Origin of the sequence: Pseudomonas guariconensis (genome assembly GCF_040822035.1) — a bacterium.
In the GTDB taxonomy this organism is placed as follows: Bacteria; Pseudomonadota; Gammaproteobacteria; order Pseudomonadales; family Pseudomonadaceae; genus Aquipseudomonas; species Aquipseudomonas guariconensis.
Genome location: NZ_CP162012.1, coordinates 2,715,869 through 2,946,554, shown reverse-complemented (window position 1 = coordinate 2,946,554; position 230,686 = coordinate 2,715,869). Strand labels below are relative to the sequence as shown.

Genomic DNA, 230,686 nt, shown 5'->3' with positions numbered 1-230,686 from the left:
TATCACCAGCAGCAAAAGAGCCAGGACGTATTGCAGGCGCAACGGGTCGCCACCGAGCTGCGTCAGGCGCACTACACCAAGCTCTACGAGGATCACATCTCCGACGGGGAATACGCGGCAATGAGCTTGCATGGCATCGGTCGCAGCCTGACGCACGTAGGCACCGGCGTGGTCGGGCTAGCCCACTTGGCGGAACTGGCGCCCAACACGTTCGGGTTGGCAAACGGTGGTATGCGCTACAAGGCCCCGATGACGGCGATAGGGCATGGGATGCAGGCAGCGGGCGGGCAGATGGTCACGGCGGCTGAACTACTGCGTGAAACCGAAGGCTACCGCCGCCGCCGCCAAGAATGGCAGCTGCAAGCCAAACTGGCGGGCAAAGAGCTCCATGTCCTAGACAAGCAGCTGGACGCTCAACAGCATGCCACGTTGGCCGCCGAGCAGGCGCTGGCACATAGCCGCAAGGCGCTGGCCCATACCCAGCAGCTGTATGCCTACTACCAGAACAAGTCCACCAGTGTGTCGCTGTACCGCTGGTTGCGCTCGCAGACCGCGACCCTGCAGGCAACCCTGTTCGACGTGGCGGTCAGCCTGTGCAACAGCGCCGAGGCATGCTGGCAGTTCGAGACCGGCCAGTTCGACAAGCGCATCGTCCGGGCGCCGATCTGGCAGGCGGACCGCTATGGCCTCAATGCCGGCAACGAACTGCGATTGGACCTGCACCGCCTGGAATCCGAAGCGCTGCTGCGCAACGAGCGGCACCTGGAGGTGCACAAGACGGTTTCCTTGCAGGCGCTGCTCGACAAAGGCCTGGTATCCACCAAGGACGGTACCCCCGTCGAGGAGGGAGCCCGGCTTGGCGAGCTGCTCAGTGAGCATGGCGAAGTGGCGTTCTCGCTGTCCGAGACGCTGTTCAACGAGGACTACCCCGGCCATTACCTGCGCCGCCTGCACAGCGTGGCGCTGTCGATGCCTGCCCTGCTTGGGCCGTATCAGAACATCCGCGCGACGCTGACCCAGACGCAGAGCCGCTTGCTGGTCAAGCCCGACATCGAGGGCGTGAAGTTCCTGACGCCCAAGGCGACCCGGGCCGATGACCAGGGCGACGGCAGCAACGTGATGATGAGCCTGCGCGCGCGGCAACAGGTGTGCCTGTCGTCCGCCAACCAGGATATCGGGATGGTCGGCAATCCAGAGGCTGACGACCGCTACCGGCCCTTCGAGGGTACCGGAGCAGTATCGGACTGGCTCCTGCGGTTCCCACGGCATACCCAGCAGGCCGACACCCTGGCGAGCCTGAGCGACGTCATCCTCGAGGTTCGCTACCACGCCCTGCATGGCGGGCCGCTGTTTGAAGAGGCGGTCGAGCAATTGCTGGCAACGGACCCGAAACGCACGCGCTCACTGCCGGCCTGAAACGAAGGCATCTACGCAACTTTTGACATTTTCATCCGCCGCGCCCAGGCAAGGAAGGGCCTTGCCCGGGCATTCGGCAGATCTACAACACCTTGGAGCAACCATGTCCTTTGCAATGAACGGCAATATTGATTCATCGACACGCGGCCACAACTTGGTCCAGGCCGATTCGTTTCCCCTGGGCTCGATCAGCGAGTTCGCTGAGTCGGAAGCGACTGTCTGGAAAGCCCACAACAGCCGATATTCCCACTATGAAGATTCCAGTGGCATGCCTTACGTGGGGCTTACCTATGACCAGCAGCTTTGGCAAATCATCGAGCTTCCTGTCCAAGCCGCCGTCGAGGGACGCCCTGAGTACTGGCTGGGCTGCGAGTACGATGCCACTGCATTCGAAGAGTGCTGGCTTCGGGTCTACGATGCCGACGAGGATGGGAAGGGGCACTTCTATGAAGGCGTCATGCAAGGCAAACCGTTGGAGCTGATTCAGCCGATCGATGAAGCGCCTTCGGTCATTCCGGCCAAACCGGATGCCACCTGGCATGTTTTGTCCGAGCGCCGCATCGCGATACCGGAAGGCGTTCGCCGGCTGCGCGTGCAGTTCGAAACGCCGGAAAATAAGGGTCCCTATCTCTATCTCAGAAAAGTGACCTCTCACTTGCGCCTGCCGATGTTCAACGACGCGAGTGAGCTTCAGCTCTTGGTTGAGCGTCCTGGCGATGACCCGATCGTCCAGGCTGAAAGACCGTTTCTGCTGTGTCACGGCGCCACTCACCGCCTGCAGGTGAAGGTGCCGGCTGGCGACGCCTGGGAAGCACAAAAAACCAGCCTGCTATGGATGGGCACCGATCAACTGCCGATCGAGTACGGCCTGGAAGCTGAGCCTGGGTTCAACCGTGGTGGCGACGAGGAGGACCGCTACCAGCCGCTGTCCAGCACAGACGGTGCCTGCTGGAGGCTGACCGCCGATGCCACGTTGGCCGAAGGGGATCTGCCCCCTGACATCCCTTTGGGGCTGGGCAGCTACTGGCAGGCGGATAAACACCCCATCGCGGCCCAGATAGGGGATTTCCATCACATCATCGAGAACGTCGAGTGGGACGGCGTGGTGCCCGTGGCGTCTGAAAAGAACCCCACCGTTCTGACCGCCACGGTAAAGAACCCCTTCGCTCCGGATCGACCTATGGTGGACAAAGAGGTCATCTGGTCCTACAACGGGAACGATTACCCAAGCAAGACGGATGAAAAAGGCCGCGCCAAGCTGACATATACCCCTGAGCGGGGTGATGCAGGGGAGGCGAATCAGGTGGTTTTCACCGCGTCCTGCCAGGACGCGTTGCAGCATGCCAGCAGCGTTGCATACACCTGCCCGGTTTTCGATGAGTCTCCCTGGCTTGAGCAGATCGAAGCGACCCTGGACGGCAAGCCGATCGTTGATCTGAAGATGGCGCTGCGCCTGACCCGAGGCGTCAGCCACACACTGGTGCTCAAGCCCAAAACTGCCGACAGTTACTTCGTCGGCAAGGACATTGCCCTGAGCTGGCCGGAGGGCAATCCTTTGCTGGGCATTACCGTCGAGCCGAACGTCGGCGTTCCGCAGACGATGGACACGGTCGGGATCAGTTGGACGGTCACAGGTGGGGCTGATACCAGCGGCACGTTCACGTTGCACGCTGAAGAAACCGCCGATGCCGGCTTGAAAGTGCCGCTCTCGCTACCGGGTGTCCAGCTGTCGGCGAACCTTACCGACGAGGCCCGGCTTGAGGTCGCGATGGCGGGAACTGATGGTCCGCACATCTTCCGACGTGGTACCGCCCGTACCCTCAGCCTGGTGCCTCGTGCTGGCAGCCCATTGGCCGATGCCAAGCTGCAGGGTTGGATGACATTCGTCGAACGCGGGCTCACTCAAGACAAGGTCGCGGCCAGTCCAGCCTACGACGCCAAGGTCGATATCGGCGCCAACACCACCTGGACCCTCAAGGGCGCGGCGGTCAGTGGCCTATTCGGGGTGCAGGTCCATGTGGAGGGCTTCAAACCGCTGGCGCTGGACAACGCCATGCTGTTGTCGCTGGATCTGAACGATGAGGCCGAGCTGAAAATAGGCGGTGCGCAAGTACCCAGTCCAACGATTTTCCGACGGGCAACAGCCCAAACCCTCAGTTTCGTGGCCCGCTCAGGCAGCCCGCTGAAGGAGGCAGGGCTCGAGTACTGGCTGGCGTTCGATACCAGCGGTACTTTGGCCGAAACGGATGTGACGGCCGTACCTGGCTACAAAGAGGGCTTCACCAACATGAGCAGCCCTGCCTGGAAGCTCACTGGCCAGGAGGCCAGCGGTACCTTCGGTGTTCAGGTTCATATGGCTGGTTTCACAACGCCGCTGAAACTGAGCAATGCCTTGCTGCTGTCGCTGAACCTGCACGATGAGCTCGACCTGACCGTGGACGGCGTTGTACCGACGGGGTCGATGCTTTTCCGCCGCAAGGTTGAGCGCAAGATCAGTTTCCAGCTCAAGAAAAGCAGCCCGTTGGGTCAATCGAAACTCAAGTACAAGCTCGTGTTTGACGACTCTGGCTCGTTGACTGCCCAGCAGGTGGTCGCCAACCCCGCGTATGGCAAGGAATACAATGGTTACACCGGTCCGCTGTGGACGGTCACCGGGCAAGACGTCAGCGGCACCTTCGGCCTGCAACTACAGATGGAAGGATTCACAACGCCTTACAAGACAGGCCAGGGGTTGCTGCTGTCGGACAAGGTGGAAGATGAATATGACCTGACGGCCAAAGATGCAGTTGCGGACGGGGTGGCGCATTTCTGGCGTGGCAAGGCCCAGGCGGTCTTGCTCAAACCGAAAGACGCCAGCCCCTTGAGCAAAGGGCCGACGTTCAAAGGCCAACTCAAGTTCGTAGTGGGCAAAGGCGTCCCTGAAGATAAGATGCAGGCTCAACCGGGCTATGGCCAACTCGTGGAGATCCCCTTGGCCGGCCATACCTGGACGCTTACCGGCAAGGATGTCAGCGGCACCTTTGACCTGCAGGTGAGTGTCGAAGGGTTCAAGCACCCTGCGCAGCTGGCTACCAATGTGCTGATGTCCACGAAGCTGGCGGACGAAGCGCAAGTGACGCTCGATGGCAGCGACAAGATCTCGCCGGCGATCTTCCGTCGAAACACCGCTGGCAAAGTTTTGCTCAAGCCAAGGTCGGGCAGTCCACTGGGCACGACGGTGACCCCTAAAGCCTGGATGGCCTTCATCACGACTGGCGCCACTCTGACCGCCGCGCAGGTGCCTGCTGCGCCGAAATACACCGAGCAGCGAGCGATGGTGGTGGCTGGCCTGGAGTGGCAACTGACGGGGGCGAACGTCAGCGGACTGTTTGGGGTCGGCCTGCATGTGACAGGCTTCGACCCAATCACGCTTGGCAACTGCGGGTTGTTGTCGTCCTCGATGGCGGACGAAATGGGCCTTCGTGCCAGTTGGCGCAACGATCTGCCCCCAGGGCTGATGTCGCCTGAGCATACGACGGTTGTCTATGCGCCGAGCAGTCCGTTGGTGAAGCTTGGGGCACAACTGCAGTTGGACTTTTTACCTGACGGCGCGAGCTGCATCCTGAAGGAAAGGCCGGCAAGGGGCCAATGGGTGAAGGTGACGGATGCTGGGCGAGTGAAGTGGCTGCTGACCGGCTCGGTCATGGAAACGGGCTGGGTCCAGGGCCGGATCACGAGCACGATGTTCCCGGGGGATGTGTGGAAGTTGCCACCTTTCTACGTGGGTTGGAATCCTGCAGAGGCTGGGCCTCCTCCGGAGGACAAGGCGCTGGTGCAGCAGGGCGTCAACGACGTGTCCGCTGTAAGCGTGCGGTTGCAGAAGTAATCACATTCAGCCTCTGAAACCGCCGTGCAGGTCGAACTGCGCGGCGGTTTTTTTCGTCTTCGGAAACCGCGCGGTGTGCTTCAAGCCACAGGCACGCCGGTAGGTTCGAAAGCCACACAGAACCTGGAGCCGGTTTGTCGAGGCGTCGAACCGCCGTTCCTACAACGCCCGTGTCGAATCGCAAGGTATCGCTGATCTTCCGCAGTGCTGGGGCGTGTTGCTCTCAAGGGCACCGCTGAACGTGCCAGTTCACATGAAAGAGAATCCACCACTTGGTCGTGCAGGATGCAGGTGACTACGCACGACTGGGTTATGTGTCGGGGTGGGGTTAGTTGCCATAGGCTATGCAAACAATCCAGGGCCATTCATGGACCTCAGGAAGGCAAAGCACAGCACCCACCGTCTCGGCGTGCCGGGAGGCAGCTGAGGCGGTGGGTGCTGATTTATTTATGTGGCAATCGGTTTGAAGGCCAATTGCGTTTCAAGTGTCATGCCATGTTTATTTCATGCGGGTCAAGGCATTTCTGGAACTGGGAAGGGCAGAGGGCCGATGAGAACATGCTTGGCGATTCGGTTGGGCGAGCCTTCCATGGTCTTGAGATACACCGTTTCATCAGGTGCAACTGGGCCGTTGCCGTTGTATATCTGTGCGGCGGTGAATGCAGCAGGAACTAGTGCTTCGGGTATTTTGAGAAGTAGGCTGCAGTCATCTATGACCGCACCTACGTACTCACCATCTCCGTAACCTAAGTCGGTAATAATTTTCCCAGTGACTGCTATGTGGGTTTCATCGCTGTTGGGTGCGTATGAGATTGAAATTTCCTTGACGAAAATATCTCCAAAGTCCATGAGTGGGTGATAGGGGATGACTTCTTCTTTCTTTATGTTGCTGGCGTTCAGTGTAGAGTTGTTCACGATAGGTTTCCAAATAGTGATAGGTCCAGTCTGCTGTGTAAGCAATCCGGAGTTGTCATTATTCTAACTATCGATAATTTGGGTAACTAGCAATATGGGCAGGTGTCGTGCGCCCGATAACTGAAAAAGCTATGTGATAAAGATGTGTGGCTGGAGTCAACGCTGAAGCGGAGGGGGCATAGCCTTCAATTCAAGGGCTGCCGGTGCAGCGGTGTAAGGTTCGCGCCATCCTGGTATTAAGCAAAGCACAGCGCCCACAAGTCCGATATGCCGTGATGACCTTCGAATCCGTGGGCGCTGACTTATTTATGTGGTAATAGGCTTGAGTTTAGGGGGCGTAGATGATCATCATTCAGGCGCTATTGCGGTTAAATAGGGCCTATGTAAATGCGCTTGCTGGTATAAGTATTGGCGTTGGAGTCAAATTGGGTGATTATGGTAACTTTATCGCTAGGCGCGATCGGGCCGCCATTCGCTATTTGGGCAGCACTGAATGCTGCCGGCGCGAGAGCTTCGGGTACCTTGATTTCTAGGAGTTGTCCTTCGTTGGTGTTCAGTCGTAGATAAGTGCTGTCGCTATTAGGTGTGTAGGATATGGATAGTTCGGTGGGTGTAAATGTATAATCAATTTTACTAACGTCGTTGCTGTCAACTTTAGGCGGGGTGTTGGTCATCTTCGGTTTCCAGAATGATTTATGGGGAGCCAATCTCGCCAGATAGTGAGGTTGGTGCGGCTATTGTTTTATATTCAAGAGAATGTGGTAACTGGTACATGCAATGGGGTTTCAGGGAAAGTACGAGAAGAGCCCTGGCGTTGCATGTAACGTGCCCGTCGCCTTTATCGCGCCAACGCCTGATTAGGCCTGTAAAACAAGAAATGCGTGGTCTCGGCCGTCTTGCGATAGGCCTTGGCCCACTGCGGCCGCACCGTGCGGTCATGGAAATACAGCGCGCCGCCCGTGGGGTCCTTCAACTGCTGGTTGAGGGCCTTGCGGGCGATTTCTTTGGCCACGGCATAGCGCTGCTCCTCCTCGACCTGATCAGGTCGCCCATCGCACCACCAGGAAAACTGGCAGGCCTTGGTTTCCACCCCTTGCTTGACCACCCCGCAAATCGTATCGGGGAAGCCTTCGTGGCCCAGACGGTTGAGCACCACACTGGCCACGGCGCTCATGTCCTGGGCGTTGGCGCCTTTCGATTCCCAATAGATGGTGCGCGCAAGGCAGGTGATGCTGTCATCCAACGGCGCCTGGCCGGCGGGGTCGACCGCTTTCACTTCGCCGGGCGTGAGGGTTTCTTTCTTCTTGGGCGGTGGCGCGTCATCGACCACTTTCTCTTCCAGCACTTGCGCCTTGTCCTCGGCCACGGCGGCCTTGGGGCTGTCGGCTGCGTGCAGCGGGCCTGCGAGCAGGGCCAGGGTCAGGCCGAACACCAGCGACGAGGTGCGCATGGTCGAGTTTTCCGCGAGGTGAGGTGAATCACAGTCTAGCCAAGCGGATTCAACTCAGCGCCAGGCTCAGCACCAGTGGCAGGGTGACGGCGGCAGCGACGGTCTGCAGGGCGATGATCGTGGCCATCAGCGGTGCGTTGCCGCCCATCTGTCTGGCCATCACATAGGACGACGACGCGGTCGGCAGGGCCTGGAACAGCACGGCCACCACCGCCGCCTGACCGCCCAGGCCCAACAGTCGGCACAGGCCCCAGGTGGTCAGTGGCATCACCAGGAACTTGAACGCCGAGGCCGCCACCAAGGGCCGCACCTGCCGGCCCAGGCGAGCGCCGCCCAGCGCTGCGCCCACGCACAATAACCCCAGGGGCAGGGCGGCCTGGCCCAGGGCCTTGACCGTGGGCTCGAGCCCAGGCGGCAGGCCCAGCCCGGTCACCCGCAACAGCAGGCCGCCGGCGCAGCCGACGATCAACGGGTTGGCGAAGATCGCCCGCAGCACCGTGATTGGCGAGCTGTGCCGGGCGCTGAAACGGGCGAACACCAGCACACACAGCAGGTTCACCAACGGCACGATGGCAGCGTTGGCCACCGCCGCCAGGGCGATGCCGGCACTGCCGTAAAGACCTGCGGCGAGGGTGGCACCGATGTAGTTGTTGAAGCGCACGCCTCCCTGGAACACCGAGGTGAAGTCAGCGCCGTCGTGGTTGACCGCGCCCTGGTAGAGCACCAGCAGCAGCGCGCCGAGCACGGTCGAAAGCATCAGCACGCCGACCATGCCCAACACTGGCACGCCGTCCAGGTTGGCCGTGGCCAGGCCATGCAGAAACAAAGCGGGCAGCAGCACGTAGTAGCTCAGACGCTCGGCACCGGGCCAGAACGTCTCGCCCAGAACCCCCCGCACCCGCAGCACGGTGCCCAAGGCGATCAGCAGGATGATGGGGAGCAGGGTAGTCAGGAGCAGAGGGAGCATGGCGGCAGTCCGTGTCGGGTTCCGGCACAGACTAGCCGCGCCAGTCAGCATAAAAAAACGTTGTTTTCTGCAGTGACCCTTGAGGAAAACTGCACGGTCAGACGGTCACGTCTCGCGCAGTCACAGCCATGGCTAGTCGATGGTCTTTGTCACCTGCTGTCTCTCCAGCCCATCCAGCAGCGCCTCCACCAATGCCTTGCCGGCCTCCAGTGCATGGTCATTGCCCAGCAGCAGGTCATGGCAGGTGCCGTCGGTTATTTGCAAGGCTTTGAGGTTGCTGGCGCAGGCGCCTTTGAGCAGGGAACTGAGATGGACCAGGGCGTCTTCGAGTTCGACGCCAGCGCAGACGCTGAACAGGGGAGGGTGGCTGTGTTCGCAGCTGCCGAATGCGGCGGGAGCCGTGGTGCTGCGGTGGGGTGGGTCCGGGATGGCTTTCGTCATTGTGTCGCTCCTTGATTCAATGGAGCCGCCACAATTCGCTACCAAACGAATGGTGACGGCTGTACGCAGGTTGGTAGACCGGGAATCAAGGAAACCGGCGCGCACGAGTGCGCCCTACGCACAGCCGCCATGACACGAAACAGCCAGGCACTAAAAAAGCGCCAGCTGAAACGCAGAGCGGGCGCTTGTGCGCCTTGATTGATCGCGGGCTACCAAACCCGGCTGCTGGATTGACAGCAGCGCGCACAGGTTACCGGCCCAGGGCAGGCGATTCAAGGCGCGATTCCGGCAGGGGGCCGCTGCGCGGCCCATCGCAGGCCTCCAACGCGGTCTTGAGCACGGCGCTCAGGTGCCGCCGCTGGCTCTTCTCATGCTCGAGCAACACCACCCGGCGGACTAGCTGCGGCTCGCCGAACGGCAGGCGGATGGCCGGGGGCAGGCGTTCGAGGTCGTCGTCGGCCATGGGGATGATCGCGACCCCAAGCCCCATGGCCGCCATGCGCGCGAGCGCCTCCTGGCTGTCCAGCTCCATCTGTTCGTGCACTTGCAAGTGCTGGCGGCGCAGCTCCTGTTCGATCTGCCGCCCGGCCCAGGCGCGCTTGTCAAAACGCAGGAACGGCTGGCTGGCGAGCAGCTCGGGCAGGCTTTGGCCAGCAAGCTCGGGGCTGGCGATGGCCCAGAAGCGGTCTTCGAACAGCGGGGTGTGGTTCAGGCTCTGAGGGTAGGGTGGCACTGGCTCGGTGGTGATCGCCGCATCCAGCTCGCCGTCCTCCACGCGCCGGGCCAGCTCCGCCGACATACCGGAGAACACACTGATGTGCAGCTGCGGATGATGGGCCTTGATCCACACCAGGGCCTTGGGCAAGCGCCGGGCCAGCACTGTGTGGATCGCCCCGAGGCGCAGGCGCCCCCGCAGGCTCGGGCCATTGGCCAGGGCATCGGCCAGCTCGTCATAGGCGGCCAGGATGCTTTCGGCGCGGGCCACTGCCAGTTGCCCGGCCTCGGTCAGTACCACCTGACGCCGGCTGCGGTCGAACAGCGGGACCTGCAGTTCGTCCTCGAGGGTCTTGATGTGCAGGCTCACCGCCGAGGGCGTCAGGCTGAGCAGATCGGCGGCGCGGGCGAAGGTACCGTGGCGGGCGATGGTCACCAGGGTGCGCAGGGCTTTGAGGGACACGCAGGCGGCTCCGGGCTGGAATGAGCGCACGTTACAAGTTCGCAGCCGCGCACGGCAAGGGCCGGCTCAGCCTTGGCGCAACGCGGCCACCACCTGCTCGACGCTGGCCTTGAGGCCACCGACGGTGTCGTCCGGGTCGCTGTCGAGCACCAGCAACCGGGCGCCCGCGGCCTTGATCGCCTCGGCCACCGGAGGGGCGGGCTGGCGGTGGTGCAGCACCAGGGCCACGTCCTGGGCCTTGAGGGTGTCGCCCAAGGCCTTGAGGTCGGCCTCGTGCCAGGTGTCCTGGACGGGCACCGGTTGCTCCACTACATCCAGGTTCAGACCGCTGGCCAGGTAACCCAGGCGGTCGGACAAACTCACCACGCTCAGGTTATCGACCTCGGCCAACTGTGTCTGGGCCTCGGCGGCCAGGCTCAGCAACTGACGCTTGAGGCTGGCGAGGTTGGCCTGGATCTTTGCTTTGTCCGCCGGCGACAGGCGCTCCAGGTCATTGGCCACCACGTCGGCCATGCGCCCGAGGTTGGTCGGGTTGAGCCAAGGGTAGGCGGTGAAGGCGTCTTCACCTGTGACCGCGATGCCCGGCAGCGCACCATCGACCGGCCGCGCCGCATCGATCTCGACGATACGGATGTTGCTGCGCCGGGCCATGGGGTAGAGCGGGTCGTCGCGCCAGATCGAGCGCACGCCGATCACTGCGTCCGCCTGTTGCGCCGCCTTGTGCAGGCTGGCGCCGCCCCGGCCGCTGAAGTACGACGGCTGGCGCGTGGCTGGCAAGTTGGCCGGTGCTGCGCGCTTGAGCTGCACCGAGGTGCCGTCGAGCAGAGCCTGCGCCAGGCTGTGGGTGACCGGTAACGTGGTGAGTACTTCGGTGCTGTAGGAGAGCGTGGGCACGCCGGCCAGGGCGAGGGCCAGCGTCAGGTGCTTGAGGGAGAGGGTCATGCCGGGTTTCCTTGCAGGCGGGGGACGAGGGCGCGGGCCAGGGCAGCGAGGGCGAAGCACGCGCCGGCCACCAGGATGATCGCCGCGCCCGAGGGCACAGGCAGGTCGAAGACGATCGGCAGCAAGATGCCGAGCAGGGTGCTCAGGGTGGCGATGATCACCGACAGGAAGAAAAACCCCTTGAGCGACTGGCTGACCAGCCGGGCCGCCGCCGCTGGAATCACCAGCAGGGCGCCCACCAGGATCGCCCCGATCACCTTCACCGAGGCCACGGTGACCAGCGTCACCAGCACCACGAACAGGTAGTCCAGGGTCTTGACCGCCACCCCGCGTACCGCCGCCAGTTGCGGGTTGAAGCTGGCCAGCATGATGCGGTTGTAGAGCGGCAGGGCCAGGGCCAGGACCAGGAGCGCGACGATGCCCAGCACCACCAGGTCCTGGGCGCTGACGGTGAGCACCGAGCCGAACAACACGTTCTCCAGAATGTGTACGTTGATCTTGCCGGCCAGCATCAGCAGCAAGCTCGCGCCCAGCGCCAGGGACACCGAGAGGAACACGCCGATCAACGTGTCCGGCGAGAGCCCGGTGCGGTTGCGCAAGAAATTGAGCAGCAGGCCAAACAGCAGGCAGTAGCCGAACAGGCTGCCATAGGGCCCGGTGTAGGGCTCGCCCAGCAGGATGCCGATGGCCACGCCGGTGAGCGCCGCATGGCCGACCGCCTCGGAAAAGAAGGCAAAGCGCTTGACCACCACCAGGGTGCCCAGCCCGCCCAGCACCGGGCCGATCATCAGGCCTGCGAGCAGGGCGTTGATCACGAACCCGTAGGCCAGGGCCTCGGGCAGGTAGCCAGCGGTGGCCCAGGCCTGGACCAACTGGCGGAAGGCGTCATAGCTCATCAGGCAAGGCTCCCGCTGCGAGGGTGAACGCTGAACAGGCCAAGCAGGCGCTGCGGTGTGAGGGCCTGGGCGGGTGGGGCGTCGAACAGCACCTGGCGGTTCAGACCGGTGACCCGGTCGGCCAGGCGCAACACGGCTTCAAGGTCGTGCTCGATCCACAGCACCGTGGTACCCGCCTGGCGCCAGGCCGTGAGCAGTTGCTCGAACACCTGGATACCGGCTTCGTCCAGGGCCGACATGGGTTCGTCGAGTACCAGCAGCTGAGGTTCGGGAATCAGCCCTTGGGCCAGCAGCACGCGCTGGCGTTCGCCCCCGGAGAGGGCGCCCATGCGCCGTTTGCGTTTCTCGAGCATGCCGACCCGCGCCAGGGCCGCGTCGATGGCTGGCCGCACGCGACCGGCCAGGCCCAGGAAGGCCGGGCGACGCTGGCACAGGGCGGCCATGAAATCGTCCACGGTCATCGGCAGGCCCCGGTCGAACTCCAGAGCCTGGGGCACGTAGCCGATCACTTCGCGCTCGGTCGGCCAGTGCAGGGTCAACTGGCCCTGGTGCGGCATCTGCCCAAGCAAGGTCTTGATCAACGAACTCTTGCCGCCGCCATTGGGGCCGACGATGGCATGCACGCTGCCGGCGGCGACGCTGAAGGCCACGTTTTCGAGAATGCGCGTACGCCCCAGGGTCAGGTCGATGCCGGCGAACTCGATGCGCGGCCCGCAGGCGGCGCCGAGGTGGGCGGCTGCGGTCATGTGCGGGTCTCCTGGATGGCGCGTACCACGGTGTCCAGGTTGCGCTTCATCTCCACCTCGTACTTGTCCTGGGTGTACTCGCCGTAGGAGATGTGGGTCAGCGGGTAAATGCGCACGCCCGCTTCGCGCTGGATGGTGTCGACATAGGCTGACGGGAAGTCCATCTCCGAGAAGATCACCTGCACATCCAAGGCCTTGAGCTGGTCGATGGTCTTCTTGAGCTGCGCCGGGCTCGGCTCGATGCCATGGGCCGGCTCGACCACGGCGGTGACTTCCAGACCGAAGTCGCGCACCAGGTAGTCGTAGGCGGCGTGGATGGTGGCTACGCGCAAGGTGGCGTCCGGTGCCTGGGTGACCTGGGCCAGGGCCTCGGCGCGCAGCGTGCGCAGGCGCTTGGCGTAGGCGTGGGCGTTCTGGGTGTAGGCCTTGGCGTTGTCCGGGTCGAGCTTGCCCAGCTCGCGGGCGATGTTGTTGACCTGGGCGATGGTCGCGCTGATCGACAGGAAAGTGTGCGGGTTGACCACCTTGCCCGCGCCCCGGGCGGCGATCCCGGTGGCGGCCAGCAGCGGCACGTTGGCGTTGGACTCGATGGTCTTGATGTCGGGTTTTTCGCTGGCGGCGATCATGCGGTCGGCAAAGTCATCGTGGCCCACACCGTTGAGCACGATCACATCCAGGGTGCCGATGCGCTTGATGTCTTCGGCCCGCGGCTCGTAGGCATGGGGATTGAAGCCTGCCGGAATCAGCGGTACCACCTCGGCCTTGTCGCCAACGATATTGGACACATAGCTGTAGTAGGGGTGCAGGGTGATGCCGATGCGCAGGGGCTTGCCGTTGTCGGCCTGGGCCAGGGCCGGCAAGGCGCAGGCCAACAGCAGGGTGAGGACGAAGCGGAGCATGGGGGTATCCTTCGGTTCAGTGGCGGTGTTGGCGGGTGACCCCGGCGTCGTAGTGGCTGACCACCTGCTGCCAGCCGGCGGCGATCAGCGCGGTCTGGCCCAGGTCGTCCGGGGCCAGGGCGCTGCGGTCACGGCGCAGCCAGACATCCGGCTGTTCGCCGTCGCCAGAAGGCAGGATCAGCAGCAGGCTGCCCGCCACCTGGGCGTCCTGGCTGCGGCCCAGGTAGGCGCCGCTGGGCAGTCGCTGCCAGTGGTGACCTCCGCGGCGCTGGCTGCTGGCGTCGGGCACGAAGGGCGGCAGGCCTTCCTCGGCCAAGGCCTCCACGTCCGGGACCTGGCCGCTTTCCTCGCGCAGCAGCGCGATCTCCTCGACCGCTACCCACAGGTCGGTGTACAGGCCTTGCTCGGCGGCGGTGAGGTCGCGGCGGGCATCGATCTGGTGGGCCGCGATGGCCACTTCGTCTTCGCGCTCACCGCGCAGCACCACCACCGTGGTGGCGAGGGTGATGATCAGCAGGGCGGCGAGCAGCACGTACAAGGTCTCGTGCCCGGCACCGGCCGGGCGTACCACCTGGGCCCGGCTCATGGCGCGCCTATGTCGGCATGGTCGACTTCCACCACATGGCCGGGGCCTGCGTCGAACAGCACATAGAACTCACCCTCGGGGCGCTTGAAGGTCAGGGTGGAGTCTTCGCCGAGCTTGCTGGCCAGCAGCACCTGTTCGTCATAGCCGATCACGTCCAGGGTCACTCCCGGTGCGCCGCTGCCGTCGGAGAACCCGCCTTTGCAGGTGACCTGGTCGGCCGATTCGGTGCATTCGCACATGGGGTTATGGGCCTGCGCAGGCAGCGCGACGCCCAGCAGCAGGGGCAGGGCGAGGGCGCCCATCCAGTGTTTCATTGCTTGCCTCCTTGTTTCTGAAGCCACGCCACGGTGGCCGGCGATGCCTTGGCCAGGGGAATCGAGGCCTGGTGCATCTGCCCGTCCCAGCCTTCGAAAGTGAGCCACAGCTCGGCGTCGGGCCGGGTCTTTTGCGGAATGTTGACCTCGCCGGTCATGCGATAAGGCGTGCCGACGAACAGCGCGCCGGCTGCCCGCAGGCTGCGCGGTTTGCCCACGCGCAGGTACACCGCCTTGATGTCGCTGCACTGCTCGCACAGGGCGATCTTGAAGTGCTTGAAGTAGCCCGCCGGGCCGTCGGAGCGCGGCGCCTCGTCGAAGCGCTCGGCCAGGCGCACGCTCCACGGGCCGGCATTCAGTTCGCCCAATTCACGTTCGCCCAGGCCGATTTCGCCACGGTCCATCGAGGCTTCATGCAAGTACTTGGGCATCAGCCCGAGGGGAATCAGCACCAGCAGGATGTTCAGGTGAAATCGCCACTTCAGCCAGAAACGTTTGACTGGCGACTGGGGTGGGGTGTGCTTGCTCATAGGCTGGCCTCCGACGCGGTCGCCGCGCGTGCCCGGGGCTGGCGCTTGAGCGCAGCGGCGGTGGCCTGGGCGGTGCGCTTGGTCCAGATCAACAGGCCGCTGAGCACCATCAAGGTCAGCATCAGGCCAAAGAAGGCCCAGATCAGCTTGACCCAGATACCGCCGAAATCACCGGTGTGAAGCGGGCGCATGGACTCGGTGACGAACTCCAGGGTCGAGCGATCCGAAACCATGAACGAAGCCTCGACCTTGCTGTTGTAGGGGTTGACGTTGACTGTTTCGAACATCAGCGGATACCAGCCGCGCCCGCCCATGTAGTAATGGCTGTAGGCATTGCCCGGCAGGGTGATGAAGGTCACCTCGAAGCCTGGGAAGCGCTCGGTGGCGGCGCGCTCGGCCTCGTCCAGGCTGATCGGCGTGGGCGCCTGGCCGTCGGCGGTGCGCGGCACGTCTTCGCGGGCGATGGCCGGCACGATCGGCTCGCTGGAAATCGTCACGTGGTTATCGGCCAGCGTGGCCTGGATCAGAAACCAGGTGCCGGTGATGGAGATGGTGGCGATGAACCAGATCGACCAGACCCCGCTCAGGCGGTGCAGATCGCCCCAGAAGATCCGCGAACCGTGGCCCAGGCGCGGCAGCTTGAAAAAGCCTTTCCAGAAGCGCTTGTACACCACCAGCCCGGTGACCAGCGAGGCGAGCAGCGGCAGCCCCAGCAAGGACACCAGGTACCAGCCCCAGCTGTAGCCGTTGGTGAACGGCACCAGCCACCAGCCGTGCAGTGCGCGGGTGAAGGCTTCGAAATCGAAGGTCGGGCTCTTGCCCTGGATCGCTCCGGTGTAGGGGTTCACGTACAGGATCGGTGACGTGCCGTCGGGGTAGGTGACGCTGGCGGTGAGGGCGAAGTGCGCCTCGCCCGGCTTGCTGATGTAGTTCACCGCGATGGCCGGGTCGGCGCGGTGGATCGCGTCGAGCACCTGCTGGTAGCTCAGCGGCTGGGCGTCATCGTGGGGCTTGCTGGCGCGCACGTCTGGGTTGGCCAGCCAGACGATTTCTTGGCTGAGCACGGCCAGGGTGCCGGTCACGCAGACGATCAACACGAAGAACCAGATGGGCAACGCCAGCCAGCTGTGCACCAGGAACCAGGTTTTGGAGCGGGACTTTTTCGACATGAGTACCGGTCTTGTTGGGCAAATGAGCCACGACATCGCGCAACGGCCCAGGCGGGCTTTTCGCGACTGAATCGTATTCGTTTCTATATGTGACGAATGAGCGGCAAAAACCTGCGGGGCAAAATGCAAAAAAATATTTCAAAGCCTCTGGGCCGCGGCGTTGCGCCGAGCCTAAATCCGCCGAATTGAGTTTCGTTCCTAACTGCATGCGAGTGCCCCGGCACTACGAATGAACTTTTAGGAAGACGCCCAGCATGAAACCTGAAGACGCCGAGAAGCTTGCCCGTCGCTTTATCGCCCTGCCGTTGGACAAGCGGCGCCTGTTTCTTCAGGCCTTGGCGCGAGAAGGGGTGGAGTTCTCGCTGTTGCCCATTCCTGCGCAGGTCGAGGGCATCGCCTGCGCGCAGCCGTCCTACGCCCAGCAGCGCATGGGGCTGTTGTGGTTGCTCGATCCAGAAGGCGCAGCCTACAACCTACCCGGAGCGGTGCGCCTACAGGGCGTGCTGGACCTGGACGCACTGAGCGCGGCCTTCGAGGCGCTGGTGGCGCGGCATGAGCCGCTGCGCACGCTGTTCCGCCTGGAGGAGGGCATCTGGTATCCCCGCGTGCAGGCGCCTGGGCCACTGGCGCTGGAGCGCCACGATCTTTCAGGTTGCGCCGAGCGCGAGCAGCGCTTGCAAGACATCGCCCAGCAGCAGGCGGGCCTGCCGTTCGACCTGCAGGAAGGGCCGTTGCTACGGGTATGCCTGGTACGCCTGGCCGAGGACGAGCACGTGCTGTTGCTCACCTTGCACCACATCGTCGCCGATGGCTGGTCGATGAACGTGCTGATCGACGAATTCAGCCGCCTGTACGCCCAATGCGTGGCGGGCCAGGTACCCCAGTTGCCGCCGCTGCCGATCCAATACGCCGACTACGCCCTGTGGCAGCGAAGCTGGCTGGAGGCGGGCGAGTTGCAGCGCCAGCTCGACTATTGGACGGCCCAGCTGGGCGATGAACAGCCGGTGTTGGAATTGCCGACCGATTTTCCCCGGCCAGCCGCACCGAGTTATCGCGGCGTGCGCCTGGAGTTCGCCATCGACCCTGCGTTGGCCACGGGCCTGCGCACACTGGCCCAGCAGCAAGGCGTGACCTTGTTCATGGTGCTGCTGGCCTCGTTCCAGGCCCTGTTGCACCGCTACACCGGCCAGCAGGACATCCGTGTCGGCGTGCCGGTCGCTGGGCGCGGCAAGGCCGAGACCGAAGGGTTGATCGGCTTGTTCGTCAACACCCAGGTGCTGCGCGCCCAGCCGCGTGGGGATCAGCCGTTCAACGCGCTGCTGGCTGAAGTCCGTACGGCAGTGTTGGGTGCCCAGGCGCACCAGGAGCTGCCGTTCGAGCGTCTGGTCAATGCCCTTGAGCCTTCGCGCGATGCCGCCCATTCGCCGCTGTTCCAGGTGCTCTACAACCACCAGCCCGTGGTCGCCGACCTCGAGCAGTTGTACATCGCCGACGGGCTCAAGGCCTCGCGCCTTGAGTTGGGTGGGCGCACCACCCAGTTCGACCTGGCCCTGGACACGCTGGAAAAGTCTGGCGCCCTGCACGCAGCCTTGACCTACGCCTGCGACCTGTTCGAGCAGGCCAGCATCGAGCGCTTGCGCGAGCACTGGCTGAACCTGCTGCAGGGCATCGTCCAGGCGCCGGATGCACGCCTGGGCGACCTGCCGCTGCTGGGGCATGCCGAACGCGAGCGTCTGCTACGCGGCTGGAACGCCACCGCCGAGCACTACGAAAACGGCCCCTGCGTGCAGCGCCTGATCGAGGCGCAGGCCCTGCGCACGCCGGATGCCCCGGCCTTGGTGTTCGGCAGTACGCAGTTGAGCTATGCCGAACTGAACGCCCGAGCCAACCGCCTGGCCCATCGCCTGATCGAGGCAGGCGTCGGCCCTGAGGTGCTGGTGGGCATTGCCCTTGAGCGTTCGCTGGAGATGGTGGTCGGCCTGCTGGCAATCCTCAAGGCCGGCGGTGCCTACGTGCCGCTGGACCCGGACTACCCCGCCGAACGCCTGGCCTACATGCTCGAAGACAGCGGTGTGAACCTGCTGTTGACCCAGACCGCGCTGCGGACACGCCTGCCGCTGAACGCCGACCTACGCATCTTGTGCCTGGACAGTGCCGCCGCCGACTGCGCCGGGTATCCGCACAGCGATCCCGCCTGCCAGGTCAGTGGCCACAACCTGGCCTATGTGATCTACACCTCCGGTTCCACCGGCCGCCCCAAAGGTGCTGGCAATAGCCATCAGGCGTTGTTCAACCGCCTGGCCTGGATGCAGCAGGCCTATGGGCTGCAGGCGTGCGACAGCGTGTTGCAGAAAACGCCGTTCAGCTTCGATGTGTCGGTGTGGGAGTTCTTCTGGCCGCTAATGGTCGGTGCGCGCCTGGTGGTGGCCCAGCCCGGTGCCCATCGCGACCCGGCACAACTGATCCAGATCATCACCGAGCAGGGCATCAGCACCTTGCACTTCGTGCCCTCGATGCTCCAGGCCTTCATCCATGAGCCGGGCGTCCAGGCCTGCACCAGCCTGCGACGCATTGTCTGCAGCGGCGAGGCCCTGCCGGCCGAAGCCCAGGCCCAGGTGTTCGCCCGTTTGCCTGGGGCGGGCCTGTACAACCTCTACGGCCCGACCGAAGCCGCCATCGACGTGACCCACTGGGCCTGCATCGAGGATGGCCGCCACAGCGTGCCGATCGGCCGGCCCATCGCCAACCTGCGCACCCACATCCTCGATGCCGAACTCAACCCGGTGCCGGTTGGCGCCGCCGGTGAGCTGTACCTGGGCGGCGTGGGCCTTGCGCGTGGTTACCACCGCCGCCCGGCGCTGACCGCCGAGCGCTTCATGGCCGACCCATTCGGCTCCGGTGAGCGCCTGTACCGCACCGGCGATCTGGCGCGTTACCGCGAAGATGGCGTGATCGACTACTTGGGGCGCCTGGATCATCAGGTGAAGATCCGTGGCCTGCGCATCGAACTGGGCGAGATCGAGGCCGGCCTGATGGCTCACCCGGCGGTCAAGGAAGCGGTGGTGCTGGCCCAGGACAACAAGCTGTTGGTCGCCTACCTGGTGCCGTCGGCGCCGGTGGCCTACAGCGGCGCGCTGCAGGCGCAGCTGCGAGCCCATCTACAACTGAGCCTGCCGGTGTTCATGGTGCCGGAGTGCTTCATGCTCCTGGAGCGTCTGCCGGTCACTGCCAACGGCAAGCTCGACCGCAAGGCCCTGCCACGCGCCGGAGCGGTACGCCAGCAGCACGAGGCGCCGCACAGCGAACGCCAGCGCGCCTTGGCGCAGATCTGGCAGCCGTTGCTGGGCGTCGAGGCGGTCGGGCTGGACGATAACTTCTTCGCCCTGGGCGGCGATTCGATCATCGCCATCCAGGTGGTCAGCCGCGCCCGCCAGGCCGGCCTGCGCCTGAGCCCCGCCGATGTGTTCAAGCACCAGACCCTGCGCGAGCTGGCCGAAGCCGTGGAGCAGGCGCCGCTGGTGCAGGTCGAGCAAGGGCCGCTGCAGGGCGAGGTGGCGTTGACGCCCATCCAGCATTGGTTCTTCGAACAGACGATTCCGACGCGCGAGCATTGGAACCAAGGCCTGCTGCTGACCCCTCGCGAGCCGCTGCAGCCCGAGCGTCTGGAGGCGGCCCTGGAGCGCCTGGTCCAGCAACACGACGCCTTGCGCCTGCGCTATCGCCACACATTGACCGGCTGGCAGCAAACCCACGCCGAGGCGGCGCCTGTGCAGCTGTGGCATCGTCAGGCTGCGTCGGCCCAGGCCTTGCGCGCCCTGTGCGACCAGGCCCAGGCCAGCCTGGACCTCGCCGACGGCCCACTGCTGCGTGCGCTCTTGGTGCAGATGGCCGATGGCAGCCAGCGGCTCTTGCTAGTCGCCCATCACCTGGTGGTGGACGGGGTGTCCTGGCGCGTGCTGCTGGAGGACCTGCAGCAGGCCTACCGTCAGCAGGCCTTGCCGGTCAAGACCAGCGGCTACCAGCACTGGGCTGCACGTTTGGGCGATTACCTGCCACGAGCTCGTCAGCAATTGCCGTTCTGGCTGGCGCAGCGCGCCAGCGCGCCACTGCCGCACGACAACCCGAATGGGCGCAGGGTCAACGCCAGCGCGGCCGTGCTGACCTGGCGCCTGAGCGCCGAACGCACCCGCCAATTGCTGCAGCGCGCAGGCCAGGCCTACCGCACCCAGGTCAACGACCTGCTGTTGACCGCCCTGGCCCAGGCCGTGGCTGACTGGAGCGCTCAGGCGGACTGCCTGGTACTGCTCGAAGGCCACGGTCGCGAGGCGCTGTTCGACGACATCGATCTGAGCCGCACCGTGGGCTGGTTCACCAGCCTGTTCCCCGTGCGCCTGAAGGCTGCGCCGACGCCGGGCGAGGCGATCAAGGCGGTCAAGGAACAGTTGCGCGCGGTGCCGGACAAGGGCGTCGGCTATGGTGTGCTGCGCTACCTGGATGCCGAGGCCGGCGCACAGCTGGCCGCCCAGGCGCAGGCGGGCATCCTGTTCAACTACCTGGGCCAGTTCGACCAGCAATTCGGAGACGACGCCTTGTTCGCCCCGGCCATCGAAGGCAGCGGCCAGGCCCAGGATCCTATGGCGCCGTTGGCCAGCGCTTTGAGCCTGGAAGGGCAGGTGTACCAGGGCCAGCTGGTGCTGGAGTGGCGCTACTGCCGCGAAAGCTTCGACACATCCACACTCGAGCGTCTGGCCGAGGGCTTGGGCCAGGCCCTCGAGGCGTTGCTTGACCATTGCCTGGCCCCCGGCACCCTCGGCGTGACACCTTCGGACTTCCCTTTGGCGCGGCTGAACCAGGCACAACTCGATGGCCTGGCCTTGGACTGGGCTCACGTCGAGGATGTGCTGCCGCTTTCGCCCTTGCAGCAGGGCATGCTGTTCCACAGCCTCTACGCGCCCGAGACCGGCGCCTACATCAACCAGTTGCAGGTGTGCATCGACGGCCTGGACGTGGCGCGCTTCGCCGCCAGCTGGCAGGCCGTGCTCGCACGCCACGACGTGCTGCGCAGCCAGTATCACTGGGAGGCCCTGGCGCAGCCGGTGCAGTCGATCGCCCGCGAGGTAGCACTGCCACTGCAGGTGCTGCCGGGTGAAGGCGCGGATATCCAGCGTATTGCCGATCAGGAGCGCACCCGCGCCTTCGCCCTGGACCGCGCACCCTTGCTGCGCCTGGTGCTGGTGCACCTGGGCGGCGAGCGCTACCAGTTGATCTACACCAGCCACCACATCCTCATGGATGGTTGGAGCAACGCTCAGCTGCTGGGCGAGGTGTTGCAACGCTATGCAGGCGGCCAACCGCCGGTGAGTGCGGGCAAGTACGCCGATTACCTGGCCTGGCTGCAACGGCGCGACCCGGCCTTGGACGAGGTCTTCTGGCGCGGCCAGCTCCAGGGGCTCGAAGCACCGACCCTGCTGGGCGAAGCGCTGCCCCGCGAGGCGGGCGAGGAGGGTTTCGGCGAGTTGGTCCACGGCTTGGACGAAGCCTTCAGCCAACGCCTGGCGGCGTTCGCCCGGGCCCAACAGGTGACCGTCAGCGTGGTGTTCCAGGCGGCCTGGGCGTTGCTGCTGCAGCGCTACTGCAACCAGCCATCGGTGGCCTTCGGCGCCACCGTGGCCGGGCGCCCGGCGCAGTTGCCGGGCATCGAGCAGCAGGTCGGGTTGTTCATCAACACCTTGCCGGTGATCTGCGCGCCGCGTGCGACCCAGCGCGTGGCTGCCTGGCTGGGCGAGGTGCAGGCGCTTAACCTGCAACTGCGCGAGCACGAGCACACTTCGCTGGTGGACATCCAGCGCTGGGCCGGCCAGCAGGGGGCCTTGTTCGACAGCCTGCTGGTGTTCGAGAACTTCCCGGTGGCCGAGGCGCTGCGCCAAGGGGCACCGGGCGGCTTGCGGCTCTCGCAGGTCAGCAACGTCGAGCAGACCAGCTATCCGCTGACCCTGGGCATCGAGCAGCACCAGGGCCTGGTACTGACCTTCAGCCACGACCGCACCCGGATCGGCAGTGCACAGGTGGCGCAGCTGCGCGATGCCCTGGTGCACCTGCTTGCGCAGTTCGTGGCCGCGCCTGAACAGCCGCTGGCGAGCCTGGGCCTGCTCGATGCCGCGCATCACGCCGAGCGCCTGGCTCAGGGCGGGCAGCCGCGGCTGACGCTGGACAGCCCGCTGTTGGCGCACCAGCGCTTCGAATGCCAGGCAGCGCTCACGCCACAGGCGCTGGCCCTGATCGCCGGCGAGCAGCGCTGGACCTACGACAAACTCAATGCCCAGGCCAACCGCCTGGCCCATCGCCTGCGCGCATGCGGCGTAGGCCCTGGCCAGCGCGTGGGGCTGTCGGTGCGACGCGGGCCGATGATGATCGCCAGCCTCTTGGCGGTGCTCAAGGCGGGCGCCGCCTATGTGCCGCTGGACCCCGACTACCCGGCCGAACGCCTGACCTACATGATCGAGGACAGCGCCCTGAGCCTGTTGCTCATGCAGCCTGGTTTGCTCCAGGCGCCGGCCGGGCTGCCTTGCCTGCTGCTGGAGGCGGGCGAGGGCTGGCTGGAGGGCTACAGCCCGGAAAACCCGGTCAACCTGGCCAGTGCCCAGGACCTGGCCTACCTGATCTACACCTCCGGTTCCACCGGCCAGCCCAAGGGGGTGTCGATTGCCCATGCGGCACTGCGCGAATTCTGCGTGATCGCCGCCGACTATTCGCAACTGGTCCCCGAGGATCGAGTGCTGCAGTTCGCCACCTTCAGCTTCGACGGCTTCGTCGAGCAGTGCTACCCGCCGCTGTGCGTGGGCGCCTGCTTGGTGCTGCGCGGCGATGAGCTGTGGGACACCACGACCCTGTACGAGCAGATCATCGCCCAGGGCATCACCCTGGCCGACCTGCCGGCGGCGTACTGGTTCCTGCTGGCCCAGGAGTGGGCCGCCAGCGCACCGCGTGAGGCCGGGCGCCTGCGCCAGGTGCATGTGGGGGGCGAGGCGATGTCCGCCGAGGGGCTCAAGCTGTGGCACGCGGCTGGGCTGGGGCATGTGCGGCTGGTCAACACCTACGGCCCCACCGAGGCCACGGTGGTGTCGAGCACGCACCTTTGCACCTTGGCCGACAGCGCGGGCGCCATTCCGATCGGCCGCGCGTTGCCGGGGCGGGCGCTGCACATCCTGGACGGCCACGGCCACCTGGCCCCGGTGGGCCTGGCCGGCGAGCTGTGCATCGCCGCAGGCGCGGGCCTTGCCCGTGACTACCATGGCCGTGCGGCGCTGACCGCCGAGCGCTTCGTGCCAGACCCGTTCGCCGGCACCCCGGGCCAGCGCTTGTACCGCAGCGGCGACCTGGCGCGGGTGCGCGCCGATGGCGTGGTCGAGTACATCGGCCGGGCCGACCATCAGGTGAAGATCCGTGGTTTCCGGGTCGAACTGGGTGAGCTGGAAGCGCACCTGCAAGCGTTGCCCATGATCCGCGAAGCAGCGGTGCTGGTGCACGAGGGCGCCACCGGCAAGCAATTGATCGGCTACGCCGTGCCCACCGCGCCTGCGCATACCAGCGCCGAACTGACCCGCGCCGTGCGCCAGGCGCTCAAGGCCCGCTTGCCGGACTACCTGTTGCCGGCCCAGGTGGTGGCGCTGGCAGCGCTGCCGCTCAACCGCAACGGCAAACTCGACCGCACGGCCTTGCCCGCGCCCGAGGCCCTGGCGCTTGAGGGTGGCGAGCCGCTGCGCGAAGGCCTGGAGCAGCAGCTCGGGCAGATCTGGCAGCAGGTGCTGGGCCTCGATGGCCTGGGCCGCGAGGACAACTTCTTCGACCTGGGCGGCCACTCCCTGCTGGCCACCCAGATCGTCTCCCAGGTGCGCCGGCAAGTGGGGCGTGCAGTGAGCCTGCGGGCGCTGTTCGAGCATCCGCGGCTGTGCGATTTTGCCGAGCAGGTGAGCGCCAGTGCCGATCAGGCCGTACTCGCCCGCCCGGCCATGGCGCGAGACTCAGGGCCGGGCGAGCAGCCACTGTCGTTCGCCCAGCAGCGCCTGTGGTTCCTCTGGAGCCTGGAGCCGCACAGCTCGATGTACAACATGCCCGGCGCCCTGCGCCTGCGCGGCCCACTGGATCCGGACGCCCTGCGCCGTACCTTCGAAGCCTTGCTGGCGCGTCATGAAGTGCTGCGCAGCACCTACCACGAGGCGCGCGGAAGTACCTGGCAACAGGTGCGTGACGACCTGCCGCTAGCGCTGCGTTACCGCGACTTGCGTGGCCTGGCCGATGCCGAGGCCAGTGCCCAGGCACTGGCCCGCGAGGAAGTCGCGCAGCCGTTCGATCTGGCCAACGGCCCACTGCTGCGTGTGCAGGTGCTGCAACTGGCCGACCAGGACCATGTGCTGCTCATGACCTTGCACCACATCGTCGCCGACGACGGCTCGTTCCGTGTGCTGATCGACGAGTTCGTGAGCCTCTACAGCGCATTCGCGGCAGGCGAGCAGCCGACCCTGCCAGGGCTGAACCTGCAATACGCCGACTTCGCCCGCTGGCAGCGCCAGTGGCTGGAGCAGGGCGGCGAACTGCAACGCCAACTCGCCTGGTGGCAGGCCCATCTGGGCGAGCATCACCCGGTGCTGGAGCTGCCGCCGGACCCGACTGCCGAACCCGGCGAAGCCGGGCAGGGCGCGACCTGCCACTTCACCTTCGACCGCGCCCAGAGCGCGGCCTTGCGCCGGTTCGCACGGCAACGCCAGCAGTCGCTGTTCAGCGTGCTGCTGGCCGCGTTCAACGTGGTGTTGCAACAGCGCACCGGGCAGGCCCGCCTGCGCATCGGCACCGACATCGCCAACCGCAACCATGCCGAGCTCGAGCGCATGGTTGGCTTCTTCGTCAACCAGCTGGTGTTGCAGGTGGAGCTTGTGCCGGCGATGACTGCCGATCAGCTGCTGACCCTGTGCAGCCGAACGTTGATCGAGGCATCCGAGCACCAAGACCTGCCGTTCGAGCGCCTGGTCGAGGCCCTGCGCCTGCCCCGGCGCAACGGCCGCTCGCCGCTGTTCTCGATCAAGCTGATCCACCAGGAAGGCGTGGGGCGCCTGCCGTCGATGGGGGCGCTGCAGGTCAGTGACTTCCCGTCCGGGCGCCAGGCCGCCGAGCTGGACCTGGTGGCGGCGTTCTACAACGACGACGAGCACCTGCACCTGAGCTTCGAGTATCCGGCCGGGCGTTTCGCTCCGGCCACGCTGGAGGCGATGTTCGAGCAGGTCCGGGCGGTGCTCGCGGCGCTGGTCGGGGGCGCAGCCACCCTGGGCGAGCTGTCGGCCCGGGCCGAGCAGGTCTGGCGTGACCACCAGCAGCGCCAGAGCAGCGAACGCGCCGCCCGCCTCAAAGGGCTGCACCCGATCCGCCGGCGTCGCTCCAGCGCCGTCGAATGACCTGATTGTTCAACGACTTTTGCGGCGGCTCGCGACGAGCCGCCATGGTCCAGTTCCAGGAGGCGTCATGTCTGTCACTTCATTGTCCTCTCGCCCCATGCGCGGTGTGCGCAAGCGCATTTCCAGCGACACGTCCAGCCTGGTCAGCTTCCGCCCGTTGTTCGAGGCGGGCTTTCCGCTGCTGTGTACGCCCACCGTGCCAGGGGTCGATCTGGTCGCCTGGGCGGCGCAGAACCGCGCGCTGATCCAGCAGCAGTTGCACCAGGGGGCGGCGATCCTGTTCCGCGGCTTCGATGTGGCAGGTATCGATCAATTCAACCAGTGTATCGACGCGATTTCCGGCGGCGCCCTGCAGTACCTGTTCCGCGCCTCGCCACGCACCCAGATCACGGGCCAGTTCAACATCTACAGCTCCACTGACTACCCGGCCGGTGAGCGGATCTTCCCGCACAACGAGCACTCCTATTCGCCGGTGTTCCCGCTGCATTTGTACTTCTACTGCGACACCCCCTCCCAGACCGGTGGCCAGACGCCGCTGGGCGATACCCGGCTGATCCTCGACCGCGTCGATCCGCAGGTGCGCGAAGCCTTCGCCCGCAAGGGCATTCTCTATGTGCGCAACTATGGCGACGGCATGGGCCTGCCGTGGCAGACCGTGTTCCAGAGCGAGGTGCGCAGCGAAGTGGAAGCCTACTGCGCGCAAATCGGTGTAGAGGCCGAGTGGAAACCAGGCAACCGCCTGCGCACCCGTCAGCGTGGCCCGGCCATCGTCCGCCACCCGCAGACCGGCGAGCGCATCTGGTTCAACCACGGCACCTTCTTCAATGCCCTGACCCTGCCTGACAGCATCCGCGACAACCTGCTGCGCGAGTTCGGCCCGCTGGACTTGCCGCAGAACACGTTCTTTGGCGATGGCACGCCGATCGGCGATGACGTGGTGCGCCACCTGCAACAGATCTACCGCGACGTGATGGTCGAATTCGACTGGCAGAAGGGCGACGTGGTGCTGCTGGACAACATCCTCACCGTGCATGCGCGCAACGCCTTCACGGGCCGTCGAAAAATTCTCACCGCCATGGCGATCGCGCAGAAAAGCGCCGATCTGGCCCACGATTAAGGAGCTCCACACATGACCCTCTCCCTCCAGCCAGGCCATGACGACGTAGGCGGTGAACTGTTCCAGGCCTCTGCCCAGCAGGCGCTGGCTTTGGCCAACCAGGGCGAGCACCCAGGGCACGCCTGGGTGGTGCTCAGCGTCGCACGCCTGCCCGATGCCAGCGCGCTGTCCGCGCACCTGGCGACCCTGGGTGCGCGCCACGAAATACTGCGCACCCTATACCGCCGCCTGCCGGGCATGACCTGGCCGCTGCAGGCCGTGCAGGCGCAAGTGCCTGGCGCCGTACATGCCGAGGCCGACCGCGACCTGGACCAGGCGCTGGCCTGGGCCAGGGCCCAGGTGAGTGCAGCCGGTGCCTGCAGCGTGGCGGTGAGCGCCTTGGCCGGTGCCCAGCCACGCCTGTTGCTGCTGGGCAGCGCGGCCAGCCTCGACCGCGCCAGCCTGCTGATGGTGGCGGGCGAGTTGGCCGCCTTGTGCGAGGGCCGCGTGCTCGCCGACAACGACGAGGCGTTGCAGTACGTCGACTTCGCCGCCTGGCAGCAGGAACTGCGCGAAGATGAGCTGGGCCGCCAGGGCGCGGCGTTCTGGCAGGCGCTGGTGCGCAGCCATCAGGTCAACCACCGCCTGGCCTTCGAAACCCCAGGCCACGCCAACGCTCGCCACCAGGCCAGCCGTGCCGATCGGACGCTCGAGGCGCTGCTGTCGAGCGACGGCGGCGAGGCGCGGGTGCTGGCGCTGTGGGGCGCTTTCCTGGCCCGTATCAGCCAGCAAGAGCGTCTGCTGATCGGCCTGCACGTGGAGGGCCGTAACGAGGATCTGGCCGATGCCTGTGGCGTGTTCGCCCGGGCCCTGCCGGTGGCCTTCGACCAACGCCAGGGCGCCAGCCTCGATGGGTTGACCGACGAGATGACGACCCACCTCGAACAGTCGCGCTCCTGGCTGGACTGCCTGAACGAGTTCGACCTGGGGCTGTGCCGCTACGGCTTCGTCCATCGCCCGAGCGCCGCTGAACAAAGCGTTTTGGCGCTGGACGCCGAAGGGCCGGCCGAGCGCCTGCGCCTGGTGCTAGGCGAAGGCCTGGTGCGCCTGGATGCCGATGCCGCTGCCTTCAGCGTCGAGGCCTTGCAGATGCTGCTGGGGCAGTTCCTGCACTTTGCCGGTCAGGCTCTGGTCGCGCCAGCGCAGGACCTTGCCGAGGCCGGCTTGCTCGATGAGGCTGGGCGCCGGCTGGTGCTGCAGGGCTTCAACCCCCAGGCCGCCTCCCTGCGCCAGGCGCGGCAGTTGCAAGCGTTGTTCGCCGAGCAGGCCGAGCGTCAGCCCCAGGCCATCGCCTTGAGCGTGGGCGGCGAGCGGCTGACCTATGGCGAGCTGGAGCGCCTGTCGAACCAGGTGGCCAACACCTTGCGCGCCCAGGGCACAGGCCCGGACCAGGTGGTGGCGGTGTATGGCCAGCGCAGCCGCGAGCTGGTGGTGGCACTGCTGGGCATCCTCAAGGCCGGAGGCGCCTACCTGCCGCTGGACCCGAACTACCCGGCCGAGCGCCTGGCCTTCATGCTCGCCGATGCCGGTGCCGAGCAGGTGCTGGCCTGCCTGCCACTGCCTGCGGCCTGGCAGCAGGACCCGCGTTTGACGGTCACTTCCCTGGCCGCCGATGCGCCCGTGTGGTCGGCCAGCGAGCAGGCCCCGGCGCCACTGGGCGATGCCGACAATCTGGCCTACGTGATCTACACCTCCGGTTCCACCGGCAAGCCCAAGGGGGTCATGGTCAGCCACGCCAACGCCGTGGCCTCGACCTTGGCCCGTGGGCATTTCTACCGCGAAGCGCTGAGCAATTTCCTGATGCTGTCGTCGTTCTCCTTCGACAGCTCCGTGGCCGGTGTCTTCTGGGCGTTGAGCCAGGGCGCGACACTGACCCTGCCGGACGAGCACAGCTACAAGGATCCGCAACAGCTGGCCGCGCTGATCGCCCGGGAGGGCGTGACCCATTACCTGACGTTGCCCTCGTTCCACGGGCAGATCCTCGAATACCTCGATGCACCGAGCCTGCGCTGCGTGATCGTCGCCGGCGAGGCCTGCACCCAAGAGCTTGCGCGGCGCCACGGCGAGCGTCTGGCAGGGGTTTCGCTGGTCAACGAGTACGGACCGAGCGAAGCCACCGTGTGGTCCACCGCCACCTATTTGGACCCGGCCGACGGCCATGGCATCGCCATCGGCAAGCCGGTCCAAGGCCTGCGGGTGCATGTGCTGGACGCGCAGTTCGAACCGGTCGCGCCGGGTGTCGAGGGCGAGCTGCACGTGGCCGGCGATGGCCTGTGCCGTGGCTACCTGGCGCGGCCGTCCCTGACCGCCGAGCGCTTCTTGCCGGACCCGTTCGCCCAGGAACCGGGGCAGCGCCTGTACCGCACAGGCGATGTAGCGCGCTACCGGGTCGACGGTACCCTGGACTGCCTTGGGCGCCTGGATCATCAGGTCAAGCTGCGCGGTTTTCGCATCGAGCTGGGCGAAATCGAAAACGCCCTGCGCGCCGGGCGCGGCGTGGACGATGCCCTGGTGATCGCCCATGACACCGCGGCGGGTAAACAATTGCTGGCCTTCGTCGTTTCTACTCAGGAAGGTCACGAGCAACTGGGCCTGGACCTGCACAGCCACCTCTCCCAGGTGCTGCCCGAGCACATGCTGCCGGCGCGCATCCGGGTGCTGGAACGCTTCCCGCAGACCCCCAATGGCAAGCTCGACCGCAATGCCTTGCTGGCCCTGGACAGCCGACGCAGCCAGTACATCGCACCGCGCACGGACCTTGAGCGCACCCTGGCCGGTATCTGGGCCGAGGCCCTGCAGGTGGACAAGGTCGGTGTGCAGGACAGCTTCTTCGAGCTCGGCGGCCACTCGCTGCTGGCCACCGCGATCCGTACCCGGATCCAGGAAGCCTTGGGCCTGACGATCCCGCTGCGGGTGTTCTTCGAGGGCGAGACCCTCGAACGCCTGGCGCAGGAGATCGATGCATTGCGCGAGCAAGCCGGTAATCAGCAAAACACAGTGGACTCCCTGGAGGCGCTGTTCGACGAGGTTGAAGCTCTATGAATGCGGTACCGGACAGAATGCTGGCGCTGGCGCAACGGTTTGCAGGGATGTCGGCCGAAGCCCGACAGGCGCTGCAAGGCAAGATGCGCGAGCAGGGCCTGACCCTGGAAGCCCTGCCGATCCCGCCGCGTGCGGCGGGTTTGCAGGTGGTGCCGGCGTCCTACGCCCAGCAGCGGCTGTGGTTCATCTGGCAACTGGAGCCACAGGCCAGCGCCTACAACCTGACCGGTGCCTTCCGCCTGCGCGGCCCGCTGGACCGTGCGGCCCTGGAGCAGACCCTGGCCGCGCTGCTGGCGCGCCATGAAGTACTGCGCACCACCTTCCGCCTGGAGGCGGGGGCAGTGCAGCAAGTGATCCACCCTGCGATGGCCTGCCCGCTGGAGCAGGTCGAGGCGCACGAGGCAGGCCTTCAGGCTGCCATCGCCAGCGCTGCCCGGGCACCGTTCGACCTGGCCCACGGCCCGCTGATGCGCGCCCGGTTGGTCCGGCTCGGCGCCCAGGATCATGTGTTGGTGCTCACGCTGCACCATATCGTCACCGATGGCGCCTCGTTGCCCATCCTGATCGAGGAATTCACCCGCCACTACGCGGCGTTCGCCAGCGGCCAGGCGCCGCAGGTAGAGGCCCTGCCGATCCAGTACGCCGACTTTGCCCTGTGGCAGCGGCTGTGGCTGGAGGCGGGCGAGGGCGAGCGGCAATTGCAGTATTGGCGCGAGCAGTTGGGCGATGAACACCCGCTTTTGAGCCTGCCGCTGGACCGCAAGCGCCCGAGCGTGCCCAGCCAGCAGGGCGATTGCGTCAGCGTCCAGGTGCCCGCCGCAACCTTGGAAGGCCTGCGCCAGTTGGCCCGCGAGCAGGGCTGTACGTTGTTCGTGGTGCTGCTGGCGTCGCTGCATGCGTTGTTGCACCGCTACAGCGGCGAGCACGACATCCGTGTCGGCGTGCCGGTGGCCAACCGCACACGCCAGGACGTGCAGACGCTGCTGGGCTTTTTCATCAACACCCAGGTGCTGCGCAGCCAGCCGCAGCCCGAGCAACCCTTCCTGGACCTGCTGCAGGCCCTCAGGGCTGCGGCCGTGCAAGCTCAGAGCCATCAGGACGTGCCGTTCGAACAACTGGTGGACGCGCTGCAGCCAGAACGCAGCTTGAACCAGAGCCCGCTGTTCCAGGTGATGCTCAATCATCAGCAGGCCGCCGAGGGCAGTGCCCGCTGGTCGTTGCAGGGGCTGGAGGTCGAAGTGCTGGCGGTCGATGAACGCAGCACCAAGTTCGACCTGATGCTCGATACCGTCGAAGGGCCCGAGGGCCTGAGCGCGGCGTTCACCTATGCCACCGACCTGTTCGAGGCCGCCACCCTCGAGCGCATGGCGCGCCACTGGTTGAACTTGCTGCAAGCGATCGTGCGCAATCCGGCCACGGCCCTGGGCGAGTTGCCGATGTTCGATGCCGCTGAGCGCGCTGCCACCCTGGCCGAGTGGAACCCCAGGCCGGCCCGGCATGAGCTGCGCGAGTGCCTGCACCAGCGCATCGAGCGCCAGGCGGCCTTGCGCCCAGCGGCCACCGCGGTGGTCTGCGAGGGCGAGCGCCTGAGCTATGGCGAGCTCAACCGCCGGGCCAACCGCCTGGCCTGGCACCTGCGTGCCCAGGGTGTGGGCCCGGACGTGCGCGTGGGCATCGCCTTGCCACGCTCGCTGGAGATGCTGGTGGGGCTGCTGGCGATCCTCAAGGCCGGTGGCGCCTATGTGCCGCTGGACCCTGAATACCCCGAGGAGCGCCTGGCCTATCTGCTCGAAGACAGCGGCACGCGCCTGCTGATCAGCCAGGCGCCGCTTGCCGTGCGCCTGCCGCAGGTCGAGGGCCTTCAGACGCTGTTGCTCGACCAGGCCGGTGCCTGGCTGAGCGAGGCGCCCGAGCACGACCTGCCCAACCTGACCGACCCCGACAACCTGGCCTACGTCATCTACACCTCAGGCTCGACCGGCAAGCCCAAGGGCACCTTGTTGCCCCATGCCAATGTGTTGCGCCTGTTCCAGGCCACCCAGCAGTGGTTCGGCTTCGACGAGCACGATGTGTGGACGCTGTTCCATTCCTATGCGTTCGATTTTTCGGTGTGGGAGATCTTCGGCGCATTGCTGCATGGCGGCACGTTGGTGGTGGTGCCCTATGCCACCAGCCGTTCGCCCCAGGACTTCCACCGCCTGTTGCGCGAGGAGGGCGTGACGGTGCTCAACCAGACGCCGTCGGCCTTCCGCCCGCTGATCGAGGTGGCGTGCGCGGCCCGCGACCAGGGGCCGCTGGCCCTGCGCACGGTGATCTTCGGCGGCGAGGCCCTGGCGGTGGCCGACCTGCGGCCTTGGTTCGAAGCCTTCGGCGACCGCCAGCCGCAACTGGTGAACATGTACGGCATTACCGAGACCACGGTGCACGTGAGTTACCGGCCACTGGGCTGGGCCGACCTTGAATCGAGCAACAGCAGCCCGCTGGGCGAGCCGATCGGCGATTTGTCGTGGTACGTGCTCGACAGCCGTTTGAACCCGGTGGCCAAAGGCTGCGTGGGCGAGCTGTACGTGGGCGGGGCGGGCCTGGCACGGGGCTACCATCAACGCGCGGATCTGACTGCCACGCGCTTTGTGGCCGACCCCTTCGCCGAGCGCCCTGGGGCGCGCCTGTACCGCACGGGCGATCTGGCCCGCTACAGCGCCGACGGCAGCCTCGAGTACATCGGCCGGATCGACCATCAGGTGAAGATCCGCGGTTTTCGCATCGAGCTGGGCGAGATCCAGCGCTGCCTGCAACAGCATCCGCAGGTCGCCCAGGCCCTGGTGCTGGTGCACGAGGCTGGCGCCAGCAAGCAACTGGTCGGCTACCTGGTGGCCAAGGCTGGCGTCGAGGCCGGCAGCAGCACCTTCGGCCAGGGCCTGCGTGACTACCTGCGCGGCGAGCTGCCTGACTACATGGTGCCCGCACACTTGATGGTGCTCGACGCCTGGCCGCTGACCAGCAACGGCAAGCTCGACCGCAAGGCGCTGCCCGCGCCGGGCCTGGCGCCGTCGCGAGGGGCCTGGCAAGCGCCGCAGGATGCGCTGCAGGCTGACCTGGTCACGCTCTGGGAAGAGGTGCTCAAGCGTGCGCCGGTCAGCATCGATGACAACTTCTTCGAGCTCGGTGGCGACTCGATCATCGCCATCCAGCTGGTCAGCCGTGCCCGTCAGAGCGGCATCCGCTTCAGCCCCAAGGACCTGTTCCAATACCAGACCGTGCAAAGTCTGGCGCGGGTCGCGGTGCGCAGCGAGGCGGCCGTCCACAGCGATGCGCCGGTGGTTGGGGAGGCGCCGCTGACGCCGATCCAGCAGTGGTTCTTCGAGCAGCCCGTGGCCCATCGCGCCCACTGGAACCAGTCGGTGTTGCTGGACCTGCGCCAGCCGGTCGATGCGCAGCAGCTGCGTAGGGCGCTGGCCTGCGTGATGCGCCAGCACGACGCCCTGCGCCTGCGCTTTGCGCAGCAGGCCGGCCAGTGGCGTCAATGGCATGCCCAGGAGGGCGCCGAGCAGTCGGTGCTGCAGCACGCCCACGCCTGTGACGAGCAGGCCTTGCTGGCGCTGTGCAACCAGGCTCAGGCTAGCCTGGATCTGGCCGAGGGACCGCTGCTGCGCGCCCTGCTGGTGGACATGGCAGAGGGCGGGCAGCGCTTGCTGTTGGTGGTCCATCACCTGGTGGTGGACGGGGTGTCCTGGCGGGTGCTGCTGGAGGATCTGCAGCAGGCCCTCCAGCAATTGGCCGCCGGCGAGCAGCCGCGCCTGCCGGGCAAGACCAGCGCCTACCAGCAGTGGGCCCGGCGCCTGGTACAGCATGCGCAGAGCCCGTCATTGCTGGCCGAGGCCGCGTACTGGCACGCCCAGTACCAGGACGTGACGCCAGGCCTGCCGAGCCAGGCTGTGTCCCACCCGGTGGCGCAGGAGATCTGCGCCGTGCAGACCTGCCTGGACCCGAACCTCACCCGCCAATTGCTGCAGCAGGCCCCGGCAGCCTACCGCACCCAGGTCAACGACCTGTTGCTGACCGCCCTGGCCCAGGTGATCTGTGCCTGGACCGGCCAGACCTCGACCCTGGTGCAGCTCGAAGGCCATGGCCGCGAAGACCTGTTCGAGGACATCGACCTGAGCCGCACGGTGGGGTGGTTCACCTCGATCTTCCCGGTCAAGCTGACCCCGGCGCTGGATGCCGGCGCCAGCATCAAGGCCGTCAAGGAGCAACTGCGTGCGGTGCCGAACAAAGGTATCGGTTTCGCCATCCTGCGCTATTTGGCCGACGTGGGGCTGGGGGCGCTGCCGGCACCGGCCATCACCTTCAACTACATGGGCCAGTTCGATGCCAGCTTCGATGCACAGGCGGCTTGGCAACCGGCACGCGAGCGCGGCGGTGACGAGCAGGCGCCGGGCAACACAGTGCTCGAAGGCCTGAGCATCAATGGGCAGGTGTATGGCGGCGAGCTGTGCCTGAGCTGGTCGTTCGACCCGCGCCGCTTCGCCCAGACCCAGATGCAGGCCCTGGCCGACGCCTATGGCCAGGCCTTGCGTGCGCTGGTCGAGCACTGCCTGGCCAGCGATGGCGGGCTGACACCGGCCGATGTACCGCTGGCGCAACTGCACCAGGCGCAGCTCGATGCCCTGAACCTTGTGGCGCGCGACGTCGAAGACCTTTACCCGCTGTCGCCGATGCAGCAGGGCATGCTGTTCCACAGCCTCTACGACGATGAGCCAGGCGCCTACGTTCACCAACTGCGCCTGGACGTCGAAGGACTGGACGTCGAAGCCTTGCGGGCGGCCTGGCAGGGGGCGCTGGACGCCCATGACACCCTGCGTGCGCGCTTTTTGTGGGGCGATGAACTGCGCCAGCCGTTGCAGGCGATCGGGCGCCAGGTGCGTCTGCCGCTGGAACGGCTGGACTATCGCGGCCAGCCGCGCAGTGCCCTGGAGGCATTCGCCGAAGCTGACCGTCAGCGCGGTTTCGATCTGGCCCAGGCACCGCTGCTGCGGGTCAGCGTGCTGGACACCGCCGAAGGCCGGCAGCACCTGATCGTCACGCACCACCACATCCTGCTCGATGGCTGGAGCACCTCGCAGTTGCTCGGCGAAGTGATGCAGCGTTATGCCGGCCAGACCCCGGCCAGCAGTGCCAGCCGCTACCGCGACTACATGGCCTGGCTCGTCGTCCAGGATGCCCAGTCCGCCCAGGACTTCTGGAGCGCCCAGCTGGCGCCGCTCGAAGAGCCGACCTTGCTGGCCAATGGTGCTCAGGCCGAGCCTGGCGCAACGGGCTTCGGAGAATATTTCCAGGTGCTCGACCCGGCGACCAGCGAGCGCCTGGGCGCGTTTGCCCGGCAGCACAAGGTCACCCTCAACAGCTTGGTGCAGGCCGCCTGGCTGCTGCTGTTGCAGCGCTACAGTGGGCAAGCCTGCGTGGCTTTCGGCGCCACCGTGGCTGGCCGTCCGGTAGACCTGCCGGGCATCGAGCAGCAGTTGGGCCTGTTCATCAACACCCTGCCGGTGATCGCCCGCCCTGAACCCGGGCAATCGGTGGCGCAGTGGGTACAGGCGATCCAGGCGCTGAACCTGGACCTGCGTGAGTACGAGCACAGTCCGCTGGCCGAGGTGCAGCGCCTGGCAGGGCTGGGCAATCTGTTCGACACCTTGCTGGTATTCGAGAACTACCCGCTGGCCGAGGCGCTGCAGCAGGGACCGGACACGGGCTTGCGCATCCTGGATGTGCAAGGTCGCGAACAGACCCATTTCCCGCTGACGGTTTCGGCCGACTTCGGCGCGCGCCTGTCGCTGCGCTACAACTATGCCCGCAGCGCCTTTGGCGACACCTTCATCGCCAGCCTGCACGAGCACCTGTGCAACCTGTTGCAGGCCATGGCCGCAGCGCCTGAGCAGGCGCTGGGCCAATTGACGCTGCTGGGGGATTCGGAGCGCGATTTGCAACTGCTGGCCTGGAACGACACCCAGGTGGCCTTCGCGCCAATGCAACCGGTGCATCGGCTGTTCGAGTCGCAGGCCGAGCGTGCGGGGCAGGCGCCGGCACTGGTGTTTGGCGATCAGCAACTGGACTACGCCGAGCTCAACCGCCAGGCCAACCGCCTGGCGCACCGCTTGCGCGCGCACGGGGTGGGCCCGGAGGTGCTGGTCGGCATCGCCGCCGAGCGCTCCCTGGAACTGGTGATTGGCCTGTTGGCTGTCCTCAAGGCCGGTGGCGCCTACGTACCGATGGATCCGGACTACCCGGCCGAGCGCCTGCAGTACATGCTCGAGGACAGCGGCGTGGGCTTGCTGCTCAGCCACAGCACCCTGGTAGCGCGCTTGCCGCTGGTCGATGGCGTCCAGGTGCTGTGCCTGGATCAGCTGGACCTCACCCAAGGCCCGGACCACAACCTGGACCTGGCCCTGGACGGCGCTTCGCTGGCGTACATGATCTACACCTCGGGTTCCACCGGCCGACCCAAGGGCGCGGGCAACCGTCACGACGCTTTGTACAACCGCCTGGCCTGGATGCAGGCGGCCTACCCGCTGGGCGCGGGGGACACGGTGTTGCAGAAGACGCCGTTCAGCTTCGATGTGTCGGTGTGGGAGTTCTTCTGGCCGCTGATGGTCGGCGCCCGCCTGGCCATCGCCGAGCCCGGGGCGCATCGGGACCCGGCGCAACTGGTGGCGCTGATCAACCGTCATCAGGTCGATACGCTGCATTTCGTGCCGTCGATGTTGCAGGCGTTCGTGCGCGACGAGGGCGCGGCCTCCTGTCACAGCCTGCGCCAGGTGATCTGCAGTGGCGAGGCGTTGCCCGCCGAATTGCAACGCCAGGTGCTGCGCGTGCTGCCCAAGGCCGGGCTGTACAACCTGTACGGCCCCACCGAGGCGGCCATCGACGTGACTCACTGGACCTGCCGCGACGACGGTGGGCACAGCGTGCCGATCGGCCGTCCCATCGCCAACCTGCGTACCTATATCCTCGACGACAGCCTGCAGCTCCAGGCCGTAGGCCGGGTCGGTGAGCTGTATTTGGGCGGCGTGGGCCTGGCGCGCAGTTACCACCAGCGCCCTGGGCTGACCGCCGAGCGTTTCGTCGCCTCGCCATTCGACGCCGGCCAGCGGCTGTACCGCACCGGCGACCTGGCCCGCTACCGCGCCGACGGGGTGATCGAATACATCGGCCGGATCGACCATCAGGTGAAGATCCGCGGCCTGCGCATCGAACTGGGCGAAATCGAGGCCGCCCTGGTCGAACAGCCCGGCGTCGCCGAAGCCGTGGTACTGGCGCTGGAGGTGGGCAAGAGCACGCAACTGGTGGCGTATCTGGTACCCAGTGCCGGCGCGCTCGACCCCGCGGTGCTCAAGGCTGCCCTGGCCGAGCGACTGCCCGAGCACATGCAACCGGCTCAATTGATCGAACTCGAACGCATGCCGGTGACGGCCAACGGCAAACTCGACCGGCGCCGTCTGCCGGCACCTGAGGCGCGCACGCGTCAGGGGCGCGCACCGGCCACGCTTGAGGAAGCGAGCTTGCTGGCGGTCTGGCAGGCGCTGTTCGAGCGCGACGACATCAGCGTCGAAGATGACTTCTTCGAACTCGGTGGCGACTCGATCGTGTCGATCCAGGCCGTGGCCCTGGCGCGCAAGGCGGGGCTGTCGATCACGCCCAAGGATGTGTTCAGCCACCCGACCCTGGAGGCTTTGGCCCAGGTCGCCACCGCCCTGGCACCGGCGCTCGAGACGCCGGTGGCGCGGGTGTCGGTGGGGCTTTCGCAGGCCCAACTGGCGCGCCTTGGGCTCACTGCCGCGCAAGTGGAGGACGCCTACCCGCTGTCGCCCATGCAGCAGGGCATGCTGTTCCACGGGCTGCAGGACAGCGACGATGGCCTGTACGTCAACCAGATCGAAGTAGGCGTGGTGGGCGTGGATCCGCAGCGCATGCTTGCGGCGTGGGAGGCGGTAGCCCGCCGCCACGCGATCCTGCGCACCGCGTTCCTCTGGGAGGGCGAGCAGGAGCCGCTGCAGGTGGTGCTGCGCGAAGTGCCGCCGCTGCTGACCGTGCTCGACTGGCGCAACCGCGCCGACGCCCGGCAGACCGTGCGCGTGCTGGCCGATGCCGAGCGCGAGCAGGGCTTTGCCCTGGGGAGCGCGCCGTTGCTGCGGGTGCTGTTGGTGCGCATCGATGAGCAGCGGTACCGGCTGATCTGGACCTACCACCACATCCTCATGGATGGCTGGAGCGTCTCGCGGCTGATCGGTGACGTGCTGCGCCACTACAGTGGCCAGGCGCTGTCTCCGGTGGCCGAGTACCGTCATTACATCGGCTGGCTGCAGCGCCAGGATCCGCTGACCAGCGAAGCGTTCTGGAAGACTGCGCTGGCAGCGCTGGAAGGGCCGACGCACCTTGCCCGTGCCGTACCGGTCAAGCAGCCGCAGGCGGGCTATCACGCGCTCTACACCCAGCTGGATGCAACGCAGACCACGCGCCTGCAGCAGTTCGTCCAAGGGCAAAGGGTGACCCTCAACACCTTGGTCCAGGCGGCCTGGCTGCTGCTGTTGCAGCGTTACAGCGGCCAGCGCACGGTGACCTTCGGCGCCACCGTGTCGGGGCGTCCGGAAACCCTGGAAGGCGCCGAGCAGATGCTTGGGCTGTTCATCAACACCTTGCCGGTGGTCAGCAGCGTACCGACCACCCAGGCCGTGGGCGACTGGCTGCGTGAGCTTCAGGCCTACAACCTGCGCATCCGCGATCACCAGCACACGCCACTGGGCGATATCCAGCGCTGGGCCGGGCAGGGCGGCCAGGCGCTGTTCGACAGCATCATCGTGTTCGAGAACCAGCCGGTCGATCGCACGCTGCGCGAGTGGGACGGCGACTCACTGCGCTTTGAGGAGGTATCGGACTTCGGCCTGACCAGCTTTGCTATGGACCTGATGGTCAGCGTGGAGGAGGGCGGTCTGCGCATCGAGTACATGCACCAGCGTTCGCACTTTGATCTTGCGACGGTCGAGCAGATACGCGCGCACATGGAAAGCCTGCTTTGCAGGCTGTGCGACGATGCCCTCCAGCCGGTCGGCTGTCTGGGCCTGGTCGAGGGCGCGCCACGCCAGTTGCAGGCGGCCGCGCCAACTGTGGTCAACACCCCGGTGCATGAGCTGATTGCCCGTCGCGCCAGGGAGCTGCCACAACACCCAGCGTTGGTGCTGGGCGAGCAAGTGCTCGACTACGCTACCCTCGAGCGCCGCGCCACGGCCTTGGCCGTGCGTCTGCAAGCGCTGGGTGTTGGGCCGGAAACCGTGGTGGGCGTGTTCATGGAGCGCTCGCTGGAGCTGGTGGTGTCGCTGCTGGCGGTGCTCAAGAGCGGCGGTGCCTATGTGCCGCTGGACCCGGAGTACCCAGCCGAGCGCCTGCGCTACATGATGGCCGACGCGGGCATGGCGGTGTTGCTGACCCAGCACCGCCTGCAGGATCGGGTGACCCTGGCGCCATCGGTGACCTGCCTTGCGGTCGATACGCTGGTACTCGATGAAACGGTCGATGCCTCGGGCTTGCCGGCGGTTCAGGACCTGGGCCTGGCCTACCTGATCTACACCTCGGGTTCTACCGGCAAGCCCAAGAGCGTCGCCGTGGCCCATGGGGCGATCAGCATGCATGTGCAGGCTATCGCCCAGCTCTACGAGATGGACCACGACAGCCGCGAGCTGCACTTCATGTCGTTCGCCTTCGATGGTGCCCATGAGCGTTGGATCACCACGTTGATCAGTGGCGGCACCCTGGTGATCCGTGACAACAACCTGTGGACCGCCGAGCAGACCTTGCAGGTGCTCAAGGCGCAACGCATCACCATCGCCTGCTTCCCGCCGGCGTACTTGCTGGAGCTGGCCGAGCAGGCCGAACGCCAAGGCGAGGCGCCGGCCGTGCGCATCTACTGCTTTGGCGGTGATGCAGTACCGGATGCCAGCTTCGAGCGGGTCAAGCGCAGCCTGGCGCCACAGTACCTGGTCAACGGCTATGGCCCGACCGAGACCGTGGTCACGCCGCTGCTGTGGAAGACCCCAGCGAGCGGGCATTGCCAGGCAATGTATGCGCCGATCGGTCTGGCGGTGGGGGCGCGGACCCTGTACGTGCTCGATGGCGACCTCAATCCCTTGCCGCCGGGCCTGGTCGGTGAGCTGTTCATCGGTGGCGAGGGCGTTGCCCGCGGCTACCATCACCACCGCGGCCAGACCGCCGAGCGCTTCATCGCCGACCCGTTCGGCGCGCCGGGAGCGCGGCTGTACCGCACGGGCGATTTGGTGCGCATGCGCGCCGATGGCGTAGTGGATTACGTGGGGCGCGTCGACCATCAGGTCAAGGTTCGGGGCTTCCGGATCGAGCTGGGCGAGATCGAGGCGCGGCTGCGCGAACAGACCGGGGTCAAGGATGCCTTGGTGGTGGTGCGCGACACACCGCAAGGCCGCCAGCTGATCGGTTATGTGGTCGCCGCTGCCGAACAAGGGTTGAGCCAGCGCCTGCTGGCGGCCCTGCGCGAGCGCCTGCCGGACTACATGGTGCCGGCCCAGGTGGTGGTGCTGGCGCAGTTCCCCCTCACGCCCAATGGCAAGCTCGACCGCAAGGCGCTGCCGGACCCTGACTTCGGTGCCCGCGAATTCGTTGCACCGCGCACGCCCCTGCAGGCGGCGCTGGCGCAGGTCTGGCAACAGGTGCTGGGTGTCGATCAGGTGGGCATCACCGACAACTTCTTCGAGCTGGGCGGCGATTCGCTGCGCACCTTGAAGGTGATCTCCCAGGTACGGGCGATGCCGGGGCTGGGCTTCGAACTCAAGCTGCGCGACATGATGGCCAACCCGACCATCGCCGGCCTGACCGCCGCCCAGGGCCAGGCGCCGGAGCCGTTGCTGCTGCTCAACCAACCGGTGACGGATGCAGCGCCGCTGTTCTGCCTGCATGCAGGGTTCGGCACAGTGTTCGACTACGAGCCCCTGGCCCGGCGCCTGGAAGGGCAGCGCACGGTGTACGGCGTGCAGTGCCGGATGCTGCTGGACCGCCAGTGGCAAGACTTGTCGCTGGCGCAGATGGCCAGTGACTACGCCGCTGCCATTCGCGCTCGCCAGCCCCAGGGGCCGTATCACTTGCTGGGCTGGTCGCTCGGCGGCAGCCTGGCACTGCTGGTGGCTCAGGTCCTGGAGGGCCAAGGGCAGAGCGTACGCTGGCTGGGCCTGGTGGACAGCTACGTGCCGCTGGACACCCGTGAGCAGGCCGAAGCGCTGCGCGAAGACCTGCAGGCCTTCCTCTGCGCCACCCTGGGGATGGACCCGGACGCGGTGCAACCAGTGCTCGACGGGCACGGGGCGATCGAGGCCCAGGAGGTGGGTGGGTTGATTGCCGAGGTGATCCAGCGTCAGCCACAACAGGGCGCGGGTTATGCCTTGCTCGGGGCTGATGAGCTGGCGCATACCTTCATGGTCAGCCAGCGGCTCAAGCAAATGTCGCGCGAGCTGCCGATGTTGCCGGTGGTCAAGGCCGAGCTGCGTTGCTGGTGGGCCAGTGCCAACCCGACCGGTGAGCGAGCGGCGCTCGAAGCGCAGCAACCGCGTATTGCCCACACCGAGGTGGTACGCGCCAGCCACTACGACATCCTGCATAGCCCCGGCTGCCTTGATGGGGTGTTGGCGACCCTGGAGCCGGTGCGGCTGCCTCAAGCCTGACCGGCCAGTCTGGCGGTTTGCAGTAAATAGCCACGCCCGGCTTACGTTAGTGAGTCGAGCGTGGTTTTTTTTTGGAGACCGATCGATGCCGCTGCACCCTGATATTGAAGGATTTCTCGAACTGGTGGAGTTCGGTCGCCTGACCGGCAAGAGCCAGCCCATGCATGAACTGTCGCCGCAACAGGCACGCGAGCAGTTCGCCCAAGCTTCACGGCTGCTGGACAGCGCCCCGGCCGGCAACCTGGAAATCACCCAGCTGACGATCCCCAGCCGCGACGGCCAGCCCCTGGCGGCGAGGGCCTATCAGCGTGCCCAGGGTGCGGAGCGACTGCGTCCGGTATTGGTGTATTTCCATGGGGGTGGCTATGTGGTGGGGAGCCTGGACTCCCACGACACCCTATGTCGTCGCCTGGCCTTGGCGGGGGACTTCGTGGTGCTGTCGGCGGACTACCGGCTGGCGCCGGAGTACAAGTTCCCCACCGCATTCAACGATGCCGAGGACGTGGCGCTGTGGCTGCTCAATGAAGGCGCCCGTCATGGCCTGGATGCCGGGCGGGTGGCGTTGGCAGGCGACAGCGTCGGCGGCAGCCTGGTGGCCGCGCTGGCGATCCGCGCCGCTTCGGCCCCGGAGCAACTGGCGTTGCGGCCGAAGGTCCAAGTGCTGCTGTACCCGGTGCTGGACGCGGCGGTGGAGCGACCCTCGCTGGAACGCTTCGCCGAGGGCTACCTGCTGGAGAAGCAGTCGCTGCGCTGGTTCTACCGGCAGTACGAACGTGATACTGCAGACCGGCTGGACTGGCGCTTCTCGCCGATCCATGCCCAGCTGCCAGCGCAACTGGCGCCGACGATCCTGTGGCTGGCCGAGTTCGATCCACTGCTCGATGAAGGCCTGGCTTATGCCGAACGGGTGCGCCGGGCTGGGCTCGAGATCGACTGCGAGGTCAAGGCAGGCATGACACACGACTTTGCACGCATGGGCGAGGTGGTAGGCGAAGTGCCCGAAATGCTGACGACGCTGGCGCAGGAAATCCAGCGGCGGCTCTGAGCGCTTGGGGGCCGCTGCGTGGCCCATTAGGGGCGCAGCGGTTTTGCTTGCTTTTTCCAAGAAAAAAGTAAGCCGCCGTAAGGGCGCAAGGGTGAATCAGCGTCACCCAGCTCAATGGCTAAGCCCACAAACCTCAGAACCGACACAGCCCCAACGAAAAAGCCGGAGCCCACACACGTGGCTCCGGCCTCCTGGTCCTGCCTGGCGCCGATCAGTAGCGGGCGCGCAAGGTCAAGGTCAGATTCCGCGGTTCGCCATAGAAGTTCGACCCCCAGGCACTATCAACCCGGTCGTAGTACTTGCGATCGAACAGGTTGTTGGCGGTCAGGGTCGAGCTCAGGTGCTCGCTGAATTTGTAGCCCACCTGCGCGGTGGTCACCGCGTAGCCACCCTGAACGAAGTCGATATCACCGCGTCTGTAGGAGGTTTCGCTGACCACACGGGTACCCCCGGCCACATGGAAGCCTTTGAGCGCGCCGTCGAGGAACTCGTATTTGGTCCACAGATTGAAGTTGTGCTTGGGCGTGATGGTGCTGAACTGGCTGCCTTTGCTCACGCCGTTGGTGGTGTCGTCCTCCAGCAGCTTGGTCATGGTGAAGGCATAGCCGGTGGCGATGCTCCAGTTGTCGGTCAGGTTGCCGGTCAGCTCGGTTTCCCAGCCTTGGCTGCGCACCTTGCCGCTGGCTTCGTAGCCATTGACGCCGTTCCACTGGGCACGGTTCTCGTCGAAGATCTGGAACATCGCCAGGGATGCGTTCAGGCGACCATCGAGCAGTTCCTGCTTCAGGCCCACTTCATACTGCTTGCCCTTGTGCGGGCCGACCATCTGCTTACCGGTGGCGTCGGTTTCGCTCTGGGGCTTGAACACGCTGGTGTAGCTGGCGTAGGCCGAAAGCTCGGGGGTCAGCTTGTAGACGATGGCGCCATAGGGAATGGCCTTGGCGTTGGTCTCGGTGGACGGGTTGCCGAAGTTGTTGAAGAAGGTGTTGGCGTTCTTCGCGTCAGCTTCGAACCAGGTCACGCGGCTGCCCAGGATCACGTCCAGCTCGTCGGTGACACTGAGCTTGGTGCGGCCATAGATCCCGTACTGCTCACTCTTGGAGTAGTTGAAGTTGGTGTGCGGCACGTCCAGGTGCGGCAGGTCGTTGGCGCCGCCGATGCCGATCGGAAAGCCGTCCGCCCAGCCGTCGCCGTCAAGGTCCGCTGTGCCGTAGGTGAAGGCTTTGTCCAGGTGCTGGTATTCGCCACCGAGGGTGAACTCGTGGGTACGACCGGCGAAGGTGAATGGCGAGGTGACGAAGCTGTCCAGACCCATGGTCTTGATGCGGGTGTAGTAGGAGTACATCGACGCGATGGCGGTATTGGTCGCCGGGTCCACGCCGTCGGTGGTCCAGGTGAACTCGCGGGTGGGGGTGCGGGCATCGCGGTAGGTCAGCGAGGTCTTCCACTGGCCGCCATTGTCCAGGGCGTGGTCGAGTTCGGTGAAGGCTTCCCAGGTCTCTTCCTTGAGCGTGTTCCACTTGGCATCGATGTAGGTGTGACGGCCCACATCCAGCAGCTTGCCGTTGGCATAGGCCGGCAGGCCGAACGCCGGAGTGGAGTCGTTCTTCTGGTAGGCACCACCGAACGACAGGGTGGTGCTCGGGTCCAGGTCCATTTCCAGGCGACCATAGAACATCGGGCGCTCGTTCTCGACATAGTCGACGAACGATTTGTTGTTCTCGTAGGCGGTGACCGCACGGCCGCGGATCGTGCCTTCGGCATTCAGCGGGCCGGTGACGTCGACCATGGTGCGATAGCGGTCCCAGGAACCTGCGGCCACCTCGCCGTTCAGGGCGAAGGTGTCCAGGGCGCGCTTGCGCACCACGTTGATGGTACCGGCCGGCTCGCCGGACCCTGCGTACAGGCCGCTCGGGCCGCGCAGCACTTCGACGCGGTCATACATGGCCAGGTCGAAGCTGGTGGCCATGTCGCCTTGGCCGGTGATCTGCGAGACGCCATCGACCTGCACCTGGTCCACCAAAAAGCCGCGCATGTACACGTCGTTCAGGCTTGAGCCGGTGTTGTAGGTCTTGATGGTGGCGCCGGTGACCTGGCGCATCGCGTCCTGCAGGTTGTTCATGTTCTGGTCATCCATGCGCTGGCGGGTGACCACGGTCACCGACTGCGGGATGTCCTTCAGGCGCTCGGTGCCTTTGCCGATGGTGACCGCCTGGGCCGCGTAGGAGTGCGTGCCTTCGGAGGTGGCGCTCAGGGCCTGGCCGTCGATCTGGATGTTCCCCAACTCCAGAGCGTCGCCCGCCGAGGGCCCCTGCAAGGTGACCTGGGAGCCGTCGATGCTGTAGCGCACGCCGGTGCCTTGCAGCATCTGGCGCAGCGCTTGTTGCGGCTCAAGGCGACCGTTCACCGCGGTGGAGCGCTTGCCGCCGACGGTGTCAGGGCTGAACAGGATCTGCAGGTTGGTCTGCTGGCCGAGGGCTTGCAGTGCCGAGCCCAGCGGTTGCGACGGGATGTTCAACTGAATTTCCTGGGCCTGGACCAGCGCTGCGCAGGGCAGCATGAGGGCCAGGGCCAACGGTGACAGTGCGTGTTTGACAGACATCGTGCTTCCTTTGAAGGAACTTGTAATTTTTTGGGTGAATGAGAGTTGTTCGTATTCAAGGAGAAGACGCATAGCCTTCTGGAAACCGGAAAAAATTCTTGCAGGTAGGGGTAAAAAAGACGCGCCTGGGGTCAGGCGCGCTCGGTCAAGGGATGCAATTGGCCGCCACGTACTTCGATGAGCTGGTCGGCCAGGTCGAAGTAGCGGTCGTCGTGGGAGATCACGATCACGGTCTTGCCCTGGCGTTTGAGGTCCGGCAACAGCTCGGTGTAGAAGACCTTGCGAAACGCCGGATCCTGATCGGCGGCCCACTCGTCGAACACCAGCACCGGACGCTCGTCGAGCCAGGCGTGCAGCAGGGCCAGGCGTTTGCGCTGACCGGTGGAGAGGTCGGTGGTCGAGAACGCGCCGTCGCGGATGGTCACCTTGTGCGCCAGCTCCAGGCGCTCGAGGTAGGCCTGGGTGTGCTCGGGGAGCACGCCCTTGCGTTCGAGCAGTTCCTGGAAGAGGAAGAAGTCGGCGAACACGGTGGTGAACAGCTGGCGATAGTCGTCACGCTGGGCAGGGCCGACGGCCTGGCCGTTGAGCAGTACCTGGCCGCTGTCGGGTTCGTACAGGCCCAGCAACAGCTTGATCAGGGTGGTCTTGCCGCTGCCGTTCTGGCCGACGATGAACAGCAGTTCACCTGGCGTGACCGTCAGATCGAATGGCCCCATGCGAAATGGTGGCAAGCCGTCGACGCTGGGGAAGGCATAGGTCAGTCCACGCAGCTCCAGGCTTTTGAGCACAGGGCGTGCGCCGGTCTCGTTGGCGGGGAGCAGGAACGGCTCGGGCGTGGAGAACGCGGCGTTCATGTCGGCGATGCGCTTGAGGGCGACGGCGTTGCGGCTGATCAGCGGCAGCAGGCTGAGCACCGATTCCATCGGGCCTTTCATGAACAGCAAGGTCATGATGAAGCCGCTGAGCACGCTGTTTTCGACCGGCACCCCCCAGGTCTGCTGGGCCAGGCACAAGCCGATGACCATGAAGAACAGCAGCGAGCCGAAGGTGCTGGCACTCAGGAAGATGTTCACCGAGCGGATTTGCAGTGCGGCGATGCGCTGCACGGTGGGAATCACCTGCTCGCGGTACAGCGTGTGCCGGCGCTGGCGGTGCATGCGCAGTTCCTTGGCGCCCTCGGCCATGCTGCGGTAGTACTTCTGCAACTGGTCTTCTTCTTCGCGGGCGGCTTCGAAGCCGCCCATGCCATGGCTGCGCGCCACGTACTGGGCGATGCAGCCAAGCACCACAGCGCTGGCGGTGATCAGGAAAAGCGTCCCATCGAGCATGGCCAGGTAGCCCAGGCAACCCAAGGTCACGGTCAGCGAGACGATCAGCTGCGGCAGGCCGAAGGTGAAGTCGCTCACGGTGTCGATGTCGTGGGTCAGCACCGGGATCAGGCGATGGCTGCGGTAGCGTTCCAACTGCTCGATTGGGGCGCAGAGTACCTTGCCGCCCAACGAGATGCGCAGGCGCGCGATCACCTGCTGGCCAACGTAATTGGTGCCGATGTTCGCGGCGATGGCGCAGCCCAGGGCCAGCGCGCACAGTCCGGCGAAGCCGAGCATGACCGCGCTGGCGATAGCCTGCTCGCTGTGCATCAGGGCGTTGATCCTCGCCAGCAGTGCGGTCACGCTCAGGCCGCCGACGATCCCCAGCACGATGGAGACGGCCAGGGTGGGCAGCAGCGGGCGCAGGATCGACAGCAGTTCGCGGGATGTAGCCTTTGTCGAGCTCATGAAGCGTCCTCAAAAAACGGCCGCGCGTTACGCGCGGCTCAGGGCGACGGCTTCACGCAGCCCGGCACGCTGGCCGGCCAGGGTCTGGTACAGCGACTGACCGATTTCGCTGGCGCGCATCGGCAGCACCGAGAGCAAGGTGTCGGACAGGCCGTGTGAGCTTTCGCAGAACCCTTGCAGGTACACCGCCGCCTGCAGGTCGTCGCTGGCCAGGGCCCGGTAGTCGCGATCGACCACGAAGTCCTTCAGGTGCTGCTGCAGGGGCGCCAGAAGCTCGCGGTGCGAACGGCGTTCGTAGCCGGTGGCAAGGATCACCGCGTCGTAGCGATGGGTCTGCTGCTGGTGTGTGGCCAGGTCCTGCAGGGTCAGCTCGATGCCCTCGGCAGTGGCGGTGGCCGCTTCGACTTGACGGCGGCAGAGCACGGCGTGACGGAACTGGTGGGCGACTTTCTGGCGATAGAGGATGCCGTAGATGCGCTCGAGCAGGTCGATGTCCACCACCGAGTAGTTGGTGTTGTGGTACTCATCGATCAGTTTCTTGCGCTCGGGCTGGCTCTGGTTGAACACCAGGTCGGTGTACTGCGGCGCGAAGATTTCGTTGACGAAGGGGCTGTCGTCGGCGGGTTTGAGCGCCGAGGCGCGTACGATCATGTCGACCTTCACCGATGGGTAGCTGTCGTTCAGGTCGATGAACGCCTCGGCCGCGCTCTGGCCAGAGCCGATGATGGCGATGCGCATCGGCTTGCCGTCGCTGCAAGGCAGGGCCGCCAGGCTCTTGAGGTAGGTGGAGTGGTGGAAGACCCGTGGATCATGCTTGAACGCGGCGAAGGTCGCCGGCACTTTCGGCGTCCCGCCGGTGCCGACCACCACCGCGCGGGCCAGGCGGCGGCGCTCCTGGCCGCCCGCCTCGCGGGAGATCACTTGCAGGTGCTGGATGCGCCCGGCTTCCAGGACCGGCTCGATGCGCACCACTTCCTCACCATAGGCCGCCTGGGTGGCGAAGTGTTCGGCAGCCCAGCGCAGGTAGTCGTTGTACTCCAGGCGGCAGGGGTAGAAGGTGCCCAGGTTGACGAAGTCCACCAGGCGCTGCTTCTGGTGCAGGTAGTTGACGAAGCTGTAGGGGCTGGTGGGGTTGCGCAGGGACACCAAGTCCTTGAGGAAGGAGATCTGCAGTTCGCTCTGGGTGGCCAAGGTGTCGCCGTGCCAGCGGTAGTTGCGCTGCTTATCGATGAACAAGGCATCGAGGGCGTAGCCGTGGGTGTCGGCGAGTTCTTCCAGGGCGATGGCCAAGGCCAGGTTGGAAGGGCCGAAGCCTACGCCAATCAGGTCGTGAAGGGGCTCGGAGGTTGGGTTCTGGCTCATGGTGACGATTCCTCGGGGTCTGTCGGAGGTGGGTGCCTTGAAGGCACCCGGGTCCTGCGCATGTACACCGATAGAACGAGCCGTCAGCCGTGCAATTTAGAACTCTTCTCGTTCTCCAGTTCCCGGACGACGCGAAAGCCGATCCAGTCGCCGCGATCGCCCGGATAGGTCTGGTTGCGGTTGCCCGAGCGGGAGAAGATCGGTGCTTCGCCCCAGTCGTTGCCGCGCAGTTGCACCAGCTCGCAGTTGGGTTCCTTCCAGGCGCTGCCATCGCTGGGCGCGCCGATGTAGCTGTCGTGATAGCAGTCGGCAGTCCATTCGTAGACGTTGCCGTGCATGTCGTACACGCCGAAGGCGTTAGGGGGGTAGCTGCCCACGGGAGCGGTATAGCTGAAGCCGTCCTTGGGGCCGTAGACGTTGGCGTGGCGGGTGATTTCGTAGTCGGCATCCGGGTCCAGAGGGAAGGGGAATGGCCCAGTGCTGCCAGCACGGGCCGCGTATTCGCGTTCTGCCTCGCTGATCATGCGGTAGGTATGGCCAGTCTTTTTCGACAGCCAGGCGACATAGGCCTCGACGTCCTTGTAGCTCATGCACACGGCAGGGTGGCGGTCGGCGGTTTTGGGGTCGAGCTTGTAGCTGGGGACGCTGTTGGTGCAGCGCCGGCCTGGGCGATCGTCACCGTCGGCGATCACCGTACCGGTCTGTTCGAGGTAGGCCTGCCACTCGCCTGCGGTAACGTGGAAGCGGCTGATGGCGAAGGGTTTGTCGAAGGTCACCAGGTGCAACGGGCCCTCGTCAGGCTGACGGCCGACCTCATCGTCCGGGGTGCCCATCTGGAAGCTACCGGCGGGCAGTACCACCATCTGCGGGCAGTCCTTGCAGTCCTGGAACACTTCGCCGGGCTTGTGGTCGTGCGCGCCTCGGGCCGGGCCTGCGAGCAGGCAGCCGAGCAGGCCGAGTAGGGATAGCGGGCGTAGCAGGTTCGTGGGCATCGTGGGTTCCTTGCTGTGGCGGTCATAGCGTGCGCTTGAGCAGCGCGAGGGTACGGTCGAGTTCCTGTTCGTCGTTGAGCAGGCCCGGCGCGGTGCGGATCACCGGGCCTGCGTCGCGGTACACGGCGTCGACCATCACCCGGTGTTCGATCAGGTAGTTGGCGAACCGGTCCTGGTCTTCCTCGGCCTTGACGCGGAAGAAGGTGAACCCGGCCGAATGGGTGCTGCCTTGGGGGGTGACCAGTTGGAGTTGGTCGATTTCCGCCAGGCGCTGTTTGAAGTAGTCGTTGAGCTGGTGGATACGCGCCTGCACATCGGCCTTGCCCAATTGCAGGTGCAGCTCGAAGGCTTTGCCGACTGACCAGCGGTGCTCGAAGCTGTGATAGCCCCCGGGGGTCATGATGGTGGCGAAGTCCTCGTCCTCGGAGAACGTGGCGAAGGTGGGTACCAGATGGTCTTGCAGTTTTTCGCTGGCGGCGCAGATCAGGCCGGTGCCCCGGGGGCCGAACATCCACTTGTGGGTGCCGGCGATGAAGTAGTCGCAGTTGAAGTCGGAAAACTGCGCATCTTCCACGCCGAACCCATGCACGCCATCGACCACGTAGACGATGCGATCCTGCTCGTCGCGGTCGCGATTGTGCCGACGCACCAGCTCGCCGATCTGGCCAATGGGCAGTTTCACGCCGCTGCCCGAATGCACCCAGGTCATGCCCAGGACGCGGGTATGGGGCCTGATGGCGCGGTCGATGGTCTCCAGGATGCGCTCGGTGCTGACGTTCCAGGCCTCGTCGAACAGGCGAAGCTTTCGCACCTGGGTGCCTTGCCGGCGTTGGCGAAGGTCGAAGCTGGTGTTGGCCGAGTAGTGTTCGTGCTCGGTGGTGAGGATCTCCTGGTGCGGCGCCACCTTCAGGCCCGCGTAGATCATCCCCAGGCCTTCAGTGGTGCTGCCGGTCAGGGCAATCTGGCGGGGTTTGACGCCCAGATAGCGTGCGGCCCACTCGCGGACCTCGGCCTCGCGCTTCCACACTGCCTGGCTGTGCCAGTCCATCCACTGCGCCGGGTTGCGGTCGAGTTCGGCGCGGTAGCGGTCGATGCTCTCCTGCACTGGCCGAGGGTGGGTGGTCACCAGGAAATTGGACAGGTGAATCACCTCCGGCGCCTGGGGAAACAATGTGCGCAGCTGGCGCCATTTGTCCTGGCCGGTCAGCGACGCGGGTGCGGCGACGGCCAGGGCGTGGGGCATCATGGGAAGGCTTGCGGCCAGCAGGCCGGCTTGCTTGAGGAAGGTACGGCGATTGCTCATGAGCGGTCAGGCCTTGATCAGCGGTGGGCGACAGGGTGGGCGGATTTCTGGACCTGCTCCCACACGCGCAGGAAGTTGCCGGCCCACAGCTTGGCGATGTCGGTTTCGCTGTAGCCGCGGGTGAGCAGTTCGGCGGTGACATTGCGGATTTCGCTGACGTCCTTCCAGCCCTCCAGGCCGCCGCCGTCATTGAAGTCCGAGCTGATGCCGACATGGTCGATGCCGACCTTCTTGACCGTGTAGTCGATGGCATCGACGTACTGCTTGAGGGTGGCCTTGGGCTCTTCCTCGAGGATGCCGTAGAGCGAACTTGCGTACTCGCCGAAGCGCGCCTCGGGCCAGATGGCGATCACCGCATCGCCTGGCATCAGGGCGTTGGCCAGGCCCTGCAAGGGCGGCAGGTCGAAACGCGTGCGCAGGGCCTGGAGCTTGTCGAGTACTGGCTTGCCCAGCGGTTTGAGGTACTGGCCGAAGCCGACCACCTGGATCACGCCGCCGCTGTCCTTGATCAGTTGCATCTCCTTGTCGGACAGGTTGCGTGGAATATCCACCAGCGCCCGGGGCGCGGAGTGGGAGGCGACGATCGGCGCGCGGGAAAGACGGGCGACATCTTCCAGGGCCAGCGTGGACATCTGCGACACATCGATGATCACGCCCAGATCGTTCAGGCGCTTGACCGCCTGCTCACCCAGCGGCGACAGCCCGCCAAGGGCATCGGCGGTGTCGTTGAAGAACGGCAGCGGTCGCGAGGAGTCGGCCCAGTCGTTGTTGCCGGTGTAGCTGAAGCCGAACATGCGCATGCCACGCGCCGCCCACAGGTCGAGCTGGGACAGGTCGTGGCCGAGCGGGTAGGCATTGAGCATGCTGATGAAGATGGCGAACTTGCCTTCGCCGTTCAGGCGTCGGAAGTCTTCGGGGGTGTAGGCGATGCCCACTTGGTTGGGGAAATCGCGGACCATGCCGGTGATGATCTTGTAGCGCACTTCCTGCTGGTGGCGGGCCTCGTCGACGAAGCCCGGGGTGGGACGGTGCGGGGCGTTGGGCCCGTTCCAGATCTCCGGCCAGCCGAAAATCGTCAGCGCCGCGCCGGAGAGTCGTCCACGGCCGGCCTTGACCAGGTCGAACTGGCCCGGACCGTCCTTGTCGAGCTCGTTGCCTGCTGTACCCAGGTCCAGTGGCACGGTCACATGGCTGTCGAAAGAGAGCATGTGCTCGTGCAGGGCATTGGCCTGCTCGACGATGGGGCGCGGGTAGCCAGGATCCTGGCCGAACCAGTGGAAGTAACCGGCAGCGCCAAGGGCGGCTACCAAGGCCAGGGGCAGGCCGATGTACAGGGCTTTGCGGGAGCGGGTCGTGGTCATTGCCATCTCGTTGCAGGGCTGATCGGGGCGAGGTGCCGGGCAGGTGTGGGCCAGGGCAGGGCTCGGGTATCAGGTGGACGAATGGCGGGACGGCAAATTTATTGGCGGGCGCTGACGCTCAAGAAGTGCGCCGGGCGGCCGATAGTTACTGCGTCTAAATGGCCCTAATGGGCAGGGAGAAACACATGGTAGGCATCACAGGGATCAACATCGCTAGCCCATCGCTGGCCACGACCACCCAGGCGGGCGAGGCGGACAAGACCGAACAGGGCAAGGCGACGGGCGTGCAGGTCGATCTTTCCGGGCTGCGTGATACCGCGCAGGCCAAACAGGCCAAGCAAGCGGAAAGTGCCGAGGACAGCGGTGAGCCGCCGCACATCAAGCAATTGCGGGAGATGATCAAGAAGCTGCAGAAGCAGCTGGCCGAGGAGCAAAAGCAACTGGCTCAGCTGGCGGCCCAGAACATGGACGAAACCAGCAAGCTGGCAGCGATCACCGCCAAGCAGGCGAGCATCGCCACGATCAGCGGTGAAATCCAGGCGGCCACCGCGCAACTGTTGGAAGCCCTGAGCAAAACCGGCGGCAGCAGCGCCGGTGGCATGGTCAGTACCCAGGCTTGATACCGGGGATGCGCATTCGCGGGTAAATCCGCTCCCACAGGTTTTGCGGTGCTCTCACGAACCCCGCCATACCTGTGGGAGCGGATTTACCCGCGAAGCAGGCGCCGCGCAGCAAGGTCGCGAATCAGTCGTTGGCCAGGCGCGGACGGCTCTGGCGCTCGGCCTTGTACTGCATCGCCACCGCCGGTGCCGGCTTGGCGCTGCCGGTCTCCAACCACTGGCGCATGCGACTGGCATCGGCGAAGTGGGTGTACTTGCCGAAGGCATCGAGGATCACCATGGCCACTGGGCGATTGTCCATCTTGGTCAGCAGCACCAGGCAGTGGCCGGCCTCGTTGGTGAAGCCGGTCTTGGTCAGCTTGATGTCCCAATTGCTCTTGTTCACCAAATGGTCGGTGTTACGGAAGCCCAGTGTGTAGTTGGGCTTGCGGAACGCCACGGTCTTTTCGCGGGTGGTGGAAAGCTCGCTGAGCATCGGGTACTTGCGCGAAGCCATCAGCAGCTTGGCCAGGTCACGGGCGGTGGAGACGTTCTGGGTCGAAAGGCCGGTGGGCTCGACATAGCGCGTGTGCGCCATGCCCAGGCTGCGCGCCTTGGCATTCATTGCCTTGATGAACGCGCTGTAGCCACCCGGATAGGCGTTGGCCAGGCTGTTGGCGGCGCGGTTCTCCGAAGACATCAGGGTGATCAGCAGGGTCTCGCGACGGTTGAGCTGGCTACCGAGCCGCACACGGGAATAGACACCCTTCATCTCCGGGTTGTTGGCAATGGTCATGGTGAGCATCTCATCCATGGGCAGCTTGGCGTCCAGCACCACCATGGCGGTCATCAGCTTGGTGACCGAAGCGATGGGCACTACGCGGTCGGCATGGCTGGAATACAACTCCTGGTTGGTGTTCAGGTCGATCAGCAGGGCGCTGCCGGAGGCCAGGTGCAGCTTGGCGGGGTCGCGTTGTACCTGGGCCGGGGGTTGTGCAGCAGCGGTCGACGGAAGGGTCGCGGTTCCTGTGAGCAACAGCAGCAGGCTGAGGATGGACAGGGAAGTTTTCACGTTGAGGCTCACTAAAAGTTGGTATGTCGTTGGCTGTGCAAGGGTTTCCCCCAAAAAACCGATGCATTCTGGAGTATGGCCGAACGGCTGTCGAATGCCTTATATCCAAAGGGCGCAAGGTGAAGGAAATTTAATCCTGTACCCGTTCAGCGACATAGCCAGTACCGCTGGGCTCAGCGATGCCCAACGTGGTCAATACGAAGTCGGCACGCTCAGTCACGCTGATCTTGGGCAGCAGCGATACCGCATAGCCTAGCGCTGGATAAGTCTTCTGGAGCTGCTCGAACTCACATCGAGCGGCAGCCATGTCATGGCGGCGCTCTGCGTCCTGCACGTAAATCTCTGCCCATGGCGGTGCCAGGAAAACATGAGGGTTATAGGGATGCTGCTGGCTGAGCTTTTCCAGTATGAGATCGCCGGTCAGGGTCTGAAGCGCAGCCGCCGCGTCGATCAGGCCACGGTCGAAGAACACCCATTGCGAACTACCACATGGCGCATTGGCATAGTCCTCCAGCGCTACGTCGATGGCCCGACGCAAGAAGGCTTCCATATCAAGCCAAGGCAATGCCTTCCCGCCTGCGCGTTCCTCTGCCTGCACGACACGCCGCCCGGGCTCTTCTACCACTGCATAGCCGCGCCGCTTAAGCTCGGACAAGAGAGTTGATTTACCTGCGCCTGAGCAGCCGGAAATAACGACGAAGTGATTCATATGTACTCGGTCCGAAAGCCTTCCTTTCAACTGAGCTACGCAGTTTTGCATAAGCGATACTAGATTGCGCTCATCAACAAGCAGGGCACGCCTGAAACGTATGGCCCTGGGGATATTCGGCGAAGTCGTTCCGGGCGGCCGAGGGAAGCGCGACAGCCATCACTGAATCGGCTTGATCAGCTCCGGACCCTGGTTTCTGACGTTGCCCACGGCCGCGCTCACCCGGAACCACTCGAATTCTTCAGCGGGTTCGCCCAGGTTCAACGCCATTTGCTCGGCATGCTCTGGTTGGAATGCAGGGTCTACCCAGGCTCTGGCTGGCCCTGGGGCCAGAACCACCGGTCGCCGATCATGCACATCGACCATGCCGCCTTGGGCGTCGGCGGTGATGATCACGAAGCCGTCGTGCTCACTGCCGGTGAACTGGCCGATGCTGGCACATAGGGCGGGACGCCCGTCCCGACGCCGGATGTAGTAGGGCTGCTTCTTCGGCCCGCCTTCATCGACCCACTCATACCACCCGTCCACCGGCGTGATCGCCCGATGCGGCCAGATTGCCCGGAAGAATGGCCTGTGGGCGACCTTCTCGATTCTGGCGTTGATCGGCGGCGCTCGATCGGTCGCCCAGTGCGGCCGCCATCCCCACCTCACCAGATCCGCCCGCAGGCCTGCGTCATCCATTCGCAGCACGGCTACCTGCGTGGTGGGCGCCACGTTGTAGCACTCCATGGCTTGGTCGCCAATGGTGTCGCGCCAAACCCCAGGCATGCTCAGCGTATCGACGAAGTCGTGTATGCCACGGTACTGGCTGAGCCTTCCGCACATCTGACTTCCCTCCCGGTTAGCCAATAAGCATAGCCTTCTGCTCAACCTGCCCGATCTCTCGCCTCACTGCCTTTGAGGCCCTTTCGCGGGTCAAGGTTTTAGCCGTCCTGGTCAGGCCTATGCTTTACGGGCACCGCAGTGGGTGAATTAGCGTTTCGTCGTCGCAGCTCCTATCATCGCCAACGCTTTACGCAGGGATGATCCTCACTGGCTTGAAGGGATTGCTTAAATGGTAAAGAAGCTATTTTGTCACGATGCTTGCGCTCATCCTTCATCAGATAGATGCCGCGTACTGGCAGGAATGGGAGATGTTTTTCCTGCCTGGCGGGGTGCAGGGCTTTTTGCTGTTCAATAGCTTGGCAATCCCCGTATTGCTGGTTGGCTATCGAAATGTTTTGCTGGGTACGGCCAACGCCATGGTCTTCGCTAAAGTGTGTGCCGGCCTGGGCCTGCTTACGGTCATTATCCATACCGGTTTCGGCTTGGCTGGCTTTCATCAGTTTCACCTGCCTGCTTCGATCTGCATTCTCATTCTGTGTTTGGCCAGCGCTCTATGGCTGATGGCCAGAATACGATCCGCATTGCAATGAAGGCCGGGGCTTGCCTCTCTGACGTTCTCGCGGGAAACCCCACACAGGATGTGGCTCCAACAGGCAAAAAAAGCCCGCCAAGGAGGCGGGCAATAGGGGCTTGGGAGCAACGCACAACAAATTCGGTCAGGCCAGCAGGCTTGCGGCCTGCAAACGCTCGGCAAGGGCCTGGGCGGTGGCTCGGGAGGTCAGTGGACCGCTGACGGTCTCGCCATTGCGGATCAGGTACCAGCAGGCCAGCAATCCTTGTTCACGCAAGGTGGCCGGGACGGCGCTGCCGATGACGGACATGATCTGGATAGTGGCCATTTGAGAACCTCCTGTGTGACATGGGGCTACCTTATCGGGCATCCGGCGCGGCTTGAAATCAACTTCCTCAATAGTGCTAATCAGTTATATCAACGTTAACTCGGGTGCGAAGCAGTCCCTCTGTTACGCTACGTAAACGATTCAGCCTAGGAGAGCGGGGCAATGACGATTCCACCGAGCAGAGACACCGTGTTGTGCATTTCCCTGGCCGGGCGCCCCGGCACGTTCGGGGTACGCTTTCACAACCACCTCTACCGGCAGTTGGGGCTGGACTACTACTACAAGGCCATGACCACCCAGGATCTGCCCGCCGCGGTTGCAGGGATCCGCGCCCTGGGCATTCGTGGTTGCGGTGTGTCGATGCCTTACAAGGAAGCGTGCATGGCCTTGGTCGATGAAATCGATCCTTCGGCGGCGGCCATCGAGTCGGTCAATACCCTGGTCAACGAAGGCGGGTATTTGAAGGCTTACAACACCGATTACCTGGCGGTGCGTCAATTGCTCCAACGCCATCAGATCGACCCCAGCACTGCGTTCGCCCTTCGCGGCAGCGGTGGCATGGCCAAGGCGGTGGCCAGTGCCTTGCGCGATGCCGGATTCGCCGAAGGCATCATCGTGGCGCGCAATGAGCAGGCCGGGCGGCAACTGGCGGATGTGTGCGGTTATCGCTGGCTGCCGCAGCTGGGCGACCTGTGCCCGCCAATGCTGGTGAACGTGACGCCAATCGGCATGGCCGGTGGGCCCGAGGCAGAGGAATTGGCATTTAGCCCGGATGCCATCGCAGCAGCGCAGCAAGTGTTCGATGTGGTCGCGATGCCGGCGCGCACGCCGTTGATCCGCCATGCCGAGGCGCTGGGCAAGCCCGTGATTACTGGGTTGGAGGTGATCGCGTTGCAGGCGCTGGAGCAGTTCGTGCTGTATACCGGCGTACGTCCGACGGACGCGCAGGTGGCGGCGGCGGTGGAGTATGCGCGGCAGGCTTAGGGCCGTGCAGACGTTGTGGGAGCGGATTTTGCCCGCGAAAGCGGTAGTGGATCAGTCGACGTTTGGCGAGTAAACCCGCTCCCATAGGTGCAGCAGTCTTCGAACCGTCAGAACACCTGGCGGTCACCGTCGAGCTGTTGATCGACCAGCCAGCGGCCATGGGCCAGCGCGGCGTGCTGGGCGTTCTCCAGGTCGGACAGGAAGGCCATCTTCATCGGCAGCGACAGGCGGCGGCTGGTGTGTCCTTGGGGATCGGTGATCAGGCAGCCGGCAGCGAACGGCAGCGGCGACCCAGGATGGGTCATGACGCTCGCGGTGATGGTGTGGTCGCGGTATTCACAGTGAAGGGTTTGCATCGTCCTTTACCTCGCTGTGGCTTGGAAACGGTTTATTCCATATACCACAGCGAGGGGCCGGGAGTTCCCGGCCCGACGAGCGTGCCCTGGCGGGCGAGGCTTAGAACGTGGTCGGCTGGATCACTTCGACCCAGTAACCGTCCGGGTCCTTGATGAAGGCCAGGTGCTTCATGCGGCCGTCCGACAGGCGCTTCTGGAAGGGCACTTCCAGGGCTTCGAAACGCTCGCAGGCGGCGCGTACATCCGGCACCGAGATGCAGATGTGGCCAAAACCGCGCGGGTCGGTGTTGCCATCGTGATAGGCGAACTCGGGGTCGTTCTCGGTGCCGTGGTTGTGGGTCAGCTCCAGAATGCCGGGGATCGACTTCATCCACTGGTGACGCTCGGCGTCATCGGCCGGGATCTGTGCCGGATCGACCAGTGCCAGGAAGTACAGGCTGAAGGCCGCTTCAGGGAAGTCGCGCTTGTCCACCAGGCTGAAGCCCAGCACGCGGGTGTAGAAGTCCAGCGACTTTTCGATGTCCTTGACCCGCAGCATGGTGTGGTTGAAGACGAAGTTGGCGGTGGCGGCATCCGGTGTGGCGGTGACGCCTGGCAGGGCGTGCAGATTGTGCAGGCTCATGGGTACTCCAGAAGAGAGGCCGGGACACAAGGCCCCAGCGGGAAAGACAGGTGAGCCATGATACGGCAGTGAGGCGTGAGCGCAAACGAAAGCGCCCTGCACGAGTGCAGGGCGCTGGAATTAGAGGCCCGCATGTGCGGGCGCGTGATGGGGTCGCTAGTCCTTTAGCTGGTTCGATACTGCGCGTGTCGATGTGAAAAAAGTGTGAAGTGGGTGTTGATGTTTCATGGGCGTACCCAACTTTCCACTGTCTTGGCGCCGTACTGTTCTTTCCAGGCCTTCAACCCGCGGTGGTTGCCACCTTTGGTCTCGATCAGCTCGCCGGTGTGCGGGTTCTCGTACACCTTCACCACACGGGGGCGGCGCTGCTGCTTGGGCGCCGTGGTCGGTGCCTTGGTCACTGCCTTCGGGTCGAGGATGGCGACGATGTCGCGCAGGCTCTTGTCATAGCTTTTCATCAGGCCGACTAGTTTCTGCTCGAATTCGATTTCGCGTTTTAGGCCGGCGTCCTTTTTCATCGCCTCCAGTTGCGCCATTTGTTCCTGGAGAGCTTTTTCGGCAGCACGAAACTCTGCAAGTCTGGACACTGTCATCACTCCTGTAAGTGTCGTGGCAGGGCGTGACGAACATACAAGAAGCAATAAACGCCGGCCACGGGGATGGGTACAGCTGTTCGCTGATATCGATTGTAGTCGTCGACCTCTACTGGGTAAACCGCAAACTTTTTATAAGTAATCGCGGAACTTTGTTAGTTTTTCGCGCCTTATTCGCAGCGCGTTGCAAATTGCTCTTCAGCGGTGCTTAGACTATCGTCCAATGGCGCATGCTAGAGGGGTTGCACGATCATTCAAGATGATGGCCGTCGTGTTTGTCGGCTGTTCCGTAGTGCCGGGGGCAATGCTGCCCCGGATCGTTTTTCGCCTTCTTCCTGGATGTTCCTTTCGCATGTTTCCCCCGTTTTCCTCAGCCCCCGGGCGCCGTTTTACCGGCCTGTTGTTCCTGTGTGTCGGTGCCCATGCCCAGGCCGCCGGTTTTCTTGAAGACAGCAGCGCCAAGGTCGAAGCGCGCACTGTCTACTTCAACCGGGATTTCCGTGATGGCCACAGCAGTTCAAGTCAAGGCGCATCCAAACGCGAAGAAACGGCCCAGGGTTTCATTCTGAATGTGCAGTCCGGTTATACCCAGGGGCCGGTGGGGTTTGGTGTGGATGCACTGGGAATGGTCGGCTTCAAGCTCGATTCCAGCCCGGCCGATAGCAACAGTGGCCTGCTGCCCTCGTCGGGCCATGACCCGCGCGGTTCGGCCGATCAGTACGCCAAGCTTGGCCTGGCTGGCAAGGTCAAGGTGTCCGACACCGTGCTGCGCTACGGATCGATGATGCCGGATATGCCGCTGCTCAAGTACAACGATGGCCGTCTGCTGCCAACGATGTTCCATGGCGCGATGCTTACCTCCGAAGAAGTGCGTGACCTGAAGTTCACTTTGGCTCGCCTGAACCAGTACACCGCTCGGGACTCCACCGATCGCCAGGACATCCGCGTTCACTGCAAGAACAAGCGCTATGCCTGCAACATCGAGGCCGACCACTTCGATCTGGCCGGCCTTGACTACCGTTTCAATGACCGCCTCAGTGGCCAGTACCAGGTGTCGCGCCTGGAGAACATCTATCGCCAACAATTCCTGGGCCTGGTGGCCAGCCAGCCTCTGGCGGTGGGCAGCCTGTCGGCCGACCTACGCCTGATCAAGAGCGACGATATCGGCAACGCCCGCGCGGGTGAAATCGACCACCGTGCCTTCAGCGGGATGCTCGGTTACAGCCTGGGTGGGCACAAGATCAGCGCCGGCTGGCAGCGCATGTATGGCCAGAGCGCCATGCCGTATCTGGATGGCAGCAACCCTTACTTGGTCAACTACGCCCAGGTCAATGACTTTGCCGCCGCTCAAGAGCGCTCCTGGCAACTGCGTTATGACTACGACTTCAAGGCCCTTGGCGTACCGGGCCTGACATTCTTCACCCGCTACATCAACGGCGACCATATCAAGGTTCCCGGCAGCAGCGCCGAAGGCAAAGAGTGGGAGCGCGATACCGAGCTCAAGTACCAAGTGCAGAGCGGCACCTTCAAGGACGTGAGCGTGCGCCTGCGTAACTCCACCTACCGCAGCAACTATGAAAAATGGGCGCGGGACATGGACGAGACGCGGGTGATCGTGAGCTACAACTTCTCGATTCTCTAGCGTTTTGCCAAATGCCGCCGGCCGCTCGACAATGGCGGCTGGTTGGCAGGAGGACAGGGCGATGAAACGCGTGCTGCTGATTGGCATCGGTCCGGGCGACCCACGCCAGATCACCTATGAAGCGGTGGATGCGCTGCGGCGCGCCACGGTGTTCTTCGTCCTCGACAAAGGCGACGACAAGGATGAACTGGTGCAGTTGCGCAGAAACATCCTGGCGCGCTACGTGCCACAAGGCGGTTATCGCTTGGTGCAATTGAGCGACCCGCGGCGCGATGGCCAGGCGCAGGATTACCTCGGCGCGGTGCAGGACTGGCATCGCCAGCGCGCGGCCTTGTATGGCCAGTGGCTGCAGGACGAGCTGGGCCCTGACGATGTCGGCGCCTTCCTGCTCTGGGGCGAGCCGGGGTTGTACGACAGCACGTTGCGTGTGCTCGACCTTGTTCGCCAACAGGGCATGGCCTTGATGCTGGAGGTAATCCCCGGCATCAGCAGCGTGCAGGCCCTGGCCGCGCGCCATCAGATTCCCCTCAATCGTATCGGCGAGCCTCTGACTGTGCTGCCTGGGCGGCGCCTGGCCGAGCAGACACGGATCGACAACGTGGTGGTGATGCTCGATGGGCAGTGCGCCTTCGCCGGGTTGGACGATCCGCAATTGACCATCTATTGGGGCGCCTACCTGGGGACCGATGATGAGGTGCTGGTCGCTGGGCCGCTGCAAGAGGTCAAGGCACAGATTCTCGAGTTGAGGGTGCGATTGCGGCGACGCAAGGGATGGATCATGGACACCTACTTGCTGCGGCGCGAATGCTGACGTGGGACAGATCGGCAATCGGGGCCGCTTTGCGTCCCCGGTTTCAACGCCGACGCAACATGGCCCCAGTGAAGTTGTATAGACGCTGTTCATCCAGATGCGCCAGGCTGTGCTCGATCCGCTCGGTCAGGGCCAAGGCGTGGCGGTTGCGGTCGTAGCGGGTCTTGAGCAAGGGGGCGCAGGCCGCCTGGGCTTGTTGCCACGCCGCTTGGTCGCTGTAGAGCCGCACGCAGGCTTTCGCCAGTGCCTCGGCGGCCCCGGCGACGGCGCCGGGCCAGGGCAGGGCGCCGTGCATGGCCTCGGCGCCGATGGGCGTGGTGACGCTGGGGGTACCACAGAGCATGGCGTCGGCAAGCTTGCCCTTGATCCCGGCGCCAAAGCGCAGCGGCGCAAAACACAGGCGCGCGTTGCTCATCACCTGCAAGGCATCCTCGGCCCAGCCGAGCAGGTGGAAACCTTCGTCTGGGTTGTGCAACGCCTGGGCCTTGGGCGAGGCGTAGGCGCCGTAGATGTGCAACTGGGCTCCGGGCAAGTGGCGGCGGATCATCGGCCAGAGGTTGTGCTTCATCCACAGCACCGCGTCCCAGTTGGGTGCATGGCGGAAGTTGCCGATGGTCACGATGTGCTCGCGCTCGGCGAAGGGGCGCAACGTCTGGGCCGCAGGGTCGAGCATCAGCGGACACCAGTGCAACAGGTAGTCCGGCACACCAAAGCCATTGACCAGCAGGTCCGTTTCCACGTCCGAGATGATCAGCGACAGGTCGCAGCGGTAGATCGCGGCCAGCTCACGCTGGGCCAGCGCGCTCGGCGCCATTTGGCGGAACAGCTCGGGGCCGCTGGTGTTGAACAGGCCGCGGAAGTCGTTGGGGTCCAAGCCTTCGATCAGTCGCCGGCGCAGCAATTGGTGGCGGGCCTCGCGCAGGCTTTGCAGGTCTGAGGTTTCCAGCACGCGCAGGGCGTTGGGGCAGTGCCGGGCAACGATGGCGCCGAATTGCTCTTCCATTTCGAATCGGTCGAACAGCACCAGGTCGGGCGCCTGTTCGGTGAGGAGGTGGGCAATGCTTGCGTGGTCGCCGGCGAGGGCCAGCTCGGTGATGCCCAGGGCGCGGAGGTCGGCCTTGTGCTCGGCAGGCTCGGTGGTGCTGGCAAAGGTGATGCGCCAGTTGCGGGCGAGAAAACTCTCGAGGATCTGCATCATGTGACCGCCGACGGCGGAAGAGCGCGGTTCGGGCCAGGCTTGGCCGATGACCAGGACGTGGAGCATGGAGGAGGGCCTTGGGCTGGAAAAGGCGCTATTTAATCATGTCCGGGGGCAGGGGGCCGCAGCGCAGCCCCATGCCAGCCTTCAGAACGTGTAATCCAGCGTCGCAAAATACGAACGCGGTGCCCCCAGCAGCCACTGGTCGCTGGTATAGACGTAGGACGCCGCGTACTCACGGTCGAACAGGTTGTTCACTTGCAAGCCCAGGCGCACATCCGGCAACACCTGCCAGCCCAGATTGGCATCGACCACCGTATAGCCAGGTACGCTGTTCTCATTGGCCGCGCTGTCGTAGCGCTGGTCCACGTAACGCACACCCAGGCCGGCATCGACCTGTTGGCCAAACCCCTTGCTCAGCCACAGGTTGGCCGTGCGACTTGGCACGTTGCCCGGTCTGTTGCCAGCGCGATCCACCACGCCGCTTCCGGTGTTCTCGAGATAGTCATCGAACTTGGCGCGCACCACTGCAGCATTGGCCGAGACCTGCCACTGGTTGGCCAAGGCCAGTTCCACCGTCGCCTCCAGGCCATCGGAGGTCTGTTGGCCCGCTTGCTGTACGCCGTGATTCACGGGGTCGGCAACCAGCAGTTTCTTCTTGACGATGTGGTAGGCCGCCAGCGTCCACTCGCCACGGCCCTCCCAGAACCGTTGCTTGAGGCCCAGCTCGGTCTGCTTGGCTTCGGTCAGGTCGTAGCGTTGCTCCGGGCGCAGGGTCAACAAATCGCCTACGCCATCCTCGCTGGTCGAGTATTGCCCGTACAGCGACAAGTCGTCGTTGACGGCGAACACCAGCCCGGCGCGCCAGTTTCCGCCTGGCAGGCTGCGCTCGCTGCGGGTGTCGTTGACCAGATCGTTACGCTCGATGTGATTCTGGTCGCGGCGGATACCAGTCACCAACGACAGGCGCTCGGTCAGCTCGGTGCGGTTCTCGGCGAACAGGGCAAAGGTGTGAGTGGTGGACAATGTCTGTGGGCGTGTCGGCGACAGGCTATGGAACCTGCCAGAGGCGGGATGCCAAGGGTCGAGCGGGTCTGTGATGCCATCGTCGTAGGGCGCGTTGCTGTCGACGTTGAAGCGGATCTTGTTGTATTCGGCGCCGACCAGCGTCGTGCTGGCCAGGCCAAACAGATCATGGTCAAAGGTCAAGCTCTGGCGGTCGCCGATCTGCTCTTGGTTGTGCTTGATCTCAAGGAAACTGCCGCGCTCCAGCCGGTCTTGATCACCATTCCAGGCGTAGGTTTCGGCATTGCGCCAATGCCGGCGGCTTTTGATGTAGTACAGCTGGTTGCTGGCCGACACGCTGTCGCTGAGGGTCCAGTCGGTGTTCAGCCGGGTCCATTCGTCGTGGTAGCGCTGGACGTCGTTTTGGATGTTGTAGTTCTTCTTGCGCAGACTGCTGCGGTAATGCCCGTCGATCAGCGGCGTGCCGTAGTAGTTGGCAGGTTCTGCATCGCCGCGCTCGTGGGCCAGGGTGAAGCTCAGGTCATCGGTGGCGTCGAAACGCAGCGCGGCGCTCAAGGCCAGGCTGCGCGAGTCGGTACGGTCGACCCAGCCGTTGCCGGCCTGCTGGTTGACCGTCATCCGGTAGCTCAGACGCTCGCTCAGGCTGCCGCCGCTGTCCAGGCCGAACTGTTGACGGTCCCAGGAGCCGTAGCCCAAGCGCAGCCGGTTGTGGACGTCGCCGGCGAAAGGTTTTTTCGGAATCACGTTCACCACCGCCCCGGTGGCGCCTTCGCCATACAGGACCGAGGCTGGCCCGCGGAGGATGTCGATGCGCTCGACCATCCACGGATCGACCGGGAAGGTCAGCGTACCGGCGCCGCTGTACAGGCGCGAGCCGTCGAACAGGGTCATCACCGAGCTATGGCCTTCGAAGCCCCGGGCCGAGAGGCCGGTGCCGCCATCGCCGGGGCTGCCGGTGAAGCTGATGCCTGGCGAGCGGGTCACGGCGTCCTGGACGGTGAGGTTGTTACGCCGCTCGATCTGTTCGGCGCTGAGGGTGCTGGTGCTGGCCGGGGTTTGCAGGGCGCTCAGGTTCAGGCGCGATCCGGCATCGGTCGGGGTGGCCAGATCGATGGCCGGCGTGTCGTGGGTGTCGGTGATGGTCGTCGAAGGCAGGGCCAGCACGGGATTGTGCTGTTCATCGGCCACTGCCGGAAGGGCAACGGCCAGGCAGGCCGCCAAGGTATGAAGCGTGTAGGTACGGGACATGTCGTTCCACTGCTGCAGGAATGAATGGATCCCGGTGGAAACAACGCAAAGACAAGCGAACGCGCACGCAAGGGGCGTGCGCGAAGACCGGCCTGCGCCCGCCCACCGCGGGTTTGCCAATGTGAAGTTCCAGGCCGGTCTCCGGGCTTGCGAGGGTCATGAAGCCTTCACCTTCCCATGCAGGCGCACAGTGGTCTGTCGAAGGATTCGCTCGCTTACCGTTGCGGGGGCAGCGCCGGACTTGTCGTAGGGACGACTCACCGGCTTCCCGTTTCACCCTGCGCGCGGCGGCGCAGGACACCTGAAACTGGCACGCATCTGACCATCGATCGGGTGGGCAGTCAATGCGCGGGGGAAAGGCGAGGGCTCAGCGCCCGCGTCGGCGCGAGACCCGCGCCTCGATATTCTTGCGCCCGATCAGCAGCGCGGGCTTTTCCACCACCGGCTCGTCCGCCAGCCATTTGTACATCACCAGGCAGTCCACCAACCCCAGTTGGGCATGGCGGTACGCCTTGGGCAGCCGGCCGACGGTCTCGAAGCCGAGCTTGTGCCACAGCGCCACCGCCACTTCGTTGGTAGCCACCACCGAATTGAACTGCAGCGCCAGGAAACCTTCCTGGCGGGCCAGCTTCTGTGAGTGTTCGCACATCAATCGGGCCACGCCACGGCCACGAGCGGCCTCGCTGACCATGTAGCCGCAGTTGCCCACATGGCTGCCAGGGCCGGCGGCGTTGGCCTTGAGGTAGTAAGACCCCAGCAACTCGCCGTCCTGCTCGGCCACCAGGGTGCGCAGGGGCAGATCCAGCCACAGCTGGCGGGCCTGCTCGAAGGTCAGTGCGGGGTCGAAGGCGTAGGTCTGGCGGGCCTGGACGATGGCCTGGAAGGTCGGCCAGAAACGGTCGAAGTCTTCCGGGGTCATGGGGCGGATCTGGATCATGGCGGCTCCTGCGGGCTGGACCGCCAAGTCTGGGTGGCTTGGCGCCGCCGCGCAAGGGCGACGACGCCGGTCGGGTTCAACTGCCGGCTTTGCCCACGGCGTCCATGGCGCGGGCCGAATAGACCAGCGCGGCGCCGGCGTTCATCGCCACGGCCACGCCGAGTGCCTCGGCGATCTCTTCACGGGTGGCGCCTTGCTTGACCGCCTGTTGGGAGTGCACGGCGATGCAGCCGTCGCAACGGGTGGTCACGGCGACGGCGAGGGAGATCAGCTCGCGTGTCTTGGCATCGAGGTGGTTGGTCTTGGCACCGGCGCCGCTGGCGGTCATGTAGCCGGCCACGGTGTCCGGAGACAACTGCTTGAGATCGCCGATGCCGGCCATCAACTGCTTACGGTAGGCGTCCCAGTCCATCATGCTCATCGTCTTCACCTTGGGAAGGTTGCGGAGTGGAGCTTTCAGGCTAGTCGAAGTTTTCGGCAAGGGACGGGCTTGTGTCGCGATGGGCCGCGAAGCGGCCCATTGGCATTTCAGATGTAGATGAAGAACAGCACCAAGGCTGCGACCACCGCCCACTTTTCCAGGTAGTAGCGGGTGCGGTTGCGCTTTTTCAGCGCTTTGCCGCGCTCGCGGATCTTGTAGATACGGGTGAACAGGCGGTTGATGCCGCCGGTCTTGTCATTGGCGTCGTTGGGCGCGGCGGCGGCGGCCATGACGTTGCGGCTGAACCAGCGGTTGAAGGCGGTCGCCCAGCGGTACTTGAGCGGGCGCTCGACGTCGCAGAACAGAATGATGCGATTGTGCTCGGTGGTGTTGGCGGCGTAGTGGATGTAAGTCTCGTCGAACACCACCGCTTCGCCGTCGCGCCAAGCGTACTTTTCGCCATCCACATCGATGTAACAGCCGTCGTCGTTCGGCGTGTCCAGGCCCAGGTGGTAGCGATAGGAGCCGGCATACGGATCGCGGTGACGCACGAGCTTGGCGCCTGGCGGCAGGGTGGCGAACATGGCGGCCTTGACCGTGCCGATACCCTGCAGCAGCTCGGTGGTGCGGGGGCACAGCTTCATCGCAGAAGGATGGCTCTCGCCGTACCACTTCAGGTAGAAGCGCTTCCAGCCGGTCTTGAAGAACGAGTTGAAACCGACATCGTCATAGTTGTCGGATTTCTTGATCTCGCCGACGTGCAGTAACTGCTGGGCTTCTTCGCGGATTTCCTGCCAGTGGTCCTTGAGCGGTTGCAGCTCAGGGAAGGCCTCCACCGGCAAGTAGGGCTTGGCCGGGTGTTTGGAGAACAGGTACAGGAAGGCGTTGACCGGCGCCAGGAAACTGGAGTGATCGCCCAGCTGGCGGGTCAACTTGTGGCGAACCCGACCGCGCAGGTGGACATAGGCGATCGAGAGGACGAATAGAAGTACTAATGCAATTTTCATGGACGGCTGCTTGTCAAGATGGCCATGCTTCGTGGCTTGAGCCCGCCAGCATAAACAATCATGCGTCGGCTTTATAGAATTAATCTCACATTGCCAGGCAGACATTCGTACGATAAGCCCCGTTCGTGCCGTGTGCCCCGGCCTAGACCTTTTCCAGGAGGGAATGACCAATGGCATTCGTCGAACGCGACAAGGGCCAGCCCTTCAAGCGCCTGTTCTTCGCTCTGACGGTCAGCGATGCCCAGCGCCGCGCCATTGCCCAATGGCGGCGCGCGCTGGCGCTGCGCAGTGGCAAGCCGGTGCCGGCGCAGAACTTTCACCTGACATTGTTGTTTCTGGGCGATGTGGATGTCGCCCAGGTGCCCGCCCTGTGCGCCGCCGTGGATCAGCTCAAGCGTCCAGAGACGCCGATACGTCTGGTGCTGGATCGTCTACAAGTGTGGCATCGCGCCAGTGTCTTGGCCCTTGAGCCCCAGCAGACGCCTCCGGCCTTGGGTCAGTTGGTCTACGCCCTGCAACAGGCAGCCTTGCCGTTGGGCGTCGCCGAGCAGACCCGCGAGTACCGGCCACACCTGACGCTGTCCCGCGATTTTCGCGCCCAGGTGCCGGAGTCTCCCACGGCGCCGGAGTTTTTCCTTGCCGCGCGCTCGTTCGTGCTCTACGAGTCGCGCAAGGGCGCCTATTGGCCACTGGCCGAGTGGCCTTTGGAAGGCTGAGGCCAGCACAGGCTTCATGGTTGTGAGGCAGGGGCTTGACGCGTACCATGCCGAGCATTCCTTTCAATAACAAACCGCACGGCACTGGCCAGCATCGGCACGTGGCGTGTGGCTTTTCGTCTTGCCTGCGGAGATCAACAACCCATCCATGAACGGACCTACTCCAAGCGTCTTGCCCACCACCGCGCAAAGCGGCAGCTGGCTCAGTGTCATCGCCCTGGCGCTGGCGGCCTTCATCTTCAATACCACCGAGTTCGTACCGGTGGCGCTGCTCAGCGACATTGGCCACAGCTTCGACATGAGCACCGCCCAGGTCGGTCTGATGCTCACCATCTATGCCTGGGTAGTGGCGCTGGCCTCGTTGCCCATGATGCTGATCACCCGCAACATCGAGCGTCGGCGCCTGCTGTTGTTCGTCTTTCTGGTGTTCATCGTCAGCCACCTGTTGTCGTGGCTGTCCCAGAGCTTCGCCATGCTGCTGGTCAGCCGTATCGGCATTGCCCTGTCCCATGCGGTGTTCTGGGCCATCACCGCGTCGCTGGCGGTGCGCGTGGCCCCCCCAGGCCAGCAGGCCAAGGCCCTGGGCCTGTTGGCCACCGGTACCACCTTGGCCATGGTCATGGGCATTCCGCTGGGACGCGTGGTGGGCGAGGCTTTGGGCTGGCGGGTGACCTTCCTCAGCATTGCCGGTGTGGCACTGGCCATCTTGCTGTGCCTGGTGAAGTCGCTGCCGCTGCTGCCGAGCCAGAACTCCGGTTCCCTGCGCAGCCTGCCGATCCTGTTCAAACGCCCGGCACTGGTGATCACCTACCTGCTGGTGACGTTGGTGATCACCGCGCAGTTCACCGCCTACAGCTACATCGAGCCGTTTGCCTTGCACGTGGCGCAGATCGGCGGCGAGCGCACGACGCTGTTGCTGCTGCTGTTCGGCGGGGCCGGGGTATTCGGGTCGCTGTTGTTCAGCCGCTACAGCGACCGCTTCCCCCATGGGTTCCTGGTGGCGGCCATCGCATCCCTGGCCGCGTGCCTGCTGCTGTTGCTGCCTCTGTCGGGCAATTTCTATGTGTTCGCGGCCTTGAGCATGGTCTGGGGCGTTGCGATCCTGAGCTTCAGCCTGTCGTTGCAATCGAAGACTCTGAAGCTGGCGTCGGACGCCACCGATGTGGCCATGGCGCTGTTCTCGGGGATCTACAACATCGGCATCGGCGGTGGTGCCCTGCTGGGGAGTATCGTCAGCAGCCAACTGGATGTGGCGTACATCGGCGTGGTCGGTGGCAGCGTTGCGGTGGTGGGGCTGGTGCTGGCGGCGGCGAGTACGGCGCGGTTTCGCCAGGCGTTAGGCAAGTAGACGCAGGCGCTCTTGAATCCGGCGGCGAAGCAGACGGTGCTGAGCAGGCTGATCGCATCAAGTGTCGTCGGGCTGCAACGCCGCGAAGCGCTCGCGTAGCCACAGATGCAACTGCGAAACCGCAGGCGACAATTGCTTGCGGTGGGGGCACACCAGAGTCACAGGTGTGGGCTCGCCGGGGTGCTCGGGCATCAGGATTTCCAGCTCGCCCGCCGCCACGTTGGCACTCACATCCAGCCATGACTTATAGACGATCCCTTCGCCTTCCAGAGCCCAGCGCCGCACCACGTCGGCATCGTCGCTGAACAGTGGGCCGCGTACCTGTACGGTGCGGCTGCCCAAGCGCCATTTGTCGTAGACCCGCCCCAGTTGCAAGTAGAGCAGGCAGGCATGCTGCTGGAGCTCTTCGGGCGTGCGCGGACGGCCGTGGCGGGCCAGGTAGTCAGGGGAGGCCACCAGGACCCGACGGTTCCAGGGCGCCAGGGGCAGGGCAATGTAGTTGGCCTCGGCGTTCAGGCCGTAGCGAATAGCCACATCCACCGGATCGCGGGAAAAGTCGGCGACCTGGTCGGAAAGAAAGAACCGCAGGCTCAGTTCTGTGTGTTCGCGGCGAAACGCACTGAGCCAGGGCAGCAGGATGTTGCGCCCAAGGTCCGAAGGCGCCGACACCTGCAGCACGCCACGCAGGCTGCTGTGTGCGCCGTGCAGGTTGTCGCGCCCTTGGCGCAGGGTGTCCAGCACGCTCTGGGCGGTGGGCAGGTACAGCTCGCCCTCGGCGGTCAGGCGCAGGCTGCGGGTGGTTCGGGCGAACAGGCGCACATCCAGCTCGCGCTCCAGGCGCTTGATCGCTGCCGCCACTTGTCCCGGCAGCAGACCCGCTTCATGGGCGGCGGCGGTGAAGCTGCCCAAGGCGCTGCTACGCACGAACAGTTCGAGATCGGTAAGACGCAGCATTTTCACTCCAGCGATGAAAGTGTTGCTGCATTGTGCGGGTTTTTCTTTTTAACGGGAAAGATAAGATGCGCGACACATCCGTTCTTTTGAGGAGTTGTCTTGATGGATACCGTTGCCCTGGCCAAGCGCCGCTACACCACCAAAGCCTACGATGCCGCTCGCCGCATCCCCCAGGCCACTGTCGATGCGCTGCTCGAACAATTGCGCCACAGCCCGTCGTCGGTCAACTCGCAGCCCTGGCACTTCGTCGTCGCCGACAGCGCCGAGGGCAAGGCGCGCCTGGCGAAGGCCGCTGATGGGCGTTTTGCCTACAACTCGCCAAAAATCCTCGACGCCTCCCATGTGATCGTGTTCTGCACCCGCACCGACATGACCGAAGCGCACCTGAATGCCTTGCTCGAGCAGGAACAGGCCGATGGACGATTCCGCGACGAGCAGGCCCGTGCCGGGCAGGACGCCAGCCGTCGTGGCTATGTGAATCTGCACCGCTTCGACCAGAAGGATCTGCAGCACTGGATGGAGAAGCAGACCTACCTGGCCTTGGGCACCGCGCTGCTCGGCGCCGCTGCCCATGGCCTGGACGCAACGCCTATCGAAGGGTTCGACAGCAAGGTGCTGGATGCGGAACTGGGCCTGCGCGAGCAGGGTTTCACCAGTGTGGTGGTGCTCGCCCTGGGCTATCGCAGCGAGCAGGACTTCAATGCCGGGCTCAACAAGTCGCGTCTGCCGGCTTCCACGGTGTTCACCTTCCTCTGAGCCGAGGGGCTAGTCGTCAGGCTCCTGTGACAGGGGCCTGGCCACATGCTCCAGCGCGCGGCGTTCGGCGGCGATGCCCCAGCGTGCTTGCACCAGCGCGGCGATGATCATCAGGCTTGCGCCGATCAGGTAGCCGTACAACACGTTGATGCGCTCGCCAGTCTCGATCAATGCACCGAACAACGCGGGTCCGATCAAACCGCCCAGCCCGGTGCCGAAGGCATAGAACACGGCGATGGCCAAGGCACGGATTTCCAGGGGAAAGGTCTCGGACACGGTGAGATAGGCGGAGCTGGCGGCGGCGGAGGCGAAAAAGAAAATCACCATCCAGGCTGCCGTTTGCTCCGTGACATCGAGCAGGCCTTGCTCGAACCCATACCCGCTGATGGCCAGCAGCACACCGGATACCAGGTAAGTGGTGCTGATCATCACCCGCCGGCCCAACACATCGAACAGTCGCCCCAGCAGCAACGGCCCGCAGAAATTGCCCAGGGCGAACGGCAGCACGTACCAGCCGATACGCTCGGACGGCACGCCATAGAAATGGGTGAGCACCAGTGCATAGGTGAAGAAAATCGCGTTGTAGAAAAACGCCTGGGCACTGAGCAACGTCAGGCCGACCAAGGCCCGGCGTCGATGGACGACGAACAGGCTGTGCATGACCTCGCCCAAGGGCGTGTAGTCGCGTGTGCGCAGGCGCAAGGGTGGGGTGTCGAGGGATGGCAGTACGACGCCACATCCGCGCAGCTGGTGTTCGATGTCGCTGACGATGCGTTCGGCGCGCTCGGGTTGCCCGTGGACCATCAACCAGCGCGGGCTCTCCGGGATCCATAGGCGCATCAGCAGAATCACCAGGCCCAGCAGCGCACCGATACCGAAGCACAGTCGCCAGCCCAGATCGCCGCCGATCCAGGCCGGATCGAGCAGAATCAGCGCGCCGATCGCACCCAAGGCAGCCCCCAGCCAGAAGGTGCCGTTGATCACCAGATCCACCCAGCCGCGATAGCGCGCGGGGGTGAACTCCTGGATGGTCGAGTTGATGGCGGTGTACTCGCCACCGATGCCGGCCCCGGTGAGAAACCGGAACAGTAGAAAACTTGCCAGGTTCCACGAAAACGCCGTGGCCGCTGTAGCGCCGATGTACAGCGCCAGGGTGACGAAGAACAGCCTGCGCCGGCCCAGGCGGTCGGTCAGCCAGCCGAAGAGCAGGGCTCCGAGCACGGCGCCGGCGATGTAGGCGGCGCCAGCCAGACCGATATCGGTGTTGCTCATGTGCAGCGCCGGGCTGTCTTTGAGGGCTCCTGACACCGAGCCTGCCAGGGTGACTTCCAGGCCGTCCAGCAACCAGGTGATGCCCAGCGCTATCACCAGCAGTGTATGAAAGCGGGTCCAGGGCAGGCGGTCGAGACGGGCGGGAATGTCAGTATGGTAAAGGCGCCCGGTCGAAGAGCAGGGCGAGCGTTGGGTCACCAGAAGGGGCTCCGAGGCTGGCGGTGTGTGCCTGGCAGTGGAGCTCTTTTCAGGGGGCGGAGTTCATTTCAGTTCGCGGGTAAACCCGCCCCAACCTGGTCCGCTGTGCCTGTGGGAGTGGGTTTACCCGCGAACAGGTCGGGACTGTCACCACAAGGCGACAGATGCAGCGTTCACCACCCGCCCGAACACCTCGATGGCCTTGTCCACCTCGGCCTCGCAGGTGAAGCGCCCAAGGCTGATCCGCACGCTGTTGCGTGCCTGGGCTTCGTCCAGACCCAGGCTCAGCAGGACGTGGGAAGCGGCATCGCTCGCCGAGTTGCACGCCGAAGTCGAGGACAGGGCCAGTTCGCTGGCCAATGCCGCGCTGTTGAACCCCTTGGCGTCGATGCACAGGTTCAAGGTATGGGGAATGCGTTGTTGCGGGCAGCCATTGAGGCGCACCCCGGGCAGTGCGAGCAGGCCACGGCGCAGGCGTTCGCTGAGCTGGACGATGCGTTGGTGCTCGCTGTCGCCGGGCCCGCCGGCAAGGGCGAAGGCGCTGCCCATGCCGACGATCTGGTGGGTCGCCAAGGTCCCGGACCGCAGGCCGCGCTCATGGCCGCCGCCGTGCATCTGGGCGCGCAGCACCGGGCGTGCGCGCGGGCCGACGTACAATGCACCGATACCCTTGGGTCCATAGACCTTATGCGCCGAGAACGACATCAGATCGACCGCCTGACGCGCGAGGTCGAGGGCGACCTTGCCCACTGCCTGGGCGGCATCCACGTGCAACAGGGCCCCATGGGCGCGCACGTGTTCGCCGATGGTGGCGAAATCGGTAAGGGTGCCCAGTTCATTGTTCACCGCCATCAGCGACACCAGGCGGGTGTCGTTGCGAAGCGCCGCCTGTACTGCCTGGGGTTGGATCAGCCCGCGTGCATCCGGTGCCAGGCGCGTGACCGTCCAACCGAGACGTTCGAGCTCGGCCACGGTATCGAGCACCGCTTTGTGCTCCAGTTCGCTGGTGATCAGGTGGCCTGGGTGGCCGACGCCTTGGGCAATGCCCTTGAGCGCTAGGTTGTTGGATTCGGTGGCGCCGGAGGTCCAGACCAGGTCGGTCGGGTCTGCGCCTACGCGCTCGGCTACCTGGCGGCGAGCCTGTTCCACGAGCTCGCGGGCGGCCTGGCCATAGACATGGCCGCTGGATGCTGGGTTGCCGAAATGCGCTTGGTGGCCAAGGCAGGTGATCATGGCCTCGATGACGCGGGCATCGACAGGAGTGGTGGCGGCGTAGTCGAAGTAGAGGGGGGCGCTGGGCATGATGGGCGGGTCCGTGCAAGTTGCCGTGAAGTGGCGATCGATGTCCCATCGTACCCAGCGGGCGGAGATGCTTTTTGCCTTGTTGGCCGATTGTGCTCTGGCTTGAGGATCAATTTTTCTCTGGAGTCGATTCGTGTAGGAAAAATTTCTCCAACTAGGGAGCGGGAGGCCTTCCGAGCAGAGCTTCAGGCCGAGAGGGGCTGCTTTTCTTCTTCCGTCGTCACCCGTTCGCACAGGTCGATGATCTGCTCGCGCATCCAGCGGTTGGCCGGGTCCTGGTCGGTGCTTTCGTGCCAGTACAAGTGGGTTTCCAGCGGCGGCACTTCGACCGGCAGCGGCAAGTGGCGCAATTGATGGCGGCGGGCGAAGCGCTCGGGGACGGTCATCACCATGTCGGTCTGTTGCAATACCTGCGAAGCCATCAAGTAATGCTGTGAGCGCAGGGCGATCTTGCGCTGCAGGCCCATTTTGCCCAGGGCCAGGTCCACATAGCCCAGGCCGTTGCGGCGGCTGGAGATGTGGATGTGGGTCAGGGCAAGGTAGCTGTCGAGCGTGAGCTTGCCTTCGATCAGTGGGTGGCCGGGGCGCATTGCGCAAACGAAGCGATCTTGCATGAGCTTGACGTGGCGCACCTGCGGGTCGATGTTCAGCGGGGCGTCCACGGCGAAATCCAGGTGACCGGCGGCCAGTTCCTTGGTGGTCTCGCGCCGTTTGCACAGGAAACTTTCGATCACCAGCGCCGGGGCCAGGCGCCGCAGGCGCTGGAACAACGGCGGCAGGATCACCGCCTCGGTGAGGTCGGTCATGCTGATGCGGAAGGTCTTGTTGGCCTGCTGCGGGTTGAAGGTACGGCTTTCCTGCACCGAGGTGCGCAGCAAGGCCAGGGCGTTGCGCACCGGGCCGATGATGTTCTGCGCCATTGGTGTGGGCACCATGCCTTGGGCGGTGCGCACGAACAGCGGGTCGTTGAAGGTTTCGCGCAGGCGCGAGAGGGCGTTGGACACGGCAGGCTGGGTAATGCCGACGATCTGCCCGGCACGGGTCAGGTTGGCTTCGGTGTAGATGGCATCGAAGACGATGAACAGGTTGAGGTCGACCTTGCTGAGGTTCATGGCGCTGCTCTTTATAGGAATTATCGGTCGATCATATATTGCTTATGAATGTTAATACACGCGGAAAATAGACTAGGTGGATAGCGCCTCGGTGCTCTAGGCTCTGGCTCATGTTCTCAAGCCTGTGAAGGTAGCCCTGATGGATTTCGCCTATTCGCCCAAGGTCCAGGCATTGCGTGAGCGTGTCACGGCATTCATGGACGCCTATGTCTACCCAGCGGAGCCGGTGTTCGAACGCCAGGTCGCCGAGGGCGATCGCTGGCAGCCCACCGCAATCATGGAAGAACTCAAGGCCAAGGCCCGCGCCGAAGGCCTGTGGAACCTCTTCTTACCCGAGTCGGAGTACGGCGCAGGCCTGTCCAACCTCGAATACGCCCCCCTGGCCGAGATCATGGGGCGCTCGCTGCTGGGGCCGGAACCGTTCAATTGCTCGGCGCCCGATACCGGCAACATGGAGGTGCTGGTGCGCTATGGCAGCGAGGCGCAGAAGCGCCAATGGCTGGAGCCGTTGCTGCGCGGCGAGATCCGTTCGGCGTTCGCCATGACCGAGCCGGACGTTGCGTCCTCCGACGCCACCAACATGGCCGCCACGGCCGTGCGCGAGGGTGACCAGTGGGTGATCAACGGGCGCAAGTGGTGGACCTCCGGTGCCTGCGACCCGCGCTGCAAAGTGATGATCTTCATGGGCTTGTCCGACCCGCAAGGGCCGCGTCATCAGCAGCACTCGATGATCTTGGTGCCTACCGACACGCCGGGTGTGAAGATCGTCCGCCCGTTGCCGGTGTTCGGTTACGACGATGCGCCCCATGGCCATGCCGAGGTGCTGTTCGAGAACGTACGGGTGCCGTATGAGAATGTGATCCTGGGCGAGGGCCGTGGCTTCGAGATCGCCCAGGGTCGCCTGGGCCCTGGGCGCATCCACCACTGCATGCGCTCGATCGGTATGGCCGAGCGTGCCCTGGAGCTGATGTGCAAGCGCGCCGTCGAGCGCACGGCGTTCGGCAGACCGCTGGCTCGGTTGGGGGGCAATGTCGACAAGATCGCCGATTCGCGCATGGAGATCGACATGGCGCGGCTGCTGACCCTCAAGGCCGCCTACATGATGGACACCGTCGGCAACAAGGTCGCGCGCAGCGAGATCGCCCAGATCAAGGTGGTGGCGCCGAACGTGGCGTTGAAGGTGATCGACCGGGCGATCCAGATCCACGGCGGGGCCGGTGTCAGTGGCGACTTCCCGCTGGCCTACATGTACGCCATGCAGCGCACCCTGCGCCTGGCCGACGGGCCGGACGAAGTGCATCGGGCAGCGGTGGGCAAGTACGAGATCGGCAAGCATGTGCCCAAGGAGCTACTGCGTAGCGGTCACTGAACTGGGGCCGCTTATGCGGCCCCGAGGCGGGTTATGGACCAGATGGGGGAGAACCGGCGCGCTCGTTTTTTTCTGCAAGGTCCGGGTGGTCTTGCGCCGTGTCGTCATGCCGGTCGCGGGTCTTGAACAGTGACAACAGCACCCCGCCGAGCAGCAAGCCGAACGTCACGCCCAGCGACAGCAAGGCGGGCACCTTGCCCACCAGGCCGTGGTAGAAGATCTTGCAGCCGATGAACACCAGCACCAGCGCCAGGGCGTACTTGAGGTAGACGAAGCGGTGCATCAGCGCCGCCAGGGCGAAGTACAGCGAGCGCAGACCGAGGATGGCGAAGATGTTCGAGGTGTAGACGATGAACGGGTCTTGGGTGATGGCGAAGATCGCCGGGACGCTGTCGACGGCGAACACCAGGTCGGCCAACTCGATCAGCACCAGTGCCAGGAACAGCGGCGTCGCATGGCGCACGGCGGTGTGCTGCCCGGGCGGGGTGAGGTGCACGAAGAAGTGTGCGCCGTGGACCTGGTCGGTGACCCGCATGTGCCGACGTACGAAGCGTAGCACCGGGTTGTTGGCAAGGTCCGGGTGGCTTTCCTGCCGAGCCAAAGCCATCTTTACACCCGTGAACAGCAGGAAGGCGCCGAACAGGTAGAGCACCCAGGCAAAGTGCTGCACCAGCGCCGCACCTACGCCGATCATGATCGCCCTCAGGACCACCACGCCGAGAATGCCCCAGAACAGTACCCGGTGCTGGTAACGGCGGGGAATGGCGAAGAAACCGAAGATCATGGCCATGACGAACACGTTGTCCATCGATAGCGATTGTTCGACCAGGAACCCCGTGTAGAACTCCAGCGCCGACTGCGCGCCCAGCTCGTACCAGACCCACGCGCCGAACAACACGCCGACACTGAAATAGCCGGCGTACAGCAGCAGGCTCTCGCGCATTTCGATCTCGCGGTTCTTGCGGTGGAGCACGCCAAGGTCCAGGACCAGCAGGCCGATGACGATAGCGATGAAGACCAGCCACAGCCAGGCGCTGGTGCCGAGGAACGGGGTGGTGAGGAATGTGTGCAGAGCCATCATGAGCCCCTCCTTTAATGTCGACGTTGCATGGCAACAGTGATCCGACATGGCGGCTGGGTAGCCGTCAGAGGGGCCCGGTATCACATAGGCTTGAGCGTAGTACCGATCGGTGAGCCTGCCGAATGGCGCGCTGTTACATTTCTTTGCGAGGCTGCCCAGTCCTTCAGTACACCCACACTTCCACCCGTCGATTGCGCAGCCGCCCTTGTTCCTGGTCGTTGTCGGCCACAGGCAATTCGTCGCCCATGCCGGTCACTTCCTTGGTTTCCACGCCATCGCGGGCGAGCTCGCGGCGCACCGCCATGGCCCGCAGGCGCGAGAGCAGGGCGGCGCGGCCCTGGGTTTCCTTGGGGTCGCCAAACCCCACCAGTACCACCTGGTGCTGCAGCTTGCCGGCCTGGCGCAGGTAGTCTGCGACCCGGCGTACGTCGCGCAGCGCCTTGTTGTCCAGGTTGGCGCTGCCGGGCTGGAAGCGAAAGTTCACGGTCAGGCGCCGGGCCTCGGCGGCCAGGGTCCGATAGCGTGGCGGCATGTCGGCCTGGGCGGGTACGGGCAGGGCTTTGACCTGCTGGGCCACGAAGCCTTGGCGGGCGACGATGGCCTGCCCGGCGGGGGTTTGGGTGTACTCGGCCAGGGCGACCGCCAAAGGGGCGGCGCGAGCAGGCAGGTAGAAGAACAAGCGGCGCGACAGCGGATAATCCTCGCTGGCGACCAGCGTTGGGGTAGGCAGCATGGCTGGCGCGTCGCCTTCGGCGATGGCCAGCACCTTGGCGCCATGCACGGCGGCCAGGCTGCTGAAACCGATGGCCTGGCGGTCAGCCTTGACCCGCTCGGCCAGCGCTTCGCTGGATTCGAAACGTTGCGCCTGACCGGCCAGCGTCTGCTGGCGTGGCTCCAGCACCAGAGCCTTGAAGGTTTCGAACGTGCCGGAGCGATCGTCACGGGCATACAGACGGATCTCCCCGCCGGGCACGCCGAGCTGTTCCCAGCGTCGTACCTGGCCGCAGAACACTTGGGCCAATTGCGCGGTGGTCAGTTGGGCCAGCGGATTGTCCGGGTGAACGATTACCGCCACTGCGTCCAGTCCGATGACCTGTTCGGCGCCTTTGCCGCGAAGATCGCCTAGTGCCTGAAGACGCCGGGCTTCGTCGTCGGTGATGGGGCGGGACGCGGCCGCCAGGTCCGCTTGGCCATCGCCCAGGGCTGTGAAGCCGGTGCTCGAGCCGTGGGCGGCGATGGTGATGCGCAAAGGCTGGCCCTGGGCATCGAGTGCGTTGATTTCGGTTTCGTTGGCTTGGCGGCTCGGGGTTTGGGTGACCGCAGTGGCACCTTGGGCCGCCAGCAGGCCTTGGATGAGCGCGGGTGTCAGGGCGGCGCCGATGGTATTGGAGCCCTGGATGCGCAGTTGCGCGGGCCCTGCGAGGGCCCACAAGGGGAACAGACAGCACAGCAAGGCGAACAGGCGAGGCATGCCGGAGACCTGTGGCATAAAGATGCGCTGCAGATTACGACAGTGGCGTGACCGGGAGATGACAGGGCGTGAGGCTGAGAAAAGGGGCCCGATCAGAATGTCGGCGGCGTGATCACCCAGATCACCACGGCATCCACTGCTCCGGGATTGCCATAACGATGGGGCTCTTGGCTCGAGAAACTGAAGCTGTCCCCTTCGTTGAGTTGGAAATACCGCTCGCCGACCCACAGCTCGAAGCTACCGGACAGCAAATAGCCGGCTTCCTCGCCCTCGTGGCTGTAGCTCTGCTGGCTGTAGGTGCCCGGGGGAAAGCGCGAATGGAGGATTTCGAGCTGCCGGTTGGGCTGGGGGGTGAGCAACTGATCGACGATACCGTCCTCGTAATGCACGCTCAGGCGGCTGTTGCGCCGCACCACGTAGCCTTGGTCCTCAGGGGCGGTGCTGGCCTCGCTGGCGAAGAACCACTGGATGGTCACGCCCAGGCTGCGGGCAATGTTGAACAGCGCCGGGATCGAGGGATAGGAGAGATTGCGCTCCAGTTGGCTGATGTAGCCGGCGGTCAGTTCGCTTTGCTTGGCCAGCTCGGCGAGGGTCATGCCGCGGCGCTTGCGCAGGCCGCGGATGCGGGTGCCGAGAAACTGCGGGGCCGCGCCGCCGTCTTCGGCGGCGGGCGGCGGCGTCTGGGGTTGCTGGCTCATGCACGTCGGTCCATCGGGAAAGCCAGAAGTATGACCAGCCTCAGAGCGCCCAGGCAACCGTCAGGCCGTCGTGGATCGCTTCTTCGACGGTGCGCGGTGCCAGGCAGTCGCCGATGCGCCGCACCTGAACCAAACCGGCCAGTTCCTCGGCCAATGTGTCCACCGGTTGATGGCCCAGGCACAGGACCAGGGTGTCGATCTCTTCGAAGATCATCGGTTCGCCACTGGCGGTGTGCAGCAGGTAGACGGTGTTGTCGTCGCAGCCGTACAGCCGGGCATAGGGGGTGATGGGGATGCCCAGGCGGTGCAGCTCGCCGGCCATCTGGTCGCGCACGTACAGCGGCAAGCTCTCGCCACAGTGGGTGCCATTGACTGCCAGCTGCACCTGATGGCCTTCGCGCACCAGGCGCTCGGCGATGCCGGGGCCGATCCAGTCGCTGCGCCAGTCCACCACCAGCACCGAGCGTCCCAGGGTGGCCTGGTTGCGCAGCACCTGCCAGGCATCGACCACCTGCAAGTCGCCACTGCGTTCGAATTCGGGCCAGTACGGGCGGGCGCCGGTGGCGGCGATCACCACATCGGGACGTTCGCGTTCGACCAAGGCCCGGTCGACGCGGGTGTTGCGCACCACGCGCACGCCGGCCAGTTCCATCTCCCGTTGCAGGTTGGTGCTGGCGCCGCCGAACTCGCTGCGACGCGGCAGCAGCTGGGCCAATTGCACCTGGCCACCCAACTGTGGGCCGGCCTCGTACAGGGTCACCTCATGACCGCGCGCCGCTGCGACCGCCGCGGCTTTCATGCCGGCCGGGCCGCCGCCTGCGATCATCACGCGCTTGGGCGCCTGGGTGGGGATGAGCGTGCCGTATTGCAGTTCGCGGCCGGTCTCTGGACGCTGGATGCAAGAGATCGGCAGGCCGCGATGGAAATGGCCGATACAGGCCTGGTTGCAGGCGATGCAGGCGCGCACGTCCTCAACCTGACCACGTTCGGTCTTCGATGGCATCTGCGGGTCGCAGATCAGCGCGCGGGTCATGCCGCAGACGTCGGCCTGACCGCGGGCCAGGATCAACTCGGCCTCCTGGGGCTGGTTGATGCGTCCGGTGACGAACAGCGGGATGTCCAGGCGCGCCTTGAACGTGCCGGCTTCGCGGGCGAGATACGCAGGCTCGATGGCCATGGGCGGAACGATATGCACCGCACCGCCTTGTGAGGCGGAGGTGCCGGCGACGATGTGCAGGTAGTCGATCTCGCCCTGCAGGGCCTGGGCAGCCACCAGGGATTCGTCCTCGGTCAGGCCTTCGGGGTCGCGCTCGTCGGCGCTGATGCGCAGGCCTACGATGAATTGCTCGTCGGTGGCTGCGCGCACGGCGCTCAGCACTTCACGCACAAAGCGCAGGCGTTGCTCGAGGCCGCCGTTGTAGCCGTCGGTGCGGCGATTGACCCGCGGATTGAGGAACTGCGCCGGCAGGTAGCCATGACTGGCTACCACTTCCACGCCGTCGAGCCCGGCCTGATGCAGGCGGCGGGCGGCACTGGCGTAGCCCTGGATGATCTCGTCGATCATCGCCTGGTCCAGCGCCCGAGGCATCACCCGAAAACGCTCGTTGGGCACCGCCGAGGCCGAGTAGGCCACTGCCAGCAGGCCATCGGCGGTTTCCATGATCTCGCGCCCGGGGTGGAACAACTGTGACAGCACGACGGTGCCGTGGGCGTGGCAGTCCTCGGCCAGACGGCGATAGCCGTCGATGCAGGCATCGTCGGTGGCCATCAGCACATGGGAGGTGTAGCGGGCGCTGTCGTGAACCCCCGCCACCTGCAGCACGATCAGGCCGGCGCCGCCTTCGGCGCGGGCGCGCTGGTAGGCAATGAGCTTGTCGTTGACCAAGTTGTCGGTGGGCAGGCAGGTGTCATGTCCGGTGGACATGATGCGGTTCTTTAGGCGTTTGCCACGGATCTGCAGCGGTTCGAACAGGTGGGGGAAGGCGGTCGACATGCGCGCAGCTCCGGTCGGTTGTCGTTCTTGTTTTTTCCATGAAAGTGTAGCGCCAGTAAAAAATCAACTTGTTTTTTTACTGGCTGGCGTCTAGCGTTCCCTCGACCCCTCGCTCAGGGGCATCCCTCACAACAACAAGAAAGCGGAGCCTGCGCTGCACCGGCCAGGCACCGGCAGGAGGAACCACCGATGCAAGCATTTCCCCGCAGGACCGGATTGTGCGCAGTGCTTCTGGCCTTGGGCCTGGGCAGTGCGCAGGCGGCGCCGCAGATGGTCGTGGTCGGCTATGGCGGCGCGGGCCAGAAAGCCCAGGACGTGGCGATCTTCCAGCCTTTCAGCGCCCAGGATGGCAGCAAGCTGATCCAGAGCGAGTACAACGGCGAGATGGCCCGGATCCAGGTGATGGCCGATACCGGGAATGTCGATTGGGACGTGGTGCAGATCGAAGGCCCGGACCTCATGCGCGGCTGTGACGAAGGCATCTACGAGCGCCTGGACTGGCAACAGATGGGCCATGCCGCCGAGCTGATCCCGGACGCGGCCCAGGCGTGCGGTTCGGCGGCGCTGGTGTGGAGCGTGGCGATTGCCTATGACCGCGACAAGCTGGCCAAGGCGCCCACGTCCTGGGCGGATTTCTGGGATGTGAAGACGTTTCCCGGCAAGCGCGGGCTGCGCAAACGTGCGGTGTACAACCTGGAGTTCGCGCTGCTGGCCGACGGCGTGAAGGTCGAGGACGTCTACAAGGTGCTGTCTACCCCGGCAGGTGTCGAGCGCGCCTTCGCCAAGCTCACCGAACTCAAGCCTTACATCCAATGGTGGGATGCCGGCGCCCAGCCCGCGCAGTGGCTGACAGCAGGCGATGTGGTGATGACCTCCACTTACAGCGGCCGCATCGCCGTCGCTGCCCAGCAGGGCAGTCCGCTGGCGGTGGTGTGGCCGGGTAGTCTGTATGGCATGGATTACTGGGCGATCATCAAGGGCTCCCAGCATGTCGATCAGGCACGGCGTCTGATTGCCTATGCCAACCAGCCAGACACCCAAGTGCGGTATGTGCAGCAGATCCCCTATGGCCCGACCAACACTCAGGCCGCAGCCAGGCTCGATCCTGCGTTGGCCAGCTGGGTGCCGACTTCACCGGAAAACCTAAAGGGCGCGCTGGCGATGAATGTCGAGTTCTGGGTTGACCATGGCGAGGAGCTGGAGCAGCGCTTCAACGCATGGGCCAGCAAGTGAGGTAGATTCAATCCCCAAGGCCGCTTCGCGGCCTTCGTGGGTAAATCGGAGCGCCGAACAGACCTCGGCCTCTCACATTCTCGAACCAGGACAACAACAATGACCCCCTCCGAACGGACCCTGCGCCAGGAACTGGCCGCCTGCTACCGGCTGATCGCGCACTTTCGCATGACCGATCTGATCTTCACCCACATCTCCGTGCGCTTGCCGGGGCCTGAGCATCATTTTCTGATCAACCCCTACGGCCTGCTGTTCGATGAGATCACGGCTTCGAAACTGGTGAAGATCGATTTGCAGGGCAATCCGGTGGAGCCGACGCCCTACCCGGTGAACCCGGCCGGTTTCGTCATCCACAGCGCCATTCACGGCGCCCGCGAGGACGCCCAGTGCGTGTTGCACACCCACACCCGGGCTGGCTGCGCAGTGGCGGCGCTCGAATGCGGCTTGCTGCCGCTCAACCAGATTTCCATGGAGTTCTACGGCCGAGTTGGCTACCACGCCTATGAAGGCATCGCCCTGGACATGGACGAGCAGCAGCGCCTGGTGGCGGACCTGGGCGAGCACTCGGTGATGATCCTGCGCAACCATGGTTTGTTGACTGTCGGCAGCAGCGTGGCCGAGGCCTTCATGCGCATGTACTACCTGGAGAAAGCCTGCGAGATCCAGTTGGCGGCCTTGCAGGCCGGGCAGGTGATCGTGCCGCCGCACGAGGTGTGCGCGCATACCGAGCGCCAGTTCAATGCCCCGGCGCGGCCGTTGAAAGCCGGGGAGTTGTCGGACCCAGACGGCAATGCGTTGGCCTGGCAGGCCTTGCTGCGGTTGCTGGAGCGGGTGGCGCCGGATTATCGCGACTGAGACGCCAGCGCCGGCTCCCAGGGTAGCGCGTCGTTGAGCCGGCGAAGCCTGCAATGGGCTGCACAGCAGCCCAAGGGACGAAGGCGCCGGTGTCAGCGAGCGTCCGGCACGATGATGTGGGCCGGCGCCTGCGCCGCGCGGCCACGGGCGACCCAGTAGTACAGCACGCTCGGCACGACCAGGCCGATCAGCCAGGAGACATCCACGCCGCCTAGGTGGGCGACCATGGGGCCGGTGTACAGCTTGGTGTCGATGAACGGCATCTGCACCAGCACACCGAAGGTGTAGACGATGATCCCAGGCCAGTTCCAGCGGCCATAGCGCCCTTCAGGGTCGGCCAGGGCGGGGATGTCGTAGCGCTCTTTGGTGATGAAGTAGTAATCCACCAGGTTCACCGCGCTCCAGGGCACGAAGAAGGTCAGCAGGAACAGGATGAATGACTTGAACGCGCTCAGGAACGAATGCTGGCCGAGCAGCGCGACCAAGGTCGCGGCACCGACGATAGCCAGGACGAACACCAAGCGCTGCGCTCTGCTGATCTGCAGATGGCCACGGAACCCGCTGATGATGGTGGCGATGCACATGAAGCTGCCATAGGAGTTCAGCGTCGAAATGGTCACCTTGCCGAAGGCGATACTGAAGTACAGCAGGGCCGCGGTAGTGCCTGCGCCGCCCAGGCCGACGATATAGGCCACTTCGTGCCCGGTGAACTGGCCGCCGGCGATGGCGGCGGCGAACACACCGAGGATCATCGAGGCTTGAGCGCCGATCACTGAACCCAGGCCGGCGGCGAGGAAGGTCTTGACCGGCGAAGTGCTGCTGGGCAGGTAGCGCGAGTAATCCGCCACATACGGGCCGAAGGCGATCTGCCAGGAGGCGGCGAGCGAAACGGCCAGCAGGAACGAGGCCCAGGAGAAATGGCGGTTGTCCAGCAACTGGCCGATGTCGGCCAGCATCAGGATGCGGCTGAAGAGGTAGATGAAGGCGATGATCCCCAACACGCTGGCCACGCGCCCGATCCAATGGATCACCCGGTAGCCGGCGAGGGTGGCCAGCACGATCACGCTCGCGAAGATCAGGATGCCGGTGCTGTCGCTGACGCTCATCAATTGGCCGATGGCCTGGCCGGAGAGCACCGTGCCGGTGGCGGTGAAGCCCAGGTACATCAGGCACACCAGCACCATGGGGATGGCCGCGCCATAGACCCCGAACTGTACACGACTGGAAATCATCTGCGGCAGGCCCAGGCGCGGGCCTTGGGCGGCGTGCAAGGCCATCACCGTGCCACCGACCAATTGCCCGATCAACAGGCCGATAAGCGACCAGAACACATCACCGCCGAGCACCACGGCCAGGGCGCCGGTCACGATAGCGGTAATCTGCAGGTTGGCTCCCAGCCAGAGGGTGAACTGGCTGTACACGCGTCCATGGCGTTCAGCTTCGGGGATGTAGTCGATCGAGCGCCGTTCGATCACGGGTTTGTTGGACATGGGCACTCCGCGTACTTGTTTTTGTGGGGGGCGGGCGAGCCATCGGCAAAGACTGGCTGTGTCGAGATATGAGCATGTATAGACAAGTTCGGTCAAGTGAAGCTTGACAGGTAACGAGTGGCGGTTCACACGCTTGCCAGACGCTTCGCTTGATCGACTGTTGCGCAAGGTCGGTACCCAACTGTGCTGGTCGGTGAAAAAAGAATGGCCTTATGCTGTAACGAAATATGTCTAGAACGCCTGAAGAAGGAAGCCGCAATGCCGCTCAAGGACCTGCTGATCGCCCTGGTGGTGATCATCGCCTGGGGAGTCAACTTCGTTGTCATCAAGGTCGGCCTTGATGGCTTGCCGCCCATGTTGCTCGGTGCGTTGCGTTTCGCCCTGGTGGCGTTCCCGGCGATCCTGCTGGTCAAGCGACCGAAGCTTCCCTGGCGCTGGTTGATCGCCTACGGCGCGACCATTTCCCTGGGACAGTTCGCGTTCCTGTTCCAGGCCATGTACAGCGGCATGCCACCGGGGCTGGCCTCGTTGGTGCTGCAATCTCAGGCGTTCTTCACCTTGGGTTTTGCCGCGCTGTTTTTGGGTGAGCGCCTGCGCTTGGCGAGTGTGCTGGGGTTGCTGGTGGCAGCGGGCGGGTTGGTGCTGATCGGCAGCGAAGATGGCAGCCACGTGCCGTTGCTGGCGCTGCTGTTGACCCTGTGCGCGGGGGCCATGTGGGGGATGGGCAATATCATTACCCGGCGCTTTGGCTCGGTGGACCTGGTGGCCTTGGTGATCTGGGGCGGGCTGATCCCGCCGCTGCCGTTTCTGGCGTTGTCCTGGTGGCTCGAAGGTCCGGAGCGCATTGGCCATGCATTGGCCAACCTCGGCTTGAATTCGGTGTTGGCGCTGGCGTACTTGGCCTTCGTCGCCACCATGCTGGGCTATAGCCTCTGGAGCACGCTGTTGTCGCGCCATCCGGCGGGCAAGGTGGCGCCGTTCTCGTTGCTGGTGCCGGTGATTGGCTTGAGTTCGTCGGCCTGGCTGCTGGATGAGCGCTTGAGCGCGGTGCAGGGTTGGGGCGCGTTGCTGGTGATGGCGGGGCTGCTGATCAATGTGTTCGGGCCGCGGCTGGGACAGCGGTTGCGGGCGGCCACGGCACAATGAGTGAGGTCGGCGGTGGCGTGTTGGCGGGTAAGCCCGCTCCGACAACGATGACCGCCAACCCGGTTGCAATTGTTCTGCTGTTGGGACGATCAGGGCCGTTTTTGCTATCTACCGAAGTATTATTCTCATAGGTAGTGTTATACCCAGCTATCTGAGAGAGGAGACTTCTCATGAAAAAGATTCTGGGTGTTCATCGTAGCCCTCACGGCCATTGGGTCGGGGATGGCTTTCCGGTTCGCAGTCTGTTCACCTATGACAATCTGGCCCGTCACATCAGCCCGTTCCTGCTGCTGGACTACGCCGGCCCGCACGACTTCACCCCGACCACCGCGCGCCGCGGTGTCGGCCAGCATCCGCATCGCGGCTTCGAGACGGTGACCATCGTCTACCAGGGCGAGCTGGAGCATCGCGACTCCACCGGCGCCGGTGGCCTGATCGGCCCCGGGGACGTGCAGTGGATGACCGCTGCCAACGGCATCCTGCACGAGGAGTTCCACTCGCCGGCTTTCGCCCGCACTGGCGGCACCCTGGAAATGGTGCAGCTGTGGGTGAACCTTCCTGCCCGGGACAAGCGCGCTGCAGCGGGCTACCAGACGCTGCTGGCCAGTGATATTCCGGTGGTGAAGCTGCTAGACGATGCCGGTACCCTGCGCGTGATTGCCGGTGACTATCAAGGCCACAAAGGCCCGGCTCGGACCTTCACGCCCATGGATGTCTGGGACCTGCGCCTTGCGGCCGGTGCCAGCCTGCAACTGCCCATCGCCCAAGGGCGCAACGCTGCGCTGGTGGTCTTGCGGGGCAATGTGCAGGTCAATGGCGAGCGTGAGACCGGGCCGGCCAGCCTGGTGCTGCTCGAGCGCGATGGTGAGCACGTACAGGTGCAGGCCTTGGAAGACGTGAGCCTGCTGCTGCTCAGCGGCGAACCAATCGATGAGCCTATCGTCGGCTATGGCCCGTTCGTGATGAACAGCCAAGCGGAGATCGCCGAGTCGTTCGACGACTTCCAGGCCGGGCGGTTCGGCCAGATGGCGGGGGAGCAGGGCCCCCAGCATTGAGTCGATGGGCCACAGCGCGGCAGCCGTTCAACCGGTCTGCCGCCACTGTACATCACTGATCCCGTAACGCTCGGCCACCGGCTTGCTGACTTTCTTGATCTTCTCGCGCCCGTAGCGTCCGATGCGGGCCACTCCCGCATCGCAACTGGCCCAGTGCCAGGCCTCGGCGTTGTCCATCCGCTCGGCGCGGATCACGAACGACTTGTGCTGCCCGTGCAGTTCGTAGTCGATCACGAAAAGTTTGGCGTCGATCATCGGTCCCCATCCCTTGCGCAGCCGCGCAGGCTGGCCACGTGCAAGACGTTCCGTGGCCTATCCGTGGGAAACTGTGACTTACTCAAAAGTTTGAAAGAATTCCCCCTTGCCCGACCAGCGGCACAGGCAAGACCGCTCGTCGTAAGCCTGCTTCATTGGATCGAACAGCCAGCGTCAAGCCGGGCTCTTCTTCTAAGGTGCTAGAGGATTCACCAGGCACTCATTGCTCCAGCAAATGAGTGACCGCTTGGACATGCGCAATATCAATTGGCACTGCGCCAATTCAGGGCGTACTCACACACAACAGGCCATCCAGTACAGAGAGGGTCGAACCATGTCGTTGATAGGAGTTTCGCTATTGGAAATGCGCCAGCTGATCGAGCAGGCCTGTCTGCCCGACCGCTGCGAGGTCAGTTGCCCGGACGGCGTCAGCCTGACCATTCGTCTGGGCAATGAACAGGGGCTTGACGATTGCCTGACCGTCACCGGCATTCCCCTGGACAGCCTCAATAGCTGTCGTGATGTCCATGAACTGGTGAACCAGTTGCGCAAGGATCAGCGCCTGGGTCATCCGCACGTGGCCAGGGCCATCGCCTGAAACGCTCGGCAGACCCGGTCAGCCAAGGCTGGCCGGGCGCACATACTCAGGCATCAGGCCGTTGAACCAGAACAGGATCATCGACACCAGGATGGTCACCAGCAACAGCAGTCCCACACCCCAGACACAGGTTGCGAACAGCAGGGCCTGTTCCTTGCGAAGCCGCAGAAACGTCTGCAAGCCGCCATAGAGCAATACCGTGGCATAGGCCGAGGCTGCCAGCAGGGCCAGCACGGCCAGCCAGCGCATCGGCACCAGGCCCACCACGCCCGCGACGAACCAGGGCGTGGCGCAATAGGCGGCAAAGCCGATGCATTGGTTGAGGGTGGGTTGGGCGTCGAAACCTCGTGACATCCAGCGGATCATCACGCCCATCAACATGACGCCGACCACGGTCGTGGCGTACAGAAGGCCCGCCAACTGCGCAGCGCTGACCAGGCTCAGGCGTACGCGATCCTCCGCGGCCAGGCTCCAGCCGAACGTGGTGGTGCCGATGAACAGGCACACGGCCGGGATCAGCGCCAGTGCCAGCAGGCGTGGCAGGTATTGTTGCGGGTGGGCTTCCTCGGCACGGCGGATGTCCAGCCAGGCGGCACCCGGTTGAGTGAAGAGCTTGAGCAAGGGGCTGTTCATGGCAATCTCCTCGAGGGCAAGCGTGTCCTCTTTTTATGGAGAAGCCCCAGCGCCCAGGGTTCAGGTTATCTGTCGCCCGTTGATCGCTTCACTGCAGCTCAAGCACCAGGTTCATGCCGCCATCGCCGCATTTGGCATGGTCACGCACCACGCCGTGATAGCTGCGTCCGTCCCAGACGAACGCCACGCTGTGGGCGCGGTCGAGTTTTTCCGGCAGCGGTGGGTCGATGTGCAGGCGCAGCGCCGGGCAGCCTTGCAAGTTGAGCGCGGCTAGCTGGACCTGGCATTCCACGCGATGAGCCACCGGGCCGAACAGCGTATCGCGGACGAAGTCCAGCTCCAGGCTGGCGCAGGGAGCGCGGTAGTGGGCCTTCATGGCTGACACAGCGGACGTAGGGACATGACGGGCTCCTGGGAGGATCGCGGAGGTATCTATCATTCGAAACCTCTCCCGGGGTGTTGTTCAAATTATTTCTATTTCATCGAGCGTTTATTTTTGCGCTGTCAGGACGGGACCTGGTTCGGCGGTGAACCCGCTCCCTCAGGGGTTAGGGTGATCCTTGCGGGAGCGGGGTTACCCGCGAATGCTCTTAGGGCTGACGCTCGGCCACGGCCTTCAATGTGCGCAAGGTGACCAGCGGCGCATCCACCACGAACTGATTGGCCAGCCATCCCGGCACGTCGCCCGCCGGGTCGGCCTGCAGTTGATAGCTCACTTCGGTTTCCTTTTCCCCCAGCGGGCGCATGGTCCATTCCCCGCGCAGTCGGCGTACGCGGATCAACCCTGGCGCTGCGGGCACCCTACCAGGTTCGGCGCTCAGGTAGCGCACCAGGGTCCCATCGTTCAGGCGCTCGGTGCGCACGCGCAGCACGATGTCCCTGGGGTGGGCCGGCCAGGGCAGGTCGGTGACCAAGTAGACCCAGGTACTGTCGCCCTCGACTTCCAGCAAGAGCATCTCAGCGCAGGCATATAGCCATTTGCAGGCCACCCGCAGGTTCTCCTGCAGGTCAGTGAGGGTACGCACGCTTGCCTTGATGCGGGTCACGCCGCGAAACGCCTGGTAGGGCGAGCCTTCCACAGCGCTCAGATAAACGTCGACGCCATCCTCCTGATGCGCCAGGCGCCAGTCGGCCGCCACCAGCAAGGGGGCTGGCAACAGGAGCAGCAGGGCGAGCAACAGACGATACACCAGGGGCATGGACGCAGGTCCGCAAGCAGTGGGGTGCAAAAAGTATGGACACAAACGACAAGCCCGCCATGAAGGCGGGCTTGTGAGACATCAGCCTGGACTCAACGCTGTGGGTTGAGCGTCAGGTGCACGTGGCGGTTGACGTCCTTGTACAGCAGGTAGCTGAACGGGCCAGGGCCGCCGGCATAGCAGGCTTGCGGGCAGAAGGCACGCAGCCACATGAAGTCACCGGCTTCGACTTCGACCCAGTCCTGGTTCAGGCGATACACCGCCTTGCCTTCCAGCACGTACAGGCCGTGTTCCATGACGTGGGTTTCAGCGAACGGAATCACGCCGCCTGGCTGGAAGGTCACGATGTTGACGTGCATGTCGTGGCGCATGTCGGCCATGTCGACGAAGCGGGTGGTGACCCAGCGGCCTTCGGTGCCCGGCATTTCGATGACGGTGGCGTCCTTGCGGTGGGTGACGAAGGATTCCGGAACAGCCAGGCCTTCGACCTTCTGGTAGTGCTTGCGCAGCCAGTGGAAGGTGACGTTGGACTTGCTGTTGTTGCGCAGGCTCCAGTCGGCGCCCGGGGCCAGGAAGGCGTAGCCGCCAGGGACCAGGGTGTGGTGCTTGCCTTCGACGGTGATGTCGATCTCGCCTTCGACCACGAACAGGACCGCTTCGGCGTTCGGGTCCAGCTCAGGACGCTCGCTGCCGCCTTCCGGGGCAACTTCGACGATGTACTGGGAGAAGGTTTCGGCGAAGCCGGTCAGCGGGCGGGCGATGACCCACATGCGCATCTTGTCCCAGAACGGCAGGTGGCTGGTGACGATGTCACGCATCACGCCCTTGGGGATGACGGCATAGGCTTCGGTGAACATGGCACGGTCAGTCAGCAGCTCGGTTTGGCCTGGGTGCCCACCGTGAGGGGCGAAGTACGAATGATTCGACATGGAGAGTCTCGACTTGTTGTTCTTTCCCCGTGCCGTTGAACCGCACCGGCCGGTGCGCCGCAGGGGATGCACGGACAGGATATGAGCCTTTCCGTGGCATCCACAAATTAAATGTTGAAATGTCCGGTATTTATTCAGTGAATGTCGACCAGGCGCCCGGCATGGGCTTCTGGCAGACGATCGCCCTGGCCGAACAGCTTGTGGCGCAGGGTTCCCTTTTCATAGGCCAAGGGATAGCGACCGCGGCGTTGCAGCTCGGGTATCAAGAGCTCGACCACATTGGCCAGATCGTCCGGTTGCACCGCGTAGGTGAGGTTGAAACCGTCGATGCCGGTCTGGTCGAGCCAGGTTTCCAGCTGGTTGGCGACTTCTTGCGCCGAGCCCACCAGCACCGGTCCCCGACCGCCCAGCCCAACGAACTGCGCCGCCTCGCGTACTGTCCAGCGCCGGTCGGGGTCCGCGGCGGTGAAGGCGGCCAGGGCCGCGCGGCCGGCGTCGTTCTCCACATATTCGATGGGCGCGTCGGGCTCCAGGCCTGCGAAGTCTATGCCGGTCCAGCCCGACAGCAGGGCCAGGGCCGCCTCCAGATCGACATGGCGGCGGTAGTCGGCAAAGCGTGCCTGGGCTTGTTCGTGCGTCTGGCCGACGATCAGCAGGGCCTGGGCATAGATGAGCACTTCATCGCGGCCACGCCCGGCGACCTCGCTGGCCTGGCGGATGCCGTCGGCATAGCGGCGCAACACGGTGGGTGTCGGGCCACTGATGAATACGCATTCGGCATGCCGCGCGGCGAACTGCTGGCCGCGCGCCGACGCTCCGGCCTGGAACAGCACCGGGGTACGTTGGGGCGAGGGCTGGCACAGGTGCATGCCAGGCACCTGGAAGTGCTCGCCAGCGTGGCCGATGGGGTGTACGCGCGACGGGTCGATGTAACGGCCAGTCTCGCGCTCGAGCACCACGGCATCGTCGTCCCAGCTCTTTTCCCAGAGCTTGTAGAGCACCTCGAGGTATTCCTCGGCCAGGTCGTAGCGCTGGTCATGACCCAGTTGCCGGGCCAGGCCCAGGTTGCGTGCGGCGCTGTCCAGGTAACCGGTGACGATGTTCCAGCCGACTCGGCCGTTGCTCAGGTGATCGAGCGTCGACATGCGTCGGGCGAAGGGGTAGGGGTGTTCGTAGGTCAGCGAGAAGGTCACGCCGAAGCCCAGGTGTTCGGTCACCCCGGCCATGGCTGGCACCAGCAGCAAGGGGTCGTTGACCGGGACCTGCACGCCGCCACGCAGGGCTGCGTCCGGCCCGCCTTGGTAGACATCGTAGATGCCCAGCACATCGGCAATGAACAGGGCATCGAACAATCCGCGTTCGAGCAGGCGAGCCAGGTCCGTCCAGTATTCAAGGCGGTTGAAATCCACGCTGGTGTTGCGCGGATGACGCCAGAGGCCCGGTGACTGGTGGCTGGCGGCGTTCATGCTGAAGGCGTTGAAGCGAATCGGGCGCGGCATGCGGAGCTCCTTGGCGTCAGGGCAGGACGGAAGCCGGGTAGACCGCGTCGGCCACCTGTAGCTTGCGCGGAATCAGGCCCAGGCTCTGGAAGGTGTCGGCCAGCTTCTGTTGCTCGGCGACAATCTGTGGGGTAATGGCCACGGCGTTGTAGTTGCGCCGTTCACTGGCCACCTCCAGTACGTCGGCACCGATGCCCAACTGCGGCGCCAGCAGGTTGGCGACCTCGGCAGGCTTGGCATTGGCCCACTGGCTGACCTTGGCCAGTTCGTTGAAGAAGGTCTTGAGCAGGTCGCGGTGCTGGTCGGCGAAAGCGGCGGTGGAGAGGTAGAACGTCCGGTTGTTGGAAAGCCCGCTGCCATCACGCAGGTTTTTCAGGCCCGGTTGCCGTTCGGCTGCGGCCAGGAACGGGTCCCACAGGGTGACAGCCTGCACGCTGCCCGACTGCAGGGCGGCCACGGCGTCGGCGGCGTTGTTGACGTAGGCGGGGGTGATGTCCTTGTAGCTCAGGCCTGCCTGCTCCAAGGCCACGGCCAGCAGGTACTGGGCGTTCCAGCCACGGCCGGTGGCCACGCGCTTGCCCTTGAGGTCTTCGACACGGGCAATGTGGTCTTGCTCGCGCACCACCAGCCCGATGCCGCGGGGGTAGGGTTGTTCGGCTGCCAGGTACACCACCGGTTTGCCGGCCGCCTGGGCGAACACCGACGGTGCGTCGGCAGCGTGGCCCAGGTCGATGGCGCCTGTACTCAGGGCTTCGAGCAACTGTGGCCCGGCGGCGAATTCGTGCCAGGTGACTTTCACGCCTTGCGGCGCCAGCGCTTTTTCCAGGGCGCCGCTGCCTTTGAGGATGTTGATGCTGTTGAACTTCTGGTAGCCGATGCGCAAGGTCTTGGCGTCTTCAGCCAAGGCGTTGGACCAAGGCAGCAAGGCGCTGGCGACACTGGCCAGCAGGCCGCCAAGCAGCAGGCGGCGAAGGGGAGAGAAGGCACGGGCGGGCACGGGAAGATCTCCTGGAAAGGCTTGGGTGGGGTGTTCTCCAGCCTAAGGAGGCGCGCGAGGGCTTTCAATTTTTTAATTCCATTTAGTTAGAATGTTTTGTTCTTTATATATCGTTTTGTTTTTCATAGACGGCCGGCCGCGTAGGGCTGACAACATTTTTTTCACATCCTCTTGCTAGGATTTCGCCTCTTCCAAGGAGACGATCAATGGCACGAGCCCTACGCGTACGCGCTGTGAAAGTGTTGCTGGCCGGCACCGCCGGCGTGCTTGCCAGCGCGCTGGGGTTCTTTGCCTGGCAGAGTTTTTACCCCGTCCAGGCCGCCGATGGCTGGGGTGTTCAGGTACTTCACCGCTCGGTGGACAAGGCCGCGTCGCTGCTGCCCCAGGCCGACGGCAGTCTGTTGGTGAGCCGCGAGCTGGACGATGGCCGTGGCAGCATCCTGAAGATCACCGCCGAAGGCGATCGGGTCGTCATGATCGAGGGCTTGTCCAAGCCTGATGGCATGGTGGCTGCACAAGGCGGTTGGGTGTTCAGCCAGGAGGGCGGCAGAGCACCGGTCAGCCTTGCTCGGGATGGCCAGGTGACCCATCTGTTCGATGGCGAAAGCGTGCAGGGTTTGTGGAACGACGGCGATTACCTCTATGCCATCGAAGACCGCAAAGGCAATGGCCGCTTGATGCGCTACGACTGGCACAGCGGTCAGCTCGACATCCTGCGTTCAGGCCTGACCGAAACCGAGGGCCTGACCCGCTGCAGCGATGGCCGCCTGCTTTACACCGAAAAGGGCGCCGGGCAAATCCGTGCGCTGAGCGAGGATGGCCAGGACCCGGTGGTGGCCAGCGGCCTGCGCAACCCCACCTTCCTGCTCTGCGACCAGCGTGGCCTATGGATCAGCGAAGATTCCACCCACCGCGCACGGTTGTTGCGCATCGACGCCCAGGGGCAGCGTCACACGGTGCTGACCTTCCTCAAGGCGCCCCAGGCCATCGTTCCCGACGGCAAGGGTGGCTACCTGCTCGCCGAAGGCGGGCGAGACCGAGTGCTGCGCCTGACGCCACCGATCGATACCAACACCGCTCAGGCGCAGGATGTGACACCGGACGTGCCAGGGGCCTGATCAGCTGGGCAGGCGCTTGCCGCGCCCCGGCAGCAAGCCGAGCACCAGCATGCAGCCCAGCAGGATCACCCCACCGCCCACGATCTGCAGAAGGCTCAGGGCTTCGCCGAGGAACAGCGCGCCGATCAGCACTGCCACCAAGGTCACCACGAACTCCACGCTGATGGTACGGGTGGCACCGATGCGCGCGACTAGGCCGAAGTACAGCACGTAAGTAGTGGCGCTCATCACCGCGCCGCTGATGGCCAGCAGCAGCCAGTCGCTGGCCTGGGGCACGGTGGGTACAGGCACCACCCACAACAAGGGCAATGTCAACAGGCCGCCAGCGAGAAAGGCGCCGCCGGTGACCGTCCACGGGTCCTGGCCGCGCAGGCGCAGGCTCGCATAGTTGCTGCCGAACGCAGCGCACAGACAGCCAAAGACCGAAGCGATGCAGCCGTGGATGAAGTCGTCGGTCACGGCCTGCGCCGGGAACCCCACCAGCATGACGATGCCAAGTACGCCCAACAGCAGGCCAGCCAGGCCCTGGGGGGTGATTTTCTCGAGGCCCCAGACGCGACCGATGATCATCGAGAACAGCGGAATGGTCGCCACCAGAATCGCGGACATGGCGGTGCCGATTCGCGGTGTAGCGTAGGAAAGACCGATCAGTTGCCCGGCCACCGTGGTGGCGCCCACGACTAGCAGCGGCTTGAGCAAGGGGCGCAGGCGCAGCGCCCGCCCCAGCAGCGCCGCCAGTACGGCCAGCGTGCCGCCGGCGATCAGCGAGCGCAGGCTGACCGCGCCGACCCAACCGAAGGCATGCACGACCTTGAGCACCACCAGAAAGGACAGCCCCCAGGTGATGGCCAGGAACGAATAGGCGGCAAGGTCGCGCGGTTGCATGGGGTAGGGTCCGTCCGGGAGAGGAAGGCAGGCTAGCGGGTGGGCGCGAAGGGGAGCAAGGGGGCGGGGTGTGGTTGGCGCGTCTGGTGTGAATCCTGTCGCAACCAAGCGGATGTTCAGGGATCCAGTTGGGGGCGGGACAGGCCCAGGTTTACTCGCGAAAAGGGCACTACAAGACTTGGCGTTGGGCAACCAGCAACAGCGACTGCGGTACCGGGCTTTGCGGGTGCTGCGGCTCCTGCAGGCTGACCAGGCGCAACCCGGCCATGTCCAGAGCATTCAACCAACTGGCGAGGGTGCGGAAGTACCAAGGCATCGGGGCCCACTGCCCGGCAAATCCGGCGAACGTTTCTTCGCGCCATCCATCCTGGTAATCGCCATTGGCCATCGTCCAGGGATGCAGGGTCTGGATCACCATTGCGCCGCCTGGGGCGAGCAGGGCGCGCATGGCGTCGAGCAGCGGAATGATGTCCTGATGCAGCAAGGCGAAGTTGGCGCACACCAGGTCGTACTCCTGGCCGACGTCCACCTGCCTTTGCGCCAACTGCTCGTAGGTCGCCTGGTATACACGGCTCGCCCCGGCAGCCTGCGCGGCCTGAACCAGCGTCTCGTCACCATCCACGCCCGTCACCTCGATCCCGCGCTCGGCCAAGGCGCGCAACAACCAGCCCTCGCCACAGCCCAGGTCCAGCACGCGCTCAGGCTGGCGGCCCAGCACCGCGAGCAGGATGGCCTGGTCGGTGACTTGCCGCCGACTTTCGATGGCACCGCTGCGCACGGCGGCTATCCAGGCTTGGGCGTTGTGCTGCCAGCTTTGCAGCAGTGAAGCGTCAGGTGTGGGCATCGGGCGTGTCCGCTGAGGGGTCAAGCACAAGGATAGGCCGGATCGCGCCACCCAAGGCGCAGGGCTTCTGGCATGATGCTCGGACTGCGTGTATTCGAAAGATGAATCTTGCCTATGACAGACAGTGCGAAACCCAATAGATCGATCTATGACCTGGATCTGCTACGGGCCGTGGTGATGGTGGCCGATTGCGGCAGTTTCACCACAGCCGCTGCCAGGCTTCACTCTACCCAGTCGACAGTCAGCCAGAAGGTGCGGCGGTTGGAGGAAATGGTCGGGCATCAGTTGCTCGATCGCAGCAACCGGGAAGTGCATCCGACCGATGCCGGCGAGATGCTGTTGGGTTATGCGCGGCATTTGCTGGCCGTGAGCAACCAGCTGAGCGAGGCGCTATCCGGCGGCGTGACGGTGACCGTGCGCATCGGCTTGCCGGACGATTTTGTCGCCGGCAAGACGATGGCGTCGCTGGCGGCGTTCAATCGCAAGCATCCCAAAGTGAAGCTCGAGATCACCGGCGGCCTGAGCCGAGACCTGATGGGCAGCTACGACCGTGGCGAGCTGGACCTGGTGCTGGTCAAGCAACGCCGTCACAGCCGTGAGGCCAATGCCTGCCAGCCGGAACGCATCGAATGGATCGACAGCGCGCAGTACCCGTGCTTTGCCCAGGACCCGATCCCCTTGGTGACCTTCCCGCCGCGGGGCCTGTATCGAGACGACATGATCAGCGCGGTCGAGGCCATGGGGCGTAGCTGGCGCATCGGGTTTACCAGCTCGAGCCTGGCCGGTATCCAGGCGGCGGTGGCCAATGGGCTGGGGGTCAGTCTGCTGCCGTCCCGGGTGGTCACGCCTGGGCATCGGGTCTTGGGCGCCGAGGAGGGTTTCAAGCCGATCAAGGTGTTCGAGGCGGCGATCTTCTACCGGCCCACGGCCGACCCGATGGTCAAGGCGCTGGCGGACATCCTGATCGGCATCCTGCGTGACGAAGCACCTGAACCGGCCTGATTCCGTCCAGGGGCCGACTCAGCGGCGCATCTCACGACTGAACTGAGCAGCCTTGAGCTGCAAGATGGCGGGCCCGCCCCAGAACGCCCCATGGCGCACGATCAATCGCTCGTGCAGCGCCGCCGCCACCGCTGCCGCCGCGTTCGGTGCCTTGAACAACAAGAAGCTCGCCTCGTTGCCCACCTTCAGGCCGTAGTCGGTCTTGCCCATCACGGCGGCGCTGGCCTCGGTGGCCATGTCCAGCGCAACCCGCAACTCCTCGTCGGTATTGAACCCAGAGCGATAGCTGACCAGCATCGCGCGCTGCAGCATGTCGCCGTTGCCATAGGGCCACCAGGCATCCTGGATGTTGTCGTTGCCGGTGAACACCCGCACCCCCCCTGCACGCAGGCGCAAGACCGGCGGAAAGGCATGCTCGCCAGGCGCATTGGTCATGATCGAGACACCTGCGTGGGCCAGTACCTGCGCGGTTCGGTCAACCACCTGCTCGGACACATCTCCCAACCCATACGCATGGCTGACCGCAACCAGGCCCTGCATGCCCAGGGCGCGGGTGCGTGCAGCGATGCGTTCGAGCTGGGCAATGCAAATCTCGCCCGGTTCATGGAGGTGGATATCGGCCTTCACCCCATGGCGCTCCGCGATGCCGAAGATTATGTCCAGCTGTGCTTCGGCATCGCCGTCCAGCGTCGTCGGGTCGATGCCGCCGACCACTTGCACACCCTCACGCACGGCAGCTTCCAGGATTTCGGCGGTACCGGGGCAGGACACCACGCCCGCCTGGGGAAAGGCCACCAGTTCGATGTCGATCAGGTCCTTCCAGTTATCCCGTGCTTGGAGAATGGCGTTCAGATGGCTCAGCCCAGTCGTGGCATCCACGTCCACGTGGCAGCGCATGGCGAGCGTGCCATAGGTGGCGGCCTGGCGGATCAGGGCATCGGCGCGGTCGAGGATTGGTGGGGCGCTGGCCAGTTCGCGTTTTTCCACCGCCAGGCGCTCGCGCAGGGTGGCGACGTTCTGGTGCGGGCGCCAGCGGTCGCCAACGAAGCTCTTGTCCAGGTGGATGTGGCCATCGACGAAGCCGGGCAGGGCCAGCAGGCCTTCCAGGTCGATGGTATCGGCTGCGGCGACGGCGGCGCGCTGTGGACCGATGTGGGTGATACGTCCGTTCTTCACGGCGATGTTCAGGGGCAGGCCATCTGCGTCGATGGCGTTGATGAACTCACGGTCGTTCATGGCTGGCCTTTTATCATCGGGGCCGGTTCGACGAAGCGCACGGTAGCGGGCGATGGCCCCTGGGTTGGATGTAGCGACACACGGTAGGGAATCTCCAGGGGCCTCACAAATTAAATATCGGCATCGATTGCAGTGCGTTTCTGGATACAGGCAAGCGGTATCGGCGTGCATTAAAAAGCCCACTGGAGTCGATTCCGATATTTAACTTTCAAAGGCCTCAGGCAAGGCCCAGGATTGCATCCCAGAGCGGTCAAGCCACCGCTCACCTGGGTCTGCGGGGCGTCTATCGCGGCGTATTGGGCCCAGTCACCCAAACAATAAAAACAAACGCTGTGGGCAGGGTCACCTGATCTAGCAGGTGATGCTGTGCAGCGTGTCAGGGTCCATTCATGATCAAAGACTCCAAGCTACTACGTGCTTCCCTCATCTTCATCGCCTGCACTTCATTCATCGTCTGCGGTGTACAACCAATCTTCATGGGGTTGGTCACCGAACAACTGAACTTGTCGCTCGATCAACAGGGCTGGGTCGTCTCGGTGGAGATGATCGGCATGACCCTGGGCACATTGCTGTGCCCGATCGTGATGAAACGCCAGGGTGGGCGCAGCCTCTGTCTGTGGGTGGGGTTGCTGTGCGTGGCGCTGAGCATGGCCACCGCCTTTGCGCCGAGCAACGGCACGCTGCTGCTGGTAAGCCTGGCGGCGGGCACGTGCGCCGGGTTGATCTATGCCTATGCGGTGTCCACGTTGGGTCGTTTGCCCAACCAGGACCGCTCGTTCGGCCTGATGCTGTTGCTGCAGACGCCTGAGTACTCGTTGTTTTCCGCCGCCTTGCCCCTGCTTGCGGCCCAGAGCGGCACGGTGACGGCGCTGTGTTCCTTTGGCCTGTGGTACCTGCTGATTTGCGGCGCGAGCCTTGCGCTGCCACGCAAGCCCGCGGCGCTGATCGGTAGCGGCGAGGGGACGTGCGCCCAGGGCGGTTCGTCGCGCATGGGGCGCAGCGCGCTGGTGGGCATGCTGTTCATGCAGATCGCCATCTATTGCGTGTGGGGCTTCATCGACCAATTGGCGCGTGACCAGGGCATCGACGGTGTCGATATCGGCTGGGCGTTTGGCCTTTCTGCGATCGGCGGCTTGCCGGGGGCGGGGCTGCCTAGCCTGTTGGGCGCGCGGGTCAACCGGCAGCTGATGATCGCCGTGGGCCTGGTGGCGATCTTCGTGTCGATCGCCATGCTGACGGGACACACCCGCACCCCGATGCAGTTATTCGTGGCGCTGCTGTTGATTAACTTCGGCTGGGTATTGTCGTTGTCGTACTACATGGCGTTGATCACTACCAATGACCCGACCGGAAAACTCACGCCCCTGGTGAGCATCACCCTGATGGGCGCGGCGGCGGTGACCCCAGCCCTGATCGCCTTGCTGGTGGAGGGATCGAATCAGCAGTTGATCTTCCTGTTGGGCACCAGCGCGCTGGTGATCGCGTTTGCGGTGACGTGCCTGGGTGGCCGCTCGAAGAGGGCTGGGGAGCGGTTGTCGGCTTCAGCTTGAGCCGCTCCCACAGGGACTGCGCCTCGATCTCAAGTCTGCTCAGTCCCTATGTATGTAAACAAAAACGTTAAATTAATCGCATAACCTGCTGATATATAACGTATTAACGTTTTGCGATCGCATGCTGTACGCATTGCTCGTAGTACGTCTGCCTGATCGCCGCGGGCTTGAGCCGGGACTGGCTGTTGTAGGTCTGCTCGGTGATGCCGAAGGCGGTCATGCGCATCCAGGGCTTGGGGAATTTGCGCGTCTGCAACTTCTTACGCGTGGCATACAGCGTGACGCCGGAAAGCTTGGCCTGCTGCGCATCGGCGGCGATTTGCGAACCCCAGTGGCATACCTGACGATCGTTCTGGTTCAGGGCCTTGGCTTGGGCTGCGAAGGCGGCCGTGGCCATCACACAGCCGGCGATCGTTGCTAGAAATACCCGCATGATGCTGTCCTAAGCTTATGAAGGAAAAGGGAGTTTGCCTTCACTTCGCAGGGCTGGGGGCCAGCAATTTGCCGTCAGCTGCGCACCAGGAGCATCGTCAGCAACACGCCGCCCAGCAATAGCAGGTAGGCGCGGGCATGGAGCGTATCGTTGATGCGTCCGACCAACGGTGCAGCCAGTGCCATCCCCAGCCAGGCGCCCGCCACCAAGGCTGTCGCGGCATACAGATTGACCAGGCCCAGATAGCCCACCCCCAGCGTCAGTTGCGCCTGAGGCAACAGGGCGTAGGTCAGCGTGGCCACCAATGCCATGGGCAACGACAGCGGATTGGCCATGGCCGTGGCGGTCAGCATGCTCGCGCCGCGTCGGCGCATCAACGGTACGGTCATGACGCTGCCACCAACACCCAACAACGCCGCCACCGCACCAATCGGCACGCCGATCAGGGTCGAGTGCCCTGGGCCCAACGGGGGACGCTGCGAGCGGGTCTTCGCGACGAAGCCTGGGCGAAGCCAGCCATCGAGCAGGCTTGCCAGCACGTAGGCGACGAACAGCCAGCGCAGCCAGTCGCTGTCCAGCCAGAGCGCGGCGATGGCGCCGAGCAGGGCGCCAAGACCGATGCCCGGCACCAGCAGGCGCACCAGTGCCCAGTCCAGGCTCCCGGCGCGATGATGACGCCAGCTGGCCAGGGCACTGCTGACGATCATCACCGCGGCGGAAGTGGCTACAGCGATCTGCATCGCATGCTGACTGACCACGGAGCCCGCCTCATGACTGGCCAGCAGCAGCGCATAGAGCAAGGGCACCGCGAAGAACCCGCCGCCAAAGCCGAACAACAACGTGGTGACGCCTGCGCACAGGCCGAACGCGACGAGCAACGCGTAGAACATGCAACGCCCTCCAGAGCGGATGAAGGCTGCACGATAATGGGCCTCGGCCTGGCCGGCTTGCGCGCGATGGCCAATAATCGTTGTTTTTCGGCCAAGGCGATCGGCATGCGCAACATTCCTTTGCACACCATGGACGCAACGCCCCGCCCCGTGCTTGCCATCGGCACCGACTACCCGCCTGGCACGCTGCTGGCGGCGCACAGCCATCGACGGGCGCAGTTTCTCTACGGTATGAGCGGTTTGATGGATGTGCTGACCGATGACGGCGCCTGGGTAGTTCCGCCCTACAACGGCGTCTGGATACCGCCCGGTAAGCGCCATCAGGTGCGTATGCGGGGTGTCAGCACACGCAGCCTCTACATCGAACCCGAAGCGGTGCCCAGGCCGGGTGAGCAATGCGAGGCCTTGCTGGTCAGCCCCTTGCTCCACGAACTGCTGCTGGCCAGTGCCGATGTCCCGGCGTTGTACGACACCCAGGGGCGCGATGGCTTGCTGGTCGCCTTGATGCTTGCTGAACTGAGCCGTGCCCGGCCATTGCCACTGTTTGCGCCGATTCCGCAGGAGCCACGCGTTGCGCAGTTGTGCCTGGCGTTTCTGGCTCAACCGGATATCCGCGTCACGCCACAGGATTGGGCGCATCGGCTCAATTGGAGCCTTCGTACCTTCACCCGTCGCTTTCGAACGCTCACGGGGTTGTCGTTCGCCCAGTGGCGACAGCAGGCATGCCTGATGGCGGCGGTGACGCGTCTGGCGGCGGGGGAGTCGGTGACACGGGTGGCGCTGGATTTGGGCTACGAGAGCCCGAGTGCGTTTTCCAGCATGTATAGACGGATGATGGGGGAGGCACCGTCGGCACTACGGCACACGGCGGTGTGAGGCAAAAAACGATCGCGGAGACAGGCACAAGCCAGCCGCCCGCTTCCACGGGAAGTGTTCTGGGACCAGCAGAGGGTGACCGGGGAAGCGGGGGCGACATTGCGCCGCCCCGCGATCAAAACTAACGAAGAAGAATCAGGCAGCCTGGTTGCGCTTGCCCTGGGATTTGCGCACCTGGGTGCGGCAGGCGTCGCCGAAGGCTTCGAAGATCTTGATCGAGTCAGGGTTCTTCGCGGCTTGCCATTCCGGGTGCCACTGCACGGCGAACAGGAACGGCGAGATGCTCGGGGCGTGGATCGCTTCGACCAGGCCGTCTTCAGCGTGGGCGATCGGCTCGATGCCTTTGCCCAGCTTGTTCAGGCCTTGACCATGCAGGGAGTTGACGCGGATCTCGTCGGTGCCGAGCTTCTCGCGCAGCCAGCTGCCTGGTTGGACCTTGACGCTGTGCACGGCCTGGTACTGGACCTCGACCGGATCTTCCGGATTCTCCCGGTGATCGTTGAAGCCTGGCTCGGCGTAGACCTTCTGGTAGATGTCACCGCCCAGGGCCACGTTGATTTCCTGCATCCCACGGCAGATACCGAAGATCGGCAGGCCACGGGCGATGGCCATTTTCACCAAAGGAATGTCGAACAGGTCGCGATCTTTGTCCTGGGCCTTGCCCGGGGTCTGGTTTTCCTGGCCGTAGAGGGCCGGGTCGATGTTGCTGCCCGCGCCGGTCAGGTAGACGCCGTCGGCCATGTCCAGGTAGGTCTCGAGGTCTTCGACGCCACAGCAGGTGGGCACGAGGACCGGGACGCAACCGGCGAATTCGACCAGCGGAGTGATGTATTTGTGGGTCATGACCTGATAGTCATGGCCTTTGCGCTCTTGGCTGCCCATGGTCATCAGGACGACGGGTTTGCGCAGGGAGGGTTGCTTGTTGCCAATGTTGCTGTTGGACATATGTCACCTTGGGACAGGTTCATCCTGTCGTTGTTGTGCAGGCGCACGGGCTCGGCCTTGAGTACGTCCTGAAACCCCGAGCACTGCCGGCTCGCCTGGCAGGCGATTCCGGTCGGGGCTTGTTCATAGCTTGCCAGAGCCGTTCGATATGTCAAACGAGTGGCGAGGGGTGAAGGCGCCGTTTTTCGGGGGGTTGAGGGCTTGGAGCCCTGCGGTGACAAGGGTTTGGCGGTGGGTTAGGTCAATAATATTTAACGATGCAGTTGGGTCTTTGCATGGGTGCAATGAGTGCCGGCGGGTACAGGGGCTTGGTGGTTTGCAATACCCGCACGAGGGGGCCTTCCCGTTCCCATCTCACTAAAAACCAGCCAGCTCCATCCGGACGCCAAAAACGCGGTGGGAGCAGGTTTACCCACGAATACGACGGTGCATTCACTATCGCATTGGCGGGTGAACCCGCTCCCACAGGGGCGGTGCTTATCCAGAGAGGGAGCGCTGATGCGCGCTAGTGCAGGATTTGTTTGAGGAACGCTTGTGCCCGCTGGGTTTTCGGGTGGTTGAAGAACACCTCCGGTGGGCTGTCCTCGATGATCTGCCCGCCTTCCAGGAACAGTACGCGCTCGGCCACCTGACGGGCGAAGCCCATTTCATGGGTGACGCAGAGCATGGTCATGCCGGTACCGGCCAGTTGCACCAGCACGTCCAGCACTTCGGCGACCATCTCCGGGTCCAGCGCCGAGGTGGGTTCGTCGAACAGCATGATGCGCGGCTTCATGCACAGCGCCCGTGCGATGGCCACCCGCTGCTGCTGGCCGCCGGACAGCTGGCTGGGGTACTTGTGCGCCTGGCTCTCGATGCCGACCTTGCTCAGGTACATGCGCGCCCGTTCCTCGGCGTCCTTGCGCGACAGACCGCGTACGCTGGTGGGGGCGAGCAGGCAGTTGTCCAGCACGCTCATGTGCGGGAACAGATTGAAGTGCTGGAACACCATGCCGATCTCGCTGCGCACCTGGGCGGCCTGGCGGCTGGTGGCGGCCAGGTCCGTGCCGGCTACGTGGATGCTGCCCTGTTCGGCGATCTCCAGACGGTTGATGCAGCGAATCAAAGTCGACTTGCCCGAGCCTGAGGGGCCGCAGAGTACGATGCGCTCGCCTTCGCGGACCTGCAAGTTGATGTCGTGCAGCACATGGAAGGCGCCGTAGTGCTTGTTCAGGCCCTCGATGCGGATCAGCACTGGGCGCGCGTCGGGTTCGGGGGTGACACTGGCAAGGCTCAGAGAGGCGGCGGTCATCTTGTTGTTCTCCCGCGTGGATGTTTAGTCGAAGCGTGCGGCGCTGTAAGGCGACGGGTCGGTGAAAGGCGCCTGGCCTGTGACCAGTTCGGCCAGCAGGCGGCCAGTGACCGGGCCCAGGGTCAGGCCGTGGTGGGCGTGGCCGAAGTTGAACCACAGGTTCTTATGCCGTGGCGCCGGGCCAATCACCGGACGCATGTCCGGCAGGCAGGGGCGCCGGCCGAGCCACGGACGGTCGTCCAGGCGCTCGCCCAGGGCCGGGAACAGCTTGCGAGCCAGGGCTTCGCAGCGCCCCAGCTGGATCTCGTTGCCGGGGGCATCGTGGGCGGCGAACTCGATCCCGGTGGTCAGGCGTACGCCACGCGCCATCGGAGCCAGAACGTAGCCACCTTGGGTGTCGCAGACCGCGTGGGCCAGTTCGGCGCCGTCCCGGGTGCTGTAATGCATGTGATAACCGCGCTTGATCGCCAGCGGGAAGCGATAGCCCAGGGGCTCGAACAGGTCGGCCGACTGCGGACCCAGGCAGGCCACCACCTCGTCGGCAATGACCGGGCCGCGGCGGCTGTTCACCTGCCACTGGGTGCCGACCTGACGCAGGCTGCGGGCATCGCCATGGATGAACTGCCCGCCGCGCTGGATGAACAGGGCGGCATAGCCGCGCGTCAGGCCGCCGGGGTTGTTGACGGTCTTCGGGTCCAGCCAGTGAATGCCGCCGATCACATCACCCTCGAGCTGTTGCTCCCGGGCTTGCAGTTGGTCGCGTTCGAGAATCTCGTACTTCAGGTTGTAGCGGGCAAGGCCGTGCAGGTCGGCCTTGGCCTGGGCGAACAGGGCAGGGTCGCGGTAGACCTCGATCCAGCCCTTGGCCTGCACCAGTGCGCCAAGGCCTGCGGCGTCGATCAGGGCGTCGTGCTCTTCGACGCAGCGTTGCACCAGCGGCAGCATGTCGGCGGCGGCACTGGCCAGGCGGCCCGGCGCGGACTGCTGCCAATAGCGCAGCAGCCAGGGGGCGGCCTTGGGCAGGTGCAGGAAGCTGTAGCGCACGTCGGGTTGGCGGTTAAGTCCGTAGCGCAGCAAGGCGCCCAGGTTGCGAGGAAACGCGTAGGGGATGACGCTGGAGCGTTCGATCAACCCGGCGTTGCCATGGCTGGTGCCGCTGCCCGGCTCGTCGCGGTCGATCAGGATGACCTGGCGGCCTCGGGCCTGAAGGTGCAGGGCGGTACTGACGCCGACGATACCGGCGCCCAGAACGATGGTTTGGCAATGCATGGAGCGTATCCTTCGGTCAGTTCAGGTGGCGGCCCAGGCGGGCTTCCAGGTGTTTCAGGGCGCGGCGGACGATCTCCACGATCACCAGGTAGAGCACTGCGGCCCACAGGTAGATCTGGAAGTCGAAGCTGCGCGAGAACGCCAGCTTGGTCACGCCCATCAAGTCGTAGATGGTCACCAGCGAGGCGATGGCGCTGGCCTTGATCATCAGGATCAGTTCGTTGCCCAACGGGCCGATGGCCACCAGTAGCGATTGCGGCAGGATGACCTTGAAGAAGGTGGTCGAGCGCTTGAGGCTCAAGGCCCGCGCCGCTTCGTATTGGCCGGGGGCCACGGCCATCAGGCTGCCGCGGAAGATCTCCGCCTGATAGGCGGCGGTGTTCAAGGTGAAGGCCAGCAGCGTGCAGTACCAGGCTTCGCGGAAGAACCACCACAGGCCCATGTCCTGCCAGAAGCCCTTGAGCGAGCCCAGGCCGTAGTACAGCAAGAACAGCTGCGCGAGCAGGGGCGAGCCGCGGAAGAAGTACACGTAGCCCGCCGACAGGCGCTGCAGCACGCGGCTTTGGGACATGCGCGCCAGGGCCAGTAGCAGCCCGAGCACCGCGCCCAGGCTGAAGGAGATCGCCACCAGCTTGGCGGTCACCAGCAAGCCGTCGATGAAGCGCGCGCCGTAGCGTTCGAGCAGGTCGGGGTCGAGCACCATGGCCAGCAGTTGTTCGAAGCTCATGCCCGGGCTCCTTGCAGGTGACGGTTGCAGCGTCGTTCGATGAAGGCAAAGACCCGCCCCGACAGTGCCGAGAACAGCAGGTAGCCCAGGCAGGCGACGCCATAGAAGAACATCGGTTCCTTGGTGACACTGACCGCCAGGTTGGTCTGGCGCATCAGGTCGACCAGCGAGATGGTCGACACCAGCGAGGTGTCCTTGAGCAGGGACAGCCAGTTGTTCGACAGCCCAGGCAGGGCGATGCGGGTCAGTTGTGGCAGCACCACCTTGAAGAATCCGGTGCGTTTGCTCAGGCCCAGGGCCGAACAAGCCTCCAGCTGGCCTTTGGGCAGCGTCTTGAAGGCGGCCAGCCAGATTTCGCTGGAAAACGCGGCGAACACCAGGCTGAAGGCGATCATCGCGGCGAGGAAGGTGTTGATCAGCACCTCGCCTTCATAGCCCATCGCCGCCAGCAGCTTCTGTGCGGCGATCTGGCAGCCGTAATAGATGATCAGCAGTGTCAACAGCTCCGGCAGGCCGCGAAACACCGTGGAGAAACTGGTGGCCCAGGCGCGTGCAGCGCGCTTGCGCGAGCGCGCGGCGAGGGCCACGAGCAGGCCCAAGGGCAGACCGATGGGCAGGCAGGCCAGGGCCAGCGACAGGGTCACCAGGGCGCCGGCGAGCAGCGCCTGACCCCAGCCACCGCTGGCGAACGACAGCAAAGACAGTTGATCGAGCATGGAGGAGACTCCTCAGCGACATCGATATCGAAAGGCAACAGCGATCCTGTGGGAGCGGGCTTGCCCGCCAATACGTCGGTGAGTCCACTGCCGTATCCGCAGGTAAACCCGCTCCCGCAGGCGTCAGGTCAGTTGTAGATGTCGAAGGCGAAGTACTTGCTGGCGATCTTTTGGTAGGTGCCGTTGGCGACGATTTCGGCCAGCGCCTTGTTCAGACGCTCGCGCAGGGCGACGTCGTCCTTGCGTACGGCGATGGCGGCGTCGGCCTTGGTGCCGTTGACGTCACCCAGGACCTTGCAGCAGTCCTGGCCGTTCTTGTTCATCCACTCGTGCAGCGGGAACTTGTCGGCGATTACCCCGTCCAGGCGGCCGGCGGCCAAGTCGGCGTTGGCTTCGTCCATGGTCGGGTAGAGCTTCACGTCGGCGCCGGCCTTGGCGTAGACGTCTTCGGCGTAGATGGCCTGGGTGGAGGACGACTGGGCCCCGACGGTGTAGCCCTTGAAGTCGGCCTGGGCGTCCTTGATCGGGCTGTCCTTGGCCACGGCGACGGTCAACGGGGTGCGGTAGTAGTGGTTGGTGAAGGCGATCTTCTTGCGTCGCTCCTCGGTGTCGATCATCGAGGCGACCACAGCATCGTATTTGCGGGCCATCAGGGCCGGGATGATGCCTTCCCAGTCCTGCGCCACCAGGGTGCATTCGACTTTCATCTGCGCGCACAGGGCGTTGGTGATGTCGATGTCGAAGCCATGCAGCTTGTTATCGGCATCGACATAGTTGAAGGGCGGATAGGCGCCCTCGGTCGCGAAGCGCAGGGTCTCGGCGCTGGCCGCGCCAGTCAGCAACAGGGCGCACACACCCACCACGGACAGGGTCTTTTTCATCTAACACCTCTGGACTTTCACTCTTGCTATTGTTGTTTTCCCGTTGGCCACGAGGTGTAGCCGACGAATGCGTTATGTAGAGCGGCAGTTGCTTCCAAGCGTCTTTCAACATCAGGTCCCAGCTTCCTGCAGACCTCGTTGACCATCAGGTGCACCCACGACAGCATTGCCGAGGTGGACTCCCAGAAGAGGTTGAATTCGGTGGGGATGCGGAACACCTCGTCGGCGTTGGCATCGGCCCAATCACAGAAGGTGTCGGTCACCAGGGTGACCGGAATGCCCGCTTCGCGTGCTTTGCTGCACAGCAGCAGGGCATGGCGGGAGTAACGGCGCGCCTCGAACACCACCAGGGCACTGTCCTGGGCAGGGCCCAGCAGCACGTCGCCGAAATGCCCGGCGCTGCCATCGACCAGCTGCACGCCATCACGCAGGTATTGCAGCAAATGGCTCATGCACATGGCCACGCCGCGCTCGGTCTGGAAACCTGCGATGAACACGCGGCGCTTGCTCGCCAGGCGCTGGGCGACCTGTTGCCAGGCCTGGCTGCGGCGGTACTCATGCACGCGCACCAATGCAGCGATTTCAAGGTCAAGACTGCCGGAGCTCTCGCTGTCGTCCTCGCCTTGGCGATACTCTTGCAGGCGATCTCCCACTAGCCAAGGGCCGTCCCCCAGGTCGTTCTGCAGGTCTTGCTTGAGCGCCTTGAGGTGGGCATAACCCAGGGAGCGACAGAAACGCCCGACACTGGATTCGCTGACGCCAAGCTTGGTCGCGATGCTGGCCGACGTCTGGAACGGCAACTCGTGCAGGTTGGCGAGCATGTAGCTGGCGATCTTGCGGCCCGAGGCTGCGGCGCTTTGCAGGCTGCTCTCGAGGCGTTGCTTGATCGGTTGGCTCATGGTCGACTCCGGGATGGGTGAGGCTTGCGATAGAAAATGGATGTTTTCTGTCATCAAGTCAACAATTGACAGATAGCTGTCATTCGCGGGATAAGTTTTGCCATTGCTTGCGCTGTAGCCATTCCACGTCCAAGAAGTACAAGAACAGGAGCTCCAGATGTCCGCACCTTCCGTAAGCCCCGTCGTGCGCGTGCCTTTCGCCGAGCTGCAGGCGTTGTTGCAACGCATCCTGCAGCGTCATGGTTGTGCCGAGCCGGTCGCCGCGGCGCTGGCTTACAACTGCGCCAGCGCCCAGCGCGATGGCGCCCACAGCCACGGGGTATTTCGTATTCCCGGTTATGTCTCGACCTTGGCCAGTGGCTGGGTCAACGGGCGCGCCGAGCCGCAGGTGAGCGATCTGGCCCCTGGCTATGTGCGGGTCGACGCCGGTGGCGGTTTCGCCCAGCCGGCGCTGGCCGCAGCGCGGCCTTTGCTGGTGGAAAAGGCGCGCAAGGCTGGCATCGCGGTACTGGCGATCCACAACTCGCATCACTTCGCAGCGCTCTGGCCGGACGTGGAACCGTTCGCCGACGAGGGGCTGGTGGCCTTGAGCGTGGTCAACAGCATGACTTGCGTGGTGCCCCATGGCGCACGCAAGCCTCTGTTTGGCACCAACCCGATCGCCTTTGCCGCGCCTTGCGCCGGGCACGATCCGATCGTCTTCGACATGGCCACCAGCGCCATGGCCCATGGTGATGTACAGATCGCCGCGCGGGCCGGCGAGCAACTGCCGCCGGGCATGGGTGTGGATGCCCAGGGTCAGCCGACCTGCGACCCCAAGGCGATTCTCGAAGGTGGCGCACTGCTGCCGTTTGGCGGGCATAAGGGCTCGGCGCTGTCGATGATGGTCGAATTGCTGGCAGCGGCCTTGACCGGTGGGCATTTCTCCTGGGAGTTCGACTGGTCCGGGCATCCGGGGGCGAAGACGCCTTGGACTGGGCAATTGATCATCGTCATCGACCCGACCAAGGCCGAAGGGCAACGCTTTGCCCAGCGCAGCCGAGCGCTGGTCGATCACATGCAGGAAGCAGGGCTGACCCGCATGCCAGGGGAACGGCGCTACCGTGAGCGCGAGGTGGCGCAGCGTGAAGGGGTGGCGCTGACCGAGCAGGAGCTGCAGGGGCTCAAGGCTTTGGCGGACTGAACGCGCCCGGGCCGGCCTTCGCGGATACAACCGCTGCTTTCACAGGGCTTGCGCAAGCCCCTGTGGGAGCGGGTTCAACCGCAAAAGGGGCAGCGCTGATGCCGAGTCAAAGGTGCGGCCCAGGGCTCCGTGCAAGGCTGCATTGAACACCTTGCACATCAGTGATGTTCCTCACGCCTCACTGAGGGTATTCTCGGGGCAGCATTTCCCGAACTGTCCTGATCCAAGGAGCTGTGCGCTGTGTTCAAACATGTCGATGCCTATGCCGGCGACCCGATTCTCTCGCTGATGGAGACCTTCAAGGCCGACCCCCGTGCCGACAAGGTCAACCTGAGTATCGGCCTGTACTACGATGAAGCCGGCGTGGTGCCGCAACTGGCGGCAGTGGGCGAGGTGGAAAAGCGCCTGGCCGACCAGCCCCACGAAGCCTCGCTGTACCTGCCGATGGAAGGCTTGGGCAGCTATCGCCAGGCGATTCAGGCGCTGATGTTCGGTGCCGATCATCCGGCCGTGACCGGCGGGCGCGTGGCCACCGTGCAGACCGTCGGCGGCTCCGGCGCCCTGAAAGTCGGCGCCGACTTCCTCAAGCGCTACTTCCCGCAGTCCGAGGTCTGGGTGAGCAACCCGACCTGGGATAACCACCGCGCGATCTTCGAAGGTGCGGGCTTCAAGGTCCACACCTACCCGTACTTCGACCCGACCACCCGTGGCGTGGACTTCGCCGGCATGCTGGCGTGCCTGCAAGGCCTGGCGCCCAACAGCATCGTCCTGCTGCACCCGTGCTGCCACAACCCCACCGGCGTCGACCTGAACCAGAACCAGTGGCAGCAAGTGGTGGAAGTGGTCAAGGCGCGTCAGCTGATTCCGTTCCTCGACATCGCCTACCAGGGCTTCGGCGAAGGCTTGGTGGAAGACGCCTACGCGATCCGCGAAATGGCCCGTGCCGGCGTGCCGTGCCTGGTCAGCAACTCCTTCTCCAAGATCTTCTCGCTGTACGGCGAGCGGGTAGGGGGGCTGTCGGTGGTCTGCGATGACGAAGCCACCACCGCAAGCGTGCTGGGCCAGCTCAAGGCCACCGTGCGCCGCAACTACTCCAGCCCGCCCTGCCATGGCGCGCAACTGGTGGCCGGCGTGCTGGGCGATGCCGAGCTCAACGCCCAATGGGTGGCTGAGGTCGAGGTGATGCGCAAGCGTATCCTCGACATGCGCCAGGGTCTGGTCGACCTGCTGGGCGAATTGCTGCCGGGCCAGGACTTCCAATTCTTCCTGCGCCAGCGCGGCATGTTCAGCTACACCGGTTTCAGCGTCGCCCAAGTGCGTCGCCTGCGTGACGAGTTCGGCGTCTACCTGATCGACAGTGGTCGGGTGTGCATGTCCGGCCTGCGTCCGGCTAACCTGCGTCGGGTGGCCGAGGCGTTTGCGGCTGTGCAGCAGGGTTGAGACCCTGAAGGGCACCTGCTTGGTGTCCGGTAGGCTGTTCGCCTGAAACAAGGGGCCTTCACGTCAGGCCCCTAGTTCATTCACCTCACCGTCGTTGTTCCGATGGAACCTACTCAGCCGGGCAGCTCCCGCTCGTTGCTCCTGCTCATATAGGGCTCGTCGTTTTACTACACGGTGCGGTCGGTGGTGATGCTCACGGCGAAGTCCTCGTTGAAGCGGCTGCCGTTGGACGAAAACCAAGGGACGCGCCAGCCCATACGCCGGCGAACATAGGATGCCCGATACCGCCGCCATCGACACATCGCGGTGCGCCCAGTGCAGGTTGGCACAATCTCATAAGGTTAATTTGCGTTGTTAGCAATGCAGCCCACGCTTCCAATTCATGGGGGCGGAAGATTTTTAAGTTTTCTATTTTTAGAAAAGTATTTTGAATTTTATTGAATGTGGCGCAAGTGCTTTTCAAGTATTTTGAGCGTTATTGCACGTAATGTTTAGTTGGTAATTCGATGTGTGGGATGTCGCCTGCTAGGTAATGGGAAGATTCGCTAGTTGCGCTCCGGTGTCTGGCGCCTATCATGAAATGGCGTAATTAATTCGAAGGCTTATTGGGGCGTATTCTTCCGATAAGTTTCGAACTCGCCATTTTCCTTGATGGGGCAAAATATGGTGTATGACGTCATAGTTGTAGGGGCGGGAGCTATCGGTGGCTCTATTGCCTATGAACTCTCTACGCGGGGTCTAAATGTGTGCAGGGTCGGCGAGACCGACCGGGTGAATGCTGCATCCAAAGCCGCCGGAGCAATGAATGGGTGTTTTGGCGAGGTGACCAGCGGCCTTCTTGCCAGCGAATATGGACGCCTCAAACTGCGCATGGATCGCCAAGCGCAAGATCTCTGGCCCGCGTGGGCGGAGCGTTTGGCCCGCTCAGCGGGAAATAACCAGCCCTTGTTCACTGCCATTGGCACTCATGTTCTGCTTAACAGTGCAGGGATGGACTAGGTCGACTCCGTCAATTACGAAGTCATTGAACACACCCTTCAGGAGCATGAGGAGCCTTACGAGTCCATCGAGCCCAGTGCCCTGGCGTGGCTTAGCCCCAACCATCTGGTACGCCCACTGCGTGGTTTGTTCATCCCGAACGAACACTCAGTAAACGCCCACCTGCTACTGGAAAAGCTGGATGTCGCATTGCTGGCTGAGGGCGGTACCTTGAGGCGCGAAAACGCCAGGCGAGTGTTGGCCGAAGGTGGGGCCGCCGCTGGAGTCGAACTCAGCAATGGTGAGGTTCTGCGTGGGGAAAAAGTCGTGGTGGCCGCCGGCGTACAATCGTTGGAGTTGCTTAGGGATTTTGATCATTTTGTAAAAAAGATACCGCCGTTGTTCAGTGGATACGGTGTTTCCATTTTGGTGAAGCTGCCTGACCATCTATCCCTACCGGACTCAGTGATACGTACACCTAATCGTGCCTTCGCTTGTGGCTTGCACTGCGTACCCCGAGGCGACGGCGTATTGTACCTAGGGGCTACCAACATTCTTTCCGAAAGGCCGAAGCAACAGGCATTGGTTTCAGACGTTCAGTTCCTGCTCGATTGTGCTGTGGATCAATTGAACCTTGACTTGCATGATGCCGAAATCATATCCATCCAGATTGGGAACCGACCGATTCCTGCCGATGGCTTTCCGTTAATTGGTGAGTGCGGAATGGAGGGTTTGTGGCTGGCGACGGGTACCTATCGTGATGGATTGCACCAATCCCCATTGTTGGCAAGTTACATCGCGGACTACCTCACAGGCGTGCCTAACACCGGCCTGGATTTGAGTGCGTTTAGCCCCGTCCGTGCCCCCCTGGCAGGCCTGGCCCGTGAAGAGACCGTCAAGGAAACGGTCAAACAAATGTTTGCCACCGGCTATGAATATCGCTGGAACGTAAAGCCTTACTGGCTGCCACTGCTCGACAAAGCGTTGTCGGGTAATTATCAGAAGCTAATTTCTGACTTACACCCATCCTACACGCCACCGCCGGAATTGGTTGCGTTTTCTTATCTTTATGAGTCCATGCGGGTAAAACTTTCTCGGTACTATGAGGAATGGTCATGATCCTGGATGAACTAGAGCAGCAAGCAGTGGCTCGTGCGCGGCAGTTGCTTAAGGAGGCAAATGTTTGGGATCTGGATGATGACTTAAATTGTCTGGTCGACCGTTTTCTCATACGTGCCAATAGAAAACGCGCGCTTGATGAGTTCATGGTAGCTGTCAGTGAGCGATGCAATCGTGTCCCCTTGGGACATATTGTCGGGGGGGTGGTGTTTGATGAGTTGCCGCTGGTGGTCGGCAGCGGTGTGTTCATCCCTCGAACCCATAGCACGGTTATCCATAAGTGGCTGAGCGGTGGGCAAGTGGGCAGGGGCGCCCACGTTCTGGACTTGTGTGCCGGAAGCGGCGCGATTGGCTTGGCAATCGCTCGACGCAGGCCCGATTTGGTAGTCACTTGCGTGGAATTTGACGAGGTCGCTCTTCAGTACCTGAATCGCAACGTTGCCCGCATGGCGGTAAAAGGCATAAAGGTCCAAGCCCTGCAGGCAGACATTCGCGATAAATCGGCCTTTTCCCCATTCACCCGTCGGGTAGGACTGATTGTGGCCAACCCACCTTACGTCCCCGAAGGCCTTGAATTGTTGCCAGAGTGGAGCAGTCATCACCCGCAAGCATCGGTCTATTCAGGGGGGGATGGCCTTGACCTCATACGGCAAATTATCAGTTTGGCTGTTGATTTGCTGACGCCTCAAGGGTGGCTGGTCATCGAACATGGTGAGGATCAAGGCCAAGCCGTACGTCAGTTATTTGAGCAACACGGCCTAACGGAGGTTCGGACCATTGTGGATCAGTCAGTGTCCGATAGCACCGGCAGTTCAGTCATGTCCGTTGGTCGTTGGTCCACTGATTTTTGAACAAAGGGAGTTGGGGCAATGGGTACGGATATCGGGCGGGATTGGATGACAATCCGTCGTGACAATACCACTGGCGCACTAGTCACTGCATATGAAGAGGGCCTGACAGGTTTTACCGTTGCCAGCCGGGAGGGCAAACGTGTCACATTACAAGGCGGCGACACGTTCACCGAGTTTGTGTCGTGTTCCTACCTCGGTCTTGAAACTCATCCAGCCTTGATAGAAGCGGCACGTCAAGCCATGGTGGTCGGGGGATTGCATTTATCCTCGTCCCGCAGTGCCATGCGACCGATCTACCTTCCGCAGCTCGAATCTTTGCTAGGTTCCATTTATCAAGGTTGCGGGGTCAGTGTCTTTACTTCGACCAGCAGCGTGCACCTTGGCGTTTTACCCCTGCTTGGCAGCGGCTCATTAAAAGGCTATCCGATTCAGCGGCGCGTGCACTGGCTACTCGACAAGACAGCCCATGCCTCTATGCAGGTGCTTCGAGGGGTTCTCCAGCAGTTCGGTGAAGTTTCCCGGGTGCAGTCTACCGACCCGGAGTCAATGAGGGCTGCGTTGAAACGCTGTATCGAGCGTCAGGAAACCCCGATCTTGTTAATCGACGGAATCGGTTCGATGAGTGGTTTGGTGCCGATAGCAGAGCTCTCTTGCCAGTTGGAACAGGCCGGTGGCTATCTTTATGTGGATGATGCCCATGGCATCTCCATTACCGGCCGGCATGGTGCTGGCTATGCCTTTGACTCGGTAGCACATGTATTGCCGTCAAACATGGTGCTGGCTGGCTCAATGTCCAAAGCGTTTGGTGGGGCCGGCGGGTTTGTTGTGCTGGCCAATCAACGTGATATTGAATCAATACAGACCCTCGCCAACCCACTGATATTTGGCCACTCGATCATGTTGCCCATGCTGGCGGCAAATGTTGCTGCGGCAAAGATCCACCTCAGCGAAGAGATCGCTGTGTTGCAACAGCGCCTGTGGAAAAACGTGCGTCTTTTTGATGTTGTCACCGGTAATCGCATGCTCAATGCGGGTATCCAGTCGCCCGTCAGGGGCGCGCTTTTCGAAACGGAAGAGACGGGTATAAAAGCGGCCAGAATCCTGCGCGCCAACGGCGTGCTGCTATTTCCAGTGTTCTATCCAATCATCGCCAAAGGCAAAGCGATGCTGCGTTTCGCGATATCTGCCGACCACGGTGAAAGCGACATCCGTCAATTAGGAAACGCCTTGAACGAGATCATACAAGCAGGTCTGTGGCCGTCAGGTGATTGAGCAAGTTTCTCAGGGCTGACGATCAAAGGACTGCTATTTCGTGGCGCATTAATAGGGGATTTGAGAATGACAAAACAGGGACGGTTTTCTCCACCCGATACATCAGCTATTTTGCAAACACAGCGTGATCAGTTGGACTCGATCAACAGTCAGATGGTTGATCTATTGAGCGAGCGTATGCGGGTTTGCATGGATATTGCGGAACTCAAGGCTGTGCATGGTATTCCGATGATGCAGCCACAGCGCATTTCCCAGATTCTCGGCCATCTCAAGGAGCAGTCATTGCAGGTCGGCTTGAATTCTGCGTATGTCGAGTCAATTTTCAAGCTTATTATCGAGGAGACGTGTGTACAGGAAGCCCGGCTGATCAGTCAACGCCTGATTCAGGGAAATTAGTCATGAAGATATTGCTGATTGATAACTTTGACTCGTTTACTCAAAATATTGCCCAGTACTTATATGAGTTGACTGGGGTGTGTGTTGATGTGGTGACCAATACAGTCCCCTATAGGGAACTGAACATTGAAAACTACGATGCCGTGGTGCTTTCGCCTGGTCCTGGGCATCCGGGCTCTAGCCTGGATTTCGGTGTGTGTGGCGATGTCATTCTCCAATCGCCGGTCCCCCTGCTTGGGATTTGCCTGGGGCATCAAGGAGTTGTGCAATTCCTCGGCGGGACGGTCACTCACGCCCCTAAGCCGGTACATGGTTACCGCAGCCGTATCACCCATATAGGGACAGGACTGTTCCGTGATCTGCCGGAACAGTTCGACGTGGTCCGTTACCACTCATTGGCGTGCACGCACTTGCCAGACGAATTGCACTGCACCGCGTGGACGGATGATGGAGTGATCATGGCAATTGAGCACATCAATCGACCGGTCTGGGGGGTGCAGTTCCATCCTGAGTCCATCGACTCCGAGTATGGACATGCGTTACTTGGTAATTTTGTGCGAATGGCGCTGGAGTACAACAGCATTCATCATTTGCATTCGGGGAACGGCGTTAGGCGCCAGTCAGCAAAAGACGCCTTTTTCTCTGTCGGTGGCGTGTCGAATATGCAGTTGGTGTATCGAGAGTATCCCGGGACCTTCACACCACTGGCTTTGTTTTCGCAGTGCTATGCCACTGACCGGTATGCTTTCTGGCTCGACAGCGAACACTCGGAAAGACCCAACGCCCGATACTCCATCATGGGCAGCGGCCAGGCTCAGGGAGCCATCCGTCTTGAGTACAGCGTTAACCATGAGCGCCTCACCCTGGAGGGCCCCAAAGGGCGTCTTCAGGTAGAAGGCGATTGTTTCACGTTGATCGACCAGATCATCGAATCGGTGCAATTGACAATGCCACAGGACCTGCCATTTACCTTCAAGGGTGGTTTCGTAGGATACCTGGGTTATGAGTTGAAAGCATTGGTGGGCGGACGCAAAGCCTATTGTTCGGAGTATCCTGACGCCAGCTTCATTTTCGCACCGCATTTCTTCGTCTTCGACCACCACTGCCAAAAACTGTACGAGTGTCTAATCGGGGAAGTTGGCCAACGGCTCGAATGGCCGCGATTGCCCCCAGCTTTGTTGCCTGAGGAGCGGATTGCAAGTGAACATCAGCCGTTCGTGCCAGGGGCAGTGAATGAACTCGAGCTGCTCCTTGAAGATGATCCACAGGATTATATCCGTAAGATCGAGCGGTCGCTGCAATACATTATTGATGGTGAATCCTATGAAATATGTCTGACCAATCGGGCCAGGATGGCTTATCACGGTGCACCGCTCAATGCTTACCAGAGGATGCGCGAGGCGAGCCCCGTACCCTATGGCGCGTACTTGATGTTTGACCAGTTCTCGATATTAAGCGCCTCACCTGAAACCTTCCTCAGTATTGACGACAGCGGTCTGATTGAGTCCCGGCCAATCAAGGGAACGCGCGCACGAGGCAACGACGTCGATGAGGATCTACGATTGCGCGAAGATTTGGCTGTCTCAGCCAAGGATCGCGCTGAAAACCTGATGATTGTCGATTTGGTTCGTCATGATTTGAATCATGTCTGCCGTCCAGGCAGCGTGCATGTTCCGGACATTTTCTCGGTCGAAAGTTTTTCCTCTGTGCATCAGCTGGTTTCGACAGTACGCGGGCAGTTGGCGCCCGGTGTATCAACTGTCGAAGCTATCAGGGCCTGTTTCCCTGGGGGGTCGATGACCGGCGCTCCGAAAAAACGCACCATGGAAATCATTGATACTTTGGAAACATCGGCTCGGGGCGTTTACGCCGGGGCACTGGGCTGGATTTCGTTTAGTGGTGGAGCGGAGTTGAGTGTCGTCATTCGTACGGCAGTTTTAAAAAATCACCAGGCTGAGTTTGGTATCGGCGGCGCCATCGTCGCGCATTCCGATCCGCACCAGGAACTCGAAGAGATCCTGGTGAAGGCCAGTGTCCCTTATTACAGCTTTGTCGCCGGGAGCGAACAATGAAGGACAACACAGTTGTCGTGCTAGGGGGCGCCGGCCTCGTGGGTTCGTTTATCTGTCGTGTTCTCAACCCGTACGGTTACCACACCAAAGTACTGGATTGTCGTCCTGGCGGCGTTGGGAATGAGTACTACGAAGTGGATGTGAACGACGCATTCAGCAACAGCGGACATATATTCCGCGGTACGATGGCCGTGGTTTTTGCGTTGCCTGAACGTGTGGCAATCCGTGCCATTCCCTGGGTCCTTCAGGCGGTTTCCTCAGACGTTGTATTTATGCCCTCCTGCTCGGTACAAAGTCCTTTCTACAACGCCTTGAAAGTTTTGTCTCCCCACCAACAGTTCATCGGCATTAACCCGATGTTTTCGCCCAACCTCTCGGTCCAGGGGCGGACGGTGGCTATCTGTATGGAGGACAACAACGCATCGGTAACCTTCATTGAACAACACCTGGCAGAGGCAGGTATGAAGACCCGGCGCATGACGCCTGCTGCCCATGACGAATTGATGGCGCTTTGTCAGTCGTTACCTCATGCCGCCATTCTTGGGTTCGGCATGGCCTTGGTGCAGTCTTCGGTGGACTTGGCGCTCGTCGAGGAAGTCATGCCGCCTCCAATGCGTACCATGATGGCGCTGCTGTCTCGCCTTCTGGTCAACTCACCGGAGTTGTACTGGGACATACAGCTGGAAAATGATCAAGCTTGTCGCCATCGCGAGGCACTGGTTCAAGGCGTGGAGCGCTTGATGAACAATGTCGGAAGTCGAGACTACGAATGTTTCAAAGGTGATTTGCAAGTTATTTCTAACGCTTTGGGCAAACGTCTTGATACCGGGGCCGTGGACTGTCAACAGATTTTTTCTCTGCTGAGCTGAAACGTCGCGTCCGAAACTAATGGGACGTCGCTTTAAGTGAACATCACAGCGAGTGTGCGTGTCTGTGATTTTCTGCCTGATTACGGAACTCTTTAAATGTCATCGATAACTGAAGTAAGGCAGCCAGGGCCTCGGTCCAATCGCTGGCTGGGTCTGGCGGTATTGATGTTGCCGGTATTACTGGTGACGGTGGATAACACCGTCCTGGGTTTCGCGCTGCCGAAGATTGCCGAGGCGCTTCACCCCACTGCCAGCCAGCAATTATGGATGATTGATGCCTACTCGTTGGTGCTGGCCGGGTTGCTGGTATCCATGGGCAGCCTGGGAGACCGGATAGGTCATCGTAAACTGCTGCTGGTCGGGTCCCTGGGTTTTGCCATCACGTCCATCATGACCGCCTACTCCAGCAGTGCCGTGCAGTTGATTGGCGGGCGGGCTTGTATGGGGATCTTTGGCGCCATGCTGATGCCTTCGACACTGGCATTGATCCGGTCGGTCTTCGAGGACCGGGAAGAGCGGCGCCTGGCTGTCGCCATCTGGGCAACCACCTTGACGGTGGGTTCGGCGCTCGGCCCTTTGATTGGTGGCGTGCTGCTGGAGTTTTTCAGTTGGGGGGCGATCTTCCTGCTGGCGGTGCCGATACTGATGCCGCTGCTGATCCTCGGGCCATGGTTGTTGCCCGAGTCAGAACCTGATGCGTCCGGTCCCCTTGATCCTTTGAGTATCCTGCAGTCAATGGTTGCCCTGGGGGCGCTGGTCTATGGCATCAAGCACGTAGCCGGCGAAGGCGTGAACAGTCTGGCTATGACAGCCTTTGTCGTCGGCGCGGCAAGTGGCTGGCTGTTTGTGCGGCGTCAACTGCGGCTGCCGGTTCCCGTGATGGACCTGGCGCTATTTCGCAACAAGACGTTCAGCGGTTCTGTCGTCATCAACCTGATGAGTTTGGCCTTCCTGATCGGCTTTGTCTTTTTCGCCACGCAGTTCTTGCAAATCGTTTTGCGTATGTCTGCGCTCAATGCCAGCTTGGCATTGGTGCCTGGACAAGTCTTGGCGATTATCGTAGGGATGCTGGTGGTACCCGTTGTTCAACGGGTACCGGTGCCTGTGTTGGTGCCCGTACTGCTAGCGTTTACCGGTGCCGCGTTTTTACTGGTTGCCAGTCTTGGCGCTAGCCTGACGGTCGTGGTAGTCGCCTTTGCCTTATTGAATATTGGCGTGGGAGCAATTGCCACGGTGTCCAATGACGTGATTCTGTCGGCTGCCCCGCCCGCCAAGGCGGGAGCGGCATCGGCGATCAGCGAAACGGCCTATGAAGTGGGGGTGGTGCTGGGGACGGCGGTATTGGGAGGTTTGGTTACCGCCCACTATCGCGGAGCTCTAGATTTGCCGGCGTTTCTCACGCCGATACAAGAGCACCTCGCCAGCGAAACATTGGCCGGCGCCCATGCCGTAGCGGCGGCACTGACAGGCGATCAGGCCAGCGAGTTGATGAGCATCGCCGTGAATGCCTTTGAAGGAGGCATTGGCTTGATGTCATGGGTGACATTCGCCCTGGCTGTGATGGCCATTGTCATTGCTCGCTGGACGCTGAGAGTGAGTTAGGATCCTGGCCTTGGTCGTGCGCCTGCTTGAGCGCCGCGATGTGCGCTATCGAATGCAGCTCGGCGCTGTTGATGAGCGCCTCGGCGCAATGCCTTTCGAGCAGGCCGGTACCAGAGAATCGGCATGGATGATAACCGGACAGCGATGGGCCGTATTCCCGCGATTGTTTTTCGACGTGCAACCGTCGACGTTTGGCGGGTGATGCCGCGTTTCGGAGAATTCCTACCTGATAGGTGCAACCGTCTGTAGGGCGGGGCTATGCAAGTGCAACCCAATCAGCGCACAATCGCGCCCCTCTTTTCGGTTGAGGTGTGCGAAGCCTTCTGTTTCGCCGCTCTCAGCCTGTTGCAGTCTTGCGAGTGGAGTTGCACCCGGAATGAATGAGCAGGCCCCAAGCGTTGAACAACGCTTCGAAGAATCGACCCCAGCCACCCTCGGCAGCTGGTCGCGACAAGACACCACCTGGATGCTGGGCCTGTTCGGCACGGCAATCGGCGCCGGAACCTTGTTCCTGCCGATCAACGCCGGCCTTGGCGGCTTCTGGCCGCTGCTTATCCTGGCCGTACTGGCCTTCCCGATGACCTATTACGCTCACCGCGGACTGACCCGTTTCGTGCTCTCCGGGCGCAGCGGCGGCGACATCACCGAGGTGGTCGAAGAGCACTTCGGCATCAAAGCCGGCGCGCTGATCACCGTTCTGTACTTCTTCGCCATCTTCCCGATCCTGCTCATCTACAGCGTCGCTCTGACCAACACCGTCAGCAGCTTCATGGAGCACCAGCTGCACATGACTCCGCCACCGCGGGCGCTGTTGTCGTTCCTGCTGATCTTCGGCTTGCTGCTGATCGTGCGCTGCGGCGAACAGGCGACGGTCAAGGTCATGAGCCTGCTGGTCTACCCATTCATCGTCGCCCTGGCGCTGCTGGCCCTGTACCTGGTACCGCACTGGAATGGCGGCATCCTCGACAGCGCAGGCCAACTGCCGTCGGGTTCGGCCTTCCTGCATACGATGTGGTTGGCGATCCCGGTGATGGTGTTCTCTTTCAACCACTCGCCGATCATTTCAGCCTTTGCGGTCGACCAGAAACGCCGCTACGGCGAGCACGCCGACGAGCGCAGCGGGCAGATCCTGGCGCGCGCTCACCTGCTGATGGTGGCGATGGTGCTGTTCTTCGTCTTCAGCTGCGTGCTGACCCTCAGCAGTGCCCAGCTCGCCGAGGCCAAGGCACAGAACCTGTCGATCCTGTCGTACCTGGCCAACCATTTCAGTAACCCGGCCATTGCCTTCGCCGCGCCGTTGATCGCTTTCATCGCCATCGCCAAATCCTTCCTGGGCCACTACATCGGCGCCAGCGAGGGTCTCAAGGGCATCATCGGCAAGGCTGGCCTGCGCCCAGGTGCCAAGGCCATGGACCGTGTGGTCGCTGCGCTGATGCTGGTGGTGTGCTGGGTCGTCGCGACCCTCAACCCAAGCATCCTGGGCATGATCGAGTCCCTTGGCGGCCCGATCATCGCTGCGCTGCTGTTCTTGATGCCGATGTACGCCATCCGCCGTGTGCCGGCGATGCGCAAGTACAGTGGAGCAATGTCCAACGTCTTCGTCGTGGTGCTGGGCCTGGTGGCCATGTCCTCGGTGGTCTATTCGGTGGTCGATAGCCTGCTGGGCTGACCTGCCGACACTGTATAAAGAGAAAGGCCCGGATGGTTTGTCGCCATTTGGGTCTTTTTATTGTCCACAAAAAAATCCTGGAATTAGAACAATTTAACTTTTCCGATAGGCACTTGCGCGCCTTCATGCTTAACTCAGTGTCCTTTTCAAAACCCCGCATAAGGATCTCGTCATGGCTCAAGTGACTCTCAAAGGCAACCCGGTACAGGTCAAAGGCAATCTGCCGCAGGTCGGCGCCCAGGCACCGGCGTTTTCCCTGGTCGGTGAAGGCCTGGCCGACACCTCGCTGCAGAACTTCGCTGGCAAGCGCAAGGTGCTGAACATCTTCCCGAGCGTCGACACCCCGACTTGCGCCACCTCCGTGCGCAAATTCAATGCCCAGGCCAACGACGTGGCCAACACCGTGGTGCTGTGCATTTCTGCCGACCTGCCGTTCGCCCAGGCGCGTTTCTGCGGTGCCGAAGGCCTGGAGAACGTGAAGAACCTGTCGACCCTGCGTGGTCGCGAGTTCCTCGAAAACTACGGCGTGGCCATCGCCGACGGCCCGCTGGCCGGCCTGGCTGCCCGTGCAGTGGTGGTGCTGGATGAAAACGACAAGGTCCTGCACAGCGAATTGGTTGGCGAAATCGCTGACGAGCCGAACTACGATGCGGCGCTGGCCGTGCTGAAGTAAACAGGCCGGGGGCTGTGTGCCCCAGCGGTCACACGTTGTAACGGCCTGGAGCGATCTCCAGGCCGTTTTCATTTAAAGTTCAGCATCTTGGCAACGTAAGCCGAAGGTAAATGCCTGGTAAAGGTCCTTTGCTAATACGGTGTCAGTGCTTATCGTTCATCCTCCCCAGTCGTCATTTCCTGAACAAGGTTCGTTCAACCCATGCAATCTTCCGTTTCTCGTTCCCCGCGTCGCTGGCTCGTCGGCCTGCTGATCCTGCTGCTGGTGGCCCTCCTGGCCTGGTGGCTGTGGCCTGCAGCTACGCCTGATACGGCGAAGCCGGGCGGACGGCCCGGCAAAGGCATGGGCATGGGCATGGGGCGTCCGGGCTTCGGTGGTTCCACCGATCCGGTACCGGTGCGTGTGGAGCCCGTGCATGTCGGCGATTTCCCGCTGTACTACAAGGCTTTGGGCACTGTGACGGCAACCAATACCGTCAACGTCCGTAGCCGGGTGGCCGGTGAGCTGGTCAAGATTCACTTCAAGGAAGGCCAGCAGGTCAAGGCCGGCGATCTGCTCGCTGAAATCGACCCGCGTCCTTACCGCATCGCCCTGCAGCAGGCAGAAGGCACCCTGGCGCAGAACCAGGCCCAGCTGAAGAACGCCCAGGTCGATCTGGCCCGTTATAAAGGCCTGTATGCCGAAGACAGCATCGCAAAGCAGACCTTGGACACTGCCCAGGCCCAGGTCGCGCAGTTCCAGGGTTTGGTCAAGACCAACCAGGCGCAGGTCAACGATGCTCGCTTAAACCTGGACTTCACCCAGATCCGCGCCCCCATCAGTGGCCGGGTAGGCCTGCGCCAGCTGGACTTGGGTAACCTGGTGGCCGCCAACGACACCACCGCCCTGGTGGTGATCACCCAGACCGAGCCGATCAGCGTGGCCTTTACCTTGCCCGAGACCGAGCTTTCCACCGTGCTCGAGCGCTACCGCAGCGGCGCGACCCTGCCAGTCGAGGCCTGGGACCGCAGCGACAGCAAGCTGCAGTCCACCGGTGTGCTGGGCAGTCTGGACAACCAGATAGACACCACCACTGGCACCCTGAAGTTCAAGGCCCGCTTCGATAACAAGGACCAGGCCCTGTTCCCCAATCAGTTCGTCAACGTGCGCCTGTTGGCCGATACCCTCAAACAGGTGCTGCTGGCCCCATCCGCAGCCATCCAGTTTGGCAATGACGGCACCTTCGCCTATGTGGTCAACGCCCAGAGCACGGTCAATATCCGCAAGCTCAAGGTCGGCCCCAGCGACGGTGAGCAGAGCGTAGTGCTCGAAGGCCTGGCCGCCGGTGATCGCCTAGTGCTCGAGGGCACCGACCGTCTGCGCGAAGGCAGCAAGGTGGAGGTCGTCCAAGACAGCTCTCAGGTGCCGACCACTCCCGGGCAGCATCTGCAAGGCCAGGACGCCAAGGGCTCGGCCCAGGCTGGTGAGTCGAGCAAGGCGGGCGCATGAACCTCTCGCGCCTGTTCATCCTCCGCCCGGTCGCCACCACGCTGAGCATGCTGGCCATCGTCCTGGCCGGCCTGATCGCCTACAAGCTGTTGCCGGTCTCGGCCTTGCCCCAGGTCGATTACCCGACCATCCGGGTCATGACCCTGTATCCCGGCGCCAGCCCCCAGGTCATGACCAGCGCAGTCACGGCCCCCCTGGAGCGTCAGTTCGGTCAGATGCCAGGCCTGACGCAAATGGCCTCCACCAGCTCCGGCGGGGCCTCGGTGCTGACCCTGCGCTTCAACCTCGACATGAACATGGATGTCGCCGAGCAACAGGTCCAGGCGGCGATCAACGCGGCCAACAACCTGTTGCCCAGCGATCTGCCGGCGCCACCGGTGTACAACAAGGTCAACCCGGCCGATACCCCGGTGCTGACCCTGGCCATTTCCTCCAAGACCATGCCACTGCCCAAGCTCAACGACCTGGTCGATACCCGGGTGGCGCAGAAGATCGCCCAGATCAGCGGGGTGGGCATGGTCAGCATCGCCGGCGGTCAGCGTCAGGCGGTGCGTATCAAGGTCAATGTCGATGCCTTGGCGGCCAACGGCCTGAACCTGGACGACGTGCGCACTCTGATCGGCGCCTCCAACGTCAACCAGCCCAAGGGCAACTTCGACGGCCCGACGCGGGTGTCGATGCTCGACGCCAACGACCAACTGCGCTCACCCGAGGAGTACGCCAACCTCATCCTGGCCTACAACAACGGCGCGCCCTTGCGTCTGAAAGATGTCGCCGAGATCGTCGACGGCGCCGAGAACGAGCGCCTCGCAGCCTGGGCCAACGAGAACCAGGCGGTGCTGCTGAACATCCAGCGTCAGCCGGGTGCCAACGTCATCGAAGTGGTCGACCTGATCAAGGAAATGCTGCCCTCGATCACCGATAACTTGCCGGCCGGCCTGGATGTCACCGTTCTCACCGACCGTACCCAGACCATTCGTGCCGCCGTCAAGGACGTGCAGCACGAACTGTTGATCGCCATCGCACTCGTGGTGATGGTCACGTTCGTGTTCCTGCGCCGTTTCAGCGCCACCCTTATCCCGTCGATTGCCGTGCCGCTGTCTTTGATCGGCACCTTCGGCGTGATGTACCTGGCCGGTTTTTCGGTCAACAACCTCACATTGATGGCCCTGACCATTGCCACCGGCTTTGTGGTGGACGATGCGATCGTGATGCTGGAGAACATCTCCCGGCATATCGAAGAGGGTGAGACGCCGATGCAGGCGGCGCTCAAAGGTGCCCGTCAGATCGGTTTCACCTTGGTCTCGCTGACGTTCTCGCTGATCGCGGTGCTGATCCCGCTGCTGTTTATGGCTGACGTGGTCGGCCGGCTGTTCCGCGAGTTCGCCATCACCTTGGCGGTGGCGATCCTGATTTCCCTGGTGGTGTCCCTGACCCTGACCCCGATGATGTGCGCTCGGCTGCTCAAGCGTGAGCCCAAGGATGAAGAGCAGGGGCGCTTCTACCGTGCCAGTGGCGCCTGGATCGACTGGCTGATCGAACGCTACGGCCGAGGCCTGCAATGGGTGCTCAGGCACCAGCCGCTGACTTTGCTAGTGGCGGTGGCAAGCCTGGTGCTGACGGTGTTGCTGTACGTCATCGTGCCCAAAGGGTTCTTCCCGGCGCAGGATACCGGCGTGATCCAGGGGATCTCCGAAGCGCCCCAGTCCACCTCGTTCGCCGCCATGAGCGAGCGCCAGCAGGCGCTGAGCCAGGTGATCCTCAAGGACCCGGCGGTCCAGAGCCTTTCCTCCTACATCGGCGTGGATGGGGACAACGCCACGCTCAACAGCGGTCGCTTGCTGATCAACCTCAAGCCACACGGCGAGCGGGATGTCACTGCCAGCGAGGTCATCGACCGCCTGCAGCCGCAGGTCGACAAGCTGGTGGGGATCCGCCTGTTCATGCAGCCCGTGCAGGACCTGAGCATCGAAGACCGGGTCAGCCGTACGCAATACCAGTTCAGCCTCTCTTCGCCCGACGCCGACCTGCTCGCCGAGTGGAGTGGCAAGTTGGTCCAGGCCCTGCAGCAGCGGCCGGAGCTACAGGATGTGGCCAGCGACCTGCAGGACAAGGGCCTGCAGGTGTACCTGGTGATCGATCGCGACATGGCCAGCCGCCTGGGCATCAGCGTGTCGCAGATCACCAACGCCCTGTACGACGCTTTCGGTCAGCGGCAGATTTCCACCATCTATACCCAGGCCAGTCAGTACCGCGTCGTGCTGCAGTCGCAGACCGCCTCGACCATTGGCCCGCAGGCACTGGAGTCGATCCACGTCAAGGCCACCGATGGCGGCCAGGTACGTCTGTCGGCCCTGGCAAGGATCGAGCAGCGTCAGGCGCAGCTGGCGATCTCCCATATCGGTCAGTTCCCGGCCGTGATGATGTCGTTCAACCTGGCCCATGGCGCGTCCCTGGGCGAAGCGGTCAAGGTCATCGAGCAGGTACAGCAGGAAATCGGGATGCCCCTGGGCGTACAGACTCGCTTCCAGGGTGCCGCCGAAGCTTTCCAGGCGTCGTTGTCGAGCACATTGCTGCTGATTCTTGCAGCGGTGGTCACCATGTATATCGTGTTGGGCGTGCTCTATGAGAGTTACATCCACCCGGTGACGATTCTCTCGACCCTGCCGTCGGCGGCGGTCGGTGCCTTGCTGGCCTTGATCCTGAGCGGCAACGACCTGGGGATGATCGCCATCATCGGCATCATCCTGCTGATCGGTATCGTCAAGAAGAACGCCATCATGATGATCGACTTCGCCCTGGAGGCCGAGCGCAACCAGGGCATGGCCCCGCGCGATGCCATCTACCAGGCGGCGCTGTTGCGTTTCCGGCCGATCCTCATGACCACCCTGGCAGCGCTGTTCGGTGCCGTGCCCTTGATGCTTGCCACCGGTTCCGGCGCCGAGCTGCGCCAGCCCCTGGGCCTGGTGATGGTGGGTGGGCTGCTGGTCAGCCAGGTGCTGACGCTGTTCACCACGCCGGTCATCTACCTGTATTTCGACCGTCTGGCCCGCCGCTTTGGCAAGCAGGGTTTGACGCAGGAGGCAGCATGATCGGCGGCGACGCTCTTTCTCCTAGCGTGCAGCTCGTGGCTTGGAGCTTCCAATGAACCTGTCCGGCCCGTTCATTCGCCGGCCTGTGGCGACCATGCTACTGAGCCTGGCGATCATGCTCTTGGGGGGCGTGAGCTTCGGCTTGCTGCCGGTGTCTCCATTGCCGCAGATGGACTTTCCCGTGATCGTGGTGCAGGCCAACTTGCCGGGAGCCAGCCCTGAGGTGATGGCGGCCACCGTGGCCACGCCGCTGGAGCGCAAGCTTGGCAGCATCGCCGGGGTCACTACGCTGACCAGCAGCTCCAACCAGGGCTCGACCCGGGTGATCATCGGTTTTGACATGGGACGCGACATCGACGGTGCGGCGCGCGAGGTGCAGGCTGCGATCAACGCCACCCGCAACCTGCTGCCCAGCGGTATGCGCAGCATGCCCACCTACAAGAAGATCAACCCCTCCCAGGCACCGATCATGGTGCTGTCGCTGACCTCCGAGGTCCTGTCCAAAGGCCAACTCTACGACATGGCCGACACCATCCTGGCCCAGAGCCTGGCCCAGGTCAGCGGGGTAGGGGAAGTGCAGATCGGCGGCAGCTCGCTGCCGGCGGTGCGCATCTCGGTGGAACCCCAGTTGCTCAACCAGTACGGCTTGTCCCTCGATGAAGTGCGCACCGCGGTGGCCAATGCCAACCAGCGCCGGCCCATGGGCTTCGTCGAAGATGCCGAGCGCAACTGGCAGGTGCGTGCCAACGACCAGCTGGAAACAGCCAAGGACTACGAGCCGCTGGTGATCCGCCAGCAGGACGGCGCAATCCTGCGCTTGTCCGATGTGGCGAGCATCACCGACGGCGTCGAGAACCGCTACAACAGTGGCTTTTTCAATGATCAGGCCGCGGTGCTGCTGGTGGTCAACCGCCAGACCGGCGCCAACATCATCCAGACCGTCGACGAGATCAAGGCACAGTTGCCAGCCTTGCAGTCGCTGCTGCCGGCAAGCGTCAAGCTCAACGTGGCCATGGACCGCTCGCCGGTGATCAAGGCCACCTTGAAGGAAGCCGAGCACACCCTGCTGATCGCGGTGGTGCTGGTGATCCTGGTGGTGTATCTGTTCCTGGGCAATGTCCGTGCGTCGTTGATTCCCAGTCTGGCCGTGCCGGTCTCGCTGGTGGGCACCTTCGCGATCATGTACCTGTGCGGGTTCTCTTTGAACAACCTGTCGTTGATGGCGTTGATCCTTGCCACGGGGTTGGTGGTGGACGATGCCATCGTGGTGCTGGAGAACATCTCCCGCCATATCGAGGATGGCCAGCCGCCCATGCGCGCGGCCTACCTCGGCGCCAAGGAGGTGGGCTTCACCCTGCTGTCGATGAACGTCTCGCTGGTGGCGGTGTTCGTTTCCATCCTGTTCATGGGCGGCATCGTGCGGGGGCTGTTCCAGGAGTTTTCCATCACCCTGGCCGCGGCGATCCTGGTGTCGCTGCTAGTGTCGCTGACCCTCACCCCCATGCTTTGCTCGCGCTGGCTCAAACCCCACGCCCAGGAACAGAACCGCCTGCAGCGCTGGAGTGACCAATTGCACCAGCGCATGGTGGCGGCCTACGACCACAGCCTGGGTTGGGCGCTGCGTCACAAGCGGCTCACGCTGATCAGCCTGCTGGTGACCATCGGTGTCAACATCGCCCTGTACGTGGTGGTGCCCAAGACGCTCATGCCCCAGCAGGACACCGGGCAGTTGCAGGGCTTCATCCGTGGCGACGATGGCCTGTCGTTCAGCGTGATGCAGCCGAAGATGGAAATCTACCGCCGCGCCTTGCTGGCCGACCCGGCGGTAGAGAGCGTGGCAGGCTTCATTGGCGGCAACAGTGGGACCAACAATGCCTTCGTGCTGGTGCGCCTCAAGCCCATCGGCGAGCGCAAGCTGTCGGCCCAGCAGGTGATCGAACGCCTGCGCAAGGAAATGCCCAAGGTGCCCGGTGGCCGGTTGTTCCTGATGGCCGACCAGGATTTGCAGCTGGGCGGAGGCGGGCGTGACCAATCCACCTCGCAGTACCTCTATACCCTGCAAAGTGGCGACTTGAGCGCCTTGCGCGAGTGGTTTCCGAAGGTGGTCGCAGCCCTGCGCGCCTTGCCCGAGCTGACGGCCATCGATGCCCGTGACGGCGCCGGTACCCAGCAGGTGACGCTGGTGGTGGACCGCGACCAGGCCAAGCGCTTGGGGATCGACATGGAGATGGTCACCACGGTGCTGAACAACGCCTACAGCCAGCGGCAGATCTCGACCATCTACGACAGCCTCAACCAGTACCAAGTGGTGCTGGAGATCAACCCAAAGTACGCCTGGGACCCGAGCACCCTGGAACAGGTCCAGGTGATCACCGCCGACGGTGCGCGTGTGCCGTTGTCGAGTTTCGCCCGCTACGAGAACAGTCTGGCCAATGACCGTGTCAGCCACGAAGGGCAGTTCGCTTCCGAAGCCATCGCCTTCGACGTCGCCGAAGGCTACAGCCCCGACCAGGCCATGGCCGCGGTGGAGCGCACGGTGGCCAAGCTCGGCCTGCCGGAGGAAGTGATCGCCAAGCTTGGCGGTACCGCCGATGCCTTCGCCAAGACCACCCAGGGCCAGCCGCTGATGATCCTCGGCGCCCTGGTGCTGGTGTATCTGGTGCTGGGTATCCTCTATGAAAGCTACATCCATCCGCTGACCATTCTTTCCACCTTGCCTTCGGCCGGGGTGGGCGCCTTGCTGGCGCTGTACGCCACCGGGGGCGAGTTCAGCCTGATCTCGCTGTTGGGCTTGTTCCTGCTGATCGGGGTGGTGAAGAAGAACGCCATCCTGATGATCGACCTGGCCCTGCAACTGGAGCGCAACGATGGCCTGAGCCCGGAGGAGTCCATCCGCCGAGCGTGCCTGCTGCGCCTGCGCCCGATCCTGATGACCACGCTGGCCGCTATCCTCGGCGCGCTGCCGCTGCTGCTCAGCCGTGCCGAGGGCGCCGAAATGCGCCAGCCCCTGGGCCTGACGATCATCGGTGGCCTGGTGTTCAGCCAGGTTCTGACCCTCTACACCACGCCTGTGGTCTACCTGTACCTCGACCGCCTGCGCCATCGGTTCAACCGCTGGCGTGGCGTGCGCACCGACGCCGCACTGGATACCCCGCTATGAACTTTGCCCAGACCCCACTTCACCACGCCCTGAAGCTGCTCACCCGTGGGCGCGGCTCGCGCCTGGTCGGCGCCGGGCTTTGCGTGGCGCTGCTCAGCGCCTGTACCCTGAGCCCGGACTATCACCGCCCGGAAACCGCCACGTCAGCGCAGTTCAAGCAGGCCGAGGGCTGGACCCAGGCCAACCCCTCCGATGCGATTGCCCGCGGCGCCTGGTGGGAGATTTACGGCGATGCAGAGCTCAATGCCCTGGTCGAGGAACTCAACCGCAACAACCAGACCGTTGCCCAATACGAGGCCCAGTACCGTCAGGCCCAGGCCTTGGTGCGTAGCAGCCGGGGCGCGTTGTTCCCAAGCCTGGACCTTTCCGTGGGCAAGACCCGCTCGGCCCAGGGCACCGGTAGTAGCAGTTCGAGCCTGTCGAACAACAGCAGCGGCATCCGCAACACCTATAACGCCCAGCTTGGCGTGAGCTGGGAGATCGACCTTTGGGGCAAGTTGCGCGAGACGCTCAATGCCAATGAGGCCAGTGCCCAGGCCAGTCTCGCGGACCTGGCGGCGATCCGCCTTAGCCTGCAGTCGGAGCTGGTGCAGAACTACCTGCAGCTGCGTGTGATCGATGAGCAGAAGCGCTTGCTGGAGGCCACCGTGGCCGCCTATGCACGTTCGCTGCGAATGAACGAAAACCAGTACCGCGCTGGGGTTGCCGGGCCCGATGCCGTGGCGCAGGCGCGCACCCAGCTCAAGAGCACCGAGGCTGACCTGATCGATCTGGCCTGGCAGCGCGCGCAGTACGAAAATGCAATCGCTGTGCTGCTGGGCAAGGCGCCGGCGGACTTCGCCCTGGCCGATAGCAAACGCATCCCGGCCTTGCCGCAGATCCCTGTGTCGCTGCCTTCGCAACTGCTCGAGCGCCGCCCCGACATCGCCTCGGCCGAGCGTAACGTGATGGCCGCCAACGCCAACATCGGCGTGGCGCGCTCGGCGTACTTCCCGGATTTGAGCCTGAGCATGAGCGGTGGGTACTCCAGCAGCAGCTTCAGCAACTGGATCGAGCTGCCCAACCGCTACTGGTCGGTGGGGCCTTCGCTGGCCATGACCCTGTTCGACGCCGGTCGGCGCAGTGCCGAGGTGGATCGCACCGTGGCGGTATACGACCAGACCGTGGCCCAGTACCGGCAAACCGTGCTCGATGGCTTCAAAGAGGTCGAGAACTATCTGGTTCAGCTCAAGGTGTATGGGGACGAAGCCGTGGTACGCCAGGAAGCGCTGGATGCTGCCCGTGAATCGCTGCGCCTGACCGAAAACCAGTACCGTGCCGGACTGATCGGCTACCTGGATGTCGTCAACGTCCAAACCACCGCGCTCAGCAACGAACGCAGTGTGTTGACCTTGCTTCAGGGCAGGCTGGTCGCCAGCGTGCAGTTGATTGCCGCGTTGGGCGGTGGCTGGGATGCCCAGCAAGCGTTTGCCGAGGCGGATTAGGTTCGCTAGCGGTCGGTAAAGCTGCGCAGGCTGGCAGGTGCAGCGCAAGCATCTTTTCCTGCCGGGCGCCACCTAGTGTTTCGGGCAGTTCTGCCCCGTTGGGCCGATGGATAAGCTTTTTCGAAGCTTGAGCGATCTCGCCCTGCATGCGCGTCAGAGCGCCCGCCAACAGCGGGCGGGCATGCAGGCACGCTCCTTCCATGCCATCCAGTAGTCTGCGCCGTTCCCGCGACATGCGGGAGGGCGCGCAGGAGCCCAACATGCCTGATTCATCCTCTACGTCCGTGGACTCTCGCCGCGACCCCTTGTTTACCCCGCCGTCGCTACCCAAAGGCGGCGGTACCGTCTCCATCGGTGGCGGCATGCTGTCCGTCGGCAGCGCCGATGGTGCGGCCGGCTGGTCGTTGCCGTTGCCCCTGCCCACCGGGCGCGAGCTGTCGCCGTCGTTGACGCTGAGCTACAGCTCAGGTGGCGGTAACGATGCGTTCGGCGCCGGCTGGCATTGCCCGCTGCCTGCGGTATCGCGCATGAGCCGTTTCGGCATCCCACGGTATAACGACGACGATCGTTTGGCCGGCCCAGACGGCGAGGAAATCCTGCGCGACAAAGCAGGTGTGCGTATCGAGCGCAGCTTGCCGTTCTCCACAGTCATCGCTGAGTACACGGTCACGCCCTGGGTGTCGCGCAGCGGCGGCCGCGGGGAGCGTCTCGAACACTGGCGGCCCAACGCAAGCCCCGATTCACCAGGCTTCTGGCTCAACTACCATGCCGACGGCAGCATCACCTTGTTCGGCTGGTCGGCCAGCGCCCGATTGAGCGATCCGCAGGACCCTTCGCGGGTGGCTGGCTGGTACGCCGAAGAGACGGTCAGCGCCAAGGGCGAGCACTTGGTCTACACCTATCGCCGTGAGGATGACGCTGGCTGCGACGTCCAGGAACTGGCTGCCCACCGGCAGGTGACGAATCTGTATTTGGTCGGCGTGCATGCGCTGAACGCGACCCCGTCGGACGCTTTGCTGGTGCCTGAAGGCGCTTTCGACGCCGAGGACTTCATGAGCGTAATGCTGTTCGATTATGGCGAGCGCAATACGCCCCTGGATGTTTCCCCGCCGTTCGAGACGGACGCGCCTTGGCCGGTTCGCCAGGACCGCTACAGTTTCTGGCGCTGGGGCTTCAACACGCGCGTACGGCGTCTGTGCCGGGACGTCATGCTCTGGCACCGTACCCAGATGATGGCCGCAAAGGCCGATACGACCCCGGTGCTGGTCTCGCGCCTGCACCTTGTCCACGAACATTCAGCCGTGGCGACACTGCTGATGTCGGCCCAGCTGGTGGCCTATGAACCAGACGGTACGCCGGTGACCCTGCCACCGACGGAGTTCGAGCTGAGCCGGCCGGGGCGCAAGGCACCGGCCTGGGACGCGCTGCCTGAACTGGACGGCTTCAGCCCGCCTCGCTGGCAGATGGCCGATCTGCATGGCGAAGGCGTGCCAGGGCTGCTTTACCAGCACGAAGGTGCCTGGCACTACCGCGCACCGCAGCGCGATGCCACGCAAGGAGCGGATGCCGTGACGTGGGGCGGGCCACAGGTACTACCCCAGGTTCCAGCCATGGCGGCAGGCGTCTTGACCGACCTGAACGGTGATGGCCGGCCCGAGTGGCTGATCGCCCAGCCGGGCATGCATGGCAGCTTCACCCTTGGCCCGGACGGCCAGTGGAGCCGGTTCATTCCCCTCCAGGCCCTGCCCTCGGAATGGTTGAACCCCAGCGCCCAGCGGGTCGACCTGACGGGCGCAGGACTGCTGGATGTCGCCATGATCGGCCCGCGCAGTGTCCGGTTGTGGGCCAGTGCTGCCGGCGAAGGCTGGCAGCGGGCGAGTGATACGCCATACCTGGGGACGACGCCATTACCCTTGGAGGGCGGTGAGCATCGGCTGGTGGCATTCGCTGATCCGGCCGGCAGCGGCCAGCAGCATCTGATGGAAATTACTGGGCAGGGCGTCACCTATTGGCCGTCGCTCGGCCATGGCCGCTTCGGTGAGCCAATCGACATCGGCGGCTTCGCCGTGGAGAACTTCAGCGCCTCGCGGGTGTTTCTCGGGGATACGGATGGCAGCGGCACCACCGACATCCTGTACCGCGAGGCCGACCGTGTAAGGGTGTTCATCAGCCAGGCCGGCAACTGCTTCGTGGAGGCTGCGCCAGTGCCGGCGCCGAAGGGAGTGGTGCTGGATGACACCTGCCTGCTGCAGGTGACGGACCTGCGCGGACAGGGCACGGCAGAGCTGGTGCTGACCGTGCCGCACATGGCGCCACGGACCTGGGCATACCGTTTCAACGACCGGCGGCCGTGGTTGCTGGCCCAGGTCTGCACCAACACCGGAAGCCGTACCCAGTTCGACTACCGCAGCTCAGCCCAGGGCTGGCTGGATGAAAAAGCCGCCTTGACCGCACAAGGCAAGGCGGCGGTGAGCCTGCTGCCGTTTCCGGTACACATGCTCAGCCGAGTGACCACGGTCGATGACATCAGCGGGCTGCGTACCGTCAGCGGCATGACATACCTGCGCGGCATCTGGGACGGTATCGAACGAGAGTTTCGCGGGTTTACCCGCCTGATCCAGACCGACACGCTGGTCGAGGCCCAGGGCACTGCGCCAGAGCGTTCGCCACCTGCACAGATCCGCACCTGGTTCCTCAGTGGAATCGAAGCTTATGACACGACCTTGGAGGGCATATTTGCGGCGCCGGGCTCGGCGGAGTCTGACTTTGCCGTCAGCCCGCTGCGCATCACCCGGCTGGAAACCGACCAGCAGGAGGTGCCCTACGCGCCGGAGGGCGAGACACGGCGTTGGCTGTTGCGCGCGCTGAAGGGAATGCCGGTGCGTACGGAAACCTACGGTCTGGACGGCAGCGATCGGGCGGGCGTGCCCTACAGCATCACCCGCCAGCGTTTTCAGATACGGGCCTATGAGACCGGCATTCCGACGAAGCCTGCGGCGCTGGTAACCGCGGTGGAGCATTTGACGTTGGCTACGGAGCGTATCGCTGAGGACCCGGTGGTTTCGCAGGTGGTCATCCTGGAGCAAGACCTTTATGGCAGCGTCCTGCAAAGCGTGGACATCCGCTATCCGCGCAGGGATGCCGTCACGCCATCGCCTTACCCGGACACGTTGCCTGAAGGGCTTGAGGCCGCTTCTCGCGACGCGCAACAGAACGTGGTGTGGCTGACGTTATCGCGTCAGCGAGTGCGCAACCTGCATGACGGGCATGTTCATCTGACCGGTCTGAGCGAAGGGGAGCGTACTGACGTGCTGCAACTGGAGTCGGCACAGGTACCCGAGGGGGGCTTCACCGTGGAAAGCCTGCAGGCAGAGCAGGGGCCTCTTGCGCGACTGGACGATGCCGCGTTGAGTCAATACAGGCGTGTGCAGTGGTGCGACACCTCGGGCGAACTGACTGAAGTGCCGGTGCGTCAGGCGCTGGTGGCTCACACCGAGACGGCCATGCTGGAGCAGGCGTCACTGGTCGCTTTCGAAGACCACATCCCCCAAGCGGAGCTGGAGCGTCTGTTGAATCAGGGCGGCTACCGTATCGGTGAGCTACCGGAGGACGGCAAGTGCGTCTATCTGGGACGCCATGGCCTGGCGCGCTACTGCGGCGCCGAAGGTTTCTACCGGCTGGTCGGTGCGCGGGACAGCGAACTGACGGGAGAGGTGGTTGTGCAATGGACGGCTCATGGACTGGCCGTGCAGCAGGTGACCGACGCAGCAGGTTTGTGCACGCGCTTTAGCCATGACTGGCGTTTCATGACGGTAATGTCGTTCATCGATCCGAACGACAATGTGCGGTCGGTGATGTTCGATGCACTGGGACGGGTGGTCCAGAGCCGATTCCACGGCACGGAAAATGGCGAAAAGGCGGGTTACCACCCCACGCGGGCATTCGAAGTGCCGACATCGATGGAGGCCATGCTGTCGCTCGAAGGCGGCGACGTGCCGGTCCACACGGCGCACCTGCTGGTGACCGACAGCTGGATGCTCCCGGCCCGTGACGAGCAAGGCAGGTTTCAACCTGGGCGCGTCGGCGAACTTGCGCTCAGGCGTTTTGCCCAGACGCATGGGCTCGAGATTGACCTGGACCAAGGGCGCGAGCCGCCGCACATCATCAGCCTGTTGACCGATCGCTACGACGGTGACCCGCAGCAGCAGGTGCGCTTGAACGTGACCTACAGCGACGGGGGCGGGCGTGCATTGCAGACCTCGGTCTTGCATGAGCCGGGAGAGGCACTGGTCCGCACCTCCAAGGGCGAGCTGGAGATGGATGAGCATGGCAAGGCTGTCACGGCCCATGCCGCCATACGTTGGGCCGTGAGCGGAAAGACTGAGTACGACAACAAGGGACAACCGGTGCGAACCTGGCTGCCGTTCTACCTGAACGATTGGCGCCCGGTGAGCGATCAGCGCACGGGCGAGGGACTCTATGCCGATACTCATCTGTACGATGCCACTGGGCGTGTGTGCCGCGTGATCACTGCCGCGGGCTACGAGCGACGCACGCAGTACTACCCCTGGTTCACGGTCTCGGAGGACGAAAACGATACGGCATGACCGAACCCGCCGCGCAGGCCCCGGGCGGGGTCTGCGCGGTGGCTTGGCAGGCCCGTTGTCACCCCTAAAAAGCCCGTGCGTTTCCCTAACGCTTGAGTACAATAATCAACTTTTCGGGCCCCTTGCTCAGCCCCTTTGCTGGAATCTAAATGCTGATCGGTAGCTACTCCTCCGCGCTGGTGTTGATCTCGCTGTGCGTTGCCATCCTTGCCTCCTATACCGCCCTGGACCTCACTGGCCGGATCGCCACGGCGCAGGGACGTGCGGCTCACCTGTGGATGGGGGGCGGGGCCTTTGCCCTGGGTATCGGTATCTGGTCGATGCATTTCATCGGCATGCTTGCCTTCAGCCTGCCGATCGAGCTGGGGTATGACTGGACGCTCACCGGGCTATCGCTGCTGATCGCGGTCCTGTCGTCGGGCTTCGCCCTGTGGCTGGTCAGCCAGCCGAGCCTGCCGATGCTGCAGTTGGGGCTGGGGGCACTGATCATGGGCGGTGGCATCGCCAGTATGCATTACACCGGCATGGCTGCACTGCAGATGGTGCCGGGCATCGATTATGACCCGACCCTCTTCGGCGCCTCGTTGGCCATCGCCGTAGGGGCATCGGCGGCGGCCCTGTGGATCGCGTTCCGTCTGCGTCGTCATACCCCCTATGTGCGGCACATCCGCGGGGCGGCGGCGGTGGTGATGGGGATGGCCATCGTCGGCATGCACTACACCGGCATGGCGGCGGCCAATTTCCCAGAAGGTAGCTTCTGCGGTGCCCTGGCCAACGGCCTGCGTGGCGACGGCCTGGATTCGGTCGTGTTGATCACCACCTTGGCGGTGCTCGCCGTGGCGTTGGTCACGTCGGTGCTCGATGCGCGCCTGGAGGCGCGCACCTCGGACCTCGCACGCTCCCTGACCCTGGCCAACCAGGAACTGACCCAGTTGGCCCTGCATGACACCCTTACAGGCCTGCCCAATCGCACCCTATTGGCCGAGCGCATCGACCAGGCCATCAGCAAGGTGGCAGAGCAGGGCGGCTGCTTTGCCCTGATGTTCATTGACCTGGATGGTTTCAAGCCGGTCAACGATGCCTTCGGTCATCATGTGGGCGACCTGCTGCTCAAAGCGGTGGCGGCCCGTTTGCGCGGGCACCTGCACAGCCAGGACACCCTGGCACGCATCGGTGGTGACGAGTTCGTGCTGCTGGTGGAGTTGCAGGAGCCAGCCGATGCCATGGAAGTAGCTGTGAAGCAGGTCAACCTGGTGGCCCGGCCCTACCGGGTGGCCGATCACGACCTGCAGCTCTCGGCGAGCGTGGGGATCGTGCTTTATCCGGGCAATGGGCTGGATCAGCACGAACTGCTGCGTAACGCCGATGCAGCCATGTATCACGCGAAAAGTGCCGGCAAAAACGGCTACAGCTTCTTCGACGTGTCGATGAACAGCAACGCGCGCCAGCAACTGCAACTGCTCCAGGACCTGCGTGCGGCGCTTGAGCATGGCCAATTCCGCCTGCATTACCAGCCAAAGTTCGATGCGCTCGCCCGTCAGCCGATCGGTGCCGAGGCATTGCTGCGCTGGGAGCATCCGCAGCACGGGCTGCTGTTGCCGGACCGGTTCATCGGCCTTGCCGAGAAGACCGGCCTGATCATTCCAATCGGTGAATGGGTGCTCGGCGAAGCCTGCCGGCAGATGCGCGAGTGGCTCGAGCAGGGGCATGACGACTGGCGTATCGCGGTGAATCTGTCGGCCATCCAGTTCTGTCATGCCGGTCTGGTGGATAGCGTGGCCCGGGCCTTGGCGAGCAACCGGCTGCCGGCCAACCGCCTGACGCTCGAGATCACCGAGACCACGGCCATGCGCGACGCCGACGCGAGCTTGACCGTGCTGCAGAAGCTTTCCGATATGGGGGTGGACCTGTCCATCGATGATTTCGGCACCGGCTATTCAAGCCTGATGTACTTGAAGCGGCTGCCGGCCAATGAGCTGAAGATCGACCGAGGTTTTGTTCGCGATCTGGAGCAGGACAGCGACGATGCGGCAATCGTCTCGGCCATCGTCGCCCTGGGCCAGGCCCTTGGGCTGCGCATCGTGGCAGAAGGGGTGGAGACCAGCCGCCAGCAGGAGTTTTTGACCCGCCTGGGGTGTGATTCGCTGCAAGGCTACCTGCTCGGCCAGCCCATGCCCGCCGAGCAGTTCATGAAGGCTCTCAAAACGGTGAGGCAGACCGAGACGCTCTGACTACACCGCGTCGCGCAGAGCGCATGAGGGTTCGAATGCGTCCATCTCGGCCTCCACCGCCTCGATGATCCGCTCTACATCCGCGGCCGCCATGATGGCCGCGCAGGGGATGCCGGCAATAGCCAGCAATGTTTCGCCGGTGGCGCGGTCGAACAGCCGGGCGACCATGCTGCGCGGTGCATCCATGCTGGCTTCGAAGCCCAATGGATGGAAATGCCAGCGCATCACCTGGCAGGCGTTGGGGAACGTCATCTTGTTCATGCCAGCCTCCTTGTCCTGATCCTTGACGCGGTGATCGGCCGCTCATTCGGCCGGTAGGAACCTAACCATAGCACCTGTGACGACAGTGTCTCGCGCCTAGCATGACAAATATGCGGTTGCTTGATTTGAATCAGTGCCACGGTCCGGGCAGCAAATCACGGCAAAAGGCCAGGGCAAACGTTTTTCCGGGACAAAAGCGGCTGGTCAGGATGGTTCCGCGCGGCTGTCGGAGCATGGTGCTTTTCTGACCAGTGGTGCGGTGCATCAACCCAACAGGCCGGCGGCAATGTTGATGGTGAAGCCTAGGATTGCCGTGTTGTAGACGAAGCACACCAGCGAATGGGCCAGCACCACTCGACGCATGCCGCGTCCGGCCACACCGATGTCGGAGGTCTGCACGGCCACGCTCAGGGTGAAAGAGAAATAGAGAAAGTCCCAGTAGTCCGGTGCTCGTTCACCGTCGGGAAAGCGCAGCGGCAGCGCGTGGGGATCACTGGTATAGAACAGGCGGGCGTAATGCAGGCTGAAGATGCAACCGATCAGCAGCCAGGAGCCGGCCACCGTCAGACCCGTGTACAAATAATGAAGGGCCTGGTCGTTCCCCTGCAGGCCACGGCTGGCGGCCAGTTGCAACGTAACTGCCGCGAGGCTGGCGATGGCCGCGAAGCAGACGGTGAACAGCACCAGGCCTGCGTTCTCATCTTCCACGCAGGCAACCTTGCGCACGGTGTCGGCATTGGCGCGCCAGGTCAGCCAGAACACCAGCACCAGATACAGCCAGACGCCCAGGTTCCATCCGGCGAGGATGCGCTGCACGGTATCGTCGGTAGGAATCAGCCAGGCGCCGACCAGGCCCGCCAGGATGGCGATGCTCAGGCGAGGGTGGGTGCGGGTGAGGCGGTGGAAAGCCATGCGGTCTCGTCAGTGACAGGAGCATGGCTAACACTCTAGTTCAGCCTGGCCCGCCATCCAGCCCAGACTCCGACACCGCGCGCCGCCCTGGGTTCGAACAGGGAGGGTAATGGGGTACTATCACCCGCCGTGCCAGCGGCAAATGCCTTGTATATCAGGATGATGGCACTACCCGGAGGCGTAATGGCCGCCGTGTTTTGTAGTCGATATGGCTTGCCACCCAATCTGAAAGACCCGCTTCAGGATCCATGTTTTGTCCGATTTCTTGCATAACCCACTGTTGCAGTACCTGGCTCGTCTGGCGCCTTCCAGCCAGCTGACCATGCGTTACATCCTCCAGGACGCCGCCGACCGCCTGGGGTTTGTCGACTGCGATATCGTCGACGTGCCCTGGCACGAGCTCGAGCCAGGCCATGTGGTTGCCCTGGTGGCAGCGCTGCGTACCGACGGCTATGCCCCGAACACATCGTCGCTGTATGTCAATGCGGTACGCGGGGTGATGAACGAAGCGTGGCGCCAGGGTCTGATCGACCATGAAAAGCTGTTGCACATTCGCGAGGTCAAGCCGGCAGGCGGCAGCAGGCTGCCGGCGGGGCGCAATTTAAGGCGCAGTCTGATTCGCGAGTTGATGGACGTCTGCGCCGCCGATCCGCGCCCTCAGGGCGTACGCGATGCGGCGATCATCGCGCTGCTGTATGGCACCGGCATGCGCAAATCCGAGTCGGTAGACATCGATCTGGACCAAGTGGACTTCGAGGCCCGTAGCTTGCGGGTCATGGGCAAGGGCAATCGCCAGTTGATCAAGTACGCCCCCGTCTGGGCGTTCGAGAAACTGCAGGCCTGGCTGGATCTTCGACGCCAGCATTTGCCGGAAGGAGAGGCCGATGATGAATTCCTGTTCAACCGCATCCGCCGTGGCAACCACATCACACGGGCGCGCATCACCAAGCACGCCATCTACTACATCGCCCGCCAGCGTGGGGCTCAGGTGGGGGTCAAGATCATGCCCCATGATTTTCGCCGGGCATTCATCACCCGGGTGATCGAAGAGCATGACCTGTCCATCGCCCAGAAGCTCGCGCACCATGCCAACATCCAGACCACCGCCAACTACGACCGGCGCGACGACAACGAGCGGCGACGGGCGGTGGATCGGTTCGACTACTGATCAGGTGCGTGCAGCGCACCCATCCCAATGCTAGTGAATACTCGAGGCCAGCTCGAAGATCGGCATGTACATGAGGATCACGATCAGTCCAATCAGCAGGCCGATGAAGGTCATCAGCAGCGGCTCGAACAAGCGTACGAACCATTCCACCCAACGGCCGATCTCCTGATCGTGAAAGTCAGCGCAGCGCTCGAGCATTTCCCCCAGGTTTCCCGACTGCTCACCGGCCCGCAACAAGCGCAGAGACACCGGTGTGACCAGCTGGCCCAACTCCAGCGCATCGGACAGCGGCAAACCTTCCCCCACTCGTCGGCTGGCCTGTTCAAGCCCTTGCGCCGAGGTGCTGCCCAGCAGGCCGCGGGCCATGCACATCGCGGTGAGGATGGGGATACCGCCTTGCAAGAGGATGCCAAGCGAGCGGTAAAAGCGCGCCAACTCATACATCACCAGACGTTGATGCAGCGCGGGCCAACGGCGTAGCTGGCGACTGGCCCAGCGGCGCAGGGCGGGGTTGCGGCGCATCAAGGCCAAGAGGCAAAGGCCCCCCAGTGCCGCCAATGCCAGGGGTAGCTGCTGCGCGTGGAGGAACAGGCCAATCTTCATCAGAACCTGCGAAAGCCACGGCAGCTCGTTGCCCATGCCTTCGAACACCAGGCTGAAGCGCGGCACAACGTAGCCCAACAAGAACAGCACCACGCCACCCCCCACCAGCAACAGCAGCAGAGGGTAGACCGAGGCACCGACCAGTTTCTGCCGGACCACGTCCAGGCGTTGTCGGTAGCTGATATAGCGGCCCAAGGCATCTCCCAAGGCACCGGTGCGTTCGCTCGATTGCACCAAGGCCACATACAGCGCCGGGAACACCCGTGGCTGTTCGCCCAAGGCCTGGGACAGCGAGCGGCCCTCGTAGAGTTGGCGTACTAGCGCCTCCAGCACCTTGCGTGAGGAGGCGTTGGGCGCTTTTTCGGCCAGGCTCTCGAGAGCATCGATCAGGGGTAGGCCCGCACTGAGCAACGTGCCCAATTCCTGACTGAACAACACCAGGTCGAACACTGGCGCGCGGCGCAAAGCCAGGACGCGCAGGGCGACGCCCTGGCTGCGAATGCTCACGACCCGTAACCCCTGGTTCTCGGCCTGTCGTCGCGCGTGCTCGGTATCCTCGGCCTCGACCTGCAACTGGACGATGCCTTGGCGACCCAGGGCCTTGAGGCTGTAACGCATGGCCGTTCTCCTCATTGCCAGCTGGTGATTTCGGCATTTTCCCCGTCTCCGCCGGGCTGGCCGTCCTTGCCCATCGAGAGCAGGTCGTACTCGCCACCATTCTCACCGGGTTGGCGGTAGATATAGGCGCGGCCCCAAGGGTCCTGCGGAACGGCCTTTTGCAAATAAGGGCCGGACCATCGCTGCTCACCGCTGGGGGCCGCCACCAACGCCTGAAGGCCCTGCTCGCTGCTGGGGTAATGCCCGACCTCCAGGCGATACAGGTCAAGGGCCTTGCCCAGGCCCTCTATCTGCGCTCGCGCCACTTTTGCTTCCGAACGGCCGAGCTGGCTGAAGTACTTGGGCGCGACGATGCCGGCCAACAGGCCAAGCACCACCAGGACCACCAAAAGTTCGAGCAGGGTGAAGCCACGCTGGGTGATGGATCTACGTTGCATGGTGAAATCCTCCAGTGCGTTCGGGCAGGTTTGCCTTGCCATGCAACAGCCGTGCACGTCTGGCTCGGGGCCTTGCGCCATGGGGCGCAGCAAGCGGCACAGTGCTTGCGTCGTAGCTGAAAACCTCGGGTTTTCCGGGGCATTTCCCCCACATCGGGGGCCACGACGGGGAGGCAGCCGACATGCGTGGAATCATCCTGGGATTGATCTGGCTCGCGGCGGGCGCCGCAGAGGCCGACATGTACATCTCCATCGATGCCAAGGGCGGCTATGTGCTGTCCAACGTGCACCGGCCCGGCCGGCATTACGAACGGGTCATCCGTGAGCCGGTGGCCCATGCCGGGCCGGCCGATGCTCAATTGATCACCGGCCGGCCCTACGCCGAGCTAGTGGCCAAGGCCGCCCAAGCCCACGGCGTTCCCCAGGCGCTGCTGCACGCGCTGATCAAGGCCGAGTCCGGTTACAACCCCAAGGCGCGCTCGCCCCGGGGGGCAGCCGGACTGATGCAACTGATGCCTGACACGGCGAAGGAGATGGGGGTCAAGGACGTGCTGGACCCTGCATCCAACCTGCAAGGCGGGGCGCGCTATCTCAAGCGCATGCTGACGCTGTTCGACAACGACATCACCTTGGCGGTGGCGGCCTACAACGCCGGGCCCGATGCGGTGATCAGTCGCGGAGGTGTGGTCCCGCCCTTCGCCGAGACGCGCCGCTACGTACCCAATGTGCTGCGTGATTACCGCAAGTTGCAGGGGCTGGCCGAAGATGCGCCGTTGTAGTCGCCGCCAAAGTGTCGCAGGTCAATGTCGCGCAGGGTGTGCCTACTTCCCCAACTCTGGGCTATAACCTTTTGAAGGTGCCCAGCCGTTGGAGTCGACCATGGACCTCGCCCCGCGTTCCGCCAGACTCGATGTGCCCGTTGGCGGCGACAGCAACGTGGCCCGCAAGCCATTCGACCTGCTGCGTTGGTACGCCTGGGTGAGCCTGGCGATCATCGTCTCGATTGCCGTCGGGCTGGGGCTGATCTCCAGCCGCTTCATCATCAACGAGAGTGTCGAGCGAGACGCCTTGCTCTCGGCGCAGTTCATCCAGGCCATTGCCGACGCCGAAGTGCGTCATGTGTCGATCCCCAATGTGCGCACCATGGGCGAGTTGCTCGATCCGCGCACCGACCAGGCCATGCCCGACGTCGACCCCGACGCCCGGCGCCGGGCTCGGGGCGAGTTCCTCGACCATATCGCCCACCTGCCCGACATGCTGCTGGCCAATATCTATGCGCCGGACCGGACGGTGATCTGGTCAAGCAACCCGGCACTGACCGGGAAGTCGATCGAGTCCGACGAGGATCTGGAGCAGGCCTTCGAATACAAGATGCAGGTGTCGGCCAGTTATCACGACTTCGAGGACGCGCGCAGCGAACAGAAGTTCGTGACCCCGCCCCAGCAATTGTTCATCGAGAATTACATTCCTCTGTTCGACGCCGATGGCGAACGGGTCACCGCCATGGTGGAGATCTACAAGGAGCCCCATCACCTGATCGTACGCATCGAGCATGGCCTGTTGTTGATCTGGCTGGCCATCGCGATCGGCGCGAGCCTGGTGTATTTCGGCCTTTACGGCATCATGCGCCGCGCGGCACGGGTGATGGCAGTGCAACAGAAGCGGCTGATCAGCAACGAGACCTACGTGGCGCTGGGCGAGATGTCTTCGGCGGTCGCCCACAGCTTGCGCAACCCATTGGCTAGCATCCGTTCCAGTGCCGAGCTGGCTCAGGCATTCGACGAAGGGCCGGCGCAGAAAAACATCAGCGACATCATCAGCCAGGTGGACCGCATGTCTCAATGGGTACGCCAGCTCTTGCAGTCGCTGCGCCCGCTCAATGACGACGCGGTGCCGGTTGACCTCTCCCAAGTGCTGCAAGAGAGCCTGCAGGCGTTTGCCGTGCCGCTGGCGCGCAGCGGCGTGAACCTGGACGTAAAGCCGCTGCCCTCAGTGCAGGTGGTGGGCCATCCGGTGTTGCTGGGGCAGATCTTCAACAGCTTGATCGCCAATGCGCTGGAATCCATGGAGAAGGGTGGCCAGTTGCGGGTGGAAGTGGTGCGCCGGGATCGACGCAGCCTGACCTTGCGCCTGTCGGACACCGGGCGGGGTATGAGCGACCAGCAGCAACGCATGGCTTTTCGGCCGTTCTTCACCACCAAACAGGGCGGTTTGGGGGTTGGCCTGGTGCTGGTCAAGCGGATCATGGAACGCTTCGCAGGCTCGGTTCGGTTGAGCAGCCGCGAAGGGCAAGGTACCAGCGTTTCGCTGAATTTTCGCTTGGTCAAATCATGATGTTCTACGTTGCAATTGCCTCGTATCTACCTGATTTAATAAGAAAATTGACTTAGTTGGGTGATGTTACCCAATAGTGGGGGATTCATCTCGAATCGATCTCTAATTTGCGTCGTAACTACCTGATAATAATGGTTATTTTCTATTGGTGCGTAGGTGGCTGAGAACTTGCAGCAAGATGATAGCGACCAATGGCAGCGGCAAGAGTTCAGGCAAAGTGCTATCACGTTGCTACAGGCAGTAGCACTGTCCTGATACTCCATCCCCCGAAGCCTTCGAACGGGAACGATGCGATGCAGATGCTGGAACACGATCTTCCGGACAAGACTGCCAGCCCCTCCACTGGGCTCGCTGCGCCCTTGCGCGAGTTCAACCTGCTGCGCTGGTTCTCGGTCATCAGCTTGCTGATCATCGCAACGGTGGCCGGCGCCTTGGGTTACTTCTCGACTCGCTTCGTGGTGCGCGACAGCGTCGAACGCGATGCCATGCTCACCGCCCAGTTCATCCAGGCCATGGCTCAGGCCGAGGTTCGCCATTCGCAACTGCCCCCGGGCACCACCATGGGCGAGTTGCTCGACCCGCGCCTGGACAATCAGCATTTGCAGATCCCCCCGGCTCTGGTGCAATCGACCCGCGGCGAATTCCTCGATCACGTGGCGCACCTTCCGGACATCTTGCTGGCCAATGTTTACGCCCATGACCGCACGATTGTCTGGTCGACCAACCCGCAATTGCTGGGCAAGCGCATTGCCGAAGACGACGACTTGGACGAGGCCTTCCACTCGCGCAAGCCGGTCTCAGCGAGCTATCACAAGGCGGAAGATGACCGGGAAGAGCAGAAATTCCAGCGCGAACCACGCTATTTGTTCATCGAGAACTACATTCCGCTGTTCGACAGCCAAGGCGAGCAAGTGCTGTCGATGGTCGAAATCTACAAGGAGCCCCAAGATCTGGTGCGACGCATTCAGCGCGGCTATGTGCTGATCTGGTGCTCGACTCTGGTGGGCGGAGCGCTGATTTATTTCGGCTTGTTCTGGATCGTGCGCCGGGCTGCGGGGATGCTGCATCATCAGCAAGATCGCCTGGTGGCCAGCGAGACCTACGTGGCCTTGGGCGAGATGTCTTCGGCCGTGGCCCATAGCCTGCGCAACCCATTGGCCAACATTCGTTCCAGCGCAGAGTTAGCCCAGGAAATCGCAAGCGATCCGGCGCGCAAGAACATTGCCGACATCATCAGCCAGGTTGACCGGATGTCACGCTGGGTGCGTGATTTGCTGGTGTCGCTGCGACCGACCAGTGACGAGGCCGAAGCGGTGGATCTGGTGGCGGCTATCGAGGATACCCGGCTGGCATTCTTGCAGCAGATCGAGCGCAACGGCGTGCAGTTCAGCTTCGAGGGGCCGGCCCAACAGTGGGTAGCCAGCCAACCGCTGCAACTGACCCAAATCCTCAACAGCCTGTTCGCCAATGCTTTGGAAGCCATGCCCAAGGGCGGCCTGTTGTGCGCCGAAGTCAGTTGCCTGGAAGGGCAGCAGGTGCGCCTGGTGCTCAGCGATACCGGCAAAGGCATGAGTCAGCAACAGGAACGGATGGTGTTCAAGCCGTTCTTCACCACCAAGCAGGGCGGCCTCGGCGTGGGCCTGGCCCTGGTCAAGCGCATCATGGAACGCTTTGGTGGCTCGGTCAGCCTGACCAGCCGCGAAGAGGAAGGAACCCGCGTGAGTCTTGTATTCAATATTGCAGCGGGAGGGGACCATGGGGCCCAGCATTCTGGTGGTCGAGGATGACGAGATCCTCGCGGACAACATACGTACCTACCTCGGTTTGAAGGGGTTCGAAGTCACGGTCTGCCATAGCGCGGAGCTGGCTCTGGAGCAGGTCAAGCAAGGCTTGCCCGATGCCGTACTGACTGACAACTCCCTGCCGGGCATGAACGGCCACGAGCTGTTGCGCGCACTGATCACCCAGGCGCCGGAGCTCAAGGTGATCATGATGACCGGATACGGCAATGTCGAAGACGCCGTGCTGGCCATGAAAGAAGGCGCGTTCCATTACCTGACCAAGCCGGTGGTGCTGGCCGAACTCAAGCTGATGCTCGATAAAGCCCTGGCGGCCGAGCGCATGGAACGCACCTTGTCGTTCTACCAAGAGCGTGAGGCGCAGAAGTCTGGGTTGCAGGCGTTGATCGGCGAATCCTCGGCGATGCTGAACCTCAAGCACACCCTGCGCCAGTTGCTCGATGCAGAGCAGCGCATGGCCAGCGACGACCTGCCGCCGGTGCTGATCGAAGGGGAAACAGGCACCGGCAAGGAGCTGGTGGCGCGCGCCCTGCATTTTGACGGCTCGCGCAGCAAGGGGCCTTTCATTGAATTCAACTGCGCCTCGATCCCGGCCAATTTGCTGGAGGCCGAACTGTTCGGTCACGAGAAGGGCGCGTTCACCGATGCCAAGGAGCGTCGTGTGGGCCTGGTCGAGGCCGCCGATGGCGGGACGCTCTTCCTCGATGAGATCGGCGAGATGGACCTGGTGCTGCAGGCCAAGCTGCTCAAGCTGCTGGAGGATCGCAGCATCCGCCGGATCGGGGCGGTCAAGGAGCGCAAGGTGGACCTGCGGGTCATCAGCGCCACCAACTGCAACCTGGAACAGATGGTGCAGCAGGGCAAGTTTCGACGCGACCTGTTCTTCCGCCTGCGCATCATCGCGCTGAAGGTGCCGCGGCTATACGCACGCGGTCAGGACATTCTGCTGCTGGCCAGGCACTTCCTGGCTCACCATGGGCGCCGATATGGCAAACCCCATCTGCGCTTTTCTGCTGAAGCCGAGGCGCTGATGCTGGGTTACAGCTGGCCAGGCAATGTACGAGAACTGCGTAACATGCTCGAGCAGACGGTCCTGCTGGCGCCCAATGATGTCGTGGCCGCGCACCAGCTGAACCTGTGCATGACCCTGGTGGACGAACCCATGAGCTTACCCAAGTCGGTGGCTTTCGAGCCCCCACGGCATGAGCCGGAGCCTGGGACCAGCCTGCCGGACATGGAACGCGACCTGGTGTGCCGGACCCTCGACCGCACGGATTGGAACGTCACCAAGTCGGCACGTCTGCTGGGGCTATCGCGGGATATGTTGCGCTACCGCATCGAGAAACTGGGGCTGACCCGGCCTGACAAGCGACAGTGGTGAGCCTGGGGCTGCACGGCAGTCCCAGGCTCTTCAGGGCTGTCCCTGGCCGCGAGTGCCTCCGTCGCCATGCCCGCGCATCCCTTCAGAACCTCCGCCGTCCATTCCCGGGAGGTTTCGATCATCGTTCTGGTCGGCGGGCGGGCTGTCCGGATCGTTGCCCTGGATACGCGGGTCGGTATCGCGGGGCACAGGCTTCTCGATTGGATTGAGGGTGCTGTCGGCGCCCGGCTTGGGCGCGGTGTTGTGCGGATCGTCCGGGTGGGTCGGACCGGTGCCCACCGCCAGGGCCAGGGGAGAGGTCAGCAGGGCGGCGAGCAGCCAAGTTCGCGATCGTTTCATGGGTGGCTCCTTGCGGGCAAAGGCGTGTTGCCTGTACCTGGGTTGGGCCGCAACCCTCAACGCAAGGTGCCACCACGGCGACGAACGGTCAGACCACCAGCGACAACAGCATGATGAAGATGATGCCCACCACCGACAGGATGGTCTCCATCATGCTCCAGGTCTTGAACGTCTCTGCCACGGTCATGTTGAAGTACTGTTTGACCAGCCAGAAACCGGCGTCGTTGACGTGGGACAGAATCAACGAACCTGCGCCGGTGGCCAGCACCAACAGTTCGCGGTTCACGCCTGGGACCAGATCGATCACCGGCGCGACGATGCCGGCACCGGTGATGGTCGCCACGGTCGCCGAACCAGTCGCGATGCGGATCACAGCAGCGACCAGCCAGGCCAGCAGAATCGGCGAAATCTCGGCTTGCACCGCCATCTGGCCAATCACGTTACCCACACCAGTGTCCACCAGCATCTGCTTGAAGCCGCCGCCGGCACCCACGATCAGCACGATGGCGGCGGTCGGAGCCAGGCTCTGGTCGAGCATCTTCATGATTTGCTGACGTGAGAAGCCCCGGGCCGAACCGAAGGTGTAGAACGCCAGCAGCAATGCCGCGAGCAGGGCGGTGATGGGGTGACCGATCAGGTCCATCCACTGGCGCACGATGTGCTCGGCGGGTAACACCACATCGGCGAAGGTCTTGAGCAGCATCAGCACGACCGGCAGCAGCACGGTGAGCAGGGTGACGCCAAAGCTTGGCAGGTTGTTCTGATTGGTTTCCCGGGCGATCTGGTCCATCAGTTCCTGGGACGGGTTGCCCGGAATGTAGCGGGCGATGAAATTACCGAACAGCGGACCTGCGATGACCGCGGTGGGCAGGGCCACCAGCAGGCCATAGAAGATGGTCTTGCCGATATCCGCGTGGAAGATGCCGATCGCCAGCAGCGGGCCTGGATGCGGCGGCACAAGTCCATGGACTACGGAAAGGCCGGCCAGCAGCGGAATGCCGATCTTGATCAGCGAAACCCCTGAGCGACGCGCGACGATGAACACCAGGGGGATCAACAGCACGAAGCCGATTTCGAAGAACAATGGGATGCCCACCAAGAAGGCGGCGAACATCATGGCCCAGTGCACCTTCTGTTTGCCAAAGGCACGAATCAGCGTTTGCGCGATCTGGTCGGCGCCGCCGGAGTCGGCCATCAGTTTGCCCAACATGGTCCCCAAGGCCAGGACGATGCCGACGAAGCCGAGCACACCGCCAAAGCCGTCCTGGAAGGACTTCATGACCTTGGCGACCGGCATGCCGGAGGTCAGGCCAAGGAAGCCGGCTGCCAGGGTCAGGGCGACGAAGGGGTGGACCTTGAAATGAGTGATCAGCAGGATAAGTCCGACGATGGTGACCAGAGCGTCGAGCAGCAGGTAGGTATCAGTAGCCAGTCCGAACATGGTTCATGTGCCTCTGTCTTATCATTGTTTTGGCGAAACGATCGGCATCTTTGGATGCCGAGATAGCGCTGTCTTTGGTGAGCCGGGAAGGCTGACGGTTCAGGCGGTACGCGCCAGGCTGCGGTCACCTTGGGGCTTTAGCCAGGTGTCTACCGCCACGGCCAGCGCTTCGATAGGCTGCGTGGCGTCCAGCGCCAGGGTCAGAGGCTCGCCGTGGGGCGGTTCCAGCGCGGCGAACTGGCTGTCGATGAGGCTGGCTGGCATGAAATGACCGGGGCGGGCGAGTACGCGTTTTTCCGCTTCGGCTGGGCTCAGTTCGAGAAACACGAAGCCAAGGCCCGGCACGGCCTCGCGCAGGGTCTCGCGATAACGGCGCTTAAGCGCGGAACAGGTGAGAATGGGGCGTTCGCCGGCCTGGAGCACGGCCTGCAGTTCCTGGCCAAGACGGACCAGCCAACCGGCGCGGTCGTCATCGTTCAACGGAACGCCAGCGCTCATCTTGCGGATGTTTTCGGCAGGGTGGAAAGCATCGCCTTCGATCAGGCGACCACCGCTCGTGCTGGCAATGGCAGCGCCCACGCAGCTCTTGCCGCAGCCTGCCACGCCCATCACCACGATTGCGGTCAGGGGAGAGTTCATCAGTACCTCCTGCGGGGTGAGATAGCGCTGTCTCGGTGCCGCTGAAAACGGATGCGAGCGCCACCCTCCCGGGTGTTATTGGTCTTGTCTTTACGCAGTATGGACGCTAGGCGCATAGCCGCTACCAAAGATACATTGCCTGTATCCTGAGACAGCGCTACCTTAGTGGCCGTTCCCATTTCTGGCAAGTAGTAAAATTACAACACCCATGTCTCGTACAGGCTCGCGCACGACCGGTCGCCCCACCCTGGCAGAAGTCGCCAGACTTTCGGGGGTTTCCCCCATCACCGCTTCCCGCGCCTTGCGCGGTGTAAGCACCGTGGCCCCGCAACTGGTGGAAAAAGTCGTGGCCGCTGCGGCGAGCCTAGGCTATGTCGCCAATCCGGCTGCTCGGGCATTGGCGTCGGCACGCAGTGAGTCGGTGGTGGTGTTGATCCCCTCGTTGTCCAACCAGCTGTTCATCGACACCCTGGAGGCCATCCACGAAGTGATGCGCCCGCGCGGGTTGGAAGTACTGATCGGCAACTACCACTACGATCTGGCCGAAGAGGAAAACCTCATCCGCAACTACCTGGCCTACCAGCCCTGCGGGATCCTGCTCACCGGGTTCGAGCGTAGTGAAGTCTCCCGGCAGATGTTGACCGCCAGCGGCGTGCCGTGCGTGCACATGATGGAGCTCGGAGGCGAGGCGGGGCAGCTGTCGGTCGGATTTTCCCAACAACAGGCCGGCCGCGCGGCTGCCCGGCACTTGATCGAGCGGGGTCGTCGGCGCTTGGCATTCATCGCGGCGCAGCTCGACCCTCGCGTCATGCAGCGCGCCGATGGCTTCCGCCAAGCGCTCGCCGAGGCTGGTTTGCAGGCGCCGGAGCTGGAACTGCTGGCGCCACAACCGTCATCCATCGGTCTGGGCAGCGAGCTGTTCAGCCAGTTGCTTGCGCAGGCGCCGGATGTCGACGGCGTGTTCTTCTGTAACGATGACTTGGCCCAGGGTGCGGTATTGCAGGCTTTGCGCCAGGGCGTCGAGGTGCCGCGCCAAGTGGCGATGGTTGGTTTCAACGACCTGCCGGCATCGGCGCACATGGTGCCGCGGTTGACCTCGATCCGTACCCCCCGAGCCGCGGTAGGCCGAGGCGCAGCCCAAGCGCTGTTGGCGCTGCTCGATGGCAAGCAGGTGGCCACCGAACAGCAGGATCTGGGATTCGAGCTGATGGTGCGCGAGAGCTCCTGACCGGCTGGTTCGGGCCGGGCAGGGCTCAGTTGGGGGCGTTGAGTGCCGCGAGGCCTTCGCGCAGTTCGCGTTGCAGTGCCTCCAGGCTACTTTCCAGCCGTTCGAGCAAGGCCTTGGTCGGCTGCTTCTGGGCGACGGCCTGTTCGACCGCTTCGCAATCGCGCACCACGCCCCGGACTTTCAGCATTTTCGCGCCTCCCTTGATGCGGTGTGCCAAGGCATGCACTGCGTCACTTTCAGGCGCTTCGCCAAGGGCGCGCAGGGCTGCGAGGTCTTCGCCGGCGCTGTGTGCCAATTGTTCGAGAAGGCGTCGAATCAACTGGTCGTCATCCTGGGTCAGGTGACGCAGCTCACTGAGGTTGAAGCCACTGGCCGTCGTGGCAGGCTCCGGTGCGGGTGCGGGTGCGGGTGCGGGTGCGGGTGCGGGTGCGGGTGCGGGTGCCGGCACCTGCTCCGCCAGCGGCGCGCTGGGAAGGTGGGCTTTCAGGGCTTTGAGACCGATCGGTTTGAACAGGCATTCATCCATGCCATTGGCCAGGCAGCGCGCTTTTTCCTCGGCTTGGGCGTTGGCCGTAACGCCGAGTATCAGGCAGGCTGGCTGGCCGCGCTCATGCTCCAGGGCACGGATACGCCGAGTGAGCTCGTGGCCATCCATCACCGGCATGCTGCAATCGGTGATCACCACATTGAACTGACCTGCTCGCCAAAGGGCCAGCGCCGCTTCGCCATTCTCGGCCTGGGTCACCTTGTGTCCCAGGGTGGTCAGTTGCTTGTCCAGCAGCAGCAGGTTGGCGGGGTAGTCATCGACTACCAGGATATCCAGTGGGCCGCTGCTCATGTCCTGAGCCGGCTCGGTCTGTTCGTCCTGTGCTGGCACCGAGGTGGCCGGCAGGGTCAGGTCCACGCTCACCTTGGTGCCCATGCCCTCGACGCTCTGCAGTTCGAGCGACCCGCCCATCAACTCGGCCAGGGTTCGGCTGATCACCAGACCGAGGCCGGCGCCTTTTCCGGCCTGGGGGCCGTTTACCTGGGCGAAGGTGCTGAAGAGTCGGGCCTGGTCGCTTGGGCTGATACCGATGCCGCTGTCCTGTACGCACAACGAAACCCGGATATCGCCGGTGGCGCTGGGAGAGGTGAGTTTCAGGGTCACTTGCACGCCACCCTGGTCGGTGAACTTGAGGGCGTTGCTGATCAAGTTGGACAGGACCTGCTTGAGGCGCACAGGGTCGGCGAGCACCCAGACTGGCGCCTGCGGCAGATCCCCGTTCAGATACAAGCCCTTGATGCGGGCATTGCCGTCGAACACGCGAAGGGTCGCGCGCACCAGTTCCACCAGGTCGATCGGTACCGGTTGCAGGGACATGTGGCCGGATTCGATGCGGGAAATGTCGAGGATGTCGCCGATCAGCTCGAGCAGGCCAATGGCCGAGTCATGGGCGGTATGCAAAGTCTGCGGGTCGCTGTGGCCTCGGCGGCTGTCCTCCAGGGCGAGCTCCAGCAGGCCGATCACCGCGTTCATCGGTGTGCGGATTTCATGGCTCATGATCGCCAGGAAGGTACTTTTGGCTTGGCTGGCCTGTTCAGCGTCATCCTTGGCTTGACGCAACTGCTCCAGCAGACCGCGGCTGAGCGCCAGTTGCGCCTGCAGGGCGCGTTGGGCCTCGGTGCGCTGGTTGATGAGCTTGCGCAGGTACGTGTTCCAGAACACCACGCCGGCCAACAGCACGGCGGCCAGCACCAGCACTTGCAGCGCCAGGGTGCGGTAGTTGCGCCAGGGGCTGTCGCTGACCAGCGTGTTGGTGTGCCATCGGTTGACCAACTGGTCCAGCTCCTCAGGCGGGATGTTAAGCAGGGCTTTGTCCAGAATCGACTGCAGCACCGGCAGATCCGGTGCGATCGCAAAAGCGGCGCTGGCCGGATCGTCGCTTTGCAGGCCGGCGATACGCAAACCATTGTTGAACACATGGCTGATGTAGTAGCTGGCATTGATCTGGCTGCTCAAGGCCACGTCGGCCTTGCCGCTGGCGACGGCTTCCATCAACTCAAGGTGGGTTTCGACCTCGACCAGACGGACGCCAGGATACCGCCGTTGCAACGCCTCACGCTGAGGGGAGCCACGCAACAACGCGACACGTCGCCCATCGAGCGTCATCGGTGTGCCGATCCAGGGGGCTTCGCTGCGGGTGATCAAAACCCGGGGGCTGACCACATAAGGGCGAGTAAAGCGAAGGCGCGTCGCACGTTCGGCGCCGTAGCCCAGGGCGCCGATTATCTGCGCCTGCCCCTCGGCCACTTGGTCGACCATGTCCTGGATCGAGTCGACTTCGACGATCTCGAAGCGCAGACCGGTCTGCAGGCGGATGCGCTTGAGCAGGTCGATGGTGATTCCGGTCGGGTGCTGTTGAGCATCGTTGAAGGTCAGAGGCGCCAGGGAGGGATTGACCAACACCCGCACCTTTGGGTTGTGCGCTATCCAGTCACGCTCCTCAGGCGTGAGGGCACCGACCGGATTTTTCATCAGCAAACTGGTATTGCCGCTGCTCCAGCGCCGCAGGATGTTCAGGCGCTCGCTGTCGCTGATCCTGGCCAGGGCCTCGTTGACCAGGCGTTGCAAACGTGGATTATCGCGGGCCAGGGCAAAGGCGAAGACGTCGGCGGGCAAGGGGCTGAAATGATCGATTTTCACCAAACCTTGGAAGCTCTTGCCGATCGCGTAGTCGGTACTGATCGCATCACCCAGATAAGCGTCCGCCGCCCCCATCGCCACGGCCAACAATCCGGCCAGTGTCGAGCGGTACAGGGTCACTTGCACGTCGGGATACTGCTTGCGCACCAGCTTTTCGGGCAAGTAATGATCGACCATGGCCAGGCGTAGCCCTGGCAACGCTTTGCCATGACGGCCGAGCATACGATCCTGCTTGCTGACGACGACCGGCAGGTCGTCGGCATAGGGCTGGCTGAGAACCAACTGCGCATCGGCGGCCTCGAAGGCGTTGGAGCTGCCGAGCAAGTCGATGCTGCCGGCGTGCAGTGCTTCGATGGCTGCCTGGCGGGTGGGGAAGCGGCGAACCTCGACCGGGATGCCGAGCTGTTCGCCGATCAGACCCGCATAGTCGGCACTGAGACCTTCAAAGTCGGCGGGGCTGGTGTTGATCTCGAACGGCGGGTAGTCAGGGCGCGAGCTGCCCAGCACCAGGGCTTTGCGGCGTTCGAGCCAGTGCCGGTCATCTTGTTGGAGCGACAACGGGGGCGAGGCGCTCAGTGAGCGGGCGAGCAGGTGCCGGGCTTCGCTGTCGGCATGCGCCACAGCGCTGATGGCCAGGAGCGCGCCCAGCAGGATGGTGAACACCGCGCCTCTCATGACGGAGGGATGTTCAACTGACGTTGTTGCGTTTGGCCAGGTCGACCATTTCGACCAGAGACTCGGTCTTGAGTTTATCCATGATGCGTCCACGGTAGGTGCTGATGGTTTTGGCACTGAGGTTCATGCATTCACCGATGAACTTGTTGTTCTCGCCGCGGGTAAGCCGGCGTAGCACTTCCATTTCGCGGTTGGAGAGGCTTTCGAGACGACTGCACTCGCTTTCGAGCGAGCTGCTGTTGACCGACATCTGCGGAAAGGTGGAGTAGCCCTTGACCAACGCCTTGAGGGCGAACACCAGGGCATCGAGGTCTTCGTCCTTGTTGACGAAGGCGGCGATACCGGCATCCAGGCAACGACGGACATACAGGTCGGCGGGTTGACCGGTGAGCACCATGATCTTCGGTGCCGGCTCCAACAGTTGCAGACGTTTGATGACCTCCATGCCATCGAGGCCAGGTAGGCCGATGTCGAGGATAACCACGTCAGGACGTAATTGGCGAGCCTGCTGCACGGCGTCGATGCCGTCACCGGCTTCACCGATGACCTGAAAACGTTCACGTTCGAGCAGCATGCGCACAGCCAGTCGAACGGTTGGATGGTCGTCAACCATTAAAACGGTTGTCATTGGATAACTCCTGTAGGAATTTGGTCCGTTTCCTGAAGTCCCGCAGGAATACGTGAAAGGGAGCCTGCGCGGCAGCGCGCAAGATTACGTAGATTCCTCTCGATTGGTAATGGGATGCGTAGGTTTGTTGAAAAAGCGAAGATTATTGTTGAAAAGGCCTACAAAATAAACCTCCATGGTAAAGCCCGCCCAGGCGCCAAGGACGGGCCACGCACAGAATAGTTCAGGAGCAGCCCGGGTGCGGCTTGAGCACGCGCAGGTGCGAGGCCGGATTGCGGCTCAATGCCGTCCCGACCCTTGCCGGGCGAGGCAGTAACTGGCCGCCACAGTTCGGGCAGCGCCCCTGGAACTGACGTTCATTGCATGCACGACAAAAGGTGCATTCGAACGAGCAAATCAACGCATCCGCGCTGTCGCCCGGCAGGTCACGGTCGCAGCATTCGCAGTTGGGGCGTAATTCAAGCATGGAGTGGGTTCCTGTCAGATAACGCCCGCTCAACCAGCGGGGCGATAGAGGTGGGCATGCCCGGCCCGGTACAGGGCCGATTCAGCGAAAGGTGCATCGCCCAGCACATGGCCCACCAGGATCAGCGCGGTTCGCCGAAAATCCTTGGCCGCTGTGAGTGCGACGATGTCCTGCAGGGTGCCGCGTACCCAGTCCTGGTCCGGCCAGGTGGCGCGATGAATGACGGCGACCGGGCAGTCCGGCCCGTAGTGTGGCAACAGTTCGGTGACGATACGCTCGAGGTGTTTCACGCCCAGGTGGATCGCCAAGGTGCTGCGGTGGCGGGCCAGGTCGGCCAACTGTTCGCCAGCTGGCATGGGCGAGCTGTCGCCATAGCGGGTGAGAATCACCGTCTGGGCGAGCTCCGGCAAGGTCAGCTCGCAGCCGAGCAGGGCGGCGCTGGCGGCGGTGGCGGTAACACCCGGAATGATCTGATAGTCGATGCCCAGTTCGCGCAGATGACGTATCTGCTCGCCGATGGCGCCATACAGACTGGGGTCGCCGCTGTGAACACGGGCCACATCCTGGCCATTTTCGTGGGCGCGGCGCAGGGCTTCGATGATCTGCTCCAGGTTCAGTTCGGCGCTGTTGATCACCGTCTCGGCGCTGTGTCCCTCCAATACAGCTGGCGGAACCAGGGAGCCGGCATAGATGATGACCGGGCATTGGCGGATCAGACGTTGCCCCTTGACCGTGATCAGCTCCGGATCGCCGGGCCCGGCACCGATGAAATAGACCGTCATGGGAAATCCTTGCAGATAGGCAGTAATGTGGACGCGATTATCAGCCACGGGCCAGGGCAAGAGTAGCCTGGCCCAGCACCTGGCGTGTCACCAGCAAGCGCGAGGTGCCGAGCGATCGTGCGGCCAGTGCCAGGGCTGCGCTTTCAGCGACGCCCCAGCAGCCGCTGTAGGCGTAGGCAACGGGTGAGCGATGGCTGAGCTGCGGTTCGAAGGGCTGTAGCTCGGTGGCCGGGAACACCACCAGGGGGATGCCCAGCCGTTCGGCTAGGGCCTGCAACCCAGGTTCATCGAATTTGAGATCGATACTGGCAAGGCCAACCAGATGATCGGCGCACAGGCGGTGTGTGACCAGGGTCGTGCGCAGCAACTGCTCCAGGGTTTCGACCGGGCAGCCCTTGCGGCAGCCGAAGCCGGCATAGAATACCGGCTCGGACCAGGCGTTGCGCATCAGGCCTGGTTGGCTCGGCGATAAAGCCAAGCGCTGAGCAGGCCAAGGGCGAGCCAGAACGCGGCGTTGGTCAGCCAGGAGGCGAGCTTGAATTGGGCCACCAGTGCTTGCGGTGCCAGACTTTCATGCACCGGTGGTTGTGGTGCGCCGATCACGTGTGGCACCACCAGCAAAGCGACGCCCAGCACCTTGAGCAGCCAATGGTGGGTAAACACCACCAGCGCAAGACCCGCGGCCGTGGCGGCTGCAGTGCCGATCCACCAGCTCTGGCGTTGCCCCAGGTCGGCGGCGGCTGTGCCTGGCAGCTCCGGTGGCAACCCCAGTGTGGGTGCCAGGCAGAACACAGCAAAACCCGCCAGCCCCCACAGTGCGCCGGTCATCACTCGGTTTGGCTCGCGCAGGCTGTACAGCGCGGCGAGGATCAGCGCGAAACCGACCGCCACCACGAGGTTGCCGCCGGTGGTGGCGAGCAAACGCTGCCAGCCATCCTCCGGTGCCCAGGCCGCTGGGTCATGGGAATGCGCTGCGACGGGGCTGTCGTGCTCATGTTGCTCGGGGACAGCGCTCTCGAAAGTTTCTGCCTGGAGAATCAACGGGCTGACCCACAGACTTTGCAGCACGGTCAGCAATAGAGCGGCGAGCAGCCCGCTGAAACCTGCGGTACGGGCGATACGCTTGATCATGCAGGTGTACTCAATGGCAAGGGAAGGCGGCGCTGTGGCGGGTATCGTGGGCGGCATTGTGCACCGCCTCGATGTGCGAGAAACCTGCGAAATAGACCAGGCACAGGCCCAGCAGGCTGGCACCGACGGCAATGACGACACGTTGGCTGAGGCTGACGGGAGTGGCGATGCTGTGTTTGGTGCTGGTGATCGGCATGGTGCGTTCCTCTGCTGTTTATAGGCGGCGGACACGCGCGTCGTTCCGGGCACGATTGACCCAGAAGAGGTGACAGCGCCCGCCCACCGCGGGGTGTTCTATTAACGTCAGGCCGGTCTCCGGGCTTGCAAGGAGGAGCAGGGCTCCTGGAAAGCATCACCTTCCCATGCCATACGACGCGGCACAGTGGTCAAGATGCTTCGCTCGCTTACCGTTGCGGGGGCAGCATCGGCTTGGTTACCGATTTCCCGTTTCACCCCTTGGGGGGCACCTGAACGCAAGGTGCAAGCAAAGCATGGGGGCGCCATGGCGTCAATCTGCAAGGTTGCGGTGGCCGCGCCCTCAGCGGGCCAGGTGGTGAAAGGTCGAGCTTGGAATACACCTAGGAGTTCCTCGTGGGCGAACCCGCACCCGCAGGCCAGGGCGACTGTTCCAAAGGGCTGTCCGCAAACACTGACGCGCCATGGTTGACCGCCTGCCGGCCACTGCGTAGCCTTGCCGATTCGAGGTTCTCCGGCATTGGCCGGAGCTAAGACGGGAACGCGGTTCAAGCCGCGGCTGCCCCCGCAACTGTAGGCACCAACCCGGATCGACACAGCCACTGCGCCCAGGCGCGGGAAGGCGTCGTTCCACCGGCACGGCCGGTAAGGTGCAAGCCAGGAGACCTGCCTCGAGACGATTTCGACTTTCAACCGGGCGGGGTGATCCGGTGGCGAACAGGCCCGGCCAGCAAGGCTCGCGGCACTCGTCCTGCATGCCCGCGCCATCCTGCCAAGGGCATCGCGACATGAAAACACTGGCCAAGCTCCCCGTCACCATCGTCACTGGCTTTCTCGGCTCGGGCAAAACCACTTTGCTGCGTCACATGCTGGACAACGCCCAGGGGCGCCGTATCGCGGTGATCGTCAACGAATTCGGTGAACTGGGCATCGATGGCGAAATTCTCAAGCAGTGCAGCATTGGCTGCACCGAGGAAGAAGCCAGCGGCCGGGTCTACGAACTGGCCAACGGTTGCCTGTGCTGCACCGTGCAGGAAGAGTTCTTCCCGGTGATGCGCGAGTTGGTGGCCCGCCGCGGCGACCTGGACCACATCCTCATCGAAACCAGCGGCCTGGCCCTGCCCAAGCCGTTGGTGCAGGCCTTCCAGTGGCCAGAAATCCGCAATGCTTGCACCGTCGATGCGGTCATCACCGTGGTCGACAGCCCGGCCGTGGCCGCAGGGACCTTCGCGGCGTACCCGGACCAAGTGGACGCTCAACGCAAGCTCGACCCCAACCTTGATCATGAGTCGCCTCTGCACGAACTGTTTGCCGACCAACTGGCCAGCGCCGACCTGGTGGTGCTGAACAAGGCTGATCTGATCGATCCCCAAGGCCTGGCCAAGGTGCGTGCCGAAGTCAGCGAAGAACTGCCGCCGGCGGTCAAGGTGATCGAGGCCAGCAGCGGCCGCCTGCCGTTGGAGGTGCTGCTGGGCGTAGGCGCCGAGGCCGAGGCGCACATCGATGGTCGCCGTACCCACCATGACGCACACCACGAGGGCGATGATCATGACGATCACGACCACGATGCCTTCGACTCCATTTCCATCGACCTGCCAGAAGCGGACGAAAGCCTGCTGCTCGATGCCCTGACTCAACTGGTGGTCGAATTCGGCATCTTGCGCGCCAAGGGCTTCGCTGCCATCCCCGGCAAGCCGATGCGCCTGCTGATCCAGGGGGTGGGCACCCGTTTCGACAAGCACTTCGACCGCGCCTGGCGCGCCGACGAGCCGCGTATCACCCGCCTGGTGCTGATCGGCCAGGCGCTGGACGCTGCCGCGCTCGAAGCGCGCCTGCGCCAGGCCTTGGGCGCCTGACCCATGCACCTGCTGCGGACCCAGCCCGGCGGCTTCGTGCCGGACGACAGCATTGCCGATCTCGGCCAGACCCCCGCCGAACTGGTGATCCTCTGCAGCGGTGATTCGCACCTGGCGCTGCTCGCCGAAACCGCCGAGCAGTTGCCGGAGGATTTCCCCAGCCTGCGACTGGCCAACCCCATGCAGGTGCAGAATCACGCCTCGGTCGACCTGTACATCGATCAGGTGCTGCGCCATGCCAAGGTGATCCTGTTGTCCTTGCATGGTGGCGTCGGGTACTGGCGCTATGGTGTCGAGCAACTGGTCGAGCTGAGCACACGGGGCGTGCAGTTGATCCTGGTGCCCGGCGACGACCGCCCGGACCCGGAGTTGACCCAGTTGGGCACCGTGACCGGCGATCAGGCCGAGCGCCTTTGGCATTACCTGCGCCAGGGCGGCAAGGCCAATGCCGCGAATCTGTTCAATTGCTTGGCCAGCCTGTGGCTTGGGCGCGATTACGCCTGGGAGGAGCCGCAACCCTTGCCGCGTACCACGGTGTACCACCCCGCCAAGCCCAGCGCCGTGTTGCAGGACTGGTACTGCGAATGGCAGCCCGACTGGCCTGTGGCCCCCATCTTGTTCTATCGCTCGCACCTGCAAGCGGCCAACACAGCGTTCATCGATACTTTCTGCCAGCGCTTGCAGGCAGCAGGGCTCAATCCGCTGCCTATCGCCGTGGCCAGCCTCAAGGAGGCGGCCTGCCTGGACCAGGTCGAGACCTGGCTGGATGAAGTCCAGGCCGAGGTGGTGCTCAACACCACAGGTTTTGCCTTGTCCAGTCCGGAGCAACCCAACCTGCGCCCGCTGCGCAGAGACATCCCGGTGTTGCAGGCGATCTGCGCCCAGGACAACCAGCCGGCGTGGGAATCCAATGAGCAGGGCCTGGGCGCGCGGGATCTTGCCATGCACATTGTCTTGCCGGAGCTGGACGGTCGCATCATCACGCGCCCCGTCAGCTTCAAAGACCTGGCCTGGCGCAGCGAGCGCAGCCAGTCCGACGTGGTCTGCTATCGCGCTCACGCTGAACGCATGGATTTCGTCGCCGAGCTGGCGCGTCGCTGGGTGGAGCTGGCGCGGCTGCCCAACGCCCAGAAACGCGTGGCGTTGGTGCTGGCCAACTATCCGACCCGCGACGGGCGCATCGGCAACGGCGTGGGCCTGGACACACCCGGCGCAGCGCTGAACATTCTCCGGGCGCTGCAAGGGCAGGGGTACCCAGTGCAGGGCCTGCCTGACAGCGGTACCGCGTTGATCCATCAGCTGTTGGGTGGGGTGACCAATGACCTGGACCATCTGGACCAGCGCCCCTGTGCCCAAAGTCTGAGCCTTGCTGACTATCAGCAGGCTTTCGCCGCGCTGCCCGAGGCCAACCAGCGTGCGGTACTGGAGCGATGGGGGGCGCCTGAACAGGATCCTATGTTCCGCAGCGGTCGGATGATGATCGCCGGCCTGCGCTATGGCCTGACCTTCGTCGGCATCCAGCCGGCCCGGGGCTACCAGCTGGACCCCAGCGCGGTGTATCACGACCCGGACCTGGTGCCGCCTCATGGGTACCTGGCGTTCCACTTCTGGCTGCGCAACGGCTTTGCCGCCGATGCGGTGGTCCACGTGGGCAAGCACGGCAACCTCGAGTGGCTGCCGGGCAAAGGTGTCGGGCTGTCTGCGCAATGCTGGCCAGATGCGCTGCTCGGGCCGCTCCCCAACATCTACCCCTTCATCGTCAACGACCCGGGCGAGGGCGCCCAGGCCAAACGGCGCACGCAGGCGGTGATCATCGACCACCTGATGCCGCCATTGACGCGCGCCGAGACCTACGGCCCGCTGCGTCACCTGGAGCGCCTGGCCGACGAGTATTACGAAGCGCAGCTGCTCGACCCGCGCCGGGCACGCGAGCTGCAGCGCGACATTCTCGAACTGGTCAAGGTCAACCACATCGACCGGGAATTGCAGCTTGAAGGCCAGCTCGAAGACGCGGCCATCTGGTTGCCGCGCCTGGACACCTACCTGTGCGACCTCAAGGAATCGCAGATCCGCGACGGCCTGCATGTGTTCGGCCAATCTCCTGAAGGGCGCCTGCGCAGCGATACGTTGCTGGCGTTGTTGCGCGTGGAGCGCGGTGACGGCAAAGGTGCCAATGCCAGCCTGATCCGTGCGCTGGCCAAAGCCCTGGCGTTGGGCTTCGACCCGCTGGATTGCGAATTCGGCCAGCCTTGGCAGGGGCCGCGCCCAGCGGTGCTGCAGGCGCTCGATACCGCGCCATGGCGCAACCAGGGCGATACCCGCGAGCGCCTGGAACACCTTGCGCTGGACTTGATCGAGCGTGCGCTGGCAGGCCGCCTGGCATTGCCTGAAGATGCCGCCTGGCATCCGGTTGCCACGGTCCTGCAGGCGCTGGTCGACACCATCGCCCCGAGCCTGGACGCCTGCGGCGCGGCCGAAACCGACGGCCTGCTGGCCGCACTGGCCGGGCGTTTCGTCCCGGCCGGGCCCAGCGGAGCGCCCAGCCGGGGGCGTCTGGACGTGCTGCCCACCGGGCGTAATTTCTATACGGTGGATGTGCGCAACCTGCCCACCACCACGGCCTGGCGCCTGGGGTTCGCCTCGGCGAACCTGATCCTTGAGCGTCACTTGCAAGACCATGGCGACCACCTGCGTCAGCTGGGGCTGTCGGTCTGGGGCACGGCGACCATGCGCACTGGTGGTGATGACATCGCCCAGGCCATGGCGCTGATGGGTGTGCGGCCGGTGTGGGCCACCGGCAGTCAGCGAGTCGACGATTTCGAGATCCTGCCGCTGAGCCTGCTCGATCGCCCGCGGGTGGACGTCACCTTGCGCGTCTCAGGCTTCTTCCGCGACGCCTTCGGCAACCTCATTCGGCTGTTCGATGCGGCGGTGCAGGCCGTGGCGGCGCTGGACGAGCCTGACGACCTCAACCCCCTGGCTGCGCGGGTGCGAGCCGAACGCGAGGCCTTGCTGGCCGATGGCGTGGACGCCGAGCAGGCGGCGCGCCAGGCCGGCTGGCGTGTCTTCGGCGCCAAGCCCGGCAGCTACGGGGCCGGGGTGCAGAATGCAATCGATGGACGTTTATGGCAGACACGCGGCGACCTGGCCGAGGTCTACCTCAACCATGGCGGCTACGCCTATGGCGGCAGCGACGAAGGCACACCGGCCCGCGCCGCGTTCGCCCGGCGTTTGGGCCAGGTCCAGGCGGTGCTGCAAAATCAGGACAATCACGAGCATGACCTGCTCGATTCCAACGACTACTATCAATTCCAAGGTGGCATGCTGGCAGCGGCCGAGACCCTGGCCGGCACCGCCCGGGCCAGTTATCACGGCGATCACAGCCAGACCGACCGGCCACGCATCCGCACCCTCAAGGAAGAACTGAACCGGGTGATCCGCGCCCGCGCTCTGAACCCCAAGTGGATCGAGGGGGCCAAGCGCCATGGCTATAAAGGTGCCTTCGAGCTGGCGGCGACGGTCGACAACCTGTTCGCCTTCGACGCCACCACGCACCTGATCGACGATCACCACTACCAGTCGCTGGCCGATGCCTATGTGCTCGACCCTGCGACCCGAGACTTCCTGCAACAGCACAACCCCGAAGCCCTGCGCGACCTGACCGAACGCTTGCTGGAAGCCCAGCAACGCGGCCTCTGGGCGTCGCCAGGGGCCTACCGGGAAGCCCTTGAAGAGCAATTGCTCGATGGCGAGGAACAGGCTTGAAATGAGCGAACCCGTGCAATTCCCCCTGGCGGCCGTAGTCGGCGCCGACGACCTCAAGCTGGCCCTGTGCCTGACCGCCATCGACCCCAAAATCGGCGGTGTGTTGATCGAAGGCCCGCGTGGCATGGCCAAAAGCACCTTGGCGCGCGGGCTGGCGGACCTGTTGGGTACGCCTGGGCAGACACCACCCTTCGTGACCCTGCCCCTAGGCGCCACCGAGGAGCGCCTGGTCGGTACCCTCGACTTGGATGCCGCGCTGGGGCAGGGCAAGGCGCAGTTTTCGCCCGGCGTACTGGCCCAAGCCCATGGGGGCGTGCTTTACGTGGATGAGGTCAACCTGCTGCCCGATCCGCTGGTGGACCTGCTGCTGGATGTGGCCGCCAGTGGCACCAACCGCATCGAGCGCGACGGTATTTCCCATCGCCACGATGCTCGATTCGTCCTGATCGGCACCATGAATCCGGAAGAGGGCGAGCTGCGCCCGCAATTGCTCGACCGTTTCGGCCTCAATGTGCTGCTCGAAGGTCTTCCGCCGCCGCAGGCGCGGCAGCAGATCATTCGTCGGCGACTGGCCTTCGACAGTGATCCGCAGGCGTTCTGCGCCCAATGGGCGCAGGCTCAGGCAGACCTGCGCGAACGCTGCCAGGCCGCACGTCAGCGCCTGGACAGCATCCCGCTGGACGATCGCGCCTTGGCCTGGATCACAGAGGGCTGTTTCAGCGCTGGGGTCGATGGCATGCGCGCCGACCTGGTCTGGTTGCGGGCCGCCCGTGCCCATGCCGCCTGGCGCGGCGGCGATGCGATAGAGGAAGCCGATGTGCAGGCTGTGGCGGAATTCGCCCTGCGCCATCGACGCCGAGAGACGCCCCCGACCAGCGCATCCTCCACCTCACCACCGCCTCAGACCCAAGCTCATTCCGACGCCCAAGGTGGGCAGGGGGATTGGGGCGCGTTGCCCCCACAAACGGTCGCCACCGGGGCACGGCGCGAGGTGCCGAACTGGGCAAAAAAGCCCTGAGCATCCGCAAGCCCGCCGCCCAGGCGGCGGATGCCAAGCCCCAGCCGGGCACCCTGAGCGGCACGCCCCGTGGTCGCGTGCGGATCGGTGGTGCTACGCGTGTGGCGTGGCTTGCGACATTGCTCAAAGGGCGACCACGGCATCGCCATGACCTGTGTTGGCAGCAGCGCCAGGCCCAGGCGCCGGAATTATGGCTGGTGATCGTTGACGCCTCGGCTTCGACCCGGCGCCAGCAGGCGCTGGCACACGCCAAGGGGCTGCTGGTCGAGCTGTTCGATCAGGCCTATCGCCAACGCGCCCGCCTAGCCCTGCTCACCGCCAGTGGCGGCGCGCCGCGTTGGCAGCGCCATGGCCTCAAGGCATCGGCCGCCCTGCGACCCTGGTTGCAAGCGCTCGGGGCGGGGGGCGGTACGCCGTTGATCGCTGCCCTTGAAGAGGCGCAGCACTGGTTGCGGGCACGGGCCAAGCGTTACCCGCAGGAAACACAGCGTTGCCTGGTGCTGACCGATGGTCGCCTGCAACGCTGGAATGCACTGCAACCCATGCCATGCGCGACGGTGCTGGTGGACGTTGAGCTGGCGGCGGTGCGCCTGGGGCGTGCGCGGCAACTGGCCGAACAACTGCAGGCCGAATATCGGCATATCCAGCAGTTCAGGGAGTTGAATTGATTAACGTTGAAAGTCGAAATTGCGACGATATGTCGCAATGACAAAAGTTGCCGGAAGGGCAAAAAGAAAGTTGCACAAGTGCGTGGCTTGGCACGCACTTGCGAGGGCGCCGATATTATTTCGGCATCGACCAGGGTTGCAGGTCGTAACCTTTTTCGCAAAGTTCGGCACGCACCTCCTCGATCAAGCTGGCCCATTGCGCAGGGTCGGAATAGATACGCGAGGAGACTTGCTTGCTGCCGATACGCGTGTTGGTCCGGTCGATCACTGCCAGGCTCAGCTCACCAGTACCGTTGGGTGCATCCCAGGCTACGCACTGGAAAGGTTCGAAGGCGTGGTCGGCGATCAGCAGTGCTTCGTTGACACGGAGCGGGGCGTTCATGGTTCGGTCTCTCTATGGTCCCAAACAGCGAAAAGATGTCCGCGTTGCTTCATGTTCAAGGAGGCGCAGCGCGGGGTTATTCGTACTGATGCTCCAAGTCAGGGGTGAAGTCACACGGGCGGCGAATTTTTTTTCAAGTCGGCAAAAGTATGTCTGCAACCTGTGCCGGCTGTGACGCTGGAAACTTTGAAAGATTCCCGAGCGCCCCATCGCCGAATGCAATTGGCGGACAAACGGTACTGGGCCAACTCAGGTTCATTGCTACTGTTAATTCGGACGTTGCAACTTACTGTTTCTACATGAAAAACCAACTATTGGCGTCAAGGAACAGTCATGCTCGAACCGACCACCCAACGCCGTCTGCTGATCGTCGATCCCTGCGACGATTGCCACCGTCTACTACCGGGCTTGCGCAGCGTCGGCTGGGCTGTGCATAGCTGTTCGCTGACCTCGGCGCTTGAGCATCCGTGCGATGTCGGCTTGTTGCGCTTGCAGGCCACGCATTTGCGTCATCCCGATGCCGTCAAGGACCTGATCGCCCGCAGCAATACCGAATGGATCGCCGTGCTCAGCCCCGAGCAACTGCGCATGCAGAACGTCGGTGACTTCGTTTGTGAGTGGTTCTTCGATTTCCACACCTTGCCGTTCGACGTGTCGCGTGTGCAGGTCACGCTCGGGCGCGCCTTCGGCATGGCCCGTTTGCGCGGCAAGGGCACCGTCCGGGTGGATGAACCGACCCATGAACTGTTGGGTGAAAGCCGGCCGATCCGCGAACTGCGCAAGTTACTGGGCAAGCTGGCACCGACCGAGTCGCCGGTGCTGATCCGCGGCGAAAGCGGCACCGGCAAGGAATTGGTGGCGCGTACCCTGCACCGGCAATCCCAGCGCAGCGACAAACCGTTCGTCGCCATCAACTGCGGCGCGATCCCCGAGCACTTGATCCAGTCCGAACTGTTCGGCCATGAAAAGGGCGCGTTCACCGGCGCCCATCAGCGCAAGGTGGGGCGTATCGAGGCCGCCAATGGCGGGACATTGTTCCTCGACGAAATTGGCGACCTGCCTTTGGAGCTGCAGGCCAACCTGTTGCGCTTTCTGCAGGAAAAACACATCGAGCGGGTCGGCGGCGACCAACCGATCCCGGTGGATGTGCGCGTTCTGGCGGCTACCCACGTTGACTTGGAAAAGGCCATCGTGCAGGGGCGCTTTCGCGAGGACCTCTATTACCGGCTCAATGTCCTGCAAGTGATCACCGCGCCGCTGCGTGACCGCCACGGCGACTTGTCGATGCTGGCCAGCCATTTCGCGCATTTCTACAGCCTGGAGACCGGACGCCGGCCTCGCTCGTTCAGCGACCGCGCCCTGGCGGCCATGGGCCGGCACGACTGGCCGGGCAATGTGCGGGAGCTGGCCAACCGGGTGCGTCGCGGCTTGGTGCTGGCCGAGGGCCGACAGATCGAGGCACAGGACCTGGGGCTGCAGATGATCGAGCAGGACGAGCAGTTACTGGGCACTTTGGAAGACTACAAGCACCGGGCCGAGCGCCAGGCGCTTTCGGATGTGCTCGATCGGCACAGCGACAACCTCAGTGTCGCGGCCAAGGTGCTGGGGATTTCCAGGCCTACGTTCTACCGCTTGCTGCACAAGCATCAGATTCGCTGACGCTCAGGCGTGGGGCACCGCGGGCTGGCCCGTGCCGCCAGCGTACTGCACCTTTAAATGGCCCTGGTCGTCGAGCAGCCAGGCATCCATGACTTCGCGCACCACAGGCCCGGCCACCCGGCCACCGGCTTCGCCGTTCTCGATCATCACCGCCACCACGATACTGGGGTGCTCGGCCGGTGCGAAACCGACGAACAGGGCATTGTCCCGGTGACGTTCGAGGGTCTTGTCGCGGTTGTAGCGCTCGCCCTGACGGATCGCCACCACCTGCGCGGTGCCGCTCTTGCCCGCGATGCGGTACTGGGCCCCGGCTGCCGCAGCGCGGGCGATCCCGCGTGGGTCGTGCATGACCATCTGCATGCCGGTGTTGACTTGGTCCCAGGCGTGCTTGTCGTGCAGCACGATGTCCGGCATCGGGTGCGGGTCCACGGGCGCCTGGCCTCCTACACTCAGCGCCAGGTGCGGACGATGCCACACGCCTTTGCTGGCCAGCAGGCTGGTGGCCTGTGCCAGTTGCAGTGGGGTGACCTGCATGTAGCCCTGGCCGATCCCGAGGATCAAGGTCTCGCCAGGGAACCAGGCCTGGCGGCGGGTGGCGCGCTTCCAGGCCGGGGAGGGCATCAGGCCCGGTGCCTCCTCGAACATGTCCAGGGAGACCTTTTGGCCCAGCCCGAACTCGGCCATGTAGTCATGCAGGCGCTCGATGCCCAGCTTGTGTGCCAGGTCGTAAAAGTAGGTGTCGTTGGACCGCATGATCGCGCTGTACATGTCCACCCAGCCATCGCCGCTGCGGTTCCAGTTGCGGTACTTGTGGTCGTAGTTGGGCAGCGTGTAGTAACCCGGGTCGAAGACGCGGCTGGCGGGGGTGATCACGCCACTGTCCAGGCCGGCGATGGCCACTTCCGGCTTGACCGTCGAGCCTGGCGCATACAGACCGCGCAGCACACGGTTGAACAGTGGTCGATCGATCGAGTCGCGCAAGGCGGCGTACTGCTTGAAGCTGATGCCCTTGACGAACAGGTTGGGGTCGAACGCCGGATTGCTCACCATCGCCAGCACATCGCCCGTGGCCGGGTCCAGCGCCACCACTGCGCCACGACGCTCGCCGAGCGCTTTTTCGGCCGCTTGCTGCAGATGGGCGTCCAAGGTCAGGACCAAGTCCTTGCCCGGTATCGGATCCTGGTGGCGCAGCACCCGCATGACCCGGCCCTGGGCGTTGGTCTCGACTTCTTCATAGCCCACGTGGCCATGGAGCTGGTCTTCGTAGAAGCGCTCAATGCCGGTCTTGCCGATTGACTGGGTGCCGCGATACTCGGTGTTGTCGAGGGTCTTGGCTTCTTTTTCGTTGATACGCCCGACATAACCCACCGAGTGGGCGAAGTGCTCGCCCAACGGGTACTCACGGATGAACTGCGCCTCCACGTCCAGGCCCGGCAGGCGGAACTGATTGACCGCGATCAGCGCGATCTGCTCTTCGGACAGGCCGAACATCAGCGTCACCGGCTCGAACGGTTTGCGGCCCCGGCGCAGGTCCTTGTCGAATTGCTTGCGCTCGTCCTCGCCCAGGCCCAGCACCTGGGCCAGGGTATCGAGCACCTGGGCGCTGTCGCCTGCGCGCTCGCGAGTCATGGTCAGGTTGAAGCTGGGTTTGTTGTCAGCCAGCACCACGCCGTTGCGGTCGTAGATCAACCCGCGCTCCGGCGGGATGGGCAGCACGTGCACGCGGTTGTTTTCCGACACTGCGGTTTGCTGGTCGTGTTGCAGCACCTGCAACACATACAGCCGGCCCACCAGCACCACCACCAGGCTCATCACCAGCGTCGCACAGGCCAGCAGCCTGCGATTGACCAGGTGTTTTTCCTTTTCGTGGTCCTTCAAGGGAATCGGTTGGGGCATCGGAAGCTCTGGTGATCGGGAGAGGGCTGCGCGAGGGCGGGCGATGCTACGCAACGGGGGAAGGAGGCTCAAGATACTCTCGGGCAGCGAGCCGCTGCGAAACCGCTGATCTGCCCGGTGGCAGGCGCCTGCGCGCAACATGAAGATTCGTTCACATGACCAGAGGCGGCCCCTGCGAACGCGTGTGGCCCCTCACAGCGGCGACTTGAGAGGTCGTTGCCCGTGCCGGTAAACCAGGGCTGTAGGGTGGGCGACAAAGTTTGCGATGGGCTGCACGGAAGCGCCCGAACGCGTTCGGACGATATACTCGGCGCTTTTCACATCGCGCTAGGAAATGCCCATGGAGCAGGTGCTGCTCATTGTCGACGTCCAGTCCACGTTCAACCCGCCGGAATGGCTCATCGATCGCATCCGACATTTGTCAGCGAAGATTCCCACTGTCGCGTCCATCGAGCTGCATGACGAGCAGGTCACGCCGTTTCACCGTCAGCTCGGCTGGCACCCGGCGGCCGAAGACGAGAGCCTGATCGAGGCCGATGAAGTCTTCATCAAGCATGGCTATGGGCAAACGCCCGCAACGATCGAATACCTCAAGCGCCTGGGCGTCGATCGGGTCCTGGTCTGCGGCTTGCAGACAGAAACCTGCGTGCTGGCTGCGGGCTTCGCGCTGTTCGATGCAGGGCTGAGCCCGACGCTGATCACCGACTTGACCGTAGGCTCGACCCTGGACCGGTCTGGCCAACTGGGCATCGACCTGTGGAAGCACCACTTCGGCCAAGTGACTACCGCAGCTGAGGTCATTGCAGGTCTCTAGGCGCTGCACGAAGGTATCCACGCGCGCCCTCACTGCGTTGAAAGGATTGTTCATTTACCTTCGTGCGGACACATTTCAGACACCAAGATCCGCCTGGCCCATCGTCCGCCTGAGGATTAAAGTGAGCTTCAAGGTCCATCCATCACAAGGTGCTTCATGAAAATTGGCGAGTTGGCGAAGATCACCGGCCTGGCGCCATCGCGCATTCGTTTCTATGAGGCGAGTGGGTTGATCCACGCCGTCGAGCGCAAGGCCAACGGTTACCGTGACTACGACACTGACGCCGTCTGGGTGCTGGAGATGATCACCAGCGCCCAGGCAGCGGGTTTCACCTTGGAGCAGATCCGCCATCTGATGCCCGTCAACGCCAACGGCTGGCGCCATGATGAACTGCTCGACGGGCTCAAGCGCAAGGTCGAGGAAATCGAGGCGCTGCAACAACAGTTGGCGCGCAACAAGGCGCAACTGCTGCTGGTGATCGATGGCGTCCAGAGCAAGCCCGAAGGCATGGCATGCGCGGACAACACACAGCGCGTACTCAACCAGTTGCGTGAGGACATGGCCGCCAACAAGTCTGACATCGAGCGCTAATCGACTTCGTCCTCCATCTGGGTATTGACCTTAAAGTTGGCTTTAAGGATATCGTCGCTGGCACCGTCCAATGAGGTGCCGCTATGAACGCCTTCACCCCCCTCGTACTGCCTAACGGCTCCACCCTCGCAAACCGGATCGCCAAGGCGGCCATGGAAGAAAACATGGCCGATGCCGACCACGCGCCATCTGCTCGATTGATGCGCCTGTACCAGGCGTGGGCGGAGGGTGGCGCAGGCCTGCTCATCAGCGGCAATGTGATGGTCGACTCCCGCGCCATGACGGGCCCCGGTGGTGTCGTTCTGGAAGATGAACTGCACCTGGAGCGGTTCCGGCAGTGGGCGCGCATCGGGCAGGCGCAGGGGGCGCAGTTCTGGCTGCAGATCAACCACCCCGGCCGCCAGATGCCGGCCAACCTTGGTCAGGCGACCTGGGCGCCTTCGGCCGTGGCGCTGGAACTGGGCACGATGTCCCGGCATTTCAGCAAGCCCCAGGCCATGACGACGCAGGTCATCGAGGACATCATCCGGCGTTTTGCCCGAAGCGCGCAGTTGGCAGAGCAGGCGGGCTTTACCGGCGTGCAGATTCACGCCGCCCATGGCTACCTGCTCAGCCAGTTCCTTTCGCCGTTGACCAACCAGCGTACCGACCAATGGGGCGGCGCCCTCGAGAACCGCGCGCGCCTGTTGCTGGAGATCGTCAAGGCTGTGCGGGCGGCGGTGTCGCCAGGCTTTGCCGTCGCGGTAAAGCTCAATTCGGCTGACTTCCAGCGCGGCGGCTTCAGTGCCGACGATGCCAAAGAGGTCGTGGGTCTGCTCAACCCACTGGGCATCGATCTTGTCGAGCTTTCCGGCGGTAGCTATGAAGCCCCAGCCATGCAAGGCCAGGCGCGGGATGGCCGCACATTGGCGCGGGAGGCCTACTTTTTGGAATTCGCCCGCGAGATTCGCGAAGTGGCGAGGATGCCGGTCATGGTGACCGGCGGTATCCGCCGGCTGCCGGTTGCAGAACAGGTGATCGACAGTGGCGTCGACATGGTCGGCATCGGCACGGCGCTGGCGATCGACCCTGCCTTGCCGCGTGATTGGCAGGCGGGGCAGCTCAGCGCCCCGCAACTGCCGGCGATCACCTGGAAGAACAAAGCGCTTGCCTCGTTGGCCAACATGGCGGTGGTCAAGTATCAGTTGAACAAGCTTGCCCGGGGCAAGGCGACTGATCCTGCGGTGGCGCCGGGTTGGGCGTTGCTCGTGCAGCAACTGGCCAATGCCCTGCGCGCTCGCCAGTACCGGTGCAGGATGGCGAGCCGGTGAGTGTGGGCAGCCGGGTCATTTAAGCGCCGGCTGCATGGCGGCGTGGGCGTCCCCGTGTTAGCCCCCGGTGACCGGCGGGAAGAACGCCACGTCGTCGCCATCGTGCAACGGCTCATCCAGGTCACAGAGCGCCTCGTTGCGCGCACACATCAGGCCAGAATGCCCCAGCGTCGTGGTCCAGGGTTCACCGCGCTCGGCCAGCCGGTCCCGCAGATCGCGCAGGCTGGCCAGCGCGGGTGTCCAAGGCAGCGATTCGCTGTCAATGCCCAACTGCTCCCTAAAGCGTGCGAAGTACTGAAGCCGGATCACGGCAGCGCCTCCAGACGATAGGTACCGGAACGTCCGCCGGATTTCCTGAGCAGGCGCACCCAGTCGATCTGCATGCTGCGATCGACGGCCTTGCACATGTCATAAAGGGTCAGCGCCGCGACACTCGCTGCGGTCAAGGCCTCCATTTCCACGCCGGTGACGCCCTTGAGGCTGCAGGTGGCGATGATGCGCACCGAGTCCGGGTTGACCGCCTTGATCTCCACGCTGACCGCCGTCAACAGCAACGGATGGCACAGCGGGATCAGCTCGTGGGTACGCTTGGCGGCCATGATGCCGGCGATGCGCGACACCGCGAAGACATCGCCCTTGGGGTGACCTGCGGTGACGATCAGGTTGAGGGTTTCAGGCTTCATCCGCACCCAGGCTTCGGCGGTGGCCTGGCGGTGCGTTTCGGATTTGTCGGTGACATCGACCATCTGGGCGTTGCCGCGCGTGTCCAGGTGGGTCAAGGAAGGCGAGTCGACGGTGGGGGGCATTGGGGCTCCGGGGCATGCTGACATGCCGGCTGAGGGCAGGCTCGAGGACGCTGTCTGTCGGGTGGTCAGGCTTTCTGGCCAATGGCCGGGGGCGGGCTCGGCGTGAGCAAGTCCCGGGCCTGGGCGAAGCATTTTTCCGCCAGCGCCGAGCGTGGCTCGTTGCGGCGCAGCAGCAGGCCGACCGGTGCATGGATGTTGGCGCTGGCGATGGGGATGATGCGGATATGTTCACTCAGCTCCTCCAGCCCATCGTCGAGCGGCATGATGGCGCAGCACAGCCCGGCGCAGACGGCTTGGATCAACTGATAGGTCGAATCGCTTTCAAGCACGGGGGTTGGGTGCAGGCCGCGGCTGCGCAAGCTCAAATCCAGCGATTGGCGGTAGTGCATGCCTTGGGAGAGCAAGCCAAGCGGTAACCCGGCGAGCGTTTCCCAAGGTAATTCGGGCCCGTCGAAGCGAAAATGCCGGGTGTCGTACAGCAAGCCCATGCGGGTGGCGCCCAGCTCGATGATCTCGAAATAGCTGCTGTTGACCCGATCGAGGTAGCAGATGCCCAGGTCAAGCTGGTTACGGCTCAGGCCATCGATCACCTGTTCGGAGCTGAGCGATGACAGCTGGACGGTGAGTTCGGTGTACTGCGCGAGCAGCGGCTTGAGCAACTGCATGGCATTGAAGCTCGACAGCGGCACCATGCCGATGCGCAGGCTACCGACGATCTGTCCACGGCAATTGGCGGCTTCGCTCTGCAGGCCGTCATAGGCGGCTAACAGGGTGCGCGTCCAGGCCAGAATCCGTTCGCCCGCCTCGGTGAACCCTTCGAATCGCTGGCTACGAGTCACCAGCACCAAGCCCAACTCGTCCTCCAGGTTGCGCAGGCGCATCGAGAGGGTCGGCTGGGTGATATGGCACAGCGCAGCGGCCTGGCCAAAGTGCCGGGTCTGATCCAGCGCAATTAGAAATTTAAGTTGTTTGATATCCATCGCTCGCCCTGCAAACACATGAGTCGTATCGGAGGTGTGTTGCATTGAACCGATCGTTTACATGTTGACGCTGGCAGTCAGTGTATTGAGATGGGTCGAAACCCTGTGGCGGCGAAAAGTAAAATGAAAGAACAAGAGTGTCCAATGGGAATTTACGAACACCTGATAGATCCTGCTGATCAGCAGACGATGATAGGCGATATCGATAATGCAGTATGAATTATTGATTGGACGAACAGGGGCGGGCGCTCTAGTTTCTCGCGAATGACGGCCCCTGTTTAGTTAGAGTGTTCACGATGAATTCAAAACCCACTGCGCAATTTATTCCTCTGAATGTCGCCGTGTTGACGGTCAGCGATACCCGGACGTTCGAAACCGATACATCCGGCGAGTTGCTGGCCTCGCGCGCGGTGGAAATGGGGCATCGATTGGTGGCTCGAACCTTGCTCAAGGATGACCTCTATCGGATTCGAGCCCAGGTCGCAGGCTGGATCGCTGACGATCAGGTGCAGGTGGTATTGATCACCGGCGGCACCGGCTTCACCGGGCGTGACAGTACCCCAGAGGCGGTGACTTGTCTGCTGGACAAGCACATCGAAGGCTTTGGCGAGCTGTTCAGAGCCCTGTCGATCCTGGATATCGGCACCTCGACGGTGCAGAGCCGCGCGCTGGCAGGGCTGGCCAACGGCACGCTGGTGTGTTGCCTGCCGGGCTCCACCGGGGCCTGCCGTACGGCCTGGGAGGGGATTTTGGTGGAGCAGCTGGATTCGCGGCATCGGCCGTGCAATTTCGTGCCGCACCTAAAGGCCGCCGAGCGTTGCGGCTCGCGGCAGTGAGCCCGAGCCTGCAAGGGCGGATTACCCGCAAAAACGAATGGGCTCGCAACGAAACTTAATTAATGGCCTCTTTAACTGATGCAACGCTCTCGAGCGTGTGATTGTTTTTTATTAATACGTGATCAATAGCGTCGATCACACCCGGAAAGTTCGCGGGGATAAAGCCCTGGCGGCAGTGATAGATAAACCTGATCATGTCGTCATTACTTTTGATTTGACGGAGGGTGGCGGCAAAAATAGTCTGCGGCTGTCAAAGTTTGAAGTGTGTTTTTCAACTTCTGTACGTGAGTTGAACGTGAGCGCTTCAATTCGATCTCCCGCCGAGTATCAATCAAAGGGTAGCCCGATGAGCGAAGAAGAACATATCAGAAGTTACAACGGCCCGGCCGCCGGTTGGGGCGCGCTCAAGAGCGTGACCAAGGCCTGGCTGGGCAGCGAGAATGCCTTCAAGAACCTGCGCATGATGCTCAAGACCAACCAGAACAGCGGCTTCGACTGCCCCGGTTGTGCCTGGGGCGAATCGCCGGGAAGCGACATGGTCAAGTTCTGCGAGAACGGCGCCAAGGCGGTCAACTGGGAGGCCACCGGCCGTTCGGTGGACCCGGCCTTCTTCGCCAAGTACAGCGTCAGTGCCCTGGCCGAGCAGAGCGACTATTGGCTCGAATACCAGGGCCGACTGACCCACCCGATGCGCTACGACGCGGCCACCGACCATTACGTGGAAACCTCCTGGGACGACGCCTTCGCGCTCATCGCACAGCACCTGCAGGCGCTCGAGTCGCCCAACCAGGCCGAGTTCTATACCTCTGGGCGGGCCAGCAACGAAGCGGCGTTCCTGTACCAGCTGTTCGTGCGGGCCTTCGGTACCAACAACTTCCCGGACTGCTCGAACATGTGCCACGAAGCCAGTGGCGTGGGCATGGGCGAATCCCTCGGCGTGGGCAAGGGCACCGTGGTGTTCGATGACCTGGAGGAAGCCGACGCGATCTTCGTCATCGGCCAGAACCCCGGCACCAACCACCCGCGCATGCTCGAACCGCTGCGCGAGGCGGTCAAGCGCGGTGCCCAGGTGGTGTGCTTCAACCCGCTCAAGGAGCGTGGCCTGGAGCGCTTCCAGCATCCGCAGCACCCCTTCGAAATGCTCAGCAACGGCTCGGAGCCGACCAACACTGCGTACTTCCGCCCGGCGTTGGGCGGCGACATGGCGGTCATGCGCGGCATCGCCAAGTTCTTGCTGCTGTGGGAACGCGAGGCCCAGGCCAAGGGCGAGCCGGCGGTGTTCGACCACGCCTTCATCGAGGCGCACACCTCGGGTGTGGACGCCTACCTGGCAGTCCTGGATGCCACGTCCTGGGAACATATCGTCGAGCAGTCCGGCCTGAGCCTGGCCGAAATCGAGCTGGCCGCACGCATGTACCGCAAGGCTGAGCGGGTGATCATGTGCTGGGCCATGGGTGTGACACAGCATCGCCACTCGGTGCCGACCGTCCAGGAGATCATCAACCTGCAACTGCTGCGCGGCAACGTCGGCAAGCCTGGCGCGGGCCTTTCGCCGGTGCGCGGTCACAGCAACGTGCAGGGCGACCGCACCATGGGTATCGACGAACAGCCGCCGGCGCGACTGCTCGATGCGCTGCAGTGGCGCTTCCAGTTCGAGGTGCCGCGTGAGCATGGGCACAACGCAGTACTCGCCATCAAGGCCATGGAAGAGAAACGCGCCAAGGTGTTCATCGCCTTGGGCGGTAACTTCGCCCAGGCCACACCAGACACTCCGCGTACCCACGCGGCGCTGCGCAACTGCGAACTGACGGTGCACATCGCCACCAAGCTCAACCGCTCGCACCTGGTGACCGGCCGTGATGCGTTGATCCTGCCGTGCCTGGGCCGCACCGAAATCGACCTGCAGGCCGAAGGCCCGCAAGGCATCACGGTCGAAGACACGTTCAGCATGGTGCACATCTCCCACGGCCAGCTCAAACCCCGCTCGCCGCACCTGCGCTCGGAGCCGGCGATCATTGCCGGCATGGCCAAGGCGACCCTGGGCAATCATCCGATCGATTGGGAATGGGTGATCGGCGACTATGCCCGCATCCGTGACCTGATCGCCGACACCATCGTGGGCTTCGAGGATTTCAATGCCCGACTGCAGCAACCGGGCGGTTTCCACCTGGGCAACGCGGCGGCCGAGCGCGAATGGAACACCGCCACCGGCAAGGCCCAGTTCACGCCCAGCGAACTGCCGGTGCACCTGGTCAACGAGGCCGTGCTCGAGCGTGGCGAGCGGCCCGATCTGATTCTGCAGACCCTGCGCTCGCACGATCAGTACAACACCACCCTGTACGGCCTGGACGACCGCTACCGGGGCGTGTTCGGCCTACGCGAGGTGGTGTTCGTCAACGAAGCTGACATCCGCCGCCTGGGCTTTGAGCCCGGCGAGCAGGTGGACATGGTGTCGCTGTGGGAAGACGGCCGTGAGCGGCGCGTATCGGGCTTTCAGTTGGTGCCCTACGACCTGCCTGAAGGCCAGGCCGCGGCGTACTACCCGGAAACCAACCCGCTGGTGCCCCTGGAAAGCTACGGCGACCGGACCTACACGCCCACGTCCAAATTCGTCGCCATCAGGTTGGAAAAGGCGCGGCCCGACAATCTGATCCACACCGTCGCCGAATAACCCTCACGTTCCCCTGTGCACAGGCCCTGGCCGGTAACGGCCGGCGGCCTGCAAGGATATTGTCATGTCGAATCTAGATGCGTTGGACCTGGCGCGGATTCAGTTCGCCTTCACGGTCTCGTTTCACATCATCTTTCCGGCCATCACTATTGGTCTGGCAAGCTTTCTGGCAGTGCTCGAAGGTTGCTGGCTGAAGACCGGCAACGCGGTCTACAAGGACCTTTACCACTTCTGGTCGAAGATCTTCGCCGTCAACTTTGGCATGGGCGTGGTCTCGGGCCTGGTCATGGCTTACGAGTTCGGCACCAACTGGGCGCGTTTTTCAGACTTCGCGGGCAGCGTGACCGGGCCGTTGCTCACCTATGAGGTGCTGACGGCGTTCTTCCTGGAGGCGGGCTTCCTGGGCGTGATGTTGTTCGGCTGGGACCGGGTAGGGCGCAAGCTGCACTTCTTCGCCACCATCATGGTGGCCATTGGCACGCTCATCTCGATGTTCTGGATTCTCTCGTCCAACAGCTGGATGCAGACACCGCAAGGTATCGAGATCGTCGATGGCCGTGTCGTGCCGATGGACTGGTTCAGGATTGTCTTCAATCCGTCGTTCCCGTACCGCCTGGCGCACATGGCGTTGGCCGCATTCCTGTCGACTGCGTTGTTCGTGGGCGCCTCGGCCGCCTGGCACTTACTGCGTGGCCGTGATACGCCACAGGTGCGCAAGATGCTGTCGATGGCCATGTGGATGATCCTGGTGGCCACGCCTGTGCAGGTCGTGGTGGGCGATGCCCACGGGCTCAATACCCTGGAGCATCAGCCGGCCAAGATCGCAGCCATCGAAGGGCACTGGGAAAATATACCGGGTGAGGCCTCGCCACTGGTGTTGTTCGGCCTGCCGGACATGGACGCCGAAAGGACCCGCTACAGCCTGGAGGTGCCTTACCTGGGCAGCCTGATCCTAACCCACAGCCTGGACAAGCAGATTCCGGCGCTCAAGAGCTTTGCCAAAGAGGACCGACCCAACTCTACGATCATCTTCTGGAGCTTCCGGGTCATGGCTGGACTGGGCATGTTGATGCTGGCTTGTGCACTGCTGGCCTTGGTATTGCGCCGAGGCGGCGCCCTGTACCGCAACCGACTCTTCCTGTGGTTCGCCTTGCTCATGGGGCCGTCGGGCTTGATCGCCTTGCTCGCCGGGTGGTTCACCACCGAGGTCGGCCGTCAGCCGTGGGTGGTCTACGGCATGTTGCGCACCACGCAGGCGGCGTCCAATCACAGCGCCACCCAGATGAGCATCACCCTGGCGCTGTTCGTCCTGATCTACTTCTCGGTGTTCACGGTGGGTATCGGCTACATGATGCGTCTGGTACGCAAAGGGCCGAAGACCCATGAGGCGCACGTATTGCCTGAGCAACCGGGCCAACTTGCGACAGCGCGTCGTCCGCTGTCGGTAGCGGATTGATAGGGGAGCGCAAGCATGGCAATTCAAGGTATCGATTTGTCGGTCATCTGGGGCGTGATCATCGCCTTCGGCCTGATGATGTACGTGATCATGGATGGCTTCGACCTGGGCCTGGGGATCCTGTTTCCCCTGATCAGCGACTCCAGCGAGCGCGATGTGATGATGAACACCGTCGCGCCGGTCTGGGATGGCAATGAAACCTGGGCGGTGTTGGGGGCTGCGGCGCTGTATGGCGCATTCCCGCTGGCGTACTCGGTGATTCTCGAGGCGCTGTACCTGCCGCTGGTGCTGGTTTTGGCCGGGCTGATCTTCCGCGGCGTCGCGTTCGAGTTCCGCTTCAAGGCGCATCCGCGCAAGCGCCACCTCTGGGACAAGGCGTTCATCGGCGGCTCGGTGCTGGCCACGTTCTTCCAGGGCGTTGCCATCGGCACCTATATCTCGGGCATCCCCGTGCAGAACCGCCAGTTCGCCGGCAGCGCGCTGGACTGGCTGGCGCCGTTCCCGCTGTTCTGCGGCGTGGGCTTGATCCTGGCCTACGCGTTGCTCGGCAGCACCTGGTTGCTGATCAAGACCGACGGCATGCTGGAGTCGCGCATGCGCCATTACAGCCGTCCGCTGCTGTATTTGCTGGCAATGGTGATCGTGGTGATCTGTGCCTGGACGGCCTGGCTGCACGCCGACATTGCCCAGCGCTGGTTCGCCGGCAGCCACTGGATCCGCTCTGCGCTGATTGCCGGTTTGGCCGTACTGGCGGTGGTGGTGATCCAGAAGACCCTGCGCAAGCGCCATTCGCATTTGCCGTTCATGGGCGTGGTGACCTTGGTATTTCTCGGCTACCTGGGACTTGCGATCAGCATCTGGCCTAACATCGTGCCGCCCTCGATCAACCTCTGGCAGGCCGCCGCGCCGCTCACAAGCCAGCTGTTTGCCTTGATGGGCGCGCTGTTCATCATTCCCATCATCCTGGCCTACACGTTCTGGAGCTACCACGTGTTCCGCGGCAAGGTCAAAGCGGGGGATGCTTACCACTGACCGCGCCTGGTGTTTGGGCGGGCCTCTGACTGGCCTGTGCTATACCGATAGACCAAGCCTGCGTCGCACAGCCGTGCGCAGGCGAAGGTTCCTGCTAGCTGACTGTCAACAAGGCGAAAGCTGTGATGAACATTTCCGAGATCGAACCCCAGGCTGTCGAAACCCCGATCACCCACAGTGCCATTTTCCTCGTGGCTACCTTGAACCCCGGCGACGCCAGCCGGGATTGCGTCCGCGGTTTGTGCGGCGACCTTGCCGGGCTGGTTCGCTCGGTGGGCAAACGGGTACCTTCGGGCAACTTGTCCTGCGTCGTGGGTTTTGGTGCGAGCGTGTGGGATGTGCTGTTCCAGGTACCGCGCCCGGCGTCGTTGCATCCGTTTCGTGAAATCGGCAGTGGCGATCGCGTGGCGGTAGCCACTGCCGGGGACATTCTGCTGCACATCCGCGCCGAACAGATGGACCTGTGCTTCGAGTTGGCTGCGCAGATCATGAAGCGTCTGGAGGGCGCCGTAACGGTGGTCGACGAGGTCCAGGGCTTTCGGTACTTCGACATGCGCAGCATCATCGGTTTCGTCGACGGCACCGAGAACCCCACGGGCCGCGAGGTCGGCAAGTTCACCCTCGTCGGCGACGAAGACCCTTCGTTCGCGGGCGGAAGCTACGTGCTGGTGCAGAAGTACCTGCACGACATGACCGCTTGGAACGGGCTGTCCACGGCGGAGCAGGAACACATCATCGGGCGCACCAAGCTTTCGGACATCGAGCTGGACGAGTCGGTAAAACCCAGCAACTCGCATAGCTCGCTGACCACCCTGGAAGAAAACGGCCAGGAGGTGAAGATCCTGCGCGACAACATGCCGTTCGGGCGCCCTGGGGCAGGGGAGTTCGGCACCTATTTCATCGGGTATGCGCGCTCGCCGGCGCCGATCGAGCAAATGCTGGAGAACATGTTCATCGGCAAGCCGCCCGGCAACTACGACCGGCTGCTGGACTTCAGCCGTGCCGTCACCGGTGGGCTGTTCTTCGTGCCGTCGGCGACGTTCCTGGCCGTATGCGAACAGTGACCGGTTGATACGACAGCGCCCACGTGACGACGTGGGCGCTGTCGTATCCGGAACGTGCTCGATGTGTCCTTATCGCCTCTCCGAGCCCGCGACTGCGCGGCACTGAGCAAGGGCTACACATCGGGCCAGCACGATCGCGCTGGCTGATTACACTGTTGGAAGCGCCACACATGGAGTACCTGGGATGGGCTGTGTGCTGATCGTTGTCGCTCGCCAGTCGGCGGGCTTTGTGTCCGGGGTATGTGCGGCCAGGTGCTCAGGGGGGCTGCGGCGATGAACACCCCCGGGCGTGGCCTTTCTTTGCAGCTTCTGGTGGCGCTGGCAATCATGCTGGGCATGTTGCTGCTGGGCGCAGGCCTGGCCTGGCAGGGCTACAGCGGAGTTCGAGAGACCCTGCTGGCCGCCGCTGGGGATACTGCCCAGCAGGTGGGCAAGACGATCGACGAGCGTGCCCGCCGGCTGGTCGATCCGGTACAGAGCAGTCTGCGGTTGCTGGCCGCCGATCCGCTCGCCGGCGACCTGGCCCAACGTCTGGAGCGGCTCCCGCAACTGGTCGAGAGCCTGAACGCCAACAAGATGCTCAGCGCCGCCTATGTGGGTTACGCCAATGGCGAGTTCCTGCTCGTGCGCAGGCTTCGGGAGCCTCAGCTGCTCGAGCGTTTCGCGGCGCCACCTGGCACGGCCTTCCTGGTGCAGAGCGTTAGCCGGCAGGCGGGCGGGTCGATGTCGGGCCAATGGCGATTCTATGACCGCCAACTCAACCTGCTCCAGGCCCAGGACAAGCCGGACTACCAGTTCGATCCACGCGCGCGCCCGTGGTTCGTCGAGGCTTCAGGGCAAAGCACCACTGTGCTGACCCGCCCTTATGTGTTCTTCACCACCCGCGAGGTCGGCATGACCCTGGCCCAGCGCAGCGTCAAGGGCGAGGCGGTGATCGGCATGGATGTCTCGGTCGATGACCTGGCCAGCGAAAGCCGGGACCTGCGCATGACCGCAGGGACCGAGCTTGCGGTGATCGACGATCAAGGCAGCGTGGTGGCCTATCCGGATCTCAAGCGGGTCATCGTGCACGAGGGCGAGACGGTGCGCCTGTCGCGCATCAGTGAGCTGGGGATTCCCAGCCTTGCGCAGCTGTATGCCGACCAGTCCCAAGGCGCCAGCCCCAAGCGTTTCCAGGTAGGCGGGGAAGCCTGGTACGGCATGCGTGTGCCGCTCACCAGCTTGGCCGGGCAGGACTTGCAGGTGCTGATCGCCGTGCCTGGTCATGAACTGTTGGCGGGTGCGCGCAAGGTGTTGTTCGAGCAGTTGCTCTGGACCGCGGCGCTGATGGCCGTTTTGCTGGTGCTGGGCGGCTTGCTCGGCCAGCGTATCGGTCGTCCGTTACGCCTGCTGGCCGAGCAGGTTCGCGGCCTGGCAGGTTTCGACTTCAGCCGCGAGGTGGGGGTCAGGTCACGGGTGTCGGAGGTGCGCGAGCTGAGCCAGGTGCTCAGCCGCATGTCCGGGACGATCCGCAGCTTTCAGGCGATCACTCTCACGCTCAGCCGTGAGAGCCAACTCGAACGCATGCTCGAAGGCGTGTTGGCGCACTTGGTCGATGCCGCTGGCGTGCACGCCGGAGCGGTCTACCTGTTCGATGCGGAGCCTGCGCAGTTGCGCCTGGCCACTTGCTGCGGTAGCGAGGCCTATCCAGCGCAGCTCCAGATTCAAGCGGACGATCACCGGGACTTGGCGGCAGTCGTCAGCCATGCCCTTGAACTGTGCGGGCGCAGCCTGGCGGTCGTGCTCAACGACCGAAGTCAGGCGCTGCTCGGCATTCTGGTGCTGCAATTGGAAGCTGATCGGACAGGCGAAGGGGTGGGGCAGCCATTTCGACGCTTTGTCGAGGAGTTGTCCGGCGCCGCGGCCGTGGCCATCGAAACACGTCAGTTGGTCGAGGCTCAGCAACGCCTGCTCGATGCCATGATCAAGTTGTTGGCCGATGCCATCGACGCCAAGAGCCCCTACACGGGAGGTCATTGCGAGCGGGTGCCGCAACTGGCCCAGATGCTGTTGGACAAAGCCGTGCAAGCCGACAGCGGCCCTTATGCCGACTTCACCCTGAGTGATGCCGAGCGCTATGAGTTCCATGTCGCTGCCTGGCTGCACGACTGCGGCAAGGTCACCAGCCCCGAATACGTGGTGGACAAGGCGACCAAGCTGGAAACCCTCTACAACCGCATCCATGAAATACGCATGCGCTTCGAAGTGCTCTGGCGCGATGCCGAGCTCGATTACTGGCGTGGGCTGGCCAGCGGCGCGGATCAACCGCCACTGCAGCGTACGCTCGAGCGCGCCCAGGCCGAACTGCAGGAAGCGTTTGCCTTCGTTGCCAAGGCCAATATCGGTGGAGAGTTCATGCAGGAGCAGGACATTGAACGACTGCAGCGTATCGGCCAGCGGCGTTGGCAACGGCACTTCGACAATCGGCTGGGGCTCTCGCGGGACGAGGAAGAGCGATTGGCAGGTGTTCCTCCCGTGCCGTTGCCGGCCGATGAGCTGCTGCTGGCTGACCGCGATGATCACCGGATGCCCTGGGGGGCGCGCAAGCCACCTGTGGCCAAGGATGACCCGCGCAACATCTGGGGCTTCGACATGCGCCTGCCGGCTCATGCCAGTAACGCCGGTGAGCTGTACAACCTCTCGATCCGCCGCGGCACGCTCAACGAGGAGGAGCGCTTCAAGATCAACGAGCACATCGTGCAGACCATCATCATGCTCGACTCACTGCCGTTCCCACGTCATCTCAAGCGTGTCTCGGCCATCGCCGGCAGCCACCATGAGCGGATGGATGGCGCGGGCTATCCGCGCCGGCAGGGCAGGGATGACTTGGGGATTCCTGAGCGGATCATGGCCATTGCCGATATCTTCGAGGCTCTGACCGCTGCCGATCGGCCTTACAAACCGGCCAAGACCCTGTCCGAGTCGGTGAAGATCCTGGTCACGATGGCCCGCGACAACCACATCGATGGGCAACTGTTGCGGTTGTTCCTCACTAGCGGGGTGTACCAGGAATATGCGCAGCGGTTCTTGCGTCCCGAGCAGATCGACGAGGTGGATGTGTCGTATTGGGTGGGGCAGCTTTAACGTGTAACTGGGCTGTATCGGTCCGATCAGCCCACCCTGGGCGAGTCTCGTGAAGACGCGGTCGCTTGCCCGCGCTATTTGATACACCGCATCACAAATGAAGTGCTCCGGCCTGTATTTATCCTTCCATGGCAACTTTCTACAGTCTTCTCCACCTGCTGCCCCGTCATTCCGACACCGCAGCGAACGGAGAGCACACCATGCCTTTCATCAGCGTACGTATCACTCGCGACGGCGTCACCGCGCAGCAAAAGGCCCAGGTGATCCAGGAGATCACCCAAACCATGGAGCGTGTCCTGAACAAGGACCCAGCGCTCACCCATATCGTGATCGAAGAGATCGACACGGATAACTGGGGGTACGCGGGCATGACCACGACGGCCTATCGCAAGCAGCAGGCGCAGTGAGCTGTTCGCGCAAAACGCTAGCGCAACGCTTTTCCTGAACTCATCGCTTTGACCGAGGAATCACCATGAACACTTCAAGCAAGGTCGTCATTGTTACCGGCGCCTCCCAAGGCATTGGCGCAGGCGTCGTCAAGGGCTTTCGCGAACGCGGCTGGCAGGTGGTCGCCACCTCCCGCTCCATCCAGCCGTCGAGCGACCCGGACATCCTGACCATCGCTGGCGACATCGCCGACCCGCAGACTGCCGAGCGCGTCGTTGGCGAGGCGATCGCCCGCTTCGGGCGGATAGACACCCTGGTCAACAACGCCGGCATCTTTGTCGCCAAGCCGTTCACCCACTACACCCATGCCGATTACGCGCAGGTCGTGGCGACCAACATGAGCGGCTTTTTCTACATCACCCAGCAGGCGATGGTGGAAATGGAAAAACAAGGGCGCGGCCATGTCGTCAGCATCACCACCAGTCTGGTCGATCATGCGATCGACGGCGTGCCTTCGGTATTGGCGTCCCTGACCAAGGGCGGGATCAATGCGGCGACCCGATCCCTGGCGATCGAATATGCCAAGCGCGGCATTCGGGTCAACGCGGTCTCTCCAGGCATCATCAGAACGCCGATGCATGCTGCTGAAACCCACGAGGCGCTGGGCAAGCTGCACCCGGTCGGTCATATGGGCGGGATTGACGATATCGTGCAGGCGATCCTGTACCTGGAGGGCGCAGGTTTCGTCACCGGCGAGATCCTGCATGTAGACGGTGGCCAGAGCGCAGGCCATTGATCCGAAGGTGGCTTTACCGGCTCGCACGGGCGGTAAAGCCGTTGGGGTCACGATGCTTTTCTGTTGCCGGGTGTGGTAAAGATCTGCCTTAGGATCTTCCTACCCGGTACCTGTGATGAAGCGCCATTTCGACGATTTGCAGTTGGGCAGCATCGAATTGTTCTGCCTGGCTGCAGAGGCCGGTAGTTTCACTGCCGCGGCCCAGCTTGCCGGTGTTACCCCCGCGGCGGTCAGCCGCTCGATTCTTCGTCTGGAGAAGCGACTGGGGTCGCGACTCTTTGCCAGAACCACCCGCAGCATCCGCCTGACCGAGGCCGGGCGAACCTTCTTCGAGCAGTGCAGCCAGGCGCTCAGTCAACTGGTGGAAGCCCAGCAAACCGTCATGGGCGCGCAGGCGACACCGTCTGGGCGTTTGCGTATCAGCCTGCCGACCACCTACGGGCATCACCGCATCCTTCCGTTGCTGCCGCTATTTCGCGAGCGCTATCCGCAGGTCACCGTGGAGATTCACCTGGGCAACCGGAACATCGACTTCGTGGCGGAGGGGTACGATCTGGCGATCCGGGTCAGGGCTCAGCCGGATTCGACGCTGGTCGCGCGCTTGCTCGAAGACGCCAAGCTGGTCGTGGTGGCCTCGCCTGCGTATCTGGCCAAGGCCGGCACACCGCAGGTGCTTGAGGATCTGGAGGCTTACGAGTGCATTCAGTTCGAGCTGCCCAGCAGTGGGCGGCGGATTTCGTGGCTGTTCCAGGAGCAAGGCCGAGAGCGAGAGATCTTCACCGACGGTGGCTATGCCTGCTCCGACGATGTCCTGGGCGGCGTCACGCTCGCTGAACACGGTGCGGGGCTGTTCCAGACCTACAAGTTCATTGTCGAGCAACAGCTGGCCGATGGCCGTTTGATCGAGGTTCTCGCCGCTTATGGCGGGCGTTCCCGGCCCTATACCTTGCTGTATCCCCATGGGCGCTCCATTCCTCAGCGGGTCAGGGTCTTCGTGGACTTTCTGCTGCAGTACCGCGAGCAATGGGCAGCGCTGTAATCCGACGCCTGGGCTGAATGTATCTCTGTGTATCTAAGCGCCTGCTTGCAAGGCTTCGCTTACAAATGCCGCTACCTGCGGATACGTGCGCGATACACGCGTGAGGCCAAATGAACCTGCCTGAACGAAACGGCCCTAGGCCACGTTCCCAGGCACGTTCGCCCTAGCGGCCAATCGCATAGATATTTCGGAGAATCACCATGTCCCGTTCCCAGTTCCCAAGCAAGACCCGCCTCGGCCTGCTCACCATCGCCCTGGTCGGAGGCATCAACATGACATCCGCCGCCTTTGCCGTGGACGCAATGCCTCAGGGCTATCAGCTTGCTTCCGCGCAAAAAGCCGGGGAGGGCAAGTGTGGTGAGGGCAAGTGCGGTGCCAGTGGTGCCAAGGCGACCCAGACTGAAGGCAAGTGCGGCGAGGGCAAATGCGGTGCCGATGGCGCCCAGGCCAAGGCGACCCAGGCTGAAGGCAAGTGCGGGGAGGGCAAGTGTGGCGATGCCTCCTTTGCCCGTACCGACACCAACCATGATGGCCGGGTCTCGCGTGCCGAGCTGCTGGCGGTCGCGCCCAAGGCCAATGCCGAGTTCGATGCCATCGACGCCAATCACGACGGCTTCCTCTCCGAGGGTGAGGTGTACCAGTTCCGCAAGAACCAGTTCGACGCCAACGGCAAGCCATTCCCTTCCGATCTGTACAGCAAGTTGAGCCAGGCCAGGAACTGACCTTCGCTGATCGCCTCCCCGAGCACGTCGGCCGGGGAGGCGACAGCCCCCAGGAGATCACCCATGAGTACTTCGTTTGCCTTGCACGGTGCCGGGCTCGGCCTGCGTCGGTCGCTTTTGCCTGAGTTGTTGAATATGGATGTTGGGGCGGTGGATTTTCTCGAGTGTGCGCCAGACAACTGGATCGGCGTCGGCGGCGCCTATGGTGAGAGCCTGGCCCGCCTGGCCGAGCGCTTTCCGCTGTCCTGCCACGGCCTTTCGTTGTCCCTTGGTGGCCCCGAACCGCTGGATCATGAGTTCTTGCGGCGCATCCGTGCCTTTCTCGACCAGCATGATGTCCCGCTGTTCAGCGAACACCTGAGCTATTGCAGCGATGACGGCCATTTGTACGACCTGATCCCCATGCCTTTCACCGATGAAGCGGTGCGCCATACTGCCAGGCGCATTCGTGAGGTTCAGGATGCCCTCGGTCGACGCATCGCTGTGGAGAACATTTCCTACTATGCGGCGCCTTACCAGGCGATGTCCGAGATCGATTTCTTGTGCGCGGTGCTGAATGAGGCCGACTGCGATCTGTTGCTGGACATCAACAACCTGGTCGTCAACGCCTGCAACCACGGTTACGACGCTGACGCTTTCCTTGCCCGTGTGCCAGCCGGGCGGGTGGCTTGCCTGCATGTGGCCGGTCATTACGATGAAGCGCCTGATCTTAAGATCGATACCCACGGTGCTGCGGTGCAGCATGACGTCTGGCAATTGTTGCACAGCGCCTACCAGTACCTGGGGGTGGTGCCGACTTTGCTGGAGCGCGATTTCAATTTCCCGCCACTTGCCGAACTGCTCGGCGAGGTGGAGGCCATCCGGATGCTGCAGGTCGCCGCGCAAGCGCCGGAGGTGCGTCATGGCTGAGACTTTGCGCGAACAGCAACTGTGCATGAGCCGTTTCATTCGCGATCCGCACGCCAACCCTGCACCGCCCGGCATCGAAGCGCGGCGCCTGGCGGTGTACCGACAACTGTTTCTGGGCAATATGCGGTCGCTGCTGGCTGGCAGCTTCCCTGTGCTGAGCGCCACGTTGCCCCAGGCGCAATGGCAATCGCTGACTGCGGATTTCTATGCCAGCCACCGCTGCAAGACGCCGTTGTTCACTGAAGTGGCAGGCGAGTGGGTCAACTACCTGGAGACCCGCGCCGACCTGCCGGGCTGGGTCGCCGAACTGGCCCACTATGAATGGGTCGAGACCCTGTTGTTGCTTAGCGACGCCACCGACGCGTCCCATGATCCAGAGGGCGACCTGCTCGACGGTGTGCCGCTGCTATCGAGCCTTGCCATGCCCTTGGCCTATGCCTGGCCGGTCAGCCATATCGGCCCCGACCACATTCCGCTGGCAGCACCAGCCGAACCCACGTTGTTGCTGGCGCGACGCGGTGCAGACCAGAAAATCCACTTCGCGCGGCTTGCGCCGTTGGCCCATGCGCTGCTGGTGTCAATGCAACAGCAACCGCTCACCGGTCGGGAACACCTCGCCGTGGTAGCTGATTGGGCGGGTGTCGAACGAGCGGCTATCGAATCCCAAGGCAGTGCGTTGCTCCATAACCTCAAAGCCCAAGGCGTCGTCATCGGCACCGCGTGACCAATCAAGCGCTTGACGTCAGGCTGCAGGCTAGGAGGTCGTGGCGTTTTGAGCCGTAAATGCCGGGCCTGTGGTTGTTAAGGCATTTGGTCTGAAATTGCTGAAGAAAATGCATAGCGCGACGACTTCTGCCACTCATACAGGAACACAGATCTTCCTGTGTTTGACTTGAGGTAAGCGATCATGGCTAACAATCAAGACAACCGTGGCGACCAAGGCGGCAGCACCGGCGCAGGTCAACAAGGTGGCCAAGGGTCCAATCAGCAAAAAGGTGGCTCCGAATCCGGCCGTAAGCCTGAGGACAAAATGAACAAGGATTGGGATCGCTCCCGGGATTCGGGAAGCCAAGGTGGGCAGTCTGGCCAGAACATGACCGACCAAAAGAACCCCTCGCAGCAAGACCGCATGGGTGGGCAACAGCCGCAAGGCGACACTGAAAAGTGGGACAAAGACCGCTGATTGCCTTTGAACCGCGCTGGGGTGGATAAACCGCCCCGGCGCACCGGATTCACGCCATGGTGGCCGCCGCCGCTTCTTCCAACCACGTCAGCAACGCTTTCATTTCTTCCTGTCGCTCTCGGCCCGGCACGCACACCGCCATGTAACGTGGCCCTGGCAGGCTGATTTCAGGCCTGAAGGTCATCAGTTCACCTCGCTTGAGGCTGTCGGCCACCAGCACGTTGCTTGCCAGCACCAATCCATGGCCCGCGATGGCGGCCGCCAACGCATAATGCTCATCATCGAACTCACGCATGCGTGCCCGTCCCAGCCAGTGCGCACAGCCGGCGGCTGCACACCAGCTTTGCCAATTGATCGTGTCGCCTTGCGGAATCTGCCAGCGGAGGTCTATCAGCTGCAATTGGTCCTCATCCAGGCGGGCCAGCACGGCTGGTGCGGCATAGACCGAGAAGCGTTCGTTCATCAGTGGCTGGCTGAACAGCTTCGGATCTGGGCGGCTGACGGCTCGAATGGCGATGTCGACGCTGGAGTCACGTAACAGGTCCACCAGCTCGTTACGGGTGTCGACCCGTATGTCCAGCTGCGGGAAAGCACGATAGAAAGCGCCGAGCCTTGGGATCAGCCAGCTCGCGGCCAAACCGGGCGTCGTGGTGAGGGTGAGGGTCAGCGAAGTGGTTTTCGGCAGGAAGTGTTCCAGGCTCCGGCTGATATCGAGGAACGCTTGGTGGACCTGGCGATAGAGCTGTTCGCCTTGCTCGGTCAGTGCCACGCCTTGCCCGGAGCGCTCGAACAGCAACGTGCCAAGCCGGGCCTCCAGCGCCTTGACCTGGTGGGAAATGGCCGCCGGTGTGACAGACAGTTCCTCGGCGGCGGTCTTGAAACTGCCTAGGCGTGCCGCAGCCTCGAAGCTGCGCAGCGCGTTGAGCGCAAGCGTGGAGAACACCCACCACCTCCCTGGATGAATTGGATTGGGACCGGCTCAATTTATCTCATTTTTCCTGGCTTTCATCGGGCGCTAAGGTGAGCGGCACTCGCTCAATCATAGGTGCATCGTCATGCAAGGCCCTCTTCGAAAAGTCGTACAGGCTGTGCTTTATGAAGCCATCGCCGTCGCCGTTCTGTCACCTGCAATCGCCCTGGTCTACAAGAATGGCTTGGCGCATGCCGGTGCCCTGTCGTTGATGCTGTCTGCCAGCGCCTTGCTTTGGAACGTGGTGTACAACTACCTGTTCGAGTTCTGGGAGAGCCGTCAGGCGAACCGGGCGCGTACTGTCGGAAGGCGTCTGCTTCATTCGGTGGGGTTCGAAGGCGGGCTGGTGGTGCTGTTGGTGCCCTTGGTCGCCTGGTGGCTGCAGATCTCGTGGTGGGCCGCATTGGTGACCGATCTGGGGTTGTTCGTGTTTTTCTTCTTCTATGCATTGGTATTTCAGTGGAGCTTCGATCGTGTGTTCGATGTGCCTCTGTCGGCGCAGGGCAAGGCGCCGGCCGATGCGTGCACTGGGCCTTGAAAGCGCCTTCGGGCTGCACGCTTGACCTTAGGTTAACTCGAGGTTTCAGAATGCCCGCTCTCACCACTGGAGTAGCCCTATGTTCAACGATTCTCGTCCTGTGTTCGAGCTGTCCAATCCAGCTGGGTTGTATGACCCGCGCGATAATGGATATTCCCACGTCGCGGCAGTGGCACCTGGGACCAGGCTGTTGTTCATCGCCGGGCAAGGCGGTGAGGATGTCCATGGGCGACTGCCATCGGCGTTCTCTGAGCAGGCCAGACAGGCATTGGCCAACCTGAGCACCGCACTCCAATCGCAGGGCGCAAGCTTGCATCAAGTGTTCAAGCTGACCTTGCTGATCGTCGATCATGATGAGCATCGCCTGCGCGAGTGGGTCAGGGAGGTCGATCGGGTCTGGAAGGACAGGGCGCCCGTCTGTACGTTGATTCCGGTGTCACGACTGGCGCTGGATGGGATGCTTGTGGAAATCGAGGCGGTGGCTGCTTGTAGCTGAGCGGCATTCGCGAAACCTTACGGGCACAGGCTTCGCCCATGTCCATTGGATTGCGTCAACTAAATTGAGCAAGACCATTTCTTGCACTTCGATCGCGGTAAGCGTTGTTGCAGTGTGTCGCAGTTCAGCCGCTGCGTTTGACCATGCCAAGTATGGTCTGGCGCAGCTCTTGCTTTGCCTGCTCTGCAGTGATGTCTCCCACTACCGCAGCATCGGACAGGGCGTCGGCGGCGCCAAGCATGGCCCACAGGCTAGCGCTCGATAGGCCAGCGGAGCCGGCGAAGGGCGCAAACACGTCCGCACATTTTTGGATGAATGCTTTCTGATATCGGCGTTTGACGGCCGCAAGCTCCGGAGACCCGCTGAGTGCCGCCAGGACCCCTTGGATCTCACGCCCTTGTGTCAGCACGCAATCGACATAGGCAGCGGCGAAGATACGTGCTTTGTCCGTCAACGTGGGCTCGGCGGTTGCGACGGCGGCATCGAAAAGGGCTGTCTGGCGGATGTCGTAGTCTTCGTAGAGGGCGGCGAGCAGGCCATTGCGGGTTCCGAAGTGATCGTAAACCACAGGTTTGGTGATGCCTGCTACATCGGCCAGGCGACCCAGCGTGAGGGCATCCGTACCCTCATCGCCGATCAATGCCCAGGAGGCCTCCAGCAACTGGCGGGTGCGGGCTTCTCGGGGCAGGCGTCGGCGCGAAGGTACGGAAGTTGGTGAAGTCATGCTGCCGATTGTCCCACTCTTGTTCAGTGCTGGGAAGCTGCCATACCGGCGCCTATCTTGTACGCAGTCTCCAGATGAACCTGCGGATAACCCTCATCCGATGCCAGAAGCAAGGTGGAGCTGTGCACACGGGCTCCGCAGTAATCGAAAATCCCGTGGTCGATCTGGGTCTTCATCGCAGGCCCGTAGCCGTGTCGAGTGAAGGTCCCTTCATCGGCGCCGCCAACGGCAACCAGGTGAACCTGCAGACGCTGCAGCTTTTTCACGACTTTGCCATTGCCACTGTCCTCGTAGGCCCAGCCCATCGAAAACACCCGATCAATCCAGCCTTTGAGCAAGGCAGGGAATGACCACCAATAGATCGGGTAAACAATGACCAAGGCATCGGCACGATCCAGTCGCTCTTGCTCACTGGCCACGTCAGCAGGCGCTGCGGCTTGTTTCATGAAGAGCGCTTGATCCTCTTGGTTGAAACGCGGATCGAAACCTTCGGCCGCGAGATCTGCAAATTCACTAGTGTGCTGCGCGTCAGAAGCGGCTATGCCCAGGGCGACGTGCCGGGCAATGGCATGAGTCAAGGAATCGGGATTGGGGTGGGCGACGACGATCAGGCTGTGCATGGCGATACTCCGGCAGTTTGGCGAGCGGCTGTCGAGATCATAGGTGTCCGCTGGCTGTTAGCTACGAAAAGTAACCTACCATTGGTAACTTGTCGAATGTCTTGCGCAGTGCCGGGCGACGGTACCGATTTGTAAGGTCGATCACTGTAGAATGGTGTTTCGGTAGAAAAGTTCTTGTTTTTGAACTATACGGCTATAAAAACCCAATTATTCGAAGTACATAGCAATATATGTTGGAAATTTGGCATTTGTGAGCGACAAAACGCAATCCTCCTGAAGCGGCCAGGGTTTAGATTGGATCCAATGTCGCTCCGGTTCTGTTCGGGCGGCTACACAGCAAACCCAGGCAGAGGAGAAGCCGCCATGATGTTGAAGGATCCTTCCCGTAAGTATCGCCATTTCGCCACAGTCAATTTGCCAGACCGCCAATGGCCCAATCGCGTTCAAAAGGCCGCTCCCCTGTGGTGCAGTGTCGACATGCGTGACGGTAACCAGGCACTGATCGAGCCGATGAACGCTGAACGCAAGCGGCGTTTTTTCGACTTGCTGGTGAAAGTCGGTTTCAAACAGATTGAGGTAGGTTTCCCGGCCGCCTCACAAACCGACTTCGACTATGTGCGTGAATTGATCGAGAGCGGCGCCATTCCCGAGGATGTCACTATTCAGGTCATGACCCAGGCGCGCACTCACCTGATCGAACGTACTTTCGAAGCGCTCAAGGGCGTGCCACGGGCCATCGTGCATGTTTATAACGCCACTGCTCCCGTGTTTCGTGATGTGGTGTTCGGCGTGGATCGGGCTGGCTGCATCGAGATTGCCACTCAGGCCACCCGTGAGATCAAGGCGCTGATGCAGGCCAACCCGCAGACGCAGTGGACTTACCAATATTCGCCTGAAACCTTTTGCTTCACCGAGCTCGACTTTGGCCTGGAAATCTGTGAAGCGGTGATCGATGTATTCGATCCGACACCAACCAACAAGATGATCCTGAATCTGCCCACTACCGTGGAAGTCTCCACCGCTAACGTGTTTGCTGACCAGATCGAATGGTTTTGCCGCCATGTACGCAAGCGTGACAGTGTGATCATCAGCGTCCACCCACACAATGATCGTGGTACCGGCGTGTCTACTGCCGAGCAGGCCTGCCTGGCGGGAGCCGAGCGGGTCGAGGGGACGTTGTTCGGCAATGGTGAGCGTACCGGTAATGTCGATCTTCTGACCTTGGCGATGAACCTCTATACCAGTGGCATCAGTCCAGGGCTGGATTTCTCCGACATCATCCACGTCCAGCGCGAGGTCGAGTTCTGTAACCAGTTGCCGACCCACCCACGTCACCCCTACGCGGGAGAATTGGTATTCACGGCATTTTCCGGTTCTCACCAGGACGCTATCAAGAAAGGCTTCGCCCGCCGCCAAAGCGATCCCGACGGGTTCTGGGAGGTTCCGTACCTGCCGATCGATCCGGCCGACATGGGACGTAGTTATGAAGCCGTCATCCGGGTCAACAGCCAGTCAGGCAAGGGTGGTGTGGCCTATCTGCTGGAGCAGCAGGGTATCGTCCTGCCGCGCCGGTTGCAGATGGAATTCAGCGGGCTGGTGCAGCAGGTTGCCGATAGCGAAGGCAGGGAGATCACCCGTGAGATGATTTGGTCGTGCTTCACCGAACACTATCTGGAGCAGGGCAATCCATACACCTTGCTGCAACCGGTGCTCGCCACGGACGAAACCCGTACGTACCTTGACGCACAACTGGCAATTGACGGTGAGCACCTGGCGCTTGCTGGCGAAGGCAACGGCCCATTGGCCGCGCTGGTAGATGCGCTTGCCCAACAAGGTCTGGCCTTCGATATTGCCGATTACCACGAGCACGCTGTGCGTGATGGCGCCCAGTCCGAAGCCATCGCTTACATCGAGATACGTGTCAACAACCAGCTGCTGTTTGGAGTGGGCAGGGACGGCAGCGTGCTCCAGGCATCACTCATGGCTGTCGTGAGCGCTGTCTGCCGTGCCACGCGTCTGGGATTGCTCAAGTCTCTGAGCGTAACCGCCACGGCTTAGGCAGACCGCGCTTGGCGATCAAAGGCTGTCAGGATCGCCGAAGAACATCTGAATCCGCGACCTCAACCACCGCTCGGCCGGGTCGTTGTCCTGTGCGCCGCGCCAGGCCATGTGCAGCTCGAAGGTGCGCACGTCCAGGGGGAGGTCTTCGGCGCGCAGGCCGCCGGCGGCGGTCAGTGCGTCGGCGGTGTAGTCGGGCACCGTGGCGACGATGTCGGTGCCCGCCAACAGGCTACCCAGGCCGTTGAACTGCGGCACGGCCAGGACCACATGGCGCTTGCGGCCGATCTGTTCGAGGGCTTCGTCGATGAAGCCGGACAGATCGCCTGCGAACGACACCAGGGCATGGGGCCGTGCACAGAAGTCATCCAGGCTCAGGCTGCCGGGCATGCTATCGGCGCGCAGCAACTTGGGCTGGCTGCGGCGCAGGATCTTGCGCTTTGCGTTGGCTGGCAGTTCATTGGTGTAGCTCACGCCTACCGAGATCTCGCCAGAGGCGAGCAATGTGGGCATCAGCAGGTAGTTGACCCGACGCACCACCAGCACGATGCCCGGCGCTTCGGCGCGAATCCGTTTGAGCAACAGCGGCAGCAAGGCGAATTCGGCATCGTCGGAGAGGCCGATGCGAAACACCGAGGTGCTGGTGGCTGGGTCGAAGTCGGCGGCGCGGCTGACGGCCGTGGAGATCGAGTCCAGCGCCGGCGAGAGCAGGGCGAAGATCTCATGAGCCCTGGCCGAGGGCTCCATGCTGCGGCCGGTACGCACGAACAGCGGGTCATCGAAGAGGGTACGCAGGCGCGACAGGGCGGCACTGATCGCCGGCTGGCCGAGGAACAGCTTCTCGGCGGCACGGGTCACACTGCGTTCGTGCATGAGTGTCTCGAACACGATCAGCAGGTTCAGGTCTACGCGGCGCAGGTCGTTACGGTTCATCGAAGAGTGCTCGGCCTAGAGTAGGTCAGGGATGAATCTTAAGGCCAAAGGCTGGTACCCTGCACCGATTTCCGGGGACCAATGCACGGATTTGCCAGGAGCCCAATCGATGACAGGCATGTCAACTATTAATAGCCACTGATGGTCTTACGGTAAAAGCCCGGATAAAGTCCGTGGTAATACGAGATTCACGAAGGCGAGGTATGTGATGTCCCGCATGATTCGTTTCCACAAGTTCGGCGCCGCCGACGTTCTGCGCTGCGAAGAGCAGACCGAGCCGTCCCCCGCGACGGGCGAGGTGCAGATCCGCGTCCAGGCGATTGGCGTCAGCTGGTACGACGTGCTCTGGCGGCAGAACCTGGCACCCTCCCAGGCACGCCTGCCGGCGGGCATCGGTCATGAAATGGCCGGGGTAGTGACAGCGGTCGGCGAGGGCGTCGAGGATATCGCCGTGGGCGATCGGGTAGCCAGCTTCCCGGCCACCAGCGCCAACGAACACCCGGTCTACGGCGATGTCATCGTCCTGCCGCGTACCGCCATCACCCGTTATCCCGACATCCTGACGCCGATCGAAGCCAGCGTGCATTACACACCGCTGCTGATTGCCTACTTCGCCTACGTCGACCTGGCCCGTGCGAAAGCCGGCCAGACTGCATTGGTCACTGACGCCAGCCATTGCGCGGGGCCTGCCTTCGTGCAACTGGGCAAGGCATTGGGTCTGAAGGTGTTTGCCGCCACCAAGGACCCCGAGCAGCGCGACTACCTGCTGAGCCTTGGCGCCGAGAAAGTGATCGTCACCGAAGAGCAGGACCTGCTCATGCAGGTGGCCAAATACACCGATGGCCGTGGCGTCGACATGGTCCTGGACGGCATGGGCGGGCCGCAGATGTCGCTGCTTGGAGATGTCCTGGCACCGCGTGGCAGCCTGGTGCTGTACGGCCTGCAGGGCGGAAACCAGACGCCATTCCCGGCCTGTGCGGCGTTTCAGAAGAACATTCAGTTCTACGTGCACTGCATCGGCAATTTCACCGGTAAGCCGGAGCTGGGCATTGCGCAGGACCAAGTTGCCTTGCAACGTGCCCTGCGTGACATCAATCAGTTCACCGCCGATCAGTTGCTGACACCCCAGATCAGCAAGGTCTATCCATTCACCGATGTGGTCGAGGCACATCGCGAGATGGATGAATGCCCCTGTGGGGGTCGGATCGTCTTGACGATGGGTTAATGCCAAGCTTGTCATCGTGCAAAAAAAGCCCGGGCCTTTGGTCCGGGCTTTTTCTTTGGGTCGAGCTAAAGATAATTCCTACGCATCATTGAATATTGTCTTACAGGTAGAAGTTGACAATTAATAAATGAGGTGTGGGGCTGCAGTCATGCAATTACGTCTTAACTTTTAACGATTAAAGCGGACGTGGGTGAATGGTTTTTTTACCAAGATCTGTATCTTTTATTCGTAATGCAACCTTCGATAATGACCCTGTACGGATGATTCATAGGAGCGATGGATGGGCTTGGGAAGGCTTTGGCGCGCGTGCGCCAGTGTGCGGGGTGAATTGGCTTGGGTGGTGTGCTTCGGTATTTCCCAAGACTTTGTAGGAAAGGTCAGCAAAGTTGGGCTGGCCCAACTGTTTATTTCGCACTTTACGTTTAAACACCGTGATGAAGAACAGGGAGTGTTCCGATGAGCAGTCTTCATGACCAGGCCATGCAGTCCATCTATCAACAAGTATTGGACCGTGTATGTAATCAGATGCCCCGCGGGCAACACGCCTCGCTGCAATTGTTGATCCAGCGGTTGACGGTCGCCGCAGGCGGGGAGCCGTACATCGGTGAGTTCCAGCTGGTGGTGGTGCTGGGGGGTGACCGTCGCAGTGCGCATCTGCTGGCGAATTTACGCGCTGCACAGTTAAGTCTGGCCTTGCGTGGCGGCCGGACCTTCCGTTTGAGGGTGATCGTGAGCTGTCTGCCCGCGCCCGACCCACATATGCAACTGAGTCATGAGCGCCTGTTCAACGCGCTGTTCATGCAGGATGACCCCAGGGTACAGCTGCTCATGCTGGAAGATGACAAGGTGGTGCCGTTCAGCACCTGCGTGGCACAAGCTGTGCGGCCTTGGGTGGCTTCGCGGCAGGCCTTGCTGATGTTCGGGCACCTCACTGAGGCGACGCCCAAGGCCCTGCTGGGCTGCCGCTTGCATCTGCAACTGGCTGGCGCCTTGCAAGGGACGCTCGATCACAGCGGCGCTGCCACCGCCTTGATCACGGCCTTGCCTGATCGTGAGCGCAGACGTGTCATGGCCTGGGGGCGGCGGATCTTGCGACTGACTGGGGAGCTCGAGGGGCTTGGCGACGTGGCTCGGTGTGCTGCGGCCTTGGCTGAGGGGTTGAGTCGCCTGCATATGCGGGTCGGGGCACCATTGGGACGGTGTCTGGACATGCCCACGGCAATGCGCCCTGAGTTGCCGCTCAAGATGTTGACGGTGGACGACTTGCTTTGCCCCTCGAGCGAAGCGCATCACCTGGACGCGATGCTGGGCCCGCCAAAAGAGCATGGCTTAGCCAATACGCCACTGGGCGCCTGGACAGCGTCCGGCATCGTGGAAAACCTGACGGGGGCGCATGCACATCTGCGGGCGCGACAGCCCCGGGAGCGGGAGGGGCAGCTCTCTATTAAGGATGCACGCGCCAGCTGGTGGCTGCGGGTACAGCAGCAGGGAAGGGTGTCGTTCCTGCAGGGGCTGGGGCTCAATGAGGAGCAACTCACGTGCCTGCTGTTCACCCCTTTCAGCGGGCGAGGTAAAAAACTGGCGGACTTCGTGCACGCTTGCCATCCACGCATGGGAGTGGCCTTGCCTTATCTGCACAAGGCACTGCAAGGCAAACCTTGCCCTGAAACCATCAAGCACTGGCTGGTGGACGTCAGTGGGTTGAGCCTGGTGCAGTTGCAGGCGATCTACGCGGCTCGCCTCGAGCCATCCGCTTGGCGTCTGCTGGTGAGTTTGACGCGGCGGGATGCAGCGCTGCGGTGGTTGCCACCCCTGGACTCTACGCCTGTGATCGTCCGCCAGGCGGCATTCTGATGGGGCGTTCGGTGCGTGGGGAATTCGCCTACCAGGGCGTATATCGCTATCTGGATGCCCTGATTGCCCAAGCCGATTATGCAGAACGGGGGCGTCTACCCTCCTTGCGCGACCTGGCCCGGCGCCTTCGGGTTTCGCTGGCGACCGTACAGTGCGCGTACAGCCTGTTGGAGCGTCAAGGCCGGGTTCGTTCGGTGCCCAAATCAGGGTACTTCGTGAATTTCGCCGAACCGCAGATCGCTTCGACAGGGGCGCATGCGCCCTTGGTCCCTCCGGTATCCGTCCTGGCCATGCCATCGCCTCATACACTGGAACGCACGTTGCTCGCCCATGAACGACGCCTCTCGCGCCAGGGCGGGCAGGCGACGTGGCGCTTGGGCAGCGGCGCGTTGTTGCGTAGCGTTTTGGCCGCACGCTACACCCGCGCTTCTGGCCATTGCTGGAATGCTCGGCACGTGCACTTGGCCACGGATGTACAGGCCTTGCTTGAAACGCTGTTGCTTGCCCTGCGTCTTCAAGGGGCAACGGCTGTGGTGGCAACCCCTTGCTGCTGGCGCCTGTTGCATGGCTTGCAGCAGGCTGGCATGCGAGTACTGGAAGCACCGTTGGCTGCTCATGGGGGGATGGACATGGGCGCGTTCACACGCTTGCTCGAACATGAGCCGGTACAGCTTGTGGTGATGCCTTCCTGCCTGTCCATGCCACTGGGCCGCCTGACGCCTGCGCAGGATCAGCAGCAACTGGCCCGTGTGCTCGCCGAGCATCCCGCTTTGCTGCTGGAGAACGACATGGACAGCGACCACTGTTTCGCAGGCCCTCCGGCGTCGCGGCTACGCGATGACATCGACGCGAGTCGCCTGCTGATACTCGGTTCGCTGGAGGCCACGTTGGGCGCTGAAGCGCCTTACACCTACCTGCTGTGTCGCCAACCCTGCGTCGACGAAGCCATCACCAGACGAGGCTTTCTGTTACCCCCACTGCGTCAGCAAGCGGTAGCGCATACGTTCACAAAAGGGGAGGTCGACGATAGCTTGCCTGCCTTGCGCTTCGATCTGCAGACTCGAATGGACTACCTCTGCAGTCGAATCGAACTGCGTCTGGGCACGCACCTGGCGTTTGCCAAGCCTGATGGCGGGCGGGGGATCTGGGCACGCCTGAACCAACCGATCGATATGGACGCCATTCTGGCGGCAGTGGCGGGTAGCCCGTTGTCTGTCATTCCTGGGGAGTTGTTCGGGCTCAAAGGCAGTTTCCCGCAGCACGTGCTGTTGGTCTGGTGCGCCGAGTCATGGGAGGGGCTGGACCAAGTGTTGCGCCGGCTGGGAAGGGTACTTGTCGGTCGTTGAGTGAGTGCGTCCGCTGATCGGTTCCGCCAGGGATCATTGTGTTTTCAATATTAAAGTGGCCAAAGTGAGTTAAGTCTTCATTGTTGCCTGAGTACGACATTTAAATAGCCTTGTACGACGCACTTTCAAGTTGGTTAATAACATTGGCGTGTCTTTTTATAGGCGGTGTTGAAACACGTTTTCCTACACGCTATAAGGGGCGACACTTTGTCTGGAGTCGTCTACATGGCCGTCGTATTTCGTCCGGGTCGCAGCTCGGATGCGCGTGACATTGCTCGGTTGTTTCAAATAACTTCCGAAGGGGTAGCCGATTATATTTGGAGCCAGTTGGCAGAGCCGGGCCAGGATTTGCTGGATGTCGGCACTGCCCGTTATGCCCGTGATAACGTGGATTTCTCCTATCAAAATTGCCTAATTGCAGAAGCCGACGGGCAGGTCATCGGCATGATGCATAGCTACGCGATGCATCACGATCCAGACCCAGCCCCGATGACTGACCCTGTATTGGCACCTTATGCCGATATGGAAGTTCCCGACACGCTCTATATTTCGAGCTTGGCTCTTCACGATGGCTGGCGTAATCAGGGCTTGGGTGTACAGTTCCTTGAGCAGGCTCAGCAACGCGCTGATCAACTGGGGCTCAAGGGCCTGAGCTTGATCGATTATGCTGCGAACACCGGTGCCCGGCGCTTTTACGAACGGCACGGTTTCAAGATCGTCAAAACCTGCACGATCGTGCCCCACCCGATGGTTCGAGTGAGCGGGGAAGCCTATCTAATGCACAGGCCTTGACGGCACTTGAACGGGCATTGCAGGCCCCGTTTCAACGCAGTAGGGGCGGGTGCGGATCCATTTTTTAAGACCCTGAGCTCACCAGCGAGGCGACCTGTAGCACTTGCCAGTGCTTGGGGTCTGTATGTATAACCAGTGCCTGTTCCCATACCTGAACGCGCACCGTGATTGCCCATTCCGTCGACGACCCTCTTTATTACCTGCATAACTTCCGGCAGGTCCTGGCCTGGGTCGAGCAGCGCTACGCCGATCTGCTCGATGAGGTCGAGCACTGCTTTCTACAGGCGTTCGAGCGGTTGCCCGAGCCTGCCCAGGCCTTGATGGTTCGAATGGTCATGCGCAAGGGCGAACTGTTTCGCAGTGACAGGCTCGACTACGCCGAAATCGGTGATTGCTCATCGGCATTGCAACCACTGCTGGCGTTGGGGTGGGTCAGCGACGACGCCGTCCTGACCCTGGAGCAATTGTTCGATGTGCTGCGCAAACAGGAGCTGGCCCAATGCTTTGCCGCGCACCTGAGCAAGCCACGGGCCGCCAAAGGCGAACTGCTTGCGCAGTTGCAGCCTTTGGCGCTGGCGCCCCGCACGTTGACTGAGTGGTTTGCGCAATCTCCGATACGTATCTTCCATTGGCGCCTGCAGCCATTATGTGATCGCTTGCGCCTGTTGTTTTTCGGCAATCTTTATCAGGACTGGTCGGAGTTCGTGCTCGCCGATCTGGGTTTGCTGCGTTATGAGCAAGTGCCGCTGAGTGTCGATTCACGCGTCTTGCGCCAGCGCACGGAGATCGACCTGGCCATGGCGTTGCACCAGTGCGCCGACCGGCTGGAGCAAGGGGAGGACGCCGACTCGCTGCTGGCCACCCTGGAGGGACTGCACAGCGACAACCCGTGGTTGGTACGGCGACGCGGGCGATTGATGTACAGCATCGGTCAGCAGTGCGAGCGCCGGAGGGACTGGGACCAGGCCTTGGTGGTCTATGCCCGCAGTGATCATCCCGAAGCGCGTGTACGCCAGGTGCGGGTGCTGGAGCGCAGTGAGCAGTGGGACCGGGCGCAGGCACTGGCGCTGGAGTTGGCCGCCTCGCCTGCCAATGCGCAGGAACAACAAGCGTTGGCGCGCATGTTGCCACGCCTGGCGCGCAAGCTCGGTGGTCCGCCGCAAGCGCGCCGCCGCCCGGCGGACCTGGCGTTGATCGAGTTGCAGCTACCGATCGAACGTTCCGCCCTTGGTGTCGAAGAGGCGGTACGCCTGCACCTGGCTGAGGGCGCAAGCACCTGTCACTACGTCGAGAACACCCTGTTCAACAGCCTGTTCGGCCTTTTGTGCTGGGAGGCAATCTTCGCCCCGGTACCAGGCGCGTTCTTCCACCCCTTCCAGGCCGGCCCGCAGGATCTGCACGACAGCGACTTCCAGCAACGACGCGCGGCGTTGTTCCAGGCCTGCCTGAGTCGGCTCGACGATGGCAGCTACCGTCAGGCCATGCGCGACTGTTTCACCGCCAAGCATGGGCTGCAATCCCCTTTCGTATTCTGGCCGATGCTCACTCCCGAGCTGCTCGAGCAAGCCCTGGCGTGCATACCGGCGGCTCACCTCAAACAGTGTTTCATCCGTCTTTTGCAGGACATCCGCAGCAATCGCGCGGGCATGCCTGACCTGATCCAGTTCTGGCCTGCCGAAGGCCGTTACCGCATGATCGAGGTCAAGGGGCCTGGAGACCGACTGCAGGACAACCAGTTGCGTTGGCTCGCTTTCTGCCGTGAGCACGACTTGCCGGTGGCGGTGTGCCATGTACGCTGGACCGAGACGCCGACATGACCTACACCGTGGCAGTCCGTGCGTTGTGCGAGTTCAGCGCTAAGGTAGGCGACTTGGACCTGCGCTTCACGCCATCGCCCACGGCCCAGGAAGGGATCGCCGGTCATCGTCGGGTTGTGGCGCGGCGCGGCGCAGACTACGAGGCGGAGGTAGCGCTGCAAGGCCAATACCAGAGCTTGTGCGTGCGTGGCCGAGCCGATGGATATGACCCGGTGCGCAATCGTCTGGAAGAGATCAAGACCCACCGCGGCGACCTTGCCCGTCAGCCGCACAACCATCGTCAGTTGCACTGGGCGCAGGCCAAGGTCTATGCCTGGCTGCTGTGCCAGGCCCGGGGGCTGGAGACGATCGACGTCGCGTTGGTCTACCTGGACGTGGACAGCGACCGCCAGACACTGATCAGCGAAGAGCACAGCGCTTCGGACCTGCAACGCTTTTTCGAGGTCCAGTGCCAGCGATTTCTGGTCTGGGCCGAAGTCCAGCAGCAGCGCCTGGTAGAACGTGACAGGGATCTCAAGGCTTTGGGGTTTCCCTACCCGCAATTTCGCCAAGGCCAGCGCCAGTTGGCCGAGACGCTGTACAAGGCGGTGAGCACTGGCCGCTGTCTGATGGCCCAGGCCAGCACGGGCATCGGCAAGACCCTAGGGACTTTGTTCCCATTGCTCAAGGCCATGGCACCCCAGCAACTGGACAAAGTGTTCTTCCTGACCGCCAAGACTCCAGGCCGGGCCCTGGCGCTGGATGCCTTGCGCCAGATCACCGATGCCACCCCGCAGCCGGCTTTGCGCACTCTGGAACTGATCGCGCGGGACAAAGCCTGCGAATACCCCGCAAACGCCTGTCACGGCGAGTCCTGTCCGTTGGCCCGAGGCTTCTACGACCGGCTGCATGCAGCGCGCGAGGAGGCGGCGCGCCGGCCGCTGCTCGACAAGGCGGTGCTCCGCGAGGTGGCGTTGGCGCACCAAGTTTGTCCTTATTACCTAGGGCAGGAAATGGCGCGTTGGGCCGATGTGCTGGTGGCCGACTACAACTATTATTTCGACGCCCACGCCTTGCTGCATGCCCTGACCCAAGCCAACCAGTGGCGTGTGGCGGTGCTGGTGGACGAGGCGCACAACCTGGTCGAGCGGGGGCGGGGAATGTACAGCGCAAGCTTGGACCAAGGCCAGTTGGCCAGCCTGCGCCAGAGCAAACCCCCAGGCGTGGGCAGTGCCCTCGAGCGTTTGAACCGGCAGTGGAACGCCTTGTACAAGGCGCAACAAGCCCCTTATCAGACGCTCGATCGGCTGCCTGAAGACTTTCTGCGCACGCTTGCGCAGTGCATCGGCCTGATCCAGGAACGTCTGGAGCAGGCGCCTGGCGAGCTCGACCCGGCGCTGTTGCAGTTCTTCTTCCAGGCCCTGCAGTTCACCCGGGTCGCTGAGCTGTTCGACGATCACTTCATATTCGACGTGACATTGCGCACGGGCCCGCGCAAGCGTCGCTTGTCGACCTTATGCCTGCGCAACGTGGTGCCGGCGCGGCTGCTGGGGCCGCGCATGCAGGCGGCGCGTAGCGTCACGCTGTTCTCTGCCACCTTAAGCCCACGGCATTACTACGCCGACCTGCTGGGTATGCCGACCGACACGGCCTGGCTGGAGGTGGCGGCACCGTTTCGCGCCGAACAACTGGCGGTGCGCATCGTCAGCGAGGTGTCCACCCGCTACCGGGAGCGCCAGGCGTCGCTGGAACCGATCGTCGAACTGATCGCCGAGCAGTACCGCGCCCGGCCGGGCAATTACCTGGCGTTCTTCAGCAGCTTCGAATATCTAGGGCAGGTGGCCACCTTGCTGGCCGAACGTTATCCGGCAATCCCTCGGTGGGAGCAGGCGCCAGGCATGGACGAAGGCGCGCGGGAGGCGTTTCTGAAGCGTTTCGTGCCCGATGGCAAAGGTGTCGGTTTTGCCGTGCTGGGCGGTGCCTTCGGCGAGGGAGTCGACCTGCCTGGCAGTCGTTTGATCGGTGCGTTCGTCGCCACCCTGGGGCTACCCCAGGTCAACCCGGTCAACGAGCAGTTCAAGCAGCGCCTGGGGCGCCAGTTCGGCGCGGGCTTCGACTACGCCTATCTCTACCCTGGCGTGCGCAAGGTGATCCAGGCTGCAGGCAGGGTCATTCGAGGCGATCAGGACCGTGGGGTGCTGCTGTTGATCGACGAACGCTTCGCCGAACCACGGGTGCAGCAGATGTTCCCTGCCTGGTGGCAGACCGGTGGCGAATAAACCGCGCAGGGCCCATCGCACGGCGTTGCAACTCCCAGTACACTGCGTGTTCCAACACCAACATCCTGTTGAACTCGAGGTTCTTGCATGACGCTCAGTCCTTTGGCAGGCAAGCCGGCTCCGGCCAGCGTGCTGGTCGATATCCCCCGCCTGCTCACCGCCTACTACACCGGACGTCCCGATGCCGCGGTGGCGGCTCAGCGTGTGGCCTTCGGCACCTCGGGGCACCGGGGCACGTCGCTGGAACTGAGCTTCAATGAAGATCACGTACTGGCCATCACACAGGCCATCTGCCTGTATCGCCAGGAAAAAGGCATCGATGGCCCGTTGTTCGTCGGCGCCGATACCCATGCGCTGTCGGCTCCGGCCGCAGCCAGCGCCCTGGAAGTACTCGCCGCCAACGGCGTGCAGGTGATGCTGTCCAAGGACGATGAGTACACACCGACTCCGGCCGTGTCCCATGCCATTCTCTGCCATAACCGTGGCCGCCAGCAGGGTCTTGCCGATGGCGTGGTCATCACGCCGTCGCACAACCCGCCGCAAAGCGGTGGTTTCAAGTACAACCCGCCCAATGGCGGCCCGGCCGACAGCGACGTGACCAAGTGGATCGAAGCCAAGGCCAACGAACTGTTGGCCGCAGGTCTTGCCGGCGTCAAGCGCATGGACCATGCCCAGGCCCTGCAGGCCGCCACCACTCAGCGTTACGACTATGTAGGCCGCTATGTGGCGGATCTTGAGAACGTCATCGACTTCGACGTCATCCGCGCTGCCAAGCTGCGCCTGGGTGTCGACCCGCTAGGCGGGGCAGGGGTGCGCTACTGGCAGGCGATCGCCGAGCACTACCGTCTGGATCTGGACGTGGTCAACACCGAGGTCGACCCAACGTTCCGTTTCATGACCGTCGACTGGGATGGCCAGATCCGCATGGACCCCTCTTCGCCCCATGCCATGCAAGGCCTGATCGGTCTGCGCGAGCGCTTCGACGTGGCCTTCGCCTGCGACCCGGACCATGACCGCCATGGCATCGTCACTCCCGATGGCTTGCTGCAACCGAACAATTACCTGGCCGTGGCCATCGATTACCTGTTCCGTCATCGCCCGCTGTGGCGCAGCGATGCGGCGGTGGGCAAGACTGTCGTCAGCAGCGGCCTGATCGACCGCGTGACCGCTCGTTTGGGCCGTGAGCTGTACGAAGTGCCGGTGGGCTTCAAGTTCTTTGCCCAGGGCCTGTTCGACGGTTCGCTCGGCTTTGGTGGTGAGGAGAGTGCCGGTGCTTCGTTCCTGCGCAAGGATGGCACGGTCTGGGCCACCGACAAGGATGGTCTGATTCCGGCGTTGCTGGCTGCGGAAATGACCGCCCGTACCGGCCGTAATCCAAGCCAGGCCTATGCCGACTTGACCGAGGCCTTGGGCAAGCCGTACGCGACGCGTGTGGAAGCCAAGGCCGATGCCCGGCAGAAGGCACTGTTGAGCAAGCTGGCGCCCGAGCAGGTGACCTCCACCGAGCTCGCCGGCGAGCCGATCGAACAGATCCTCAGCCATGCGCCAGGCAATGGCCAGGCCATTGGCGGTCTGAAGGTGATGACGGCCAACGGTTGGTTTGCAGCGCGGCCGTCCGGTACCGAAGACATCTACAAGATCTACGCTGAGAGCTTCATCGATGAAGCGCACCTTCAGCGCCTGGTGCAGGAAGCGCAGGTGTTGGTGGATTCGGCAATCGCCTGATGGACAGCGGGGCTGTCCAGTAGCCCCATCACGATCTGAGACTGCTCCCACCGACGGGGTGGGGGCGTCTTGGAGGTGATTCAACCGCCACCGGCAAAGCCGGTGACCACACTGAAGTCACTGACCTCGACCTTGCCCCCGCCATAACCCAACAGGTGGAACGAAAACGCCTTTCGCACCGACGGGTTGTCGAAACCGAATTCCAGCTCCAGCGGCTGATCGGCTGTAACGATGATTTCCTCGGGCAATCCCAACGGCACATCCTGCTCGAATTCCTTGGCCTTGAGTTGGATGTAGGCGTCGTGTTTCGGGTCGAGCGAGCGCACCTTCACGCGTACACGGGTATGGGTGCCCTGGGGCATTTCCAGGTACTGAGCACCGATGAGGTTGTCGGCCCAGTCATCGCGGATGCGCTTGTGCAAGGTGATGGCTGCCGGGCCACCAAACTGGTAGCGCAGATTGAGCGGGGTTTGCAGCAGCGATTGGTCCAGCGTGTTGGCCAGGGCAGTGAGCTGCTGGCCTGCGATCTCGTTGCCCCGGCCCAGGTACTGGGCATGGTCGGCAATGAAACCTTGGCTTGCGTAACGGCGGCAACGCTCCTGGAAGTCGCACTCGGTCAGGGTGCCGTGACCGTCGTGATAGCGCAGCATGCCGTTGGTGTAGGAGATCATTTCGCGCCCCGTGTCGTAATCGCGGAACAGCGAGCGTCCGCTCAAGGCGGCCGGGATGGGCAAGGCGAAGTAGTCGAGCAGGGACGTGGCGAGGTCCACATGGCCGTAGGTGCCTTGCTTGAGGCGCGGCAGTTGGGCCTGTTCCGGTGCCAACGTCAGATTGAACCCCCATGAAGAGGCCAGGCGTACGCCATCGATACCGTGGGACTCATCGGAGGTGATGACCACCAGGGTGTCCTTGAGCACGCCCTGGCGCTCGAGGTTGTCGAGGAAAGCGCCCAGGGCATCATCCAGGTAGGCCACTGCCGCCTGCTTGGCGGTGTCGTAGCGCTGCAGGTAGCGCTCCGGCGCTGAATAGGGCTGATGGGTGCCGACGGTCAGCAGGGTGAGCATCCAGGGCTGCTTTTGCTTGCGCAGCTTGGCGACGTACTTCTGGGCACCTTCGAAGAAGGCGCGATCGTCCTTGCCCCAAGGGAAATGCAGGTAGTTCTTGTTGGTGAACCACTCCTGGCCATGCACTGACCCGAAGCCGATGTGCGGCATGATCCGGTCCTTGGCCATGAAGCGCAGGCCAGCACCTTGCAGGTAATGGGTGCTGAAGCCGGCCTGGCGCAGCTGCGCCGGCAGGCATGCCTGGTTGCGCAAATCCTGGGTCAGCAGCTCCATGCCTTTGGGCGTGCCGTTGGCGAGCTTGTCGTAATCGCCGCAGAGCAGGGCGTACAGGCCGCGGATCGTCTGGTGGGTATGCAGGACATAATCGGGCGTGTTCATGCCTCGCTCCGCCCAGCGGCTGAGGTTGGGCATGAGCTCTTCGTCAAAATGGCTGTGCAGGGCTTGACGGTTGGCCCGTACATAGGCGCCAGGGATGCCTTCCAGGGCAATCACCAGCACGTTGCGGGCCTTGCCCGGCGCGTCCAGCAGCTTGCGCCCGTTGAGGTCCGACTGGGTCAGGCCGGCGATGGGCAGCACGGGCACGGGTTGCTCGTTGCCCAAGGCGCTGGAGGTGGCGCGCTGCACGTTGCCCACTGCGGCGGTCAATAGCTGGTGGGGTAGGTTGTACTGGCGCCATTGGTCGGCGTCGGAGGGGATCAGATGCTGGCCGGCCCAATGCACGCCCAGCAGCACGACGGGAATGGCCCAGGCCTTGCGCGGCAGGGGCGTGCCCCGCAGGCCACGGCTGCGCCAGGCGCTGATCAACCAGACCAGCAACCCGGCGAGCAACAGCCAGGGCAGCCAGGCGTGGGCCAGGGCGCCGCCGGTTGAATTTTCCATGAACTGCGGATCGAACAGGTAGGTGAGGTCTGCGCTGTTGGGTAGTCGACCGACTGCGCTCACCAGCTCTGCCGAAGCCACCAACAAGGCGCCCCAGATCAGCAGTACGGGCAGCGCCAGCCACCAGGCGCGACGATGCAGGAATAGCACCAACAGGCTTGCGACCGCGATATCGGACAGGTAGCCGAAGGGGTTGGACCAGCCGAGCAAGGCCCTTGTACCCAGTGGGATCACCAGCACCAGGACTGCCAAGGCGAGCAGTCGGGCACGGGGATGACCGAGTATGTTCTTCACAAAGACTTCCTTCTTGTCATGAAACAGTCACTCAAGTGTGCTCCATGATAACAGGCGTTCGGCGCTGGACAGGGCTTGCGGACAGAGGGCAAGGCGTGGCGCGGCCTGCAGACTCATTACAAAAGATTGCATAAAGGATGGCATTGGGGTGCTGGGCACCCCGGCTGTCATCAGAAGTAATAGGGAAACTTGAGGCTGAACGAGAAGTCCGGTGCATCGTCGGTCAGGCCGATGGCAAGGTTCGGGACAATGGTCAGGTTGTTGGTGGCCGCGAAGGTCATGCCGATGTTGAAGTTCGCGGCGTTGTAGTCGCTGTTTGAGATCGACTGCCAATCGCCGCCATCGGGCTTGATCTTGCTTTTACTGGAGAACTGATCGGTGAACGAGAACGACATGCTCATCTTTTCGTTCAGGGCAAACGCGATACCACCGCCGATCTGCCACGAATCACCGAGTTTCACATCGCCTTTGACCTTTGTGCCCACCTGCGGGCTGATGTCGCTGAACGAGTCCTGCATGTTGTAGGTGTATTGCAAGCTGGCGAACAGCACCGCCGGGTCGAAGGTCTTGACCAACGATATGCCAGGCGAGATCGACCAGACACCATTGCCGGTCGGCAGATCCTCGGGCACCGCCAGGTTGTCGTTGCCCGGGCTCTGGATCAGCTTGATGCCGTATGGGTCCTTGCCGGTCGGGGCCTTCACCCGCAGGGTTGCGACGGCGTCGGGCCAGGTTTCCGACTCGTCGAGGAACTTGTAGGCGATGCCGAAGTTGACGTCGCCGATGGTCGGGTCGCGGGTTACCGAATCGTCCGAGGTGACCCCGGCGGCGCCGCCAGCGCCACCGGAGGAGTAAGTGGACTCGCGATAGACAATGGGCACGTTTATGTCGAACTGCCAGCGTTGATCCAGGTTGTAGCGGCCGGTCAGGTCCAAGGTCCAGTTGTCCGCCTTGATGCGGTCGATGTTGATGTTGCCCAGGAAGATCGAGTCCAGCGCCAGGAACCCGTTGAGGGTCAGGGCCCGCGTGTCGTAGTGGGTATAGGTGATGCCCGTCTCGAAGCTGAACTTGCCTCCGCCGAAGAAGCCGCTGGCCTCGTCATACAGGTTGGAAACACTCTGCGCAGGCTCGGAGTTGTCCTGTAGCGATTGCCCGTAGGAGCTGCCGGTGGTGCCAGGCGCGCCGGAGGCGACGGTCTGGCTGCCCTTGACGCCCTCGGCGGGCGACTTGGTCAGGCGCCGCGGGGCCGGGGCCGGTGGTGCCTCTTCGACCTGACGCAGCCGTTGCTCCAGCACCATCAATGCGTTCTGTTGTGCTTCGTAGCGCTCCTTGAGCGCCATCAGCTCCTGTTTCAGTGCTTCGACCTGAGGATCGGTTGCTGCCTGCAGCAGGGTGGCCGGGGTCAGGGTACTCAAACAAACGATAGCTCTTAGCGTCAACAAACGGTGCATGGGTTAGCCGTCCCTTCTGACTGCATTCGATGAGACTGAGCGTAGATCAGTATCCAAGACCACGGAGGCCTTTAAGTTGGTCCAGATTGACGTTCATCGAGCCGGCCGCAGGGGCCTCTCGCAGCACGACATTGAACGAGGTCAGGTTGCTGACGCGGTTGCTTGAGCCGAGCAACGTGGTGTTCTGCATCAGGCCGCCCTGGCCAATGCGTTGGAAGGTGTTGCCCTGGTTGTTGTTGGCGACGATGTTCATCTGCACGCCGCTGCCGGAGGAGGAGACCTTCAGCGTTCCCGCGCCGTTGCTGCCGAGCAGCGTGGAGCCATTGGCAAGGGCCTGCCCCTGGGGTGTGCCGCTGGGGGCCTTGTCGCCCCTGGTCACGTTGATGGCGACATTGTTGTGGGCGGTGTTGAAGTCACCGGCGGCCCGCACCACCTGGGTCACGCCTTCGGTGGTGTTGAGCCCGCTGCCACCGGTGACTGTGCCTGTGCCATTGCTCTTGGGCTGGGAGGTACCGGTGCCTTTTTCGTTGATCAGTGACACGTAGAACTGCGGCTTGATGGTCGATTGCTGGATCTGCATCGCGGAGGTCGCGCCGATCACCTCGCCGTTGGCGTTCTGCCAGGTGCTGGTCATGACGATGCCGAAGCTGACGATCCGCCCCGGCATCACGTACCGACCTCGCAGGTTGGCCAGTTCCTGGTCCTTGAGCTCGATAGGTTTGAACGTCTCGGCTTGGGTCGGCAGGGCAGCCGCCAGGCAAGCGGCGACCAGCCAGGTTGAAGTCTTCATGGGAGCTCCCGGAGCGTCATGCCCATTCTGATTTAGAAGAAGTCGCTTTGGATAAAGCCAAAGTCCATCAACTCCGCGTCCTGCACAGGGGTGAAATTGCTGACGCGATTCTTGGCGCTCAGCGGCAGCGGCGGGTCGAGCAGGATGTTGTTCTTGTCATACCCCTGGCCGATGACGGCGAAGATGATGCCGTTCCAGCCCTTAAGGAAATCTTCGACCGTGAAGCGTTTGTGGCCCAGTACCGGGTCGCCGATGTAGACCCAACCCCTGTCGACCTTCTGCATGACCACGAAGTGCTTGTAGCCCCGGATGTCCATCAACACGACCACCGGAATGCGGATGCTGTTCAGGGTGTCGGGGGCCACTCGGTAGCCGCGGGCGCGCATGCCGAGGCTTTCCACGTAGCGCTTCATGTCGAGCATCGAGAAGCCCTGCACCCGGACCAGGTCCTGGTCGGCGTGGGCGAGCATGCCCTCGATGATTTGTTGTTCGTCGACGTCCAGCCAGTAGGCCTGACGCAGGATGGTCGCCAGCGCCGCGGCGCCGCAACTGAAGTCGGTTTTCTGTTGCACCAGGTCGGCGAACTTGCGTTCGCGAATGCTTTGGATGGGTTTGTAGATCACTGCGCCGCCTGGCAGGACCGACAGCGGCATCTGGGCAGCCTCACCCACGCTGGTCACGCACAGCAACAACGCCAAGGCGAAAATACGCATGTCCCACGCCTCCTTTGTATTTCTGGTTAGGAAGAGGCCCCCCGTAGGGGGCCTCCAGGTCGCAGTTACATCGAGGTGTTGGAGATGGCCAGCGAGTTGCTTTGCTGGTTGCCCACACCGGCTGCCACGTTGACGCCCAGGTTGCCGCTGCCGCCATTGACCGAACCACTGAGGGTTGCGGTGTTGGTCACAGGGTTGGCCCAGCCGGTCGGGGTCAGCACTTGGAACGACACGGTGTTGCTCAGCGCGTACTCGCTAGACTCGCTGTAGCTCTTCGAGATGGTGTCCGAAGATTGCGAGGCTTTTTCGCCGGCTTTCTCGTAGGCCGAAGCGTTCGCTTTTTCCCACGCCGATTCGCGCGACTTGTCGTACGAAGAGTCGCGAGCTTTCTCGTAGGAAGAGTCGCGGGTGCGGTCATACGAGGAGCTGAACGACTTGTCGAACGACGAATCGAACGACTTGTCGAACGCCGACTCATGCGACTGGTCGTGCGAGGTGTCGACGTTCACGTCGAGGTTGGCGTTAAGCGAACCGTCGAAGCTTTCGCTACGAGTCCGTACGAATGGACCGAACGTGCTGGTGCTGGTGGCGTCAGCACTGGCCGAAGCATCCAGCGACGCGTTCAACGAAGCACTCGACGAGGAGCTGGAGCTCGAGTTGTGCGAACCACTGGCATTCCAGCTGTTGGAGCCGTTGGCTGCCATGTTGTTGGAGCCGCTGGCACTGCTGCTGTGGGAGCCACTGGCAGTCATGCTGCTCGAGCCACTGGCGCTGCTGCTGTGGGAGCCGCTGGCACTGCTGCTGTTGGACCCAGACTCGCTGAAGCTCGAGCTGGAGCTCTTGTCGATGGAGGAATCGAACGTGCCGCTACTGGAGGACGAACCGCTCTTGGAGGTGGTGTAGGTCAGCGTATCCACCCGATAGGTGCGGTCTGCCTTGTTGATGACAGTCAGGCCTGGGCCGTTCTGGTTGGCGGTAGCGGTGGCGGTGGAGTTACCCATAGGCGCACTGTTGTTGGCAATGGCCATGGTGTTTTTTTGCTGATTCAGATCGCCACCAGCGATGTTGATACCCACGTTGCCGCTGCTGCCGTCTGCCGAGCCGCTCATGACTGCGGAGCTTTGAGTGGACCAGTTCTTGACGGTGTTGTTGTTGCTGCGCTGATCGACGCTGGCGGTTGCCACGGACTCGCCGAAGACGAAGCTGTTGTCGAGCGCGGAGTTGTCGGACGCGGTGTTGGCGATGGCCGCCGCGTTATCTTGTTGGTTGCCGTTACCGGCCGCCACGTTGATCCCGACGTTGCCGCTCGCGCCGCCGGCGGAGCTGCTCATTTCGGCTTCGTTGATGGTGCCTTCATTGAGGATGAAGTTGTTGGTACTTCGTTGAGTGTCCTCAGCATTGGCAGTGGCGCTGGTGTAGATAGGTTTTGGTGGAGGATTGTGGTGGCCATTGTGGCCATGTCCACGCCGATCGTTCTGATCCGCTTGTGCAGCAACAGCCATGACCGCAGCAATTGCGAAAACCAGAGGCTTGAGTGCCATCGAGGGTTTCATGGTGTTTCTCCATCTTTTTTAGGTTAAGTGTTGTTCCACCTGTTTGGGTCAGTTAGCGACCCGGACGCTCAGGGTGTTTGCCGTCTGGTTTCCCACCCCGGCGCTCTGATTCAACTGAATGACCCCACGGCTACCGGTGAAGGCCTGGTCACCGGTGGTGACCTGGCGATAGCCGGGAGAGGCATCGGTTGGATCGGAGCTGTTGATCAACGCAACGTTCTGCTGCAGCAGGACGCTGTCGTCGATGGCTTGTGGATGCGCACTGATGCTGATCCGCAGTGCGTTGGCTTGTTGGGTACTGGCGCCTGCGCTCTGGTTCACGCCCAGTGCGCCGCTGCCATGGCTGAAGGCGCTACCCTGGATGCTGGCTCGGGCCCCCATGTTGGGATCGACCACTGACTGCAGGCCCTGACGGATCTGCGTGGTTGCGCTGGCCTCGTGGCCATAGGCGAAGGCCCGTGCGTTGGCCTGCTGCTGCAGGTCGCCCGCTGCCTGGTTGAGGCTGAAGTTGCCCTGGTACTGCGCGCCGGAATTGTCGATGGTGGCGTCGTTGATCACAGGAGGTTGGGCCAAGGCCGATGCACTGCAAAACGCGGTAAGGATTAACAGCGTCTGCCTCATCTCATTTGCCTCCGGTCAGAATCTGCAGCGGTGCCAGGCCGCGTTGGACGCTTGAGTTGACCATGTTGGAAATGCCGTTGCCCGAGCCGGTGCCGCGGCCAGCGGCCATGTTGGGGAGTTGGTTCTGGTTGCCGATGGCGCCGCCCAGGTTGGTGGTCTGCTGGGTCACCATCGAAGAAATGCCCGTACCGCTGGTGATGCTGGCGAAGTCACCGTCACTGAGTTCGTTGGTCTGCCTGAGAATGTGCGCAGACGGGTTGGCATTGGCGGTGGTGGGATTGGGGTCTGGGGCCACAGGAGCACGGATGGCCATGCGGGGCTGGACATCGCGGGTGATCACGATGATGCCGTTGTCGGCTTGGGCGGGCAGGCTGAGGCATGAGCCGAATACGCAACCGACCAGCAGGTGGTGAATCAGGCCTTTATCGAATGTCCTCACGACGGCAATTCCTTCTCTTGAGCGCTGGCCTGGGTCAGCGTTGCCCTGATGAGAGCAGAAGGTGTGCCGTTTTTGGATTTACCCGTTAAATCAAGGCGTTGGAGAATCTAGCTACGGATGTTTGGATTTTGTTGTATCAGCCGTGAGACGGATATCCATTCGCGCGTGGCCTGATCCTGCATCGGTGTTGCTTGACGAGGCTTTTTTCACAAGTGTTTCATGCGCCTTACACCACCCCCAAAACTGGTGAAAAGCCCATGAATTCGGGGACTGGCGCCCTTGAGTGTGTGTCAGGTCCTTAACACTCGGTTGGGCAGGTGGGAGATTTGCCTTCTAGCAGGCGTTGCACCGCGTTCAGGGCTGCCGCGCTTCTTTGCGGCCATTCTCCGCCGATGATCTGCACCGATTGGCGATGCCGTGCCAGCCACGCCAGACTGTCGTCGAAGAACCGTTGGCGGTCATTGAGGTCGGGCTGGCTGCGCTGGCCATCGTCCACCCAGCCGACGCCTTGGGGGCTGAGCAGCAGGTGCAGGTCATAGTGACGTGCAAGCAAGGCCTGTTCCAGCCAGGGCGGGCAGTCATCGAACAGGGCATGGCTCCACAGCATGTTGCTGAGCAGATGGGTGTCGAGGATCAAGAGCTCTGGCGTCAGCTGACGGGCCTGGTCCTCCCAGGCCAGTTGACCCTGGGCGATGGTCGGGATGTCGGCGTAACAGGTGTCACGCTGTTCCTGGTCGATGAAATGGCGTACGTATTCGCTGACGACCACGCCACCGAAATGTGCCTGGATCTCCCCACTGAGCCAGCTCTTGCCGCTGGACTCCGGGCCGCACAGCACCACGACTTTCATGCCGCCACCAGCGCCGGGTCGCGCCGCCATTGCAGCCAGCCACGTACGGCGATCAGGGTGAACAATGCGTAGAGTGCGGCGGTCAGGTACAGGCCTTTGTAGAGGAACAGGCCAACGAAGATCACGTCCAGAACCATCCACAGTGCCCAGCACTGCAGGCGCTTTTGCGCCATCCACCACTGCGCCACCAGGCTGAACCCCGTCAGTGCGGCGTCCAGCCAGGGCTGGGCGGCGTCAGTCCAGTGTGCCATCGCCGCGCCGAGAGCAAGACTTGCCAGCAGGCCGACCCCAAGCCCTGTAAGCATCGGCCCTGTGGCCAGGCTGGACACCTGACGGGCGTACTCGACACGCTCCGGGCGTGTCCATTGCCACCAGCCGTACAACTGCAGTACGGCATAGACCAGTTGCAGGAGCATGTCGGAGTACAGCTTCACCTCATAGAAGATCCAGCTGTAGAGCAGCACCATCACCAAGCCGATCGGCCAGCACCACGGGTTCTGCTTGACCGTGAGCCACACGGCGATGACGCCGAGCACGGCGGCGAAGAGTTCGAGGCCGGACATCGGCGATCCTTGGGAGTGGGGAAGGTCGCGATTGTAGCCTGTGGGGCGGGGAAGCTGTAGTGGCTGATGGCGGCCTGTTCGCGGGCAACCCCGCTCCTAAGGTAGGAGCGGGTTCACCCGTGAACAAATCGATAAGCTGTCAGACCTTGAACTGGCGCAGCAACTGTTCCAAGTCTTCGCTCAGGCGCGCCAGGGAGGCACCCGCATCGCTGGACTGGCGGGCCGCCTCGGCGGTCTGCTGAGACAGTCCGGCGGTGTCGAGGACATTGCGATTGATCTCTTCGACCACATGGGCTTGCTGCAAGGTGGCACTGGCGATCGACGCGTTGAGCGCGGTGAGGTTGTTCAATGCCTGGCTGATAGCATCCAGGCTGGTGCCGGCCTCGCGGGCTTGATGGACGGTCTGGCGCGAGGCTTCGCTGCTGGTGTCGATGGCCTTGACGGCTGCTTCCGACTGGCTTTGCAGGTGCTCGATCATGGTCTGGATCTCGGCGGTCGACTGGGCGGTGCGCTGAGCCAGCAACCGCACTTCATCGGCGACCACGGCAAAACCTCGGCCCTGTTCACCCGCCCGGGCCGCCTCGATCGCGGCATTGAGGGCCAGCAGGTTGGTCTGTTCGGCGATAGAGCGGATCACTTCCAGTACGCCACCGATCCGGGTGCTGTGCCCGGCCAGTTCGCGGATCACCTGCACCGCCTGGTCGATGGTGCTCGACAGCCGGTCGATCTGCTCCAGGCTACTGTGGATGGCCTGCTGGCCATGATCGACCTGCACTTGGGCCGCGTGCATCTCGTTGGCTGCCTGTTCGGCGGTCTTGGCGACGTCTTGAACCGCATAGGTGACTTCGTTGACGGCAGTGGCCACCTGGTCCATCTGCAGCGATTGCTGAACGCTGCGCGCCTGGGCTTGGCCCGCGTTGTCGCCGACGTGGCTGGCGGACTGGGCCAGGGCATGGGCCGCGCCTTGCAGTTGGCCGACCACACCCTGCAGCTTGCCGTTGAAGCGGTTGAAGTGCTCGCCCAAATGCGTGAGCTCGTCTCTACCATGGGTATCCAGGCGCCGGGTCAAGTCGCTTTCGCCGCTGGCGATGTTGCCCATGGCCTGCACGGCATCCTGCAACGGGCGAGCGATGCTGCGGGCGATCAACAGCACCAGCAGGGCCATCAGCACGGCGATACCCAGGCCGAGCAGGGAGGCATCGCGCACTTGGCGGGCGAATTCGGCCTGAACGTCGTCGATATAGACACCCGAGCCGATAATCCAGCCCCAGGGTTTGAACAGCTGGATGTAGGAAGTCTTGGCCACCGGTTCGCTGGCGCCGGGTTTGGGCCAGCGGTAGTTGACCGAGCCTGCGTCCTGGCTGCGGGCGAGGGCGACCATTTCGTTGAAAACGGCAAAGCCGTCAGGGTCGCGGATGGCGGACAGGTCCTGGCCGTCGAGCTTGGGGTTGGTCGGATGCATGATCATCTTCGGCCCCAGGTCGTTGATCCAGAAATAGTCATCTTTGTCGTAGCGCAGGCCACGTACCACCTGCAACGCCTGTTGTTGGGCTGCCTCACGGCTGAGTGTGCCGGCGGCCTCCAGGCCTTGGTAGTAGGCCAGCACTCCGGCAGCGGTCTGTACCACGTGCTGGGTTTTCTGGGCCTTGGCCTGATACAGGTCGCCGTGGAGCTGGCGCAGCATCAACAGGCCCAGGATCACCAGCATGGCCACCGCCACCAGCAGGATCAGCGACAGGCGACGGCTGATCGACATCGACCTCAAGGTCTTCATGAAAGGTACTCCCGCATTGTTCTTGTTATCAGGCGCATCCAAGCATGCTTTACGCATCGCGACACACTCGACCAAGGGCTAAGTGCCGGAAGAGGCATTTCGTGTCGCATGCCGTGCGAGCGATTGACAAGCACCTCTGATAGGATTTCGGCCGCGCAAGATGAAACCTTTAGGCATCGGCGTATTTCCACTGGCAATGCGGCCGGCAGTCGCTGTAAAACGGCCGGGCCTTTCGCGGCAATCACTAAGCAAATCAAGTACAAGGGGCCAGCCAGGAGCTGCGCTCCATCGGGGGAATGATGGATTTTTGGAGTGCCTTGCAGGCAATCATCTTAGGCGTGGTCGAGGGTTTGACAGAATTCCTGCCGATCTCCAGCACGGGGCACCAGATTATCGTCGCCGATCTGATCGACTTCGGCGGCGAGCGCGCCATGGCGTTCAACATCATCATCCAGCTTGGCGCGATCCTGGCCGTGGTCTGGGAGTTTCGGCGCAAGATCTTCGATGTGGTCCTCGGCTTGCAGAGCCAACCCCAGGCGCGTCGTTTCACTGCCAATCTGCTGATCGCCTTCTTCCCGGCGGTGGTGCTGGGCGTGCTGTTCGCCGATCTGATCCATGAATACCTGTTCAACCCGGTCACCGTGGCTGCAGCCCTGGTGGTTGGCGGGGTGATCATGCTCTGGGCGGAGCGACGCGACCACCGCATCGAGGTCGACCATGTCGATGACATGCGCTGGAGTCACGCGTTGAAGATCGGCCTTGTCCAGTGCCTGGCGATGATTCCGGGGACGTCGCGCTCAGGCTCGACCATCATCGGCGGCCTGCTGTTCGGCCTGTCGCGCAAAGCCGCGACCGAGTTCTCGTTTTTCCTGGCCATGCCGACCATGGTCGGCGCCGCAGTCTATTCGGGCTACAAGTACCGTGACCTGTTCCAGCCTGGCGATCTGCCGGTGTTCGCCATCGGTTTCGTGGTCTCGTTCATCTTCGCCATGATCGCCGTAAGGGGTCTGCTGAAGTTCATCGCTAACCACAGCTATGCGGCATTTGCCTGGTATCGCATCGTTTTCGGCTTGCTGATCCTGGCGACCTGGCAATTTGGCTGGGTCAACTGGGCCACGGCGCACGGCTGAGATGGCCCGTTCGCACACTGTACCTCGGCGTGGCGGCAGCCGCGCCCAGGAGGGCGTACGCAACGTGCACCTGAAGTTGCTGGCCCTGGCCGGGCTGTGCCTGCTGCCGGCAGTGGGTGCCGCGCAAATGGCCTTCAGCGGTCAGTCCTGGGCGCCATTGGTGGTGTATCCGCTGGCGAGTCTGGTCAGCCTGTTGCTCTACTGGCAGGACAAACAGCGAGCCCGCACCCAGGCCTGGCGGACGCCCGAGAAGGTCCTGCACGCCAGCGAGCTGTGCGGTGGTTGGCCCGGCGCGCTGGTGGCGCAGCAGTTGTTTCGACACAAGACGCGCAAGGTGTCCTACCAGGCGACGTTCTGGGTCATCGTGATGTTGCACCAGGCGTTCTGGGCCGACCATTTGCTGCTGGGCGGCCGCTGGCTGGGTGGTGCGCTCGGCGTCCTGACCGGTCATTGATGTCGAGGCGGCAATGACTGCCCCGACGTGTCTTTTCATCCTTGCAACAGCCCAACCTGCAGCCGTTTGGGCAGCCGCTTCACTACCAACTGGTGTGAGCGTTGCAGCAGGTCGCACAATTCCTCGCGCCCCATGGGGTAGGGTGGGGCCATGCTGATCCAGCGCGCCCTTGCAAGATAAGGCGCCGGACGGATGCCGGGGCGGTCGCAATAGCCCAGGAACAGCTCATCGGCCACTTTGAAAGACAACCCCGCGCCCGCGAGGTCGAGTACCGCGAACATCTTGTTGCCCGCGACCGAAAACACCCGTACGCCGCCCCATTTATAGTCCTCCCGGGCACCGGGCAGGTTCAGGCAGAACGCTGCCACCTGTTCTGGCGTCATCCGCCGCTCAGACATACCGCTCTCCACAGGCTTCGAACGAAGCCGCCAGATGATCGATCCATACTCGCACCGCCGGGAGCAGGCCCCGGCGATGAGGGTAGACCGCCTGCAGCCAACCGCCAGGCAGCGACCAATCCGGCAACAGGCGTACCAGTTCGCCGCGTTCGAGTTCCTCTTCGCAGAACATGCTCGGCAGGGCGGTAAACCCCAGGCCTGCACGCACGGCCGCCTTGCGCACCAAGAAATCGTCCACCGCCAGGCGAGGTTCCAGGGCCAGCTCCTGTTGCTGTCCGCCAGGGCCGATCAGGCGCAGATGCACCAACCGATCTGCCTCCGCCGCACCAAGCACAGGCAAACCGGCCAGTTCCGACGGCTCGCGCAAGTGGTCGGCAAAGCCCGGCGCGGCCACCAGGTGAGTTTGCGCCGGGCGCAGGCGGCGAGTGACCAAGGCCGGGTCCTCATCACCTAGGTCACGCACGCGCAGGGCCACGTCGACCCCTTCGGAAATCAGATCGACCCGCCGATTGAGCAGGACCAAATCCAATTGCACCAACGGATACTGCTCAAGAAACCGGCTGACCACATCCGGCAGGAACGCATGGGCCAGCGCCACCGGGCACGACACCCGCAGACGCCCGCGCGGTTCGCTGCTCATGCTCGCCACCGCTTCGTCCGCGGCCTCGGCCTCCAGCAGCATGGCCTGGCAATGCTGCAGGTAGCGCTCGCCCACGGCGGTGAGCTTCAGTTGTCGGGTGGTGCGCTGCAGAAGGCGCGTGCCCAAGCGTTCTTCCAGCTCGGCGATGCGCCGCGACAGACGCGACTTGGGAATGCCCAACTGGCGGCCCGCCGCGGCGAAACCGCCTGCTTCGACCACGCGGGCGAAATAGAAGAGGTCATTGAGGTCTTGCATGGTTAACGTCTCATTGTTCCATCTGTAGGACAAACTAACGCATTTTTGCCCGCTTATCAGTCATTCGATGGTTCTATAGGATTCTCTCCATCGCGATCGCCCCTTGATGCGGTCTTCACTCACAGGAGAGTCCCATGAAACTGTTGCATATCGATTCGAGCATCCTGGGCGACAATTCCGCCTCCCGCCAACTGAGCCGTGAAGTCGTCCAAGCCTGGAAAGCTGCAGATCCGAGCATCGAGGTGGTGTACCGCGACCTGGCCGCCGATGCGATCAGCCACTTCTCCGCCGCGACCCTGGTTGCTGCCGGCACCCCGGATGAAATGCGCGACGCCGCTCAAGCCCACGAAGCCAAGCTCAGCGCCGAGACCCTGGAAGAGTTCCTGGCTGCCGATGCAGTGGTGATCGGCGCGCCGATGTACAACTTCTCCGTGCCGACTCAGCTCAAGGCCTGGATCGACCGCGTCGCCGTCGCCGGCAAGACTTTCCGCTACACCGAAGCCGGCCCTGAAGGTCTGTGCGGCGACAAGAAAGTGATTCTGGTGTCCACCGCCGGTGGTCTGCACCACGGCCAGCCGACTGGCGTCGGGCATGAGGACTTCCTCAAGGTGTTCCTTGGCTTCATCGGGATCACCGACCTCGAGATCGTCCGCGCCCACGGCCTGGCCTACGGCCCGGAACACCGCAGCAAGGCCATCGACGCCGCTCAGGCCCAGATCGCCAACGAGCTGTTCGCAGCTGCCTGATCGGTGCCTGAAAAAAACCGGCTGACGCCCTGGGCGCCAGCCGGTTTTTTTTCATTCAGGTTTCATCTGCCTGCCGTTTGGCTGGCTTTATGCTGGCGCTGTCCTTCGGCCTTGTGCGGAGCTCCCCGCCCATGAAGCGAACCTATGCCCTGTTGGCCTTGGTGTTGCTCGGCAGCTTGATGGCCCGCGCCGAGGCAGCATCTTGGGTCAGTGGCCTGCACCGGATGCAACTGGCCGATCCGCTGGATGCTCGACCCATGCAGGCGCTGGCGTTCTACCCGGCCAATGGCCCGACACGCGCCTTGCGCCTGGAAGGCTACCCACTGACCGTGGCAGAGGAGGCTCCAGTCGCCATGGGGCAGTTCCCTTTGCTGGTGTTGTCCCACGGCAATACCGGCAGCCCCCTGGCACTGCACGACCTGGCCACCGCCCTGGCGCGCCGGGGTTTTATCGTCGTGGCCGTGATCCATCCCGGCGACAACAACCGTGACCACAGCCGCCTGGGTACCCTGAGCAACCTCTACGGACGCCCCTTGCAACTGAGCGCGGCGATCAGCGCAGCCCGTGGCGACGCCCTGCTTGGCCCTTACCTGAACGAGGGCAAGGTTGGGGTGATCGGTTACTCGGCAGGAGGGGAAACCGCGTTGATCCTTTCTGGAGCACAACCGGACCTGGAGCGTCTGCACCGGTATTGCCTGGAGCGCCCCAGCGATGCCGATGCCTGCAAGACCCATGGGGTGCTGATCGCCGACCGCGCCGAGCTCACGCCACAGGCCGATGCCCGTGTGGGGGCCGTGATGTTGATGGCGCCCCTGAGCCTGATGTTCGGCCGTCATGCCTTGGCCGGAGTGAGGGTCCCCGCATTGATCTACAGCGGCGACCGCGACCAGTTGCTGGCCCTGGACCGCAACGCCGAAGCCTTGGCGCGCAAACTGCCGGTAACGCCTGACTATCGCCTGCTGGCCGGTGCCGGCCATTTCGTGTTCATGGCGCCCTGCGACGAGGAGCAACATGCCCGTATGCCTGCGCTGTGCAAGGACGCTGATGGTGTCGACCGTCGCCATATTCACCATTCGTTGCAGCGTGAGGCCGCGCTGTTTTTCAGCCAAGCCCTAGGGACGCCGCAGCCGGCCGAGCGCTCAGCCGCGATGGGCGCGGCGGGCGAGCAGTAGCACAAGACCCACCCCTGACAGTGCCAGCAAGGCGGCCACGCAGAAGATCGACGCATAGCCCTGGTGCGCAGCCACCGTACCCATCACTGGCCCAGCGATGGCCAAGGCCAAGTCGAAGAACACTGCATAGGCACCCAGGCCCGCGCCACGACTGCTGCTCGGTACCTGCTGGATCGCCTCAACCCCGAGCGCCGGGTACACCAGAGACAACCCGAACCCCGTCAGGCCCGCGCCGACCAGGGCCCAGGCAGGCGAGGGCGCCAGCCAAAGCAGGGTCAGCCCCAGCACTTCGGTGGCCATGCATGCGATCGCCACGTTGTAGCCGCCAAAGCGGTTGACCGCATTGACGAACAACAGCCGGGACACGATGAAGCACAGACCGAAGGCGCTCAGGCACCAGGCCGCGCCGATCCAGCCGCGCTCCAGGTAAAAGAGGGTGATGAAGGTGGTGAGGGTGCCGTAGCCGATCGAGGCCAGGGTCAGCCCCAGGCCAAAAGGCGCTACCCGCCCGAAGGCGGACCAGAACGGCAGACGTTCACCCCGCACCACCACGGCATCCGGGCGTGTGCGCAACGCCATTAGGGCAAGCAGTGCCAGCACCAGCAATGCAGGGCCTAGTACGCTGAAATCGATCCCGTCCACCAGCAGCACGCCGGCCGGCGCGCCAATGGCGATGGCGCCGTAGGAGGCGATGCCGTTCCAGGAAATCACCTTTGCGGTGTGCTCGCTACCGACTTGACCGATACCCCAGCTCAAGGTGGCGACCCCGATTAACCCTTGGGCGATGCCCAGCAGCACTCGGCCGGCGAGTAGCAGGAGCAGGCTCAGCCAAGGCAGGGCAAGGGTCCAGGCCGAAAACAAGGTCAGCACGCCGCAGCCGGCGATGCCGTAAAGCCCATAGCGAATCGCTCGCTTGCCACCCAGGCCATCGGCCACCCGTCCGGCGAATGGCCGACTCAGGAGCGTGGACAGGTACTGAAGACCAATGGTCAGGCCGGCGATCACTGCGCCAAAGCCTAACTGATCATGGACATAGCTGGGCAGCACCGCGATCGGCAGACCGATGCACAGAAAGGCGATGAAGGTATAGAAGACGATCGAGAGGATCTGCAGGGTGACGCTGGAGGCAGGTTGTTGCGCGGTCATGGGCACGTTCGCGGGCAGGCGGTGGGGCGTCGCCCATCATGGCGTCTGCGCGGGATAAAAGAAAGCAGGCTAACGAGTTGTTCGTTAGCCGCAGGTACCGTGCCGTCCTTTAGAACGGCGCGGTACCTGAAGGAGCTGCTTTAGCCGCGAATCGGATCAAGCGCTCAGGCCGAGGCTGTCAGACCACAACACCCTGGCTACGCAGGTAGTCGTCGTAAGTGCCGCTGAAGTCCACCACGCCATCCGGGGTCAGCTCGATGATGCGTGTGGCCAGCGACGACACGAACTCGCGGTCATGGCTGACGAACACCAGCGTTCCCGGGTAGTTCTCCAGCGCCAGGTTCAGCGCCTCGATCGACTCCATGTCCAAGTGGTTGGTCGGTTCGTCCATCACCAGCACGTTGGGCTTTTGCAGGATCAACTTGCCGAACAGCATGCGGCCTTGCTCACCACCGGAGATCACCTTCACCGACTTGAGGATCTCGTCGTTGGAGAACAGCATGCGGCCCAGGGTACCGCGGATCAGCTGCTCGCCTTGAGTCCACTGGCCCATCCAGTCGAACAGGCTCAGGTCGTCCTCGAAGTCGTGGGCGTGGTCCTGGGCGTAATAGCCCACCTCGGCGCTGTCGGTCCATTTCACGGAGCCGGTATCCGGTGCCATCTCGCCGACCAAGGTACGCAGCAGGGTGGTCTTGCCGATACCGTTGGGGCCGATGATCGCTACGCGCTCGCCAGCCTCGACCACGAAACTGAAGTCCTTGAACAGGGTCTTGCCCTCGAAGCCCTTGGATACCTTCTCCACGGTCACCGCCTGGCGATGCAGCTTCTTGGTCTGTTCGAAGCGGATGAACGGGCTGACCCGGCTCGACGGCTTGACCTCGGCCAGCTGGATCTTGTCGATCTGCTTGGCACGGGAGGTCGCTTGCTTGGCCTTGGAGGCGTTGGCCGAGAAGCGGCTGACGAAGGTCTGCAGTTCGGCGATCTGCGCTTTCTTCTTGGCGTTGTCGGCCAGCAACTGCTCGCGCGCCTGGGTGGCGGCGGTCATGTACTCGTCGTAGTTGCCTGGGAACAGGCGCAGCTCACCGTAGTCCAGGTCAGCCATGTGGGTGCAGACGCTGTTGAGGAAGTGGCGGTCGTGGGAAATGATGACCATGGTGCTGTTACGCGCGGTCAGAATGTTTTCCAGCCAGCGGATGGTGTTGATGTCCAGGTGGTTGGTCGGTTCGTCCAGCAACAGCACGTCCGGATCCGAGAACAGCGCCTGGGCCAACAGCACGCGCAGCTTCCAGCCGGGTGCCACTTCACTCATCGGCCCGAAGTGCTGCTCCAACGGAATGCCCAGGCCCAGCAGCAGTTCGCCGGCGCGCGACTCGGCGGTGTAGCCGTCCATCTCGGCGAATTCGGTTTCCAGTTCAGCGACGGCCATGCCGTCTTCTTCGGTCATTTCTGGCAGGGAATAGATGCGGTCACGCTCGGCCTTGACCTTCCAGAGCTGCTCGTGGCCCATGATCACGGTGTCGATCACGCTGAAGGCCTCGTAGGCGAACTGGTCCTGGCGCAGTTTACCCAGGCGGGTGTTCTGCTCGAGCATCACCTGGCCAGCGGACGGCTCCAGGTCACCGCCAAGGATCTTCATGAAGGTCGATTTGCCGCAGCCGTTGGCGCCGATCAGGCCGTAGCGGTTGCCGTTGTTGAATTTGACCGAGACGTTTTCGAAGAGCGGCTTGGCGCCGAATTGCATGGTGATATTAGCGGTGGAGATCAAGGAGCTTACCTATCAATAACTTACGTGGCTTCTTCGCAGCTGCGGACGCGTTTCGGACCAATCGAGAGCTTTTCGAGCTCCTGCCAGGCGTTGGCCGAATTAATCCAGCGTGCATGTCGATGAGCGCATCTGCACGCTTTGCCCGAGCTGTGGGGCGATGAATGTGGGGTTCAGACCAGACATTGCGCCTATTGTCGCATAGGTGTGACGGCAGTTATACGGGGCCGTCCCCTTTACTGCGTCTGAACGACAGCCTGTCTACCAAACATCCGCCTCCACGCGGTCCTCGCCGCCGCTGCTCTCCCCGTGATCGCGCGATGTGACCAAGCCGCGGATGAACAGCCCATGAATCCACGCCAGTCAGGCGCACATACTCCGCTCAGCAAGCACTTCATGACACGCTTGGCGGGCGGGTGAGTGACGATCATTGGCAATTGCTTTAATTGATGCAGATATTAGACGCCGAGGTCCGCGCCATAGATCGCAATAAATTTTCAGGTTTTATTCATGGTTTCGCTAAACTGCTTAACTGTTTCCACGACTTGACGTGCACCGCTTTGGATTCTCTCAATTATTTCTCCCGCTTCACCGACCAAACCTACGCCGACATCAACCTTGTGCTGACTGGTTTGCATACCTTTCACGGCTTCTTGCGATAACTCATGATTGCGCTTTACTACGTCCCTGATTTCTACGGTGGCCTGGGCGGTGCGCACTGCTAGATGACGAACCTCGTCCGCTACGACAGCAAACCCTCTACCTTGCTCTCCGGCTCTCGCTGCTTCGATGGCTGCATTTAATGCCAGAAGATTTGTTTGATCAGCGATTTCACGTATGGTCTGGATAATGCCAGTAATCATGTCGGACTGCTTGCTCACCGCCGCTATATTGTCTGCTGCCTTCGTGATTTCATCAGCGATACCGCGTACCACGGCAACGGTTTCATTGATGACCAATGCACCATGCTGCGCACTGTGGTCGGTTTTTAAAGATATTTCGTAGGCAAGTTTGGCTGCGTCGGATTCGATGGTTTGTTGTTCAACCTGTGCGGTAATGTCGCGAGCAAATTTCACGATCTTGTAAAGTTTGTTGCTGGCATCAAATACAGGGTTGTAAGTGGCGCTCAGCCATACCGTATTGCCGGATCGGTTGACGCGTTGGAAGCGACCCGAGAAAAACTCGCCTTTGTTCAGGTTTCTCCAGAATTCTTTGTACTCGGGCGACGCGACCTCTTGCTGAGGGCAAAACAGTCGATGATGCTGGCCTAGAACCTCATGCAGGCTATAGCCTAGTGTGCGTAGAAAGTTCTCATTGGCGTCCAATACATACCCTTCCGGGGTGAACGAAACCATTGCCATCGATCGGCTTATGGCTTCGATTGTGCTTCGCTGTTCCTGTTCGTTTTTCACTTGATCTGTGACGAGGGTGGCACATTTTAAAATGCTTATAATGCGTCCGTTGCTGTCTCTGATTGGGTTGTAGCTTGCCTCCAGCCATACCGCTTCCCCCAGCTTGTTTTTTCTGACGACGCGGTCGCGGAACGACGCTCCTTCGGCAAGCCTTCTCCAGAAGTCTCTGTATTCAGAGCTTGTGGTGTGACGTTCTAGACAGAATATACTGTGGTGTTTTCCGATGACCTCTTCGAGGTGATAGCCCAGCGCGTCTAAAAAATTTCGATTGGCGGTGGTTACGAGTCCCGCTGGCGTAAATTCAATGATTGCAGTGGATCGGTTCACTGCTGACATTCTCGCGTCTTGTGCGTAGAGCGTTGACAAGGCTTCTTCGAGTTCGCGTTTTAAACGTTTGTTGAACATGGCGCACCGTTATGTGGATGGCTAAATCAGGCCGTTGGGTGGTCGAACGTAAAGCGGTGTTCTCAAATGCGCTCAATCGTAGAGTTGCGCTTATGGCGTTTCTTTACATTACGAATAAGGAGTGGCAGTTCAATTAGCCTGATGTCAGTTCGAGTGCTGCATTGAAGCCTATAGTGCCGTCCATATTCGACCTAAGGCCATGCTATCGGAGGGAGCGTTTCGAGCTCCGGCTTCGCAAACAGGTAGCCTTGAAATAGGTGTATTCCGGCTTCCTGTAGAGTTTGCAGTTCTTCAATGTGCTCGATCCCTTCGGCTATCACCTGTATGTTTAGGTCCTTGCACAGCGTTACTATGCTCCTGGTTATCGCTTGCTTGGCTCGGCTTCTGTGAATGTTTCTAATCAATTCCATGTCGATTTTGATGATGTCTGGTTGGAAGTCGGCGAGTAGGTTCAAGCCTGAATATCCAGCACCGAAATCATCAATTGCAGTTTTGAAGCCTTGTTTTTTGTAAGATTCCATGATTTTTTTAATGTGGGCTTTATCGGTTATGTTTTCGTTCTCTGTGACTTCAAATATTATTTTTTCGATGGGAAAGTTGTACTTTTCCGCGGCTATCAGTGTTGTGCGTATGCAGGCCTCTGCCTGATAAACTGCATTGGGCAGAAAATTTATGCTCAAGTGTTCGGATATGCGTGTTTTGGCCGCGAGCTCGACAGCTTTAACCCGACACGCCTGATCAAATTTGTATCTGTTTGAGTCATTTATCTGCTGCATGACGGCGTTTGCACCCGCCCCATTCTCGCCCCGCACCAATGATTCATAAGCAAAAACGCTGTTGGTACTCGTATCGACAATGGGTTGGAACGCCATCGTGAAGTCGAAACCGATGGGTGATTTATCCCGGCAGCTGCGGCAACCATGGGGCCTTTGAGGTTCGATAGATATGAGTTGTATAGACATCTTTGGAGCCTCACAGGTAGGGGAACGGGGTGGTAGGGCTCCATGCCGGCATCTTGGAGAGCTCAAAAGCGCTTCTCAGTGTCGGCAGTATTGCGCCAATACCTATACAAAAGGAAGTCAAGTGTATAGATATTTTCACATTTTATGGGGGTGAATGTGACAAATCAGGCAGTGAAAACGCCGGTCATGGCTTTTTTTGTTGTACTTAAGTCAGTTATTGTACAAATCGGCTCGACTGATGCCTGGTGACCTAAGGCGCTTCGCATAACCGCTGGCGAGTTCGCAGCAAAGCGCCGTCGTTCATCAGACAAGGCGATTCTTCTCTCAAGCATCACTGCCTTGGTCTTGCCAGCCACGTGGGTTTTCTTCCACCAGCTTGGTCGAGTTCTCGCGTTATGGGCGGTAATGGGGCGTCCGATCCATTGCCATGAGCATCCTCCTTCAATCCACTGGGCGGCATGTGGACATGCAGTTGGTGGCGCCGCTGCTGCGCCAGTTTGTTCAGAGGTCTCATGATGGGCCTCCCTCTATAGGCGTTTTATTGGTGAGCCAGAGGGCTTGATCACCAGTAAACGCCTAATTGCATGACGTTTGCCCCGAGGCTGACCAGTGGACGTGGCCCTGATGGGCGGAGCCGGTCACGCCGTCGACCGTTGCGCTTTCCTGGCGATCTCTGATTTCGAAACCGTGCTGCTTGGCAACAGCATTCTTCAATCACCTCAGCGCGACCATGCACCGCTTTTGCTGAGCTCATGCGGCAGGGCGCTCTGACAACCTTCCCGCCCATCCAGCATGGATGGAAAGCCAGTAGCGACCTCCGCCGGGCCGTAGTACGGTCCGCCTTCAACAAACCACCCGGTTCGTTGCGTTCACGCCCATGGACCGGGGCGCTCATGACCTGGAGGGTCGAATGGAAGTCGCTCGAAAGATCAATCAAACAGAATTGGATGCTGCCCTGGTAGCGTTTGCCCGATACAAGATTGGAGAAATAAAGATCTTCGATCTAGAGCAGGCGATGAGCTTCGAAGCGGGGCAAGCGCTTTCCAAGAGCGGGCTGGTCCGGTTCTCCATTACCAAGATGGTGTCCGGTCGTTATCGCATCAGCGATGAAGGGGAGCATGCGATTACAGAGGCTGGCCGGGAGCGGCTGCAGGCGATCCGAGGGTAACGCGGTCGTCGGGCGGTCGCCGGGCAACCCAATACGGTGTACCGCCAGATGCGACACGTTGGCCCCGCGACAATATTAGGTGCCTACACAGTCATCCGTGAGACCGAACGTGGTTGAAGCCACTCGTCTAACGCGGGGCACTCTATGCGCACCGATCATTCTCAGTTTTAGGCACAGGCTTCCTGTGCCACCAACGGGAGAATGATCATGGCAATCGAAAGCAACGATCCAGACGTGACACGTCCACCTGTTCCCAACAGCGTTCCCGACTCGGGAGAAGGCCATGGATCGGGTTTGGAGAAGGCCAAATCTGAGCCCAAGCAAGGGGTGGGCGAAGCATGGTCGGATAACCGGCCTGAAGATTGGAATCCTCCCCCTGGCGACCCTGGGGCTGGCCAAGGTGTTGGGGCTTCGCAGGATGACGACACGGCGAAAGTCGACGAAAAGCAGGGCGGCCCCGCGCCGCGTAGCAGCGATTCAGTACCGCTGGCGGCGGATGACGATGCTCCGGTAGAGCAGGAGATGAAGGATGTGGACGCTAACAATGCGGTGTCCAGTGAGCATCCGAAGCCAGCCTAAGCGGTTCCTGATTTTTCGAGCGAGTGTCCGGCGGACCTGGAATGCGAATTGCTCCTTCTCGAACACATCTTGCCGTGGGGGCTGCGCGATGCTTCGGGAGGAGATCTATTTCACTGTCGTGGTGGTCTCGATCGTACTGGCCATCGACCTGATGGCTCTGTACGTCTATTTCAAGCGCAGACCGTAGGGGCTGTTCGTTCAATGAACCTGGGTATCCCATTACCCAGGTCCGGGGAAAGATCCAAACCATCGGCCGTCAAAAGGTGGAGCGGTCATCACACAGGCCTGGCAGCAACTTACCGCGTCACTCTACCTTTGGTGAAAATCGCCCGACGTTCGAGTCGATCAATCACCTGATGCTTGGCAACTTCATAGGTCTGGTCAAATGCCTTGCGGTCCACGTGTGGAAAGTACTTCGCAAGGCAGTGCGCTA

At 63.1% G+C, this 230,686-nt stretch carries 183 protein-coding genes, 5 pseudogenes and 3 riboswitches (2 of these 191 cut by a window edge); of the genes and pseudogenes, 85 read left to right on the top strand and 103 right to left on the bottom strand.

The annotated features are described in order from the left end of the window. Positions 1 to 1,416: the 3' end of a neuraminidase-like domain-containing protein gene (locus tag AB1N67_RS13395; RefSeq protein ID WP_367863055.1), read on the top strand. 3,171 nt of this gene lie to the left of the window's left edge; 1,416 of the gene's 4,587 nt are visible here — the last part of the coding sequence; the start codon falls outside the window, past its left edge; the stop codon is at positions 1,414 to 1,416. Between the two features lie 103 nt (positions 1,417 to 1,519). Then, positions 1,520 to 5,281, top strand: coding sequence for a hypothetical protein (locus AB1N67_RS13390; RefSeq protein ID WP_367863054.1), 3,762 nt, complete (start codon positions 1,520 to 1,522; stop codon positions 5,279 to 5,281). A gap of 513 nt (positions 5,282 to 5,794) precedes the next feature. Here AB1N67_RS13390 and AB1N67_RS13385 read toward each other — a convergent pair. From AB1N67_RS13385 to AB1N67_RS13320, 14 genes are all read right to left on the bottom strand, one after another. After that, positions 5,795 to 6,196: a hypothetical protein gene (locus AB1N67_RS13385; RefSeq protein WP_090346393.1), complete on the bottom strand. Its 402-nt coding sequence runs from the start codon at positions 6,194 to 6,196 to the stop codon at positions 5,795 to 5,797. A 368-nt stretch (positions 6,197 to 6,564) separates the two neighbouring features. After that, positions 6,565 to 6,870, bottom strand: coding sequence for a hypothetical protein (locus AB1N67_RS13380; RefSeq protein ID WP_139205765.1), 306 nt, complete (start codon positions 6,868 to 6,870; stop codon positions 6,565 to 6,567). A gap of 164 nt (positions 6,871 to 7,034) precedes the next feature. Beyond that, a complete protein-coding gene (locus tag AB1N67_RS13375) occupies positions 7,035 to 7,646 on the bottom strand; it encodes a cell wall hydrolase (protein ID WP_090346396.1) in 612 nt (203 codons plus the stop codon). A 49-nt stretch (positions 7,647 to 7,695) separates the two neighbouring features. Next, a complete protein-coding gene (locus AB1N67_RS13370; protein ID WP_090346399.1) occupies positions 7,696 to 8,613 on the bottom strand; it encodes an AEC family transporter in 918 nt (305 codons plus the stop codon). A 132-nt stretch (positions 8,614 to 8,745) separates the two neighbouring features. Further along, a complete protein-coding gene (locus tag AB1N67_RS13365) occupies positions 8,746 to 9,054 on the bottom strand; it encodes a DUF3077 domain-containing protein (protein ID WP_238556633.1) in 309 nt (102 codons plus the stop codon). A 250-nt stretch (positions 9,055 to 9,304) separates the two neighbouring features. Further along, a complete protein-coding gene (locus tag AB1N67_RS13360; RefSeq protein ID WP_241502446.1) occupies positions 9,305 to 10,231 on the bottom strand; it encodes a LysR family transcriptional regulator in 927 nt (308 codons plus the stop codon). Positions 10,232 to 10,297: 66 nt separating this feature from the next. Continuing rightward, positions 10,298 to 11,173, bottom strand: a complete 876-nt coding sequence (locus AB1N67_RS13355) for a metal ABC transporter substrate-binding protein (RefSeq protein ID WP_102081862.1) — start codon at positions 11,171 to 11,173, stop codon at positions 10,298 to 10,300. Then, positions 11,170 to 12,069, bottom strand: a complete 900-nt coding sequence (locus AB1N67_RS13350; RefSeq protein ID WP_070571313.1) for a metal ABC transporter permease — start codon at positions 12,067 to 12,069, stop codon at positions 11,170 to 11,172. The genes AB1N67_RS13355 and AB1N67_RS13350 overlap by 4 nt, the downstream gene beginning before the upstream one ends. Continuing rightward, positions 12,069 to 12,815, bottom strand: a complete 747-nt coding sequence (locus AB1N67_RS13345) for a metal ABC transporter ATP-binding protein (RefSeq protein ID WP_102081863.1) — start codon at positions 12,813 to 12,815, stop codon at positions 12,069 to 12,071. The genes AB1N67_RS13350 and AB1N67_RS13345 overlap by 1 nt, the downstream gene beginning before the upstream one ends. Beyond that, positions 12,812 to 13,714: a metal ABC transporter solute-binding protein, Zn/Mn family gene (locus AB1N67_RS13340; RefSeq protein ID WP_367863053.1), complete on the bottom strand. Its 903-nt coding sequence runs from the start codon at positions 13,712 to 13,714 to the stop codon at positions 12,812 to 12,814. The genes AB1N67_RS13345 and AB1N67_RS13340 overlap by 4 nt, the downstream gene beginning before the upstream one ends. Before the next feature lie 16 nt (positions 13,715 to 13,730). Beyond that, positions 13,731 to 14,300, bottom strand: coding sequence for a DUF6162 family protein (locus AB1N67_RS13335; protein WP_043214085.1), 570 nt, complete (start codon positions 14,298 to 14,300; stop codon positions 13,731 to 13,733). Next, positions 14,297 to 14,614 (bottom strand): hypothetical protein, encoded by a 318-nt coding sequence (locus tag AB1N67_RS13330; RefSeq protein WP_367863052.1) that lies wholly within the window; start codon positions 14,612 to 14,614, stop codon positions 14,297 to 14,299. Before AB1N67_RS13330 ends, AB1N67_RS13335 begins: the two co-directional genes overlap by 4 nt. Further along, positions 14,611 to 15,144, bottom strand: a complete 534-nt coding sequence (locus AB1N67_RS13325; protein WP_367863051.1) for a thiamine pyrophosphate-binding protein — start codon at positions 15,142 to 15,144, stop codon at positions 14,611 to 14,613. The genes AB1N67_RS13330 and AB1N67_RS13325 overlap by 4 nt, the downstream gene beginning before the upstream one ends. Next, the gene (locus AB1N67_RS13320; RefSeq protein WP_274093265.1) at positions 15,141 to 16,313 is read right to left on the bottom strand and encodes a PepSY domain-containing protein; all 1,173 of its coding nucleotides are present in this window, start codon (positions 16,311 to 16,313) and stop codon (positions 15,141 to 15,143) included. The genes AB1N67_RS13325 and AB1N67_RS13320 overlap by 4 nt, the downstream gene beginning before the upstream one ends. Before the next feature lie 254 nt (positions 16,314 to 16,567). Between AB1N67_RS13320 and AB1N67_RS13315 the strand changes: the two genes are divergently transcribed. From AB1N67_RS13315 to AB1N67_RS13295, 5 genes are all read left to right on the top strand, one after another. Then, positions 16,568 to 25,759: an amino acid adenylation domain-containing protein gene (locus tag AB1N67_RS13315; RefSeq protein WP_367863050.1), complete on the top strand. Its 9,192-nt coding sequence runs from the start codon at positions 16,568 to 16,570 to the stop codon at positions 25,757 to 25,759. Between the two features lie 67 nt (positions 25,760 to 25,826). Next, positions 25,827 to 26,876, top strand: coding sequence for a TauD/TfdA family dioxygenase (locus AB1N67_RS13310; RefSeq protein ID WP_102081866.1), 1,050 nt, complete (start codon positions 25,827 to 25,829; stop codon positions 26,874 to 26,876). A gap of 12 nt (positions 26,877 to 26,888) precedes the next feature. After that, positions 26,889 to 29,957, top strand: coding sequence for an amino acid adenylation domain-containing protein (locus AB1N67_RS13305; RefSeq protein ID WP_367863049.1), 3,069 nt, complete (start codon positions 26,889 to 26,891; stop codon positions 29,955 to 29,957). A 47-nt stretch (positions 29,958 to 30,004) separates the two neighbouring features. Beyond that, entirely contained in the window at positions 30,005 to 41,692 is an 11,688-nt protein-coding gene (locus AB1N67_RS13300) for an amino acid adenylation domain-containing protein (protein WP_367863048.1), read from the top strand. 85 nt (positions 41,693 to 41,777) lie between these two features. After that, positions 41,778 to 42,737 carry an alpha/beta hydrolase gene (locus AB1N67_RS13295; protein ID WP_367863047.1) on the top strand — a complete coding sequence of 320 codons (960 nt, stop codon included), beginning with the start codon at positions 41,778 to 41,780 and terminating at the stop codon, positions 42,735 to 42,737. A gap of 211 nt (positions 42,738 to 42,948) precedes the next feature. Here AB1N67_RS13295 and AB1N67_RS13290 read toward each other — a convergent pair whose 3' ends face one another. From AB1N67_RS13290 to pvdM, 6 genes are all read right to left on the bottom strand, one after another. After that, complete coding sequence (locus AB1N67_RS13290; protein WP_367863863.1) at positions 42,949 to 45,297, bottom strand: TonB-dependent siderophore receptor; 2,349 nt, start codon at positions 45,295 to 45,297, stop codon at positions 42,949 to 42,951. A 173-nt stretch (positions 45,298 to 45,470) separates the two neighbouring features. Beyond that, positions 45,471 to 47,117, bottom strand: coding sequence for a cyclic peptide export ABC transporter (locus tag AB1N67_RS13285; protein WP_090346428.1), 1,647 nt, complete (start codon positions 47,115 to 47,117; stop codon positions 45,471 to 45,473). Positions 47,118 to 47,144: 27 nt separating this feature from the next. Continuing rightward, on the bottom strand, positions 47,145 to 48,479 hold the full coding sequence (locus tag AB1N67_RS13280) for a lysine N(6)-hydroxylase/L-ornithine N(5)-oxygenase family protein (RefSeq protein WP_367863046.1): 1,335 nt from the start codon (positions 48,477 to 48,479) through the stop codon (positions 47,145 to 47,147). 83 nt (positions 48,480 to 48,562) lie between these two features. Beyond that, on the bottom strand, positions 48,563 to 49,471 hold the full coding sequence (locus AB1N67_RS13275) for a formylglycine-generating enzyme family protein (RefSeq protein ID WP_367863045.1): 909 nt from the start codon (positions 49,469 to 49,471) through the stop codon (positions 48,563 to 48,565). 22 nt (positions 49,472 to 49,493) lie between these two features. Further along, a complete protein-coding gene (locus AB1N67_RS13270; protein ID WP_043211589.1) occupies positions 49,494 to 50,774 on the bottom strand; it encodes an aminotransferase class V-fold PLP-dependent enzyme in 1,281 nt (426 codons plus the stop codon). Between the two features lie 17 nt (positions 50,775 to 50,791). Continuing rightward, the gene (pvdM, locus tag AB1N67_RS13265) at positions 50,792 to 52,135 is read right to left on the bottom strand and encodes a pyoverdine-tailoring dipeptidase-like protein PvdM (RefSeq protein ID WP_182815294.1); all 1,344 of its coding nucleotides are present in this window, start codon (positions 52,133 to 52,135) and stop codon (positions 50,792 to 50,794) included. A 185-nt stretch (positions 52,136 to 52,320) separates the two neighbouring features. Here pvdM and AB1N67_RS13260 point away from each other — a divergent pair, with 185 nt between their 5' ends. Next, the gene (locus AB1N67_RS13260) at positions 52,321 to 52,755 is read left to right on the top strand and encodes a hypothetical protein (protein WP_043211592.1); all 435 of its coding nucleotides are present in this window, start codon (positions 52,321 to 52,323) and stop codon (positions 52,753 to 52,755) included. 124 nt (positions 52,756 to 52,879) lie between these two features. On the opposite strand, the gene pbpG is transcribed toward AB1N67_RS13260, so the two are convergent. The 3 genes from pbpG to AB1N67_RS13245 all read right to left on the bottom strand — a co-directional run bounded on the left by pbpG (position 52,880) and on the right by AB1N67_RS13245 (position 55,340). Next, positions 52,880 to 53,806, bottom strand: a complete 927-nt coding sequence (gene pbpG, locus AB1N67_RS13255; protein WP_043211593.1) for a D-alanyl-D-alanine endopeptidase — start codon at positions 53,804 to 53,806, stop codon at positions 52,880 to 52,882. Positions 53,807 to 53,936: 130 nt separating this feature from the next. Next, positions 53,937 to 54,515, bottom strand: coding sequence for an AAA family ATPase (locus tag AB1N67_RS13250; protein ID WP_102081872.1), 579 nt, complete (start codon positions 54,513 to 54,515; stop codon positions 53,937 to 53,939). Positions 54,516 to 54,674: 159 nt separating this feature from the next. Continuing rightward, complete coding sequence (locus AB1N67_RS13245) at positions 54,675 to 55,340, bottom strand: SOS response-associated peptidase (protein ID WP_367863044.1); 666 nt, start codon at positions 55,338 to 55,340, stop codon at positions 54,675 to 54,677. A 254-nt stretch (positions 55,341 to 55,594) separates the two neighbouring features. Here AB1N67_RS13245 and AB1N67_RS13240 point away from each other — a divergent pair, with 254 nt between their 5' ends. Further along, a complete protein-coding gene (locus tag AB1N67_RS13240; RefSeq protein ID WP_090346445.1) occupies positions 55,595 to 55,930 on the top strand; it encodes a DUF6713 family protein in 336 nt (111 codons plus the stop codon). 126 nt (positions 55,931 to 56,056) lie between these two features. Here the strand turns inward: AB1N67_RS13240 and AB1N67_RS13235 are convergent, their stop codons facing one another. Continuing rightward, positions 56,057 to 56,239: a hypothetical protein gene (locus AB1N67_RS13235; protein ID WP_043211600.1), complete on the bottom strand. Its 183-nt coding sequence runs from the start codon at positions 56,237 to 56,239 to the stop codon at positions 56,057 to 56,059. A 162-nt stretch (positions 56,240 to 56,401) separates the two neighbouring features. On the opposite strand from AB1N67_RS13235, the gene AB1N67_RS13230 reads away from it, so the two are divergent. Beyond that, the gene (locus AB1N67_RS13230) at positions 56,402 to 57,223 is read left to right on the top strand and encodes a shikimate 5-dehydrogenase (RefSeq protein WP_102081874.1); all 822 of its coding nucleotides are present in this window, start codon (positions 56,402 to 56,404) and stop codon (positions 57,221 to 57,223) included. Between the two features lie 107 nt (positions 57,224 to 57,330). Here AB1N67_RS13230 and AB1N67_RS13225 read toward each other — a convergent pair whose 3' ends face one another. The 3 genes from AB1N67_RS13225 to AB1N67_RS13215 all read right to left on the bottom strand — a co-directional run bounded on the left by AB1N67_RS13225 (position 57,331) and on the right by AB1N67_RS13215 (position 58,788). Beyond that, entirely contained in the window at positions 57,331 to 57,579 is a 249-nt protein-coding gene (locus AB1N67_RS13225) for a hypothetical protein (RefSeq protein ID WP_070571333.1), read from the bottom strand. A gap of 100 nt (positions 57,580 to 57,679) precedes the next feature. Further along, positions 57,680 to 58,201, bottom strand: a complete 522-nt coding sequence (gene gloA, locus AB1N67_RS13220; RefSeq protein ID WP_367863043.1) for a lactoylglutathione lyase — start codon at positions 58,199 to 58,201, stop codon at positions 57,680 to 57,682. A gap of 224 nt (positions 58,202 to 58,425) precedes the next feature. Next, entirely contained in the window at positions 58,426 to 58,788 is a 363-nt protein-coding gene (locus AB1N67_RS13215) for a histone-like nucleoid-structuring protein, MvaT/MvaU family (RefSeq protein ID WP_043211606.1), read from the bottom strand. Positions 58,789 to 59,146: 358 nt separating this feature from the next. Here AB1N67_RS13215 and AB1N67_RS13210 point away from each other — a divergent pair, with 358 nt between their 5' ends. Beyond that, positions 59,147 to 60,436 carry an OprD family porin gene (locus tag AB1N67_RS13210; protein ID WP_043211608.1) on the top strand — a complete coding sequence of 430 codons (1,290 nt, stop codon included), beginning with the start codon at positions 59,147 to 59,149 and terminating at the stop codon, positions 60,434 to 60,436. A 61-nt stretch (positions 60,437 to 60,497) separates the two neighbouring features. Next, on the top strand, positions 60,498 to 61,247 hold the full coding sequence (gene cobF, locus AB1N67_RS13205) for a precorrin-6A synthase (deacetylating) (RefSeq protein WP_090346458.1): 750 nt from the start codon (positions 60,498 to 60,500) through the stop codon (positions 61,245 to 61,247). 43 nt (positions 61,248 to 61,290) lie between these two features. On the opposite strand, the gene AB1N67_RS13200 is transcribed toward cobF, so the two are convergent. From AB1N67_RS13200 to lpxO, 5 genes are all read right to left on the bottom strand, one after another. After that, the gene (locus tag AB1N67_RS13200) at positions 61,291 to 62,511 is read right to left on the bottom strand and encodes a glycosyltransferase (RefSeq protein WP_367863042.1); all 1,221 of its coding nucleotides are present in this window, start codon (positions 62,509 to 62,511) and stop codon (positions 61,291 to 61,293) included. Positions 62,512 to 62,592: 81 nt separating this feature from the next. After that, the gene (locus tag AB1N67_RS13195) at positions 62,593 to 64,719 is read right to left on the bottom strand and encodes a TonB-dependent receptor (RefSeq protein ID WP_367863041.1); all 2,127 of its coding nucleotides are present in this window, start codon (positions 64,717 to 64,719) and stop codon (positions 62,593 to 62,595) included. Positions 64,720 to 64,833: 114 nt separating this feature from the next. Further along, positions 64,834 to 65,039, bottom strand: a riboswitch (cobalamin riboswitch). Between the two features lie 47 nt (positions 65,040 to 65,086). Beyond that, entirely contained in the window at positions 65,087 to 65,656 is a 570-nt protein-coding gene (locus AB1N67_RS13190; RefSeq protein WP_090346464.1) for a GNAT family N-acetyltransferase, read from the bottom strand. A gap of 76 nt (positions 65,657 to 65,732) precedes the next feature. Beyond that, a complete protein-coding gene (locus AB1N67_RS13185; protein ID WP_043211617.1) occupies positions 65,733 to 66,077 on the bottom strand; it encodes a carboxymuconolactone decarboxylase family protein in 345 nt (114 codons plus the stop codon). A gap of 107 nt (positions 66,078 to 66,184) precedes the next feature. Further along, positions 66,185 to 67,084: a lipid A hydroxylase LpxO gene (gene lpxO / locus AB1N67_RS13180; protein ID WP_043211619.1), complete on the bottom strand. Its 900-nt coding sequence runs from the start codon at positions 67,082 to 67,084 to the stop codon at positions 66,185 to 66,187. 170 nt (positions 67,085 to 67,254) lie between these two features. Here lpxO and thpR point away from each other — a divergent pair, with 170 nt between their 5' ends. Together thpR and AB1N67_RS13170 are read left to right on the top strand one after the other, a co-directional pair. Continuing rightward, positions 67,255 to 67,800 (top strand): RNA 2',3'-cyclic phosphodiesterase, encoded by a 546-nt coding sequence (gene thpR, locus AB1N67_RS13175; RefSeq protein ID WP_367863040.1) that lies wholly within the window; start codon positions 67,255 to 67,257, stop codon positions 67,798 to 67,800. Between the two features lie 148 nt (positions 67,801 to 67,948). Beyond that, positions 67,949 to 69,148, top strand: coding sequence for a sugar transporter (locus AB1N67_RS13170; RefSeq protein ID WP_367863039.1), 1,200 nt, complete (start codon positions 67,949 to 67,951; stop codon positions 69,146 to 69,148). Positions 69,149 to 69,205: 57 nt separating this feature from the next. Here AB1N67_RS13170 and AB1N67_RS13165 read toward each other — a convergent pair whose 3' ends face one another. Beyond that, positions 69,206 to 70,102, bottom strand: coding sequence for a LysR family transcriptional regulator (locus AB1N67_RS13165; RefSeq protein WP_367863038.1), 897 nt, complete (start codon positions 70,100 to 70,102; stop codon positions 69,206 to 69,208). Positions 70,103 to 70,204: 102 nt separating this feature from the next. On the opposite strand from AB1N67_RS13165, the gene nfsB reads away from it, so the two are divergent. After that, complete coding sequence (gene nfsB / locus AB1N67_RS13160) at positions 70,205 to 70,858, top strand: oxygen-insensitive NAD(P)H nitroreductase (RefSeq protein WP_090346469.1); 654 nt, start codon at positions 70,205 to 70,207, stop codon at positions 70,856 to 70,858. 9 nt (positions 70,859 to 70,867) lie between these two features. Here nfsB and AB1N67_RS13155 read toward each other — a convergent pair whose 3' ends face one another. The 3 genes from AB1N67_RS13155 to AB1N67_RS13145 all read right to left on the bottom strand — a co-directional run bounded on the left by AB1N67_RS13155 (position 70,868) and on the right by AB1N67_RS13145 (position 74,742). Continuing rightward, the gene (locus tag AB1N67_RS13155) at positions 70,868 to 72,328 is read right to left on the bottom strand and encodes an MFS transporter (protein ID WP_367863037.1); all 1,461 of its coding nucleotides are present in this window, start codon (positions 72,326 to 72,328) and stop codon (positions 70,868 to 70,870) included. Positions 72,329 to 72,475: 147 nt separating this feature from the next. After that, the gene (locus AB1N67_RS13150) at positions 72,476 to 73,630 is read right to left on the bottom strand and encodes an aminotransferase class V-fold PLP-dependent enzyme (protein WP_336202911.1); all 1,155 of its coding nucleotides are present in this window, start codon (positions 73,628 to 73,630) and stop codon (positions 72,476 to 72,478) included. Positions 73,631 to 73,815: 185 nt separating this feature from the next. Next, a complete protein-coding gene (locus tag AB1N67_RS13145) occupies positions 73,816 to 74,742 on the bottom strand; it encodes a LysR family transcriptional regulator (protein WP_043211632.1) in 927 nt (308 codons plus the stop codon). Positions 74,743 to 74,881: 139 nt separating this feature from the next. Between AB1N67_RS13145 and AB1N67_RS13140 the strand changes: the two genes are divergently transcribed. Then, positions 74,882 to 76,111, top strand: a complete 1,230-nt coding sequence (locus tag AB1N67_RS13140; protein WP_043211633.1) for an acyl-CoA dehydrogenase — start codon at positions 74,882 to 74,884, stop codon at positions 76,109 to 76,111. A 31-nt stretch (positions 76,112 to 76,142) separates the two neighbouring features. On the opposite strand, the gene AB1N67_RS13135 is transcribed toward AB1N67_RS13140, so the two are convergent. The 4 genes from AB1N67_RS13135 to AB1N67_RS13120 form a co-directional block, all read right to left on the bottom strand. Next, positions 76,143 to 77,192 carry a TerC family protein gene (locus tag AB1N67_RS13135; RefSeq protein WP_354391897.1) on the bottom strand — a complete coding sequence of 350 codons (1,050 nt, stop codon included), beginning with the start codon at positions 77,190 to 77,192 and terminating at the stop codon, positions 76,143 to 76,145. 163 nt (positions 77,193 to 77,355) lie between these two features. Beyond that, positions 77,356 to 78,663 carry a phosphate ABC transporter substrate-binding/OmpA family protein gene (locus tag AB1N67_RS13130; protein WP_332772212.1) on the bottom strand — a complete coding sequence of 436 codons (1,308 nt, stop codon included), beginning with the start codon at positions 78,661 to 78,663 and terminating at the stop codon, positions 77,356 to 77,358. Between the two features lie 92 nt (positions 78,664 to 78,755). Beyond that, complete coding sequence (locus AB1N67_RS13125; RefSeq protein ID WP_043211635.1) at positions 78,756 to 79,361, bottom strand: cupin domain-containing protein; 606 nt, start codon at positions 79,359 to 79,361, stop codon at positions 78,756 to 78,758. A gap of 40 nt (positions 79,362 to 79,401) precedes the next feature. Then, a complete protein-coding gene (locus AB1N67_RS13120) occupies positions 79,402 to 81,354 on the bottom strand; it encodes an FAD-dependent oxidoreductase (protein WP_367863036.1) in 1,953 nt (650 codons plus the stop codon). A 189-nt stretch (positions 81,355 to 81,543) separates the two neighbouring features. On the opposite strand from AB1N67_RS13120, the gene AB1N67_RS13115 reads away from it, so the two are divergent. Further along, entirely contained in the window at positions 81,544 to 82,587 is a 1,044-nt protein-coding gene (locus tag AB1N67_RS13115) for an ABC transporter substrate-binding protein (RefSeq protein WP_102081882.1), read from the top strand. 36 nt (positions 82,588 to 82,623) lie between these two features. Then, a complete protein-coding gene (locus AB1N67_RS13110; protein ID WP_269475539.1) occupies positions 82,624 to 83,442 on the top strand; it encodes a class II aldolase/adducin family protein in 819 nt (272 codons plus the stop codon). 79 nt (positions 83,443 to 83,521) lie between these two features. On the opposite strand, the pseudogene AB1N67_RS13105 reads toward AB1N67_RS13110, so the two are convergent. Continuing rightward, a pseudogene (locus AB1N67_RS13105) lies at positions 83,522 to 84,932 on the bottom strand (cytosine permease); the annotation flags it as partial. A gap of 258 nt (positions 84,933 to 85,190) precedes the next feature. On the opposite strand from AB1N67_RS13105, the gene AB1N67_RS13100 reads away from it, so the two are divergent. Both AB1N67_RS13100 and AB1N67_RS13095 read left to right on the top strand, forming a co-directional pair. Beyond that, a complete protein-coding gene (locus AB1N67_RS13100; protein WP_043211640.1) occupies positions 85,191 to 86,078 on the top strand; it encodes an EamA family transporter in 888 nt (295 codons plus the stop codon). 170 nt (positions 86,079 to 86,248) lie between these two features. After that, positions 86,249 to 87,133: a pirin family protein gene (locus tag AB1N67_RS13095; RefSeq protein WP_090346486.1), complete on the top strand. Its 885-nt coding sequence runs from the start codon at positions 86,249 to 86,251 to the stop codon at positions 87,131 to 87,133. Between the two features lie 27 nt (positions 87,134 to 87,160). Here the strand turns inward: AB1N67_RS13095 and AB1N67_RS13090 are convergent, their stop codons facing one another. Continuing rightward, positions 87,161 to 87,388, bottom strand: a complete 228-nt coding sequence (locus tag AB1N67_RS13090) for a DUF6555 family protein (protein ID WP_043211645.1) — start codon at positions 87,386 to 87,388, stop codon at positions 87,161 to 87,163. Positions 87,389 to 87,722: 334 nt separating this feature from the next. Here AB1N67_RS13090 and AB1N67_RS13085 point away from each other — a divergent pair, with 334 nt between their 5' ends. Continuing rightward, positions 87,723 to 87,986 carry a DUF1652 domain-containing protein gene (locus AB1N67_RS13085; protein WP_043211647.1) on the top strand — a complete coding sequence of 88 codons (264 nt, stop codon included), beginning with the start codon at positions 87,723 to 87,725 and terminating at the stop codon, positions 87,984 to 87,986. 18 nt (positions 87,987 to 88,004) lie between these two features. Here AB1N67_RS13085 and AB1N67_RS13080 read toward each other — a convergent pair whose 3' ends face one another. From AB1N67_RS13080 to AB1N67_RS13055, 6 genes are all read right to left on the bottom strand, one after another. Beyond that, a complete protein-coding gene (locus AB1N67_RS13080) occupies positions 88,005 to 88,619 on the bottom strand; it encodes a Yip1 family protein (protein WP_043211649.1) in 615 nt (204 codons plus the stop codon). Between the two features lie 88 nt (positions 88,620 to 88,707). Next, positions 88,708 to 88,995, bottom strand: a complete 288-nt coding sequence (locus tag AB1N67_RS13075) for a hypothetical protein (RefSeq protein WP_043211651.1) — start codon at positions 88,993 to 88,995, stop codon at positions 88,708 to 88,710. Positions 88,996 to 89,209: 214 nt separating this feature from the next. After that, positions 89,210 to 89,818 (bottom strand): START domain-containing protein, encoded by a 609-nt coding sequence (locus tag AB1N67_RS13070; RefSeq protein ID WP_367863035.1) that lies wholly within the window; start codon positions 89,816 to 89,818, stop codon positions 89,210 to 89,212. A gap of 92 nt (positions 89,819 to 89,910) precedes the next feature. Continuing rightward, positions 89,911 to 90,747 carry a bifunctional allantoicase/(S)-ureidoglycine aminohydrolase gene (locus AB1N67_RS13065; protein WP_043211653.1) on the bottom strand — a complete coding sequence of 279 codons (837 nt, stop codon included), beginning with the start codon at positions 90,745 to 90,747 and terminating at the stop codon, positions 89,911 to 89,913. Positions 90,748 to 90,881: 134 nt separating this feature from the next. Next, positions 90,882 to 92,246 (bottom strand): LLM class flavin-dependent oxidoreductase, encoded by a 1,365-nt coding sequence (locus tag AB1N67_RS13060; RefSeq protein ID WP_367863034.1) that lies wholly within the window; start codon positions 92,244 to 92,246, stop codon positions 90,882 to 90,884. A 16-nt stretch (positions 92,247 to 92,262) separates the two neighbouring features. Continuing rightward, entirely contained in the window at positions 92,263 to 93,243 is a 981-nt protein-coding gene (locus AB1N67_RS13055; protein ID WP_043211657.1) for an aliphatic sulfonate ABC transporter substrate-binding protein, read from the bottom strand. A gap of 206 nt (positions 93,244 to 93,449) precedes the next feature. Between AB1N67_RS13055 and AB1N67_RS13050 the strand changes: the two genes are divergently transcribed. Continuing rightward, on the top strand, positions 93,450 to 94,361 hold the full coding sequence (locus tag AB1N67_RS13050) for a hypothetical protein (RefSeq protein WP_367863033.1): 912 nt from the start codon (positions 93,450 to 93,452) through the stop codon (positions 94,359 to 94,361). Here the strand turns inward: AB1N67_RS13050 and AB1N67_RS13045 are convergent, their stop codons facing one another. Then, positions 94,362 to 95,246 carry a DMT family transporter gene (locus AB1N67_RS13045; protein ID WP_197853568.1) on the bottom strand — a complete coding sequence of 295 codons (885 nt, stop codon included), beginning with the start codon at positions 95,244 to 95,246 and terminating at the stop codon, positions 94,362 to 94,364. Between the two features lie 169 nt (positions 95,247 to 95,415). Beyond that, a complete protein-coding gene (locus tag AB1N67_RS13040) occupies positions 95,416 to 96,090 on the bottom strand; it encodes a bifunctional 2-polyprenyl-6-hydroxyphenol methylase/3-demethylubiquinol 3-O-methyltransferase UbiG (RefSeq protein ID WP_090346510.1) in 675 nt (224 codons plus the stop codon). Between the two features lie 114 nt (positions 96,091 to 96,204). Here AB1N67_RS13040 and AB1N67_RS13035 point away from each other — a divergent pair, with 114 nt between their 5' ends. Beyond that, complete coding sequence (locus AB1N67_RS13035; protein WP_043214218.1) at positions 96,205 to 97,092, top strand: LysR substrate-binding domain-containing protein; 888 nt, start codon at positions 96,205 to 96,207, stop codon at positions 97,090 to 97,092. A gap of 18 nt (positions 97,093 to 97,110) precedes the next feature. Here the strand turns inward: AB1N67_RS13035 and AB1N67_RS13030 are convergent, their stop codons facing one another. Continuing rightward, positions 97,111 to 98,328, bottom strand: coding sequence for an amidohydrolase family protein (locus AB1N67_RS13030; RefSeq protein WP_253132395.1), 1,218 nt, complete (start codon positions 98,326 to 98,328; stop codon positions 97,111 to 97,113). A 389-nt stretch (positions 98,329 to 98,717) separates the two neighbouring features. Here AB1N67_RS13030 and AB1N67_RS13025 point away from each other — a divergent pair, with 389 nt between their 5' ends. Then, entirely contained in the window at positions 98,718 to 99,878 is a 1,161-nt protein-coding gene (locus AB1N67_RS13025; protein ID WP_367863032.1) for an MFS transporter, read from the top strand. A gap of 103 nt (positions 99,879 to 99,981) precedes the next feature. On the opposite strand, the gene AB1N67_RS13020 is transcribed toward AB1N67_RS13025, so the two are convergent. Then, positions 99,982 to 100,311 carry a hypothetical protein gene (locus tag AB1N67_RS13020; RefSeq protein WP_043214223.1) on the bottom strand — a complete coding sequence of 110 codons (330 nt, stop codon included), beginning with the start codon at positions 100,309 to 100,311 and terminating at the stop codon, positions 99,982 to 99,984. Between the two features lie 74 nt (positions 100,312 to 100,385). Beyond that, a complete protein-coding gene (locus AB1N67_RS13015; RefSeq protein ID WP_332772192.1) occupies positions 100,386 to 101,201 on the bottom strand; it encodes a sulfite exporter TauE/SafE family protein in 816 nt (271 codons plus the stop codon). Positions 101,202 to 101,306: 105 nt separating this feature from the next. On the opposite strand from AB1N67_RS13015, the gene AB1N67_RS13010 reads away from it, so the two are divergent. Continuing rightward, positions 101,307 to 102,077 (top strand): helix-turn-helix domain-containing protein, encoded by a 771-nt coding sequence (locus AB1N67_RS13010; protein ID WP_253132399.1) that lies wholly within the window; start codon positions 101,307 to 101,309, stop codon positions 102,075 to 102,077. Between the two features lie 135 nt (positions 102,078 to 102,212). Here the strand turns inward: AB1N67_RS13010 and AB1N67_RS13005 are convergent, their stop codons facing one another. From AB1N67_RS13005 to AB1N67_RS12975, 7 genes are all read right to left on the bottom strand, one after another. After that, on the bottom strand, positions 102,213 to 103,022 hold the full coding sequence (locus AB1N67_RS13005; RefSeq protein ID WP_043214227.1) for a gamma-glutamyl-gamma-aminobutyrate hydrolase family protein: 810 nt from the start codon (positions 103,020 to 103,022) through the stop codon (positions 102,213 to 102,215). A 505-nt stretch (positions 103,023 to 103,527) separates the two neighbouring features. Continuing rightward, positions 103,528 to 104,313: an amino acid ABC transporter ATP-binding protein gene (locus AB1N67_RS13000; protein ID WP_043214230.1), complete on the bottom strand. Its 786-nt coding sequence runs from the start codon at positions 104,311 to 104,313 to the stop codon at positions 103,528 to 103,530. Between the two features lie 24 nt (positions 104,314 to 104,337). Further along, on the bottom strand, positions 104,338 to 105,582 hold the full coding sequence (locus tag AB1N67_RS12995) for an NAD(P)/FAD-dependent oxidoreductase (RefSeq protein WP_367863031.1): 1,245 nt from the start codon (positions 105,580 to 105,582) through the stop codon (positions 104,338 to 104,340). A 16-nt stretch (positions 105,583 to 105,598) separates the two neighbouring features. Next, positions 105,599 to 106,309: an ABC transporter permease gene (locus AB1N67_RS12990; RefSeq protein WP_070571366.1), complete on the bottom strand. Its 711-nt coding sequence runs from the start codon at positions 106,307 to 106,309 to the stop codon at positions 105,599 to 105,601. Beyond that, the gene (locus AB1N67_RS12985) at positions 106,306 to 107,025 is read right to left on the bottom strand and encodes an ABC transporter permease (RefSeq protein WP_043214234.1); all 720 of its coding nucleotides are present in this window, start codon (positions 107,023 to 107,025) and stop codon (positions 106,306 to 106,308) included. Before AB1N67_RS12985 ends, AB1N67_RS12990 begins: the two co-directional genes overlap by 4 nt. 128 nt (positions 107,026 to 107,153) lie before the next feature. Then, positions 107,154 to 107,906, bottom strand: a complete 753-nt coding sequence (locus tag AB1N67_RS12980) for a transporter substrate-binding domain-containing protein (RefSeq protein WP_317847340.1) — start codon at positions 107,904 to 107,906, stop codon at positions 107,154 to 107,156. 26 nt (positions 107,907 to 107,932) lie between these two features. Continuing rightward, a complete protein-coding gene (locus tag AB1N67_RS12975; RefSeq protein ID WP_043214236.1) occupies positions 107,933 to 108,805 on the bottom strand; it encodes a MurR/RpiR family transcriptional regulator in 873 nt (290 codons plus the stop codon). A 157-nt stretch (positions 108,806 to 108,962) separates the two neighbouring features. Here AB1N67_RS12975 and AB1N67_RS12970 point away from each other — a divergent pair, with 157 nt between their 5' ends. Together AB1N67_RS12970 and AB1N67_RS12965 are read left to right on the top strand one after the other, a co-directional pair. Then, on the top strand, positions 108,963 to 109,988 hold the full coding sequence (locus AB1N67_RS12970) for an Ldh family oxidoreductase (RefSeq protein WP_102081890.1): 1,026 nt from the start codon (positions 108,963 to 108,965) through the stop codon (positions 109,986 to 109,988). A gap of 240 nt (positions 109,989 to 110,228) precedes the next feature. After that, complete coding sequence (locus tag AB1N67_RS12965) at positions 110,229 to 111,428, top strand: aromatic amino acid transaminase (RefSeq protein ID WP_367863030.1); 1,200 nt, start codon at positions 110,229 to 110,231, stop codon at positions 111,426 to 111,428. A 179-nt stretch (positions 111,429 to 111,607) separates the two neighbouring features. Here the strand turns inward: AB1N67_RS12965 and AB1N67_RS12960 are convergent. Then, positions 111,608 to 111,761, bottom strand: a pseudogene (locus tag AB1N67_RS12960) (DUF899 family protein); the annotation flags it as partial. A gap of 318 nt (positions 111,762 to 112,079) precedes the next feature. Here AB1N67_RS12960 and AB1N67_RS12955 point away from each other — a divergent pair. From AB1N67_RS12955 to AB1N67_RS12925, 7 genes and pseudogenes are all read left to right on the top strand, one after another. Beyond that, positions 112,080 to 113,525, top strand: a pseudogene (locus tag AB1N67_RS12955) (NAD(P)/FAD-dependent oxidoreductase). Then, positions 113,522 to 114,376 (top strand): HemK/PrmC family methyltransferase, encoded by an 855-nt coding sequence (locus tag AB1N67_RS12950; protein WP_367863029.1) that lies wholly within the window; start codon positions 113,522 to 113,524, stop codon positions 114,374 to 114,376. Before AB1N67_RS12955 ends, AB1N67_RS12950 begins: the two are co-directional and overlap by 4 nt. Before the next feature lie 18 nt (positions 114,377 to 114,394). Then, positions 114,395 to 115,648, top strand: coding sequence for an aminotransferase class I/II-fold pyridoxal phosphate-dependent enzyme (locus AB1N67_RS12945; protein WP_182943109.1), 1,254 nt, complete (start codon positions 114,395 to 114,397; stop codon positions 115,646 to 115,648). A 66-nt stretch (positions 115,649 to 115,714) separates the two neighbouring features. After that, complete coding sequence (locus AB1N67_RS12940; protein WP_182943111.1) at positions 115,715 to 116,044, top strand: chorismate mutase; 330 nt, start codon at positions 115,715 to 115,717, stop codon at positions 116,042 to 116,044. 2 nt (positions 116,045 to 116,046) lie between these two features. Next, a complete protein-coding gene (pabB, locus tag AB1N67_RS12935; RefSeq protein WP_367863028.1) occupies positions 116,047 to 118,116 on the top strand; it encodes an aminodeoxychorismate synthase component I in 2,070 nt (689 codons plus the stop codon). Further along, entirely contained in the window at positions 118,113 to 118,985 is an 873-nt protein-coding gene (locus tag AB1N67_RS12930) for a prephenate dehydrogenase dimerization domain-containing protein (protein ID WP_182943113.1), read from the top strand. Before pabB ends, AB1N67_RS12930 begins: the two co-directional genes overlap by 4 nt. A gap of 165 nt (positions 118,986 to 119,150) precedes the next feature. Further along, on the top strand, positions 119,151 to 120,587 hold the full coding sequence (locus AB1N67_RS12925; protein WP_148921538.1) for an MFS transporter: 1,437 nt from the start codon (positions 119,151 to 119,153) through the stop codon (positions 120,585 to 120,587). A gap of 4 nt (positions 120,588 to 120,591) precedes the next feature. On the opposite strand, the pseudogene AB1N67_RS12920 reads toward AB1N67_RS12925, so the two are convergent. Beyond that, positions 120,592 to 120,728, bottom strand: a pseudogene (locus AB1N67_RS12920) (precorrin-4 C(11)-methyltransferase); the annotation flags it as partial. Positions 120,729 to 120,963: 235 nt separating this feature from the next. Between AB1N67_RS12920 and AB1N67_RS12915 the strand changes: the two are divergent. The 8 genes from AB1N67_RS12915 to AB1N67_RS12880 all read left to right on the top strand — a co-directional run bounded on the left by AB1N67_RS12915 (position 120,964) and on the right by AB1N67_RS12880 (position 138,991). After that, the gene (locus tag AB1N67_RS12915; protein WP_043214245.1) at positions 120,964 to 122,256 is read left to right on the top strand and encodes a serine/threonine transporter; all 1,293 of its coding nucleotides are present in this window, start codon (positions 120,964 to 120,966) and stop codon (positions 122,254 to 122,256) included. A gap of 172 nt (positions 122,257 to 122,428) precedes the next feature. Then, on the top strand, positions 122,429 to 122,929 hold the full coding sequence (gene tpx / locus AB1N67_RS12910; protein ID WP_043214248.1) for a thiol peroxidase: 501 nt from the start codon (positions 122,429 to 122,431) through the stop codon (positions 122,927 to 122,929). A gap of 201 nt (positions 122,930 to 123,130) precedes the next feature. Next, positions 123,131 to 124,417 carry an MdtA/MuxA family multidrug efflux RND transporter periplasmic adaptor subunit gene (locus AB1N67_RS12905; protein WP_043214250.1) on the top strand — a complete coding sequence of 429 codons (1,287 nt, stop codon included), beginning with the start codon at positions 123,131 to 123,133 and terminating at the stop codon, positions 124,415 to 124,417. Next, positions 124,414 to 127,509, top strand: a complete 3,096-nt coding sequence (locus tag AB1N67_RS12900) for an MdtB/MuxB family multidrug efflux RND transporter permease subunit (protein WP_043214252.1) — start codon at positions 124,414 to 124,416, stop codon at positions 127,507 to 127,509. Before AB1N67_RS12905 ends, AB1N67_RS12900 begins: the two co-directional genes overlap by 4 nt. A gap of 52 nt (positions 127,510 to 127,561) precedes the next feature. After that, complete coding sequence (locus AB1N67_RS12895; RefSeq protein ID WP_090346531.1) at positions 127,562 to 130,669, top strand: efflux RND transporter permease subunit; 3,108 nt, start codon at positions 127,562 to 127,564, stop codon at positions 130,667 to 130,669. Next, positions 130,666 to 132,153, top strand: coding sequence for an efflux transporter outer membrane subunit (locus AB1N67_RS12890; protein ID WP_070571375.1), 1,488 nt, complete (start codon positions 130,666 to 130,668; stop codon positions 132,151 to 132,153). Before AB1N67_RS12895 ends, AB1N67_RS12890 begins: the two co-directional genes overlap by 4 nt. Before the next feature lie 260 nt (positions 132,154 to 132,413). Next, positions 132,414 to 136,760, top strand: a complete 4,347-nt coding sequence (locus AB1N67_RS12885) for a SpvB/TcaC N-terminal domain-containing protein (RefSeq protein ID WP_367863027.1) — start codon at positions 132,414 to 132,416, stop codon at positions 136,758 to 136,760. A gap of 149 nt (positions 136,761 to 136,909) precedes the next feature. Further along, positions 136,910 to 138,991: a bifunctional diguanylate cyclase/phosphodiesterase gene (locus tag AB1N67_RS12880; RefSeq protein WP_043212351.1), complete on the top strand. Its 2,082-nt coding sequence runs from the start codon at positions 136,910 to 136,912 to the stop codon at positions 138,989 to 138,991. On the opposite strand, the gene AB1N67_RS12875 is transcribed toward AB1N67_RS12880, so the two are convergent. Beyond that, positions 138,992 to 139,252 (bottom strand): DUF1652 domain-containing protein, encoded by a 261-nt coding sequence (locus AB1N67_RS12875; protein WP_043212353.1) that lies wholly within the window; start codon positions 139,250 to 139,252, stop codon positions 138,992 to 138,994. Positions 139,253 to 139,516: 264 nt separating this feature from the next. After that, positions 139,517 to 140,164 (bottom strand): DUF1345 domain-containing protein, encoded by a 648-nt coding sequence (locus tag AB1N67_RS12870; protein ID WP_090346535.1) that lies wholly within the window; start codon positions 140,162 to 140,164, stop codon positions 139,517 to 139,519. 253 nt (positions 140,165 to 140,417) lie between these two features. Here AB1N67_RS12870 and AB1N67_RS12865 point away from each other — a divergent pair, with 253 nt between their 5' ends. Then, complete coding sequence (locus tag AB1N67_RS12865) at positions 140,418 to 141,332, top strand: tyrosine recombinase XerC (RefSeq protein WP_043212356.1); 915 nt, start codon at positions 140,418 to 140,420, stop codon at positions 141,330 to 141,332. A 30-nt stretch (positions 141,333 to 141,362) separates the two neighbouring features. Here AB1N67_RS12865 and AB1N67_RS12860 read toward each other — a convergent pair whose 3' ends face one another. Then, the gene (locus AB1N67_RS12860) at positions 141,363 to 142,553 is read right to left on the bottom strand and encodes a type II secretion system F family protein (protein ID WP_289717369.1); all 1,191 of its coding nucleotides are present in this window, start codon (positions 142,551 to 142,553) and stop codon (positions 141,363 to 141,365) included. A gap of 11 nt (positions 142,554 to 142,564) precedes the next feature. Next, a complete protein-coding gene (gspG, locus tag AB1N67_RS12855) occupies positions 142,565 to 142,990 on the bottom strand; it encodes a type II secretion system major pseudopilin GspG (RefSeq protein ID WP_043212360.1) in 426 nt (141 codons plus the stop codon). Between the two features lie 182 nt (positions 142,991 to 143,172). Between gspG and AB1N67_RS12850 the strand changes: the two genes are divergently transcribed. The 4 genes from AB1N67_RS12850 to AB1N67_RS12835 all read left to right on the top strand — a co-directional run bounded on the left by AB1N67_RS12850 (position 143,173) and on the right by AB1N67_RS12835 (position 148,504). Continuing rightward, on the top strand, positions 143,173 to 143,769 hold the full coding sequence (locus AB1N67_RS12850) for a lytic transglycosylase domain-containing protein (protein ID WP_182943123.1): 597 nt from the start codon (positions 143,173 to 143,175) through the stop codon (positions 143,767 to 143,769). Positions 143,770 to 143,869: 100 nt separating this feature from the next. Continuing rightward, positions 143,870 to 145,324, top strand: coding sequence for an ATP-binding protein (locus AB1N67_RS12845; protein ID WP_367863026.1), 1,455 nt, complete (start codon positions 143,870 to 143,872; stop codon positions 145,322 to 145,324). Positions 145,325 to 145,617: 293 nt separating this feature from the next. Then, positions 145,618 to 147,111, top strand: coding sequence for a sensor histidine kinase (locus AB1N67_RS12840; protein WP_090346548.1), 1,494 nt, complete (start codon positions 145,618 to 145,620; stop codon positions 147,109 to 147,111). Next, the gene (locus tag AB1N67_RS12835) at positions 147,080 to 148,504 is read left to right on the top strand and encodes a sigma-54-dependent transcriptional regulator (RefSeq protein WP_367863025.1); all 1,425 of its coding nucleotides are present in this window, start codon (positions 147,080 to 147,082) and stop codon (positions 148,502 to 148,504) included. The genes AB1N67_RS12840 and AB1N67_RS12835 overlap by 32 nt, the downstream gene beginning before the upstream one ends. Before the next feature lie 30 nt (positions 148,505 to 148,534). Here the strand turns inward: AB1N67_RS12835 and AB1N67_RS12830 are convergent, their stop codons facing one another. The 3 genes from AB1N67_RS12830 to AB1N67_RS12820 form a co-directional block, all read right to left on the bottom strand. Then, positions 148,535 to 148,843, bottom strand: coding sequence for a hypothetical protein (locus AB1N67_RS12830; RefSeq protein WP_317847334.1), 309 nt, complete (start codon positions 148,841 to 148,843; stop codon positions 148,535 to 148,537). A gap of 88 nt (positions 148,844 to 148,931) precedes the next feature. Beyond that, on the bottom strand, positions 148,932 to 150,284 hold the full coding sequence (locus tag AB1N67_RS12825) for a GntP family permease (RefSeq protein WP_043212374.1): 1,353 nt from the start codon (positions 150,282 to 150,284) through the stop codon (positions 148,932 to 148,934). A 99-nt stretch (positions 150,285 to 150,383) separates the two neighbouring features. After that, the gene (locus AB1N67_RS12820) at positions 150,384 to 150,923 is read right to left on the bottom strand and encodes a gluconokinase (protein ID WP_043212376.1); all 540 of its coding nucleotides are present in this window, start codon (positions 150,921 to 150,923) and stop codon (positions 150,384 to 150,386) included. A gap of 208 nt (positions 150,924 to 151,131) precedes the next feature. Here AB1N67_RS12820 and AB1N67_RS12815 point away from each other — a divergent pair, with 208 nt between their 5' ends. Beyond that, positions 151,132 to 152,151 (top strand): LacI family DNA-binding transcriptional regulator, encoded by a 1,020-nt coding sequence (locus AB1N67_RS12815; protein WP_043212378.1) that lies wholly within the window; start codon positions 151,132 to 151,134, stop codon positions 152,149 to 152,151. 25 nt (positions 152,152 to 152,176) lie between these two features. Here the strand turns inward: AB1N67_RS12815 and AB1N67_RS12810 are convergent, their stop codons facing one another. From AB1N67_RS12810 to AB1N67_RS12780, 7 genes are all read right to left on the bottom strand, one after another. Further along, on the bottom strand, positions 152,177 to 155,512 hold the full coding sequence (locus AB1N67_RS12810; protein WP_367863024.1) for a transporter substrate-binding domain-containing protein: 3,336 nt from the start codon (positions 155,510 to 155,512) through the stop codon (positions 152,177 to 152,179). Between the two features lie 13 nt (positions 155,513 to 155,525). Beyond that, positions 155,526 to 156,140, bottom strand: coding sequence for a response regulator transcription factor (locus AB1N67_RS12805; protein ID WP_043212380.1), 615 nt, complete (start codon positions 156,138 to 156,140; stop codon positions 155,526 to 155,528). Between the two features lie 223 nt (positions 156,141 to 156,363). Then, positions 156,364 to 156,606 carry a DUF1272 domain-containing protein gene (locus AB1N67_RS12800; RefSeq protein WP_080642116.1) on the bottom strand — a complete coding sequence of 81 codons (243 nt, stop codon included), beginning with the start codon at positions 156,604 to 156,606 and terminating at the stop codon, positions 156,364 to 156,366. Positions 156,607 to 156,635: 29 nt separating this feature from the next. Further along, the gene (gene cobM, locus AB1N67_RS12795; RefSeq protein WP_070571387.1) at positions 156,636 to 157,388 is read right to left on the bottom strand and encodes a precorrin-4 C(11)-methyltransferase; all 753 of its coding nucleotides are present in this window, start codon (positions 157,386 to 157,388) and stop codon (positions 156,636 to 156,638) included. Positions 157,389 to 157,428: 40 nt separating this feature from the next. Next, on the bottom strand, positions 157,429 to 157,836 hold the full coding sequence (locus AB1N67_RS12790; RefSeq protein ID WP_332772151.1) for a cobalamin biosynthesis protein: 408 nt from the start codon (positions 157,834 to 157,836) through the stop codon (positions 157,429 to 157,431). Beyond that, positions 157,836 to 158,519, bottom strand: a complete 684-nt coding sequence (locus tag AB1N67_RS12785; protein WP_090346563.1) for a CbtA family protein — start codon at positions 158,517 to 158,519, stop codon at positions 157,836 to 157,838. Before AB1N67_RS12785 ends, AB1N67_RS12790 begins: the two co-directional genes overlap by 1 nt. 10 nt (positions 158,520 to 158,529) lie before the next feature. Beyond that, positions 158,530 to 158,715, bottom strand: coding sequence for a CbtB domain-containing protein (locus AB1N67_RS12780; RefSeq protein WP_043212388.1), 186 nt, complete (start codon positions 158,713 to 158,715; stop codon positions 158,530 to 158,532). Positions 158,716 to 158,807: 92 nt separating this feature from the next. Then, positions 158,808 to 159,005, bottom strand: a riboswitch (cobalamin riboswitch). Between the two features lie 199 nt (positions 159,006 to 159,204). Then, positions 159,205 to 159,403: riboswitch (cobalamin riboswitch) on the top strand. A gap of 99 nt (positions 159,404 to 159,502) precedes the next feature. Here AB1N67_RS12780 and cobW point away from each other — a divergent pair. From cobW to AB1N67_RS12760, 4 genes are all read left to right on the top strand, one after another. Beyond that, positions 159,503 to 160,570: a cobalamin biosynthesis protein CobW gene (gene cobW, locus AB1N67_RS12775; RefSeq protein WP_090346566.1), complete on the top strand. Its 1,068-nt coding sequence runs from the start codon at positions 159,503 to 159,505 to the stop codon at positions 160,568 to 160,570. A 3-nt stretch (positions 160,571 to 160,573) separates the two neighbouring features. Next, positions 160,574 to 164,335, top strand: a complete 3,762-nt coding sequence (cobN, locus tag AB1N67_RS12770; RefSeq protein ID WP_367863023.1) for a cobaltochelatase subunit CobN — start codon at positions 160,574 to 160,576, stop codon at positions 164,333 to 164,335. Position 164,336: 1 nt separating this feature from the next. Beyond that, positions 164,337 to 165,353: an ATP-binding protein gene (locus tag AB1N67_RS12765; RefSeq protein WP_182943133.1), complete on the top strand. Its 1,017-nt coding sequence runs from the start codon at positions 164,337 to 164,339 to the stop codon at positions 165,351 to 165,353. Between the two features lie 77 nt (positions 165,354 to 165,430). Then, entirely contained in the window at positions 165,431 to 166,021 is a 591-nt protein-coding gene (locus AB1N67_RS12760; RefSeq protein ID WP_324724234.1) for a VWA domain-containing protein, read from the top strand. Positions 166,022 to 166,136: 115 nt separating this feature from the next. Here AB1N67_RS12760 and AB1N67_RS12755 read toward each other — a convergent pair whose 3' ends face one another. Continuing rightward, entirely contained in the window at positions 166,137 to 166,403 is a 267-nt protein-coding gene (locus tag AB1N67_RS12755; protein WP_043212394.1) for a hypothetical protein, read from the bottom strand. Between the two features lie 333 nt (positions 166,404 to 166,736). Between AB1N67_RS12755 and AB1N67_RS12750 the strand changes: the two genes are divergently transcribed. After that, entirely contained in the window at positions 166,737 to 168,062 is a 1,326-nt protein-coding gene (locus tag AB1N67_RS12750) for a sigma-54 dependent transcriptional regulator (protein WP_043212396.1), read from the top strand. 3 nt (positions 168,063 to 168,065) lie between these two features. Here the strand turns inward: AB1N67_RS12750 and mrdA are convergent, their stop codons facing one another. Continuing rightward, complete coding sequence (gene mrdA / locus AB1N67_RS12745) at positions 168,066 to 169,958, bottom strand: penicillin-binding protein 2 (protein WP_090346575.1); 1,893 nt, start codon at positions 169,956 to 169,958, stop codon at positions 168,066 to 168,068. A 340-nt stretch (positions 169,959 to 170,298) separates the two neighbouring features. On the opposite strand from mrdA, the gene AB1N67_RS12740 reads away from it, so the two are divergent. The 3 genes from AB1N67_RS12740 (at position 170,299) to AB1N67_RS12730 (ending at position 172,673) form a co-directional block, all read left to right on the top strand. Continuing rightward, a complete protein-coding gene (locus tag AB1N67_RS12740; protein WP_090346577.1) occupies positions 170,299 to 170,772 on the top strand; it encodes a cysteine hydrolase family protein in 474 nt (157 codons plus the stop codon). Positions 170,773 to 170,928: 156 nt separating this feature from the next. After that, positions 170,929 to 171,363 carry a MerR family transcriptional regulator gene (locus AB1N67_RS12735; protein WP_043212398.1) on the top strand — a complete coding sequence of 145 codons (435 nt, stop codon included), beginning with the start codon at positions 170,929 to 170,931 and terminating at the stop codon, positions 171,361 to 171,363. A gap of 83 nt (positions 171,364 to 171,446) precedes the next feature. After that, positions 171,447 to 172,673, top strand: coding sequence for an NADH:flavin oxidoreductase/NADH oxidase family protein (locus AB1N67_RS12730; RefSeq protein WP_367863022.1), 1,227 nt, complete (start codon positions 171,447 to 171,449; stop codon positions 172,671 to 172,673). A gap of 57 nt (positions 172,674 to 172,730) precedes the next feature. Here the strand turns inward: AB1N67_RS12730 and AB1N67_RS12725 are convergent, their stop codons facing one another. The 3 genes from AB1N67_RS12725 to AB1N67_RS12715 form a co-directional block, all read right to left on the bottom strand. Next, positions 172,731 to 172,982, bottom strand: a complete 252-nt coding sequence (locus AB1N67_RS12725; RefSeq protein ID WP_043212402.1) for a MoaD/ThiS family protein — start codon at positions 172,980 to 172,982, stop codon at positions 172,731 to 172,733. Then, positions 172,979 to 173,479 (bottom strand): cyclic pyranopterin monophosphate synthase MoaC, encoded by a 501-nt coding sequence (gene moaC, locus AB1N67_RS12720; RefSeq protein ID WP_090346583.1) that lies wholly within the window; start codon positions 173,477 to 173,479, stop codon positions 172,979 to 172,981. The genes AB1N67_RS12725 and moaC overlap by 4 nt, the downstream gene beginning before the upstream one ends. 65 nt (positions 173,480 to 173,544) lie before the next feature. Next, positions 173,545 to 174,459 carry a LysR family transcriptional regulator gene (locus AB1N67_RS12715; protein ID WP_043212406.1) on the bottom strand — a complete coding sequence of 305 codons (915 nt, stop codon included), beginning with the start codon at positions 174,457 to 174,459 and terminating at the stop codon, positions 173,545 to 173,547. A gap of 296 nt (positions 174,460 to 174,755) precedes the next feature. Here AB1N67_RS12715 and moaB point away from each other — a divergent pair, with 296 nt between their 5' ends. The 13 genes from moaB (at position 174,756) to AB1N67_RS12650 (ending at position 189,677) form a co-directional block, all read left to right on the top strand. Continuing rightward, positions 174,756 to 175,295: a molybdenum cofactor biosynthesis protein B gene (moaB, locus tag AB1N67_RS12710; protein WP_102082090.1), complete on the top strand. Its 540-nt coding sequence runs from the start codon at positions 174,756 to 174,758 to the stop codon at positions 175,293 to 175,295. 346 nt (positions 175,296 to 175,641) lie between these two features. Then, on the top strand, positions 175,642 to 177,966 hold the full coding sequence (locus AB1N67_RS12705) for an FdhF/YdeP family oxidoreductase (protein ID WP_332772134.1): 2,325 nt from the start codon (positions 175,642 to 175,644) through the stop codon (positions 177,964 to 177,966). Between the two features lie 64 nt (positions 177,967 to 178,030). Continuing rightward, positions 178,031 to 179,422 carry a cytochrome ubiquinol oxidase subunit I gene (locus AB1N67_RS12700; RefSeq protein WP_043215736.1) on the top strand — a complete coding sequence of 464 codons (1,392 nt, stop codon included), beginning with the start codon at positions 178,031 to 178,033 and terminating at the stop codon, positions 179,420 to 179,422. Positions 179,423 to 179,437: 15 nt separating this feature from the next. Then, a complete protein-coding gene (gene cydB / locus AB1N67_RS12695; protein ID WP_070574561.1) occupies positions 179,438 to 180,454 on the top strand; it encodes a cytochrome d ubiquinol oxidase subunit II in 1,017 nt (338 codons plus the stop codon). Positions 180,455 to 180,579: 125 nt separating this feature from the next. Then, positions 180,580 to 181,518, top strand: coding sequence for a Dyp-type peroxidase (locus AB1N67_RS12690; protein WP_043215739.1), 939 nt, complete (start codon positions 180,580 to 180,582; stop codon positions 181,516 to 181,518). A gap of 273 nt (positions 181,519 to 181,791) precedes the next feature. After that, a complete protein-coding gene (locus tag AB1N67_RS12685; protein WP_317847324.1) occupies positions 181,792 to 184,641 on the top strand; it encodes an HD domain-containing phosphohydrolase in 2,850 nt (949 codons plus the stop codon). Positions 184,642 to 184,841: 200 nt separating this feature from the next. Beyond that, positions 184,842 to 185,048, top strand: a complete 207-nt coding sequence (locus AB1N67_RS12680) for a 4-oxalocrotonate tautomerase family protein (protein ID WP_043215742.1) — start codon at positions 184,842 to 184,844, stop codon at positions 185,046 to 185,048. Between the two features lie 65 nt (positions 185,049 to 185,113). Continuing rightward, entirely contained in the window at positions 185,114 to 185,824 is a 711-nt protein-coding gene (locus AB1N67_RS12675; protein WP_043215743.1) for an SDR family NAD(P)-dependent oxidoreductase, read from the top strand. Positions 185,825 to 185,939: 115 nt separating this feature from the next. Continuing rightward, complete coding sequence (locus tag AB1N67_RS12670; RefSeq protein ID WP_367863021.1) at positions 185,940 to 186,863, top strand: LysR family transcriptional regulator; 924 nt, start codon at positions 185,940 to 185,942, stop codon at positions 186,861 to 186,863. A gap of 200 nt (positions 186,864 to 187,063) precedes the next feature. Continuing rightward, positions 187,064 to 187,585, top strand: a complete 522-nt coding sequence (locus AB1N67_RS12665) for a hypothetical protein (protein WP_043211809.1) — start codon at positions 187,064 to 187,066, stop codon at positions 187,583 to 187,585. Positions 187,586 to 187,648: 63 nt separating this feature from the next. Then, positions 187,649 to 188,494 carry a DUF692 domain-containing protein gene (locus AB1N67_RS12660; RefSeq protein ID WP_090343021.1) on the top strand — a complete coding sequence of 282 codons (846 nt, stop codon included), beginning with the start codon at positions 187,649 to 187,651 and terminating at the stop codon, positions 188,492 to 188,494. Beyond that, entirely contained in the window at positions 188,487 to 189,218 is a 732-nt protein-coding gene (locus AB1N67_RS12655) for a DUF2063 domain-containing protein (protein WP_043211813.1), read from the top strand. Before AB1N67_RS12660 ends, AB1N67_RS12655 begins: the two co-directional genes overlap by 8 nt. Positions 189,219 to 189,401: 183 nt before the next feature. Then, complete coding sequence (locus AB1N67_RS12650) at positions 189,402 to 189,677, top strand: hypothetical protein (protein WP_043211816.1); 276 nt, start codon at positions 189,402 to 189,404, stop codon at positions 189,675 to 189,677. Between the two features lie 49 nt (positions 189,678 to 189,726). On the opposite strand, the gene AB1N67_RS12645 is transcribed toward AB1N67_RS12650, so the two are convergent. Continuing rightward, a complete protein-coding gene (locus AB1N67_RS12645; RefSeq protein WP_043211818.1) occupies positions 189,727 to 190,620 on the bottom strand; it encodes a LysR substrate-binding domain-containing protein in 894 nt (297 codons plus the stop codon). 112 nt (positions 190,621 to 190,732) lie between these two features. Between AB1N67_RS12645 and AB1N67_RS12640 the strand changes: the two genes are divergently transcribed. Continuing rightward, the gene (locus AB1N67_RS12640) at positions 190,733 to 191,185 is read left to right on the top strand and encodes a PACE efflux transporter (protein ID WP_090343013.1); all 453 of its coding nucleotides are present in this window, start codon (positions 190,733 to 190,735) and stop codon (positions 191,183 to 191,185) included. Positions 191,186 to 191,264: 79 nt separating this feature from the next. Further along, positions 191,265 to 191,681 (top strand): RidA family protein, encoded by a 417-nt coding sequence (locus AB1N67_RS12635; RefSeq protein WP_043211826.1) that lies wholly within the window; start codon positions 191,265 to 191,267, stop codon positions 191,679 to 191,681. A 124-nt stretch (positions 191,682 to 191,805) separates the two neighbouring features. Here the strand turns inward: AB1N67_RS12635 and AB1N67_RS12630 are convergent, their stop codons facing one another. Both AB1N67_RS12630 and AB1N67_RS12625 read right to left on the bottom strand, forming a co-directional pair. Further along, entirely contained in the window at positions 191,806 to 192,405 is a 600-nt protein-coding gene (locus tag AB1N67_RS12630) for a TetR/AcrR family transcriptional regulator (protein ID WP_090343009.1), read from the bottom strand. Between the two features lie 23 nt (positions 192,406 to 192,428). Continuing rightward, positions 192,429 to 193,025 carry an NAD(P)H-dependent oxidoreductase gene (locus tag AB1N67_RS12625; RefSeq protein ID WP_090343007.1) on the bottom strand — a complete coding sequence of 199 codons (597 nt, stop codon included), beginning with the start codon at positions 193,023 to 193,025 and terminating at the stop codon, positions 192,429 to 192,431. 363 nt (positions 193,026 to 193,388) lie between these two features. Between AB1N67_RS12625 and leuA the strand changes: the two genes are divergently transcribed. Beyond that, positions 193,389 to 195,083 (top strand): 2-isopropylmalate synthase, encoded by a 1,695-nt coding sequence (leuA, locus tag AB1N67_RS12620; protein WP_317847321.1) that lies wholly within the window; start codon positions 193,389 to 193,391, stop codon positions 195,081 to 195,083. A gap of 18 nt (positions 195,084 to 195,101) precedes the next feature. Here the strand turns inward: leuA and AB1N67_RS12615 are convergent, their stop codons facing one another. Further along, on the bottom strand, positions 195,102 to 196,016 hold the full coding sequence (locus AB1N67_RS12615) for a LysR family transcriptional regulator (protein WP_043211831.1): 915 nt from the start codon (positions 196,014 to 196,016) through the stop codon (positions 195,102 to 195,104). Positions 196,017 to 196,224: 208 nt separating this feature from the next. On the opposite strand from AB1N67_RS12615, the gene AB1N67_RS12610 reads away from it, so the two are divergent. From AB1N67_RS12610 to pgm, 7 genes are all read left to right on the top strand, one after another. Then, positions 196,225 to 197,241, top strand: a complete 1,017-nt coding sequence (locus tag AB1N67_RS12610; RefSeq protein WP_070574527.1) for a zinc-dependent alcohol dehydrogenase family protein — start codon at positions 196,225 to 196,227, stop codon at positions 197,239 to 197,241. Between the two features lie 456 nt (positions 197,242 to 197,697). Next, on the top strand, positions 197,698 to 199,095 hold the full coding sequence (locus AB1N67_RS12605; RefSeq protein WP_070574525.1) for a hypothetical protein: 1,398 nt from the start codon (positions 197,698 to 197,700) through the stop codon (positions 199,093 to 199,095). After that, positions 199,095 to 200,441, top strand: coding sequence for an aminotransferase class I/II-fold pyridoxal phosphate-dependent enzyme (locus AB1N67_RS12600; protein WP_367863020.1), 1,347 nt, complete (start codon positions 199,095 to 199,097; stop codon positions 200,439 to 200,441). The genes AB1N67_RS12605 and AB1N67_RS12600 overlap by 1 nt, the downstream gene beginning before the upstream one ends. A 225-nt stretch (positions 200,442 to 200,666) precedes the next feature. Next, on the top strand, positions 200,667 to 201,233 hold the full coding sequence (locus AB1N67_RS12595) for a GNAT family N-acetyltransferase (RefSeq protein WP_090342999.1): 567 nt from the start codon (positions 200,667 to 200,669) through the stop codon (positions 201,231 to 201,233). Between the two features lie 164 nt (positions 201,234 to 201,397). Continuing rightward, entirely contained in the window at positions 201,398 to 203,050 is a 1,653-nt protein-coding gene (locus AB1N67_RS12590; RefSeq protein ID WP_197852925.1) for a VRR-NUC domain-containing protein, read from the top strand. After that, the gene (locus AB1N67_RS12585; protein ID WP_367863019.1) at positions 203,047 to 205,308 is read left to right on the top strand and encodes an ATP-dependent DNA helicase; all 2,262 of its coding nucleotides are present in this window, start codon (positions 203,047 to 203,049) and stop codon (positions 205,306 to 205,308) included. The genes AB1N67_RS12590 and AB1N67_RS12585 overlap by 4 nt, the downstream gene beginning before the upstream one ends. Before the next feature lie 87 nt (positions 205,309 to 205,395). After that, positions 205,396 to 207,033, top strand: a complete 1,638-nt coding sequence (pgm, locus tag AB1N67_RS12580; RefSeq protein WP_043211843.1) for a phosphoglucomutase (alpha-D-glucose-1,6-bisphosphate-dependent) — start codon at positions 205,396 to 205,398, stop codon at positions 207,031 to 207,033. A gap of 80 nt (positions 207,034 to 207,113) precedes the next feature. Here the strand turns inward: pgm and AB1N67_RS12575 are convergent, their stop codons facing one another. The 10 genes from AB1N67_RS12575 to AB1N67_RS12530 form a co-directional block, all read right to left on the bottom strand. Further along, positions 207,114 to 209,270 (bottom strand): LTA synthase family protein, encoded by a 2,157-nt coding sequence (locus AB1N67_RS12575; RefSeq protein ID WP_102082075.1) that lies wholly within the window; start codon positions 209,268 to 209,270, stop codon positions 207,114 to 207,116. A 170-nt stretch (positions 209,271 to 209,440) separates the two neighbouring features. Then, positions 209,441 to 210,721 carry a transporter gene (locus tag AB1N67_RS12570; protein WP_043211844.1) on the bottom strand — a complete coding sequence of 427 codons (1,281 nt, stop codon included), beginning with the start codon at positions 210,719 to 210,721 and terminating at the stop codon, positions 209,441 to 209,443. A 46-nt stretch (positions 210,722 to 210,767) separates the two neighbouring features. After that, the gene (locus AB1N67_RS12565; RefSeq protein WP_043211846.1) at positions 210,768 to 211,511 is read right to left on the bottom strand and encodes a hypothetical protein; all 744 of its coding nucleotides are present in this window, start codon (positions 211,509 to 211,511) and stop codon (positions 210,768 to 210,770) included. Positions 211,512 to 211,543: 32 nt separating this feature from the next. Then, the gene (locus tag AB1N67_RS12560) at positions 211,544 to 212,224 is read right to left on the bottom strand and encodes a C39 family peptidase (RefSeq protein ID WP_043211848.1); all 681 of its coding nucleotides are present in this window, start codon (positions 212,222 to 212,224) and stop codon (positions 211,544 to 211,546) included. Between the two features lie 65 nt (positions 212,225 to 212,289). Further along, on the bottom strand, positions 212,290 to 213,777 hold the full coding sequence (locus AB1N67_RS12555) for a heme utilization protein (RefSeq protein ID WP_090342979.1): 1,488 nt from the start codon (positions 213,775 to 213,777) through the stop codon (positions 212,290 to 212,292). A gap of 48 nt (positions 213,778 to 213,825) precedes the next feature. Next, the gene (locus AB1N67_RS12550; RefSeq protein WP_043211853.1) at positions 213,826 to 214,398 is read right to left on the bottom strand and encodes a hypothetical protein; all 573 of its coding nucleotides are present in this window, start codon (positions 214,396 to 214,398) and stop codon (positions 213,826 to 213,828) included. 1 nt (position 214,399) lies between these two features. After that, positions 214,400 to 214,837 carry a hypothetical protein gene (locus AB1N67_RS12545; protein WP_043211856.1) on the bottom strand — a complete coding sequence of 146 codons (438 nt, stop codon included), beginning with the start codon at positions 214,835 to 214,837 and terminating at the stop codon, positions 214,400 to 214,402. 298 nt (positions 214,838 to 215,135) lie between these two features. Beyond that, entirely contained in the window at positions 215,136 to 215,687 is a 552-nt protein-coding gene (locus AB1N67_RS12540; RefSeq protein ID WP_090342976.1) for an AAA family ATPase, read from the bottom strand. Further along, positions 215,684 to 216,250: a nicotinamide riboside transporter PnuC gene (gene pnuC, locus AB1N67_RS12535; RefSeq protein WP_043211861.1), complete on the bottom strand. Its 567-nt coding sequence runs from the start codon at positions 216,248 to 216,250 to the stop codon at positions 215,684 to 215,686. Before pnuC ends, AB1N67_RS12540 begins: the two co-directional genes overlap by 4 nt. 139 nt (positions 216,251 to 216,389) lie before the next feature. Next, a complete protein-coding gene (locus tag AB1N67_RS12530) occupies positions 216,390 to 218,024 on the bottom strand; it encodes a methyl-accepting chemotaxis protein (protein ID WP_182815187.1) in 1,635 nt (544 codons plus the stop codon). Positions 218,025 to 218,323: 299 nt separating this feature from the next. Between AB1N67_RS12530 and AB1N67_RS12525 the strand changes: the two genes are divergently transcribed. Both AB1N67_RS12525 and AB1N67_RS12520 read left to right on the top strand, forming a co-directional pair. Continuing rightward, positions 218,324 to 219,154, top strand: a complete 831-nt coding sequence (locus tag AB1N67_RS12525) for an undecaprenyl-diphosphate phosphatase (protein WP_043211912.1) — start codon at positions 218,324 to 218,326, stop codon at positions 219,152 to 219,154. Between the two features lies 1 nt (position 219,155). Then, a complete protein-coding gene (locus AB1N67_RS12520; RefSeq protein WP_367863018.1) occupies positions 219,156 to 219,608 on the top strand; it encodes a DUF1294 domain-containing protein in 453 nt (150 codons plus the stop codon). Positions 219,609 to 219,643: 35 nt separating this feature from the next. Here AB1N67_RS12520 and AB1N67_RS12515 read toward each other — a convergent pair whose 3' ends face one another. After that, positions 219,644 to 220,006 (bottom strand): MmcQ/YjbR family DNA-binding protein, encoded by a 363-nt coding sequence (locus AB1N67_RS12515; RefSeq protein WP_043211865.1) that lies wholly within the window; start codon positions 220,004 to 220,006, stop codon positions 219,644 to 219,646. Further along, a complete protein-coding gene (locus AB1N67_RS12510; RefSeq protein ID WP_043211867.1) occupies positions 219,999 to 220,901 on the bottom strand; it encodes a LysR substrate-binding domain-containing protein in 903 nt (300 codons plus the stop codon). The genes AB1N67_RS12515 and AB1N67_RS12510 overlap by 8 nt, the downstream gene beginning before the upstream one ends. A 134-nt stretch (positions 220,902 to 221,035) precedes the next feature. Here AB1N67_RS12510 and AB1N67_RS12505 point away from each other — a divergent pair, with 134 nt between their 5' ends. Beyond that, positions 221,036 to 221,647, top strand: coding sequence for an FMN-dependent NADH-azoreductase (locus AB1N67_RS12505; RefSeq protein WP_043211869.1), 612 nt, complete (start codon positions 221,036 to 221,038; stop codon positions 221,645 to 221,647). A 131-nt stretch (positions 221,648 to 221,778) separates the two neighbouring features. Next, positions 221,779 to 222,819, top strand: a complete 1,041-nt coding sequence (locus tag AB1N67_RS12500; protein ID WP_367863017.1) for an alpha/beta hydrolase family protein — start codon at positions 221,779 to 221,781, stop codon at positions 222,817 to 222,819. On the opposite strand, the gene AB1N67_RS12495 is transcribed toward AB1N67_RS12500, so the two are convergent. The 5 genes and pseudogenes from AB1N67_RS12495 to AB1N67_RS12475 all read right to left on the bottom strand — a co-directional run bounded on the left by AB1N67_RS12495 (position 222,787) and on the right by AB1N67_RS12475 (position 228,506). Then, positions 222,787 to 223,965, bottom strand: a complete 1,179-nt coding sequence (locus AB1N67_RS12495) for an MFS transporter (protein ID WP_043211872.1) — start codon at positions 223,963 to 223,965, stop codon at positions 222,787 to 222,789. The two genes, AB1N67_RS12500 and AB1N67_RS12495, sit on opposite strands and share 33 nt — an antisense overlap. Positions 223,966 to 224,143: 178 nt before the next feature. Next, a complete protein-coding gene (locus AB1N67_RS12490) occupies positions 224,144 to 225,730 on the bottom strand; it encodes an ABC-F family ATPase (protein ID WP_043211874.1) in 1,587 nt (528 codons plus the stop codon). Between the two features lie 20 nt (positions 225,731 to 225,750). Further along, positions 225,751 to 225,952: pseudogene (locus AB1N67_RS12485) on the bottom strand (site-specific integrase); the annotation flags it as partial. Positions 225,953 to 226,224: 272 nt separating this feature from the next. Then, positions 226,225 to 227,544 (bottom strand): PAS domain-containing methyl-accepting chemotaxis protein, encoded by a 1,320-nt coding sequence (locus AB1N67_RS12480; RefSeq protein WP_332772087.1) that lies wholly within the window; start codon positions 227,542 to 227,544, stop codon positions 226,225 to 226,227. Between the two features lie 191 nt (positions 227,545 to 227,735). Further along, positions 227,736 to 228,506, bottom strand: a complete 771-nt coding sequence (locus tag AB1N67_RS12475) for an EAL domain-containing protein (RefSeq protein WP_332772086.1) — start codon at positions 228,504 to 228,506, stop codon at positions 227,736 to 227,738. A gap of 910 nt (positions 228,507 to 229,416) precedes the next feature. Between AB1N67_RS12475 and AB1N67_RS12470 the strand changes: the two genes are divergently transcribed. Together AB1N67_RS12470 and AB1N67_RS12465 are read left to right on the top strand one after the other, a co-directional pair. Next, positions 229,417 to 229,674, top strand: a complete 258-nt coding sequence (locus AB1N67_RS12470; protein ID WP_043211878.1) for a hypothetical protein — start codon at positions 229,417 to 229,419, stop codon at positions 229,672 to 229,674. Positions 229,675 to 229,881: 207 nt separating this feature from the next. Continuing rightward, positions 229,882 to 230,253 carry a hypothetical protein gene (locus AB1N67_RS12465; protein WP_043211882.1) on the top strand — a complete coding sequence of 124 codons (372 nt, stop codon included), beginning with the start codon at positions 229,882 to 229,884 and terminating at the stop codon, positions 230,251 to 230,253. A gap of 296 nt (positions 230,254 to 230,549) precedes the next feature. On the opposite strand, the gene AB1N67_RS12460 is transcribed toward AB1N67_RS12465, so the two are convergent. Then, positions 230,550 to 230,686: the 3' end of a lipopolysaccharide kinase InaA family protein gene (locus AB1N67_RS12460; RefSeq protein ID WP_367863016.1), read on the bottom strand. 703 nt of this gene lie beyond the right edge of the window; the window shows 137 of its 840 coding nt (coding positions 704–840); its start codon lies beyond the right edge, outside the window — the gene reads right to left on this strand; the stop codon is at positions 230,550 to 230,552.

Coding starts and splice junctions, on each gene's coding strand:
- AB1N67_RS13390 (WP_367863054.1), top strand. CDS start 1,520: ATGTCCTTTGCAATGAACGGCAATATTGATTCATCGACACGCGGCCAC.
- AB1N67_RS13380 (WP_139205765.1), bottom strand. CDS start 6,870: ATGACCAACACCCCGCCTAAAGTTGACAGCAACGACGTTAGTAAAATT.
- AB1N67_RS13375 (WP_090346396.1), bottom strand. CDS start 7,646: ATGCGCACCTCGTCGCTGGTGTTCGGCCTGACCCTGGCCCTGCTCGCA.
- AB1N67_RS13370 (WP_090346399.1), bottom strand. CDS start 8,613: ATGCTCCCTCTGCTCCTGACTACCCTGCTCCCCATCATCCTGCTGATC.
- AB1N67_RS13365 (WP_238556633.1), bottom strand. CDS start 9,054: ATGACGAAAGCCATCCCGGACCCACCCCACCGCAGCACCACGGCTCCC.
- AB1N67_RS13355 (WP_102081862.1), bottom strand. CDS start 11,173: ATGACCCTCTCCCTCAAGCACCTGACGCTGGCCCTCGCCCTGGCCGGC.
- AB1N67_RS13350 (WP_070571313.1), bottom strand. CDS start 12,069: ATGAGCTATGACGCCTTCCGCCAGTTGGTCCAGGCCTGGGCCACCGCT.
- AB1N67_RS13345 (WP_102081863.1), bottom strand. CDS start 12,815: ATGACCGCAGCCGCCCACCTCGGCGCCGCCTGCGGGCCGCGCATCGAG.
- AB1N67_RS13340 (WP_367863053.1), bottom strand. CDS start 13,714: ATGCTCCGCTTCGTCCTCACCCTGCTGTTGGCCTGCGCCTTGCCGGCC.
- AB1N67_RS13335 (WP_043214085.1), bottom strand. CDS start 14,300: ATGAGCCGGGCCCAGGTGGTACGCCCGGCCGGTGCCGGGCACGAGACC.
- AB1N67_RS13330 (WP_367863052.1), bottom strand. CDS start 14,614: ATGAAACACTGGATGGGCGCCCTCGCCCTGCCCCTGCTGCTGGGCGTC.
- AB1N67_RS13325 (WP_367863051.1), bottom strand. CDS start 15,144: ATGAGCAAGCACACCCCACCCCAGTCGCCAGTCAAACGTTTCTGGCTG.
- AB1N67_RS13320 (WP_274093265.1), bottom strand. CDS start 16,313: ATGTCGAAAAAGTCCCGCTCCAAAACCTGGTTCCTGGTGCACAGCTGG.
- AB1N67_RS13315 (WP_367863050.1), top strand. CDS start 16,568: ATGAAACCTGAAGACGCCGAGAAGCTTGCCCGTCGCTTTATCGCCCTG.
- AB1N67_RS13310 (WP_102081866.1), top strand. CDS start 25,827: ATGTCTGTCACTTCATTGTCCTCTCGCCCCATGCGCGGTGTGCGCAAG.
- AB1N67_RS13305 (WP_367863049.1), top strand. CDS start 26,889: ATGACCCTCTCCCTCCAGCCAGGCCATGACGACGTAGGCGGTGAACTG.
- AB1N67_RS13300 (WP_367863048.1), top strand. CDS start 30,005: ATGTCGGCCGAAGCCCGACAGGCGCTGCAAGGCAAGATGCGCGAGCAG.
- AB1N67_RS13295 (WP_367863047.1), top strand. CDS start 41,778: ATGCCGCTGCACCCTGATATTGAAGGATTTCTCGAACTGGTGGAGTTC.
- AB1N67_RS13290 (WP_367863863.1), bottom strand. CDS start 45,297: ATGCTGCCCTGCGCAGCGCTGGTCCAGGCCCAGGAAATTCAGTTGAAC.
- AB1N67_RS13285 (WP_090346428.1), bottom strand. CDS start 47,117: ATGAGCTCGACAAAGGCTACATCCCGCGAACTGCTGTCGATCCTGCGC.
- AB1N67_RS13280 (WP_367863046.1), bottom strand. CDS start 48,479: ATGAGCCAGAACCCAACCTCCGAGCCCCTTCACGACCTGATTGGCGTA.
- AB1N67_RS13275 (WP_367863045.1), bottom strand. CDS start 49,471: ATGCCCACGAACCTGCTACGCCCGCTATCCCTACTCGGCCTGCTCGGC.
- AB1N67_RS13270 (WP_043211589.1), bottom strand. CDS start 50,774: ATGAGCAATCGCCGTACCTTCCTCAAGCAAGCCGGCCTGCTGGCCGCA.
- pvdM (WP_182815294.1), bottom strand. CDS start 52,135: ATGACCACGACCCGCTCCCGCAAAGCCCTGTACATCGGCCTGCCCCTG.
- AB1N67_RS13260 (WP_043211592.1), top strand. CDS start 52,321: ATGGTAGGCATCACAGGGATCAACATCGCTAGCCCATCGCTGGCCACG.
- AB1N67_RS13250 (WP_102081872.1), bottom strand. CDS start 54,515: ATGAATCACTTCGTCGTTATTTCCGGCTGCTCAGGCGCAGGTAAATCA.
- AB1N67_RS13245 (WP_367863044.1), bottom strand. CDS start 55,340: ATGTGCGGAAGGCTCAGCCAGTACCGTGGCATACACGACTTCGTCGAT.
- AB1N67_RS13240 (WP_090346445.1), top strand. CDS start 55,595: ATGCTTGCGCTCATCCTTCATCAGATAGATGCCGCGTACTGGCAGGAA.
- AB1N67_RS13235 (WP_043211600.1), bottom strand. CDS start 56,239: ATGGCCACTATCCAGATCATGTCCGTCATCGGCAGCGCCGTCCCGGCC.
- AB1N67_RS13230 (WP_102081874.1), top strand. CDS start 56,402: ATGACGATTCCACCGAGCAGAGACACCGTGTTGTGCATTTCCCTGGCC.
- AB1N67_RS13225 (WP_070571333.1), bottom strand. CDS start 57,579: ATGCAAACCCTTCACTGTGAATACCGCGACCACACCATCACCGCGAGC.
- gloA (WP_367863043.1), bottom strand. CDS start 58,201: ATGAGCCTGCACAATCTGCACGCCCTGCCAGGCGTCACCGCCACACCG.
- AB1N67_RS13210 (WP_043211608.1), top strand. CDS start 59,147: ATGTTTCCCCCGTTTTCCTCAGCCCCCGGGCGCCGTTTTACCGGCCTG.
- cobF (WP_090346458.1), top strand. CDS start 60,498: ATGAAACGCGTGCTGCTGATTGGCATCGGTCCGGGCGACCCACGCCAG.
- AB1N67_RS13200 (WP_367863042.1), bottom strand. CDS start 62,511: ATGCTCCACGTCCTGGTCATCGGCCAAGCCTGGCCCGAACCGCGCTCT.
- AB1N67_RS13195 (WP_367863041.1), bottom strand. CDS start 64,719: ATGTCCCGTACCTACACGCTTCATACCTTGGCGGCCTGCCTGGCCGTT.
- AB1N67_RS13190 (WP_090346464.1), bottom strand. CDS start 65,656: ATGATCCAGATCCGCCCCATGACCCCGGAAGACTTCGACCGTTTCTGG.
- AB1N67_RS13185 (WP_043211617.1), bottom strand. CDS start 66,077: ATGAGCATGATGGACTGGGACGCCTACCGTAAGCAGTTGATGGCCGGC.
- lpxO (WP_043211619.1), bottom strand. CDS start 67,084: ATGAAAATTGCATTAGTACTTCTATTCGTCCTCTCGATCGCCTATGTC.
- thpR (WP_367863040.1), top strand. CDS start 67,255: ATGGCATTCGTCGAACGCGACAAGGGCCAGCCCTTCAAGCGCCTGTTC.
- AB1N67_RS13170 (WP_367863039.1), top strand. CDS start 67,949: ATGAACGGACCTACTCCAAGCGTCTTGCCCACCACCGCGCAAAGCGGC.
- AB1N67_RS13165 (WP_367863038.1), bottom strand. CDS start 70,102: ATGCTGCGTCTTACCGATCTCGAACTGTTCGTGCGTAGCAGCGCCTTG.
- nfsB (WP_090346469.1), top strand. CDS start 70,205: ATGGATACCGTTGCCCTGGCCAAGCGCCGCTACACCACCAAAGCCTAC.
- AB1N67_RS13150 (WP_336202911.1), bottom strand. CDS start 73,630: ATGCCCAGCGCCCCCCTCTACTTCGACTACGCCGCCACCACTCCTGTC.
- AB1N67_RS13145 (WP_043211632.1), bottom strand. CDS start 74,742: ATGAACCTCAGCAAGGTCGACCTCAACCTGTTCATCGTCTTCGATGCC.
- AB1N67_RS13140 (WP_043211633.1), top strand. CDS start 74,882: ATGGATTTCGCCTATTCGCCCAAGGTCCAGGCATTGCGTGAGCGTGTC.
- AB1N67_RS13135 (WP_354391897.1), bottom strand. CDS start 77,192: ATGATGGCTCTGCACACATTCCTCACCACCCCGTTCCTCGGCACCAGC.
- AB1N67_RS13130 (WP_332772212.1), bottom strand. CDS start 78,663: ATGCCTCGCCTGTTCGCCTTGCTGTGCTGTCTGTTCCCCTTGTGGGCC.
- AB1N67_RS13125 (WP_043211635.1), bottom strand. CDS start 79,361: ATGAGCCAGCAACCCCAGACGCCGCCGCCCGCCGCCGAAGACGGCGGC.
- AB1N67_RS13120 (WP_367863036.1), bottom strand. CDS start 81,354: ATGTCGACCGCCTTCCCCCACCTGTTCGAACCGCTGCAGATCCGTGGC.
- AB1N67_RS13115 (WP_102081882.1), top strand. CDS start 81,544: ATGCAAGCATTTCCCCGCAGGACCGGATTGTGCGCAGTGCTTCTGGCC.
- AB1N67_RS13100 (WP_043211640.1), top strand. CDS start 85,191: ATGCCGCTCAAGGACCTGCTGATCGCCCTGGTGGTGATCATCGCCTGG.
- AB1N67_RS13095 (WP_090346486.1), top strand. CDS start 86,249: ATGAAAAAGATTCTGGGTGTTCATCGTAGCCCTCACGGCCATTGGGTC.
- AB1N67_RS13090 (WP_043211645.1), bottom strand. CDS start 87,388: ATGATCGACGCCAAACTTTTCGTGATCGACTACGAACTGCACGGGCAG.
- AB1N67_RS13085 (WP_043211647.1), top strand. CDS start 87,723: ATGTCGTTGATAGGAGTTTCGCTATTGGAAATGCGCCAGCTGATCGAG.
- AB1N67_RS13080 (WP_043211649.1), bottom strand. CDS start 88,619: ATGAACAGCCCCTTGCTCAAGCTCTTCACTCAACCGGGTGCCGCCTGG.
- AB1N67_RS13075 (WP_043211651.1), bottom strand. CDS start 88,995: ATGAAGGCCCACTACCGCGCTCCCTGCGCCAGCCTGGAGCTGGACTTC.
- AB1N67_RS13070 (WP_367863035.1), bottom strand. CDS start 89,818: ATGCCCCTGGTGTATCGTCTGTTGCTCGCCCTGCTGCTCCTGTTGCCA.
- AB1N67_RS13065 (WP_043211653.1), bottom strand. CDS start 90,747: ATGTCGAATCATTCGTACTTCGCCCCTCACGGTGGGCACCCAGGCCAA.
- AB1N67_RS13060 (WP_367863034.1), bottom strand. CDS start 92,246: ATGCCGCGCCCGATTCGCTTCAACGCCTTCAGCATGAACGCCGCCAGC.
- AB1N67_RS13050 (WP_367863033.1), top strand. CDS start 93,450: ATGGCACGAGCCCTACGCGTACGCGCTGTGAAAGTGTTGCTGGCCGGC.
- AB1N67_RS13045 (WP_197853568.1), bottom strand. CDS start 95,246: ATGCAACCGCGCGACCTTGCCGCCTATTCGTTCCTGGCCATCACCTGG.
- AB1N67_RS13040 (WP_090346510.1), bottom strand. CDS start 96,090: ATGCCCACACCTGACGCTTCACTGCTGCAAAGCTGGCAGCACAACGCC.
- AB1N67_RS13035 (WP_043214218.1), top strand. CDS start 96,205: ATGACAGACAGTGCGAAACCCAATAGATCGATCTATGACCTGGATCTG.
- AB1N67_RS13030 (WP_253132395.1), bottom strand. CDS start 98,328: ATGAACGACCGTGAGTTCATCAACGCCATCGACGCAGATGGCCTGCCC.
- AB1N67_RS13025 (WP_367863032.1), top strand. CDS start 98,718: ATGATCAAAGACTCCAAGCTACTACGTGCTTCCCTCATCTTCATCGCC.
- AB1N67_RS13020 (WP_043214223.1), bottom strand. CDS start 100,311: ATGCGGGTATTTCTAGCAACGATCGCCGGCTGTGTGATGGCCACGGCC.
- AB1N67_RS13015 (WP_332772192.1), bottom strand. CDS start 101,201: ATGTTCTACGCGTTGCTCGTCGCGTTCGGCCTGTGCGCAGGCGTCACC.
- AB1N67_RS13010 (WP_253132399.1), top strand. CDS start 101,307: ATGCGCAACATTCCTTTGCACACCATGGACGCAACGCCCCGCCCCGTG.
- AB1N67_RS13005 (WP_043214227.1), bottom strand. CDS start 103,022: ATGTCCAACAGCAACATTGGCAACAAGCAACCCTCCCTGCGCAAACCC.
- AB1N67_RS13000 (WP_043214230.1), bottom strand. CDS start 104,313: ATGACCGCCGCCTCTCTGAGCCTTGCCAGTGTCACCCCCGAACCCGAC.
- AB1N67_RS12995 (WP_367863031.1), bottom strand. CDS start 105,582: ATGCATTGCCAAACCATCGTTCTGGGCGCCGGTATCGTCGGCGTCAGT.
- AB1N67_RS12990 (WP_070571366.1), bottom strand. CDS start 106,309: ATGAGCTTCGAACAACTGCTGGCCATGGTGCTCGACCCCGACCTGCTC.
- AB1N67_RS12985 (WP_043214234.1), bottom strand. CDS start 107,025: ATGCTCGATCAACTGTCTTTGCTGTCGTTCGCCAGCGGTGGCTGGGGT.
- AB1N67_RS12980 (WP_317847340.1), bottom strand. CDS start 107,906: ATGAAAAAGACCCTGTCCGTGGTGGGTGTGTGCGCCCTGTTGCTGACT.
- AB1N67_RS12975 (WP_043214236.1), bottom strand. CDS start 108,805: ATGAGCCAACCGATCAAGCAACGCCTCGAGAGCAGCCTGCAAAGCGCC.
- AB1N67_RS12970 (WP_102081890.1), top strand. CDS start 108,963: ATGTCCGCACCTTCCGTAAGCCCCGTCGTGCGCGTGCCTTTCGCCGAG.
- AB1N67_RS12950 (WP_367863029.1), top strand. CDS start 113,522: ATGATCCTGGATGAACTAGAGCAGCAAGCAGTGGCTCGTGCGCGGCAG.
- AB1N67_RS12945 (WP_182943109.1), top strand. CDS start 114,395: ATGGGTACGGATATCGGGCGGGATTGGATGACAATCCGTCGTGACAAT.
- AB1N67_RS12940 (WP_182943111.1), top strand. CDS start 115,715: ATGACAAAACAGGGACGGTTTTCTCCACCCGATACATCAGCTATTTTG.
- pabB (WP_367863028.1), top strand. CDS start 116,047: ATGAAGATATTGCTGATTGATAACTTTGACTCGTTTACTCAAAATATT.
- AB1N67_RS12930 (WP_182943113.1), top strand. CDS start 118,113: ATGAAGGACAACACAGTTGTCGTGCTAGGGGGCGCCGGCCTCGTGGGT.
- AB1N67_RS12925 (WP_148921538.1), top strand. CDS start 119,151: ATGTTGCCGGTATTACTGGTGACGGTGGATAACACCGTCCTGGGTTTC.
- AB1N67_RS12915 (WP_043214245.1), top strand. CDS start 120,964: ATGAATGAGCAGGCCCCAAGCGTTGAACAACGCTTCGAAGAATCGACC.
- tpx (WP_043214248.1), top strand. CDS start 122,429: ATGGCTCAAGTGACTCTCAAAGGCAACCCGGTACAGGTCAAAGGCAAT.
- AB1N67_RS12905 (WP_043214250.1), top strand. CDS start 123,131: ATGCAATCTTCCGTTTCTCGTTCCCCGCGTCGCTGGCTCGTCGGCCTG.
- AB1N67_RS12900 (WP_043214252.1), top strand. CDS start 124,414: ATGAACCTCTCGCGCCTGTTCATCCTCCGCCCGGTCGCCACCACGCTG.
- AB1N67_RS12895 (WP_090346531.1), top strand. CDS start 127,562: ATGAACCTGTCCGGCCCGTTCATTCGCCGGCCTGTGGCGACCATGCTA.
- AB1N67_RS12890 (WP_070571375.1), top strand. CDS start 130,666: ATGAACTTTGCCCAGACCCCACTTCACCACGCCCTGAAGCTGCTCACC.
- AB1N67_RS12885 (WP_367863027.1), top strand. CDS start 132,414: ATGCCTGATTCATCCTCTACGTCCGTGGACTCTCGCCGCGACCCCTTG.
- AB1N67_RS12880 (WP_043212351.1), top strand. CDS start 136,910: ATGCTGATCGGTAGCTACTCCTCCGCGCTGGTGTTGATCTCGCTGTGC.
- AB1N67_RS12875 (WP_043212353.1), bottom strand. CDS start 139,252: ATGAACAAGATGACGTTCCCCAACGCCTGCCAGGTGATGCGCTGGCAT.
- AB1N67_RS12870 (WP_090346535.1), bottom strand. CDS start 140,164: ATGGCTTTCCACCGCCTCACCCGCACCCACCCTCGCCTGAGCATCGCC.
- AB1N67_RS12860 (WP_289717369.1), bottom strand. CDS start 142,553: ATGCGTTACAGCCTCAAGGCCCTGGGTCGCCAAGGCATCGTCCAGTTG.
- gspG (WP_043212360.1), bottom strand. CDS start 142,990: ATGCAACGTAGATCCATCACCCAGCGTGGCTTCACCCTGCTCGAACTT.
- AB1N67_RS12850 (WP_182943123.1), top strand. CDS start 143,173: ATGCGTGGAATCATCCTGGGATTGATCTGGCTCGCGGCGGGCGCCGCA.
- AB1N67_RS12845 (WP_367863026.1), top strand. CDS start 143,870: ATGGACCTCGCCCCGCGTTCCGCCAGACTCGATGTGCCCGTTGGCGGC.
- AB1N67_RS12840 (WP_090346548.1), top strand. CDS start 145,618: ATGCAGATGCTGGAACACGATCTTCCGGACAAGACTGCCAGCCCCTCC.
- AB1N67_RS12835 (WP_367863025.1), top strand. CDS start 147,080: ATGGGGCCCAGCATTCTGGTGGTCGAGGATGACGAGATCCTCGCGGAC.
- AB1N67_RS12830 (WP_317847334.1), bottom strand. CDS start 148,843: ATGAAACGATCGCGAACTTGGCTGCTCGCCGCCCTGCTGACCTCTCCC.
- AB1N67_RS12825 (WP_043212374.1), bottom strand. CDS start 150,284: ATGTTCGGACTGGCTACTGATACCTACCTGCTGCTCGACGCTCTGGTC.
- AB1N67_RS12820 (WP_043212376.1), bottom strand. CDS start 150,923: ATGAACTCTCCCCTGACCGCAATCGTGGTGATGGGCGTGGCAGGCTGC.
- AB1N67_RS12815 (WP_043212378.1), top strand. CDS start 151,132: ATGTCTCGTACAGGCTCGCGCACGACCGGTCGCCCCACCCTGGCAGAA.
- AB1N67_RS12810 (WP_367863024.1), bottom strand. CDS start 155,512: ATGAGAGGCGCGGTGTTCACCATCCTGCTGGGCGCGCTCCTGGCCATC.
- AB1N67_RS12805 (WP_043212380.1), bottom strand. CDS start 156,140: ATGACAACCGTTTTAATGGTTGACGACCATCCAACCGTTCGACTGGCT.
- AB1N67_RS12800 (WP_080642116.1), bottom strand. CDS start 156,606: ATGCTTGAATTACGCCCCAACTGCGAATGCTGCGACCGTGACCTGCCG.
- cobM (WP_070571387.1), bottom strand. CDS start 157,388: ATGACGGTCTATTTCATCGGTGCCGGGCCCGGCGATCCGGAGCTGATC.
- AB1N67_RS12790 (WP_332772151.1), bottom strand. CDS start 157,836: ATGCGCAACGCCTGGTCCGAGCCGGTATTCTATGCCGGCTTCGGCTGC.
- AB1N67_RS12785 (WP_090346563.1), bottom strand. CDS start 158,519: ATGATCAAGCGTATCGCCCGTACCGCAGGTTTCAGCGGGCTGCTCGCC.
- AB1N67_RS12780 (WP_043212388.1), bottom strand. CDS start 158,715: ATGCCGATCACCAGCACCAAACACAGCATCGCCACTCCCGTCAGCCTC.
- cobW (WP_090346566.1), top strand. CDS start 159,503: ATGAAAACACTGGCCAAGCTCCCCGTCACCATCGTCACTGGCTTTCTC.
- cobN (WP_367863023.1), top strand. CDS start 160,574: ATGCACCTGCTGCGGACCCAGCCCGGCGGCTTCGTGCCGGACGACAGC.
- AB1N67_RS12765 (WP_182943133.1), top strand. CDS start 164,337: ATGAGCGAACCCGTGCAATTCCCCCTGGCGGCCGTAGTCGGCGCCGAC.
- AB1N67_RS12755 (WP_043212394.1), bottom strand. CDS start 166,403: ATGAACGCCCCGCTCCGTGTCAACGAAGCACTGCTGATCGCCGACCAC.
- AB1N67_RS12750 (WP_043212396.1), top strand. CDS start 166,737: ATGCTCGAACCGACCACCCAACGCCGTCTGCTGATCGTCGATCCCTGC.
- mrdA (WP_090346575.1), bottom strand. CDS start 169,958: ATGCCCCAACCGATTCCCTTGAAGGACCACGAAAAGGAAAAACACCTG.
- AB1N67_RS12740 (WP_090346577.1), top strand. CDS start 170,299: ATGGAGCAGGTGCTGCTCATTGTCGACGTCCAGTCCACGTTCAACCCG.
- AB1N67_RS12735 (WP_043212398.1), top strand. CDS start 170,929: ATGAAAATTGGCGAGTTGGCGAAGATCACCGGCCTGGCGCCATCGCGC.
- AB1N67_RS12730 (WP_367863022.1), top strand. CDS start 171,447: ATGAACGCCTTCACCCCCCTCGTACTGCCTAACGGCTCCACCCTCGCA.
- moaC (WP_090346583.1), bottom strand. CDS start 173,479: ATGCCCCCCACCGTCGACTCGCCTTCCTTGACCCACCTGGACACGCGC.
- AB1N67_RS12715 (WP_043212406.1), bottom strand. CDS start 174,459: ATGGATATCAAACAACTTAAATTTCTAATTGCGCTGGATCAGACCCGG.
- moaB (WP_102082090.1), top strand. CDS start 174,756: ATGAATTCAAAACCCACTGCGCAATTTATTCCTCTGAATGTCGCCGTG.
- AB1N67_RS12705 (WP_332772134.1), top strand. CDS start 175,642: ATGAGCGAAGAAGAACATATCAGAAGTTACAACGGCCCGGCCGCCGGT.
- AB1N67_RS12700 (WP_043215736.1), top strand. CDS start 178,031: ATGTCGAATCTAGATGCGTTGGACCTGGCGCGGATTCAGTTCGCCTTC.
- cydB (WP_070574561.1), top strand. CDS start 179,438: ATGGCAATTCAAGGTATCGATTTGTCGGTCATCTGGGGCGTGATCATC.
- AB1N67_RS12690 (WP_043215739.1), top strand. CDS start 180,580: ATGAACATTTCCGAGATCGAACCCCAGGCTGTCGAAACCCCGATCACC.
- AB1N67_RS12685 (WP_317847324.1), top strand. CDS start 181,792: ATGAACACCCCCGGGCGTGGCCTTTCTTTGCAGCTTCTGGTGGCGCTG.
- AB1N67_RS12680 (WP_043215742.1), top strand. CDS start 184,842: ATGCCTTTCATCAGCGTACGTATCACTCGCGACGGCGTCACCGCGCAG.
- AB1N67_RS12675 (WP_043215743.1), top strand. CDS start 185,114: ATGAACACTTCAAGCAAGGTCGTCATTGTTACCGGCGCCTCCCAAGGC.
- AB1N67_RS12670 (WP_367863021.1), top strand. CDS start 185,940: ATGAAGCGCCATTTCGACGATTTGCAGTTGGGCAGCATCGAATTGTTC.
- AB1N67_RS12665 (WP_043211809.1), top strand. CDS start 187,064: ATGTCCCGTTCCCAGTTCCCAAGCAAGACCCGCCTCGGCCTGCTCACC.
- AB1N67_RS12660 (WP_090343021.1), top strand. CDS start 187,649: ATGAGTACTTCGTTTGCCTTGCACGGTGCCGGGCTCGGCCTGCGTCGG.
- AB1N67_RS12655 (WP_043211813.1), top strand. CDS start 188,487: ATGGCTGAGACTTTGCGCGAACAGCAACTGTGCATGAGCCGTTTCATT.
- AB1N67_RS12650 (WP_043211816.1), top strand. CDS start 189,402: ATGGCTAACAATCAAGACAACCGTGGCGACCAAGGCGGCAGCACCGGC.
- AB1N67_RS12640 (WP_090343013.1), top strand. CDS start 190,733: ATGCAAGGCCCTCTTCGAAAAGTCGTACAGGCTGTGCTTTATGAAGCC.
- AB1N67_RS12635 (WP_043211826.1), top strand. CDS start 191,265: ATGTTCAACGATTCTCGTCCTGTGTTCGAGCTGTCCAATCCAGCTGGG.
- AB1N67_RS12630 (WP_090343009.1), bottom strand. CDS start 192,405: ATGACTTCACCAACTTCCGTACCTTCGCGCCGACGCCTGCCCCGAGAA.
- AB1N67_RS12625 (WP_090343007.1), bottom strand. CDS start 193,025: ATGCACAGCCTGATCGTCGTCGCCCACCCCAATCCCGATTCCTTGACT.
- leuA (WP_317847321.1), top strand. CDS start 193,389: ATGATGTTGAAGGATCCTTCCCGTAAGTATCGCCATTTCGCCACAGTC.
- AB1N67_RS12615 (WP_043211831.1), bottom strand. CDS start 196,016: ATGAACCGTAACGACCTGCGCCGCGTAGACCTGAACCTGCTGATCGTG.
- AB1N67_RS12610 (WP_070574527.1), top strand. CDS start 196,225: ATGTCCCGCATGATTCGTTTCCACAAGTTCGGCGCCGCCGACGTTCTG.
- AB1N67_RS12605 (WP_070574525.1), top strand. CDS start 197,698: ATGAGCAGTCTTCATGACCAGGCCATGCAGTCCATCTATCAACAAGTA.
- AB1N67_RS12600 (WP_367863020.1), top strand. CDS start 199,095: ATGGGGCGTTCGGTGCGTGGGGAATTCGCCTACCAGGGCGTATATCGC.
- AB1N67_RS12595 (WP_090342999.1), top strand. CDS start 200,667: ATGGCCGTCGTATTTCGTCCGGGTCGCAGCTCGGATGCGCGTGACATT.
- AB1N67_RS12585 (WP_367863019.1), top strand. CDS start 203,047: ATGACCTACACCGTGGCAGTCCGTGCGTTGTGCGAGTTCAGCGCTAAG.
- pgm (WP_043211843.1), top strand. CDS start 205,396: ATGACGCTCAGTCCTTTGGCAGGCAAGCCGGCTCCGGCCAGCGTGCTG.
- AB1N67_RS12570 (WP_043211844.1), bottom strand. CDS start 210,721: ATGCACCGTTTGTTGACGCTAAGAGCTATCGTTTGTTTGAGTACCCTG.
- AB1N67_RS12565 (WP_043211846.1), bottom strand. CDS start 211,511: ATGAAGACTTCAACCTGGCTGGTCGCCGCTTGCCTGGCGGCTGCCCTG.
- AB1N67_RS12560 (WP_043211848.1), bottom strand. CDS start 212,224: ATGCGTATTTTCGCCTTGGCGTTGTTGCTGTGCGTGACCAGCGTGGGT.
- AB1N67_RS12555 (WP_090342979.1), bottom strand. CDS start 213,777: ATGAAACCCTCGATGGCACTCAAGCCTCTGGTTTTCGCAATTGCTGCG.
- AB1N67_RS12550 (WP_043211853.1), bottom strand. CDS start 214,398: ATGAGGCAGACGCTGTTAATCCTTACCGCGTTTTGCAGTGCATCGGCC.
- AB1N67_RS12540 (WP_090342976.1), bottom strand. CDS start 215,687: ATGAAAGTCGTGGTGCTGTGCGGCCCGGAGTCCAGCGGCAAGAGCTGG.
- pnuC (WP_043211861.1), bottom strand. CDS start 216,250: ATGTCCGGCCTCGAACTCTTCGCCGCCGTGCTCGGCGTCATCGCCGTG.
- AB1N67_RS12530 (WP_182815187.1), bottom strand. CDS start 218,024: ATGAAGACCTTGAGGTCGATGTCGATCAGCCGTCGCCTGTCGCTGATC.
- AB1N67_RS12525 (WP_043211912.1), top strand. CDS start 218,324: ATGGATTTTTGGAGTGCCTTGCAGGCAATCATCTTAGGCGTGGTCGAG.
- AB1N67_RS12520 (WP_367863018.1), top strand. CDS start 219,156: ATGGCCCGTTCGCACACTGTACCTCGGCGTGGCGGCAGCCGCGCCCAG.
- AB1N67_RS12515 (WP_043211865.1), bottom strand. CDS start 220,006: ATGTCTGAGCGGCGGATGACGCCAGAACAGGTGGCAGCGTTCTGCCTG.
- AB1N67_RS12510 (WP_043211867.1), bottom strand. CDS start 220,901: ATGCAAGACCTCAATGACCTCTTCTATTTCGCCCGCGTGGTCGAAGCA.
- AB1N67_RS12505 (WP_043211869.1), top strand. CDS start 221,036: ATGAAACTGTTGCATATCGATTCGAGCATCCTGGGCGACAATTCCGCC.
- AB1N67_RS12500 (WP_367863017.1), top strand. CDS start 221,779: ATGAAGCGAACCTATGCCCTGTTGGCCTTGGTGTTGCTCGGCAGCTTG.
- AB1N67_RS12495 (WP_043211872.1), bottom strand. CDS start 223,965: ATGACCGCGCAACAACCTGCCTCCAGCGTCACCCTGCAGATCCTCTCG.
- AB1N67_RS12480 (WP_332772087.1), bottom strand. CDS start 227,544: ATGTTCAACAAACGTTTAAAACGCGAACTCGAAGAAGCCTTGTCAACG.
- AB1N67_RS12475 (WP_332772086.1), bottom strand. CDS start 228,506: ATGTCTATACAACTCATATCTATCGAACCTCAAAGGCCCCATGGTTGC.
- AB1N67_RS12470 (WP_043211878.1), top strand. CDS start 229,417: ATGGAAGTCGCTCGAAAGATCAATCAAACAGAATTGGATGCTGCCCTG.
- AB1N67_RS12465 (WP_043211882.1), top strand. CDS start 229,882: ATGGCAATCGAAAGCAACGATCCAGACGTGACACGTCCACCTGTTCCC.